Source organism: Paenibacillus sp. J2TS4 (assembly GCF_018403245.1).
In the GTDB taxonomy this organism is placed as follows: domain Bacteria; phylum Bacillota; class Bacilli; order Paenibacillales; family NBRC-103111; genus Paenibacillus_L.
Genome location: NZ_BOSH01000010.1, coordinates 57,672 through 219,392, shown reverse-complemented (window position 1 = coordinate 219,392; position 161,721 = coordinate 57,672). Strand labels below are relative to the sequence as shown.

Sequence of the window (161,721 nt, the reverse complement as noted above, 5' to 3'; positions counted from 1 at the left end):
CGGGATGGACGTACCGCTGGTGTACCAGTTGTCTCGCCAGAGGCATCGCTGGGTAGCCAAGTACGGCAGGGATAAGCGCTGAAAGCATCTAAGCGTGAAGCCCCCCTCAAGATGAGATTTCCCAATTTAGTAAGACCCCTTGTAGACGACGAGGTAGATAGGTTCGGGGTGGAAGTGCAGCAATGCATGGAGCTGACGAATACTAATCGGTCGAGGGCTTAACCAAAGTAAAGTTACAACCATCTAATGGATGATGCAGCAGCATTCGCTTCTAGTTTTCAGGGAATAACCCTGAATAGACGTTCGAGAGGATCGAACGGAGTTTGGTGACGATGGCGGAGGGGCACCACGCGTACCCATCCCGAACACGACCGTTAAGCCCTCCAGCGCCGATGGTACTTGGACCGCAGGGTCCTGGGAGAGTAGGACGTTGCCAAGCGGATATATCAAAGAAGACGTCATCTCTCCGATCGGAGAGTATGCGGAATCTTTGATCGATGAAATGTCAAGAAGCTAGCTCGACCCAAGCAGTGGTTTCCGATGCCGACCTCGAAGTGATTCGAGAAGTGGCTCAACCGGTGCGGAAGGACGTGGCCAAGCGAATATTCCCTGATAGCTCAGTCGGTAGAGCACTCGGCTGTTAACCGAGTTGTCACAGGTTCGAGTCCTGTTCGGGGAGCCATGCTTCCATAGCTCAGTAGGTAGAGTGCATCCATGGTAAGGATGAGGTCACCGGTTCGAGCCCGGTTGGAAGCTCCAGTCCGGCCCGTTGGTCAAGCGGTTAAGACACCGCCCTTTCACGGCGGTAACACGGGTTCGAATCCCGTACGGGTCATATTGAGGACGCTTAGCTCAGCTGGGAGAGCATCTGCCTTACAAGCAGAGGGTCGGCGGTTCGATCCCGTCAGCGTCCACCATCGTATAATATTGCAGTAAATGGACATACTATATGCCGTTGTAGCTCAATTGGTAGAGCAACTGACTTGTAATCAGTAGGTTGGGGGTTCAAGTCCTCTCGACGGCACCATGCTCATACTGTTGGGGATTAGCCAAGCGGTAAGGCAACGGACTTTGACTCCGTCATGCCCAGGTTCGAATCCTGGATCCCCAGCCACTTCATTCTTTAAAGTGAAGTTAAGCTTAATGGTCATTTGATTATTTTATCGAAGGCCATGTATGAGCCATTAGCTCAGTCGGTAGAGCACCTGACTTTTAATCAGGGTGTCGGAGGTTCGAGTCCTCCATGGCTCACCATTTTTATGCGCGTGTGGCGGAATTGGCAGACGCACTAGACTTAGGATCTAGCGGGAAACCGTGGGGGTTCAAGTCCCTCCACGCGCATACAAAAAACACTTGCTTTTAAAGAAAGAATTTGTTATACTATAAGTCGTGCTGTTGAAAGATTGACAGGCGGACGTGGCTCAGTGGTAGAGCATCGCCTTGCCAAGGCGAGGGTCGCGGGTTCGAATCCCGTCGTCCGCTCCATATATGTGCCCTTAGCTCAGCTGGATAGAGCGTTTGACTACGAATCAAAAGGTCGGGAGTTCGAATCTCTCAGGGCACGCCATTTTCTTAACAGCTTAGAACATTATTATCGGGACGTAGCTCAGCTTGGTAGAGCACCTGGTTTGGGACCAGGGGGTCGCATGTTCAAATCGTGTCGTCCCGACCATTTAAAATTCTTGAGAGAGTAGAGCAAAAAGCTTATTGTATATGCGGGTGTAGTTCAATGGTAGAACTCCAGCCTTCCAAGCTGGTAGCGTGGGTTCGATTCCCATCACCCGCTCCATAATGAATGTAGAGAAGCCTTGATACATGAGGCTTTTTTTGTTTTTGTAGAAAGTGCTGAGAAATGAATACGAAATAATCCAAGGCTTACGGCATTATGATCTGCCAGCACATGGATGCCTGGTACGTAAGCCAAAAAGATGAGTGGGACAAGCTGAAACCGGACCCCTTCCTTTTCAATCGTCTCGATTCGGTTGTTTGGGCGGAACCGGATCATAGCCGGTCCGCCGTCCCGTCCATTATTATCCTTTTCTTCCTGATTTTAATGATGGATTTGCAAAAAGTTACCCGAACGGAAGCTTGATCCTCGCCCCGGTTGCAAGCGATTCGTCGATGGCAAAACAAACCTCCATCGACTTGAAAGCGTCGAAAAAGTCGCAGCGCGTCCGCTTATTGTGCCCAACGGACTCCACAAATTCCTGGATTTCGAGGGCGAACGGGTGATGCGACACGTCTCCGCTGTCCGGCATAATGGTCGGTATAGTGGCATATTCCGTCTGGCCGGGAAGCTTGTGGGTGAACAATTGGTTGTTCATGATCGAGCCCTTCTCCCCAAGCAAATGAATGTTGAATTTATATGTCGTTTTGCATTCCAGCGCTGAAGATACTTTGCCGATGCCGCCGTTTTTCAGCTTGAATACGGCGATGACGTTCGGGTCAAATTCGTAGCCGGAATCCGCCAATGCTTTACAGCCGTAAGCGGAAACCTCTTCTATATCGCCGGCGAAATATCGGATGGCGTCCACCGCGTGACAGCCGGCCGATAGCATGCTGCTGCCGCCCAACGCTTTTTTGCTGCTCCACCTGTATTGCGCATAGTGCGGGCCGATATTGTGCCAATAATCGATTTGGGCCATGAACACTCTGCCCAGCGCATCGTCATCGATTAGCGATTTGGCATTATCGAACATCGGATTCCAGCGCAGGACGAAGCTTACGACCGTTCGCACCGGATGCTTGGCGATTTCTTCGGCCATTCGCCATAAGCTTTCCTTGTCCATCGCCATCGGCTTCTCGATGACGAGATGCTTGCCGTGCCGCGCCGCCAAAATCGTTTGCTGCTCCCTTACGTCCGGCGTGGAGCATAGCACGACCGCATCAACATGCGGGTCGGCGATCATATCCTCGTAGCGCTCGAATACACGCGCCTCCAAGCCCAACTCGGCCAATCGCAAACGGGCATGCTCGGGCTGCCTGGATACGACGCCATACAGCCGCGCGTCCGGTTGAGCCGCGATGGCCTTCATATATTCCCCTGCAACCCAGCCGCTTCCCGCTACAGCAAATGAAATAGTCATCGTTGTCTCTCCCCTTTACACCGTTTTTGCAATTTCATAGGCATGTTTTTGAATACGGAGTACCGTCTCGACAAGCATTTCCAAATTTTCCTTCGTTCCGAGCAGCACGTTTTGGGCGAAGCCCATCGTGACAGGGCAAAGCTGCTCCACAACGGGACAATGCGTCGACCGGTAATCGATCGTTTTTCCTTCTATAAAGCCGTTTACCCCGAAGTTTTTCTCTTGAAATAACGGGTTTTTATACAACGGGATCGGATATCCGCCGAAATAGGGCACCCCTTCCGCAGCGAGCGCTTTAACCAAAGTATCGCGGTCCAAACCGAATTGTTCCCGATCCACCCGGAACATGTACAAATGATAGCCGTGGTTCGTTACGCGCGGGTCATCGGGAAGCATTTCAAGGCCCTTGATCGAGGCCATTAATTGCTTGAGATATTTGGCATTTTCCTGCCTTTTCCTGTTTTGTTCTTCCGCTCTGTCCATTTGACCGATCAAGATCGCCGCCTGAATCTCGGTTAGCCTGTAGTTCCAACAGGCATAATGGTGCTCGTAAAAGGGACGCCCTTTCTTTCTGCCGATATGCTGCAAGGAGTAACTCATTTCGGCAATATCCGGATTGTCGGTGATGATGATCCCGCCTTCGCCGGAAGTCATGTTTTTGGAATTTTGAAAGCTGAACGTGCCTACATCGCCGATCGCTCCGACACGTCTCCGTTGCCATTCCGCCATGTGAGCCTGCGCGCTGTCCTCGACAATCACGAGATTATATTTTTTCGCCAGCTCCCCGATAGCGTCCATATTCGCCGGCCGACCCGCCATGTGCACCACAACGATCGCGCGCGTATTCGCGGTAATGTACCGTTCGGCGCTTGCCGGATCGAGGCAATAAGTGTCGCGTTCGATATCGGCGAATACCGGCAGCCCGCCGATTTGAAGGACTGCGGTTGCGGAGGCGACGAAGGAATAGGCGGGGACGATCACTTCATCCCCCGGTTGCACACCAGCCGCACGAAGGGCAATTTCTATGGCAGCGGTTCCGTTGGCGCAAGCTACCGCGTATTTGGCTTGATGCATACGGGCAAACCCTTGCTCGAAGCGCACCGTCATCGATTCTTCGGAATCCGGCGCAAACAAAGCGCGGCACCAATTGCCCGATTTTAGAACGTCGGTCACTCTCCGGATATCTTCCTCGCTGACAAAAGGCCAACGGGGCCAAGTATTTGATGGAAAAGGATTCCCGCCCAAAATGGCCGGTTTGGATTTTTTGAACGCATTCATGCTCGGTTCCCTCCAAGTAGTCATATTTTTATTTATATCACCGTTAATTTCGGTTACTCTTTAACCGCTCCTAATGTGATCCCTTTGGCAAAATATTTTTGAAACATAAAAAATATGAGAATGACGGGAATCGCCGCTATAGCCGCTCCTGCCATCATGATCCCGTAATTGGTTACAAATTGCACCTGCAATGATGCAATGCCGACCGGCAACGTGCGCATGTCCGTGGAGCTTGTAAGGATCAGCGGCCACAAGAAACCGTTCCAGTTGCCGACAAAGGAAGTGATGGCAACCACGGCGATGACGGGTTTGGAAAGGGGGAGCACGATTCTCGTAAAGATCTTGAATTCATTACAGCCCTCGACTTTGGCCGCCTCCATCAATTCAATCGGCAAAGTGCTCATATATTGACGCATCAGGAACATACCGATGGCCGACCCCATGAACGGAACGATCAATCCTGCATACGTGTTGTACCAATTCAGGTCCTTCAGCATAATAAATAGCGGAACAATGCGAATTTGGTCAGGGATCATCATGCATCCCAGAATCATAAAAAAGAATATGCGATATCCTGTCGGTTTTATGAGTGAATAAGTATAGCCCGCCATCGAATCGCTGATCAGGGCACCGGAAGTAACGGCAACGGTGACGATAACGCTATTCAAAAACCACCGTGCAACAGGCGCGGTATCGAAAATTTCCTTGAAATTCTGTAAGGTAACCTTCAAGGGAATCAATTGCGGAGGCACATCCAGCACCATGGAACCGGGTTTCAAAGAAGTAAGGAACATCCAATAAATAGGGAACAATATAGCAAGCGCCCATGCCGTAAGAAGTGCATAAACCGCAATTTTCGCCATTGCCGCCAGCGCTATGCCAGGGCTCCGCTGCAATCGATTAGAGGTATTCATCATTTTTTATCCTCCCGGAATACGTAAAATTGGATGAGCGAAAGAATAAAAATCGTGACGAAAAGCACGGTTGCAGCAGCCGATGCCTTGCCGAATTCAAAGAAATCAAATGCGCTTGAATAAATCAAATAGGCAATGGTTGTTGTCGAATAATAGGGACCGCCGCCCGTCAAGACATATACGCTTTCGAAAACCTGGTAAGAGCCGATCATCCCGACAACGAACAAATACAGCAGGGTAGGTCTCAAAAGAGGGAGGGTAATGTGCCGGAACTGATGCCACGCGCTGCTTCCGTCGATGCGCGCCGCTTCGTACAAGCTTGCCGGTATGGCTCCCATATTGGCAGTAATAATGATAACGGCCGCCCCTTGTCCCCCCATAATTGCTATAAGCACCAAGGAATAAAGAGCCGTATCCGGATGAGACAGCCATGGATAAGGGCCCAATCCGATAAAAGACAGGGCGTAATTGAGCAATCCCGTCTCAGGGTCCATGATCCACTTCCACACAAGAGCGACCACTACGCCGGAAATGACGCCAGGCAAATAATAGGCCGCTTTGAAGAAGGCCTGCAGTTTGGGGGATAACGGAAATATGAGCCATGATAACATCAGGGCAACACCAACGCCTCCGGGAACGACCAGCACGGTGTAGATGGACGTATTCTTTAAAGCGATCCAGAATATATCGTCCTTGAACACATCGGCAAAATTTTGCAATCCCACCCACGTGGAACCGGATACGTTATAGTTGAGAAAACTGAAGGAAAGTCCTCTTAATATCGGGATGATCACAAAAATAAGGAATATGACCATCTCCGGCAATACAAAGAAGTATCCCCATAAGTTCTTTTTTAACTTTCGATCTATACCGTTTTTCTTGTTCGTTATATTCAAATTGTTTGTCCGACTCATCTCGATTCCCCTCTTGTTCTTGGGATGTGAAAGGGCATACGGTTTCCTGCAAACTCTCTCACAAAAATATACGAACTACTTGCCGCCGTCCAAGACTTCATTCGCTTTCGTCGCTAAGTCGTCCAGCGCCTGCTTCGACGTTTTCTTACCGGCGAATGCCGCATCAAGCTCCGGATTGATCAGACTGATCAAAATTTTGCTAGTGGATTCGCCGCGCCCCAGATCTTTGCCGTCTTGCATCATATAACGAGCCACTTTCGCGTTTTCGTCCCCGCCGAATACATCCCCGGAAGAAATTCTTGTCGGGAACGAGCCGATCTTCTCGGCCGCTTTCACATTTTCTGTATTGGTCAAATATTTGGCAAATTCCATCGCCATTTTCGTATGATTCTCATTCTTACCTTTTTGTTTAAATACAGGAATGCCTCCGATGCCCGAATACGTTTTCGCCTTGGCAACGTCCGGCCCCGTCGGAAATTGCAAAGCTACCACTTCAGGTATCTTTTTATCCGCAGGTATGGATTTTTCCAACAACTCTTCCACTTTTTCCTCCGTATATGCCACATCCGGGAAAAATGCCATATCGCCGGCCCAGAAATTCAAAGGCTTGGCACCACCGGCAATAAATTTAAACGCCCCCGATTTCTTCATATCGAGCAAGAAATCCAAAGATTGTACGCCTTGAGGTGAATTCAACGTAAATTTGCTCTCATCGCTATTGTACAAATCGGCGCCAAAATTCCAGAACCACAGCAGGTGTTGCCAATCCGCCTGGTTTGTGCTGATTTGAGTCGCGTAATACGTCTTGCTGTCTTTTTTGTACGGGAAGTTGGCCGCAATCTCTTTAAACTGGTCGACTGTCCATGCACGGTCCCCTTGAAGTGGCAGCTTGTCGGCAAGCCCCATCTCCTCCAACATGGTCTTGTTTGCATAAAATACACGCGGAGCGATCAGGATGGGAAAAGCGTACAATTTTCCGTTATAGGTTGCATAATCGGTCGTACTCTTATAGAAATCCGCTGCGTCTGTTTTATCAATATAGGAATCGATCGGTACGAGCATATCCTGCTTTAAATATTTAGGCAGCCAGGCCAAATCAATGTAGCTCAAATCCGGCGCGCTTCCTGCGGCTATGGCCGCATCCAGCTTTTGAATCCCGTTATTCCAATCCAGCATCTCAATATCGATTTTGGTAACATTCGGATGCATGTTCATAAATTCTTTGGCTTTTTCCTTTACCCATCCGTCCTGTTTCTCGTCGCTTCCTTTCCATAACGGAAACCACCAAACGCTTAAAGTCGTCTGTTCGTCCGCGGATGGGGCATCCGAAGTATTCCCTTCTTTTCCGCCGTTCGCACCTTGCGCATCTTCGGGTGTTTTGCCGCTATTATTGCCGCCGCAAGCCGATGCTGCCAAGAAGACAAATGCCAGCAAGATAACGTGCCAAACTTTGTAATTCCTTCTTTTTCCCATCTCGTAACCCCTTTCATTTTTCCATTTTTGTAACCCCTTTCATTTCGCTTACTTGCAATACAACCGCATCTTTAATATAGCGATTAATTTGCCTCCCAGCATTGTTCCGCCTTACTTTCTTTTTTGTCAAAAACAACTTTTCATGTCCGTCTAATTTTGTTATCTTTATAGTAAAATAAACCAATCAGGGTGGTTGTCGTGAGCAATTTGTCCGAACTGCTTGATGCATCGCCAGTTGTCCCGTTTATCCGCGAAAGTGATTATGCGATCCGCAAACCCTGGTGCGCGCCGATTCGCCGCCTTCTCGATTATTTGCTCATTTATGTTCAAGAGGGAGAAATGCTGGTAGAGGCTGACGGGGTACAATATCAGTTTGTCAGCGGGGAATTTTGCCTGCTGCAGCCGAACACCGTCCAGTCCTTGATCGGGACTTCCAATACGATTACGCCGTTTGCACATTTTGACATTTTCTACAATCCCGAACGGCATGACAGCTTTCCGACGCTCGCCGGACAAATCGACCTGACCGCTTACGCCCACCTGATGCAGCCCAGGCTAGACGACGTGCTCGGCATTGGGGTGCCCGTCAAGTTGGAGCCGAAACGGCCGTTGCAGTTCCGCGATACGATGCTGGACATGGTCGAATGCTGGGGGCACAAAGACCCGATCCGGCAGTTGAAGGCGCAGCATCTCGCCACCGCGCTCGTGCTGTCGATTCTCGAAGATTTTGCCCCCTCTTCGGCGAAAACGGGGCCTTCGACCCCTTCGTTTAACTGGATCACCTCGTTTTTCCATTTCAATCTTTCCGAACCTTTGAGTATAGCCGATATGGCGCTACGGGCAAACTTGTCCCCTTCCCGTTTCTGTACCTTGTTCAAGCTGCAATTCGGTACGACTCCGCATCGTTACCTGATGGAGCTGCGCGTGAACCACGCCTGCGCCTTGCTTCAGAACTCCACCCTCTCGCTTGAGGAAATTGCCTCGTACTGCGGGTTTGCCGACATTCATCATTTTTCCAAAACGTTCAAAAAAAAGACCGGGCTGCCGCCCGGCGCTTATCGTAAAACAAAACAGACATAACCTACTTGTCGCGAGCTTGTTCCCTGTACTGCGAAGGCGATGTTCCGGTCATGTTCCGAAACGCCAGCGAAAAATGCTGGACGTTGTTGAAGCCGCAATACTCGGCGATTTGCGCGATCCCCAGCCCGGGCTCCGTTTTTATCATCTGGATCGCTCTCTCTATACGGAGCTGCAATAAATAGCGGTAAGGCGCGATGCCGTACTTCTCTTTGAAAACGGCGGTAAAGCGCGAAGGAGACAAGGGGATGAGATCGGCCATCTGCTTCACCGTAATCGATTCGTTCAAGTGCAGCGATAAAAAGGACAATACTCTTTCCAGCATCACAGAGGGCGTTTCATTATTATCAATGGACTCGCCGAACATCTGGACAAGATCGAGAAACAGCCCGATTCCGAGCTGCTGTACCTCGATGTTGCCGAGCGCGGTACCTTCTTTCCATTTGCCGATCAGACGCATCAGTTTGTTTTGGAACAGCGAGGGCTGTGCCGGGCGAAAAACAGTAGGCACAGCGATACCGGGAAAATCGTTCAATCGTGGCTGTAGCAGGTGGGCATAGCTTTCCAGGTTGATCATGCCCGCGCTTGTCGGAAACGACTGCTCGCGCATCGGGTTGTAGAAAAAATCGAGATGGGCAAAAGGTGTCCGGGTTGCCGTCAATCCTTCCAGCAGCAGCAAATCGCCCGGCTGGACGAGACAGAAGTCGCCCGGACGAAGATCGTAAATATGGTGATTGACGGTAAACCGACAATGTCCATGCTCGATATAGACGATCAGGTAATCCAGCAATTTTCGTTCCCCGTACGACCACGGCAGCCGGGATGCGTAATCGGCCTGACGAACGAACGGCGTTACGACCGTTTCGGCGAGAGAGACGGGTTTTTTCATGCTGGTCACACTCCTTCGTACAGTCGGATTATATATATTTTTAAATGATACTATACAGCTTTTGCTTGGTACAGTCCAATTGAACACATAAAAACAACAGTCGAAATTTATAAGTAAATAGTCGGATTTTACGATGCAATCGCTCCCGGCCGGGATTAAGATAAGGGTACAAACCATTACCGGGAGGGTTTGCTTATGAATTTGAGAGATCAGGTTTGCGTTGTCACCGGGGCCGCGCGGGGGATTGGCCTGTCCATCGCCCGGCATCTCATCGACACGGGGGCAAAGGTTGCGCTGTGCGATGTCGATGAAGCGCCGCTGAAAGAGGCTTGCGCGGCTTTGCCGGCAGGACGGCACCTCGCGATTACCCTCGACGTGGTCAGCGAATCGGCTATCGCGGGCGCGGTTGATACGGTCGCGGCGTTATGGGGCGGCATATCGGTCTGGATCAATAACGCCGGCGTCGCCAGGCATCAATCTGTGCTCGACATCAGCGAGCGGGAAATCGATTTGATGCTGAGCGTCAATGCGAAAGGAACGATTCTCGGCAGCAAGCAAGCGCTGCTGCATATGAAAAACGGCCGCCGCGGCCATATCGTCAATATTATTTCAACCGCCGGGATGAACGGCGTGCCGGGGCAGTCGGTGTACTGCGCCAGCAAGTTCGCGGTCCGCGGCTTTACCGCCGCTCTTCAGGAAGAGGCCGCCGCTTGCGGCGTACGCGTCAGCGCGGTATATCCCGGAGGCGTCGATACGGCGTTTTGGGACAAAGCGCGCGACAGCAAGCCGCCGGTAGAGCTGTTTTTGACGGCGGATCACATCGCCAGAGCGGTCATCTCCGTGCTGCAAACGGATGATTTCTGCGTCGTCAGGGAAATCGTGCTTCGCTCCATCCGCGATGTGGATACGATCGTGCCGGAGCCCGAGGATGGGCGTTGAGATGGCCGGGTTCGTTTGGTCGTCGCATCTGCTGGAGTCATCGTCTTTAAATTCTCGCAGAGTGTACCGGCTCATCGTGCCGGAGCGCTTCGCCCCGGTTTGATTGCGGTATATCAGACCCGTATATCGAGCAAAACCGTCTGTTGCATCGGCGGTTTGAAGCGCAAGGCATTCTCCATCACTATGCGGAAAAGCAAGGAAAACACGACTGGGCTTACTGGATCGCCAACATCGCCGAGCATTTGCGCTTTCACTATTCACTATGACAATGCAGCGGGAAGTTCATTAAGAGGAGGATACGATCATGCAAGAAAATAAACGCATTCCGAACTTGGCCGGTCTTTGTTCAGTGGACGAGGCTGCCGTACAAGGCCTTTCGGTCGACGAAAACGTCACGATGCTGAAACGCATCCATTATGTCAAAAAAAGATTGTACCATACGATGATCTGGCACATGAACCGCACCCCGGAATGGGAAGTCAAAGGGGCGATGAGCCTGCATATTTGGCTGGACGCTGAACACATCGCCGCTTTGCGCAAGAGGGTGTCGGAAATGCGCAAGCCTCCGCTGCATCTGGATCAAGCTCCCGATGACAAGCTGGAGCGGCTCATGGACGAAGCGCTGAATGCGGACACTACCGTAGAACTGTTGACGGGATTGGCGCTCATTCGCGCCGCGTTGTCCGAAGCGTACGCCGCGCATAAACGGTTGACTAACCCGCTGGTCGACCAGCCGACCTGCCGGACGCTCAAATTGATGGCAATCGAAGAGGCGGAAATGGCACAATGGTTGCAAGAGGCTCTTGCAACGCACGTTCAGACGAAGGAGCGGCAGGAAGAGCAAAAGGCGTGGACGGAACATATATCGGCCTATTTGTGTCATGCCTGCGGCATTCTGGGCAACGAGTCCGCCGCTTCGAAGAATGCCGAGCTTCCCCCACCTCGGGCGGCTGCACCGCTCAAACTCGAATTGACGCCCAGACGGGACGAACGCTTCACCGATCTGTACAATAGCGTGCTGACCGCGGATGAGCTTTATCTCGATCGCGAGCGCGACCCTAAGGAAAGGGTATGGGCGCTGTTCTACAAACGGCTGCGCGAGATCGACGTACCGGAAATGCAGTGCTCGATCGTGGCGCAGACGCAAGATAAGCCGTGGGAGTACTACAAGGATATGGGCAGGCAAATTTGGGACGAAGCGCGCCATTCGATGATGGGCGAAGTGGCCTTCATGAAGAACGGGGTCGACTGGACCGAACTGCCGATCCGCGTCAACTTCTCGCTGGAGTTGAATACGCTGCTTACGCCGGAAGAACGACACGCCATCCTGTACGACATCGAATTCGGCTTGATGCCCGGAGACAAAGGGAAGAAGTACGAATGGGAAATCGCGAAGCAGAGCGGCTACGGTCTGGCGGCAACGTTCCACGATTATGACTGGGCGGATGAAGTGCTGCATGCGCATATTGGGAAAAAGTGGATCGTCTCCCAGCTCGGCGGCGTGCAGGAAACGCTTGAACTGGCCAAACAGGCTTATCGGAAATTGGCCGACAACCGGCCGGCTTACGTAAGCGAAGACCCGGATTGGTGGCGGCATTTTTACGATCAGGTCAAAGACAAGGAGTTTATACAATGAACACGACGTTGCTTCTCGGCACGGCCAAAATGGACATCACGCCGGCAAGTCCGATTCCCCTGGCGGGATTCGCCAGCCGAAAAAACAAAGGCGCCTTCCAGGGTATCTCCCATCCGCTATATGCCAAAGTGTTACTTTTTCAATCCCGCGATGACGACGGCCGAGCTTTCTCGGCCTTGCTCGTGTCCGCCGACTTGCTGTGGTGGGGCTCGGATGTGACGGCTGCGCTGAAGCTTAAGCTAAGCGAGCGCTTCGGTTTGCCCGGCGACGCCATTATTTTGCACGGCACCCATACCCATTCCGGACCACAAACAAGCGAACGCTTCGCACCCTTGCTCGGCGTCATGGATAAAGGCTATATCGAGTTTCTTGAACAGAAGCTGATGGACGGAGTCAGTCAGGCGCTGACCCGGCTGGAGCCGGTCGTCATCGAACGCGGTCAGGCGGAGCACCGCCTGAATATAAACCGCCGAAAACGGAAGGGCGACAAAATCGTCATCGCTCCGAACGAATCGGGGCCGAACGACCCAGAGCTGACCGTCATCCGTTTCTGCAATGCGGATGATGAAGTAAAGGCGCTGTGGGTGCATTATGCCTGCCATCCGACCATTACGTCCGACAACCTCATCTCCCCGGAATTTCCCGGCGTGGCGATGGAGCAGTTGGAGCAGGCGTCTGGCGGACAAACCGTTGCCGTCTACTTGCAAGGGTGCTGCGGGGACGTGGGACCGAACTTGATCAGGGACGGAAATTTTTATTTCGGGTCGGATCGGGACGTGTGCTCGTTTGCCGCCAAATTGGCCGAAGCGGTACTGTCTGTCACGGAGCAGCCGATGAAGCCGCTCAGCCCGCTCCCCTTGCAGGTACGCAGCGAGACGCTGCCGCTTCCGCTCAGCAAACTGCCGAGCCGCTCCGAGCTAAACAAGCTGAAAAGCAGAGAAGAAATAATCGGCCAATGGAGCCGGATGCTGCTCGACAATCCCGAACGGCTCGCCCCCGAGTTGCCGCTTGAGCTAACGTACGTCCAACTGGCCAAAGGGCTATCTCTGCTGGCGATGAACGCGGAAATCGTGGTGGAGTACGGATTGTTCGTCAAGAAGACGTCCTCTTCCGGCACGCTCCCGATCGCTTACAGTAACGGCATGATCGGCTACGTTCCGACCGCGCAGCAAATCGACGAAGGAGGCTACGAAGCGGACGAATCGACGAAGTATTTCGGCATGGCCGCTCCGTTCGACCCTTCCGTGGAACCATGCATGCTTGACGGGATCGTCCGCTTCATGAACGGCAGCGAAGCTGCGAACGTCAACCGCACAGCCCCTTGAACACCAGCTCCTCGAATTTGTTCAGCCCCTGCGCGCTGTTGATCGACCAGAGGCAGTCGCCCAGCTCACACTTGATGGAAAGAGAAGACAATTCTACTTGAAAGGGCAGCCTGATTTGCATACGAAGGTAAGTTGTGCAAAAAAGCCGGTACAAGATGTTACTCTTGACCGGCTTTCATTCTTTTGTGGTTGTTTGTCGCTTTTGAGCAAACCGTGTTTACCAATGCCTCGATTTGCTCCCCTCTAGATAGGCGTAATTTTCTTCCCCACGTTAACGCCCAGGCGCTGTTTATCCATGTCCTGAATTCGCGGCGGGAGTTGACTGCTGCTTCCGGGTCACCTCATATGCAGGCTGATTCATATGAATCATAAGTCTCTACACTTGTTCACAAAAATGTCACAATTTAACTTCACTTTTTTTAAGCGAAAAAAAGTTATACATAGTAGAGAGGAGGGGAACAGGTTGGAAGAGGCCACATGGATCAGGCGAATCCAGCAAGGGGAAACGCACTACCTGACGTTGCTGATTGAGCGGCATTACGCCAGTATCCAGAAATATTGCTACTGGAGGGTTCGGGATCAGGAGGAGGCAAAGGATCTGACCCAAGAAACCTTCTATCGCTTTTGCCGTCATATCGAGCGCTATACCGATGCCGGGAAATGCCGCGCTTACTTATATACCATTGCCCGTCATTTGTGCAGCGACCATATGGGGAAATGGCGGGCCTTGCCCTGGGAGGAGGCGGGAGGAGCGGCCGAGCAGAGGCCATCCATGGAGGAGCGGGTGGATAACGAGCACCTGGTGCATCAGTTGCTCCAGACCTTGCCAGAAGAGCAGCGGGAACTGATATTCATGCGATTTTGTCTGGATCTGACCTTCCGGGACATTGCCCGAATTACGGGAGTGAATATTTGCATGGTGCAATACCGGGTGAAACGTGGTTTAAACGCATTAAAGCAGCACTGGGAAAGGAGGGAAGCCCATGAACAAGCCACCGAAAGCCCCTGTCCCCGATATTCTGAGGGAATACCTTTCACCCCCCATTGACCGGCAGCGGATGAAGGAAACTATCGAAGGGGCGGCGTATATTTTGCGTCAGACCCAAGGGAGCCGAAGGATGTCTTTCCGCCAGTTTTATTTTGTACAGCTTCGTTTCATCAGCAAGAAGGTGTGGGGCTTGCAATTATTGATTGTTCTGGGAATAGGGATGCTCGTGCACAACGCTCTGCAGGCGGGGAGGTGGTCGGGGGACGTGCAGCTTCTCATGCTGGCTTCCATCGCCACGCCGCTGTTGGCTCTGGCGGGGGTTCAGACGCTGACTCGCTCTTTAAGCTTTAATATGCTAGAGATTGAGTTGAGTACTAAATATTCATTGGAAAAGCTAACAATGGTTCGTATGAGCCTCTTAGGGATGGCGGATATTGTATGCCTAGTACTGCTGGCTGCTTTTTTTAGCGTAGAGCTTCAGCAGGAGATCTCCTTCATGCTGCTTTACCTGCTTGTGCCGTTCAATCTGACTTGCCTCGGATGCCTGGTGCTGCTGAATCGTGTGCGAACGATGAACTGCGGGTATTACTGCATGATCTATGGGGGTTTTCTTGTGCTGGTGCAAGTGATTCTGGCATTTACCCCTTCTTTGCAGCTTTACAAAAACTCCACTGTGGGAGGTTGGCTGATACTTTTGCTCCTTACGACAGCAGGGATTGCCGTCGAGATACGCAAGCTGCGGGCGACTTGCAAAAGTATAGAGGTGGTATCTCGACCGGTTTTCTGAAGTTCTGATTAGGAAGGGAAATATGAGGAGGAAATGCTTATGCTGGAATTGAGCTTAAACCAGGTAAGTAAGCAGTTTTCCGCAAAAAAAGCGGTGGAGAACATTTCGGCTCGCTTGACCAGCGGTGTATATGGCCTTCTGGGGGCCAATGGAGCGGGGAAAACTACCCTGATGCGGATGGTTTGCGGCATTCTCAACCCCACATCGGGGACGATTGAAATGAATGGCCAGGAAATAGGTCGGATGGGAGAACGCTATCGCGATCTGTTGGGTTATTTGCCTCAGGACTTCGGCTACTACCCGGATTTCACCGCTGAAGAGTTTCTCTGGTATGTGGCAACTCTGAAGGGGCTGACCCTGTCAGCGGCGAAGGTCAAGGCTAGGGAAGTGCTGCGGACGGTGGCCTTGTCCGAGGTGGCCCGCAAGAAAATCCGCACCTTCTCCGGGGGGATGAGGCAGCGGCTAGGCATCGCCCAGGCCATTCTGAACGATCCCCGGGTGCTAGTGTTGGACGAGCCGACGGCGGGGCTGGATCCCAAGGAGCGGGTGCGCTTCCGCAATCTCATCGCCGATCTGGCCCGGGACAAGATCGTTATCCTCTCGACGCACATCGTTTCGGATGTGGAGTACATCGCTGACCAGATTTTGGTGATGAAGCAGGGAGGATTGTTGATGACCGGGACGGTGGAGCAGTTGACAGCTGCAATGGAAGGTTATGTATGGGCGTGTCATGTACCGTCCAGAGAGGCGGAGGAGTGGAGAGCCCGCTACTGTGTGAGCAATTTGCGGCACGAAGGGGATCAGGTGGAATTACGCCTCGTATCGGCGGTAAAGCCTGTGAATAACGCAGTATCGGTTACACCGACGCTGGAGGACTTGTATCTGTACCATTTTCAAGATGACAGGCTGTAGTGGCTGGTGAAGAAAAATAGGGGGCACGACTCATGGATATTCTGACTCGGTTTGAGTTGAGAAAAATAATGAGAAGGAAATCGTTTTATGCAGGGATTGCGATTTTGGTATTAGCGGCCATATTCTTGACAAGTGTGATGGTTACGGATGCGTCAATAACAGGTGGGGACGGCAAGGATTTATCTGGAATAGCAGCTATCCAATTGCGAAAGGAGTACAACCGTCAACTTGCCGGCCCTTTAACTGTGGAAAAAGTAGCAGATGCGGTTGAAAGGTATAATAAAACATGGCATGATCCGAAAAATCTTAATAAAAAAGGAGAGATTACCAATGAGGCCTATGCAAAATATGCAGTAAAGGATGAACAGATTGATACTTTGATTCGTTTTGCTTTTTCTCCTGTGAGGGAGTACGATCATTATATTATCGACAAATTGAGCCCAAATGACGCAAAAGATTTTTACCGGAAGCGGATGGAGAAGGTTAACGGATATTTGAATTTCGATTATTCCTATGGAAACTATTCGATGGAAGATAAATCCTTCTTTATAAAGATGAATGAGAGCATTCCTGTTCCTTTCCAAATGGACTATGTTACCGGTTGGGAAAAGGTGTTTCAGAATCTACGGAGTATCTTTTTAATCAGCGCTTTCGTCATCGCGATCTGTCTCGCTCCCGTGTTCGCTGGTGAATACCAGAGTGGGGCTGATTCCATCATTCTATCCTCTCGCTATGGTCGCAACAAGGTTATTGCCGCCAAATTGAAAGCCAGTTTCATAGTGTCCTTGGGACTACTTGTTTTAGCGTTGACGACCTATACACTCCTGCTACTGGGAATCTATGGATTCGACGGCGGGAGTGCCAGTGTGCAGATGATCGATCTTTTGGCTCCTGTTCCATACACTGTTTTTCAAACGTATTTATGGGTGGTCTTAATTGGCAGTCTGGCCTGTCTGCTTGTGGGAGCGGTTACGCTATGGCTGTCCAGCCGGATGAGTAGTTCCTTTCCAGTTATTGTTACAATCGGAATTTTCCTTATCGGTCCGATGTTTATCCCGGCTAGCAAAAGCAGCCGCTTGTTTAATCATATGATGCATCTGCTGCCGAGTAATATGATTGATAGTTTTAAAAGAGTAACCGGATACGAAGTGTTCCATATTTTGGGGCAGCTGATTCCGGAGTACAAGGTTATGGTTGGTGTGGCGGTAATCGTTATTGTTATGCTGCTGCCTTTCGCTTACCAAGGATTCAAGAAACGTCAGGTTGCCTAGCTGAATGAAAGTCGTAACGTTTTTTCATCGGTTTCAGCAGCACTTTTTTTGACTTCGTTTCCACATGTATTATAATGACACACATGATTCGAGTTGTAGTGGGTACAGTAGGTGCATGAATCTTGTCGGTTTCCAAAGAAATCTTATATCCAAATAATTCCGACCGAACATTTTTTCAGGCCTGATTTGTAACGAAAGTAAAATAAGCAGCCTTGCGGGTGTAGTTCAATGATAGAACTCCAACCTTCCAAGCTGGTAGCGTGGTTCGATTCCCATCACCCGCTTTCATAATTAATAGCTAAACCGCCATTTGGCGGTTTTTTTGTGCGCGTGGGCCCGGTAAAGCGCGTAAAGCATAATAGAGCAACGATTTACAATTATTCGCTTTATTTAGCATTTTTAGAATACCGGCGGTAACGGGCATTGTTGAAGCGCAGGATGGTGCTGCAAATGATGGGATTAAGCATACTGATGTAAAATTTATATAATAGTTCGCGGATGGCAAACCGATAAAAAAAGAGGGGGAATAGCCTCGATTTTAAATAGATAGAGAAGGAGAGGTAACAACATGGGAAGTTATCATAGTTTGGCGAAAAAATTGGTTCTCTTTATGATCACCCTCCTGGTAATCATGCCTTTCGGGAACGCTTTTGCCAGCCAATTTTCCGATGTGGAGGGACATTGGGCCGGCAAACAAATTACGGAATGGATGAACCAAGGCTACATAGACGGCTATGCGGACGGTTCATTTAAACCGGAGCAGGAAATAACGAGAGGCGAATTTATGGCGCTCGTAAACCGTTCATTCCATTTTCGCGATAAGGCATCTATATCTTTCAGCGATATCAGCCCGCTGGATTGGGTTCATGGCGAGGTAAGCAAGGCAGTATACGCCGGATATGCTACGGGTTATGATGATAATACCATTCGTCCGGATACGCCGATAAGCCGTCAGGAAGCCGCAGTCATAATCGAACGTATTTTGCCGGTGCAGGCATCACAAGCTTCGCCAAACGGATTAAGCCAATTTAAAGACGAGGAATCAATCGCAAATTGGGGTCGCGAGGCTGTAGTATCTGTTGTTTCCAGCGGAATTATGAACGGCTACGAAGATGGGACATTTCGTCCGGAACAGAGGATAACACGTGCCGAAACCGTCGTAGTTCTTCAACGAACCCTCGAAATAAAAGCGGCGAAAGCCGATCGTGTATACGATCGTGAAGGTTCTTACGGTCCTGCGGAAGGCATCGAGGTCATAACGGGAAATGTGACGATTGCCGCTCCCGGAGCAACCTTGCAGAATGTAACGATAGAAGGCGATCTGCTGCTCGATGCGAAAATCGGGGAAGGGGACGTTTTTGCTCATAACGTAACGGTAAAAGGGCAAACGATCGTTAACGGCGGCGGGGAGAACTCCGTTCATTTGGAAAACAGTACGTTTACGACAATAATTGTGGATAAAAAAGAAGGAATCGTTCGTTTGGTGGCCAAAGGCAGCACGACAGCGGAAGAAGTTATCCTTATGTCCGAGGCCAAAATCGAGCAGGCCGAAACCGGATTGCGCCGCTTAGTCATCTCCTCTGAGCTTCCGGAGGAAAGCAGAATTGTGCTTGCCGGCATGTTCGACGAGGTTGTGGTGCAGGCAGATCGGGTTCATATCGAACTGTCCGGAAACGAAACCAAAATCGCAAGTTTAATACTGGAAACCATCGCTTACATTTCTGGCGAAGGCAGTGTAGAAAAAGCGGTCATCGGGGAAGGGGCCAGAGGGTCTTCCTTTAACAAACGGCCTGCCGTAGTTGAAGGCGCCGGGAAAGACTCCATCTATCAAATTACTGTATCCCCCGGCGGTTTTGTGAATAAACCGAAGCCGATAGAGAAGCAATCTGTATACGGCAGCGTGTATGATGTGTCGAAAGCTCCGATCGTCAATGCCGTTGTAACGGTAACCGATACGGTTTACTCGACCAAGACCGACCAGTACGGAAAGTACGTTTTTAACCAGTTACCGGAAGGGACTTATACGCTGACGGTTACAAAGGACGGATATTTGCCAGCGTTATCGGATACGGTGACCGTAGTCAAGGATAAGCCTGTTCAACTGAATTTCGAACTTCAGCAGGCGTCGATTGACCGAATGGTCGACCATATTGTTATCTCTGCGCCGGACGTTATTAAATATAACGATTTCGAGCCCCAGTATACGCAAGATGGAGTAATTGAACCGGAGCCGATCATATTGAAGGCGGCTGTATACGATGAGGACAACAATCTATTGGACGGGGAACAAGTCGTCTGGAGCCTGGAATTTCAAGGAGAACGGGATTCCTGGGATTATGACGGCAATCCCAGACCTTATCCGCTGACGATCGATGCGGAAACCGGCGAGCTTCATTCGGGTTGGTATACATGGATTGAAGAAGTGGACGTAGTGGCCCGGTCGGTCTCCGATTCAAAAGTGAGTGTTCGGAAAACAATTCAGTTCGGACGCGACAATATTAAAAGTGTAACGAGCACGAACGGCAAAATGGTGTTTCAGTTGTTCGGAGAGCCTGATTGGATTGTTTATGGCAATGAGAAATATGCCCCCGAAATCCACAGCGTCGTTATAGACAAATTCCGTGCGGATGAAAACGGGTGGAATTACGAGGAAGTAGAGATTAATACCTTTATTTATGACCCGCTACTCCATACCGTACAGTTCAACTTTACTCCTTTCGAGCAAACGGGGGAACGACAGGTCATTGTTCTTACGGTAGGATATGAAGAAAGCACTCATATTACGTATTCCGAATTTATCGTGGAACCGAAGTAATAATATAGAGAGAAGAATCGGCGCTGCCTGGACGTTCGAGTCGAACCCAGGATGAACGCCGGTTCTTTTTTTAATGATAAAGCATTCATTTTGCTAAATCCTGCAAAGATGTACCTGCATTGATGTTTTTTATGATAAAATAAAGAAATGTAGAGAAATTGTTCGATCGTAAACTTCTGGGTTATGACGAAAAACGAGGTGAAGGAAATGTCGGAAAAGTCGCAAGTGCAAGCGGCAGGAAAAAACCAGCCAAGCAGCTTGTTGCGCAGAGATGTTCGTTTTTTGGGGAACATTCTGGGTGATGTTTTAGTGCATCAAGGCGGTAATCAGCTGCTGGACATTGTTGAGAAGATTAGAGAAATGAGCAAAACACTGCGTACGCAGTTTGATCCGGATGTATATAGTGAAATTAAAGAAACGATCCGATCATTTGATCCCGATATCCGCCATCAAGTGATTCGTGCTTTTGCCATTTACTTCCAGTTGGTAAACATTGCGGAGCAGAATCATCGGATTCGCCGTAAGAAAGATTATGAACGCTCAGCAGGGGAAGCCATTCAGCCAGGATCGATCGAGAGTGCAGTTAAGACCCTTAAGGAAAGGAATCTGTCTGTAGAAGAAGTTGTAGAAATTATGGGACGGATTTCTTTGGAGCTGGTTATTACCGCACATCCGACTGAAGCGACGAGGAGAGCTGTATTGGATATTCATCGTCGGATTTCGGACGATGTTATGGAACTGGACAACCCTATGCTCACTATCCGGGAGAGAGATCAGCTGCGGGAAAGATTACTGGCTGAAGTGCTTACGTTATGGCAAACGGATGAGCTGCGGGATAGAAAGCCTACCGTTCTGGACGAAGTCAGGAATGGTTTGTATTACTTTGACGAAACCTTATTTGATGTTCTGCCTGATGTTTATGCGGAAGTGGAACGCTGCCTGGAGAAATATTATCCGGGGGAGAATTGGCATGTTCCGAACTTCCTGCGCTTTGGCTCGTGGATTGGCGGGGACCGGGACGGCAACCCTTCCGTAAGAGCGAACGTTACTTGGGAAACGCTGCTTATGCACCGGGAAGTGGCCGTATACAAGTATGAGGCGGCTCTGAGGGAAATGGGCAGCCATATGAGCTTTAGTAAAAATATTGTCAATGTGACAGAGGAACTGCTCCTGTCGATCGAGAAAGATCGCTCCTTGATCGAATTAAAGAAGGAGGATCCTTGGCGTAACGAGAAGGAGCCTTACCGGATCAAGTTGACTTATATGCTTGAGAAGATTCAAAATACGGCTCATAGCCATGCTAACGAGCATGCTAAATATAAGTCAGCACAAGAATTTATTGATGATTTAGAAGTGATTGAACGAAGCTTGAGAAACCATTATGCGGATTTTGTGGCCGATCATTATTTGCTCAAGCTGATTAGACAAGTAGAGCTATTCGGCTTCCATATGGCCAAGCTGGATGTGCGTCAGCACAGTAAAGAGCATGAATCGGCGATGACTGAAGTTTTGGCGCGAATGGGGATTGTTCCTAACTACTCCGGGCTGAGCGAAGAGGACAAGATCCGTCTGTTGACAGGAGTTCTGAACGATCCGCGCCTGATTACCTCTCCGTATATCGACTATTCGGAATCTACCCAGGAATGTCTGGATGTATATAGAACCATCAAGGAAGCACAGCAGGAATTTGGACAGGAATGTATCTCCAGCTATTTGATCAGCATGACGGAAGCGGCCAGTGACTTGCTTGAAGTGATGGTGTTCAGCAAAGAGGTTGGCTTATACCGCCGTGAAGAAGATGGACAGACTCACTGTACTCTGCAGCCGGTCCCCTTATTCGAGACGGTGGATGACCTTCATGCGGCTCCGGAGATCATGCGTACTTTGTTTGAAATCCCGGCCTACCGGGACAGCCTGAACAGCCTAGGTCAGCTTCAAGAAATTATGCTCGGTTATTCCGACAGTAATAAAGACGGCGGGGTTCTGACCGCTAATTGGGAACTCCGTTCGGCACTGAATAATATTACGGAAATGGCTAATCAATATGAGGTGAAGCTGAAGTTCTTCCATGGTCGGGGAGGAGCGCTGGGAAGAGGGGGAATGCCTCTGTACCGGAGCGTCATGGCTCAGCCTCCACAAACATTGGGAGGCGGCGTCAAAATAACGGAGCAGGGAGAAGTGCTTTCCCAGAGATACTCCGTCAAGGGGATCGCTTACCGCAGTCTGGAGCAGGCCACCTCTGCCTTGATTAAGGTAGGGATGTACGCCAAGCTGGATCATAACGAAGAACTGGTTTCGGATTGGGAAGATATCATGGAGGACATCTCTCAGACCTCTCAGACGAAGTATCAGGATCTGATCTTCAAAGATGAAGATTTCATGGCGTTCTTCAGAGAAGCGACACCGCTCTCTGAAATAGGGGAGCTTAATATTGGTTCGCGTCCTTCCAAGCGGAATAACAGCAACCGATTCGAAGATCTGAGGGCGATTCCTTGGGTCTTTGCATGGACCCAGTGCCGTTATCTGCTTCCGGCCTGGTACGCTGCGGGAACGGGCTTACAGAGCTTCTACGAAGGCAAAGCCGAGAAATTGGAAGTTCTGAAAGAGATGTATCAGAAATGGTCGTTCTTCCGTACGACTATCGATAATCTGCAGATGGCTCTGGCCAAGGCCGATTTGAACATTGCTAAAGAATATGGAAGAATGGTCAAGGATCAGTCGATAGCGGAGCGAATCCATGAACTGATTCATAATGAATACAAGCTGACTTCGGACATTATATTAGCTATTACCGGTCAGCAGGATATTATGGACAATGATCCGAATCTGCAGGAGTCCATACGTCTAAGGAATCCTTATGTAGATCCGCTCAGCCTCATGCAGGTAGAGCTGTTAACGGAAATAAGAACGATTCGCGATAATCAGGAGGACGATCCGACGTTGCTTCGTGAAGTGCTTCTCACTATTAACGGAATTGCGGCGGGGATGCGCAATACGGGCTGATCGAAGAGCGTAAAGAGCCAAGCTGGGAAGCTTATCTCTGATGTGTCGGGTTCCTTGATGGGACCCGACTTTTTCTTTTGCTTTTTGCGATCGGTTCGATTACGATACTAAAGGGAACTTTTTACGGTTCGATGTTTTAGAGTATGGTGATTACCAGTTTGGGGACTATGATTATTAATCGTTAAGCAATTAATCTGCAGGGGCGAAATATGTGCTGGGGGAATGGCAGTGAATTATCTGGAAACGCGATTGGCCAAGCTGTCGCGTAATGGAGACCGCAGAGCTTTTGCGGAGTTAGTAGATCTATATAAAGATAAAATATATCACCTGGCCTATCGCATGCTTAGCCAAGCCCATGCTGCTGAGGATATTGTGCAGGAAACTTTTTTGCGTGTATATAGAAATTTGCACCGGTATGATGAGAATCAGAAATTCTCTACGTGGATATACCGGATTGCGACCAACTTATGTATCGATCAATTACGCAAACGCAAAGCAAATTATTCGTTAGACGCGGAAATGCCAGAAGGCGAAGGCGCCGATTGGTATTCTTTGCTGCCTAGTGAAGAGGAAACGCCGGAAGGCCAAGTCCTTCTGTCGGAAACTCAGCAGCAAATACGCTCGGCTATTGATGCGTTACCTGAGAAATATAAATCTGTAGTTATCCTTCGATATTTACATGATTTATCGTTGCAGGAAATCGGAGATATATTGGGAATGCCGGTGACTACCGTCAAAACGAGGGTTCACCGGGGACGAGAATATTTGCGGAAAAAATTAGCTTCGGAATTCGGCGGTTAAAAAAGTGAAACATTTTGACGTTTGCTTCGTATGGTATTAAACATTGGAGGAAAGGAGCGGCACATTATGGATTGCAAGAAAGCCTCTGGATGGATTCACGAATATTTGGACGGGAATCTAGATGGGGCCGATTCGCTGAAGTTAAAAGAGCATCTGATTGCATGTCCGGACTGTAAGCAATGGTTTAATCAGATGGAACGTACTGAAGCGATGGTCAGATCGTTACCGCGCCAGTCAACTCCTGATGGCTTGACCAGCCGCATTATGGCCAGCCTCCCGGAACCAAGCAAAACAAGCCGGTGGATCGAATGGATTAAACGCCATCCCGCCATATCCGTAGCTTCTGTTTTTTTGCTTGTCATGTTAAGCAGCTTTTTAACACTTTGGAATCAGGATACGGATTTGGTCGTTAAAGGAAAAGATCTGGATCAAGTGATTATCCAGGGAAATACGGTCTATGTGCCCAGCGGGCATACGGTCGTAGGAGACCTGATGATCAAGAACGGCAATATACAAATTGACGGGGATATACAAGGAAGTGTCTTTGTCATTGACGGTAATTACCAACTGGCTTCTACAGCAAGCATATCCGGTCAAATTAAGGAAATTGATCAGGCTCTGGGCTGGTTATGGTTCAAATTAAACGAAGCCCTCTCTTTAATTTCCAAATAATGACTAAACGTTCTCAAACCTCCCACTTATTTTCATAAAGGGGAGGTTTTTTGTTGAAAATATGATATGATTTAATATAAAGAGACAAAGGAATCCGCTGTATTTACTCGGTTCCAATGGGGGAACGCTAATGGATTACTTTACTGACCTGACGCTCAAAGATTCCATTAAAGAAATTATCGATATTACGATTGTAAGCTACGTTATTTATAAATTGATCCTCCTCCTTCGGGGCACTCGTGCGATTCAGCTCTTGAAAGGAATTATCGTTGTAGTCATCACCTGGGCGATCAGCCTATGGTTTCAATTAAACACGCTTCAATGGATGATGAACCAGATGTTTACGTTCGGGGTGGTTGGTGTTCTGATCATTTTCCAGCCCGAGCTTCGGCGTGCCCTGGAACAATTGGGACGGGGCAAATTGTTCAGCCGTTCTTCTTCGGAAGAGAATCAGGAAATCAACCGCATTATAAGCGAAATTATGAAGACGATAATGAATTTATCCCGCAGGCGGATTGGCGCCCTGATCGTTTTTGAACGACAAACGGGATTGAATGAATATATAGAATCAGGAACGCGGATCGAATCGGAGATCAGTGCGGAGCTGCTGATTAACATCTTTATCCCGAACACCCCCCTGCATGACGGGGCGGTCATTATTCGTAACAGCCGTCTCATGGCCGCAGGTTGTTATTTGCCTCTCTCCGAGAATCCCTTTATCAGTAAGGAATTAGGAACCCGTCACCGGGCAGCCATAGGAATGAGTGAAGTTTCAGATGCGATCAGTATCGTCGTTTCGGAAGAGACGGGGCAGATTTCACTTGCCCTCAACGGCCTGGTCGTTAGAGACATCAAGGAGGAGTCGCTCATTTCCAAGCTGTATGAGGAGTTAAAGGCTCCGGCGAAGACCAAGAAGACCTCCTTCTGGAAATGGGGGCGAAAAAAGAATGGATAAATGGCTGCGGAACAACAACGTCGTTAAAGTCGTTGCTCTCCTCGTGGGAGTGCTGCTGTGGCTTGTCGTGCGTACCAGTGATGTTCAGAATCCGGGCGGTTCAGTAAGCAATCTAACCGGTGATTTAAGATATAACAATGTTAAGATAGAAGCGGAATATGACGAGAATCAGTATAAAGTATCGCTTATTGATCCTTCAGAAGTGGCGGTCATCTTAAGAGGAAAGCCTTCGGACTTGAAGAAGGCTTCGATTAAATCATTCAAGGTCAAGGCTGATTTGTCCAAATATGTGTCTGGAACGTATACCGTGTTCCTGCATTCCTCCGGACTGCCGGATAATGTAACCGCGGAGATTATTCCGCAGGCGGTCAAGGTGGTCATTGAAGAGAAGCAAATGAAAGAAGTCGATGTTATAATAAATCCTGTGGGAACTCCCGCAGAAGGTTATAAAGTAGGCAACCCGGTAGTCACTCCCAGCCGAGTTCATGTCACCGTACCGGAAAGCCGTCTGGATGATGTAGGTTCCGCAAGGGCGGAGGTTAATGTGGACAACGCCAAGTCTACGGTTGCCAAACAGGTCACTTTGACGGTATACGACAAGCAAGGTAAGCCTATGGACGATTTGGAAGTCAGTCCGCGGGTGGTCGATGTGGAAGTTCCCGTCACCAGTCCATTCAAGTTAATGCCATTACAGATTAAGCTGACCGGCCAACCGGATCTGGGCTACAGCGTCGTCTCGGTTAAGCAAAATCCGGAGCAGATTACCGTATTCGCACAGCAGGAAGTTCTCGATCTAATGGAATTTTACGAAGGGCCGCAGATAGATTTGACCGGATTGCAGGAATCCCAGACCTTCACAATTGATCTCGAGCCGAACAATCAGATTATCGATCTTAATCCGACTAAGGTAGAGGTGACCGTTGAAATTTCCCCTTCTGCAACACGGGCCTTTAATGATCACAAGGTAGATATTATCGGGGTAGGGGATAATATGACGGCTAAATTGGTTACTCCGGAGGACGGACGGCTGGATGTCGTTCTTGAAGGGGCTCCCGCTTTGCTCAACCAGATGAAGGCGAGTGATTTGCAGGCCGTTGTCGACGTAAGCAACCTTCCGCCGGGCTTATATGAATTGCCGATCAACTTGAATTTGCCGCTGTTTATTAAGAAAGCATCAGAGCAACAGGAAATCAAAGCAACCGTTGAAATTGCCGAAAAGTAACTTCCACAAGGACTTTCCGTTAGAAGTGGAAGAACCAAACCAGGTTAAAAAGAGGAGAAATCATCTATGGGGAAATATTTCGGAACGGATGGCGTAAGGGGAATTGCCAATCAAGAGCTAACCCCTGAATTAGCCTATAAAATCGGCCGCTGTGGAGGCTTTGTACTCGCGGGTCAGGCCGACCGGCCGAGAGTCATCATCGGCCGGGACACGCGTATTTCCGGCCCTCTGCTGGAGGCTGCTTTAGTAGCAGGCCTGTTATCTATTGGAGCGGATGTTATCCGGCTGGGAGTCCTTTCTACTCCCGGAGTAGCTTATTTAACCCGAAAGCTGCAGGCGGATGCGGGAGTTATGATATCCGCCTCGCACAATCCTGTCGAGGATAATGGAATCAAGTTTTTTGGGGCGGATGGCTTCAAGCTGTCCGATGAGACCGAGCTCGAAATTGAGAAGCTGCTCGAAGCCGAAGAAGACCTGTTGCCTCGGCCGATAGCGGGCGGAGTCGGCACGGTTGCAGATAACTATGAAGCTAAGTATGAATATTCCAATTATATTAAATCGACGGTGAAATCTTCCTTCTCCAGTCTGAAAATTGTACTGGATTGTGCCCATGGCGCCGCTTATGAGCTGGCTCCCAAAATTTTTCGAGAGCTGGGCGCAGAAGTGATCAGTACCGGAGATGCGCCAAACGGCGTCAATATTAACGATCGTTGCGGGTCCACCCATCCCGAAACATTGGCCGCGGAAGTACTCCGACATCAAGCCGATCTGGGCCTTTCCTTTGACGGAGATGCCGACCGCCTCATAGCGATTGATGATAAAGGCGAAGAGGTCGATGGAGACTATATTCTAACGATCGTCGGCGAAGCGATGAAGCTCCAAGGGCGGTTAAGCCAGGATACCGTAGTAACCACGGTGATGAGCAATCTTGGATTTTTCAAAGCGGCGCAGGAGCTTGGTTTCCGCACGGCCCGGACCGCGGTGGGGGATCGCTATGTGATGGAAGAGATGCGCAAGGGCGGATATAACCTTGGCGGCGAGCAATCCGGCCATTTGATTCTGTTGGACTACAATACGACGGGCGATGGGATTTTGTCCGCTCTCCATCTGGTCGATACCATTATTCAATCTGGTAAAAAGTTAAGTGAGTTAAAGCTTAAGATGCAAAAATTCCCGCAAGTGCTCGTTAATGTCAAAGGGGTAGATAAAAGCAAGCTGAAAGGGAATGCAGCGATCGAACAAGCCATTCAAGAGGTGGAGGCCAAGCTTGGCGAAGACGGACGCGTTCTTGTTCGGCCATCGGGTACCGAGGCTTTGGTCAGAGTCATGGTGGAAGGACCGGACAAAGCTTTGATCGAGGACTATGCAGGTCAAATAGCGGAAGTGATTCGTCAGGAGTTAGCTTAATTTCCATTCCAATTATGCATTGCATTAGGCCTAATATTAAGTTATGGATAATGAGAGTAAAGCCTTGTTGCGAGCCAGAGGGACCATTCCCGAAGGTGACGGCACAAGGCTTTTTTTAAATGCTCCCCCTCATCCCTTATGCCATTAGGAGCCTTAAGTGAGGTCGAGATAGAGGAAAATTGAAGGGGTCCGCGAAAATTTTGCTGACCTTACTTAGGGGGTCATTAGTACCGTTTTTCAATAATTTTGCATATTGTGTTGCTTTGAGACGAAAAAATCAATATTATGTATATAGATTTTTACTATTATGTAGAAAGGTGGGTAGAAGTTAGAAATCCAATAGCGCCAGAACTTGCGCAGGCTGCGGAGATTCCTTCGAATCCTCCAGGGTTCAGGGAATAAAGCCGGCAAGTTGACGAGGTGAAGGTGTTCGAAGTTTTCGGCGGGGACCTTCCGGCAGCCATCAACTGCCGTAAGTTGGACAGCAAACCATCCGGGTGACCGGGTGAACAAGAGTCCATCTTGATTCTATAGCGAAGGCGGATCGAGGATGCGAAAAATCGCACCCTCTAGCTTAAGCTATGCATTTTTTGACAATCGTCAGAAGACGAACATATCGAGAGGGGATCTTATTCATGTGCGGAATTGTAGGATACATTGGAGATCGGAATTCGCAAACGATTTTGCTGGATGGCCTTAAAAAGCTGGAGTATCGAGGATACGATTCGGCGGGCGTAGCTGTATTTACCTCTAATGGTCTGGAGGTGAAGAAGGCGAAGGGGCGTCTGGCCGTATTGGAATCTCAACTGCAGGAAGATCCTCTGAACGGGAGTGTAGGAATCGGGCATACCCGGTGGGCTACTCATGGAAAGCCATCGGATATTAATTCTCATCCTCATACCGACAATGCGATGAAATTTTCCGTTGTTCATAACGGCATTATTGAAAATTATCTTTCCTTGAAAGAAGAGTTGACTGCTAAAGGACATCGTTTTGTCTCCGAGACGGATACGGAAGTTATTTCCCATCTTATTGCGGAGTTGTATGACGGAGATATTGTTCGGACGGTGCAGAAGGCGGTCCAACGTCTTCGTGGAGCGTATGCTCTAGGAGTCATCACGGAGTTAGAGCCGGATAAGCTGGTGGCGGTTCGGCAGGCCAGTCCGTTAATTATTGGCGTGGGCCAAGGTGAGAATTTCATCGGTTCCGATATTCCCGCTGTCTTGGCATACACCCGCGATATTTTAATTTTGAACGACGGGGAAATGGCTGTTTTGACGAGAGATGGTGTCGAATTGATGACTTTGGAGGGAAATATTATTTCCCGGGAATTATTTTATGTCGATTGGGACATCGCCACTGCGGAAAAAGGCGGATACGATCACTTCATGCTGAAGGAAATCCATGAGCAGCCTAATGCTTATCGGGATACGATGGGAAGCCGGATAAACGCGGGGGGAAGCGGCATTGTACTTCCTGAAATTCGGATGACCCAGGATGAAATCCGCGGCATTCGTAATATCCATATAGTCGCCTGCGGTACCGCCTATCATGCCGGCTTGATTGGAAAGCATGTGATCGAGCGGCTGACTCGCGTCCCGGTAGAGACGGATGTGGCGTCCGAATACCGTTATCGCTCTCCCATTATTACGAAAGATACGTTAGTCATAGTCGTAAGCCAGTCGGGGGAAACGGCGGATACGCTTGCTGCATTGCGGGAAGCCAAACGATGCGGGGCTCGGGTTGTGGCGATTACCAATGTGGTTGGAAGCTCTGTCGCCAGGGAAGCCGACAACGTGATCATCACTTGGGCGGGACCCGAGATTGCCGTTGCTTCGACGAAGGCTTATACTTCCCAATTAATCGCTTTCTACCTGTTTGGATTATACCTAGCCGAGGTGCTGGGTACTATAGAGTCAACAGATCTTCGAGAGACGATAGCGGCATTACAAGAGCTGCCTGCGCAGGTCGAGAATATTCTCCGGCAAGCGGACGCGATGGAGTCCTTCTCGAAGCAAATTGCTTCTAATAACAGCTTATTCTTTATCGGGCGCGGGCTTGATTATGCTGTAGCGCAGGAGGGCTCACTGAAGTTGAAGGAAATATCTTACATTCATTCTGAAGCTTACGCTGCGGGTGAACTTAAGCACGGAACGCTGGCCTTGATCGAGGAAGGCGTTCCGGTGATCGCTCTGGCTACACAGGAGGATCTGCTGGAGAAGACGCTCAGCAATATCAAAGAGGTCAAAGCAAGAGGGGCCTATGTCATCGGAATTGGACTGAAGGGCAATGAAGAGCTGCTCGAATCCGTGGATGCCGCCCTCTTCCTGCCAAGAACGCTGTCCCTATTGACGCCCGCCCTCTCGGTGGTTCCCCTTCAACTGCTGGCCTATTGCACCTCCTTGGCCAAGGGTAACGATGTAGATAAGCCCCGCAATCTGGCCAAAAGTGTGACGGTGGAGTGAGGAATGAGTGAGAGGGAAATAATGCTGTAGGTTTAAAATAAAGTCGTACCGTTTATAAAAAAGATGTACCGTTTTGCCCCTTTGGATATGATTGTCTAAAGGGGTGTTTTTGTGGTGAAAAAAAGCCTCATTAGCATACTTCGAAGCCCAAGGCAATTAACATAGCCAAAGCAAAACATAGTAGTAAGGGCATCAGACATAGGGCAAAAGCTTTATTAGGCAAATTTGTCTAATGTCTGATGCCCTTTATTTCAGAGAATATTTTATTATGGAAGGTCAATACTGGTATTCGTGATCTTCATGAACTATTGAGGTGCAATATATATTGAGTAAAATCTTTCGAAATTACCATCATTCAGTTTTCTTACATCAGTTGTAAGTGTTTTTAGATTTCTATACTTGTTACTATTTAAATAACCCAATTATCATTTCGAGTATTGTTTAATACTTCGATGCAAAAGGAGTGTTATGCAGTGATCAAGCATGGAAAATTACTGGAAGTTCAAGACTTACAAAAAAACTACGGAAAGAAAAGCAATATAACAAAAGCTTTAAACGGTATTAGTTTTGACATTCTCCCAGGAGAATTTTTAGGAATAATGGGACCAAGCGGATCTGGTAAAACTACATTATTGAACTGTATTGCAACCATTATAAAACCAACTTCTGGGCGTGTACTTTTAAATGGGAAAAACATCAGTGCTTTTGACAGTAAGGATTTAGCCGAGTATCGCGGCAGTCGAATTGGCTATTTGTTTCAAGACTTTGCACTGCTGGATAATCTAACCGGACAAGAAAATATACTATTACCATTATCAATTCATGGAATGGATTTTGCAAGAGCGCGGGCTAAATTAGATGAGCTGGCAGGTTTTTTAGAAATTACAGATATCCTTAATAAATTCCCTTCTCAGATGTCTGGGGGACAAAAGCAAAGGGTGGCTGCAGCACGCAGTTTAATTTCTGATCCAGACATCGTTCTTGCAGATGAACCGACAGGAGCATTGGACACACGTTCTGCAAAAACATTAATGAATAAGTTGGAAGGGATTAATAAAAGCAGCGGAAGAACGATTTTAATGGTCAGCCACGATCCGAATGCAGCGAGCTTTTGCTCAAGAATCCTTTTTATTCAAGATGGTGTCATCTTTCATGAACTGCGTCGCAAACAAGAAGAGTGTCGCGAGGAGTTTTATGACAGAATTTTAAAAGTATTAGCTCAGCTTGGGGGAGGAAGCGCAAATGTTCTCTAGGCTCATTTATCGTAATGCGAAACGAAGTCGTAAGGAAAATTTAATCTACTTTGCAACACTTGTCACAGCAGTAGCCTCGTTTTATATTATTCTTTCTCTTGGGAGACAAGATGTTATTTTATTTTTAAAGGAATTTGAAAGTGATGCGATCGATAAACTTTTAGCCCTTATGCCAATTGTGTATCTATTTGCCTTATTTTTATTGTTTTTCTTGATTTTATTTGCTAATCAGTACCAATTAAATCGAAGGAGCAAAGAGTTTGGGCTCTATCTCATGTTAGGAATGCGAAAGGAACGCCTTATTCTTCAACTGTTAGCTGAGGGGTTCATGACTTCTATTCTGGCACTCATTGGAGGCATTTTAATCGGCGGTTTTTTAGCCGAAATCATTAGCTTGACGGTTTCCAAATTAGTTGGACAGGGCATTATCGGTCATCAAATAAGCTTGTCGGTAAACGCGATTGTCTTTACAATTATCGGTTTTTTATTCATCCAGTTGATCGCATTAGTCATTCTTGGCGGAAGATTATTTAATCAAGAGGTCCATCAATTACTTTATGAGCAAACGGATAAGAAACAAGATATGGGGCATTTTAAAGGCAATGTGTTCCATATTTTAGCAGGTGCTGTCTTGCTAGGTGTTGCCTATTGGATTGTTTTATTTTATTTTGAGCATTTTGCAGGACTGCTTCTGTTTGTCGCATTGGCTCTCGGAAGTGTAGGAACGATCCTCTTTATGAGGGGATTTGGAAAATTGCTCGGTTTATTGGCCGGCTTGTCCAAGCGAAGATCTACTCAAGGTCTGCACACTTTTATATTAAGGCAGTTTCAAGAGAACATAGCGAATCGATCTGTTTCTGTTGCCGTCACATCGATTTTACTCACGTTGTCCATTATTTTGATAGCTGATGGCGCTTCAACGATGATGAGCTTCGAAAGTGTTAATACCAGGGCTTCCTCGGTATATGATTTTACGGTTAATGGGGATCATCAAAAGGTTGAACAATTTCTGACTTCAGAAAAAATGGTGCCCTATGTAGAAGACTTAAATCTATTAGAAATTGGGAAAATGAAATTTCAGGATGAACGTGAGGAAGATGACTGGCCTGTATCGTTGGTAGACTGGTCTGAATTAAGAGAGCAACTCATTATGGCTCTGCCAAGCAACTATAAAGAGCAGCTTTTATCCGGAGAAATGCAAGGTTACACTATCAGTTCGGAAAACCCTGAAGCACTTAACTTGCTTGGGGTCCTAGAGATTGATGCAAAAGCACCTTACCTCATTCCTGAATCATCTTATAATGGGCTTTTAGAAGCGATAGGAGAAAAACCACTGAACCTGCATTCAGATGAAATTGCTTTATACTTTAATCCAGACCTTTTGCATATGGATAATCTAGAAAGCATGCCTGTACTAGATCGTATTCTTGAAAAGGCTGAAAAAGAAAGGCAAAGATTGATGAGCATTAATGATCAGGAAATATCTATACGCCCCTCAACTCCAATGAGGGGATTAGTCGCAGACCGTTCGGTAGAAATTCATTCAGCATTTATCGTTCCTGATCATCGGTTTGAACCCTTATTAAATACGGAATCCTATAAATCATATTGGAATTTTCGCATCCCACAAAAGCTGCAGGAACAGCAAGGTTTAATGAAACCGATGATGGAGGCTAGAGACTTATTAAAATCTTCTGGCTTCGGGTTTGAAAGTTATTTACAAAACTTTGGACGTAAACTCTTTTATGTTGTTGCTGGAAGTTATACGATACTATATATGGGATTCCTATTCTTGATTATTGCTTGTACGGTATTAGCTCTACAATTTTTGACACAAATGAAGCAGACAGGACAACGCTATGTAACGCTTTCCATGTTGGGGGCTAAACGTCATCAAATGAAAAAATCTATGCATAGACAGGTGTTGTTGATCTTTCTTCTCCCTATATCTCTTGCATGCGTGAGTGGAGCTGTTGGGATAAAGGCAATGATCTCATTTCTTGTTATTTACATCGAAAACCAAGCGCTGCCTGTTGCCTTTACCTTTGCAGGCATTGTGGTCGTAATTGTGGCAATTTACGGAATAGCCGTTGCCCGTTCAGCAGATCATGAGATTGATAAATTGCGTTGGAAGCCGAATATAGATTAAAGAACTGTTACATTTCATATAGAAGGAGGTGCTGAAGTGGCGAGGATTGCTGTTGTTGAAGATGATTCATGGATGAGAGAAGAGTTAATGGATATATTGCAAAAAGAAGGGTTTGAAGTAGTAGCAATTACGAACTTTCATGATGTAGTCACTCAAATTGCCACTTTGGCACCAAACTTAGTCTTATTGGACATCAACTTACCGGAACAATCAGGCTTTGAAATATGCAAAAGTCTAAAATCCAAAGGGATTGGTCCCATATTAATGCTTACTTCTAGAGATAAGTTACAAGATGAACTGCATGGTCTTCATTTAGGTGCAGATGATTATCTCACAAAACCATGCAATCGAGACCGATTATTGGCGCGCATTCAGAACTTGCTAAGAAGGTTTGAAGGACAACCAGACTTGATAGATGGTGGCAGTTTTTCACTAGACCCCAATACCTTTACTTTGTACAAGGGATCTCAATCGTTAGTATTGTCAGCTAATGAAGGAAGAATTTTATTGGCCTTAGTACAGAATAGACCTGAAATTGTATCCAAGGCAACACTGAGTGAACTTTTATGGGGAACAGATCAATATATAGACGAAAATGCCCTTCAGGTAAATCTCACTCGCTTGCGAAAAACACTGCGACAATTAAACTTAGACGATCAAATTGAAACCATAAGGGGTAAAGGGTATCGACTGAGGGGGCAAGGGAAGCCATGAAATGGACAAAGCAAATCTATGATTGTTTTCATGCTTACAAGCATTGGTTTCTTATGTTGATGGCTACAAGCCTCCTTTTTAGTTATTTAGCTTGGTTGGCTTATCCTGAAACGTTTCATGTTTTAGTAGGGCTTATGATTGTTTTTACGCTAGCCATGATATCGTTGTCTATATTCATGATCATTAGAAAGCAAAAAATAATCGAAGCTGCCTTTCAAGATTTTTTGTTAGAACCGAATGAGGCGAACGAAGAAAGATTATGCCGGGTATCTCCTAAGACATATTGGTCATTTATCCGTAGAATGGGAAGTGTCATAAGATCATATCAGTCGGAACTTAATGAGCAAGTTACCCAGTTGACCGATTATGAAAACTATATAGAAGGATGGGTTCACGAAATTAAAAAGCCTCTGTCATTGATGACATTGGTATTAGATAACCGCAGTGACGAAATGTCTCCGCTTGTTAGACAACGTATGCTTCATGCCAGAGATCAAATGCTTGGAGACGTAGAGCGAATTTTGTATTTTGCAAGACTTGGAGCTGCTCATAAAGATTATATTTTTGAGCCTCTGCGCATACTAGCCTTTTGTAAGGAAACAATTGAGAACCATCGCACGCTATTAGATGAATCTGCTTTTCAAATACAGTTCATCGGTGAAGAAATGGAGATTTTATCTGACCGCAAGGGATTAGCTTTTATATTAGCACAAATAATCTTTAATAGTACGAAATACGTTGCACAGAATCAGAATAATCCAATGCTGAAGTTTGAAACGGTTTATGATGAAGCGAGTGATCAAACCAGTTTACATATTAGTGATAATGGACCTGGTGTATCTGAAGAGGATTTGCCCTTTATTTTTGACAAAGGTTTTACTGGAGGGCGAGGTACTTATACAAGACAAGCAACAGGTATGGGACTCTTCTTAGTGAGCAAGATGGCTTATGATTTAGCCATTCAGTTGGATGCAAAATCAGAGCTTGGTTCGGGGTTGGTCATATCGCTAATATTTCCAAATGTGAAACAATAAGCTGTCAACCACACATTAATGAGTTAATGATTAAATAATGAGACGGTAGAAAAGCACCACCAATACAAAAAATGGGAGGTGTAAAAGTTGGAAAAAAGATATATAGTTTTTCTCAAATTGGGTTTAGGTTAGCCAACTCCATTTTGATGAATCTTTATTCAAAATGGAGTTTGTGGTTGCTGAGAGGAATTGACTCGAACAAGTTATACCAAAGCCGGGATAATCCATTCCTTAATCAGCGTCCACCTGTCACGAGGATTCATGATGAATGCTGATGCAATGGCTACGACCAGGTCTTGTTCTGGAATACAGCAAATAACATTACCGCCATCTCCCATAGCCAAATAGGCAAAAACTCCGTCCTCTTCGCGTAACCACCACAGATAACCGTAATTATTGGGATTGATTGACGTTGATTCGGCTATCCATGTCCCCGAAATAATCTGCTTATTGTCCCAAAGGCCATTGTTCAAATAGAGTAAACCAAAACGTGCCATATCCCGGGGAATTAGCGTAAGTCCCCATCCTCCAGTGGAATGGCCCTGTGGGTCTTTAACCCATCCTTTCACATTTGTTCCGAACAAATCGTCAAACCCGAATGATTTCATTTCATGATCCGGAATATCTTTCATGCCGATGGGTTTAAATAAATGTTCATTGGCAAACTCACGGGCGCTTTGGCCTGTGATGCGAGTGATGATGGCTGAAAGCAGATGTGCCCCTGCAGTAGAATACTTAAAAACGCCAAGTTTTCCTTTTTGGCCAAGTATATCAAGGGTATACTCTACCCAGTCCGGTTGTACGCATAACTTGTCTAATGGCTCGTGCCAGTCCTCAAACGGATAGGGAGCCGTCATCGTGAGAAGATGGCGTATGGTGATTTCTCGTTTAAGTCTATCGGAAGCATCGGGAACATATTCGGGGAAAAAATCCAGTACCTTCTGGTCTACACTTTTAATATAGCCATTATCTATAGCAATACCAAATAGAGCAGATAATATACTTTTCGTTACAGATGTTACATGATGCGCATCATCCGGGCCATATCCGTTATAATATCTTTCATAAGCAATAGATCCGTTTCTCACAACAACCATACCGTTTATATTGCTGTACTCGGATTTGATTACAGGTTCAAGCTCTGAAAGCTTTTCGGGGTCCATTCCCAAGACGGTCGGGTCTGCGGCTTGCCGCTGCGTAGTTGGCCAATAGTTTCTTTGCATTATAGATACCTCTCCAATAGGCGTAATTTTTTCTTTGCCACATATAGATTTTTCTGCTTCCTGCACCTCATCAAATTCTATATTGGCGATAAAAACAACCCTTAAACGCGGTCGCTCATTCTCGAGTAACTCCGATAGAAGTTTTTCTCATAGGAAAATACACCTCGGTAACCATATTCTCAGCAACAGTGGCTTGATTAGGGTCGGTTACATATACTTCATAGGGTGAATTCACCAATTCATATCCTTCATTTTCTACCCATTCCGTCAGCTTGGCATATACGGATGTCAATTCTGAATAGGAACCCTTTAGAACAGACTTCGCACAAAGACCTCCGGGCAAATCTCTTGTTCCCTTTACAGTCTCCTCTATAGGAATGGCAAACTCCGTATCATTGCGGGCAGGATTGTAATCAGGGCTGTGATAAATCGTCATTGGGGTACCAAGCAAAGTGAGTTTTTCAGCAGTAATCTTTTCATAGAGACGGCTAAAAAACTTTCCATATCCTGCAGCATAGTCATCACTACTCATCATCTGACGTATATAAAGAATATTCATTGGCTCGGTTTCAACGAGCTGTACTTCTATATTGTCAAGGTGTGACATCATGGGTATGCCCTGCTCTAAATTTAAAAGATCATTGCTCATTTGTTTCAGGGTATATTCCAAAGTATTTAGCTTTTCCTGTATTTCCCTTCTCTTGCGGTTAAGGGCAGAGCAAAGCTTCTCTTCGGACTGATCCTCTTCCCATTCCAGAACGGCTTTGATTTCTTCCAGAGAAAAATGATAAGATTTCAAACGGTTGATAAAGAGCATCTTTTTGAGCTGCCTCATGGAATAATACCTATAACCGTTATCTGGGTTAATCTCATCAGGATTAATTAATCCAATTTCATCATAATATCGGAGCGTTTTTGTAGATACTCTGCATATCTTTGAGAATTCTCCAATCGATAGCAAGAGGTCGCCTCCATTCTTCATTTTTTTATACGGACTACATGCTTTGAGTATCGATACTTTATTCAATTCCACTATGCACCTTACCCTAAGGGCAAAGTCAACGGCAAAATAAAAACATAACTTCAACACCGCGGCCCGGCTGCAACCCAGCCCGGTACAGGGTAACAACAAAAACCTCCAATATTAGTGTGCTTATGTTATAGTATTGTGTACAGAGGTCAATCAGGATATAAACGATTGTTAATTACCACCAGTCCGGTTATTCCTAAGGCCATATTGTGGTGAAATATATGGTGAAAAAATAAATCTTATATTAAAGGCAAGTTAATGAAAGAAGGAATCATTCCAAACGGAGGAATGCCCAATATGCTTTTAAAAGAAGAGGTTTACAAAATGTTGAATTGGGGATTCGGAAGTGTAATGGCAACGCAGTTTATTTTTGTGATTGGTCTTTGGTTAAACCATAAATTTGATGCACGTTCATTTGTTTACATCATCATTTATCTGGCTTTATTCACCTTTGCGGGATATAGCCTGCTCATGGCGATAAATACTACGGGGTCGGAGGAAGCGTCGTTTAATCTGACAATCGCAGGGATCTTGTGGGTTCTAAGCGTGTTATTCTTATTACTAAGCATATTTCGCCTTGTAAGAATTAGAAAGTAGAATCTTATTCAAGCAAAGGTATGCTGGGCTACAATTTGGTAAACCTGCAGATTTAATACTTCCTTTAAAAACTTAACTCCATTTTGATGAATTCTTTATTCAAAATGGGGTTTTGTGATTGCCGGCAAATACGGTTTTTCAGCTATCCCATGCTACGACCAGGACTCGTTCCGTACAGCAAATAACATTGCCGCCATCTTAGTGCCATGCATGCAAAAAAACTCCGTCCTTCGCGTAACCATTATAGATAACGGTATTGATAGGACTGAATAAAGGAGGAATTTCAATTGGACTATAATAAAAAGATCAAGGAATATATGCATAAAAATAATATAAATGCAGAACATCTTGAATTGAATGAATCTTGCCACACTGTGGAGGAAGCTGCGAAGGCTGTTAACGGCGCAGTAGACGAGTTTGTTAAAAATATTTGTATGATGGATGACGACGGCCGTTTAATTGTATCGATTGTCAAAGGTGAGGATAGGGCAAGTACGTCAAGGGTAGGCAAAGCATTAAACATAGGCCGGCCTCGATTGGCCGAAGAAGACGAAGTTCTCAAAGGTACGGGTTATCCAGCCGGAGGGGTTCCGTCTTTTGGCTATGACGCGATCTTCTTGATTGACCCGAAAGTAACCGAGTTAGAGTATGTATACACAGGCGGAGGTTCTATCCTTTCATTGGTAAAAATAAGTGTGAGCGAGTTGATGCAAGCCAACCAGGGGACTGTAGTTAGAATAAGAAAATGATAGGGGAGGAAAACTTTGAGAGACGATCTATATAATTGGATGCCTTTATCCGTATAGGAAACCCACTCTCTCTTTTCTAAAATGCGGGGGCATGGCTGAAATCGTCCCTAAACCTTCAATTTCCGGAAGGACATGACTGGATTGAATGTTTATAAGTCTGCAGAGATTCCCATCATAAGGGGACCTTCCTGCCTAAAGTTGGTGGTTGGTCCCCTTGCACTCTATTATGGTGACTATCTCAAAAATTCCTTTTTTACAAATTCAAGTGATGCTTTAATATCGGCATCTAATTTCGCTTCGTCCGCATGATCCGAGAGGTCTCTCCAAACTTTAATATCAGCCCCTACAATTCCCCCCGGTCGAACAAAAGGCTCCATCACTACGTATCCATCATAATTGATGTCACGAAGGGCCTGCCCCATTTCTGCCCAAGGCATATGGCCCTTGCCAGGAACTTTACGATTACATTCGCCAATGTGGAAATGCCCTAAATAGTCACCCGTATATCTAATGGCATCGCCCATATAATCTTCTTCAATGTTCATGTGGAAACTGTCCAGCATTACTTTAACATTATCTTTATTAACATCTTTAACATATTCAACCGCTTCTTTCGCATCATTAACTAGAAATTGCTCAAAACGGTTAAGAGTTTCCACTAACAAGGTGATGTCATATTGGGCCGCATAGTCTGCTAATTCCTGCATACTCTTGATACTTTGTTCCCGAGCGGCCGGTTTATTAATAGGTGCAGAATAATCAGCAGGCCAATAGGAATAGATGGTGCCGCCGATGGCCTTTATTCCAGTTTTATGCAGGGCATCCAAAATCTTTTTCATAAAGGCAATGCCGTTTAGGCGAACGTTCTCATCCTGTGAAGAAACATCGTATTCTTTGGGAAGTCCAATACCGGCAGTTAGAGTGATATTGTATTTCTCGGCTTCAGACTTTAAAGCGTATAGATCTTCGTCAGACATATGGACGATCCCTGCAGCTCCTACTTCTAAAACGTCAAAGCCGAGGTCCGCCACTTTTTTAACATATTGAATATAATCTGTATCCCAGCTTTGCTCCCAATAAGCAAAATATGTTCCAAATTTCATTATTAATGCCTCCAATATAGTGGAATTGAGTGTATATTAAATGTAACTTACAAATCTTAACATACCATCATGAAACGGTTTTCAAATTCAATGACTCGCAATTGAATTCATTATTTATCTATGTTACTATATAGTGACAATGTAATATTAATATGATGATTAAATAATAAGAAGTTTTAAAGTGATCTGTCAAGGGAAGAGCTAATTATTTTACAAAGTAATAGTATACAATTAGAGGTAGCAAGGACCGCTATAAGGATAACTTAATTATGCTTGGGCTTTTAAGAAAGGGCTTTAATATTATGGGAAAACGAGGGAATGATGATATTGAGAAATTTGCAATTGGATAAGTCTGTGCCTATACCATTATATTTTCAGCTAAAGGAGCTTATATTATCAGAGATTAAAGAGGGCCGCTACAAGATTGGAAGCATGATTCCAACGGAAAATGACCTGAGCCATATGTTTCAAATTAGCCGTACCACAGTAAGACAAGCGATAACCGAGCTGGTTCAAGAGGGCTGGTTATATCGTGTGAAAAGCAAAGGCACATTTGTAGCCAAGCCCAAAATTGAGCAAAGCTTCATTCAAGCTTTAGGTTCTTTTAATGATCAAATTGCTCAGTTAGGCAGAACTCCTCACACAGAATTGCTTGACTTTGAAGTGGTCGAACCTACCGAATATGTGGCGAATCAACTCAAACTGCAGCCGAAGGACAAGGTCATCTATATTCACCGTCAACGGTTTGCGGATGATGAGCCTATTGTGATGGTGAAGACTTATCTTCCATATGAAAAATGCAGTTTTGTTTTGGATCATGATTTATCGAAGGAGTCATTGTATCCTGTTCTAGCATCACATGATGATACTCAAATCTATAAAATTCGCCGTTTAATAGAAGCCGTTGATGCGGAAGATTATGATATAAAACATCTGAATCTTAGCAGAGGCCAGGCGATCCAGCAATTTATTTCGGTTGGTTACAATATGTATGACGTGCCGATAGAGTATTCTCTAGCCAGATATCGCGGGGACAGAAACCGGTTCGAGGTGACTATATCCGCAAATCAGAATAATCAATCCAAATAATCCGTATCATCGGATGGTTACAGACTTAGACTTATGAATTGGATCCGGGGTGTGAATGGATGACAAAATATATTTTAGCCCATGATTTAGGCACGTCGGGGAATAAGGCAACTTTGTTTGCTCAAGACGGCAAAATGATTGGAAGTCATGTCGCTTCCTATAATACAGACTATTTCAACGGCACTTGGGCTGAGCAGGATGCAGAGGATTGGTGGAATGCCGTCTGTGTTACAAGCAAGAAGTTAATTGGATCATTAGGTATCCCTCCTTCGGATATTGCCGTTGTCAGTTTCAGCGGGCAAATGATGGGCTGTCTTTGTGTAGATAGAAATGGGGACCCTTTAAGGAAGGCTATTATTTGGGCGGACCAACGTGCTCAGAAACAGGTCGCACAAATTGAAAATCACATTACTCAAAATGATTTTTACCATATCGTAGGGCATCGTAATACGGCATCCTACGGGATTCAGAAACTGATGTGGATCCGGGATAATCAACCGGAAATATACGAGCAAACCTATAAAACATTAAATGCCAAGGATTTCATTGTAGCTCGCCTGACAGGGAATTTCTATACAGATTATTCAGATGGCAACAGTAATGGGTGCTTTGATTTGGTGAATTTGAAATGGTCGGACGAGATTATCGAATATGCCGGAATAGACCCGGATAAGCTGCCTGAATTAAAGCCTTCAACCTTTGTAGCCGGAGGAGTAACCAAGAAAGCGGCGGAAGCTACCGGGTTAGCCGAAGGAACACCAGTCGTTCTCGGCGGCGGTGACGGCGTAACGGCAAGTGTTGGTGCGGGATCAATAAGTCCGGGCAAAACCTATTGCTCCTTAGGAACATCGGCTTGGATTACGACCGCTTCGGAAAAACCGATTTTCGATGATGAAATGCGTACAGTTACATGGGCACATATCGTTCCCGGATTATATGCCCCGAACGGAACCATGCAAACGGCCGGCGGGGCATACCATTGGTTGAAAAATACAATCGGCCGATTTGAAATGCATGAAGCCGAAGTGAATGGCCAATCCGCTTATGATTATATGAATGCACAAATTGAAAAATCTCCTGTCGGCTCGAATGGGGTCATTTTCCTCCCGTATCTTCTCGGGGAAAGAGCTCCGAGATGGGATGCAGAAGCGAAAGGTGCTTTTATAGGCCTAAAATCGGAAAATGAACGGGGAGATCTGATGAGGAGCGTTCTCGAGGGCGTAACCATGAATCTCTCCATTATTTTGGAAATTCTCCGTAAGCAGGTGGATATAGAAGAGATGATTGTCATTGGCGGCGGAGCCAAAGGTGCGGTTTGGCGTCAAATGATGGCCGATATCTATAACGCCAAGGTGATGGTTCCGAATGTGCTGGAAGAAGCAGGCTCCATGGGGGCAGCCGTAACAGGCGGCGTCGGTGTAGGCTTGTATAAGGATTTCAATGTCATTCATAATTTCCTGGAAATTAATCATGTGCATACGCCCGACCCGGAGGCAGTTACAGCCTATCATCCGGTCAAGGAGCTTTTTGACGACTGCTACTTTGCACTGAGAGATGTCTTCGCCAAAATGTCGAAGTAAAGATAGATATATATTGAACTAAAGAATTCATAGATCATGGAGAGGAGAAGGAAAGATGCTTCCAGGGCGAGTTTTGGCTTTGTATTCCTACCATCCGTAGGCCCAATTAATAAATAAGGAATCTGTTGGTTTCGGGGTCCCCGAAAAGTACCTGGAATCGCTTCGAAGCTCATCTTCACTTTTTGGGGAGAGAGTATGATGTTTGAAGCTTCGGAGGCACTTTCCTTTGGAACGGAATGATCCCTTTCTTTAGTGCCACATATTTAGATAGAACAATATATTCAATCAGGTTGGTAACAGCTGACAGAGAGGAAGATAAACATTATGCCCTTAGTTACCACAGAACAAATGTTTAAGGATGCAGAGAAGAGAGGATATGCCATAGCTGCCTTTAACGTAGAAAATTTGGAGATGGTCCAGGCGGTAGTAGAAGCGGCGGAGGAATTAAAATCCCCTGTTATCCTGCAGACATCTGCTAAAACGGTTCAATATGCGAATTTTGCTTACTTTCACGCTCTGGCTAAGGCGGGTGCAGATGGCGCGACCGTTCCGATTGCCCTTCATTTAGATCATGGGAATAGTTATGAACTAGCGATGCAAGCCTTGAGAGCAGGGTATACATCGATTATGATCGATGGCTCTCATGAAGCGTTTGAGGATAACATTAGCCTGTCGCAAAGGGTCGTAGACGCCTGTGCTCCTTCCGGAATCTCTGTGGAAGCCGAACTTGGCAAAGTAGGCGGCAAAGAAGATGATATCGATGGCGGGGATGGCGGGTTAACAGAATCATTAGAAGCCAAAGAATTTGTGGAAAGAACCAAGGTAACTTCTTTAGCTGTAGCCATTGGGACGTCCCATGGCGTATATAAAGGAGTCCCCAAGTTGGATCTGGAGCGTTTAAGCGAAATAAGCGAAGCAGTAAATATACCTTTAGTGTTGCATGGAGGCTCCGGTTTATCCGAAGAATCGATCCAGGCATGTATTAAAAGAGGGATTCGTAAGGTGAATTATGCTACAGAGCTTCGGATCGCATTTACGGAAGGAGTCAAACAGGCCTTATCCGAAACACCGGATATTATAGACCCGAAAAAATTTACTTCAGTGGGACGAGAAAAAGTTAAGCAAATGGCAATGGATAAGCTGAAAATATGCGGAAGTGTCGGAAAAGCTAATTAGTGAAGGATGAAAGAGGCCGTCGAGATGGAAAACCTACTACTGGGAATTGATATTGGAACCTCTGCATGTAAAATTGCTGTTTTTAGCAAAAAAGGAGAGGTGTTAGCTCAATCCAGTCAAGAATACAACATCTACTATCCAAAAGCAGGCTGGGTTGAACAGAATCCGGAGGAATGGTGGAACAGCGTTTGCCTGGGAATTAAAGATTGCCTGGCTAAAGGTAATATAGAATCCTCGGAAATCATTGGAATAGGAATTGCCGGTCAAGGCTGGTCGGCCATACCTGTAGATAAGGATGGAAATTGTTTATCTAACACACCGATTTGGATGGATACACGTTCAAAGGACATTGCCGCCCGTATCGTAAATGAAATAGGCGCCGACAAGATTTTTGATGTGGCCGGCAACGCATTTCTACCTGCATATACTACGTCTAAATTGATATGGTTTAAGGAAACCATGCCTGAAATTTATAATAACACCTATAAATTTTTGCAAAGCAATAGTTATATAGGGATGAAACTCACCGGTGTCATGACATCGGATAAATGTCAAAACTATGGATTGCATTTTTATAACACCAAGACTTGTACCTATGATGAAGAGTTGGCCAACGCAATGGGATTATCCCTTGATAAGGTTCCGGATATTTATCAATGCCATGACATTATAGGAAGAGTGACTAAAGAGGCGGCTGAGCTGACCTCCCTGGCAGAGGGTACCCCGGTTATCGCCGGCGGACTGGATGCAGCCTGCGGAACATTGGGGGCAGGTGTCTATCTTCCCAAACAGACCCAGATCCAAGGGGGACAGGCAGGGGGGATCAGTATTTGTGAGGATCAGCCGATGGCACATCCTCAATTAATCTTTGGCCCTCATGTCGTTCCGGATTTGTGGTTGCTGCAAGCAGGGACCGTTGGCGGCGGAGGAGTATTACGGTGGTTTAAACAACAGTTCGGAGATGAAAAGTCCTTTGATGAATTAACCGCTCTGGCAGAAGAAGTTCCGCCAGGGTCAGATGGGGTTACTTTTCTGCCTTATATGGCTGGTGAACGTTGTCCGATTTGGAACCCTGATGCCAAGGCTGTGTATTATGGGCTCGGTTTCGATAAAACGAAAGGACATATGGTTCGGGCCGCTTTGGAAGGTGTAGTTTTCTCCGTTCAACATAATTTAAAAGTAGCAGAAGAAGCTGGAGTTAATCTCCGTGAGTTAGATTTTAGAGCAATGGGCGGAGTTGCAAATAGCGAATTATGGGTACAGATTTATGCAGACGTTACCGGATGCAGAATCAGTGTACCTGCTTCAGATACGGCCACTACGCTTGGGGCTGCACTTTTGGCAGGAGTAGGCGTTGGCTTATATGAACATTTTGAAGAAGCAGTTGGGGAAACGGTCAAAATAACGAGAGTTCAAGAACCTGACATGGAGAACCATAAAATTTATCAAAAATCAATGGAACTTTACTTAGAGCTCTATGAAAATTTAAAACACACTTTCAGCAAAGATTTTTCGCAGATGTAAGGGAGTGAATTCACCATGAAAGCAGGAGTACTGTACGCTAGAGAGGATTTGAGATATGAAGATATTCCAACGCCCTCTCCCAAAGCAGGAGAAGTATTGATTAAAGTGAAATATACCGGAATATGCGGTTCTGACCTCCCAAGGGTAAATGGAGATGCATCTCATTACTATCCGAATGTTTTGGGGCATGAATTTTCCGGTGTCGTTACTGAAATCGGAGAAGGTGTAGAAAGCTTAAAAGTGGGAGATAAAGTAGCGGGTGTTCCTCTCGTTCCATGTTTCAAATGTGAAGATTGCCAGAAAGGGGATTATGCTCTTTGCAAGCATTATAGTTTTATTGGTTCAAGACAATTTGGCAGCTTTGCCGAATATGTCGTTGTGCCGGCAAAAAATGCTGTGAAGTTTGACGATTCCATCAGCTTTGAGCATGGGGCCTTCTTCGAACCGATTACTGTCGCCTTACATGGACTGAATCGATTAGACTATAAGGCCGGGGGAACAGTGGCCATTCTAGGCGGGGGAACGATCGGTTTATTCACCATGCAATGGGCGAAGATCTTTGGAGCAAGCAAAGTAGTTGTATTTGATATTAGTGATGAACGATTGGGGCTTGCCAAAAAGTTCGGAGCGGATGAGTGCGTTAATACCTTGGAAGAGGGTTTTATTGAACACGCCAAATCATTCACCGATGGCAGAGGGTTTGATTATGTTTACGAAACAGCAGGAAATACAGCTACTATGAAAATGTCCTTTGAATTGGTGGCTAATAAAGGGGGAGTCTGTTTAATTGGGACCCCTACTAAGGAAATCTCCTTTACCGTAGAGGAATGGGAAAATCTCAATCGTAAGGAATTCAACTTGACGGGCTCATGGATGTCCTATAGTTCGGAATTCCCCGGTAAAGAGTGGGAGCTGACAGCTCATTATATTAATACTGGCGAGTTTAAGCTGGATGATTCCTTTATTTTCCAGAAAGTTCCTTTAAGTGAAATAGCAGATGCATTCAAAATGTTCAAAACACCTGGCCTTGTAAAAGCCAAGATCTTAATCGATAGTGAAAAGTAAATCCGATTTTTATAAGGCGGACTGGATAAAAGATACGAAGGTCGTGCCGAAGAAATCATTTATGGGTAATTATGTCATTACAATACAATATTATGATTAAGGAGATTGGGTTGTATGGATACTCTAAAAAAATTATTTTCACTGGAAGGCAAGGTAGTTCTTATTACCGGAGGAGCGCAGGGAATTGGAAAAGCCGTTGCCGAGCATATTGCGGCGGTAGGTGCAGATATTGTTATTTTTGACCAACAGGCGGAAAAAGCGCAGGCTACAGCGGATGCTATAGCAAAGGACCATCATTGTAAAGCCATCGCAATCGGAGTGGACGTTACAAAACCGGATGAGGTTGCCGCAGCCATTGAACAAGCGGATGCAGAGATGGGTAAACTCGATTGTTTATTCAATAATGCAGGAATTGTGATTCAAAAGCCGGTCGTTGATTTGACTCCGGATGAATGGCTGAAAGTTATTAATGTAAATCTAAACGGTGTTTTCTTTGTGGCCCAAGCATTCGGAAGATATTTGATGGCTCGCAATAAGGAAGGGGCTATCGTTAATACTGCTTCTATGTCCGGTACTATCGTTAATTACCCGCAGCTGCAGGCATCTTACAACACATCCAAGGCAGGTGTTGTTCAATTGACAAAATCCCTTGCCGTAGAATGGGCGGATAAGGGAATAAGAGTGAACTGTATAAGTCCGGGCTATATCTTTACTGAGTTGACCTCCTTTGTCAGACAAGATTGGCAAGATTTATGGAAAGAGTTAACTCCTGTTAAACGGATGGGCAAACCGGAAGAATTGGCGGGTGCGGTCATTTATCTTCTTTCCGATTCAGCATCCTTTGCAACCGGAACCGATTTGATTATAGACGGCGGCTTTACCATTGTTTAATACGGATGAATAACACCTACAGAACAATCAGAAAGGAGTCTTTAAATGGTTGATAGTATTATATTTGACTTGGATGGGACTCTTTGGGACACCACACATATTGGGGCAAAAATCTGGTCAGAAACGGCATCTAAATATAAGGTAAGTGATCAAGTAACCGCTGAAAAGTTAAAAAGCTTGTATGGATTACCGACTGAAGTGATTACAAAAAAATTATTTCCATCTGCCCCGGAGGAAGTAGCTCTGGCCATTATGAAGGAAAGCTGCGAAAGACAATGTCCCTATCTTGAAGAAGATGGCGGAATTCTTTTTCCAAAGCTGATTGAAACGCTGGATGAGTTAAAGAACAGCTATCGGCTTTTCATTGTGAGCAATTGCCAGGAGGGATATATACAAAGTTTCATAAAAGGAAACCAATTGGAAGGCTACTTTGAAGATTTTGAATATCCAGGGCGAACAGGTCTATCCAAGGCAGAGAACATACGCCTGATCATGGATCGTAATTCTTTAAAGAATTCCATCTATGTAGGCGATACATCAGGAGATGCTTCAGCTTCCAAGGAAGCAGGGATTCCCTTTGTCTATGCAAGATATGGCTTTGGAAATGCTGAACATTTCGAAGGGGCAATCGATTCTTTGGACGAATTGCTGCAATTACCGCTCCTAAAGTGATAACTATATTAAGATTTAACAAAATTTTTAGGTTGAAACCGCTAACAGCTTATTGTATACTAACTATGTAATATTGTAATGTCATGACAATACTTTGTATGGAAAAAACATCAAAAGATTTTTAGGGGGATTTGTGCATGAAGAAGAAAGGTTTACTTACATTAATACTAGGGTTAGTAATGGCCATGCTTGTAGTTGGATGCGGTTCTTCCAAGGACTCGGCCGGAAACGATTCATCCGGAGGAAAGAAAATCAAGGTTGGCTTTGCTATCAAGACTCAGGATTCTCCTTACTTTGTGTCGCTGGTTAAAGCAGTTCAAGAGAATGCTAAAAAAGAAGGTTGGGATGTTACCGTATTGGATGCCAACGGCAGCACTTCCAAAGAAGCTGAGAATATGGAAACCTTCATTGCTAGAGGAATGGATTTAATATTCCTGGACAGCGTTGAACCGGATGCGGCCGTACCAAGCATTAATAAAGCTGCAGAGGCCGGAATCGGTGTCATTAACCTGGACAGCGGAGTTGGCGAAGGAGCTAAAGATATCACGACGGTTTATTCCGATAACAAACAAAATGGTAGATTAGTAGGATTGACTTATGCCGAGAAAATGGGCGATCAGGATATTAAAGCGATCATCCTGAGCGGAGCGAAGGGGAACGTAGCCGGTGCAGAAAGAAGAACAGGTCTTTTTGCGGGCATTATTGAAGGAAGAACCGGTGTTTCGGAAGAAAAAGCTTGGGAACTGGCACTGGCCTTTGATAGTGAACTGCTTTCCAAAGGTAAAGCAACGAATGCAGAAGCCAAGTTTACCGTTGCCGGACAAGGCTGGGGTGCTTGGACAGAAGAACAAGGTCTTACTGCCGCAGAGGATTTGATTACTGCTAACCGGGATCTGACCACGGTATTGGGTGAGAACGATCAAATGCTGTTCGGTGCGATGACAGCTCTTGGGAATGCTGGTATCGAAGGTGTTGATATTGTAGCAGCAGCTGATGGAGCTAAAGCAGCGTATGATTTAATTAAAGAAGGGACATACTTTGCTACAGGTGAAAACAGCCCGTATAAAGTAGCACAATTGGGTGTGAAAATTGCCAAAGAAATTCTGGTGGATGGCAAAGATATGTGGAGCTACGATGACATTACATTAACGGAGCCGGCAGCTGTAACGAAGGAAAATGTTGAAGAATACTACGAATTTGGTTTCTAATAACAAACCTGTTCTATCAAGAATCCTCCTTTTGACGAAAGAGGAGGATTTTTTTCTTACCACAACAGATTATACAACAGATTTTCTATGTTTCGCGTCCAGAACAGCTTCAAATTTCTATTTGGCGAAAAGCTGCTGATAGAAAGGGGAGACCAGAATATGCAGGATGAATATATCATCCAAATGAATAATATATCTAAACATTTTGGCGGCGTTAAAGCATTAACGGATGTTTCCCTTAAAGTGAAGAAGGGAGAAATCCATGCACTCATAGGTGAAAACGGCGCCGGAAAATCCACCTTGATGAAAATCCTGGCCGGGGCTTATCAGAAGGATGAAGGTCAGATTTTGATTGATGGGGAAGAAGCCAAAATTGCATCGCCCAAGAGTATGATTAATCTTGGAGTCTCGGTTATTTATCAGGAATTCATGCTGGCACCTGATCTAACCGTGGCGGAAAATATTTTTATTGATAGACTGGCTGAGTTCGGAATGTTTATTCATTGGAAAGACCTGAAAAAGAGGGCCAAGGAGCAATTAGTGAAGTTGGGCTTCGAAGATATCGACCCGGACGCCAAGGTAGGAAGCTTGAGTGTCGCTTATCAACAAATTGTTGAGATTGCCAAATGTTTGGCGAGGAATTCCAAGGTATTGGTTTTTGATGAGCCGACGGCTGTTTTAACCTTCTCCGAGACCCGGAAATTACTTTCGATTATTCGTAATTTGAAAGAAAACGGTGTCAGTATTATTTATATTTCCCATCGTCTGGAAGAATTGTTGGAAATCAGCGATCACATAACTGTATTGAAGGATGGAGGATATGTAGGGACTGTACCTACATCATCTATCAACAAAGAAGAATTGGTGGAAATGATGGTAGGCCGGGAGATCACTCAATTGTTCCCGGAACGGAATGCGGAAATCGGCGAAGAAATACTAAAGGTTGAAAACTTAAGCGCGGGCGACATGGTGAAAGATGTAAATTTTACGGTTAGAAGCGGTGAAGTTGTTGGATTTAGCGGGCTGGTAGGATCCGGCAGAACCGAAGCGATGCGCGCTATTTTTGGTGCGGATAAAAAGAATTCAGGCAAAGTCGTTTTTTATGGAAAAGAAGTAAACTTCAAAGATCCAAAAGAAGCCATTAATAATGGTTTTGGGCTTCTCCCCGAAGATAGAAAAAAACAGGGCTTGTTGTTGGAACAATCCATCCGGATGAACACAACACTAGCGTCCATGTTCAAAATAAAAAAAGCCGGTATTATCAACCATCAAAAAGAGAAAGCATATGTGAAAGACTTATTGGCGAGCATTGCCACCAAGTATGGGTCCATGGAGGATAATGCCAACAGCCTTAGCGGGGGGAATCAGCAAAAAATTGCCCTGGCCAAATGGCTGTCCGCGGACTGTAAATGTGTTGTTTTTGATGAGCCTACACGAGGTGTAGACGTTGGTGCGAAAACAGAAATCTATAAGATCATAAACAAGCTCGCGGAAGAAGGGGTCGGCGTTATCGTCATTTCTTCGGAAATGGCAGAAATCATCGGTTTGTGCGACCGTGCCCTTGTAATGCGTCAAGGTTCTGTCGTTGGAGAAGTCGGCAAATCGGAGCTGACGGAAAACAATCTTATCAAACTGGCAATGGGGGTATGAGACATCATGACTAGTGCTGCAAAAAGATTTAATTTCAAGCAATTCATCATAGATAACAACACTTATATTATATTGGCCATATTAATTATTATCAGTGCTTTGCTTTCGGACACCTTCTTTACATCCATGAACATACGCAACATTCTTCTTCAGCAAGCAGGGCCGATTCTAGTTGCGATCGGGATGTTATTCGTCATCCTGACGGGCGGAATTGACTTGTCCGTCGGTTCGGTCATGGCCGTCGGAGCAACCGTATCCGCTATATTGATCAGTGATTTTGGAATGAACTATGCTCCTGCCATGGTCCTTGCTGTACTTATCGGAATGCTTTTCGGAATTTTCACGGGCGCATTAGTGGCCTATGCCGGTATACAAGGTTTTGTCGCCTCATTGGCCACGATGACCATAGCAAGAGGGGTTTCCTTTGTCATAACCGAGGGCAAACCGGTTAAATTGGCGCCGGGAACGTTGGATACGATTGTTAGCAAAACTTACATGTTTCCAATAATTATCATTGCAATTGTATTGATCATTGTTTGCGCTTTAGTCCAAAAATATACGGCCTGGGGCCGGATTGTTATAGCTATCGGAAGTAACCAAACGGCTGTGCAGCTTGCCGGTATCCGTACCAAAAGGTATGTCATGTCCACTTATGCCGTATCGGCGGCTTTGGCAGCATTAGCAGGTGTATTTATCGCTGCGAGATCATCAACCGGAAGTGCTACGGTTGGAATGGGACAAGAACTGGATGCCATTGCAGCCTGTGTTATTGGAGGTGCAAGTCTTGCAGGAGGGAAGGGCTTTGTCGTTAAAGCCGTTGCAGGCGGACTGATCTTGGGAATCATCGGAAATATTATGAACCTGATGGCCGTTCCGTCTTATCCGCAGGATATTATTAAAGGATTCATTATTATAGCTGCAGTCTTCCTGCAAATTCTCACCAATAAATCGGAAAGAACCGTTTAATAGTTAAATGATTATGAGTAAGTAAGGTGGGATTATATGAAGACCTTAGTGGTAGATTCTAATGGTCAATTACAAGTTAAAGAAATACCGATTCCGAAATATAACTCCAAACAAGCTCTTGTTAAAACGATCAGCTGTGGAATTTGCGGTACGGATTCTACCCTTATTCAATTCGGCTTTAAAGGATTTCCAAAGGAAAAATACCCTCTTATGCTTGGGCACGAGGGGGTAGGTCGAGTTGTTGAGATAGGTTCTGAAGTAACAAGCTTCAAAGTTGGAGATATTGTCTTGCTCCCATTTAACGATGCAGATGAAGAGCTTTACGGCTCATTAGGCTCGGCTTGGGGTGCTTTTAGCGAATATGGTGTAGTTAACGATAAGGCGGCATATAAAGAGGGAGAAGTTCCCGAAGTTGCCTATGCACAGCAGATTGTCCCCGAGGATATTGATCCGGTAGATGCGGCCATGCTTGTCACCTTACGGGAAGTATTCAGCAACATTAAATATTTTGGTGTTGGGGATAACGATAGTATCGTAGTTTTTGGCAGCGGACCTGTGGCGGTCACTTTCATCAAACTGATGAGTTTGATGGGAATCAAGTCCATTATCGGGATTGCCAGAAGCGAAGCCAAGAAAAATCTTCTTTTGGAAAATGGGGCAACGACGGCCTTTAACAGCAAGGAATGTGACGTTGCTAAAGAGATCCGAGCACTATACCCCGATGGCGTTAAATATGTTTTGGATGCAGTCGGGTCTACGGATATTATGAATCAGGCGATGGAATTGATTGCGGATCGGGGAGAAATTCTTTGTTATGGCGTCCCAAGAGACAATCAAATGCAGTTGGATTGGAGTAAGGCTCCATATAACTGGAAAATTAACTTTCAGCAAATGCCGTCTAAGCTTGAGGAAGCTGAAGCCTATGATCAGATTTTAGAATGGATAAGAGCAGGCGAGCTTAACTTGAAAGACTTTATTTCAGATTACTTCAAGTTTGAAAATATATTGGAGGCATTTGAAAAGTATAACAACCATCAGATTCCTAAGAAAGCCATTATTACTTATTAATATTTGAAGATCATAAGACCTAGAATGAGAGAGGAGATCTGACCATGATCCAAGCCATTATGACCGAACCTGGCAAAATTGAATTTAACGATGTGCCCGTTCCAGAGGTGAAATCGAACCAAATCAAAATTAAAATGAAAAGCATCGGAGTTTGCGGTTCGGATATTCATGTAAATCATGGGAAACATCCCTATACGAGTTACCCTGTCGTTCAAGGACACGAGGTATCGGCAGAGGTTGTTGAAGTGGGCTCTGAAGTGACGAATGTTAAAGTTGGGGATAAGGTTACGATTCAGCCTCAGGTCGTATGCGGTGAATGTTATCCTTGCACCCATGGAATGTATAATGACTGCGAAGAACTTAAAGTGATGGGTTTTCAGACGACGGGGATGGCCAGTGAATATTTTGTAGTGGATGCTGACAAAGCATTGGCACTGCCTGCCGATATGAGCTGGGAGCATGGAGCATTGATCGAACCGCTTGCGGTCGCTGTGCATGCTGTAAGACGCGCTGGTGACATAAGGGGGAAAAAGATTGTAGTGCTGGGCGGAGGCCCGATCGGCAATCTGGTGGCCCAGACAGCCAAAGCAATGGGAGCGGCAGAAGTTCTTATCTCGGAACTAAGTCCGTATCGTTTGGAAGTTGCGCAGAAATGCGGTATTAAAACCGTCGATGCCAAGAACGAGAACTTGTTGGACTCGATCATCGCGAATTTCGGCAAGGATCGGGCCGATTATATCTTTGAGTGCATCGGCATTAATGCTACGATCAATCAAGCGATCGAATATGCGCGCAAAGGCAGCACGATTGTCGTTGTCGGTGTATTTGGCGATTTGGCAACGGTCAATATGGGATATGTACAGGACCATGAATTATCGTTGCTCGGCAGTGCCATGTATAGAGAAGAAGATTATATCAAAGCCATTGAGCTTGTCAAAGAAGGTTTGATTGAATTCGATACTCTGATTACACATCGAGTGAAATTCAGAGACTATGCCGAAGCTTACGAAATTATTGACCAGCAGAAAGACAAGGCCATGAAAGTCATGATTGAAATGGAATAAGCTGTCTCAAAAGTAGTGGAATCGCTCCACCTTACGAAACACAGAAACGTTATTCGGCCAAAAGAAGCTCCCTGCATTTTTTAACGAAACTAGAAATTCGTTAGCGAGACTGAATCCGGGCAGAGAAAGAGCGAGGCTAGTGGGGCAAAATCCCACTAGCCTCGCTCTTAATTGTTGTGACAGTCTATGTCAGAGCAGAAGGTGCCCGATCGTTCACAAACTGCGAACGATCGGGCACAATAGAAAGTTAGCTGCAAAGCTTAGGATGATCTGGCCTCTTTGATTTTTTGCACAAACTGCTGGGCTAAACTTGTGATCGTTTTATAATCGCCTGTCTTGGAGCTGGCCGTAAGGCTGCCTCCCGAACCGACAGCAACGGCGCCCGCTTTGATCCAGTCACTGACATTATCCAGACTTACGCCGCCTGTTGGCATGAGGTTAGCTTGCGGCAGCGGCCCTTTGATCGCTTTGATGATTTTGGGCCCGAAGGCTTCCCCCGGGAACATTTTGATAATATCCGCACCCAACTCCATGGCTCGTACCACACCCTCAACGGTCATAGCGCCAGGCATACAGGGCACCTGATAACGATTGCACAATCTAAGGACATCTTCGCTGAGATAAGGGCTTACCACATATTCCGCCCCTGAAAGCAGCGCAATCCGTGCCGTTTCGGAATCTAATACGGTTCCCGCGCCAATAATGATTTCGTTCTGAAATTCTTTAGCCAATTCTTCGATGACTTGGGTAGCGCCCGGGATCGTATAGGTAATTTCAATAGCCGCGGCGCCGCCCTTTAAACAAGCCTCGGTGATTTTTTTCGCTTCTTCCGCATTTTCCGCCCGGACAACGACCACTAATCCGGAGTCCGTAATTTTTTTAACGACTTCCCATTTTTTGCTCATCGTATATTCTCCTATTCTTTCCATTTCGGATTATCGATGATTTCAGGCTTTCCGTCCTTTTCAACAACAAGCTTTCTGTATCCTTTAGTTTCAATCGTTCCATAGTCATGCCCGGCATCAGCCCGGTAGGCATAGAAAGTCACCAGCGGTTCATTGCCCAGATTGATGCTTCGATGGGCATAGCGCGGCGGCACATAGACGGCCTGTCCCGGAGTAAAATATTGGATATCCCAATCTCCTTCCGGATTTTCCATCAGCATCGCGCCATTACCGCTTAAGCAGTAGTAAACTTCCCCGGTTTCCAGAATGGTGTGGAAGTGGCCTTTGGTCATGTAATATTCATTCCCTACTTTGCCCGGGTAGACGATGCTAGTTCCGAATAACAGGTTGCCTGGTGTTTCCGGCACATCCAACTCGTAAAATTCATAAACGAGCGGATCGTTATTTTGTACGGCTGCCTCAAAAGCAGCGTCATCCGCGTACATTCCCTTCATTTTTGAAAGCGGGCGCTTGGTCGATTCCTTCGTTTTGGACAAACCTGTCATCAGGTCAAAATCAAGTACAAATGGTTTTACTGTGTTTTCACTCATGTTGTATTCTCTCCTTATTATCTCATTTCATTGGAAATCTGTTCGATTCGGTCAAATACGGCTCCGGTAATATCGATATGGAAAACTTCGGAAACGACCTGTGTCCACCCGTGGATGAAGTAAATCCAGCCGTCTTCCACATGAAGGTTTTTTGATTCCTTCTGACGAAGGGCCTGGTGCATGAAATCGAGCTCTCCGCGGTAATTCAATTCCCATACAAGGCTTTTCTCCGGGAAGATGCCATTGTCCGTTAACGGTGACCCTGGACGATCTTTTCCTAACCCGGTCGCATTAATGATCAGGGAATGCGGTTTGATTCGGGCAAGCAGGGCATCGTTCTGGGTCGGTTCTGGTGTTAAATGGTATTCGGCTTTAACATCGGGATTAATTTCTTTAACAATCCGCTCGATCTCATCCAGACGCGGTTGGCTGCGGTTGGCGATCACCACTTTAGAAGGGATGTTCTCACCGTTTTTAGGATCCAACAGGTAGGAGCAAATCGCGATCGCACTGCCGCCAGCTCCGATGACGAATAGTTCTCCGCCGTTATCCTTCCAATAGTTTTCCGGAATGAAAGCTTCCATGGCCAGACCGCTGGAAATAGGGTCTTTGGCGTACCCTTCCAACTTGCCATCCTTTTTGGAAATAGAAGAAAGTTCACCAAACATGGTGGCATAAGGATCAAGGTAATCAAAGAGATCCTTGGCTGCATGATAAAGGTCGATCTTGTGGGTGGTAACAAGAGCCCCTAACGATAATTCATCATTTTTAATAAATTCCACGACATCCCGATAAACCTGGGGTTCCGCATGGATGTCGATATCAATCCCTTTCAGAACCGCATTTTCCAGTCCCAATGCTTCTGCCCACAGAGGGAACAGCTTCATGATCGAGGATTTCGTGGTAGTGACGCCAATGAAATACATGGTCGGTTGGGTTGCTTTTTCAGGTAATTTCATTTGGAATGGCTCCTCTCCATTTCTCATTTTTTCAGCGATTGAAAAATAGTTCTAAACGCTTTTGCTGAATGCTTTGGCCGGATTGTCATACATTATTTTGTGAATCAAGGCTTTGGGCACGCCGCCTTTCTCAAGCTTGGGCAAAAACGTTCTGGCCAAATAGTCCAACCCGAGTTCGCCGCCATAGCTTTTTAAACGTTTGCGGGTCGTATCCAGCGAAAGTAAAATTTGATTTTCATACCCTGCCTCAATCAGCCTGGTGATGAGCTCGACCTCTTCTTCATCTGAATGATATTTAAACCGGCCAATGGTATCGAGCTCTAAATAGACTCCCGTGCTCGCCACATGGAGCATATACTCGGCATTTTCCATTTCCCGATCCAGATGGCAGATGATCAGCCGGTCAGGCTCCAGGCCGAAATCGGTATAGAGCTTGATCTGGTCAAGAGCTGCACGCCCCATTTCCGTGTGACTCATGATCGGTGCTTTGGCAGCGATGGCCGCCTGGGCTGCCGCTTTGAAAAGCCTGTAATATCGTCCGCCCACCCCTTGAAAATCGGAGGCGGTTTTGATGATGCCGGCTTTGGCAGTGATTTGTTCTTGAGGCCAGGCTTCTTCACCATCGGCATACATCCCGTTCTGCAGCTCATCGATAAATAATTCCGTCAGTTTGTCGGCATCGGTCGTATGAATCCAATGGTCATCAGGATAAAAAACAAGCTTGTGGAAGCCGGTGGAGGCGACGATTTGAACCCCGGTCTGCTGTGAAGCAGCTGCCAGCCACCGGCTATGACGTCCGCTTCCTACCGGCTGTGCTTCGACAATCGTGGCTCCGCCAATCTCTTTGAACAAATTCAGCTCCTGAATCGTTTTGTCATAATCATCGATTTGCAAGGCCGGATCCATTTTAGCGGATTGCCCCTTTTTCAAGAAAAGATGCTCGTGGCTATGACAGAAGCCCATTTGTTCCGGCGAAATGGGTCCGGTTACGGTAGTGATGACTTGGTTTGAGCGTAAATTTCGGTCAGCCCTGCTCATTTGGCATCATCCTTCTGAGCGAGCATCTCGATGAGATTTTCGGTGGACACCATCGCCATTCGCTCCACGGCTTCATGGGTGAAAGCACCAATATGCGGAGTCAAGATGAAATTCGGCAGTGCCACCAACGGATCTCCTTGCTGGGGAGGCTCGGACGAATAGACATCCTGTGCGGCCGCCGCTATTTTGTTATGGCTAAGGGCATCATACAGGGCTGCTTCATCCACAAGCTCTCCGCGTGACGTGTTAATCAGTACGGCCGTCGGTTTCATCAGTTTTAGAGTTTCAGCATTGATCAGCCCTTTGGTATCCTCGGTGGCCGGCAGGTGAAGAGAGATAACATCCGATTCTTTCAATATTTCGTCGAGCTGTTCTTGTCTTTGGACATTATATTTTTCAAGGAATTCCTGATCCTTGAAATAAGGATCATAGATGGCGGCCTTCATCCCAAGCCCAACCGCACGTTTGGCTACCTCTTTTCCAATTTGTCCGCCGCCAACGACGCCAAGTTTCTTATTCGTTAATTCGAAGCCGATGCTGCGGTCCCAACCATAGGATTTGACGCCGGCTGCAATGGCCGGGAGATTCCTGGCGCTTGCGAACATGAGGGCGATCGCATGCTCGGCAACCGAAATGGAGTTGGTTCCGACAGCATTTTTGACGAGAATTCCCAATTCTTCCGCTCTCTTGAGGTCGATATTATCCATGCCGACCCCATATTTGGAGATAGCCCGCACACTTTTACATTGCTCAAGAACGTTAGCCGGAAGCGGGTCGATCCCGATGATAATGCCGACCACATTGTCTTGAGCGGCATCGATGATTTCTTCCTCAGTCATTGTTCGGCCCAAGTTGTTTTCGATGATTTCGTAGCCGCGCTCTTGCAGCAGCCGATGTGCTTTCTCCTTGTAGTTTTTGAATGATTTAGGCGTGATTAAGATTTTTTCTGCCATTGCATCCTCATCCCCATTTTTAAGTTTTGTATATGAGATAATTTGTGGAAAGGCGCTGTATTGCAGCATGATCTTTTACTTGATCAAAATAGGCCTCGTCCTCAAATGTCCAAGGGCAACTTGTATTATCCAGTGTCTACATACTAATGTTATTATGTCTTTACATTTGAAAGTAAAAAAATTTATCGATTCATTTCAAAAGTAAAAGTGTTGCGGTCCCCTCTATATTTGGCTAAAGAATATTCAATGGGCGTTCCGTTGGATAAGAAGGTTGTGCTTTTGATGAATTGAATGGGCGCCCCTTGTTTGACATTGAGCAATTGAGATTCATAATCTCCCGCTAAAACGGATTCCAATTTTCGGACAGCCTTTGTAATTTTTAATGATAATTCAGCTTCAATTAATTCGTACAAAGACTCTTGCTCTAAATTTTTTTCTAATAGGAAGTGGCAAATGTTATAGGGTAAAAAGGTATCCACAATTACAATGGGATCCTCATTGGCAAAACGCAATCTTTGCAGCTTGATTACTTTGGACCCTTCCATTATACGCAAAACGTCACTGATGGATTTATCGCTTTTTACCGTCTCTATGCTCAAAACCTTTGTCGATGGAGTTAGACCCTTCTTTTTAATTTCATTATTAAAACTGTCTAAGACTTGAAGAAATTCTTGCTGGATTTTCGGGCGGGATACAAATGTTCCTTTGGCTTTAATCCGATACAGAAAGCCTTCAAAAACCAACTCATTAATGGCCTGCCTGACTGTTGGCCGGCTGATCTTAAAATGAGCGCTAAGCTCCTGCTCAGTTGGAATCGGTACGTCAAAGTTGTCATGACTGTTGATAATATATTCCAGTAAAATTTCCTTTAACTGATAATAAAGGGGAGTTGGAATCTCTTTATTCAATGTTTTTTCAAATAAAGTGGACATGACTCGGTTCCTCATTCCTGTTATTCCAAATGTAATGACATAAGAACATTTAAGACAACTCCATCATAAGTCTTACCCCTGTACTTGTCAATCCCTCGGGTTAAAAATATCATTTACTTGACGCTGTAGGAGATGAAGAAAATAGGGTGCTAATAAAAAAGGGCCGATAGGCCCCTTGAGCTAATTGAATCTGATACGATTTCTCCTCTAAATATCGTAGCTGCGCGTCTCGATCTTCGTGCGATAGCTTCGGCGGAACAGGAGGCAGATTATTCTCCAATTATGCCCCCGCTTTAATCAATATATTTGCGATTTCCTCGAATCCGCGTTTCTGCGCATGCTCCAAAGGAGTGATGCCTTCCCCATCGCTAATGTGGACATCAGCCCCATGATCCACTAACAGTTGTACGATGGTTTGATGCTTCTCTCCGCCGTTACCCAGAATGACCGCTTCCATTAATGCCGTCCATTGCAGACGATTGATATGATTGACATCCACATCGGAATGAGTGAGAAGTTCTTTAACTACTTCCACATGCCCCCGCTCGGAAGCAGGGATAAGAGCCGTGCCCCCGAATCGATTAGTAAGCTTGGTATCCGCACCGGCATCAATCGCGAGCTTTACGATGTCAAGCAAGCCTTCCGCTCCGGCATGCAGGAGCACATTATCCAAGTTGTTATCGCGGATGTTAATGTCTGCCCCCTTCTGGATAAGCGCCTTTACCGTATCTACCTTATTGTTGTAAGTGGCTGCCAGGACGGCTGTTCTTCCGTGTTTATCCATGGCATTGATGTCTGCCCCGTCTTCAAGCAGCTTCAGAACGTTCTCGGTGTCTCCTTTTTCCGCAGATAGAATTAATTGTTCGTTCATCTCATCCACCTTCTTTTCTGTTGATTGAGTTTCTTTCGGTAAGCTTTGCGAGGATTTGGGGATTGCATGGCATGCGGTAAGCAAAACAACAAATAAAATCATAAAGAGACGATACATCATCACCGCTCCTTTTCCTTCTATACAAATATGCTAACATGGGAATCATTATATGAAAAATATAAAAATAATAAGTTTTACTAAAGCTTTTGATATACAAAGAAGGAGAGTCGCACCCCTCTTTCTCCCGTCCTTTTGACCGTTATCCCTTAAGCTCAGTACTATTCCTGCAGGACTCACATCTCTTTTTCTGCCCTTTGGGCTATTATCCCTATTGCTCAGTATCTTTGGGAATTAGGATGGGTTAATATAGATTTGAAAGTTATAAATATGAAAGAAGTCAGGCCTATGAACCGATTCTGAGCCAAGGGGATAGTAGTCCAAAGCCACGGCAAAGGGACAAGGCGCTGATAGCGGCAGTACTTCGAAGACAAGGAAAACATGATTTAGGGCATGGAATGCCAACGGCCTGTCTTATCAATAAGTTTTAGCTATTCAGACTCAATGGACAAATCCGTTGGGCCTTTTTTGTATCCAGTGAGAAGCAAAGGGGCTATCTCGTAGTCATCAAAAGTGACCGAGGGACCCCCTTTTTTTTGTTTCGAAAAAATTAGACAGTATATTGACGAATTAAAAAGTACTCTGCTATAATGAATTTAGTCATTATATTGTCTAAATCAAAGAGGGGATTAATAAATGGACTTCTACAAAGATCTATTTTTAATGCAGCAAACTTACGCAACCCTGTTTTCGGTTACCAACAAGCTTCAGGTACAAGGGGATCAATACTTAAAGAGCTTGACGTCAAGACAATGTATGGCGATGGTGGCCATTATCCATTTGCCGGAAGGAGGAGCGACGCTCAATAATATTGCGAGAAAGTTGGGCACCACCAAACAGAGTGTGAAACAACTGATAAACATCATGGAGAAAAAAGGCTACGTCAACGTTGTACCCAGCAAGCAGGATAAGCGCGCTGTCAATGTTGAAATTACGGAATCCGGCAAGCAAGTCCTGATGGAGTGCGGTGAAAAATCGATATACTTTTTCGCAGATGCCTTTAAACATTTCACTACGGAAGAGATGGAAATTTTATGGAGTTTATTGAAGAAGCTGTATCGTTTTGACGGAGAAGAGCAAAGTGGTTTTGAAGAGAATATCGATTTTGAAGGGGAAGAAAACTTGACTGAAGCTCAAGAGAGAGTCATGAAAGAATTTGCAAGACTGAGAACGGAATCTGAAATGAAGAGGAGATCCAATGAATAACATTGTGACCGTTAGAAACTTAAAGAAAAGTTATGCTGCCAAAAAAGCCGTGGACGGTATTAGTTTCGTAGTCCGACAAGGGGAAATTGTTGGTTTGTTAGGTCCTAACGGGGCGGGGAAGAGTACGACGATCCATATATTGGCCACTATATTAACGGCTGATCAAGGGGAAGTGACGATTCTGGGCCATTCTCTACCCCGGGACGTCAAGCAGGTCAAACAGGGGATTGGAATCGTCCCTCAGGATTTGGCTATCTATGAAGAAATGACCGCCTGGCAAAACGTGCGTTTCTTTGCGGGCCTGTACCATCTTAAAGGAAAGCAGCTGGAAAACCAGGTGAAGGAAGCTTTGGAGCTGGTGGGACTTTATGACAGAAGAGACGATAAGCCCAAAACCTTCTCGGGCGGTATGAAGAGAAGGCTGAATATTGCCTGCGCCATTGCCCACCAGCCCCAGCTAATCATTATGGACGAACCGACGGTCGGTATCGACCCCCAATCCAGAAATCATATTCTGGAATCCATACGAACGCTGCAAAAAAGAGGGGCATCTGTCATTTACTCCACCCACTATATGGAGGAAGTAGAGGCCATTTCGGACCGAATCATAATTATGAACGAAGGGAAAATCATTGCCGAAGGGACCAAAGAGGAGCTCAATCAGATGGTGAATGATGAAATCACCTATTCTTTCAGCGTGAGAAATGGAAATGAGTTAAACGGTAAGCAGCTAAATGAAATAGAAGGTGTAGCCAAAGTCAAACTGGGCGAAAGCCATGTTGAGGTCACTTGCGAAAGGGCGAAGGATAATCTTAATGAAATCATATTTTCCATAATAGCCAATGGCTGCAAGATTGAAAGCATGAGCAGTCGGGAAGCGTCTTTGGAAACGACGTTTTTGGAGTTGACGGGAAGAAATTTAAGGGATTAGGAGAATGAAATGAACTTTATAAAAATAGTTAAGCTGGATTTGATCAATATCCTGAAGAATCCGACGCTGTTAATATCGAATACCGTACTGCCGTTGATCCTTATTGGGGTATTGGGGTTTGCCACAAGCGGACTTTTTGGCGCGGGGGACGTGAGCTCTTACGATTATTATGGCGTCACGATGATGATTTTTACGGCGTTAATGATTGCCATGACCGTTTCCAATACGTTCATGGAGGACAAAGTAAAGCGCGGCAACGCCCGTATTGTATTTGCTCCGGTTTCCAAAATGGAAATCTATTTATCCAAGGTGGCCGCTACTTTTATTATGGGTACCCTTTCATACAGTGCTTTATTGCTGATAGGCCAATATCTGTTTCACATGAACTTCGGGGGACAGAATATCGGGTACATTATGCTGTTAATCAGTGCTTTTTCGTTATTCGGCTGCTGTCTAGGCACGATGTTCTGCTGTATTTTCAAGAGTGAAGAAGGGGCAAATGCGGTATTGCAGGTTGTAGTGATGTTGCTTGTCTTCTTCGGCGGTATCTTTTTTCCTGTAGCCAATCTTGGAAAATTCGTGGAAACCGTCTCTTATCTATCTCCGGTTAAGTGGATGACGGAAAGTGCTTTTCGGATCATTTATGATCATGACTTCAGCCTATTCCTTCCGGTTCTTGCCCTCGTTCTGTCCGGCTCGTTCGTTTGTCTGCTGATCTGTCAAATCCTTTATAAACCGGAGGAATATGCATGAGCATTGTCCTGCATCTGTTCAGAAACCATTTAAACCGGATTCTATCCAAAAAAGAGATCATTATCATAGCGGTCGTCGTTATACCGGTGATGATCGGGGTTGCCGTATTCTTCTCCGGAAGAATGGAGACGAAGGAAACCGTTGCGCTAGTTTCGGAACATGTTCAGAGCATTCCCGAGGATGACAGGCTTCATATCGAAGTGATGAGTGAGAAGCCGGCGATTTCCAATCTCCTGTTGGGTAAATACGCGGCCATCGTGGAAGAAAAGAAAGACGGATTTTATGAGATAGCGACAATAAAAAGCGAAACGGTAAAAAATAAATTGGAGGCCTTTTTTAACGATAATCCCATGGCGGCAAACCATCCGGCGGAAGAGGCGAAAAGAGGCTTCGGAACGAATATTCTGGGATTTATTCTGATGATTGTTTTAATGCAGGGAGTTGCCCTGACGATCCTCTATCCGGAGGATAGGGCTCTAAAGACGTTCAGACGGGTGTTGACGGCACCGGTTAGCGAAAAGCAATATCTGCTGGCGCAGGGGATTTTTACTTTTGTCTGTCTCTACATCCCGACCTATCTGGCCGTTGTAATTACGAAGGCAGCCTTTGGGGTGGAGATCGGTTATAGTCCGGGAATGCTGGCCATGCTGATTGGAATTCTTGCCGCTCTCTCAACGGCACTGGCCCTGTTTATGTCATCCGTGCTGGAACGGAATGTCTCTATGGTGGCGAGCGCCATTTATGTCATCACTTCCGTCTTGGCTGGTTGCTTCTATTCCTTCACTGGGAACAGCCAGGTTCTGGACACCCTTTGCCGGATTTTCCCGCAGAAGGCCTATATGACACTGATTCAGGGAATAGAAAACGGGAGCGCCATGCTGGAGTACAAGGGACAGCTTATCTATTTGCTGGCTTGGATTATTGGACTGTGGCTCCTGGGAAGCATGATTACGCGAAGGAAAATGAAGAAAGAAATATATTAGCCATAAAATTACCTGAAACTCATTTGGACCCCATTTCCAAAGGGGTTCTTTTTTTACCTATTGACTTCCAAGCTGGAATAATGTTACAGTTGTTGTAGACCGACGGTCGGTCGATAATGGTGGAGGAGTGAACAATGAGAATTTCCAAAAAACCTGAAGAACGAAGAAACGAAATATTGGACGCTGCGGAGATGCTATTTACGACCCAAGGATACTCCAACACGACCGTTAATGACATTCTGAATAAGGTCGGAATCGCGAAGGGGACGTTCTATTACTATTTTCAATCCAAGGAAGAAGTGATGGACGCCATTGTTATGCGATTCATAGGCATGGGGGTACAGGCGGCCAAGCAGATTGCCGCAGATCCAAATCTGCAAGCTCATGAGAAAATATTTCAAATCCTGATGGCCCAGAAGCCTGACACCGGCCGCAAGGAACAAATGATCGAGCAGCTGCACGAAGTGAACAATGCGGAAATGCATCAGAAAAGCTTGGTGGAGACGATCCTCCAGCTAACTCCTGTGTTGACGGAGGTCATTGAACAAGGAATAGCGGAAGGCACCTTCCGGACCCCTTATCCCAAGGAAACGATAGAATTTCTGCTTGTTTCTTCCCAATTTTTATTTGACGAAGGAATTTTCGAGTGGCCGCCCGATGAATGGATGCAGAAAGCGTTAGCCTTTACCTATGTTATGGAAACGACGCTGGGGGCAGACCAAGGCAGCTTTAGCTATGTTCTTGAAATGATTGGGCAAGGTTCGAAAAATATCCACGATAAAGGAGCGGATTCCCATGAATAAAACCGAAGTGGTTGCCAAAGTATCGGAGAAATCAGGCGTAGGCCTCACGGAGTGCCACAAGGTGCTGGAGGCTTTGGAAGAAGTGCTGAGCGATGAACTATCTCATTCCCAAGGTGTAAGCAATGCCTTGGATAAGGTGTACAGTGTGCTGCAATTTTTTAAAAACAAAAACAGGTGATGGCCGTGGACCCTATGATCGTAGTCAAAGATTTTGTGAAGAAATATGGGGATTTTACAGCGGTGGACCGGGTTTCCTTCGAGGTGGAAAGCGGGAGCATCTTTGCTTTCCTCGGGCCTAACGGAGCGGGCAAAAGCACCACCATCAATACCTTATGCACGATTATTGAGAAAACTTCAGGAACTATGCTAATCGACGGCAAAGATGTCAGCCGGGACAAAGATGGGGTGCGAAGTGTCATCGGCGTGGTGTTTCAAGACTCTACCCTCGACAGCAAAATGACGGTGGAAGAAAATTTGAAGATGCATTGTTATTTCTACGGGTTGCCCAAATCGGTCATGAATGAGCGGATTGAGTTTGTGCTTGAGATCGTGGATCTCGGTGAATGGAAGAAAGCGATGGTCAGCAGCCTGTCCGGAGGCATGAAGAGACGGGTGGAAATAGCCCGCAGCCTTTTGCACCTGCCTAAAGTTCTGTTCCTGGATGAACCTACGACCGGTCTGGACCCTCAGACGAGAACGAATATTTGGGAGTATATCATCAAGCTGCAGAAGGAAAGAAGCCTGACCATCTTCTTAACGACTCATTATATGGATGAGGCTGAAATCAGTCATAAAGTAGCGGTCATGAATCATGGCAAAATTATTGCATTCGATACACCGAGCGCGTTAAAGCAGCGCTATACCAAGAACAAAGCGGACATAACCAGCATGGATGAGCCGGGCTTAGAGGCTTTATTGACCAAATTTAATATGAATTTCACAAGAAATCGCGGTTGCTATTCCGTAGAGTGGAGCGATCTGCCCCAATTGATGGAAATCATCAGCGAGCACAGGTCTGCCATTCAAGAGCTGGAAATTAAAAAGGGAACCTTGAACGATGTGTTTCTCGAGATTACAGGAAAGGACATAAGGGGGTAGGCGGGATGCGCATTATCGGGGCCTTATGGTTAAGAAATGTAAAGCTGTTTGCCAGAAATCGGGTGCAGTTGATTTTAATTTTGATTATGCCGTTTTTCTATCTGTATTTGTTAAGCACCATTTTTCAAAGCACCGATGTCAGCAATCCGGTCCATTATGTGTTAGCCGGTATCGTGATTATCGTCGTTTTTCAGACGTCGCTGAATATAGCCACATCCACGATCGAAGATATCGTCTCCGGGTATATGAAAGAAGTGCTGGTCAGCCCGGTCAAGAGAATACAGATTGCTCTGGGCCAAATCTTGTCCTCCACAACGATCGCCACGTTGCAAGGAATTCTTATTCTGGTGGTAGGTTATTTTATAGGAATGAAATATTCCTCCGCCGCCACCCCGCTGGCTGTCATCGGTTTTATGATTTTTGTAGGACTTGTATTCTCGGCCTTCGGATTATTTATCGCCACATCGGTTAAAAATTCCCAGACCTTTCAGATTGTTTCGGTCGCCATAACTACGCCGATTACTTTTTTATGCGGCGTTTATGTCCCGCTCAGCCTGCTTCCGGATGGCTTGCAGTTCATCGCTTTATTGAATCCGATGACCTACGCTGCGGCTTTTTTCAGAGCATTGAGTTTGGAGAAAATGTCCTTATCCGCGGATGAGCTAATCGCAGAACAGCTTGCTTTTAAAATAAACCACTTTATCATTACGCCTCAAGTCAGTATCCTCTTGGTTCTATCCTTCGGGCTGTTATTTTTATTGCTGTCTACCGTCGCCTTTTCCAAAGTCGATTTTTCGAGAATGAACCGTTCCAAAGGGAATAAAGATATTTTTCAGCAGTAGAGACTATTAGAAGAAGGATTCAAGAAAATCCGATGCTGACCGAATCCTGGGGAAGGATTTCCTCAGCAACAGAGGCATAACGCTGGTCCTGCTGATTTTTATTATGGCTATCCTCTATGCTCGCGGCCAGCGGATCTAAGGGGGGCAGCCTCTTCTGCTTTTTATGTCGAATATGTCAGTAGATGTCATATATCCATAATATAATGAAGCAAAGAGCAGGGGAGGTTGCTTTCAATGAAATCACTAAACGGAAAAGTTGCGTTGGTTGCAGGGGCCACCCGCGGCGCTGGGAGAGGGATTGCCATTGAATTGGGGGCCGCAGGATATAAGGTTTATGTTACTGGCCGAACGACACGCAGCGAACGGTCCGAGTATAACCGGCCGGAGACGATTGAAGAGACAGCGGAGCTGGTTAATCAAGCCGGGGGACAGGGAATAGCTGTTCAAGTGGATCATTTGGTTCCGGACCAGGTTCAGGGGCTGATCAGCCGTATCGAGCGCGAGCAAGGAAGGCTGGATGTTCTTGTCAATGACATATGGGGAGGAGAGCTTCTGACGGAGTGGAATGTGCCGATATGGGAACATTCCCTGGAAGGAGGCCTGCGTCTGTTAAGGCTGGCTGTAGAGACGCATCTCATTACAAGTCACTTTGCCCTGCCATTACTAATCAAGCATCCAGGGGGGGTGCTGGTCGAGATGACCGACGGTACGGCTGAGTATAACCAAAATCATTACCGATTATCGGTGTTCTACGATTTGGCCAAAACAGCCATTCAGCGATTGGCCTGGTCTCAGTCACAGGAGCTGGAGCCTTACGGGTGTTCTGCGGTTTCGTTGACTCCGGGCTGGATGCGTTCGGAAATCATGCTGGAGCATTATGGGGTCAGTGAAGCGAACTGGTCCGATGCCGCTGCCAAGGAACCGCACTTTATTATTTCGGAAACGCCGAGATATGTGGGTCGGGCGGTCGCCGCTCTAGCCTCGGATCCTCAAGTGTCGAAATGGAAGGGACAATCTCTTTCCAGCGGACAGCTTGCCAAGTTTTACGGGTTCCGTGATCTCGATGGCTCACAGCCGGATTGCTGGAGGTATATTAAGGAAGTGCAGGAAGCGGGAAAGCCGGCAGATGCGAAGGGGTATAGGTAGGCAGATTTTCTAGAATTATGATAGGAGCTATTCATGCGCATATTTTCCGGGCTCACCAGCCGGTTACAATGATTATCCCTGCATCTATTTGTTTGATTGTTGCTGCCGTCATCATCGTTTGGGAGCTTAAAGTTCGCTTCTAATATGAAGGACTTCCAACGGATTTGATTCCGGATGGTTGACAAGAAAGTCTCCAAAGATTATTATAATACCTATAGGGGTATATGTATAACCCCGATCATAAGAAATGGAGGCTATAGATATGAAGACTGTTCAAGTTACCGATTCTACTTTGGAATCTGTTATTCGCGATAATAAGGTGGTGCTGGTCGATTTTTGGGCTCCTTGGTGCGGACCCTGCCGTATGATAGCCCCTGTTCTGGATCAATTGGCGGATGAATTGGGAAACCAAGCGGTCATAGCCAAGCTGAATGTGGATGAGAATCCGCAACAGGCTGGCGAGCATCAGATTCAAAGCATTCCTACACTGAAGTTATTTTACCATGGCAAAGAAGTACAGACGTTTGTAGGTGTTCAGTCACTGAGCAAGCTTAAATCGGCTATTCTGTCCTATACCGGTTAATGTCCTGAAGATCATCCTCAATTGTAAGTGAATAGCATGAGTTTATTAACTGCACAATAATAGGGAGAGGGTGACCTATGGAACTGGATATAGGGTGGATCCTCGTTTTGTTCACTATTGGATTCCTGGGTTCCTTTATCTCCGGCATGGTTGGAATTGGCGGGTCGATCATTAAATACCCGCTTTTGCTCTATATTCCGCCTGCTCTGGGCTTTGCCGCTTTTACAGCACAGGAAGTATCCGCCATAAGCGCGGTGCAGGTATTTTTTGCTTCCTTGGCTGGAATATTTGCTTATCGCAAAGGCGGTCTGATCAATACCAAGCTTATTCTCTACATGGGAGTTCCAATTGTGTTGGGCAGCTTTCTCGGTGGCTACGGATCGAGATTTTTGCCGGATTCCGCTATTAATTTGACTTATGCCTTCATGGCGTTGACCGCGGCAGTCATGATGTTTTTACCGAAGAAAGAATCGGAACGCATGGACTATGCTAACATTCGCTTTAATGCCGCTGCAGCGGCCGTTTCAGCAGGGCTTGTCGGGATTTTATCCGGAATTGTTGGAGCGGCGGGTGCTTTTATTATCGTTCCCATTATGTTAGTTATACTAAAGATCCCGACGAGAGTAGCCATAGCTTCCTCTCTGGCCATTACCTTTATATCTTCGATTGGTTCTGCAGCAGGAAAGCTTATGGGCGGTCATATGCTGCTGATTCCGTCTATTATCATGGTCATTGCCAGCATTATGGGTTCACCTATCGGCGCCAAGACCGGACAGAAGATGAACGTCAAGCTGCTGCAATGGCTGCTTGCCGGATTGATTACCGCAACCGTGATTAAGATTTGGCTGGATATTCTGATTTAGCTTTGGTGCACAGAAAGGCCCGTTTAACAAACGAATACTTGACAGTAAAAAAATTTTTAGTCAATATAATACCTATAGGTGTATAAGTATAAACAGGGTGAAAGACATAAAATCGGAGGTTATGGAAAATGTCCGCACATGCTATTCGCGCAGATCTGGCGCTGGATTGTAAAGGGCTCTCCTGCCCGATGCCCATCGTCAGAACTAAGAAAGCAATGGATCAAATAAGTTCCGGGCAAGTGATTGAGGTTCAAGCGACAGATAGAGGCTCGCTCGCGGATATTCAAGGGTGGGCCCAAACTACAGGTCATCAATACTTGGGAACGGTTAATGAGGGGGAAGTCCTGAAACATTATCTTCGTAAAGCAAGCCCCGATGAATTGAAAGAAGAAGTGAGGTTCCCTAACAAGATGACTAACGAGGAGCTTCTGAAGAAGCTTGAGGCGCAAGAGCCGCTAACGGTGCTCGATGTGCGTGAACCGGCGGAGTATGCTTTCAGCCATATACCCGGGGCGATTTCGATTCCTCTTGGCGAGCTGGAGAACCGGATTCAGGAGTTGAATCCTGATCAACCCATTCATGTGGTTTGCCGCACAGGTGCCCGCAGCGATATGGCCTGCCAATTACTCGCGGGTCAAGGCTTCGAGGAAGTGTTCAACATTGTTCCTGGAATGTCCGGCTGGACAGGATCAACGGACAAGCTTTCCTAAAAGGAGCGGCGTCAGAAGAGACCAGAGCAAGCAAATAATTCGGAACAAGAAGTAATCATATCAAAAAGGCATGGATGTCGCGGGGCGGCGCCTTCCTGAATTACGCCAAGGATGCCAATATCACGCTATCGTTTCTAACCCATAAAGGAGAGATGACCCATGACGAGTGCAACCGAGATTCAGCCAATGACCGCACAGGAATTAACTCGTATCGTTTTGAATCATGAAGAGCTATTAATTCTCGATGTCCGCAACGAAACGGATTTCAATGATTGGAAAATTGAGGGCGGGCGTACCGAAATCTTTAATACTCCCTATTTTGAATTGCTCGATGGTGTGGATTCGGTGCTGGAACGCATTCCCGACGGTCCTAAGGTGCTGGTTGTCTGCGCCAAGGAGGGCTCATCCAAATTCATCGCTGAGCAAATTGCGGAGGCCGGACGCAGGGAAGTCTACTATCTGAAGGGCGGCATGAAGTCGTGGAGTGAGCATCTGGAGCCTGTCCATATAGGAGAGCTTAAGGACGGCGGCTCAATTTATCAGTTCGTGCGGATCGGCAAGGGCTGTCTTTCTTATATGATTGTGTCGAACGGCGAGGCTGCGCTGGTGGATACGCTCCGAATGACCGAAGTATATGAAAGCTTTGCCAAAGAGCATGGGCTGCAGATTAAGCATACGATAGATACCCATCTTCACGCTGACCATATATCGGGTGGAAGAGCGCTCGCCGAGAAGGGGGGAGCAACTTATTGGCTGCCGCCAAAAGACGCGGAAGAAGTGGTGTTCCCTTACTCCCGACTGGAGGAAGGTCAGACGATCCGGGTCGGAAGCACTGAAATCAAGATCCAGCCCTTGTATTCGCCAGGCCATACAATTGGGAGCACGTCGCTTATTGTAGACGATCGCTACCTGCTGACAGGCGATATTTTATTCATCGAGTCGATTGGCCGTCCCGACTTGGCAGGCAAAGCAGGGGACTGGGTTAGAGATCTGCGCAATACATTGTATAACCGGTATAAAGAGCTGTCAGACGATTTGATCGTGCTGCCTGCCCATTTTGGCAAAGTATCGGAGCTGGGAGAAGGCGGACGAGTATCCGCCCGATTAGGGGATTTAAACCAAACCAATCCGGGGTTGCAGATCCCCGATGAAGAGGAATTTCGCCGCACGGTGACAGAGAACTTGCCGCAGCATCCCAATGCCTACCAAGAAATCAGGCAAACCAATATGGGGAGAATCGAGCCGTCCCCCGACGAACAGCAAGAAATGGAAATCGGCCCGAACCGATGCGCGGTTCATGATAAATAAACAGCAAAAAAACGGAAAATTGAACCGATAAACACGAAAATACTAGATTAATGATAAATCGATTCTAACAACGGGAGGGTATTACTAATGGAAGCAAATGTTGTGGTGGATACTAAAGGGATGGCTTGTCCGATGCCGATCGTTAAGGCGAAGAAGGCTTTGGACAGCTTGGAGCCGGGACAGATTATGGAAGTCCTGTCTACGGATAAAGGCTCTCTTAATGACTTTCAAGCCTGGGTCAAGCAAACGAATCACGAACTGATCAAGCATGAGGAAGAGAACGGCGTGTACAAATTTTATGTCAAAAAGGTTTAGCGTGGTTAAACTTTTAGATGGCAAGAAGCGATCACACAAGGTGGTCGCTTCTTACTTGAATAGAAAAGAAGGAGACCTTTATGGTGAGGGAGGAAGACTTTTCTAAAACTCGGTTGACCATCAGCTTTTCCAGCACATCCAGTATCTCCAGATTTTATGTGGATTGCAAAAGTACAGTCATTTGGTGATATAGGACCTATTTCGATGAAAGTAATGCAAAAATACAGTAGATTCGGACGTATTTTCCTAATAATGGATGAATCGAAATATTTTACTGTATTTTTACAGGCGATGATTAAAAACGAGCGGATTCGGGTCAAAACGGATGTACTTTTGCAGCAAGACTCTATGATTTTTCACGCTTGGCCTCTATTGTCATGTTCTTGAAGGACTATGACAGGAATTTCAATTGCTTTAGATGGTGTTAGGACGTATAATACATATAGGGGTATATGTATTATACAGACTTAAGGAGTGATTCCATGGACAACTCTAGCAAGGAAAAAACGACGATTGTTCTATTCAGTGGTGATTTGGACAAAGCTATTGCCGCTTTTATAATTGCTAACGGGGCAGCAGCTTATGATCATGACGTAACGATTTTTTTCACCTTTTGGGGGTTGAATACTCTTCGCAAGGACGAGGTTGTCAAAACGAAGAAAGGCCTGCTTGAAAAAGCATTTGGCTGGATGATGCCGCGGGGAGCCAATAAATTAGGCCTATCGAAGATGAATTTTGCCGGTGTCGGTCCTCAAATGATCAAGCACGTTATGAAAAAACATAACGCGCTCTCTCTTCCACAGCTGATTGAGCTGGCTCAAGAGCAGGGGGTGAAACTGGTGGCTTGTACTATGACGATGGATCTGCTTGGATTACAGCAAGAGGAGCTGATCGACGGATTGGAGTACGCAGGAGTAGCCGCTTATTTGGGGGATGCTACCCATGCAAAGGTGAACTTGTTTATTTAACCACATAGGAATCTTTAAATTCTTTACAGCGTTAATACGATGTAAGGAAGATTCCTATTGGCATAAAAAGCAACCTCTAATACCGGGTTATTCGTCTTCGAGCAGGCTCCGTTAGGAGTTTTTTTACCGGAAATCGAATGGAGGAATAGTCATGACGGAGTATGATGATAGCGTGATGCGGCGGCTTAAGCGAATGGAAGGACAGATTCGCGGCATTGCAAAAATGATGGAGGAGGGCAAAGACTGCAAGGAGGTTGTCGCCCAATTGTCCGCCGTACGCAGTGCAGCCGACAAGGCGATGGCCTACATTGTAGCCGTTAACTTGGAGCAATGCATTGTAGAGGAAAAGGCACAAGGACAGGACACCGGCAGGCTTGTGAAGGAAGCGGTCGAGCTTCTAGTCAAGAGCCGCTAATCAATATGACCGTCACCATAGGTTCATTAATGATAATTTTATCAATCAAAAGATCAACGCTCAAAAGTTTCTAATCAAAGAGGGCTCGGGCCTGAACGTGGACAAATAGAAGGTTTGGGGGGGAGCCAATCGTGGATATGTCATTTATTATTACCGGTATCGGCTTCGATGGATCAGAAATTGCTATGGTGTGTTGCTGCTGAAGCGTCTCCTTATGCCGGGTATCCAGTAATTCTAATATACCCTCTTAAAATTGCATTTAAAGTTCGCATCCAGCCTGTTATACATGGTTGGCATAAGTTATAATTAGGTTTGGCTTGTAAATTAGCTTGTATATTTATTTACGGTGGGAGGAGAATGTTAGAGCATGAAACGAAGTTTATGGGGAAAACTGGGTCGTGTTTTAACCAGCAGTTTGCTGGGCTCCACAATTATACTTGGAAGTGCATTAACCGCGCAGGCTGACGAAGCGCAGATGCCCGTTCCGGATATCAGTCCGTGGTCCATAGGCACCCTTCACGAAGGGGAGAAATACGGGATCTTTCCGTTAGATTGGTATTACGATGGAACATTCCAACAAGCGATTACCGCAGACAAATTCCAGTCCTTGCTCGAGGATACAGCGGCAAAGCTGGATAAGCTGGGCCTAAGCAAGCAAGGGGAGCTGGAGCTGCCATCATTAGCCGAAGCGGCGATGACTAGGGAAACCGTCGTTCTTTCCTTGCACGCTTTATTGGCGCAATATGAGCTGCCGGAGGCTTTTGAGTTCGATAAATCTACTCCGGTTGAATACCTGCAGCACAAGGGCATTATCGAAGGAACGGGCCGCGGCCTGGAACTGGAGCAGCCCTGCACGGTTGAACAAGCTGCCGTATTGGCCAGCCGGCTGGTTGAGTATACATATGATACCGTACAAGGAGGAGCTCAAGGACTCTTCTGGAAAGCGACCCATGGAGACAATACCCTTTATTTGTTGGGTTCGATTCATCTGGGATCCCCGGAAATGTACCCGGTAGATAAAGAAGTCAGAGACGCCTTCGCAGCCTCCGACGACCTTTGGGTGGAAGTGAATATGGTGACCGAGGACCCGGAACCGCTGAACTATTTTACCCAGTTAACGGTGTATAACGATGGGACGACCTTGAAGAATCATGTCTCCCAAGAAACGTATGAGAAGCTGCAAGAGGTTAACGAACTGCTGGGACTTCACGCAAATGCATTCGATACCTTCAAGCCATGGGTAGTGACGAACAATTTATCGCTGTTCTCCCTTTCGAATACTACTGAAAATCTTGCATTGGCCCAGGCTCTGGGAGTAGATCTATACTTCTTGCAGAGTGCGCTTCTGACCGGGAAGCCGATTCATGAGCTGGAGGGCTTTAAGCTGCAAGGAGATCTGTTCAATAATATAGCCCCGGAAGTCCAGGAGGAAGAATTGAACCAGGCGTTGGATGCCATCCTGAACCCATCCGAAGACGACGATACTGCCGAACAATTCCGCCTGTGGCAGCAATACTGGGCCCAGGGAGATTTGGACAGCTTTGCTGAATCCTTCCTTAATTCCGCGGATGTTAAAAGCGAATCGGCTCAGCGGCTGTTCGGGGAACGGGATACGAACATGGCTAAGAAGCTGGCTGAATTGCTTGAACAAGAGGGAGAGAATACCTCCTTTGTTGTAGTGGGCGCAGGCCATTTCGTCATTGAGGGCCTGATCATCGACCAATTGAAGGATAAAGGCTACACTGTCGAATTTATTCAATAGCATGACTAAAGACGGCCTGTAATGTGAACAAAGGACATCTTCGTTCTCACGAAGATGTCCTTTGTTATGCGCCCAGCATGTGAGCTATTTGAAAGGCATGAAAATGGGTAATGCAATGCCAGTGCTTATTGAGGAATTTTGGAACAGCCTGCAGGTTAAGAAACCAGGTTAAGAACTCTGTTGACAAATAAAACGAACAGGAATATACTGAAACAACACATTAGTTGTGTTATATGATCTAAACATAATACCGCTATAAACTTGACTAAATGGATGCATAACACATTAGTTAAGTTATGAAATTTTCATTTCAATAACACAGCTATTATTTTTCTACAAGGAGGAATAATCAATGGACACGACTTTCGTCGCGGATCCAACCAGACTGGTGATCGTTGCATTACTCGGGCTTGCATTGCTTTTATTTTTGATTATCAAGCTCAAACTTCACTCCTTAATTTCTATCCTGATTGCCGCGGCATTTATCGGATTCGGGTCCGGTATGCCTCTCGACATGATTTTGAAAGCGTACTCGACAGGGATCAGCAACACGCTCGGATCCATCGCGCTGATTGTCGGGCTCGGTTCCATGTTTGGCGGATTGCTTGCGGCAACGGGGGCCGCCGAGGTACTGGCCAACACTTTAATTGGCAAATTCGGCGAGAAGAGAGCGGTATTCGCAATTGGCATTACTTCGCTGCTTGTCGGCATTCCGGTCTTTTATGATGCCGCTTTCATTATCCTGCTGCCTCTTGTTTTTCAAGTCGCCAAGCAAACGGGTAAGTCGGTCCTCGCATTTACGATACCGATGATTGCCGGTATCGGCCTGTCCCAAATGATCGCCCCGACTCCCGGCCCCATCCTGATATCCGGGCAACTCGGCGCAAACCTTGGCATTATGACGCTTATCGCCATTATCGTCGTTATCCCTTCTTGGATTGTGTCGGGTTATTTCTTGGGGAAAGTCGTCGGCAATAAAATATTCGTTCCGGTACCGGAGACGTTTCTGTCCAGCGAGAAGGACAGCAACATTAAATCGGTTTCCTTCAGCACCGTGCTCCTTATTATAATGTCTCCGATTTTGCTTATTTTGCTTAATACAGGTTCGGCGATGATTCAATCCGATTCGGACGGCATTGCGGCTATCAAAGAGATTTGCAAATTTATCGGGCAGCCATTCGTAGCGCTAACCATCGCTAACATTCTAGCCATTTACTTTTTGGGGATCCGGCGCGGTTTCAAAGCCGAACAGATCGAGAAAATGATGACAAAAGCTCTTAACCCCGTTGCGGTCATTATTCTTGTTACGGCTGGCGGCGGCGTCCTAAGATATATGCTCGAATACTCCGGAACGGGAACGTTGATCGGCGACTTCGTATCGGGCCTGAATATGCCGATGATCGTCGTTGCCTTTGTCATCGCGGTGGCCCTGCGCATTTCCGTCGGTTCCGCCATTGTTTCCATGACGATGACTGCGGGCATTTTGGCGGCGATGCCGCAAACGGCAACGCTGTCGCCGACCTATCTTGCGCTTGTAGGTCTGGTTATCGCCAACGGCGCCTCGTCGTTCTCGATCGTCAACGATTCCGGCTTCTGGATGTTCAAGGAATATTTGAATCTTGACATTAAATCTACATTTAAATCTTGGACCGTATTTACCGGAGTTTCGGCACTTGTAACTTTTTTTATTCTGCTTTTTATTAGCTTCTTCGTTTCATAATTACATTTTCATAAATTAAAGGATGTGTTTGGTATGGCACTTATCAATTGCAATTTTTTTTCGTACACATTGGGAATGGACAGTTCAATGACGGTGCTTCTTCCAGAGAAGCGACAGCAGCCGCACATCCCTAACCCGGACAAAAAGTATCCCGTTCTATATCTTCTACACGGCCATTCCGACGACAATACTTCATGGCTCCGCAAAAGCCTTATTGAACTGTTGGTGAGGGATTATGATATTATCGTAGTGATGCCGAATGCTCATAGAAGTTTTTATACGGACAGCAAACACGGCCACCGTTATTTCAAGTTTTTCTCGCAGGAGCTGCCGGTCGTTGTAGGCAATTTCTTTCCAGCTTCCAATAAGCGGGAAGACAATTATGTAGCCGGTCTTTCCATGGGCGGTTACGGAGCTTTGAAACTAGCGCTGAATTGTCCCGATCGCTTTGCCGCAGCCGGCTGCCTTTCCGGCGCAATCTCTCCTTCGGAAGCTTTGGAGGCGGCAAATCGGAGTTCAATGTTCACCGTTTCGGATTTTGAGGAAAATTTCTATAACGTTTTCGGCGGAAAAGAGGAAATGGAAAATACCGCAAATGATCTGTTCCATGTCGCCGACGAATTGGATAAAAAAGACGTTCCCAAGCCTAGGATTTATCATAGCTGCGGGAAAGGCGACCCGTTATATAACACGAATATCGCTTTCCGTGATTACATGATGAAACGGACTTCTTTCGATTATACTTTCGAGGAAAGCGGCGGAGGGCATAACTGGGACTTTTGGAATCGCGAGCTCCCGGCGATGCTTCGCAAATTCGGCATCATTAACGATCCTAACGGGTTGGAATATCCTTCTTTCTTATAAACCTCTGCGTTCATTGACTAGCGCTGGCTTTAATAGTATACTTCGAGTAAAGTTTTGGGGCGAATCAGGTGAATGCAAGTTGGAAAATAAGCGTCAAAGTATCGTTGAAAAAGTTTATAATTATTGTTTGAATAAAATCAATTCAGGCGAATGGAAAGCCGGAGCCAAAATTCCGTCCGAAAGCGAACTGCATGCCGAACTTGGAATCAGTAAAGTCAGCATTCGCGCCGCTTTGCAAATGCTCCGCACCATGGGACTGATTACAACGCATCAAGGAAAAGGCTCTTTTGTATCCAATTATATCAATCAAACCGATTCAACGCCCAATCGGATTATTGTTAATTTTACCGACAAGGAACTTCTCGACATGACCGAGTTTCGGGAAGCGATTGAAGTAAAGGCTGTGGAACTTTGCATTCGGAACGCGTCACGCGAGGATCTGGAAGAAATTGAATCGGCGCTTGCCGAAATGGAGAAAAACACTCACGATTATATAAAGTATTCCAAAGCCGATGCGAAATTCCACCTGGCCATTTTAAAGGGAGCCCACAATAAGGTCCTGTATCATTCCGTCATGTCTATACAAAGCGATTATGTGCATTGCCTCGATGAGTTGAACAGAGTGTTCGTCTCGCATAATTTGAAAGACAGCTTTAAACTGCATAAACAAATTTACGAGTCGATCCGGATGAAGGATGAAAAACTCGCGGTAAGTCTGGTCATGTTAAACCTGAGACGGAACGTGCAGCGAATCAAAAGGAAATTATCCGGAGAAGATTTGAACGATTATCTCCACCTATAAAAACAAGAGGAAGATGGTTGCACACCGCAATATCTTCCTCTTTTGTCGTTATAGGCAGTGGCTTGGGCCGTGCCGCCGACTACACCGATTTCACGGCTCCGCCGTCGATCAATAGCGCTTGCCCGGTCATATAACTGTTGGCCGGGGAACTATACTGTAGAATTAATTCAATAATTACGGGCCGGACGGCCGAATATAAAAGGCAAAGAACATCTTCGATCGCCGGAGATGTTCTTTGTAATTCATGCTTCTCTTTAGTGGAATTAAAGATTTTTTTGCGAATAGATGTTTATCGAAGAGATCATCGAGATCAAGCCCAGTACGACTGCGATGAGGGCAGGAAGCACATTTTGGGCTGACTGCGGCAAAGACAGCAAACCATCAAGGTTCAACGGGTTAGCCTGAAACCACTTAATCAGGAAAGGGCCGACAAAAGGCGTTAAAAAAACCAGAAAAAAAGAAATATATCTCGTCTTTTCATATCCGTATTTGTATTGAATCGGAAGCAGTATGCCAAAATAAGCCGTGATGAACAACAGGCACAGCCCGGCCGTAAACAGATTCAGCATCTCCAGAGGGACCGGGGAGACTAGAGAGGTGATCGTGTAAATAACACAGACACAGCCGAAAATAATCAGAAAAAATAAATACCTTGCTTTGACTAATGTTTTTCGTGTATAGGGGGTTGCGCTAAGAAACGCTGCACCTTTATATTTGTCCTCCAGACTCGAAAGGGTATTGAGTAAAATAAATTCTATAAAAAGAGCGGTGACGAAAAAGCCCAGAAGGCCGCCGCCGGATGAACCTATCTTGACCATAATGAACATGGGCGCTATGACAGAGAACACGAGCATGAACAACAGATACTTTTTGACAAGCAGCAGATCTTTTTTCACAAGATTAAATATCATAATGATTACCTCCGATATACGCCAACATTATCTGCTCGATACTTGGTCTTTCCACAAGCACGTTTTTCATTTGTTCACGTATGGCCGGTTTTTGCTTAGTAATCCCTGTAAACCCGTAATTCGTCTCCCGCAGAGATACAAACAACGGTCTCGTATGCTCATTAAGCAGGCTCCGGTCCCCTTTAACCAAACCGTGCGTGTCCAACAAAACGTCTTTATCTTCATGAAAAACGATATTTCCTTTGTCAATCAGAATGAGGACGTCCGCCACCTTTTCCAGATCGGAGGTGATATGTGTGGAGAAAAATACGCTTTTACCTTTCTTGCCCATAAAGTCCAGCAGGATATCCATCAGCTCGCTTCGTACCAAGGGATCCAGACCGCTTGTGGGCTCATCCATAATTAACAAATCGGGATGATGCGAAAGAGCCAGGGCGATGGCATATTTCATTCGCATTCCTTTGGACAATGTGGAAATTTTCTGATTCCGCTTCAGGTTGAAATGATTAAGATAGTTTATAAAGGCGGATTCGTCCCAATTGGAGTATGCTGGGGCAATTACGCTCTTCATTTCCCTTATCGTCATCTCTTCATAAAAGTAGCCTTCGTCCAATACGATTCCAATCCGGTTCTTCAGCTCCCTTTCCTTCTCCGTCAACTCTTTGCCCATAAATTTAATGCTTCCGGCATCTTTTAGGATGAGTCCCAGAATGGATTTGATCGTCGTCGTTTTGCCGGAGCCATTGACACCGATAAAACCGGTAATACAACCTTCCTGCAACGAAAAATCGATATGGTTCAAGCAGAAGGAAGGATATTCCTTGGTTAGCCCCTTTACCTCTAGGATCGGATTCATTGGCCATTCTCCTCCTCAAATATTAAATCCATCATAGAAAACAGCTCATCCCTGGAGATCCCCAGATTCTGCGCGATCTCCCATGCCTCTATCAGCTTGGCCTCTACCATTAAACGCTTGGATTCCAGCAAGAGCTCCAGGTTGTCCGGGGCTACGAACGATCCCTTCCCCGCCTTGGTGATGATAAAGCCTTCCGCTTCCAGCTCTTCAAAGACTCTTCTGGTCGTCAGAACACTGACATTCAGGTCCGTGGCTAATGCCCGGATAGAGGGAAGAAGCTCTCCCGCTTGTAATTCCCCGCGTAATATAGCCGCCTTGATTTGTTCCTTGATCTGTTGATATAAAGGTTGATCGGATACATTGCTAATTATTATTTTCATTGAACAGTCCTTTCTGGTTAACTGTTAATGTCGTTAATACACACTATATACACAATATACAGTATAGCTATATTCAGTGCAAGTATTTCTTTGTACTTTCTCTTTCGCAACGCGCGCCTTTCCTGGCCCGTGTTGCGACGCTTACGGTGGGAGGTCAGGCCCCGTGCTACCGCGCACAGCTCCCAGCACGCAAGGTAGCGCTGCATGACGGCAGACGACCACTTAAGGGCAACAGCGGCAAAAGGAGCCAATACATTTGTTGGCTTTGCGACAAGTCTTAAACTTGTGAACATGATTCAGCGATGGAGGCGGATTAACGGAAGGGAGAGGAACATCTGAAATAATAAGAAAGGGGCTGTCTCAAAAGAGAGGGTTTGCGAATTTTCAGCCCTGCTCAGTATCGACTTTTTGCGAGAAAAAGGACCTCACCATCCTCCTTTACAGTGGAGTGCGAGGTCCATCTTTCGTATATATACTGGAGGGTCCGGTTTTATGCGAAATCCTTCGGGACAGCCCCACTCCCCGCCGGATAGTGCAAAAGACGGACGATAGTCCGGATCTTTTCTGGAAAAAAGCTGCACCGCACCTGATTCTAGAGCGAAACTGCAGGTCTTTTTTGGAAAAAGGCGCGACATGCTTGATTCTAATGCGATAATGCAGGTCTTTGGAGTGATTTTTGCGAAATCGCCCCATCTTGCCAAAAAGACCTGCAGATCTGAGCGTCTTTCGCTCTCTTTGTTGAAAACGGCCGGATTTCAATGTACTTTTGCTCGTCTTTGCGACGTCCTTACGGATCCGGATGCGACCTTTATACGTAAGAAAGACGAGCGGCACAATGAAAGAGTAAGAGCGAGTGTTAGTGGAAAATTGACCACCAGCCTCGCTCTTTTTTCCGAAAGCTTATCACTTTGTCGGTTCAGGCCGTTTCTCGGTAGTTTGGAAAACTACTTTTGAGACAGCCTCTAATTTTCATCTATGCAGTGCCATGTGTTACGCCGAGTGCGGTCAAGTACTGTCGATAGGCGATGCTCATCCGGTCGGACTTGAGCGAGAGCTCGACTTGCAGATCGAGCGGAAGATCTTCCGGCTTCTGATTTTCCACCACAGGCTTGTCCTGGGCAAAAATCATATCCTGGAACTTCACCATGTCCTCGTCTGTTAAATCGGTGTCATAGTTGAAGGACATGACTCCGTATGCAATAGACTTTGTTTCGGTTACGGGCAGTACCGTCAGCAGAATAGACATCAGGTTGTTGTTCTCGTTGTCCCGTTTGGTGAATTTGACGGACAACGGCCGCAGTACTTCGTACGTATAATACACATGCTTGGCTTGGCCCGTTCCGTCAGGGTCGGGCTGATAGATCGCAATTTCATCTGAACGAAGGCAGCCCTCCGGGGTCTTATGAACGTGATAATCGCCGATTTCCATATGCGTCTCCACACCCAGGTAGCCCTCATGCACAACAGCCAAATGACCGACGTCGAGGAAGTTTTCGACGACTCGCGGTGGTTTGGCGTTCACTTCCTGGGGCCCCCACAGGACGTTCCGGAAGGACGGATCGTCGAATTCCGGAAGGGCAAACATCTCCGGTTCCTTCCCGCTCAGATTGACCCACACGAAGCCGTAACGCTCCTGACAGCCGTAAGTGATCGCTTTCGCCTTGGTCGGAATCGCCTGATTTGCCGGCAATTGCGGAATTCGCACGCATGTGCCCGAAGCGTCGTACTCCCAGGCGTGATAAGGGCACACCAGCTTGCCATCGCGCACACATCCGAGAGATAGCGCTGCCCCACGGTGAATGCACAGATCCTTGAAGGCATGAACACCGGATTCCGTGCGGAAGATGACGATTCGCTCACCCATCAAGGTAATTTGCACAGGCTTGTCCTGGATATCGGATGAGAGGCAGGCGGCAAGCCACTCTTGGTGCAGAACGGGATCTTGAACCAACATGCGAAAATGACATCCTTTCCTAAGTAAAGTGTTAAAAAGTCGATGGAATTCTATGCGTTTAATTATATTCGTGCAAATAGTTAAAGTCAACGAAAGGCGAATATTATAAATATTGTATTGTTAAATTGTATGTTTTTTATTTGCAATTCGACAGAATTCAACTATAATATGAACATAATCATTCGGGAATAATAAATGGGGGACTAAAGGGTGGAACACGGGAAGCAAGACGAAGGCGTCAAACTGATCGTCGGTGTCGACGACAAAATCGGTTACGGCAAGGCTTTATTGCTCGGTTTGCAGCACGTGCTGGCTATGGATTTGTATATTGCTCCGATTATTATTGCAGGATTGCTGTCCTTCGACTCGGTGAGTACATCGTTTTTTATTCAGATGTGCTTTTTTGCTACGGGGGTAGCCACTCTCATTCAAGTGGGCTTCGGCATGAAGCTGCCGGTGGTACAGGGCCCGTCTTACGTTCCCATCGGCGCGATTGCGGCAATTGGGGGCAAGCTGGGACTCGGGGCGGTGACGGGAAGCTTGATACCGGGTGCACTGCTCATTGCTGCGCTCGGTTACCCGCTCAAATTATTTGCCAAGGCCGTGCGTAAAATCATTCCGGCGATCGTCGGCGGCACCGTAATCGTCGTCGTTGGTATTTCACTCATGCCGATTGCGATGAACAATATTTATGGCGCGGAAGGCCATATTGGTGAGAATGTTCTGATTGCAGCCGTCTCCGCTGCGGCACTCGGTGTCTGTATTCTGCTCGGACGCAAGATGAGAGGAACCGGGACGTTCTTCCGTCTCGTCTCTGTTATCGTCGCTATTATTGTTGGCACGATCACGGCATCCTTCTTTGGCAAGGTCGATTTTTCACCGGTTATGGAGGCGAATTGGTTCTCCCTGCCGAAGCTGTTCCCGTTCGGGGCGCCGGTTTTCGACTGGAGCGCTGTGCTGACCATGGTGTTCGTGTATCTCATCATTCTGATCGAAACGACCGGTACCTGGTTCGTGGTCTCATCGGTTACCGGTAAAGAATTGACGGAGGAACGGTTGAACCGCGCGGCGGGCGGGGAAGGGCTGGGCTGCTTCGTTGGCGCCTTGGTGGGCAGCACGCCCATGACCGGCTATTCCTCGAATGCCGGTCTGATCTCGCTCACGGGTGTCGCCAGCCGGATGGCCATTATGGCGAGCGGGATTCTGCTCGTGTGTTTGGGGCTATTGCCGAAGCTGTCCGCGCTGATTACGTGCGTGCCGGAGCCCGTCATTAACGGCATCTTCGGGATCGTCGCCGTTGCGGTAATGACCAATGGCTTGAAAGTGATCCAGCACGCCCCGATCAATGAGCGGAACATGCTGATTATCGGCGTTCCTATCCTGCTTACGATCGCGGTCACCGTCCTGCCTAAAGATGTGCTGTATGGATTGCCGGATTTTGCAAACTATGTCCTGTCCTCCGGCATCGCTGTCGGCGCGCTGGCCACCGTCGTGCTGAATCTTATTATTCCGGAAGGGAAGAAGAAGCAGGCCTGATCAGTCAGGAGGCCCTTAGTCAGAAGATTGAATGAAGGTAAAAAGCTCCTGGTCCTAGGATCAGGAGCTTTATTGCTTTTGCTTTACTCAACTACTACTACTACTACTAAATGGGTCAGTCCCTGGACTCCAGGTCGGTGACGGCTCCTTGGGAAGCGGAGGATACCAATCTGGCATACTTGGCCAGCACGCCGGACGTAAATTTGAGCGGCGGCTTAACCCAGTTCTTCGCTCTTTGCTCCAATTGCTCAGCCGGGACATCGACTGTAATCTCCTGAGTCTCGCTGTCGATCGTAATCCGATCCCCTTCCTCCAGCAAAGCAATAGGCCCGCCCACCTGGGCTTCCGGAGAAACATGACCGACGACGAATCCATGCGATCCTCCGGAGAATCGTCCGTCGGTCATCAGGGCCACCTCGCCGCCCAGCCCTTTGCCGACTATCATGGCAGTGACCGACAGCATCTCGGGCATTCCCGGTCCCCCCTTAGGTCCGGCATATCGGATCACCACGACATCTCCTTGACGGATGTCGTCCTTCATAATGGCTTGGGCTGCTTCCTCTTCACTGTTAAAGACCCGAGCGGGGCCGGTAAAGCGTTGCTTCTTGAGTCCGGACATTTTGGCAACTGCGCCTTCGGGGGCTAGATTCCCTTTAAGAACGACCAAGGGTCCGTTTGGCTTCAACGGGTTGTCAAACGGCCGAATGACAGCCTGGTTATCCTTCAACGGCGGAGCGGAAGCCAGGTTCTCGGCTAATGTTGTTCCAGTAACCGTCAGGCAGTCTTCGCGAAGCAGTCCATTCTCCAACAGCAGCTTCATGACCCCTGGCACGCCGCCCACATCACTGAGATCCTGCATGACATATTTTCCGCTTGGCTTGAGATCAGCCAGGTGAGGGACTTGGCGGCGAATCCGCTCGAAATCGTCCAACGTTAAATCGACTTGAACCGAATGGGCTATAGCCATCAGGTGGAGAAAGGCATTGGTGGAGCCCCCCAGAGCCATCACAACCGTAATGGCGTTCTCGAAGGCCTCTTTGGTCATGATGTCTCGTGGCCGTATATTCCGCTCCAGCAGCTTGATCACCTGTTGACCCGCCTCTGCGCATTCTACCGCTTTATGCGAGGAAATTGCGGCAGTGGAAGATGACCCCGGCAAACTCATTCCCATCGCTTCAGCGGCGGCGGCCATTGTATTGGCCGTGTACATCCCGCCGCAAGCCCCCGCTCCCGGACAAGCGTGGCATTCAATCTGATGCAGCTTCTCCTCATCCATTTTACCCGCCTGGTATTGGCCTACGGCTTCGAAAGCCGAGACGATGTCAATCTCGCGGCCATCCAGCCGGCCCGGTTGAATCGTGCCGCCATATACATAAACAGCGGGCAGATTCAAACGGCCTAGCGCCATTAGACAGGCGGGAGTATTCTTGTCGCAGCCCCCGATGGCTACCAGCCCGTCGAAGCGTTCAGCCCCCGCTACAATTTCGATAGAGTCGGCAATCGCTTCCCGGCTGGGTAAGGAGAATAACATGCCTCCATGCCCCATGGAAATACCGTCCGATACCGTAATCGTGTTAAAAATTAAGGGAGCTCCTCCGTCTTGCTTGACTCCACGTTTGGCCTCCCGGGCCAAACCATCGATGTGCATGTTGCAAGGGGTGACTTCACTCCAACAGCTGGCAACGCCGATCATCGGTTTTTGAAAATCTTCATCCTGAAAGCCGACGGCTCGAAGCATCGCCCGGTTAGGGACCCGATTAACCCCTTCGCTGATTACCTTGCTGCGGATTCGCAAATCTTGTTTATCCGGCATCATTCATCGCTCCTTTTGTTATGAATTTAAGCTTGAGATCCGATCCATTCGTATAGCTCTCTCATAGGTCTTAGCAGGTTTTGCTTCATCATGGCCGCGGCCTCTTCCGGATCCTTTCTCTCCAGCGCATCAATAATCGCGGCATGCTCTTGCACAGAGGCGAGGGTGGAGAGGTCGGGCTGCTTTAAAAACACATATTTAAAGCGGCGGATATGAATTTGAAGATGGGAACTAAAGGAAGAAATATAGGGATTGTCCGATAATTCAACCAGGAAGTTATGGAACTGCTCATCCTCCTCCATAGCTTGATAAGGCTGTCCGTTTTCTATCGCTTTGGCAAATTGTTGATTGAATGCTTTCAACTGTTCAAGATGCTCCGGCAATATATGACGGGAAGCCTGCTCGGTGGCCAAAGAATGCAGAGAAGCGAGTGTCGGATACATCTTCAGAAGATCATCCTGCCGGACGGTCGTTATTCTTGTATCTTTCCCAGGATGCATCTCTACGAGTCCTTGAACCTCGAGCAGCTGCAGAGCTTCTCTTATCGGGGTTCGGCTTACCCCGAGCGCTTCGGCCAATTCTGAATCGATCAATTTCTCCCCGGGCAGCAGAGTCCCGTCAATAATCCATCTTTGGATTTGAGCCAGCGCCCGTTCTTTGGCAGACATCCGGGTCGGAGTTGAAAAATTGCTTGGAATGGGCATAAATGATCTCTCCTTCAATATTTAATATGCAATATATCGCATATTTGTGTTGTAATCAAGCTTTTTACCAAAAAAAGTGAACGGATCAGAATGGAAATGGGGAAAGAAACGGAAGCGAACGGAGCCCATTGTTTAGTTGCAACTGCTTTAATCATCAGACTTCAGAGAAAGGAGAAGGTTGTTTTGCGAAAATACGTTCGGTAAAATGGGGGTAAAGAAGTCCAATGGAATGGAAGGAGTTGAACTCAATTGTATTTGCGAAGTTTGGAAATTGTGAGAAGAGAGGACATGGACCTGAATCAATATCCTTTTTCCATCCCGGCTGTGAAGGAAATGACGACCCTTACGTTTCAAAATCGGGTTACTTTTTTTGTTGGAGAAAACGGGTCGGGGAAATCAACCATTCTGGAGGCCATCGCCTATCAATGCGGTTTTCATACCGCTGGAGGGGGTAAAAATAACTTCTACGATGTGGATGCCTCCCACTCCGCTTTAGGGGAGCATATGCGGCTTTCCTGGCTGCCCAAAATAACGAACGGTTTTTTTCTGAGGGCGGAGACGTTCTATCATTTTGCCTCCCATCTGGACACCATGCCGGAGAGTCTGCGATATTACGGAGGAAAATCACTGCATGAACAATCGCATGGAGAATCGTTTCTTTCGCTTTTTAATCATCGTTTTGGGAAAAAGGCGATTTATTTATTGGATGAGCCGGAGGCAGCCCTTTCGCCTACACGGCAGTTAGCTTTACTGAGGATTATTAAAGATCTGGAAAAAGAAGCCCAATTCATCATAGCGACCCATTCTCCCATTCTGCTTGGTTATCCGGACGCGCAAATTCTGAACTTTGATGCCCGGCCGGTAGGAGAAATCCGTTATGAGGATACGCTGCATTATATTGTCACCAGACGTTTTTTGGAGAACAAGGATGCGGTATTGAAAGAGTTATTCATCGATTAAAATTTTTATGAGTGGAGCTTATAACCCAACTTTTCGCAGAGCGAAAATCAGCTTGAAACCTTGCTGTGATTTTCGCCTGGGAGAAGGGTAGCGTCTAACTGTATTTTATGTAGGTAAATTGAAGCGAATGAGTCAAATGGTCTAGACTAGATGGAAAAACTGCATTTAAAATGGAGGTTTTTTCCCGTTATCCCTTTTTTGGCCCAAAACAGATGGAGGTTTTCCATTTAGTTTTCGTTTTTGACCTCAAACGAAGCAAACTAGCTGCATGAAATCCATTTATATTAACGAACAGCCGCAAGTCATTATGCACCTGCGGTTCAACTATCGTCAACAGACGTTGGAAAAAGAAATGAAGGCCATCGTCCGTCTGATTTCGCCGCCTCAAGCCGGCGGGGCAAATTAATGTTTTGTATGACTCCAAATTAGATAAGGTATACTCAACCGAATAAGCCGCTTCGACTTTAAGCGCCAGAACCTGCTTCCGGCGCTTTGTTGTTGGGGGGACCAGTACAAATTACTGCAGGCTTTCGGTGAAAATTTGGAAGGTAACGCCGTATTTGTCCGTTACACTCCCGTAAGCAGGGCTGAAAAAGGTTTGCTGCAATGGCACGTTCACTTGGCCGCCTTGCTGCAGGGCTTCGAATATTTTCTCCGCTTTCTCCTTATCGTTAGTGGAGATACAGATGGTCACTTGCTTCCCGCTTGGAACAGGCTGCCCCGGGAAAGTATCCGATAACATAAGATCGGTCTCGCCGACTTTTAACAGGGCGTAGCCTATACGATCTCTGGCTTCGGCCGGCAGTGGGAATTCCGGATTTTCCGGCATCTCTCCGAAAGAATTGCTCATGACGAGTTGGGCATCCAAGGCTTGTTGGTAGAATTGGATAGCTTCTCTTGCATTTCCGTCCATCACCAGATAAGGGGACAATCTTAAAGACATTACTGATCAGCTCCTTGGCTATAATGAATTTCTTTCCTGCTATGTTTCCCGCTGTACAAAATGGTTTTGGGTCCAGCCTCCGGTTGTGAAACTATCAAATTAAGGATCCCACCTCCCATTATTGCCGATAATTCGATTATAAAACAGGAACATATGTTTTGTAAATGCTAGAAATTTCCGTTTATTTTTTCGGAAATGAACGGGCATCCGTTTTCCCGGACGTTCGAAGATAGCCCTAATGCTCCCTATAATTTCATATCTTTTTCGCATGATGCTATAATGAAGAAATACATTTTGGATCGGTGGAATGGATGGTTATGGACATGAACGGACGAGAAAATTTATGGGTTCGCGAGAAACGGGAACTGGGAATTTCCCTGAATGAAGTGCAAGAGAAGGTGGTATTTCAGACAGAAGGACCTCTGCTTCTGTTAGCCTCGCCCGGATCGGGGAAGACGACCACTATTGTTATGCGAATCGGCCATTTGGTGGAGCAGAAGGGAGTGAATCCTTCACGGATCAAGGCGGTCACGTTCAGCCGGGCGGCAGCGAACGACATGAAGGAGCGGTACAAGAGCTTCTTCCCTGAGCATCCTCCTGTCGATTTCTCGACGATTCACAGCTTCGCCTTTGAGGTGGTGCGGGATTATTTTCGCCGAGCGGGAACTCCCTATCTCATTATAGAGGGCGGTCTCGATTCAGAGGAGGGAGCCCTCGGGCCTGATCAGCTTCCGCTGCACAAGAAGGTGATCCTGCGAAAGCTGTTCCATTCGATGACGAACGAACCTATCACCGATGATCAAATGGACGAGTTGACTACCTATATCAGCTTCGTTAAAAACAAGATGATCCCTTCAGACAAGTGGTCACAGGTTAAGACGGAGGTTCCGAAAGCCGAGCAGATCCTGCGCGAATATGAGCAGTTTAAGAAATCGGGGCATAGGAAACGGCTGATCGATTATGACGATATGCTGACGATAGCGAATGAGGTTTTGGAAGGGGACAAGAAACTCCTTTGCACCTACCAGCAGAGATATGATTACGTCATTACGGACGAGAGCCAGGATACTTCCAGAGTCCAGCATGCCATTATCGAGAAGCTGGTTCGGGAGCATGCCAATTTATGTGTCGTTGCTGACGATGACCAGTCTATTTATAGCTGGAGGGGGGCGGAGCCGTCCTATTTGCTCGACTTCAAGCAGGTTTACCCGCAGGCCGTCACTTTGTTTATGGAGCAGAACTATCGTTCCACCCCGGAGATTGTCCAGGTGGCCAATCAATTTATTAAGCGAAATCGCCAGCGATACGATAAAAATATGTTTACCGTCAATCCCCCGCATGAGCCTATCCGGATCAGGAATTTTGCCAAGTACACTCATCAAACGAAATATTTGGTGAAAGAAATCCAGCAGCTCGAAAACCTTGCGGAAGTGGCGATTTTGTATCGCAATCATTCCTCTTCGGTATCTTTAATGAATGAGTTTGACCGAGCGGGTGTCCCCTTTTATATGAAGGATGCGGATAATCGCTTTTTCTCGCATTGGGTGGTCGAAGATATTTTGAACTTCATGAGGATGACCTTTACCGATAAGCGTCCCGATATTTTGGAGAAAATCCATCTGAAATTTAACGGTTACATTAGCAAGCAGCAGATGGCGGCCGTTAAAGCCATCCATAATAACGAATCGGTCTTCGATAATTTGCTGAATCACGTCCCCTTGCAGGAATATCAGATCCAGCCGTTGACGGCCAGCAAAGAAACCTTCATGCAGATGAGGGGGATGCCGCCGCTTCACGCCATCCGTGTTATTCGGGACCGACTGGGGTACGAGAAGGCTATCGAAAAAATGTGCGAGCGATTGGGCTTTCGCAAGGAATATTTGATCGGTATTCTGAACACTCTCGAGGAAATTGCGGATACATTGGAGACGATGGAGGAATTTGCAAATCGGCTCAAGCATCTGGAAGCGGTTCTCAAGACGGCCAAATCGAGAAAGAATCACAACGCAGTGACATTCTCGACTCTACATAGTGCCAAAGGTTTGGAATTTGAGAAGGTCTACATGATAGACCTGATTGACGGCATTATTCCGTCCGCGGATGATGTGAAGGGCAGTTCGAAGGACGGTTCCAGGAGGACCCCCTTAATGGAGGAGGCGGCTCGCCTGTTCTATGTCGGGATGACCCGGGCGAAGCGGCATTTGGAGCTGCTTCTGTATCGGGAAAGGGACGGGGAACAGACGGCAGAATCCGAATTCGTTACCGAAATTCGGAACATCATGAATCCGCCCAAGCCAATTTCGCAGGTGGAGAACGAAAGGCGCGGGAGTGAAGGGCAAAAGGGGAAGAGGGGAAGCCAGGTCAAATCGTTCCATCCTATCGATCCCCATGCAATTAGGATTAAAAGTGAACTGAAGGTAGGCCAAATCGTTAAGCACCGGGTCTTCGGGCGTGCCGAGGTCGTTCAGCTCCATGAAGACAGCCTGGCCATCCGTGTCGGGGAAGAGATCAAGAAGCTTTCCTTGCAAATTTGTTTGGACAAAGGGCTTCTGTCGAGGAAGGAGCAGGACGAAGAGTGAAAGATAAAGCATCTTCATCGAATTAAGGAAGCAAGCAGTTCGCCGCTTGGAACCACAGAGGAGACAATTTTGATCCAGCCGTTCGTGTTCGTGACTTTCATTTATCGTCGCCCCCGATAGCGTAAAAACTCCGGGGGATCGACGACAAATTGATTTTTAGAGAAAACGGAGGAAGTTGGTGGAAATTCAGGGAAATCTGAAAATATAACTCTTTCATTATAAGAGTAAGAGACCGGCAGGAGAATTGAAGCTCGATGTAGAAAAACAAGGTATCTACAACAATAATGAAATTCTCTGAAAATGGAAAGGAATCTATCCAATGTGGGAACAAATCGATGATTTAAAGCGTCAGATTGATGCGAAGCGACCGCTGCATCCTGAGCTAATGAAAACAATCGCTCAAAAATTTCGTGAAGAGTGGACGTATCATTCTAATGCTATTGAGGGCAATACGTTTTCGTATCAGGAAACCGCTTTTTTTCTCCGAGAGGGACTTACCGTTAAGGGGAAAACGTTGCGTGAACATCTTGAAATTGTAAACCACGCCGAAGCAATCGATTACCTGCAGGAAGCTATCCACGGCAGACAGCTCACCGAAAGATTAATAAAGGATTTTCATGCCATTCTTTTTCAGGGCGTACGAAACCTTGATTTTCATCCTGGCGAGTACAAAAAGAAGGACAACCATGTCCTAACCATTTCGGGGAAAATCCATCATTACACACCATATCTTCAGGTTCAGCAGGAAATCGAGAGTTTGATACGCTGGTATCGAGAAGAGGAGTCCAAGAAACATCCGGTAGAACTTGCAGCCTTGTTTCACCATAGATTCGTTGCTATTCATCCCTTTTCGGATGGCAATGGGCGGGTTGGGCGATTAGTCATGAACTTCATCTTGATGCAAAATGGTTTTCCTCCGGCGATCATTCGAAATGAGAACCGGCAAGAATATTATACTGCGCTGGAGCAGGCTGACCAAGGCAACCCCAGGCCTTTTATCCAAATCATCGCAAACGAAGTCTTTCGTGCGTTACAATTGATGGCATCGGCCTAGCGTTTTCGGGGCTAACGGAATTAAAAAACCGATAGCCCCGCTCCTTTTTATGACTGTCCTTTTTTCGGCAACCTAATATCGAACGTTGTTCCTTGCGAAGGCCCGCTCTCGACCGTAATGGTGCCATCATGGGCTTGAATCAGCTTGTAGACAATGGCCATTCCGAGTCCGGTGCCCTCCGAAGAGGAATCCGTGGTGGTGCCTCGGTAATATTGTTGAAACAGATGTTCCACCATATGAGCCGGCATGCCTACTCCATTGTCCATGAGGCGGATAGCTGCAAATTCCCCTTTGTCCACAAGCTCTACGTAGATATCCGTATGTTCAGGATTGTGGATTATGGAGTTCATTAAAATATTTTGCAGGATGCGCTGCATGTATTTCGAATCAAAATCAACGTGAATGGCAGGCGTATCCGTTTGAAAATGCAGAGGATAATTGCTTGCTTGCGGATTATTGCCGATATCGGCAACCACCCTCTTGGTAAATTCGACTATATCCTGATTCGTCTTCTGTAATGGCAACGCGCCGTCAGCCCGATTAAGCTGTATGACGAGGCTTAAATCCTGGATCAATTCTTCCATATGTTTTCCTTTGTCATCAATTTCCTGGACGAAAGAAATCGCCTCTTCCTTCGACCACTCATATTGACCATTCAATAAAAGGGTGGAATAGCCTTTGATATAGGTCAAAGGTGTTTTCAAATCATGGGAGATCCCCGCAATCCAATCCTGTTTGGCTTGTTCAATTTTGTTTCTCTCCACTTCGTTCGCTTGCAGCGTGACACCCAAGGATTGAAGATGCTGGAGCACTTCCTGATACAGGCGGTACCGCATGCGAAGCTTCCCTTGGCGGGTATATATTTTGGACAAATCGGGAGGCTGCTTGTAGTTGTCCTGCGAGAGCTGACGAATCCAGGCCATGATAAATCCGATCGGGCCGCCAAAATACCATCCAAACAGGCCGATGCAAAGCAGCGAGCTGACCCCGAAGATCCATCCTACGAGTAAAGCTTCATTATCAGGAGCGACATGAATATCGAGCATGGGAAGAAGGCCTTCCAACAACATGATAAGGATGGCACCCGTCCCAAGCATCCAAAGAATAAGTCCTAATGCCAAATGAAGAGTGAATCGAGTTTTTATTCGCATTGTAACGCCTCGTTCGGGGGGATGAATTTATAGCCGATTCCCCGCAAATTCAAGATGATTTTTGGCTTGCGGGTATCATCGCCGAGTTTTTTGCGCAGCTTGGAGATATGGATCGTGACCGTTTTCTCTTCCCCGAACACCTCATTTCCCCATACCAATTCATAAAGCTGGGCTGTCGTGAAAATATGATTGGGGTGCTTGCAAAAGAAATGCAGCAGCTCCAACTCCTTAGCTGTGCATTCTACAGGTTGATTCTTCACGGTTAACGTTGCGGATTCGGGATGGAAAGTAAAGTATCCATAATCGTACACCGTGTTTTGTTGATGTGTGTTTTCCATCATCCTTTGCCGGCGAAGAATCGCTTTGATTCGGGCAATGACCTCCAATGGATTAAAAGGCTTCGTTATATAATCATCTCCGCCGATTCCTAACCCCGTTAATTTGTCGAAGTCAGTGGAGCGCGCGCTAATAAAAATAATGGGCGCATTCGTATTTTTCCTCATCTCCGTACATAATTCAAAACCGCTTATATCCGGCAGCATGATATCGAGCAAAATAATATCATAAGCTTTTTCTTTGATGTGTTGCAGCGCACTTTTGCCCGTCGATGCGGTGTCTATGTCGGTGAAATTTTCTTTCTTTAATGTAATTTCCAATAATTTTGATATTCCGACTTCATCGTCTACGACTAATATTTTTGCCGATTCCATTCGAATCTTCCCTCATTTCAAATCTAACCTATCTATATATGTGGCACTAAAGAAAGCTCTCATTCCGTTCCGAAGGAAAGTGCCTCCGAAGCTTCAAACATCTTGTTTTGTATTCCTTCTATTTGGATGGGCCTTCGGATGGTAGGAATACAAAGCCAAAACTCGCCCTGGAAGCATCTTTCTTTCTCCACTTCATGAGCTTTGAATTCTTTATTGCCGAGTATATATTTTTCCAATTAAAAATATTACGAGTATTTTCCGCAGCGTTTACTTTGATTTTACTTTCATTCCTTAAGCTTAGTGTAGCACATCAATATGAATTCGGGAGGAAATCAGAGTGGAAGCTGTCATTGAAATCAATCAAGTAAGCAAGACCTTCAAAGGCACGGAAACGATATCGAATGTCAATATGAGCATCAGCAGGGGGGAGATCTATGGATTTTTAGGCCCGAATGGGGCTGGTAAAACAACCATCATGAAAATGATTTTAAATCTGGTCAAACCATCTTCCGGTGTAATTAAAGTTTTTAATCAGCCGATTCTGCCAACATCTTATCAATACTTAAAAAAGATAGGCAGCATCATTGAATATCCTGTGTTTTATGACCGGCTAACGGCGGAGCAAAATTTGGAGTTTCATTGTAAATACGTTGGCTATGGCGATAAGACAGCGATCAGGGAAACGCTTGGAATCGTAGGTCTTCACGGAGTAGGGAACAAGAAAATCAATGAATTTTCATTAGGAATGAAGCAGCGGTTAGGGATTGCGCGGGCGATTGTTACGAAACCGGAAATCCTCATTCTGGATGAACCTATCAATGGATTGGATCCTATCGGGATTAAGGACATCCGCGATCTTCTTTTGCTTTTGAAAGAGAAATACGGGACTACTATATTAATTTCGAGCCATATCGTGTCGGAAATCGAATCTGTCGCCGATACCATTGGCATTATTCATCATGGGAAATTATTAAAGGAAGTAAAGATGGAGGCCATCCGAAAGCAAAATACCGGTTCGTTAGAAGAGTACTTCATCAATCTAATTCATGGAGGCAATCTATATGCTTAAACTTATTCAACTTGAGTGGGAAAAAAGTAACGTATCCAGTTATTTTAAAGGATTAGCCCTTTGCATTGCCGCGATTTTCGCTGCCGTCGCTTTAATGGCGTGGGGCTCTCACGGTGAAAGCAGCCACATGTTTCTGGATTATGCCGCATTCATGTCTTTAACAAATATTTTGATTCGCATCGTGTATATCATTTTCTCAAGCGTTATCTTATCGCGTTTAGTTATTGAGGAATACAAGAACAACATGATTCAAGTGCTGTTTACTTACCCGCTGCAGCGGAAAAAAATTATTCAAGCCAAACTATCCATTGTCTTTGGATTCTGTTTCTTCAGCATCCTCTTAACGACGTTGATCATTAATCTGTTATCCTACTTCTTGAATCCGATAATAGGTTTATTTGAAGCACCGGTTCGTATAGATGAAATGGCGGCCGCCATTCCAGCAACGTTGATAAACGCAGTGATGGTAGCTGGAATCAGCTTGATTCCTTTATCCTTTGGCATGAGAAAAAAATCCACGGCTTCCACCATTACTTCGGCTGTCATCATTGGATTTGTCATTAATGCAACGGTTTCGGATGGGGGAAGCTCGACCAGCTTGTTCCAATTCATAGCCATCCCGATTGTACTCTGTCTGTTGGGCCTAATCATCGGGTATCTTTCTTTTTACAAAGTGCACAAAGTCGATGTGCGTTAATATTTTCACCAGAAAATGAAGGGAGGATAAACGTTTTGCAAAAAATCATATTCGTTACGATGGTCCTGACTATGGTTGGCGGGCTAGCTGTTGGCTGCCAAGGACCGGGGAAGCAGAACTTTGAAAGTAAAGCTTCCTATGAGGCAAACCTCATTGAAGAAATAGAAATTAACAATGATTCCTGGGATATGGAGTTCAAAAATTCGGAATCCCGGCAAATAACTATCGTTTGTAAAGGGAAACAGCAAGACAAGAAGAGCGACCCCGTAACCATTACTCATGACGGGAATAAAATTGTCGTTACCCAGCAAGACGAGGGCGGCATGGATGGGTTCAGTTTTGGCAAGAAAGGTACGATCTATATATCCATTCCCGACAATGAAGTCGATATGATTAAGCTGAACAACGGGGCGGGTGACATTAAGATGAAGGATGTAGCGGCCCATCACATTGTCATTTCCAACGATTCAGGTACTGAAATCCTGGAAGGACTGTCGGCAGACAAGGGTGAATTTACATCCAACGACGGAGAACTCACCTTGAAGAACAGTTCGCTTAACGAGTTAAAAGTAACCTCCATTAGCGGTGGCAGCTATATAAGCGGTGTGACTAGTCCGGAGATCGAAATCACTTCGATAAATGGTGAAGTATCCATTAAAGAGATACAAGAAGGAAAGTCATTACGCGTTGAAACAAAATCAGGGGATATCTCAGTGTCTTATAAAGCAGCTCCCGGTTCTTTATCGGTTAGAGCTAATAGTGATTCATCCGATATAAGCATAGATTTAGACGGGTTTAGGGAACATCAGAGTACGGAAAAATCTGTTGAAGGCGCAATTGGGGGTGCAGCAAATCAATTGGAGCTCCTCAGCCAAAATGGAACAATATCGGTAAAATAATCATGACAACCCCAAGACGTTTATCCAAATCATCGCAAATGAAGTCTTTCGTGCGTTACAATTGATGGCATCGGTCTAGCGTTTCGCGACTCGAGTTCTATTTTTGGTTCCGACTATATGAGGGTTTAAAAAACGAATAAGAATACATTTGCAACATTCCTATAAGGATTTGAAACATACAAGGCTGCAAATAAAAATTCGCTCTAGAGAGTCGAAAAGCAGTTCGGCACTCTTTTCATTTCGAGGAAGAAATAGAGGGAACGTTCCCGTCTAGCACCGGAAACGTCCCCTGCCGCTTCATTATTAGAAAAAAAGAGCCCTAGTCATTCATGATTTTTGACACTCATTCTTTTTATAATGTAAAAGATCGCTATTAAGTCGAATAACAAGCTAAAGTAATTCCCGGTTATCAATCGTTGGAAAAAGTCATATCTAACTTGATTTTCAACAATATCAAACATTAAAAAGCCAATACTGAAACTGGATGTAGCTAGAGAAATAATAAAGTACCATAAATAGTTCATATAGGTTACGCGACGGTTAACAAAATGTACAATGAGTAAATACGCAGCGAAAATAACAGGGATCAATCGGATTGACTTTATTATCCATGAAAGAGAGGGTTCTGGTTGTATCAGATAAAACAGCAAATTTGAGAACAAGATGGCTATGCATTCCAACGAGATAACAATTGGAATTATTCTTTTTATCACAGGTCCGAACAAGTCCTCCTTATACGCTTGGTACCTCCAATATTATCCTTAATTACATGGAAATGTCTAACATCCACTATGGAGTGATCACTTAGTATCCTATTATTTAAGAGGAAGAACCGAAATATGGAAGGGCGATAAATGGTTTTGGTCGTATATTTGGGAGGGGCCGAGCTGCTTGTCCAAATTTTTATCCAGCCATAGGTTGACATTTACAACCATATAAATTATGGTCTTATCAAATTTAGATTATGGCTTCATCGGCCTATGAATCTCTTCTATCGCCTAGCTAGCCATAAATATCACTAGCTATACATAATTGTGTCCACGAAAGGATGGGTAATGTGAATTCGCTAGAAAAATATGATGTCCAAATGCGCCCGAATGAACAGTTCGATGGCGCGATACGCTGGTATTCGCCTTTAGAGCGGCCTTTTCAAGTTTCAGGCTTGGCCTGGTTTGCGCAGGAAAGAAAATATCGCCGCTTGCCGACTTCGCCGACCAAAGCTATTCCTAAAGCGGTCGATCACATGGCCAATCACCCTGCAGGAGGGCAGATCCGCTTCCAATCCAACTCCTCCTCCTTGTCGGTCAGGGTGAAGCTGAGAGACAAAGCCAACATGACCCATATGCCGGCAACCGGGCAATGCGGTATCGATTGTTATGTGAGCGCTCCCGACACTTTCGCTCCCTTGAAATATGTCAATACCACCAAGTATGATGCCACTCTCACGGAGTATGAGAGCGCCTTGTATACCGATTGGGAACCGGCGATGCGTAATCTCGTCCTTAACCTGCCCCTGTATCAAGGGGTGGAAGAGGTATGGATCGGTTTGGATGAGAACTCGACGGTCATTGCTCCTCCTGGCTACGCTTCCGGGAAAAAAGTGATTATCTACGGAACCTCGGTCACTCAAGGAGGGTGCGCCTCTCGTCCTGGCATGGCCTATCCCAACATCCTGAGCCGCAGGATTCCATTGGAATTTATTAACCTTGGTTTCTCGGGTAACGGCAAGGGGGAACCGGAGGTGGCCGAGGTCATATCGCAGATTGACGAACCGGCATGTCTTGTCGTTGATTATGAAGGCAATTGCGTAAGCACCGAGCTTTTTCGCGAAACCCTGCCGGAATTTATTCGAATCTATAGAGAAGCTCATCCGCTCACTCCAATTCTGGTTGTGTCGCGAATCCGTTACGCTCGTGAAGAGCTGACCCCCCATTTATATCAAATGAGGACAGAACGCAAACAATTCGAGCAGGCCCTTGTTAACGAGCTGCGGGAGCAAGGCGACTTGAATATTTATTTCTTCGACGGTTCCAAGTCACTGGGGGGCGAAGATTTCTTCGAATGTACGGTAGACGGTTCGCACCCAACGGATCTTGGTTTTCTGCGGATGGCAGACGCATTTGAACCGGTATTGAAAACACTGCTCTTATAATATTTTTAATGTCACAATCAAGCCGCGATATTTTGTATCCGGCTTGTTTTTGTTTGGGCTTATTGAGATATCTGTCTTTTTGCAGGTTCTGACTTTATATCACTTCTCCCCGGTTGCGAAAATCTCCGGGCGTTATCCCCGTCCATTGTTTGAAACGGCGGATGAAACTGGATACGTTATCGAAGCCGGTTTGTTCGGCAATCGATTTAACGGGAAGCGTACTTGATAGGAGCAGCTGTTTTGCTTTATCGATCCGGAGCTGCGTCGCAAAGTCAAGAACAGTCTGTCCGGTTCGGTCCTTAAAAAAATGGCTGAGATTCGGAGGCGCCATCTTGAAATAGTCCGCCATCTCCTGAACCGAGAAATTCCGATTCGCATAGTTCTGCTTGACATACAGCATCATTCGCATGTCCAAATCCAGGTTATCCTCTCCCGCCAGACGGTCAAGATGAACTGAGATATCTCGGCAAATCTGCTTCACGAGGGAAGTGAATTCCTCTACGGTCTCGTATTTTTCCAACAGAAAGACATCCGGATATTCATGAATGCCCGACGGCAGTCCTTGGGAAGAAATCTCACCCATAGTCTGAATCACCACATTGATTAGATCGAAGCACAAACCGCGGGCAATGAAGAGCGGCATGTTGTTCTCCTTCAAATATTGCTGCAGCTGCTGAAGCAGCTTCTCGATTTTGTTCAAATTGCCCTGCTTGATCGCGCTCCTTAATTCCGCAATTTCTTGGTGGGGATAAGCTTCCAGGGTTTGCTGATCGATGATTATGTCTTTGGAGAAAATGACCTGTTCCTTCCCTTTGATAAACCGGTAATCGATCGCCGTGGCCGCTTCGAAGTAGGATTTGGGCACTTCGCGCCAATCCGCGACGGCACTGCCCACCCCAATGGTAATGCCTTGTTGCAGCAGATTCCGGACATATTGATGAAAGACTGACAGCTCATCGGATGGATCGGCTCCCTCATCCGCATCGCAGGCCAGCACCATCACCCATTTGTTCTCATCAAGATGATCCCGTCCATACCCTTCATAGCTTTTGGGCAGCCCTTGACCCAGCGATTTCAGCAAAAGCCGCCTTTCTTCGGAAGGAACGGAAGCTGATTCTCCGTGAAAGTGTAAAATGGCCACCCGGATTTTTGGTTTCGTAAAGACAATCCCCCATTCCCTTCCGGCTTCGTTGAAAGCCTCCGCATCCGGATTCCGCCCTTTAAGCAGCTGATCCAGCAAATAATCTTCAGCTGCTTCACGGCTGCTTTCCACCTTGACGTTGAGCGCGCGGTTCTGAGTAAATAGCGAATCGATGGTCAGGCGGACCGTATCCAGCTCATTCATCGGTTCCGCATGCTTCCAAATACTCTCGGTATACCGTTTTAATTGGCTGAGAGGCTTGTAATTCATATTCATGCTTCCGTAAATCACCATTGCGCCCAGCGTTAGAATGGCGATGATCCCGAGCACAAACCAGGTTTGCACTGTCGTAACCTTGGCCAACACCTGGCTGACCGGCAAAGTGGATACGTAGGTCCAGCCGCTTTCCTTCGATTTCACGGAGAGAGAATAATAAGTTTCGCCGTTCCATTTTATAGTCTGTGTAAACGGTTCGAAGTCGTTCGGCAGCCCCGCCGCAACCTGTTCCGGCAGACCGGATCCGCTAGAATCCAAACTGGTAATCACTTCGTTGTTTTGATTGAGGATGAAGGTGTTTCCGTCATAGCTCTTGAACTCATCCTCCAGAATTCGATGAACCGCCTCTTCTTTCACGATAAAAATGACTGCAGCGTATGGGGTTGAGGAACTCGGCAATATCGGATAAAGGAACGTAATGAATTTTCCTTCGTCCTGAAGCATTTCGGCCGGCCGAATCAGCGGTTCCGTCAACCGGTTCAAATCGTGATAAATCTCTTCCTTGCTCCAATTGGGATAAGGATAAATATGATCGGACAGCATGGACAGAGTGTACACACTGCGATTGGAATACAGCCGGTCTTCCCCGCGGAAATAAACCATCATTTCATGAATAAAGTGGTTCGTCGTCGTATATTTTTGCAGCTCGTTCATGATTTTCCAGGCTTTCAGCGGATCCTGGTTCAATTGGTAAAACGGTTTCAAATTGCTGTTGACATACATTAACTGCGTACTTGTATTCTGAAGCTGCAGCACCTGCTGATCCAGAACATATTTCACCCGGTTAAGATTGTTCAGATTATTGATGACTACGATCTCATGCTTCAAAGTATCGATCAAAAAATTCTGTACAAATACTCCCATCGTTACCAATGGGAGCAGCAGAACAATTACATAAGAAAACAAATATTTGAGAAAGAATTGGAACTTCTTCCCAAGAAACAACAGCGACCACCCTTTCTCCATATCCAATTCCGGTGTGAACGGAGGGGTTATAAGCAGATAGCGATTTTATTGGAGAAAGAAGAAAGCCCGACCGCAGCAAAAGGGAGTCCTCCGGCCTCCCTTAAGCGCTAAACTCATTTTCTTGCTTGGAAGCGATCGTAAGCAGCCTGTTGGATTTGAACCGCTTCTTCAATCCCCATCTTCTTCAGCGTTGAGATAAAACCGTCGAATTTCTCAAGCGGCTCGACTCCCATGATGAACTTTATGAACATTTCATCGAAGTAGGTATTGACTTCACTCATAATTTGAGAGTATTGCTGACTTTCCTCGGCTGTCAAGGTCAAATTCGGCAGCAGCAGCGATTTGTCCGATTGATACCAGATCTCATTCGCCTCTTTAGCTTCATCCGCCGTCAAACTGAGCTGAGCCCACGCTTCACGATCCATTATTTTGGTGAAACCGTATATGGGAATCGCATACCGGAGCATGTAATCGACAGAAGTTAATCCTTCGCTATTATTCAGCACTTGATCCGTATACTTTTTGTTGCCGTTGTCCACCTGGTACGACTCGCCTTCGACGCCCCAGTTCAACAGATCGGAGCCTTCCTGCCCGTACATAAAGTCAAGGAACTTCACCGAATGCTCCGGGTTCTTGTTCTGTGAAGTGATGAAAGCGCCTTCCCCGCTAACGTAACGAATCAACCCGTCATTGTTGCTGTACGGCTTCCCGCCGGGACCGATCGGATCCGGAGCGGCGACGAGTTTGAAATCCGGATTTTCACCTTTCATCAGGTTGTTGAACTTGTCAAACCAGGACATATATCCGGTCATGGCGCCGTATTGGTTGTTCGTAAACTTGGCATCGAATGCCTTGCCGTCCAGTGAGGCGAATTCCGGCTCAATCAACCCTTCTTCGAACCATTGGTGCATCGTTTCCATATAGGCTTTGAAAGCCGGTTGTAGTGGACCATATTCTATTTTTTGGGAATTCGGGTCGAGATATAAGCCTGTTCGTACCCCCCAAGCCGCGGCGAAGTTTCGGATGGACTCCATTCCTTTTTGTTCGCCGAGCGGGATTTCATCCGCTTCGCCATTGCCGTTAAGGTCCTTCTCCTTAAACGCTTTCAGAACCGCATACCACTCGTCGATGGTAGTCGGGACCCCCATACCGACCTGATCAAGCCAGTCCTTCCGAATCTGGAAACCGGTATAAGCGTTACGCTGCAAATCGAGCTCTATTTTTGGAAGTAGGGCGATCGTTCCGTCATCCAGCATAATCTGCTTTTTCAATTCCGGATTACTGTCAAGCAGTGCTTTGAAATTCGGAGCATGGCTGTCGATCAAATCATTCAATTTGACGGCCACTTCATCCTGAAGCAGCTTGCTTAAGCCGCCCGGATAGCCGTCGGTACCCCAGTAGATCATGTCCGGATAGCTGCCGGATGCGAGCATGATGTTGAATTGCTGCGACGTATCGCCGGCCGATGGCTCTTGCCAGCTCACATTCGTATTGGTTTTCTTTTCAATTTCCTGGAAGGCGGCAATGTCCTTGTAGCTCTTCAGGTACTTGTTGTTGATCGGCCGCACGTAAAAGGTGAGCGACACCGGTTTGTCATCTGCTGCACCGTTACCTTCCACCCCTTGACCGCTTCCTGCCGGTTCGTCTGCTTTGCCCCCGCAGCCTGCCAGAACAGTGAAACTCAATGCGACGGCTAACAAACTTGTCGTCGGCTTCTTCCATTTTCTCATGTTTGAACCCCTCTCTGTCCTAATTTTAAAAATATATTTTGAAAGCCGTCCTTAGTTGGTATACGGCTCCAAAACCACGCCCGGGTCATCCCTTCAATGCCCCAATCATTACACCTTTCGTAAAATGCCGCTGAATTAGCGGATACAACAGGAGAATCGGGACGGTCGCCACCAGAATCGTCGCATACTTGATAATGAGCGAGAGCGCGAAATCGTCGCCGGCTCCGGCATCTTCCGTCATCTCAGTCGTACTGTTGACGATCAGAATCTCGCGAAGGACGAGCTGCAGCGGGAACAGCTCTCGATCCTTGAGGAAAATCAGGGCGTTGGCCCAAGCGTTCCAGTGTCCGACTCCGTAAAACAGGACCATGACCGACAGCAGCGGAATGGATAGCGGAAGGATGATCCGGAATAAAACGGTCCAATCGCCGGCTCCGTCTATCCGCGCGGATTCTTCAAGCTCATAAGGGATGGACATAAAGGATGTCCGCATAATGATCAAATTCCAGGTGGAAATAAGCCCGGGGATAATCAATGCCCAGCGTGTGTCCAGCATCCCCAAATTTTTGACCAGTATGTACTCCGGGATCAGGCCGCCTCCGAAGAACATCGTAAACACTACGAGCATCATCATCAAGTTCTTTAAATGAACACCTCGGCGAGACAATACATAGGCGAACATCGCCGTCATCAACACGTTGAACACCGTTCCGACGGCCACATAGAACAACGTGTTCCGATATCCGATCCCAATCATCGGATTTTTCAGGACCATCTCATAAGCTTTAAGCGTAAAACCGTAGGGCTTCCACAGAATGCCGGTGTGCTTCACAAGCTGCTGCGGCTCGCTGACGGAAGCGAAGATGACGTAAACAAAAGGGTACAGCGTGGCCAGCATCAATGCGAATAAAAGGATGAAGTTGCACGTATCGAAAATAAGATCCCCTAAACTTTTCTTACTCGTCATAGAAGTACCCCTCTTCTTTACCATAAACTCGTCTCGTTGAATTTGCGGCTGATTCGGTTGGCCAGAACAAGCATCATGAAATTGATCACGGAGTTGAACATGCCGACGGCAGTGCTGTAGCTGTAATTCGCTTCGAGAATTCCTTTTCGGTACACAAAGCTGGAGATGACATCTGCCGTTTCGTAGGTCATCGGGTTATACAGCAGAATAATCTTCTCGAATCCGACGTTCATAATTCCGCCAATATTCAGAATGAGCATAATGACGATGGTCGGTTTGATGCCGGGCAGCGTGACATGAAGCACCTGCTTCCAGCGATTGGCTCCATCGATCGTCGCGGCATCGTACAGCTGCGGGTCAATGGCAGACAGGGCAGCAAGATAAATAATCGATCCCCAGCCAATTCCCTGCCAGATGCCCGAACCGACGAAGATCGTTCGGAAATAATCCGGATTGAGCAGTAGATTGGACCGCTCTCCTCCGAACGCTTCGACAATCGAGCTGATCAGCCCGCTTTTACTGGTAAAATCAACGATCATCCCGCAAATCACCACCGTTGAGATGAAATGCGGAAGATATGTAACCGTTTGCACGGAACGTTTGAAAAAGGTGCTCTTCACCTCATTTAACAGCAAAGCCAGAATGATCGGCGCGGGAAAGGCGAATATAAGTTCGTATGCATTGATGAGCAGCGTATTCTTCAGGATGCGCCAAAAGTAATGGCTGTTGAAGAACAGTTCGAAATGAGTGAATCCCACCCACGGACTGCCTATAATGCCTTTGGCCGGCGTGAAGTTTTTGAAGGCGATGGTCAATCCGTACATAGGAACATATTTAAACAGAATGTAGTACGCAAGACCAGCCAGCGACATTAAATAGATCGTTTTATTGCGGACCAAATCTTTCTTGAGGAATCGGGCGTATTTCATCATGCGCAGCGGCAGGCCCGGTTTGAAATCGGTTGCAGCTTCAGTGTGGGGCGGCATGCAGGGCTCCCTCCTTTCGTTGTCGTATTAGCACAATAACAGGTTTTCAAGCGATTATTCAATGTTCAATTTTTATATGCAATTTTTATGAAGCCAGAACCAGTCAGGGCCAGGTACGCGCCACTTCTGTTTTTGCCTGATCTCATAACGAAAGAGCAATCGTTGTCCGCCGGGACACGTCCAAGCACCCGTTTTCAATCGTATAGGAAAATTTTCCAAAAACTATTGACAAATATAACTACATGCTGTAGGTTTTAATTGACCTACAATACGTAGATCAAATAAAGGAGGGTGGTCATGACCAAGTGGCAGAGAATATCGGAAGCCGAGAAGCAGATCATGGAGATTGTATGGTCCCATGAAGGCCCGATAACGACGGCAGAAATTATTGAAGAACTTCCCGAAGGCAAAGCATGGAAGCAAAATACGGTCATTACTTTTTTGGCTCGTTTGATGGAAAAAGGAATTATTACTGCAAAACGGATAGGAAAGGCCAATCATTATGAGGCTTGCTTGACAGAGCAGGAATACCGGAATTTTGAAACGAGACAATTTATCAACGATGTTCATCATGGATCGGTATCTGGTCTGATCAGTGCGTTATGTGAAAATGGAGATTTGAAAAAGGAAGATATAGAGGAATTAATGAAACGATTGAAAGAGTAGGTGTGGGTGATGAAGGACTTTTATTATACCTTGCTTTTGATGTCTGTCGTAGCGGCGGCATTATATCTGATTCTAAGGCTGCTGAGCAGGTTTACGCAAAGCTATTTTTCGGCGACATGGCACTATTACTCTCATGTATTTCTGTACACTTTATTCTTCATCCCTTATTTTAAGCTGGTTTCTTTTTTTTACTTGAATATTCCGGAGAGCGTTCAGAACAAGCTTCGTTCTTTTACTGCTTCCATTCAAAATGGATTTGGAGAACCGTCACAACTAATAATCATTTCAGATGGAAATCGTTTGATAACGACGGATCAACTAAGTCGTGAGTCAAGCGACGCTGTTTTAAGCTTATTGAATGTCATCCCTTATTTTTTAGCGGCAGGGACCCTTATTTTTTTGGCTGTTACCCTAATCCAGAATATGAAAATCGATAGCCGGATATTTTCGTTATGCGAGCAAACGGACGATCCCGATCTTCTGAGGGAACTTTCCGCCAGCAAGCAAAAGCTGGGCATGACGAAAGAAATTCCGGTGTACTTATCCCCCTACGCCAGCTCACCGTTTCTGTACGGGATGTTTAAGCCGCGAATTGTATTGCCAGCGGTCATCGATTTTACGGCAGAGGAGTACCGCCAAGTGTTCCTCCATGAGCTCACCCACTATAAACGGCGTGATGTCTGGGTAAAATGCCTCTTTATAGCAATTAATGCGCTCCATTGGTTCAATCCCTTGGCGTATATGGCAAGGCGGGACGCCGATCGATACTGTGAACTGTCCTGCGACGAACGGATTGTTCAATCGATGAATTCTGCAGAAAGGAGGCGATATTGTGAGTTACTATTGAATGTCCTATGGAATGTTGCGGATCAAAAGGCCAAATTATATTCCGCTTTTAGCGATAAACGGAGCTATCTTGAAAGGAGAATAAGTATGATATTGAAAAACGAGGGTGCAAAAAGAAAAAAACCGGTTCGTATGCTCGCTGTAACCATGACTTTGACTTTGGCATTGGTTGGAACCGGGGCTGTCTACGCGGGAAGTGAGGGCCGTATTGATTCCCTCACTGGGTTTAACCTGAATAATTCTTCAGGTGATGGGGCTATTACCAGCAAGGATCAAGCAGATGTTTCTTTTGGTGCAGAACTGAATGAACTTAACAGAGTGAATGTTCAGAATGAAAAAGGGGATGGGGCTGTAACCGCAAGTGAGAATGGATCGGCTAACATTGGCTTTTCTTCTTCCAGCGAGATAAAGATGGTGAATATAGCGGAAAGCAGTGGAGACGGGGCAGTTACGCTTTCCAAAGGTTCTTCCGAAGCTCGGTTTATTAAAAACCTTCCGGAAAATGCTTTAAACAACTCGACGAATCCCGAAGTTTCCAAGTCGAGCGTAACAAAAGCACTAAGTAATTCTGCACAACAATTCAGAGGGAATTTAAACCAAGATAGTGGATACACAAATAAGAAGCAGACGATTCACGAAGGAGCAAGTGTAACCATTACGGCCACTTTGGATCGCCCCCAAGATTTTCATGCAGGAGTTTATTCTCATACTACTGGTAAAGCGTACTACGAAACTCTTTCCAATGATTCCGAGACCGTCACCTTCGATATTCTGGCAACGGGTGAATATTCGATCTATGTAGGTAATCCGTCTGTTGGAGATGTTAATTGGAGTGTAAGCTACGAAGTCAATTAAATCCTTCCCTTCCTTAAGCGGTTCTTTATGAGTCAGGAAGCAGATTCGCTAAAGAATCCATAGTTTCTGAATTATTAAGCCTATGATAGAATAAAAGCACTTACATTTCTATGACAGCAATAGATAATAGGGTGCAGCGATGCTAAAAAAGATTTCGCTTGAAATGGTTTGCAAATTGCTGTTTACCTAGAATTTCTTATTCCGAGAAGCTTGACAACAAGATACGAGGTGATGAATTTGAGCAAACCGAATGTGCTGTTTATTATGACTGATCAACAGCGGTGGGATACTTTGGGCTGTTACGGCAACAGGGCCATAGAAACGCCGAACTTGGATTGGCTGGCTTCTATGGGAACCGTTTTCACCTCCGCCTATACGCCATCCCCCTCCTGTATTCCGGCAAGGGCATCGCTGTTGACCGGAATGGATCCGTGGAACACGGGCATTCTTGGAATGGGAAGAGGACAGGGGCATATGGGAGTAGGATTCAAGCATACTTTGCCAGGTGAGCTTGCGCAAGCGGGCTACCATACGCAAGGGGTAGGGAAGATGCATTTTTACCCGCAAAGGGCGTTGAACGGGTTTCATCGCACGGTATTGGACGAATCGGGCAGAGCCTACGACCCGGGATTTATATCGGATTATAAGCAATGGTTCGACCGGAACAAGACAGGGGAATTCGGGATTACAGATCACGGCATCGACTGGAATTCATGGATGGCGAGACCCTATCATGCGCCGGAATACTTGCATCCAACGGTCTGGACCGTTAACGAGTCTATCCGATTTTTGCAGGAGAGGGACCCGAGTAAACCGTTCTTCCTGAAAACTTCGTTCGCCCGTCCGCATTCTCCGTACGATCCGCCGGCTTACTATTTCGATCTATATATGGATAAAGAATTGCCCGAACCTGCTGTTGGAGATTGGGCCCACGTGCATGACGTTCCGAAAGACGGAGCCTCGCCTACCGCATGGAGAGGCGTTCGCAGCAGGGAAGAAATCATGCGGGCGCGTGCAGCGTATTACGGCTCCATCCATTTTATCGATCATCAAATTGGCAGACTGCTCATTTATATGCAAAATAACGGGTTGCTAAATAATACGGTCATTATCTTTACCTCCGACCACGGCGATATGCTGGGAGACCACCATTTATGGCGCAAAACTTACGCTTATGAAGGATCGGCGCATATTCCGCTGATTGTACGCTTGCCGAAATCGTTTGGCAATCCATTGCCCTATGTGGATCATCCCGTCACCCTGCAGGATATTATGCCGACAATTCTGGAAGCGGCAGAGGTACCGGTTCCAAATACGGTAGACGGGCGAAGCCTGCTTCCTTTGATACGCGGAGATGCAGGGCCGTGGCGCGAATATGTGCACGGGGAACATTCCACCTGTTACTCGGAAGAGCAGGAAATGCAATATGTAACGGACGGGAAGATGAAATATGTGTGGCTGCCGCGGATTGGACAAGAGCAGATGTTTGATTTGGAAAGCGACCCTTATGAGCGTGTAAACCTGGCCGGCGAGCCGGAACATCAGGAGGCGCTCCTTCTGTGGAGAGCCCGCATGGTTGCTGTTCTTGAAGTCCGGAACGCGGGATTGACCGAAGGGGACCAGTTGGTATGCCAAGCGGACAAGCCATTTCTAGTGTCACCCAACTATCGGGAAAGAATGGACGGGGTAGAGTGCTTCCTAAAGTAGTGGACTTTTTTCCGGGTGGAGTTGGCCTAAAAATAAACCTGAATTTCGAAAGTAGCTTACCTTGAAAATAGGAAAAGATTGCATTTGTGGCCCGCAGCAAGGATTGCTTCACGTAATGATGCTGCGGGCTTAAATCTGACTTGAAAAACGACGTGAATGTCGGTTATAATAAACCTGTCTCTAAAACGACATCTATGTCTATTTTGTCGAGGGAGGTGAGAAGCATGGCTCCGAAAGTCAGCGACGAGTATAAAGCGCAGAAAAAGAAAGAGCTGCTGCAAGCGGCGGAAAGGGTATTCGTTCATAAAGGATATACTCAAGCAACGATGCAGGACGTTATGGAGGCGGCGGGGGTCTCCAGAGGAGCATTATATTCTTATTTTGACAATATCGAGCATGTGTTTATTGAGGTTCTTCAGCGGGAAGACCAGCAAGTGCTTCTTTTCTTCGCCCCGGAGGAAGAAGCTCCGTTATGGGGGCAATTAACCGGCTGGGTGTATCGGCAGCGAGAGAGCATTGAGAACATTCGCCGCTCTCTTGTGCGAGCTAAGTCGGAGTTCTTTCTAACGACTGGCGATATGCAAAATTCACCAAGCCATTCCTATATCACTGAGCGTTATCAAAGCCTGGTGGACGCGATAAAAAGGTTCATTGAGAAAGGGATAGAGCAAGGAGAATTCCGACCCCGCGCAGCTTCGGAAGCTATTGCCCTGTACCTGATCTCATTCCTGGACGGATTGATGCTGGATACCTTCCAGTTAGGTGCGGAGAGAACTAAAGTAAATGAGCAGCTTGAGGTGCTGCTGCTCTCGCTGCAAGGAATGCTGGACCCGGTCAATCATTAGCCTAACGGCAGGAAAGGAGCAGTTGGATGTTATTCGAATCTTCGAGAGTTGCTTTTAGAAAAATGACGGAGGAAGATGTTGAGCTATATAATGGGTGGCGCAATGATTTGGAAGTGATGCATTCGACTAGCCCCCATTTGGATATATATCCACTGGAAGAGACGAGAAGCTTCGTTCAGCAGGTGATCTTGGGTTCTCCCTCCTCGAAGAGCTACATCGTTATGGATAAAGAGACCGAAACGCCGATCGGAATCACTTCGTTGATTAATATCGACTTGAAAAACCGCAATGCCGAATGCATTATCGATATTGGAAATAAGGCGTACTGGGGACAAGGATACGGGAAGGAGACGCTGCGGCTGCTGCTTGATTATGCGTTCCTCGAAATGAACCTGCACCGAGTTTCCTTAAGGGTCTTTTCCTTCAATGAAAAAGCGATCAAGCTGTATGAAAAGCTGGGCTTTCGGCGAGAAGGAGTTTCCAGGCAGTGCCTGTTCCGGGGAGGCGCCTGGCATGATATCATTCATATGGGACTTCTTCAGGAAGAGTATTTGGCAGAATCCAGAAAGCAATAATTTTAAAAGATAACCATCGCTTAAGGTCAGGTGATGGTTTTTTGCTGTCTACTTAGTTTCTGCAGTGAACATTCACACCCAATAGAGCCAGAGGAATCGTCTGCCGGGATTGAGCTTGATTCAGCGAGAAGCGGTCTGTATAATTCAAGGGTAATCTGAGCTTATATTGTACTAATCTGTTAGAACAGGTGGTTCTTAACCATGTTATCGTACTTATTTCCGATCAAGCAGGCGATTATTACATTCCCGATTGCGGCTTTCGTCATCCTGCTTCCGTTTCTTCTATATCATTATCGCAAATATGGCTATGTTAACTGGTTCCGCTCTATCATGCTTTATTCGCTGCTATTATACGCGATGGCAGCCTATTATCTGGTCATTCTGCCGCTTCCAGAGACAACGGACACATGCAGCCTGCAGCCTCCGGGAACCAAGCACATGCAGTTAATGCCGTTTAATTTTGTTAAAGACTTCATGCGGGAGACTGGACTCCAGTGGAGCCTTCCGATGACCTACATCGGAGTGTGGAAAGAGAGGGCTTTTTTACAGGCGGCCTTCAATTTCTTATTGTTGTTTCCGTTAGGGATTTATTTGAGATATTACTTTAATCGGTCTTGGCTCCAAACGCTGTCGTTATCGTTTCTGGTCTCGGCGTTCTTTGAGCTGACCCAGCTTTCAGGGCTCTACGGCATCTATAATTGTCCATATCGGCTATTTGATGTGGATGATTTGCTGCTTAACACATCAGGGGCTATGGCAGGCTATGTCATTGCTCCGTTAATGACCGGATTTTTACCGAATACGAAACGGCTGGATGAAGGAATCGATTTGGCGGCCAAACCTGTAGCGATGATCCGCCGGGTCCTAGCCTTAATGATTGACTGGATAGTCATAGGGTTTATTAACGGACTGTTAGCGATATTCGGATGGACGGATTCCTGGTGGGAGATTGGCATTGTCATCTTCGTTTATTTCATTCTCTTTCCTTCCAGAACCAATGGGGTCACGATCGGCAAATGGGTCGTTCGCATTCGGGTGAAAGGGGCCGGGGAGCGGGTGACGCTGAAGGAGTTATGGATCCGATACGGTATTCTGTACTTTGGGATTGTCGGTGCGAATGTGTTTCTTCTTCAGATGGCCACGGGAATGAGCTTTGCCTGGATGATCTCGGTGTTGATTCTTCTCTTCCTTGGTTTGGCTAATTTGGTATTAGCTGTTCATGTTATACTCTGTTTGTTCAGCAAGGATAAGACACTCTTTTACGAGAAGCTCAGCGGCACCCGAAACCAAATCATACCGCCTGCGAGCCAATTAAAAAAGCCAGACCCTTCCTGAGGGCTCTGGCTTAAATTCTCATTATAATTGACAATGAGAATCTTTATCAACTAGAATGAATACAAATACGACCCTGACACAAGGGTAGAGGAGTGCAATGCTATGTTTATCCAGAACAAGACCATTATCGTTAAGGAAGGGACTTCCGATAAGGTTGTAGAGCGATTCAACAAGGAAGGGGTGATTGAGAAGTCCCCGGGCTTTATTGACTTGAGTGTTCTGGTCAAGAAGACCGTACGCGGGGATGAGGAAGTCATCGTCATGACTCGTTGGGAGTCCGAGGAGGCGTGGAAAGGCTGGGAGAAGAGCGAGGCCCATCTGGAAGGGCACAGGCAGTCGAGAGGCAAACCTAAGCCGGAGCACATCGTCAGTTCAAGTCACGGCGTCTATTATGTTAAAGCCTTTAAAGGTCCTCATAACGACAGAACTTCCTGATGAGATGCAAACCGGTCTCATCCTCCGGCACGCGCTGCTGTGCAACAGGATGGCTCTAGGCGCCACCTGCTGCTATTATGCTGGAACAGAGACTGGTTTTCTCACGGAATATAATATTATTGCATGAAACAGGAGGGTCAGCCGGGCAGGGAAGCTCATCTGCTCCTTGGTCGTATGCCCTCCCGCTTCTTTTCCTCCTCGCCCAGCTTCTACGCTTTACTACTGCGCTTTTCCCTTTCAAACGACAGACAGAACGGTTCCTTTGGTCATTTGCACAAGCTCGTCCGGCGTTAACTGGAAGACCGCTTTCGGGTGTCCGGCCGCCGCCCAGATCGTCTCGAAGCTCGACAGATCTTCGTCAATGACCGTCAGGACGGGTTCCGAGTGTTCTGCTATGGCCCCATGCTGTCAATCTGGCTTAGTCGACCGTGTAAAATTAACGATTAGTGTGATAAGTCGGATGTAAAGAGCAGGGTGAAATTATAATTAAGAGTCGATTAGGAGACTTTAAGGAGGTCACCGTATTCATAATAAAGGAAGGAGAATGGACCTATGCAATTAAAGGACGAGGTATGGTCCGTATTGGAGGAAGTAATGGATCCTGAGCTTCATATCAATATTGTCGACTTGGGACTCGTGTACGATCTGGAGATCGATTCCAACGGCAAGGTGGAGATTACGATGACGCTGACCATTTCGGAATGTCCGCTTAAAGACGTGCTGCTGAATGATATTCAGGATAAGGTAGGGGCTGTATCCGGCGTTAAGGAGGTCAAGGTAAACCTCGTCTGGGAGCCGGCCTGGACACCGGCGCGAATGAGCGATGAAGCGATCCAGGAATTTAAGCGTCGACAATCGATCTCTTAATACCCTGCATAATGCAGCCCGTCTCTGATCGGAGATGGGCTGCAAGCTTTTTTCATAAAAAAAGTGACAAAATTAAGGAAGAGGTTGACAGCTGGAACCGACATGTTATAATAGGATTCGCAATCTAATTGAGAATGAATATCATTATTGGTATGGTTCATAGAAATTATATTGAACATTCCTATTTGTAAGCAAAGGAAAAGTCATGAAAAAAAGATACCTGTGGTTAGCTCTAATTGTTTTATCCATCCTATCTATCTTTATCGGAGTCAAGGACATTTCACCGTTCGACTTGCTGAAGCTTTCTGATGACAAAACTCAGATCTTGCTAGCGAGCCGGGTTCCCCGCCTGGTCAGTATTATTATGGCGGGAATCAGTATGAGCATCTGTGGTTTGATCATGCAGCAGCTAAGCCGGAATAAGTTCGTATCTCCCACTACGGCCGGTACATTGGACTCCGCCCGCTTGGGGATTCTTGTTTCCTTAATGATCTTTACCACCTCGAGCCCGCTGCTCAAGATGATTGTCGCATTTATCTTTTCCTTGCTTGGAACATTTTTGTTCATGAAGATTCTGGACAGAATCAAATTCAAGGATACGATTTTCATCCCGCTGGTAGGATTGATGTTTGGTAACATTATTAGCTCGATCTCTACTTTTTTTGCTTACAAGTATGATCTTATTCAGAATATGTCTGCATGGCTGCAGGGCGATTTCTCAATGATCATCAGAGGCCGCTACGAGCTTTTGTATATTAGTATTCCTTTGCTGGTCGTCGCTTACCTGTACGCCAATAAATTTACCGTCGCCGGGATGGGAGAGGATTTCTCGAAAAATTTAGGAATGAACTACAAGCGAATAGTTAACATCGGGTTGATTATTGTAGCGTTAGTGACTTCCTCGGTAGTTCTTACCGTGGGAACCATTCCTTTTCTGGGCTTGATCATTCCGAATATCGTCAGCATATACCAAGGGGATCATCTCAAAAAAAGCCTTTCTCACACCGCGCTGCTGGGAGCCGTATTCGTGTTATTCTGCGACATCCTCGGCCGGATCATCATCTACCCCTATGAAATTCCGATCAGCCTTACCGTCGGAGTCATAGGAAGCGGTATTTTTGTCTACTTACTGATGAGGAGAAGGGCCCATGAATAATAAAGTTAGAATGGCCATCTTGGCAGTTATTGCAGTAGTCTTGGTAGGTATCTTCTTATTCATCAATATCGGCGGAAACTGGGAATACATTCTTCAGCGAAGAGGCATGAAGGTGCTGGCCATTATATTGACCGGAGGGACGATCGCCTTTTCGACCCTGGTGTTTCAGACCATTACGAACAACCGCATTTTGACACCAAGCATTATTGGATTAGATTCGCTTTATATGTTAATCCAGACCTTTGTCATTTTCGTCTTTGGCTCTAATCACCGCAGTGTAATGAGCAGCAATATCAACTTCGTAATATGCGTAGCTCTGATGGTTGTATTCTCGGGAGTGCTGTACAAAATCCTGTTTAAAAGAGAAGGTCAAAATATATATTTCCTGCTGCTGATCGGGATCATCTTCGGCACTTTGTTTCAAAGCATGTCTTCCTTCATGCAGGTGCTGATCGATCCCAACGAGTTCCAGATCGTACAGGATAAGATGTTCGCCAGCTTTAATAACATCAAGACGGAGCTTCTTCTGATAGCCGGCCTATCGGTGCTGCTCGTCGGTATATATTTTGCCCGCTTCACTAAATATTTGGATGTGATGTCGCTCGGGCGCGACCAAGCGGTCAATCTGGGAGTCAATTACGATTACGTAGTCAAACGGCTGTTGATCGTAGTGGCCGTGCTCATTTCGATATCGACGGCTCTTGTCGGGCCTATTACCTTCCTGGGCTTGCTTGTAGTAAATGTCGCTTATGAGTTTTTCAAAACGTATCAGCACAAATATTTAATTATAGGCTCCATCCTGATCAGCATCATTGCCTTGGTCGGAGGACAGTTGATTGTCGAAAGAGTCTTCACCTTCTCTACAACGTTAAGCGTCATTATCAATTTTATCGGTGGAGTTTACTTTATTTATCTACTGCTAAGGGAGAATAAATCATGGTAGATGTGAGGAACCTGTTCAAAAAATACGGGACTAAAAATGTAGTGGAAGACGTATCGGTGACGATCGCCAAGGGGAAGATTACTTCATTTATCGGCCCTAACGGCGCCGGCAAAAGTACATTAATTTCTATGATCAGTCGGCTGATTACGAAGGATCAGGGGGAAGTTTACATAGACGATCAGGAAATTGGTCAGTGCAAAAGCAATGATTTAGCTAAAAAAATCTCGATTTTGAAGCAGGCCAACCACATCAACCTCCGTTTGACGATCAGAGAATTAGTGTCCTTCGGACGCTTTCCTTACTCGCAAGGAAGACTTACAGAAGAAGACTGGAAGTATGTCGATGAAGCGATTCAGTATATGGACCTTACGGAGATGCAGAACAAATATCTGGATCAATTGAGCGGAGGACAGAGACAGCGGGCCTATATAGCGATGGTTATTGCCCAGAACACAGAGTATATTCTGCTGGATGAGCCACTCAACAATCTGGATATGAAGCATTCCGTGCAAATTATGAAGATCCTTCGCAGACTGGTGGATGAGCTGGGCAAGACGATCGTGATCGTTATTCACGATATTAACTTTGCTTCCTGTTATTCCGACCATATCGTCGCATTGAAGGATGGAAAGGTGGTGAGGGTAGGGACGACGGACGAAATCATCCACCCTTCGGTCCTTAAAGAAATCTACGATATGGATATCCAAATAGAACATATTAACGATAACAAAATATGCGTCTATTTTTCATGAGGCATGGCAGAACCTTTATTACATCGCCGTACAGGGCGGGGTCTAATCGTTTATTAACTAAATAAATATTTAGGAGTGGGAAGAATGAAGAAGGCATTATTAGTTGTATTTATCGCAATGTTTGCTGCCATTATGGCCGCATGCGGAAGCTCTAACAGTCCCAAGGAAGAAGGAACCGGTTCGGGATCGGGATCAGAGACGAAACAGGAAGCGGAAGTGTTAACGGTCAAACATGAGCTTGGAGAAACCGAAGTCAAGAAGAATCCTGAGAAAGTCGTTGTTTTCGACTTTGGCGCACTGGATACTCTCGATAAATTAGGCGTTGAAGTAACGGCTCTGCCGAAAAGCAATGTTCCTCCTTATCTTTCTAAATATGAAGACGATAAATACATCAACGTAGGAAGCTTGAAGGAGCCCGACTTTGAGAAAATCAGTGAGATCAATCCCGATCTGATTATCATTTCCGGAAGACAAAGCCCCATGTACGATGAACTGAGCAAGCTGGGGAAAACCATTTATGTGGGAGTCGATACCTCCCGTTATATGGAATCCTATGAGGAAAATTCGAGGTTGTTGGGAGAGATTTTCGGCAAGGAAGCGATCGTTGAAGAAGAACTGGCCAAAGTAAAAGATTCGATCCAGAAGCTTAACGAGAAAGTAACGTCCAGCAACAAAAATGCTTTAATTATTCTGGCTAATGACGGCAAGGTCAGCGCCTATGGAGCCGGGTCCAGATTCGGTATTATTCACGACGTGTTCGGTTTCATTCCGGTGGATGAAGATATTAAAGTGGAGACTCACGGCAACAGCATTTCCTTTGAATACATTGTAGATAAAGATCCGGATTACTTATTTGTTGTCGATAGAGGCGCAGCAGTGGGCGGCGAATCGTCCGCCAAGCAAATGGTGGAGAACGAGCTGGTGAAAAATACGAAGGCTTATAAAGACGGAAATGTCGTCTATCTCGATCCTAACTACTGGTATCTGTCCGGTGGAGGACTTATCTCCGTCGCCGAGATGGTCAAAGAGGTCGAAGCTAGCGTGAAGTAATATAGCTGACGCTAAAATTAACAGGGGCTGTCCCAAAGCCATCAGGCTTAGGGACAGCCCCTGTTACAGATTCAAGATCCAAATATGGACCTTATTATAGCTCGCTCCAAGTAACGGTTAACTCAATCACTCCGTCAGAGTTGGTCAGCAAACCACCGATGACAGACCAGCTATCCTTGTTCATTTTACGGTCGCCCTGGATAATGATGTTTTTATTATCGATGGTTTGCGCAGCGTCATTCCGCTCGTCAAAAGGGAAGGATTGGGCAATCGCTGCTGGCAATGGGCTATCTTTCCTCTTCGCGGCAGGCTCGTTTGTATTATAATGTAAGGGCATACATAAAAGGGGGAGTGCTGTTGAAAACGGTTTTTATCCGGCTGTTAATGCACCTCACGATTGCGGTTGTTCTCATCACGCTGCTGGTTGGGGCTCTGGTTTATCGGAATACGGACGTTATGCTGAAGGAAGAGGTGCTGGGAGCCAATGCCGAGCTGCTGGCGCAAACCCAGAAAATTGTAGAGCAGGCGTTGGGGGAAGTGCAGCAGATGGCCTCGTCCTTGGCCATTAACACGGATGTCCAGAAATCGGTGTGGCTTCCCTGGAATTTGGAAGAGGAATACCGTTTTCTCCAAAACACCAGCAATTTGTTCTCCGAACGCATTCATTCCTCCAATTATCTTCATTCTATATATTTATACAGCTCGGTCAATAATAAGCTGATTTCCCCTTCGGGGATTGCGGGCATGGACGACTTTCCTAACTATGAGCATTTGCGGGAGTTTATCGAAGGCCGGGAGACCATGAGCTGGGGCGCAGGCTATTGGTCCGATGAGCACAAAAATCCCGAGAGCGTTCTCCAGTTTTACTTCAGCGTCCCGCTCCATAATGTGGAGAAGAAGGGTGCGCTCCTCATCCATTTAAAGGAGGATGTGCTGTACAATGCGGTGGTCAACACGAACAATCGCAAGTTGGGCAATGTCGCTATCTTGAACGAAGAGGGCGCGGTGCTGTCCTATAAAGATAAAAGCATGCTGCTGCATCCGTTCGCCGACACTGATATAGAGCAGATACGCCAAGAAAATAATGGCTCGTTCGTGGAATCGATTGGCGGGAAGAAGATGCTTGTCTCGTACCTGACCTCCACTTTTAACGGCTGGATCTACGTTACCCTGAACCCTTGCAACGAAGTGTTCAAAAGATCGAATGACATCATTCGGATCACCCTCCTTATTTCACTGCTTGGGCTTGGCCTGGGCATTGCCTTGATGGTGCTCGTTTCGAGAAATTATTACAAGCCGGTGCAAAAGATGGTTCAGGCATTGTCCAGTAATCTGGAACAGCCGTTCACCAAAGCTCTTCATCGTGATGAATTCAGCTACATTAGCGAATCGATAGACCATCTGTTTAACGAAAATGAAGAATTTAAAACGAAATTTTATAACAGTGAGCTGGTTTTACGGGAGCATGCTCTCATCCACCTATTGTCGGGAAGCACAGCTAGTCTCAGAGAATTGGAGCGCCAGTTGGACTATTACGGGATTCCTCTTCAGCCGGAGCATTTTATCGTCATCGTTCTTCGTCTTTATCTAAATAAGGGGGCGGAGCTCGCCGAGCCGGAAGAAAAGCTGCGTAATCTGATTTATTTTCAGATCAGGATGTTATGTGAGGAGACTATGGCTGATCACGGGCCCGGAGTCTATATTCCCCAATTCCACAAACAGGATGTAATGATTGTGAATACCGGAACTTGGGGGGATCGGGAGCAGACGATTAATAAGGCGAAAGAGCTGGCTTTTCAAGTGAAACGGAAAGTGAGCGCCGAACTGCCGGGAGTGAGCCTGACGATAGGAATCGGCGGGAGCTATACGAGTCTTTCCGAAATATATCTGTCCTATAACGAAGCGGTAGAGGTGCTGCAGTATGAACGTCTTACCGGGTCGGCCAGCATTCTGTCCATTCATGATCTGCAAATTAATCATATGAACCGAAACCGGATTATGAATTTCCGGCATTTGGTAGAAAAGGCAGCCAACGAATTGAAAACAGGCCGCCTGGAAGCTTCCTTGGCGGCTAAAGACGAATTGATCCAACAGTTATCCGGTGATTCGAGCCTTGGCTTGCATCATAAAAACTTAATTGTGACCGACTTGCTCCATGCTCTGATGACTCTGCGGGCTGAGCTCCTGGCAGGGCGGGAGGGAGCAGAGGAAGATGACGGCCTAGTCTACGAATTTTCCAAGCTGCAAAATCTGGAGGACATCCGCTTGTGGTTTGACAAGGCTTTTATCCAAACCTCGGAAGCGCTGCAGGACAAGCGCGAGAATAAAAACGTTGAAATGATCGGCAAGCTGGCTGCCTATGTCCGGGAAAACTACAGGGAACCCCTCAGCCTGCAAATGCTGGCGGATTTGGCCTTTATGAACAGTCAATATTTATCCAAATTATTCAAGGAAGTGACGGGACAAACTTTTATCGATTATTTAACGGATATTCGTGTGCGGGAGGCCTGCCACTTGCTTAGAGAAACTCAATCCGGCATTAACGAGATCGCCGCTGCCTCGGGCTTCGGGCAAAAGCAGAACTTAATCCGAACCATCAAGAAGCAGACCGGATTAACCCCTACAGAGTACCGGAAACGGAATGCTATAGAGCGTTTGAACAGCGAAAAACCAAGAATCGATACCGATCCGATCCATTGAACCTTGCCAAATGACAAATCATGATACCGTTTACAACGATTGAATCTTGTCGCGTTAACCTCCTCCTTTTATTCTGAAAGTGCTTACAAAAATACGACGGGAGGAGGTTTTCTCATGCCGATGCCGGCTGCAAAAACGAACGGACAAAGAGAAATGTCCAAAAGGTTAGAAACCTGGAAACGGATTTACAGTTATCGTTCCATTTATTTAATGCTTCTGCCGGCTGTCCTTTATTATGCTGTATTTCATTATTATCCAATGTATGGAGCGATGATTGCCTTCAAGCAATTCAGCATCACCAAAGGAATCACGGGGAGTTCCTGGGCCGGGCTTCAGCACTTCGAATATTTATTCGGCCTGGATAAGTTCTGGCAGATCTTCTGGAATACGATAGTGATCAGCTTATATCGGCTGGTCTTCGGGTTTCCTCTGCCGCTCATTGTCGCGCTTCTGCTTAATGAGGTCCGCAGATTGGTATTTAAGCGTACGGTGCAGACGGTTATTTATTTGCCCCACTTCATATCGTGGGTCATTATGGGGGGCTTGTTAATTAATCTGTTGTCGGTGGACGGAGGAGTGGTTAACAATCTGATCCGTTCGTTGGGAGGACAGCCTGTAGGCTTCCTTATTGACGAGAACTATTTTCGCAGCACGCTGGTCTGGTCCATGATCTGGAAGGAGTTCGGCTGGAACACCATTATTTATATGGCGGCTCTGGCCGGAGTCAATCCGCAGCTTTACGAGGCGGCGGTAATGGATGGGGCCAATCGTTGGAGAAGAATCTGGCACATCACCTTGCCCTGTATTCGCAGCACCATCATTATTTTGCTGATCCTGCGGATCGGGGGACTGATGGAAGCCGGGTTCGAGCAAATCTTCGTCCTGTATCATCCCGGCGTCTACAACGTGGCGGATATTATCGATACGTACGTCTACCGGGTCGGTCTTACGGAGGGCAAATTCAGTCTCGCCGCCGCTGTCGGATTGTTCAAGTCGGTCATTAATTTCACTCTCTTGGTCATGGCCAACAGTCTGGCCAGAAAAATGGGCGAGCAAGGGATCTATTAAGGAGGGAAGGACATGACTCGTAACAGTACCGGCAGCAAACTATTCGATGCCGCTAATTACTTGATATTAACGCTGCTCGCATTCCTCACACTATATCCGTTCTGGGATTCGCTGATCGTCTCCATCACGCCTTTGCAGGAAAGTTTGTCTTCCAATCTTCATTTGATTCCGAAATCGATCACCTTCGAGGCTTATCAGTATCTTCTGCAATTGAAGCAGCTGTGGGTTTCATATGGAATCAGCATTTTTATAACCGTCTTCGGTACTGCTATCAGTATGCTTGCTACGACGCTGGCGGCCTATGCCTTGTCGAAACGGCAGCTTCCGGGTGTGCGGCCGATCATGTTCGCCATCGTCTTTACGATGATGTTCAGCGGAGGCATCATTCCGACTTATCTGGTTGTCAAGCAGCTTGGCATGATGAACACGGTATGGTCTCTCATGATCCCGACAGCAATCCAAACCTACAACCTGATCATTATGCGAAATTTTTTCACGTCCATTCCGGAAAGTCTCGAAGAGTCGGCGCGAATGGATGGCTGCAGCGATCTTGGAATTTTGCTCAGAATCGTAGTCCCGCTTTCCATGCCGGCTATCGCTACGATCTCATTGTTCTATGCAGTGGCCAGATGGAATGAATTTTTTACGGCGGTCATGTATGTAACGGACAAAGGAATTTGGCCGCTGCAGCTGTTCCTGCGATCTATGCTGATTGATAATGAAGCGTCTTTCCAGTCGGGGGGAGACAGTCCTTTTCTGCTGGGACAGTCGATTAAGATGGCGACCATTATGATTTCAACCATACCGGTGATGATTATTTATCCTTTTTTTCAAAAGTATTTTGTGCAGGGGGTCACTTTGGGAGCGGTCAAGGAATAGCTCCGGCTCATTAACTTTATATGCCGATAAGGGGGAAGCAGGACATGATGAGAGTGCAGAAGAAATGGCTCATTGGCACTTGCGCGTTGATCGTGCTGACGGCAGCGGGTTGCGGAAATAAAGAGGGGGGATTGTCAGCCACAGACGACATGCCAATGAAGCTGGTGTTTCTGACACCAGGTGACACCGCGGCGAATCCGATCGGGCCCGATGACCGGATTATTGCCGAAATTAACCAAAGGCTGGGAATTGATCTTCAGGTTCAAGTCGTCCCCGAGGGCGGCTATGAAAAAATTAACGTAGCCATGGCGACGGGCGATCTTCCGGATGTGGTCACGATTAATTATCCTTCGCCCTCCCTCAGCCAGTGGATCGAGGAAGGAATTGTTGTCCCGCTGAACGACTATTTCGACGTGATGCCGACAGTCCGAAATAAAATTGAACAGAGGCTGACCTGGACGGCGGTAGACGGCAAGTATTACGGTTATCCGTTCATTGAGGAACGGTCCAATACGACGATGGCCTATCGGGCGGATTGGTTGGAGAAGCTCGGCCTGAGGCCCCCGGAAACGCTGGACGAATTCTATCATGCGATGCAGGAGATTGCTAGGAAAGATCCCGATGGCAACGGGAAACATGATACGTACGGATTGACGGCTACGAAGAGCACCGGCTTTAACGGCTCCTTTAACTTCATCTTCTACGCTTATGGGCTGCCGCATGGGGATTGGGTTCTGAATGAACAAGGGGAAGTCGTGCCTATCTTCGAGCATCCCGCCTTCCGGCAAGGAGTGGAATTCATTCGTAAGCTGTGGGATGAGAAGCTGCTGGACCCGGAATTTCTGCTTAACGATACTCAGCAGCGGGAACAGAAGTTTTATCAGGGCAAGGTTGGTTTCATGGGAGCCCCGCTATTTCGTCACGTAGGACGGCTGGAGGCAAGCCTTCAGAAGGTGAATCCCGAGGGCAAGCTTGGATTCATGGCCCCGCCGGCTGGCCCGGACGGCAAGAGGGGGATGGCCAGCTCGCCCAAGTCCGGTCTGTTCACGGCTGTTACGAGCCATGCCAAGGATCCGGAAAAAGCGGCGAAATTCATTGAATTCATGCTTTCCCCGGAAGGCCGTGATTTGTTGAAGCTCGGGATCGAAGGCATTCATTATACAAAAGACGGCGATAAAATTATATATAATGAGGAGGAACGCGCCAAAGACGGCTTTGCCTCCAACGGATGGTCGCACCCGCTGGCCTGGGGCAGCGTAATCTGGCCGCTTGGGGAAAATTATTTGCCCGAAACCGAACCGCAGGCGGACCGGGCGAGGCAGTCGGTAGAGATTGCAACGGCCAATATCGTCCCCAATCTGCTGAATGTGACCACTCAAGAAGAAGTCGAGTACGCGGGAATTCTCGGTGAGCTGTTCAATCAGTACTATACGGAGATGATAACCGGGAAGAGGGATATGGATTCAGGGATTGCAGAATTATCCCGCAAGTGGCGGGAGCAAGGCGGTGAGAAGGTTCTCGAGGCGGTTAATCGAGCCTACCAGGAGCAAAAGTAGGCGGATCGGACGGCTGACACAAGCTCTTATGTGCAGGCAGAAGAGCTTGCAGGCACGGGGTAGGAGGCGATCATAGGCAGCAGCGGGCTGGCGGCGAGCGAAAGTATCAGGCTGATAAGGCCAGCAGGTGGGGGGGGTGGCAGACATTAGGCAAGCAGGGCACGTAGCAGCGGCCGTTCGAATGATCAGCGGGTTCAGCCCGAAAGGGTTCCATCCTAAGTCATTCGAGGATAACAGTGATCGAAACAGGCCTTGGCTCGTTACCTTAGCCCCTCGTTTTCGAGGATTGCCTGCTATAGTACAGCAAGAACAATAAGAATTAACTCATTTTCCGGGATCGACTGCAAAAATGCAGTGAACAACTAATTAATTCGGAATACAGCCACAAATGGTCGATTTCTAATGCACTTTTGCAGTAGATTGACCAGATATGAGGAAAAAGTTTGCAAACGCCTGCACTTTTGCAGTAGAAGGTCGATCTGACACGGGGGGAATCTCCAAAAGTCATGAGGATGATTGTAATCTTCTCACTTTAATAGTAAATGAGTAGATAAGAAGCGGTCTCTCAGCGATAATTGCACATCTGGCTCATAAACAATGTTGACAAAAAGGAGGAAGTGAAGTGGCAGCTTCTGCATCGGATTATCCTAACATTGTATTTATATTAAGCGACGATCAGGGGGCATGGGCTATGGGATGTGCCGGAAATGACGAGATTCGCACCCCTAACCTGGATCGGTTGGCAGCGGAAGGAATGCGGTTCACCAGCTTCTTCTGTACGTCTCCCGTCTGTTCGCCGGCGCGGGCTTCTCTGTTAACCGGAAGAATTCCATCCCAGCACGGCGTTCACGACTGGATTCGTGAAGGAAATGTAGGGGAGCGGCCCATAGAATATTTGAAGGGACAGAGGGCCTATACCGAGATTTTGGCCGAGCAGGGCTACATTTGCGCACTTAGCGGCAAATGGCACCTGGGCGACAGCGTAAGACCGCAAAAAGGCTTTACCCACTGGTATGTTCACCAGACCGGCGGAAGCGACTATTATAACGCGCCTATGATTCGCGACGGTCAATTCATTCATGAGCCCGAATATTTGACCGATGTCATTACGGATGACGCGCTGCAATTTCTGGACGATCAGCAAGGGGAGCAGCCGTTCTATTTAAGCGTGCATTATACGGCTCCGCACAGCCCTTGGATCGACAGCCATCCGCAGGAAGTCGTCGACTCCTATGATGACTGCGAATTTAAGACTTGTCCGCAGGAGCCCAAGCATCCGTGGGCAATCAAGACGGCTCCTTGGGCGGAGGATCCGAAGGAGAATCTGAAGGGATATTTTGCCGCTGTAACGGAAATGGACCGCAATATCGGACGGATACTTGATAAACTGGAGGACAAAGGGCTTCGTGAAACGACGCTGATTTGTTTCCTCAGCGATAATGGATTCAACTGCGGGCATCACGGGATTTGGGGCAAAGGGAACGGAACCTTCCCGCAAAATATGTACGACACGTCTGTCAAGGTTCCGGCTATTTTCAGCCACCCCGGCCGCATCCCGCAAGGGCAGATTAGCGATGCGCTCGTGAGCGGCTACGATTTCATGCCGACTCTGCTGGAGTATGCCGGCATGACAAACTCCGAAGCCGATCGGCTTCCGGGGACGAGCTTTTTGCCACACCTGCTCGGTGCAAAGGATGGCGCAAGAGAGCCGGTAGTTGTCTTCGACGAGTACGGTCCGGTCCGAATGATTCGTACCCGGGAATGGAAGTACATTCATCGCTACCCGTACGGGCCGCATGAACTGTACAATTTGGTGAAGGACCCGGAGGAACGCCATAATCGGATCGACAGCGAAGAAGCGGAGGAGCAGCGGATCGCATTGAAGGGGCAGCTGGAGCAATGGTTTGTGCGATATGCCGATCCGTCCCTGGATGGTACGCGAGAGCCAGTCAGCGGTCTGGGACAGCTGGATCTCGCCGGCCCGGCGGGGGGCGGCCGAAAGGCGTACTTCGATTCGGGCAAAGCATAGTCCCAAGCATAGTACAACAACTTTAAAGCCGAGATAAATAGCTTGGCTTGAGCTCATCATTCTTAGCGGTAAATTATGGCTGTCAAAGCTATATTTACCGCTATTCTGATTCGATTTTATCAGAGGTAATTTAATCCAACCGGGATGATTTTTGTTCACAACTTAATGAAAAAGCACCAAAAGGCATGAAATAAGACAATCGGTAATGAAAGCCTGGGAAAGCTCTCCATTATAGGCCGATTGCCGTCATATTCTGAACTATTCGTTCAAATTGGACACTTTAGTTTCGGCCGCTTATTTTATATGATGGAACTAGTGTCACATAGATTATAAAGACTGGGATCACCCTCTCCGTATAGAACGGCATGACGTTATTTCCCTCAAATTCGCTCATGTCCAAGATAGTAGTACATGGCTTAATTCACTTCGGCATTCCATGCCAATTTAACCCATGGTTGCAACCTGAAGAACACCTCATTGCAGCCATTCCTTAACTTAGTAGAGTAACAATGAAATGAACGGTAACCAAACCCGCTAGCGCTAACGGGTGTATTACACTGTGGGACCTTGTGAAAAATAATACAAAATTATGAAAAGACGACTCCAACTCACCCCGCATCGGCTGATAGCTTGGGGTAAGAGCAGGGCTTAGAGTGCGCTCTTATATAACGCACGGGTACGAACAGATTTGAAGAGTCCTTTTTACCCCATAACAATCTTCAAGTTTACAGCATTAACACGGTGTAAATAAAGATACTTATTGACATGGAAAGCTACCTCAAATACCGGGTTATTCATCATCGAAATGACTCCGTAAGGAGCTATTTCTTACAACTAAATATGATTGGGAAAAAATGTAATCATGTTTTACTCTTGTATATCCAACAGAGAGAATGATAGAGCTTGAGACGGGAGGAACAAGGATGAGACTGACACCTCGAGAGCAAGAGAAGCTGATGATTGTTGTCGCGGCGGATCTCGCGCGCAGACGAAGAGAACGGGGGTTGAAGCTGAATTATCCGGAAGCGGTGGCATTGATAACTTATGAAATTATGGAGGGAGCGCGCGACGGCAAAACGGTGGCCCAGTTAATGAGCGAGGGGGCGGCTATTCTCGGGCGGGAAGATGTCATGGAGGGTGTGCCTGAGATGATTCCGGATATTCAAGTCGAGGTGACGTTCCCTGATGGAACCAAGCTGGTCACGGTTCACGATCCGATTCGTTAATTAAAGGAGGATATGACATTGATTCCAGGTGAATATAGATTGCGGAGCGATGAAGTAATCTGTAATGAAGGTCGGACAGCCGTGTCGATCGAAGTGTTGAACACCGGAGATCGTCCGATTCAGGTCGGTTCGCACTTCCACTTTTACGAAACGAATTCCGCCTTGCAGTTTGACCGAGAGCTGGCGTTCGGGATGCACTTGAACATTCCTTCCGGTGCGGCTGTCCGTTTTGAGCCGGGAGACCGCAAGGAAATCGAATTAGTGCCGTTTGCTGGCGAACGTAAAGTATACGGATTCAATAACATGACGGACGGATTACTGGATAACCGGGAGCGAGAGCAGGAGCAAGGCCTTCTTGTGCCGCAACGCAAATCGCCAGCGCTCTTGTCCCATAAGAATGGAATGGAGGCAGCCCGATGAGCTTCAAGATGTCCAGGAGGCAATACGCCGATATGTTCGGACCGACTACGGGCGATGCGGTTCGTCTGGCGGATACCGACTTATTCATAGAAATTGAAGAAGACTATATCCGATATGGAGACGAGGCCAAATTCGGCGGAGGCAAATCGATTCGCGACGGCATGGGGCTGCATCCCCTGATTACACGCGAAGCCGGGGCGCTTGATTTGGTGATTACTAACGCTATTATTGTCGATTATACAGGAATTTATAAAGCGGACATCGGCATTCGCGACGGCGTTATTGCCGGTATCGGCAAGAGCGGCAATCCGCTTGTGATGGATGGCGTAGATTTGATTATTGGTGCCTGCACCGAAATCATTTCGGCTGAAGGCTTGATCGTAACGGCCGGCGGCATCGATACGCATGTTCACTTTATTAACCCGCATCAGGTGGAGCACGCGCTCGCTTCCGGATTGACCACCCTGATCGGGGGAGGCAGCGGGCCGGGCGAAGGCTCCAAGGCAACAACCTGCACTTCGGGAGAATGGAATATGTTCCGCATGCTGGAGGCGTCGGAAGGCTTGCCGATTAATGTCGGATTTCTCGGCAAAGGCTCCGGAGCCCATGAAGCTCCGATGGTCGAGCAGATCCGGGCTGGCGCGATCGGCTTGAAGGTGCACGAGGACTGGGGAGCTACCGCTTCCGCCATCGATTACTCCTTGCGGGTGGCGGATCAATATGATGTACAGGTAGCGTTGCACTCGGATACTTTGAACGAGGGCGGGTTCGTTGAAGATACGATTGCGGCCATTAAGGGCCGAGTGATTCATACGTACCATACGGAAGGCGCCGGCGGGGGACATGCTCCCGATATGATCAAAATGGCGGGCCTCGGCAACGTACTGCCCTCATCTACCAACCCTACCCGTCCTTTTACGATCAACACGGTGGAGGAGCACCTGGATATGCTGATGGTTTGCCATCATCTGGATCCCAGCGTGCCAGAGGATGTCGCTTTTGCAGATTCCCGTATCCGCAGTGAGACGATAGCGGCGGAGGATATTTTGCACGACTTGGGTGTGTTCAGCATGGTTAGCTCAGACTCCCAGGCCATGGGCCGGGTAGGCGAAGTGGTAACAAGAACTTGGCAGACTGCGGATAAAATGAAAAAGCAGCGCGGCAAGCTGCCCGAGGATGCCGGCTCGACCGGCGACAATTTCCGGATCAGACGCTATATTGCGAAATATACGATCAATCCGGCACTTACACACGGCATTGCCGAATATGTCGGCTCGATCGAGGTCGGCAAAATCGCCGATTTGGTTCTGTGGCATCCCGCATTTTTTGGCGTGAAGCCGGAGATGGTGCTTAAGAACGGCTTTGTCGTACAGAGCTTGATGGGCGATCCGAACGCTTCGATCCCAACTCCGCAGCCGTATATTTATCGTCCGATGTATGCCGCTGTTGGCAAAGCTTTGGCGCGCTGCTCCATCACTTTCGTCTCCCAAGCGGCGTTGGATGCAGATGTTCCCGCTAAGCTAGGCTTGAACAAAATCGTGCTGCCCGTACGCGGAATCCGTACTCTAACGAAGAAGGATATGGCCCTTAACGGCGGGACCCCGGAGCTATTCGTCGATCCCCAGACTTATGAAGTGAGGGCGAACGGGGAACTGCTGACATGCGAGCCTGCTCATGTTCTGCCCATGGCCCAGCGGTATTTCTTGTTCTGAGGCGGCAGAAAGAGATAGGCGCGAAATTTAGAAGGATAGGGAGGGCTAAGAATGATCATTGAACAAATAGTGGGAAGGCTCGATCAACTGAGTCCCGAGGACAGAGAGGGCCGTCATATAGAGAAGGTGTATCTGCCCAGTGAGGATTTGCTCAAAAGAATCCAAAGAGTGACGACGGATCACGGCAAGGAAATCGGAATTCGTCTCACCCAGAAGGAGGAGCTGGCGGACGGCGATATTTTATATATGGATGAGAAGAATATGATTGTGATTGAAGTGGAGCCTGATGATCTGCTCGTCATCCGCCCGCGCTCGATGCAGGAAATGGGCGAGATTGCACACAAGCTGGGCAACCGTCATCTGCCGGCCCAATTTGAGGGGGAGCGGATGATCGTCCAGTATGACTATTTGGTGGAAGAGCAATTAACAAGCGATGGGATTCCTTTCGCGAGAGAGAAGAAGAAAGTAAAGAAGGCGTTTCGCCATGTGGGACATAAACACTAGCTCGCTGCTATCTCTGCTGCAGTGGTGCGATTCCAATTTCCCGACAGGGGCTTTCAATCATTCCTTTGGATTGGAGACCTATTTGCAAGAGGGGAAGGTAACGGATGCGGCCTCCTTTATGGAATGGCTGACGGTCTATGTGAAGGAGCAATTTGTTTATTCTGATGGTCTGGCTTGCCGTTTAACCCACGAAGCCTTGGACCAAGGCCAATGGGAGGAAATATGGAAGCTGGATCGGCTGCTGACCGTTCAGAATCTCGCCCGCGAAACGAGGGAAGGCGCACGCAGAATCGGGGAACGGATGATCAAGCTGGGGGCCGAGCTGTACGAGGAGCCACTCCTGCGGCAGTACCGCGAAAGAGTACAAGCCAAGTCCGCTTACGGTCATCCGGCTATCGCCTTTGCGATGATCTCCCGTCATCTTCAGGTGGATCGGCGGACAGCGTTGTTGACCTATACGTATTCCTCCATCAGCAGTATGGTGCAGAATGGGGTGAGGGCCATCCCGCTCGGCCAGACGAACGGGCAGAAGCTGCTGATGGACTTGCAGCCGTTGCTGCTCCAGGCCGTAGATATCGTGGAGGAGCTGACTGCCGACGATATCGGGATCGTTTCTCCCGGGCTGGAATGGTCGCAAATGAAGCATGAAAGACTGCATATTCGATTATTCATGTCATGACAGATTGTCGGCGTTAACTTTTACGTCGCAAGTGAAAAAGGATGGGTATGAAAATAACGCGATTGTCCTTTCAATCTATGGGTAGCGGTTTTTGGACGTCATGAGATTTGGCGTGGAATTCAAGATAGAAAGAAGGAGAGAATATGAAACCGGTCAAAATCGGAGTAGGCGGCCCCGTCGGAGCCGGGAAAACGATGCTCGTTGAAAAGATAACCCGGCGGCTGCACGGCAAGTACAGCATGGCGGTCGTAACTAACGATATTTACACGAAGGAAGATGCCAAAATTTTGATCCAAACCGGGATTCTTCCGGAAGATCGGATCATCGGAGTCGAGACGGGAGGCTGTCCTCACACCGCCATCCGGGAAGATGCATCGATGAATTTTGCGGCTATTGATGAATTGGTCACGCGTCATCCCGATGTCGAGCTTCTGTTTGTGGAAAGCGGCGGTGACAACCTCGCGGCGACCTTCAGTCCGGAACTGGTCGATTTCTCCATCTACATTATCGATGTCGCCCAAGGGGAGAAAATCCCGCGCAAGGGCGGACAAGGCATGATTAAATCCGACTTGTTTATTATTAACAAGACCGATTTGGCCCCGTATGTCGGTGCTAATCTGCAAGTGATGGAGTCGGATACGTTAGCTTTTCGCGGCAACAAGCCGTACTTCTTTACCAATCTTAAAGACGAGACCGGACTGGATGAGGTCGTCGAGTGGATAGAGAACAATGCGATGCTGAAGGGTCTGGGATAAGATGGATCAGTGGACGGGAACCTTGAGGCTGACAGCGGAAAACAACGGAAGCAGAACGGCGGCCTCCCATGTGTATCATCAAGGAGCGTACAAAATCGCCCGTCCGATTTATTCCGATGACTCCGGACAGGCTTACTATTATGTGATGAACCCCGGCGGCGGATATGTGGATGGAGACCGGTACCGGATGAGTCTGGAGCTGGGTGAACGGGCGCAGGTGCTGATGACTACCCAATCGTCGACAAAAATCTATCGTACGCCCCGTCAACCGGTGCTGCAGATGACGGACATCGATATGAAGTCGGGCAGCTATTTGGAATGGCTGCCCGACCCGATCATCGGCTACCGGGACGCTCGCTATCGGCAGCAAACCGTCATCCATATGGAGAAAGGAGCCACGCTCATCTCCGCGGAAATTATTACGCCCGGATGGTCTCCGGACGGATCGTTGTTTGCCTATGAGGAGCTGTCGCTCAAGACGGAGATCTACTTGGATCGGGAGCTCGTTCTGTATGACCGCCTGAAGCTTCGCCCGGGACGGCAGCCTATGTCAGGACTCGGGGTCATGGAAGGCCATACGCATTATGGCTCCCTGTTCATTATTGGCGAGCAGGCTAAGACTGAATTTGTCAGCGCGATGATGGAGGTGCTGGATGTGGATCGGTCCTCGGGGAAAATTGGCGTGTCTGAGCTCGTTGTGCCCGGCTTTGCCGTTCGCCTGCTGGCCGATTCTACACAGACGGTGGAGCGGTCCTTCGGCCGGATCATCAATTATGTGCGGCAGCAATGGTTTGGGAAGTCGCCCGTGTCGTTGCGCAAGTATTAGCTCCTTTCGGGCAGAGGATTATAGAAGAAGGCTGTCAGATCCGGCAGGGTCCTGGCAGCCTTCTTTGTCTTCGTTCTTGATTACATTTCGTTCCCGGTCCTTCCCGCATATTCGTGGACATGCGGAGTGGCTCCGCTTACGGAAGTGACGCCTTCGAAGTAGTGGTAATGTCCTCCTTCGGGAAGGGGGATGGCCGGTCCGGTTGTTCCTCGGATCAGGTGGGTATGACCATCGTCAAGCGAGGTTACGGCCTGATATTGATGGATATGCTGTACTCCGCTTGGAGCGGGGGCGGTCGTGCCCGCATATTGATGTCTATGCCCAACGTCGAAAGTGGTCACACCGGAGAAAGGATGGACATGAACAGGTTTTCCATTCCAATTTGTAATATATAGTTTATGGGAATGGTGCCCGTCTGAATCATCCGAATGAACGACAAAGCCGGAGACGGGGATATCCATAGAGATCACATCCTGTTATATAATCATTCCCGGGCTTTCTGCTATTGCCAGACAAGCGGATTGATGCGGCAGCAGATTAGCCTATATATGTCTATGTTCGGGGCAAAAGATTCGTTTGTGTAAATGCCTATTTATCGGAATAGTTTATTCAAATAGCCCCATATAACCTGCATATTTTCCGGGTTTCTTCTATGACCTCTTATTTTCAATATAGGAGTGAAAGAAGGAACGCGAACAGAAAAAAACGTGCCGGGAACTAACGATAACCCGACAGGTTTTTAATAAAGGAAAAAAGATTGGGCAGAAGCGATGTGCTCAACCCAATCTTTTTATCTATAGTTGTTCATTTTATTAGGACCTTATTCTACGAATCTGCGTCTGGACATAACAGAACAAAACAGAAATAAACCGATTGATTTCCAGATCGGTCCTATGCTACAATAATTATTGGATTTTATTAAAACTAAGTCGAGTAATATATTATTATCCAATAATATATTACCACACAAACAGTTCGATTGTCAACTTTCATTTTCTAAGATGGATATCTTGGATGAATGTTAAGAAAAAGGAGTGGTTTCCATGAGTTTGACTGAACAGGATTGGCAGGAAGAAAAGCAGCGGGTGGAGCATGTGGAGGAAGAAATCGACAGTCAGATTGCGGTTCTTCAGGAGCATGTCAGCGACAAGAGGGCAGAAACGGTGGACGTACGGAAAAACTTCTGGGACGATGTCACCGTCAACCTGGAAGATCCTAGCGAACTCGTCGAAACCTATGCCAGCATTAAGCAGCAGGCGGAAGTCCTGTCAGAGAAGGAACGCAGCTACGAGCATGCTTATAACCAATTGAAGATTCTGACCAAGCTCAAGCAATCTCCATATTTTGGCCGGGTGGACTTTCTGGAAGAAGGACAGAACAAGGCCGAGCCTATCTATCTTGGAATAAGCTCCTTGTATGATGAAGACAAGATGGAGTTTCTCATTTACGATTGGCGGGCGCCGTTATCCAGCTTGTACTATGATTACGCCCTCGGTCCGGCTCATTACGAGACCCCCGGAGGCACAGTCTCCGGAAAGATAGAGCTGAAGCGTCAGTATACGATTCGTGACGGACAGTTTATCAGTATGTTCGATACAGGAGTCACTATTGGGGATGAACTGCTTCAGGAGGTGCTGGGCAAGCAAGCGGATTCCCAGATGAGAAGCATTGTGGCCACCATACAGAAAGAGCAGAATCAAATTATTCGCAATGAAAGAAGTCGTCTGCTTATTGTCCAAGGGGCCGCAGGGAGCGGCAAAACCTCGGCCGCTTTGCAAAGAGTAGCTTATTTGCTGTACCGGTACCGGGAAACGCTGAAGGCCGAGCATATCGTTCTCTTTTCGCCTAATATGATGTTTAACAGCTATGTGTCTACCGTGCTTCCGGAGCTTGGGGAAGAAAACATGCAGCAGACGACGTTTCAACAATTTCTGGATCATCGGCTTGGCCGTCATTTCCAGCTTGGCGATCCGTTCGCTCAGTTAGAGTATGAGTATATTGCTATGAACGAGCCGGGATATGAGGCGCGCATGGAGGGAATCCGTTATAAGGCTTCGGCCCGGTTTATGGAACTGGTCGAGAAGTATTTATCTTTTCTCGGGCGGGAGGGGATCCTTTTTAAAAGCCTGAAATTTAGGGGGAAAACGCTCGTATCAGCCGCCAAGATCCGGGAACGGTTTTATGCTTTAGACTCGGCCATATCGATACCGAACCGGATGCAGCTGTTGTCTGAATGGCTGCTGGGGGAATTGAGGGAAAGGGAGAAGGCCGAACGGAATGAGCCGTGGGTGGAGGATGAAATCGAGCTGCTTGACAATGACGCCTACCAGAGAGCTTACCAGAAGCTGAGGAAGCAAAACCGCTTCTCGGGGGAGTCGTTCGACGACTATGAGCGGGAACGGGAGCTGCTCGCCATCATGATTGTCCGGGAGCAATTCAAGGGGCTTCGCCAACGGGTGAAGAAATTGCGTTTTGTCAATATCCCGGGCGTCTACAGGCAATTATTTGCCGAACCGCAATACGCACATCGTTTCAGCCATGAGGCTGAGCTGCCCGAGCATTGGAAGGAAATCTGTGCACAAACGGTGGAAAGGCTGGATCGTTCCGAATTAGCCTATGAGGATGCGACTCCTTACTTGTTTTTGCAGGAAAAAATCGAAGGCTTCCAAACTAATAACCTGATCCGCCATGTCTTTATGGACGAAGCCCAGGATTATTCTCCATTTCAGTTTGCTTTCATCCAAAGATTGTTCCCGCGCAGCAAAATGACGGTGCTGGGAGATTTGAACCAGGCGATTTTCACTCATACGGAGACGGGGGGGCATTGGCAGACGCTGGAGGCTCTGTACGGGGAAGAGCAAACCGAGAGATTCATATTGACGCGAAGCTACCGTTCCACCCGGCAAATCATTGATTTCACCCGCGATTTGATTCCGGAAGGTCATGTGATAGAGCCTTTTAACCGTGAAGGAAGCAAGCCGACCTTAACGCAAGCGGCTGACGAGGAGGATCTTAATGCCAGAGTGGCTGAACGAATTCAGGCTTTGCAGAAGGCCGGACTTCGAACCATTGCCGTGATTTGCAAATCGGCTAAGGAAAGCCGGGAAGCATTCCAGGAGCTGACAAGCGAGCTGGGAGCGAGGCTGATCGAGAAGGATGCGGCTTCTTTCGAGCCCGGAGTGCTGGTCATTCCCGCCTACCTGGCCAAAGGGGTGGAATTCGATGCCGTCATCCTCTACAATGCCTCTCAGGAGCAGTACGGCAGAGAAGGCGAGCGCAGGCTGTTCTACACGGCATGTACCCGGGCAATGCATGAGCTGCATCTTTATTATATCGGCACACGCAGCCGGTTTCTGGACGACGTCTCCCCAGACACTTATCTTGCGGGGAATTTGACGGAACAGGCCTGATGACCCATCGATTTTGCCGGGGTGGGGTTCTGTTTTGCAAGTTCATCAGATTTAGAATAAACGGTGCAGTTCAGGGAGGGGATAGCCCCTCTCTTTATTTTTTTGTCATGTAAAAACGTATGTAAAATTGCATAAGGATGGTAATGCCGCAATGAAAATGCATTGGAAAAGTATACTGGCCGCCTTGAGAACTTGTGCCCTCCTATGATCTCTATAATTTCTTCATAAGACATTCCGTTTTTTATTTGATTGTACTCGCCTTTGGAAATTGTAGCAGCGGCATCACTGTTTGCAGGGGTATTAGCCTGAGCTTCACCTGGTCCATTTTCCTCACCCTTCGATTGGCCGCAAGCAGCCAGTAAAGCCACAAGAGACAAAATGATTACAATACGAATTCCTTTAAAGAGACCAACTCCATAGAATGATTTGACATAGAAAAAATGCCGGCATAGTCTTACCACAAGTGGATAGAGCTGTTAACTCCCCTTCTTTGTTTTGCATCAAATCCATGCGGTTCTCCAACCTACATTCTTATATATAATACTGTTCCTCATCTTTTTCCATATGTTGAATGTCCCAAATCATAATTGAAATTTACACAATGGACCTGACGAAAATCTCAGTAATAATCACTTGCAAGGCTATAAACTAGCTCGTAAAGCCATTTTCATTTATTTTTGTGAAAGTTTGAACAATTATTTCTGTACAGGCAAAATCTTCGTTGTAAATTGTGGTCAATCTTTTGGTTGGTTATTTTGTTTTGGGAATCTTTTTTCGATATAGAGCCGTTCGCCTTAGCTTTCTGATAAAATATGGAAAAGGAGTAATTGTGAAAAGGGAGAGTGGAAAAGCTATGGGGAGCAAACGAACGGTTACTGCGGAAGATCTCTACAGCCTCCGATGGATTAGCGATCCGGCCGTATGCCCGGTGAGCCATTCCATCGCTTATGTGTGTCAGTCGGTGGGTGAAGACAAGGAAGACTATCAGTCTCATATTCGACTTCTTTCTATCGATGGAGAGGAGGACCGCCCTTTTACCAACGGGGGGCCGATGGCCCCTGAAGGGCAGGATACGGCTCCGGCCTGGTCTCCGGACGGGACCCGGCTCGCCTTCCTGCGCAAATCGGATCAAGGGAAGCAGATATGGATCATTCCCCGCGCAGGAGGGGAGGCGAGACAGGTGACTCGATTGCCGCGCGGTGTCGCTGCATTCTCCTGGTCTCCCGACGGCACGCATTTGCTGTTTACGGCGAAGGTAGCCGCGGATCAAGAGCTGGATGAGCTTACGCCGGAGGAAGAGAAGAAGCGTTGGGCAAGCCGGGTCCGGGTAGTCACACGGTCGAAGCCGAAAGCTGACGGCGCCGGGCTATGGGATCATCGGAGAAGCCATCTGTTCGTGATCGACCTGGAGACGGAGCAGGCTCGTCAAATTACCGATGGGGATTATGATGTACATGAGCCCGTATGGTCGCCGGACAACCGGCAGATAGCGTTCATCGCCAAAATAGCGAAGGAACCGTCGGCAGACGTCGACCTGCAGCTTATGAACGACCTGTTCCTCATCGACCGTGACGGAGGCGAACCTCGCCGGTTGACGGATATGGCCTGGTCCATCAGTCAGGCAAGCTTCTCTCCCGATGGGAAGCTCATCGCCTTCTTCGGCCATGACCGGGCTTATGAAGGGGCGACACAGACCGCGCTGTATACCATTTCCGCAGAAGGCGGGGCCGCAGTCTGCGTAACGGAAGGCTTCGATGCGTTGTTAAGCAACGCTGCAATTAGCGATATGAGGTCGCATCTGCGAACCCCTCCTCCGCTGTTCAGCACGGATGGCCGATCCATCTACTCGCTTGTCTCTATGGCCGGCAGTGTGCAGGTCTACCGGTTCCCTCTGAATGGCGGTGGCGAGCCTCAGGCTCTGACAGAGGGAGCCAGGGAAATCTATCAGTTCGCGGTAACGAAGGACGAACGATATTTGCTGCTTGCATCGACTGATCCCGTACTGCCGGGAGATTTATACCGGGTGGATCTGCATACCGGGGAGGAGGTCCGGCTAACCGCCATCAACGATGCTTTCCTGGAGCATATTGAGTGGAGTTCGCCCGAAGTCTTCGAATTCACGGCTTCGGATGGCGTCACGGTCCATAGCTGGATGATGCGTCCCGCCGGTTTCGAGGCTGGGAAACGGTATCCCGCTATTCTGGAAATTCACGGCGGCCCGCATGCCATGTACTCTCATTCTTTCTTCCATGAATTCCAGCTGCTTGCCGCACAGGGGTATGCCGTCCTGTATACCAACCCGCGGGGCAGCTTCGGGTACGGCCAGACGTTCGTGAACGGCTGCCGGGGAGATTATGGGGGGCGGGACTACCAGGATTTAATGGAAGCAGTCGATTATGCTGCCGACAATTTCGATTTCATCGACAAGGAGAGGCTCGGCATCACCGGAGGAAGCTACGGAGGATTTATGACGAATTGGGCGGTAGGCCACACCGACCGCTTCCAGGCTGCCGTGACTCAACGGTCGATCTCCAATTGGCTTTCCTTCTATGGAGTAAGCGATATCGGTTATTCCTTTACCGAAGGGGAAATCATGGGGAATCCGTGGGAAGACACGGAGAAGCTGTGGAGGCATTCTCCGCTCGCGTATGTAACCCAAATCCGGACACCGCTCTTGATTCTTCATGGAGAACAGGATTTGCGCTGTCCGATCGAGCAGGCGGAGCAGCTCTATGTGGCGTTAAAGCGTTCCGGCCATGAGACCGAGTTGGTGCGCTTTACGGGCGCGAGCCACGATTTGTCGCGAAGCGGGAACCCCGGGTTGCGCGTCGAACGGCTGAACCGGATCGTGCAATGGTTTGAACGGCATATTAGTCAAGAATAATGCAGCACCTGCTTTACAAAGGGCGATTCCACCGCGGACGATTTGGTCTGAACGCCGCCTTGCAGTGCCCCGACGTGCGCCGGTAGAGGCGTGCGCTGGGGCTGTTCGTCTTTAGTCGGTTGAGGCGGTGTCAGCCTATCATCAGAATTTCCCGGATGTCCTCTTCCGTCAAGGCAGACAGGGCTTCCTGACCGGGCTGGATGACTTCATCGATCAGATGCTTCTTCTTCTGCTGAAGCTCGTACATCTTGTCCTCTACCGTACCTTGAGCGACAAGGCGTATAACCTGCACCACCTTTTTCTGTCCGATGCGGTGCGCACGGTCGGCGGCCTGCTCCTCCACGGCGGGGTTCCACCACAAGTCATAGAGGATGACGGTGTCCGCTCCCGTCAGGTTCAGCCCGGTGCCGCCTGCTTTTAAGGAGATGAGGAACAGGTCCTTCTCTCCCTCGTTAAACCGGCTGCACAGCTCTACGCGCTCCGAAGCGGGAGTGCGGCCGTCCAGGTAGAAGAAGGGCACCCCCCGGCTCCCCAACTCCCGCCCGATCAGAGCGAGCATTTCGGTGAATTGGGAGAAGACCAGCATCCGTTTCCCTGCGCTCCGGCAGTCCTCCACAATGTCCATCAGCTGCTCGAATTTGGCTGAACCTCCGCGGTAGCCTTCGACAAACAAAGCGGGGTGGCAGCATAGCTGGCGAAGCCGGGTCAAGCCGGCCAAAATTTTAAGCCGGTTTTTCCGAAGGTCGTCCTCGTTCAGATGCTTCAACGTTTCCTGCTGCAGTTTGGCCAAATAGGCCAAATACAGCTTCTTCTGTTCCGGCAGCAGCTCGGAGGCTTGCAGCGACTCGATCTTCTCCGGCAGCTCCTTGAGGACATCGGCCTTCAAGCGGCGCAGCAGGAACGGGCGCGCCCGTTTGGATACGGCTTCCCTGGATAACTCGTTGAAGGCCTTTCGGCCTGGGAACAACCCGGGAAAGACCGCATCGAAGATGGACCACAGCTCCTCCAGCCTGTTCTCCACAGGGGTTCCGGTAAGGGCAAAACGATACCGGGCCTGAAGCTGCTTCACCGCCTGTGCCGTCTGAGTGGCATGGTTCTTAAAGGCTTGGGCCTCGTCCAGGATGAGGGTGTGGAACGATTGACCGGCATACTCCCCGATATCCCGGCGCAGCAGAGGGTAGGAGGTGATAATGACGTCCCATTGAGCCGCCTTCATCACAATATCGCTGCGCTCCGCCTGGCTCCCGTCAGCAATGGCGGCTCGTATATCCGGGGCGAATTTCGTCAGCTCATTCCGCCAGTTATAGACGAGAGAAGCTGGGGAGACGATGATCGCCGGCTGCATCCTGTCCCTGATCTCGGGCAGCATGGAGACAATGAAGGCGATGCTTTGCAGCGTTTTGCCGAGTCCCATATCATCCGCCAGAATGCCGCCGAACCGGTAATGGGCCAGCGTCCGCATCCATTGGAATCCGTACTTCTGGTAATCCCTGAGGATGGGAGCAAGACTGACGGGAACCGGGAATTCCAGCTGGTCCGGATGGCGCATATTTTCCAGGAGCTGGCGGAAGGCTTTGCCCAGCTTGACGGCATTCCCTGATCGTTCGGAGCCGATCAGGGAGAGACCGCGAACGATCGGGAGGCGGACCGTTGCTCCCTTCCGCTCTCCCTTGCGGAGGCCTATTTCGCTCATGAAGCGGCTGATTTCCTGGAATTCTGCGGTTTCCAACGGCATTAGCGCTCCGTTCGGAAGCCGGTAGTATTTGCGCTTCTCCTCAAGGGACTTCAGCAGCTTGCGGATATCCGATTCCGGAATTCCTCCCATATCGAAGCGGAATTCCAGCCAATCCGTCCGCTCATCCACTTCCACCGTCACTTTAGGGGAGGCATGTCCGGTGAACAGCCTTACCTTCACGGCTGTGGTGGCATACACCTCAGCCAATTCTTCCAGCTGCGGAACGATGTGGTACAGAAATTCATATTCTGCATCTTCATCATTCAGGAAATATCCTCCTTCTGTCCTGGCAAAGGAGCTCTGCTCCATCAGCTCCAGAATGCGCCGCTCCCGATCTCCGTCCCGCACCAGAATCCGGTCGGTGCTGCGTTTCTGTTCATCTCCTTCCAACGGATGGATGACTATATTTCCATAGTGAAACTCCAACCCGGCGAGCAGCCGGTCCTTCACCCGGTCCAGATACAGCCGGGCCTTGAGCGGAGCTTGGACAATGCGATCGGAGATGGCTTGTGCGATGCGGACACTGCCGAGCTTCATCAAGCCTGGGATGACCTTCTCCATCAAAGGCTCCATTTGCTCGGGCGCAATCCGAATTTCCGGCCTGCGGTAAGTTCCGAGCATTTTTTTAAGCTCCTTGAGCCGCTTGTACGACTTGTCCGGCAGTTTCCTCAGCTTTCCTTCGGTAAGGATCATCCGGTATGGTTCCAGAAATGTGATTTGATCCAGGCCCCGAACCTCCAGATGATAACCTTCCGCCTGCGCCTGATCGAACTCAAAGTGAAGAGGGGGCAGCTCATCGGATAAGTGGATTCCTTCGTAGGTGTCCAACCCTTGCTGGAGCTGCACCGCCGGAGCCTTGGCCAGCAGAGGCAGAAGAGTTTCCCACGAAATGGGAGGGATCATGAGCAGCCGATCGCTGTCCATACCCCCATGACGGATCGGGTATACATGCGAAGAGTCCAGATAGATATTTTCGTTGTGGCAGATTTGGATTAACTGTTGAATGACTGCGTCATCTTCCGGGCGAAAGAAGTGGACCTCGGGGTCGTATGAGAACAGCTTGGAAAATTCATGAGCTTCCCCCTGATCGATTTGCCCGAGAAATTCCTTGATTTTCTGCACGATATATAGGCGCTTAGTACCTATCTTCATTTCCAGGCCAAATAGATTATTCCGATATCCGTAAGATACCGGCTTGCAAATAAATTGGACATTCAGCGGCTCCCTGATGTCAAAGAGGGTTCTAGTCCTGCTGGGACGGGAGGGAGGATCGCCAAACAGATTCAACAAGCCGCGGGTCAATTGAAGATCCCCCGCCGGAATTCCCGAAGACTTGCCGGCAGCCGCGGAAAGTCTGGGGCTTGGCGCCCCGCCTTCCTCTGATGAAGGATCCGCCAGGTGAAGCAGGGAAGGGAAAGTGCGAGCCGGTGTTTGTCCGGAATACTCCTTCTCCTGGATGTAAAGCAGAACGGCGGCAATATGCTTGCAGTAGTTGTCATAGGAATAAAATGCGGGACAGGTGCATTCCGCATCCACATCCCCGTTCTGATCCACTTCAACGGAAACCTCGTAACGTCTGCTTCCTTTGACTGTAGCCTCGTATAGGGAAGCTTCGGAATCGTAACGGGTGAATGTCACTCTATCATCACTATAGTAAGCTTCCCCTCTCTTATAAGCGAGTTGGCCGCATAGAAGCTTGATAATCCGATCCGTCAATTTAAAGCTCATCGCCTTAATCCATCCTTTATGTTCTGAAAATGAAAGATCCGTTAATGGTTTATCTCTTAATAATAACAGAGTTGGCCCATGCTGTCTGAACACGAGCCATACGGGAAGCGGCCAGGCTGATTCCGAACATGGCGGCGCCTGCCAGCGACAGCAGCCATGGAGTGGTGCCCGCTCCCCACATATCCATACTCCAGCCGGAGATCAGCGGAATCACGGCGCCTCCGATTCCGCTCGGCGCGATCAGCAATAATTTCTTCATTGAATACCGGCCTCCCTTTTGTAGCTCCAACATTTTATCATAATGAAGCATCGGCTGGAAGGAGCCCCGAGAAAACGGCAGGCCGGTAAAGGAAAACATAAAGCCTCCTCATTCCCGCGATGGGGTTGAAGAGGCTTTATATGAAAGTTCAGTAACGCCCGGGTCCTTAAATCGGAGGCAGTTCGCTCCACTTATTCACTCCCTTGGGCGGCTCATAGGAGGCCAAACGGTCCAGAAGAATATCCGGATCATCCTCCACGATAAGAAGTTTAGATTGGGGTGCGGGAATAAATCCGGCTTCGACGCCATTGTTGACCATATCTACGAGTGGCTGATAATACCCGTTAATATTCAACAGGCCCACCGGTTTGCTATGAATGCCGAGCTGCCCCCAACTGACGATCTCGAATACTTCCTCCAAGGTACCGTAGCCTCCCGGCAGGGCAATGAAGGCGTCGGACAATTCCCCCATCTTAGCTTTGCGCTCATGCATTCCGTTCACTTCGTATAGCTGGGTTAGGCCTGTGTGGACTACTTCGCCGCGAAACAATCCCGTCGGCATGACACCGATGACCCCTCCCTCTTGATTCAGCACCGAATTGGCGATTCGCCCCATCAATCCGACCGAGGAGCCGCCATAGACGAGTTCCAAGCCTCTCTCAGCCAGCTTAATGCCTAACTGGATTGCGGCTTTCTCGTAGGCGGGATCATTCCCCGGGTTGGAACCGGCGTAGACGCATACTCTTTTCATAAGTTTCCCTCCGATTATACTATATCTTGTATCTTGAACGTCGGTGACATACAATATGTTAGTATAATCGAAATAAAATGACAAGGAGCGGAAGTATGGAACTGGAGGAATTTCAGAAATGGGTGCAGCGATTTTACAAGCAGAGAGGCTGGACGGATTACGGCCCCTTTATTAGAGTTGGATTTCTGATGGAGGAGACGGGGGAAGTCGCGAGAGCGGTTCGAGCATTGGAAATAGGGAGAGATCGTCCTGACGAAGCGGGGCTGCCGCTGCCAAAGCTGGAGCAGGAGCTTGTGGAAGAACTGGGAGATGTGCTAGGTAATGTTATTTTGCTGGCTAATCTTTATGGCGTCTCTCTGGAGAAGATAGCTACAGCCCACAAAGCCAAGCTGATGAAGCGTTATGCTGTGAATGGCGAGGCATGACGCGACGGAATTTGCTTATCTCACCTTTTTCAAGCATAGTTTAAATTTTCTTGCCCCTCATAAATAAAAAGAGGGGAATTCTCATTCTTCGATGAAAGGTTTCTTCCTTAAGGAAATTCTGTTTATCCGGTCTGGATTCTCTAATTTGTTCTACAGTAAATCCGGCTTTTTGCAGAGCGGCAAAATAATCCTCCAAGGTCCGATGATATTTGGTGACCTTGCTGCCAAGCCACTCTTGTTCTCTCTCTCCGGTAACAAAGTAATTGTCCACGATCCAATCCTGCTTGATTCCTTCGGCTCTCGAGAGCCCGTAAGAAGAAGTCATAACCGGATGTTCGACGGAAAATACGAATGTCCCGTCTTTTTTTAAGGTTCTGTAGATAGAGCTAAAGAGCGAGAGGATGTCTTCAATGTAGTGGATGACCAGTCTGGACACGGCCAGATCATACCGGTCAGCCGGATAATTCCATGTTTCCAGAGGGGTATGGACGATCTCCATCTTAGGCGAGCAGAGGTTTCGTCTGGCCAACTCCACCATCCGACGGGAGCCTTCCAGGCCGGTATAAGAATGAGCCCCTGACGCAATAAGCTCATGACCCCATGCCGCATTTCCGCAGCCCAAATCTAATATACAGCGGGCCTCCTTGCTTATCATTTCACAGATGATTGGTTTTTCTAGCGTATCGTTTGCATTCTCAATTCCGTTTCTTCGTTCCATATACTTGTTAAAAAATGAAGCTTGATCGTAAAGATCGAATCCTCTATAGGCCATCGTATCCCCCCCATAGGCGACAATGGTGGCTGTCACCTTAAATATAGATAGTCTATCTTGAAAATAGATGGTTACCCTTTCCTTTCCAATATTTTACTATAGGGTGGAAGACTTAGTAAAGGAGATGGTAGGTTTGATTTCTAGGAAGTGGTTTTCCGGGACAGCAAGTTTGCTAGCGCTTACATTGCTGATGGGAACCCTGTTTTCCGGATGGGGTCCGGTGGTTGATGCTGCTGTTCCCGAACCGGCCAACTTGGTGAGGAACGGCGGATTTGAAGAGTATGACGATAATGGCAGTCTCTCTTATTGGTGGAATTGGATCGCAAGCGGAGCCCCTGTTATCAGCGCAGATACGGAGGTGTTTCATTCCGGACAAGCTTCGCTTCGAATCGCCACAGCCCAGCCAGGAAGGGCCGCGGTCGTTCAAGAGGTTGCGCTGGAGCCGGAGCATCGGGGACAAACCCTCCAAATCAGGCTGTGGATGAGAACAGAGGAAGTGTCGGGTGGGGCCGTTACTCGGCTTCAATTCACGGATTCCCGCGGCACCAGAGTAGGGGATCTCGTCTATCTGGATATGCTTAGGGGAACTAACGAGTGGACCTTGGTGGAACGAATCGTTCGTGTCCCTGATAATCCGGCCATTACAGCTGTCAAAATCGAAAATTTTATGGAGATGGGAACCGGAATCGTCTGGTTTGACGATATTAGCTTGGTGTCTTGGCATGCGGTGGAGGGGATTCGCTTGAATTACGAACAATATTCGCTTCAGGCGGGGCAATCGGTAACGCTTAACGTTTACTTTGAGCCGGATCAAGTATCCGAGCCGGCCGTAGAGTGGAGCAGCTCCAATCCAGATGTGGCTTCGGTTGCGGAAGGTACAGTGACTGCGCATTCGGAAGGAATTGCCGTCATTAAGGCTGTGGCTGCCGATGGGGGGCATTCTGCTTCCTGTGTAATTCTTGTTGGAGAGCAGCACGGAATTGCGGTTACCGATTATACGGTGGATATGAATGAGAATGAGTATGCCAGGGGCCGGATTGAGGCCGTCTCGGAGCAGGGCTTGCCGCTTGTCTATTGGAAAGCCGTTGAAGCTGTGCATCGTGTAGTTTATGTTCAAGCGGACGGCGTCTGGTCTTATTATCCGAAGGATACCTTCACGGGTACGGACAGATTTAAAGTGGCCATAGAGGATGGGGCAGGATCTTTTGCTGTTTCCATGGTGACGGTCCATGTCCATCCGGTTAATCATGCTCCGGTTGCGGAGGAGGGCATCCAGCCGACGGATAAAAATACGCCGGTGTCCGGGAAAGTGAGCGCGACGGACCCGGATGGAGATCCGCTGACGTTCGCTGTGGAGCAGTCGCCACAGCATGGTCAGCTAGTGATGGAGGAGAACGGGAATTGGACGTATACGCCTCACCAGGATTACGTCGGCGCCGATTTCTTCACGGTAGCAGCATCCGATCCGCATGGCGGAAGCGATTCGACGAAGGTGCGCTTATACACCGCCCCGACGGCTGAGGAGATCCTTGCGGAAATTAATGAAAAAAATGCGGACCATCCGCATCCAAGATTACTGGCTAAGGAAAGTGATTTTGAACGGATTCGCCAGCTGCTGTCTTCGGATGAGAAGGTTGCCGCCTGGTTTGAAGGGGTTCAGAAGGAAGCCGACAGCATCATTCCCCAGCCCCCTGCAGAATATCGCAAGCCGGATGGATTAAGGCTGGATTCCACAGCCGCGAGGCGGATCGCCACCCTGGCCTTTGTATATCAGATTACTCAGGATTCCCAATATGCCGACAGGGCTTGGACGGAATTGGAATATATTTCCTCCGGCGCTTATCCCGATTGGAGTCCGCAGCATTTTCTCGATACGGCGACGATGACTCACGGCATTTCTCTTGGCTATGATTGGCTATATCATTATTTGAACGCGGAGCAGCGAGCGACTATCCGCCGGGCTATTGTGGATAAAGGGTTGAAGCCGGCTGTCCCGATGTATATAGACAAAACTTACTGGTGGGTATACAACCGCGACAACTGGAATTTTGTCTCCAATGCCGGCATGACTCTTGGAGCATTGGCTATTGCGGATGAAGAAGAGGAGATTGCCGGACTTATTCTCCGCGAAGCGTTCAAGTCCATTCAATACGGGCTCACTCAGTATGCCCCGGATGGCTCGGCGATCGAAGGTCCGGCTTATTGGGAGTACGGCACGATCTCCCTGGTCTACTTCCTGTCCGCGTTGGAGACATCAGTCGGGCACGATTACGGGTTCTCTGAACGGGACGGCCTGTTCGAGACACCACAGTTCCCGATCCATATCGCCGGGCATCAGGGGACGTTTAATTATTCGGATAACAACTCCGGATTAGTGCCCGGACGTCTGCTGCTCTGGTTTGCCAGCCATGATGACAAGCCGGAATATACGTGGTACCACCAGTTTACGATGGGCAACAATGGAACAGCAGGAATGTATGATCTATTGTGGTACCGTCCGGACCAGTACGGCGCGGCTGAGCCTGCTGAGCGGGATCGCTACTTCGAGCGTCCTAAAGCGGTCACCATGCGCAGCTCCTGGAGCGATAGCTATGGCCTGTTTGCCGGGTTTAAGGGAGGAGTGAACGGGGCGCCGCACGGCGATCTGGATACGGGCTCCTTCGTCTTAGACGCGTTCGGTGTCCGCTGGGCGGAAGATTTCGGCAGTGAAGATTATAACGTGCCGGGCTACTGGGATGGCGGGATCAATGGAGAACGGTGGAACTATTACCGCAAACGCGCGGAAGGGCATAACACCTTGGTGATTCAGCCTTCTTCCCGAGCGGACCAGAAGGAGACAGCCGTCTCTGACATCGTTCGCAGCGGCTTCAATCGCCCGCAAGGAGCGTTTGCGGTAACGGATATGACTCCGGCCTACAAGGAGCAGGCGGTATCGGTCCGCAGAGGCTCGGCGCTCATAGACCATCGGAGGCAGTTCCTTCTTCAGGATGAAGTGGAGAATAAGGTGCCCTCCGAACTGTATTGGTTCATGCATACACGGGCTAACATCGACATAGACGATGAAGGAACCTCCGCTATACTCAGCCAGGGTGACAAGCGGTTGCTGGTGCGCATTCTCTCCCCGGGTGAGGCACAATTCAGCGTAATGCCCGCCGGGCCTCTGGCCACTTCGCCGAATCCGTCCGGACAGAATCCCAACATTGGAGTCAGGAAGCTGGCTATCCATATGGAGGACGTGTTGAACACGACCCTCAGCGTCTGGATGGTTCCCCTGATGCCGGGAGAACCTCTGCCGCAGAGAGCACCAGCTGTCATCCCCCTCAGTCAATGGGAGGTGGATAATAAAGAATTGGCTGTTTTGAGCGGTATCACGGTGGATGGACAAGCCCTTTCCAAATTTGACCCTGAACGATTTGTATATGAGGTGGAGCTGCCGTCCGACCAAAATATTCCTTCTGTGAGCGGCGTATCATCTGGAGGGAATGAGGTAACGGTCCACCAAGCGGAGCAGATCCCGGGGGCTGCAAGGATCACCGTGACGGATCCGTCCGGAGCCAGACAGCAAGGCGTTTACTACGTCGTCTTCACGAGTAAAGCTCAGTACGGCATTCCAACGGACCGCCCTTCCTGGCCCGTAGCTTCGGTAAGGGCTAGTGAAGACGATGGCAACATTCCGGAGAATACGATAGATGGCAATCTGGAAACGCGCTGGTCGGCCTCCGGCCAACAGTGGATAAGCTACGATTTAGGGAAGGTTAGGGAGGTTTCGGCTGTCAGCCTTGCCTGGTACAACGGAGATACGAGAATAAGCTATTTCAATATAGAAGCTTCTACGGATGGTGAACAATGGACTAAAGTGCATAATGGCTCCAGCTCGGGAAATACCAAGGATCACGAAGTTTATCCGATTAATCCGGTAGAAGCCCGCTATGTCCGGATTAATGGCTTCGGCAACAATCAGAACATGTGGAATAGCATTACGGAGACAGGGATTTATGGACCTGTTTACGAATTGGAACGGGTTGTTCTATCTGTAGACCAGGAGGAGGTTAAGCGTAAAGACCGCGTTCCGCTGGAGATCCAGGGTTATCTCAATTCATCCGAGCCCGCTGATCTGTCTGGAGCGGAAATCCAATATTTCACGACAGACTATAAAGTAGCGGTGGTAGAAGATGGAAGAGTCGTTACGCAGAAGACGGGAACAGCGGAGATTTGGGCCGAGGTCATTCATAACGGTAAAAAGGTCACTTCCAATCGGCTGAAAATTCAAGTCGTCAAGAAAAATGGAAACGGACCGAAGAGCGGCAGCTAGTTAAATTAAGCTTCTAAGCAAGAACGACCCGGGTTCGGTATGGGCCCGCGGGTCGTTCTCTTTTTGCATGAAGCCATAATTCCAGAGTCTAACCTTATGAATGTCATGCTGTTTCTAGTATAATATATGGAATTACGGGCTCATATTGAAGGGCACGGCCTTGACTATATCCATCATCCTAAACCGTTGGTGTACAAAGCGGCTAAAGCCTAAATCGCGGCCGACTCCAAATGTGTCAAGGAAAGCCTGCAGAATAATACGAAACAGGGACCGGAGAGAGCGAGGAAGATAACATGTCCACTAAGAAAAATAAACTAGTTCCTTGGTTGGCTGCTTTATTGCTGTTAAGTGTTGGGTTTAATATATATTTTATAAGCCATACGGTGAAACAACGGCAGCAAGCTGAGCTGGATTGGGGCAAGAAGCTGATCCTCGGATATTATGATGCATCTGTATTTGCCGGAATTATGCGAGATGCCACCGGCAGTTTACTGGATAATCCCGGCGTGGAGCAGAGATTGAGCTACAAATACCAGATAGGCCTGGCCTATCGGTTCAATCAGGCGATTCCTTTACTAATCGCAGGAGCGGAGAAAATTAATGGGAAACCGTTTAAGCCGATGAAATATATTCCAGCGCATTGGTTCACAGAGATCAATAATGCTCTGGGAACGATAGGAAGCGATGGCGCTTCGTTGACAGAGGAGGAGCTGAGTTACGTTAAGACCGCTCATGAATTGTTCTCGCAAACGGCGCAGCTGCTGGAAGGCTTCGAGGTCGAGAGTACGGCGGATGATTTGGCGCTAGCGATGGCCCAAGGCGGGGCATGGGTCAGTATCGTTGAACAAATTAATGATTTGTTTGCCGAAGCACCGGAGTTCTTATTCACTTATCGCTCTACATTGGGGTCGAAGTAGTCCGGTGCAGTTGGGGTGAAGTTTCGCGCCTCGAAAGAATAGCTGCGATTTACCTCTAATCGTCGCAGTTGAAGCTTTCGGTGCAAATTAGTTGCATTTCTCAGACTGTTGAAAAATTATCTACGTGGCTTGTATCCGCCCCTTGCAAAGTCAAATAGAGGTACAAATGCGCATAGATGGATGCGAAAGAGTCCGTTTTGTACGAAATATGATACAGTCAGGCATGCGTATGCCGCGAAGGTTTCGCTTTTGTATGAATAATCATACAAATGGGCACACAAGTTCCACGAAGGGGTCGTATTTGTACGAAATATGGTACAAACAGCTGTATATATATCGCGAAGATCCGCTTTTGTATGAATAATCGTACAAATGAATAACAAGTTCCGTGAACCGATTTATTGCATCTATTTTATCGTGAATGCCCTAGGTGTCCGAGTAAAGGAGACAAACGACTTTTTCAACAATCTGATTTCTACACTTATTGCATCGCGGTTGATTTCTATCCCTGGCTTAAATTGACCCCAGCTTGGCTTCCAGCGTATCTCATTGAGCGGCGGTCCAGAGCATTTCTCTGACAAAACGTTCCGGAGCCTGAGAGAAAGTATCGAGGGACGGCTTGATCCACCAGAAGGATTCGATCGCCCAGGTATAACGAACAGCTCTCAGCAATTCTCCTCTGGGACAAGGTTGCCTGCACCGATATCCTTCCGCCAAAGCGGCAGCCGCTTCGACGTGGAAGATATTCAGATGTCCTCTATAGATGGGTTCCACGGCGGTCACGTGGATTCCCATTTTACCCAATTCCAACTTAATTGACCGATAATAGATTTCTCACTCATTAGGCAGCACCGTCCTCTATTGAAAATGATACGCCGAGACTACACTCATGGCCCAAGTCCAGAGTTATCCTTTACGCAGATTATGATTATCCTTTCGCAATCGGGTAATCTATCTCCTGCTTTTCTATTCCTTTCTTTCGTTTTTCTGTCATACCTTCCGCGGATGTTTCGTAGACTGTATAGACAAGTTATAGGGAGGGAAGGAGCGATGTCCGTCGATCCGAAGGAGCTGCCTCTTGGTTCATTGATCAAGGCATTGTTGCGGGAGCGTTCCCTGTCGATGCGCAAATTAAGTGCGCAGACGGGAATTCATACGGCGACCATCTCGAGAATTGTCAACGGCAAACAGCAGCCCAAGCCGGATCATCTGCACAGGCTGTCTCAGCATCTGCAGGTTCCTGCGGAGCAATTGTTCCGGGCAGCCGGCTATCCTACAGGAGAGCGGGAGGAGGAGTCTTCTTCCGATATGGACGAAATTGTCGCTATCATTTACGAGGTGCTCGCTTCTTCCCAATGGTTTGACGAGCAATTTACAGTCGGACGGATTGAGCAAGAATTGAGTAAGTATGAGCAATATGCCTGGACGAAAGAAGGCCAGCAGATCATTCATAACGATTTTCGCACCAAGATGGAGCAGGTCGGCGGGGCCGGACCTTTTATTAATGAATTAAGCGAAATGTATCGGCTGTACTGTGAAGGGGAGGTCTCTGCCGAGGAGCGGGCCGTTCTGGGCAGCGGGTTGCTTTACTTTATTTTGTCCACGGACATCATTCCGGATTATGTATTTCCGTTCGGGTATTTGGACGATGCTATTGCGGTCCATCTGGTGCTGAGAAGGCTGTCGGAGATTAAGGGGGCGCCAAGCGAAGCAGAGGATTGATCCTCTGAAAGCTTCTTGGGTGCATAATTTAAACTGAGGCTGTCAATAAACCAGCCGAGGCTCCTGCTGCAGGAATGCCTCGGCTGTTGCAGTTATATGGGACGGATACGCGGCGCCAGCGTGTAACGCAATGGACCTAAGGCATAGACGTATTGAGCTAGAAAGCTCCTGCGCCTCCACCGCCTCCGGAACCGCCACCTCCGCCAGAATCGCCTCCCCCTCCTCCTCCGGAACTGTCCGAACTCCCCCAAGTACTCCAGGAATCATATGTATAATTGAAGGAGCTGGTCGTAGAATTAGGGATGGCGATCAGAGGAAACGCCCTTTCTAATTCCTTATAGTTTTCGGGGTGGGTATGATGTCGGGCAAATGGCTTGGATATATTAAGAATTAGGGCATATTGCATTAGTCTTTCCAGGCGGGAAGGCTCCGTGCCTGCCGGGTACCGTTTCCTTTTCAGCGATTTTCTCCATCTGGCGATAGCTGCTTTATACGGAGCACCTTCCGCAGTAGGCACTCTCCGTGGCAGCAGCAGTCTGACGATCATGGACAGAACGATCGCTCCTGTGAAGAGAAATACAGCATCGGTGAAGGTGATCTGGGCGACGGTAATGAAGCAGACGATACAGAAGATCATAAATGGCCCTTTGGATTGCCATAGTGCAGCAGCCAGAATGGCAAATATTCCAAGGAAAACTGCCGCCCAACCGAAATGGGTCCACGAGCTTACGTCCGCATAATACAGATATAGAGCCATAGCAGTGAGGAAGGCGGTTAGAGCCAGAACAACCCAGGCAACCGCTTTGTTATCCTTATAAAATGGAGAGAACCGCTCATTATTCATCACCCTCTGCTTCCATGCCTCGAATCTCGCTTCAAACCGCTTCTTTCTTTTGCGGTAGTCTTCAACGATCTTGGAATTGCTGCGCTCTTCCTTGGTCGGCCCGGAGATAGATTCCAGAGTGAAGGAACGGTTTCTGCCCGGAATATTTTTACACAGCCATCCGATGAAATCACGCTCATAATCATTAAGCAGGCGCTGGTCCCCGGTAAAGGTGAATTTGACGCTTTCGGATCTTGCTGATAGTGGATGGCGGCCGGTATTTTGCTGATTTCCAGCCAGCCCTTCTGGTATAAGGAAAACAGGCCAGCGGTAATATCCTTCTGCTTAAGCTTGCCTTTGCGGTGCATATAAGCGACGAACAAAGGATCGAGACCCTCCAATTCATCCCGTGTTATATGTCCTCTGTGTAAGCCCGCCAGCTTGTAGGGGGCCAGGAAGGCAAAGTAAAGAATGGCCAGCAGAATAAGGCCGGAGGCTATGCTGGAGAGCTTCTCGGCTTGAGCCAGGTTTTCCTCTCGGAGGGCGTATCTCGCCTGCAGCTTCTCTTCCTGGGCAATAACGGATACCTTACGGTTCTCGTCCGCCGTTAAAGGGGAATCCGGCAGCCATTCGGCAGGAAATAACAAGTGAATCTCCGATTTTTGTCCGGCTGGCAGCTGTTCTGTCTCGTAATGGATGGAACGGTCGGAAACCTTGGCAATAAGCCCTCCGCTTCTATCATGCAGATAATAATTTACTCCCCCGGAATCGATCGTTTGGGGCAGTACGATCTCAATAGACAGGTTATTTAAATCAGTCTCGTTATCTGAATCAAAGAACGCCCAATAAAATTCGCCTGTATCGCGATATTTCGATACGGCATGATCCAGGCGATATCGGTAGTAAACCTGCTTGACTTCATCCTTGGACCTGGTATGAATCCGGTAAGTATTGTCGCTCGGCTCCACTTTCAATCGCTCGGCATCATGGTAAGTAAAATCCCCCAGCTTAGTATGGGGAGGAGGCAAGTACGCTTCGAAAAACTCCACGCCGTCATGTCCTTTGGTCCTGATCGCCCGGGTCGTCCCGTTATATTCCCCTGTAAAATGGTACGAATACAGCTCTTCGACATAAAGATCGCCGTCTTCCATAAGCTGCGCCCGAATATTGACCTGCTCGATTGTAAAGGATCGGTCTTCTTCACATCCGGCCAATAGAGTAATGAGAAATAGAAAGCATAGAATGTATAATTTTTTGACCATTGTATCACTTCCTAATCCGATTTCAGCCTTTGAGCTCTAGAACTCCCGCAGCCAGGATCACGGAATCCAGGCCAATTTATCTTAGCTAGGACGAGAAGACTCGGTGAGTAGTTCACAACCAGTAAGGAATGACCGATGAAGAGAAAAATGCTGAGACCGGTCCTGAGCTGGCCAAACTGCAAACAGCAGCAGCAGCATTCACGGTGGTCGGATTGGTTCTTATTGTAACGGCGCTGCCCCCACTGATCGCGTTGCCAGCTCAGTTGCTTGCCTTTAGCGATGTTATGACAGAGGGAATGGTAAGAAGCTGGTTAGAGACCGGGGTGGAAGGTACGGCCCAATTGCCGCTCGGGATCTTTTTGCTGCTCGGGCCGCGCGGACGGTCGGCCGGGTTGAATCAAATTAGAGGACTTGGCCTGAAGCCTCCTGAACAGTGAATAATATGTCCATCATGGACCATACCGTGTGCACGTTGTACTCCAAGGCCGATTCTTATCCCCCGGCTTTGGCAGGAGCGTTCCGCAAGATTATCTCCGCAGCGCGAAGCCGGGTATCCGGATTATCATTATTCAGCATGTCTTCCAGCACCTCCACCGCTTTTTGTTGAAGAGCTTGGTAGCGCGGCCCGAGAAGGAAGGAGGGAGTGGAAACGGGTTCCGTTATTTCCTTCCAAAGGTAGCGAGCCCCTCTCTCGGTTTCGCGTTGTCTTTCCTCCGCCAACTTTTCTTTCGCCCAATAATCGATAAACATCATTCCAACCTCCTTTGTTATCCGGGAATTATAGCCCCGGTTCATTCTCCGAATGCTTGCCCTCTCCACTATTTTCTGCAGCTTTGTTGTCCCCGCTTTTCCCTTCGGAGGGGGGATGGATTTCTTCTTCGTCAACCGAATCAAACCAAGGCTCTTCAACTTCAAAAGCGGCGGTGGTCACGTAGTACCAATTGCCCTGATCGGAATCGTCCATCTCTGCCAGTTCGGCCACTAACTTCTTGAATTTACGGAGCCATTCTACGAACTTCTCTTCAGTTACTCTGACCTCGGCCTGGAGTGTCGTTCGAGGCCAGGAGTCCCTGTCTGGAGAAGTGAATTGAAAAGCGCGCTGTGGAGCGGAAAGGGCCCGTAATTTGGCGCGATTCAATGTAGAGATTAAATGCTCCCTGTAGTAATCACTCACTTCTACCGTATGGGGAAGAAGGTCGGGGGAGGGGATAAAGCCTCTAGCCACGGAACGGTAAAACTTTTGAATAATTCCGTTTTTCACCTCGGTACGACTGACCCGAATTAATTCGTTTTTTTCCAATTCGTTGAGATGATAGTGAATTTTGGAACGGGGAATTTCCAGATGCTGAGCCAGCTGTTGTCCGGTATAGGATTTTTCTATCAAGAGCATGACAATTTGGGTACGGAACGGATCGCTTAAAGCTTTGAGCTGATCGAATTGATTAATAACTAAGTACGGAAGCATCTTCAAATTCATCAAATTACATCACACATCCTTATATAATCACTCGGTCAAATTTATTTACTCGTATTATAAAACATGACGGTATTTTTTGTAAATAGGTCATTTGGAAATATAAGGGGTTTAATGAGAAACGGAAAGGGATCAAACTGAAATTTTCCTGGAAAAAGGAGATGGGAAAGATTATTTATATTACTAATCCGTGGTAAAATTACAAAAAGTGGAGGAAGTAATGGGGTGACAATATAGATTGCTGAACAGCTCACAAGTGAAGGTTGTGAAGATTGGAAGCAAATGTATCAGAGCAATCCGGAAGCCGGAAATGAAATAACTACTGGAGGGTGCTTAGCTTATGGACCGGATGACATTATTTAAGAGGGGATCAGAGTCTAGCCGCGATTATGCCTATCACATTATTAAGCACAATATTTTGAATTTATCTCTGGAACCGGGAATGTCCATATCCGAGACCGATATGTCAGATAAACTAGAGCTGAGCCGGACTCCCGTCCGCGAAGCATTCATCCAATTATCGGAGGAAGGCTTGATTGATATTTATCCGCAAAAAGGTTCTTTTGTTTCGCTAATCGATTTGGAGCAGGTGAAGGAGGCGCGATTTTTAAGGGAAGTACTGGAGGTGGCTGTGGTCGAAGCCGCTTGCGGATCCTTTACGGAAGAGGATCTCTTCGAGATGGAGGCTCTGATTGAACATCAGAAACAGTATAACGATAAGAAGGAATACGCCAAGCTTCATGAGCTGGATGAGCAATTCCATCATCTTCTGTTCAGCAAATGCGGCAAACAGCGGACCTGGGCCTTTATCCAACAAAATCACGCTCATTACAAAAGAATCCGATTACTGCTGCTGACGGTTTACTTTGATTGGGAGGCTATTATTCGTCAGCATACCCGTATAATGGGGTTCATCCGTGAAGCCGATCATCAGAGCGCAAAAGAAGAAATGAAGGAACACCTTCGATACCTTATCATTGAGAACGACGAGCTCATTCAACAGCACTCCGACTTTTTCAGATATCCCAAGAGTACCGGAGAAATTTGGTTTTAGAAGAACTGTTACAGCTCCGCGTCACCCCATTTGACTATCGTCCTCCCATAAATAAGGGCACCTTGCAATAAGGTGCCTCTTTTGTTTATACAAATTTATAGCTTCTGCTTCCTAAATACTAATATTGACGACAAGAAAAGACGGACGATAAGAAAAGCTTCTAAAACGGCCTGCTCATCTCGAAATACTCTTCTTCAATAGGAGTTTTACACTTATTTTCGATTAGCGGTTTCAATTAGCTGTCTCCACCCGCAGGGGGTTCTTCCTTCAATCCGCCGTCAGAGCCTCCGCTGTCAAGCCCTCCTGTGCCGGAACCTGTAGTTCCATTTTCGGGAGCCATTCCGGGAGAATCCCCGCCTCCGTCCCCGCATGCGGTTAATACCAACATTACGGACATCACTACCGACAACAAGAATATTCCGGTTCTCTTCACTTGCTTTCTCCTCCTTATCCTGTTAGGCCTTATGATGTGCCTTGAAATATATAACCCGTGATTAGAGCATTGAAACAACTTTTTTGTTGAGAAATTTATGGGAAGTTATTCCTGTGGAAAGCAACATTGTCTGACAATAGGCTTCATACACCGGATAACTAATGGTGAACAATGGTAGGGGGTATGGTAAACTTCAAGTAGAATAACCATTATTCCTTGCAGGGAGGAATCGTCGATGGCTTATACCTTTTCGATCATTGGTTGTCAGCATCCGCACATGAATATTTTTATTAACGAAATGCTGGATCTCGGTCATACCTGTGCTGGAATTTACGATTCAGAGCCGCAATACTTGGCTAATTCAGTAGCTAGACAATTTAATGTCCCTATGTTTGAGGACAAGGAACAGATGCTGTCTCCCGGGGTGGATATAGTTGGATGCGGAGGAGTGTACAGTGAGAAAATCGACGTGATTGAGCTTTGCGAGCAGCATGGCAAGCATGTGATGGTGGATAAACCCGCAGTGACTAATAAAGCCGATTTGGTTCGCTTGGAGAACGTTATTGCAAGGGGCAAAATTCAGGTGGGCATGCTGCTGACGGAACGGTTTCGTCCGGCCATCGCTACTCTTAAAGAGCAAATTCGCAAGGGAAGGTTGGGGGAACTGGTAAGTCTGTCGTTCCGCAAGCCCCATCGATTAAAGCCGGCCACCCGGCCGGATTGGTTCTTTACCTATCATCACAGCGGAGGGATTGCCGTCGATCTGCTGGTCCACGACTTTGATTTGCTTCGTTGGCTCGCGGATGCGGAAGTTAAGGACGTTCATGGCTATATGACCAAGAGCATGCTGCCGCAGTACCCGGAATTTTATGATGCGATCAGCGTGCAGGTAGGAATGGACAATTATGTAACCGCTTCTTTATATGCAGATTGGCACTATCCTGAATCCAGCTGGACTTGGGGAGATTGTCGGATCTATGCCACGGGGACGAAAGGAACGGCGGAACTCCGGCTGGAGGGAGACCCGCTAATAGATTCCGCATCGGAATTGTTCTTGTCGGTTGGGAATGGGAAGCCGTATACCCGGGAGGAGCCGCTTCTTCCGACGCTTCCGATTTCCGAGGATTTTATTAATCGGATCGAAGGGCATTCATCTGTCTTAACCCATGATGATATTTTGGCAGCCACCCGTGCTTCACTTGTAACCGATGCGAATGTTGCAAAAATAGACCGGACCCCGAATTTGCCTTTGGAAAGATAGGATAGCTTTAGTGACAACCAATACAGGTTAATTGAAACGAGGATTATACCCCTCGGGGGTCCCGGTTAACTTTGCCAAATTTTCAATATTTCATTACACTATAAAATATGAATTCATTAAAGTTCGGGAAGAGGGGCTGAAGAACAGGATGCAGAAAAAAGATGGAATGAATTATGCGCCAACAGGAAAGGCGAACGCGGTAGTTGGAAAAGGAGAGTTTCCGATTGCTGCCATCGGACTCGATCACGGACACATCTTTGGGATGTGCAACGGTCTGTTAGAGGCGGGGGCCGAGCTGAAATGGGTGTACGACCCTGATCCGGCGAAATGCGCCAATTTTCAAAAACGTTATCCGCAAGTGCAGATTGCCGATAGTGAGGAGCAGATTTTGAATGATCCGGCTATCCGGCTGGTGGCCGGAGCCAAAATCCCGTCGGAGCGATGCGCTCTCGGGCTGCGGGTAATGGACCATGGCAAAGATTACTTTACGGATAAAGCGCCATTTACGACACTGGATCAACTGGAGCTGGCCAAAGCGAAGGTTCAGGAGACGGGTCGGAAATATGCGGTTTACTACAGTGAAAGGCTGCATGTAGAAAGCTCTGTGTACGCCGAGCAACTTATCCGGGAAGGAAGAATAGGCCGCGTTCTGCAGGTGATCGGCCTCGGACCTCATCGATTGAACGCGCCGTCCCGTCCGGACTGGTTCTTCAAGAAAGAGCAGTATGGAGGCATCCTGTGCGATATCGGCAGCCACCAGATTGAGCAATTTTTGACCTTTGCGGGAGTGAAGGACGCCGAGGTGGTTAGCAGCAAGGTGGCTAATTATAATAATAAGGAATACCCCGAGCTGGAAGACTTTGGGGATGCCACTCTGATTGGCGATAACGGGGCGACCAACTACTTCAGGGTAGACTGGTTTACCCCGGACGGGCTCGGAGTGTGGGGGGACGGGAGAACGATCATCCTCGGTACCGACGGGACGATTGAGCTGCGGAAATATATCGATGTAGCCAGAGATCCTCAGGGAGATCATGTTTATTTGTTCAACCAGGAAGGGGAGCAGCGTTTTTCGGTGCGCGGACAAATCGGATTCCCTTATTTTGGGAAGCTTATTCTCGATTGCTTGAACGGCACGGAGGAGGCGATGACTCAGAAACATGCCTTCAAGGCCGCCGAGCTTTGTCTAATTGCCCAGAATAAAGCCGTTAAGGTAGAATAGGCACATAATTCACTTTTATGGTTATCCTGCTTCATTATGCGTTACAATATAAATAGTGGAATGTACGAAATAGTTTAAGTCCGCGAGGGAGTGCTGGGGGTTCTTGGTTCCCAAGACCATCCTGGCACCCCTCGCTATCAATAGAGAGGCTGAGGCTGAACCAGTCTCTGCTAAGGAGATGTCTCATGCGTCCGGAACCCAGTCATAGAATTGACGACCGCGCTCTAACCGTTTGGCGTTGGGAAGGCGCGATTATTTCCATCCTGATGGCCGCGGCTGGTGGAGTTCTGTTGTTTTTAACCTTGAAATTCGATTGGCCTTATTGGATTTCCGCTCTGGTGTGGGGGCTGATCTTGCTGGGCATCGTATGGTTTGTACTCATTGTTCCCAAATGGAGCTGGCACCGCTGGCGCTATGAAATCCGGGATGAGGAGATCGATCTGCAAAGAGGAATTGTATTCCGTACCCGGACGATCATCCCGATGGTCAGGGTGCAGCACGTAGATACGAGTCAGGGCCCCATCATGCGCAAATTCGGGCTTTCTACGGTTACCTTCTCCACCGCTGCAGGCAGCCACGAAATTCCTGCGTTGGCGGGTGAAATAGCCGATCAGGTTAGAGACCGGATTGCCGAACTAGCGAGGGTTTCTCATGAAGATGTATGAGGCCAAGCGTCTTCATCCGGTGGCTGCGGTACTGTTGGCTCTGCGTACGGTTAAAGATTTTCTGCTGCCTATTCTGATCATTTTCGTGACCCAGATTTTTAGGGGGCAGGGCACCTCCGGGGAGTATTATTACAGGATTCTGTTCGGAGCGGTCTTCCTTGTTCTGGCTGTTGTTTCGGGGGTATGGTCGTGGGCTGTTTTTCGTTATGGAACGGAAGACGGCAAATTGTTCGTTTATCAAGGTGTCTTCTTTAAGAAGAGGCAGTATATCCCGTTCGAGCGGATTCAAAGCATCGACTTGACGGAAGGTGTGCTTCACAGACTGTTCGGATTAGTCCGTGTACAGGTTCAAACTGCCGGAGGCAGCAAGCCCGAAGCGGTTCTTGCCGCAGTCACGAAAGAAGCGGCGGCCCGGCTCCAGGAAGAGCTGCGGGGGGCACCGACCGCTAAGGCGCAAGCTGTCCCGGAAGACGGGAAGGTTGATTCACTCAACTTCCGGCGAACGGATGAGCCGGGAGTAGGGCATCCAGAGGCGATGGAGGGTCAGAAGCCGGCTTATCCGGATAATATAGCGGCAAGCAGAAGCGGGCAGCCTTCTTCCATCTTATCCGCTGACCATCCGCTAAAGCCTGAATCCATGCCTAAACCTTATCCGACGCGCAAGCTTCCCTTTGGCCAATTGTTTATTGCCGGATTAACCTCAGGAAGCCTGGGGGTGGCGTTTTCTCTTATTTTTGCAGGAGCTACACAGATTACGGAGTTCTTTCCGAATTGGATTCCAACAAACAATATTGTTCAATTGGGTTGGAAACTTATAGTCGTACTTCTGCTTGGGATTATATTGGCAGCGGCCTTGGTCGCCATTCTGTCTGCCATGCTCCGGTTTGCGAATTTTACCATTACAAGAAAAGGCGAGGAGCTGCTTATCGAGCGGGGGCTTCTGGAAATCAAGAGAGTGACCCTTCCGCTGAGACGGATTCAGGCCATCCTCATTGTGGAAGAGCCGATTTGGCAGCCGTTTGGCTTGGCAGCCGTGCATGTGGAGAGTGTTGGATACGGCAACGAAAAGGGAGAATCCACCTTATTGTTTCCTTTGCTGCGGCGGAGTGAAATCCAGCCTTTTCTAGAGCAATTCACGCCCGCATTCGTACGGGATGAAACCCGCTCCTACACCCCCGTACCCGTTAAAGCTATGCCGGGGTACTTGCTGCCGGCACCTGTATTCCTGGCGATCGTTACTTTGCTCGTTAGTTATTTTACTCCTTGGGGGGCGGTTGGCTGGCTGCTCGTTGCCGTATTTTTGCTGCTGGGCTGGTGGAAGCACAGGTCGGCCGGCTGGCTTGTGGAACGGGACCAGCTTATCTTCCGCTTTCGGAGAATTAGCCGGGTAACGGCTATAATTCCGAGAAGACGGATTCAGTCGTACAGCATCAGCCGTCACCCTCTGCAATTGAGAAAAGGGCTCTGCACGGCTAAGGCGACAGTCGCCTCTGGCGGAGGGGGAAGCGAGCTTGCCATTAAAGGAATGCCGGCGGAGGATGGACTGTCTATTCTTGCCTGGTATCGCAGGTGGAATGACGGGCCCGGCCATCCGCCATTAGAGAAGGAGGAGGAGCAATGAAGGCTTTAATTGTGATCGATTATACTTTTGATTTTGTCGAAGGGAAGCTGCCCTGCGGAGAACCCGCCATTGCTATAGAAGAGAGAATGGCCGGCCTGACGAGGGAGTTCGCAGAACGGGGCGATTTTGTAGTCATGGCGGTCGATTTGCATGAGGAGAATGATCCGGATCATCCGGAGACTCTTCTATTTCCTCCTCATAACATAAGGGGAACCAGCGGGCGAGAGCTGTACGGGCAACTGAAGGAAGTGTATGAGAAATACCAAGATCGTATTTACTGGATGGATAAAACAAGATATAGTTCTTTTCACGGAACCGATCTGGAGGAAAAGCTGCGCGAACGCGGGATTAAGGAAGTTCATCTCGTTGGAGTATGTACGGATATTTGCGTGCTGCATACTGCGGTGGAAGCTTATAATAAAGGGTTTCAAATCGTCATCCATCAGGATGCGGTAGCCAGTTTCAATCCGGCGGGGCATGCTTGGGCGCTCTCCCATTTTAAAGCTACCTTGGGAGCCAAAATTGTAAATGACGGATCGGTAATCAATGAATAGGGGGATTTAGGACGCTTTGGATTCTGCAAATATGTCTCTGCATACGGACAAATATCAAATCAACATGATGTATGCCCACTGGTATAATGGAAGCCATAATAACAAAACGGTGTTTGACGCTTATTTTCGCAAGCTGCCTTTCGGCAATGGATTCGCCGTGTTTGCCGGATTGGAGAGAATCGTTAATTATTTGAATGAACTGAAGTTCGACGAAGCTTCGATCCAATATTTGGCCGAGCAGGAGGAGAGCTATGATCCGCGTTTTCTGGACGAGCTGAGAGCCTTCCGCTTCACCGGCAATTTATATTCTATGGAAGAGGGATCCTTGGTCTTCCCGAACGAGCCTCTCATGAGAGTCGAGGCCAGAATATTCGAAGCCCAGCTTATTGAGACGGCGCTGCTTAACTTCATGAATTATCAGACGCTGTTGGCGACGAAAGCGGCAAGAATCAAGCAGGTGGCGGGAGCGGATCAATTGCTGGAGTTCGGGACCCGGAGAGCCCAGGAGGCCGATGCCGCCGTTTGGGGAGCGCGGGCAGCCTATGT

142 protein-coding genes, 13 tRNA genes, 2 rRNA genes and 2 pseudogenes (1 of these 159 cut by a window edge) are annotated in these 161,721 nt (G+C 47.5%); 117 read left to right on the top strand and 42 right to left on the bottom strand.

The features are described 5' to 3' along the window. The 14 genes from KJS69_RS20630 to KJS69_RS20565 form a co-directional block, all read left to right on the top strand. Positions 1-226: ribosomal RNA gene (locus KJS69_RS20630) — 23S ribosomal RNA — on the top strand; the annotation flags it as partial. Positions 227-322: 96 nt separating this feature from the next. Further along, positions 323-439: ribosomal RNA gene (gene rrf / locus KJS69_RS20625) — 5S ribosomal RNA — on the top strand. Positions 440-606: 167 nt separating this feature from the next. Beyond that, positions 607-682: transfer RNA gene (locus tag KJS69_RS20620), tRNA-Asn, on the top strand. A gap of 1 nt (position 683) precedes the next feature. After that, positions 684-759, top strand: a tRNA-Thr gene (locus KJS69_RS20615). A gap of 4 nt (positions 760-763) precedes the next feature. Continuing rightward, positions 764-835: transfer RNA gene (locus KJS69_RS20610), tRNA-Glu, on the top strand. Positions 836-841: 6 nt separating this feature from the next. Next, positions 842-917: transfer RNA gene (locus KJS69_RS20605), tRNA-Val, on the top strand. Positions 918-951: 34 nt separating this feature from the next. Further along, positions 952-1,027, top strand: a tRNA-Thr gene (locus KJS69_RS20600). 12 nt (positions 1,028-1,039) lie between these two features. Further along, positions 1,040-1,114: transfer RNA gene (locus KJS69_RS20595), tRNA-Gln, on the top strand. A 64-nt stretch (positions 1,115-1,178) separates the two neighbouring features. Beyond that, positions 1,179-1,254, top strand: a tRNA-Lys gene (locus tag KJS69_RS20590). A 7-nt stretch (positions 1,255-1,261) separates the two neighbouring features. Next, a tRNA-Leu gene (locus KJS69_RS20585) sits at positions 1,262-1,341 on the top strand. Positions 1,342-1,410: 69 nt separating this feature from the next. Next, positions 1,411-1,485: transfer RNA gene (locus tag KJS69_RS20580), tRNA-Gly, on the top strand. A gap of 5 nt (positions 1,486-1,490) precedes the next feature. Continuing rightward, positions 1,491-1,567: transfer RNA gene (locus KJS69_RS20575), tRNA-Arg, on the top strand. Positions 1,568-1,595: 28 nt separating this feature from the next. Beyond that, positions 1,596-1,672: transfer RNA gene (locus tag KJS69_RS20570), tRNA-Pro, on the top strand. A 43-nt stretch (positions 1,673-1,715) separates the two neighbouring features. Then, a tRNA-Gly gene (locus KJS69_RS20565) sits at positions 1,716-1,789 on the top strand. A gap of 283 nt (positions 1,790-2,072) precedes the next feature. Here the strand turns inward: KJS69_RS20565 and KJS69_RS20560 are convergent. From KJS69_RS20560 to KJS69_RS20540, 5 genes are all read right to left on the bottom strand, one after another. Beyond that, positions 2,073-3,086: a Gfo/Idh/MocA family protein gene (locus KJS69_RS20560; RefSeq protein WP_213585672.1), complete on the bottom strand. Its 1,014-nt coding sequence runs from the start codon at positions 3,084-3,086 to the stop codon at positions 2,073-2,075. A 15-nt stretch (positions 3,087-3,101) separates the two neighbouring features. After that, positions 3,102-4,364 (bottom strand): DegT/DnrJ/EryC1/StrS family aminotransferase, encoded by a 1,263-nt coding sequence (locus KJS69_RS20555; RefSeq protein ID WP_213585671.1) that lies wholly within the window; start codon positions 4,362-4,364, stop codon positions 3,102-3,104. Positions 4,365-4,417: 53 nt separating this feature from the next. Further along, entirely contained in the window at positions 4,418-5,281 is an 864-nt protein-coding gene (locus KJS69_RS20550) for a carbohydrate ABC transporter permease (RefSeq protein ID WP_213585670.1), read from the bottom strand. Next, positions 5,278-6,192, bottom strand: a complete 915-nt coding sequence (locus KJS69_RS20545; RefSeq protein ID WP_213585669.1) for a carbohydrate ABC transporter permease — start codon at positions 6,190-6,192, stop codon at positions 5,278-5,280. Before KJS69_RS20545 ends, KJS69_RS20550 begins: the two co-directional genes overlap by 4 nt. A 75-nt stretch (positions 6,193-6,267) precedes the next feature. Further along, positions 6,268-7,665, bottom strand: a complete 1,398-nt coding sequence (locus tag KJS69_RS20540) for an extracellular solute-binding protein (RefSeq protein ID WP_213585668.1) — start codon at positions 7,663-7,665, stop codon at positions 6,268-6,270. 198 nt (positions 7,666-7,863) lie between these two features. Here KJS69_RS20540 and KJS69_RS20535 point away from each other — a divergent pair, with 198 nt between their 5' ends. Continuing rightward, complete coding sequence (locus tag KJS69_RS20535) at positions 7,864-8,745, top strand: helix-turn-helix domain-containing protein (RefSeq protein WP_249730632.1); 882 nt, start codon at positions 7,864-7,866, stop codon at positions 8,743-8,745. Between the two features lies 1 nt (position 8,746). On the opposite strand, the gene KJS69_RS20530 is transcribed toward KJS69_RS20535, so the two are convergent. Then, positions 8,747-9,631: an AraC family transcriptional regulator gene (locus KJS69_RS20530; RefSeq protein WP_213585667.1), complete on the bottom strand. Its 885-nt coding sequence runs from the start codon at positions 9,629-9,631 to the stop codon at positions 8,747-8,749. 195 nt (positions 9,632-9,826) lie between these two features. Between KJS69_RS20530 and KJS69_RS20525 the strand changes: the two genes are divergently transcribed. From KJS69_RS20525 to KJS69_RS20430, 21 genes are all read left to right on the top strand, one after another. After that, a complete protein-coding gene (locus KJS69_RS20525) occupies positions 9,827-10,570 on the top strand; it encodes an SDR family oxidoreductase (protein WP_213585666.1) in 744 nt (247 codons plus the stop codon). 50 nt (positions 10,571-10,620) lie between these two features. After that, positions 10,621-10,836: an alpha/beta hydrolase-fold protein gene (locus KJS69_RS30300; RefSeq protein ID WP_374706687.1), complete on the top strand. Its 216-nt coding sequence runs from the start codon at positions 10,621-10,623 to the stop codon at positions 10,834-10,836. A 131-nt stretch (positions 10,837-10,967) separates the two neighbouring features. Further along, positions 10,968-12,206, top strand: a complete 1,239-nt coding sequence (locus KJS69_RS20520) for a hypothetical protein (RefSeq protein ID WP_213585665.1) — start codon at positions 10,968-10,970, stop codon at positions 12,204-12,206. After that, complete coding sequence (locus tag KJS69_RS20515; RefSeq protein ID WP_213585664.1) at positions 12,203-13,531, top strand: neutral/alkaline non-lysosomal ceramidase N-terminal domain-containing protein; 1,329 nt, start codon at positions 12,203-12,205, stop codon at positions 13,529-13,531. The genes KJS69_RS20520 and KJS69_RS20515 overlap by 4 nt, the downstream gene beginning before the upstream one ends. Before the next feature lie 463 nt (positions 13,532-13,994). Next, positions 13,995-14,579, top strand: a complete 585-nt coding sequence (locus KJS69_RS20510) for an RNA polymerase sigma factor (RefSeq protein WP_213585663.1) — start codon at positions 13,995-13,997, stop codon at positions 14,577-14,579. Continuing rightward, positions 14,515-15,306 (top strand): hypothetical protein, encoded by a 792-nt coding sequence (locus KJS69_RS20505; RefSeq protein ID WP_213585662.1) that lies wholly within the window; start codon positions 14,515-14,517, stop codon positions 15,304-15,306. Before KJS69_RS20510 ends, KJS69_RS20505 begins: the two co-directional genes overlap by 65 nt. Positions 15,307-15,345: 39 nt before the next feature. Next, entirely contained in the window at positions 15,346-16,218 is an 873-nt protein-coding gene (locus KJS69_RS20500) for an ABC transporter ATP-binding protein (protein WP_306434422.1), read from the top strand. A 32-nt stretch (positions 16,219-16,250) separates the two neighbouring features. Further along, entirely contained in the window at positions 16,251-17,489 is a 1,239-nt protein-coding gene (locus tag KJS69_RS20495; RefSeq protein WP_213585661.1) for an ABC-2 family transporter permease, read from the top strand. A 214-nt stretch (positions 17,490-17,703) separates the two neighbouring features. Next, a tRNA-Gly gene (locus KJS69_RS20490) sits at positions 17,704-17,773 on the top strand. A 284-nt stretch (positions 17,774-18,057) separates the two neighbouring features. Next, positions 18,058-20,304 carry an S-layer homology domain-containing protein gene (locus KJS69_RS20485; RefSeq protein WP_213585660.1) on the top strand — a complete coding sequence of 749 codons (2,247 nt, stop codon included), beginning with the start codon at positions 18,058-18,060 and terminating at the stop codon, positions 20,302-20,304. 207 nt (positions 20,305-20,511) lie between these two features. Next, entirely contained in the window at positions 20,512-23,307 is a 2,796-nt protein-coding gene (gene ppc / locus KJS69_RS20480) for a phosphoenolpyruvate carboxylase (RefSeq protein WP_213585659.1), read from the top strand. 228 nt (positions 23,308-23,535) lie between these two features. Then, entirely contained in the window at positions 23,536-24,108 is a 573-nt protein-coding gene (gene sigW, locus KJS69_RS20475; protein ID WP_213585658.1) for an RNA polymerase sigma factor SigW, read from the top strand. Between the two features lie 66 nt (positions 24,109-24,174). Next, positions 24,175-24,780, top strand: a complete 606-nt coding sequence (locus tag KJS69_RS20470) for a zf-HC2 domain-containing protein (protein ID WP_213585657.1) — start codon at positions 24,175-24,177, stop codon at positions 24,778-24,780. 130 nt (positions 24,781-24,910) lie between these two features. Further along, a complete protein-coding gene (gene cdaA / locus KJS69_RS20465; RefSeq protein ID WP_213585656.1) occupies positions 24,911-25,735 on the top strand; it encodes a diadenylate cyclase CdaA in 825 nt (274 codons plus the stop codon). Then, positions 25,728-26,957: a CdaR family protein gene (locus KJS69_RS20460; protein ID WP_213585655.1), complete on the top strand. Its 1,230-nt coding sequence runs from the start codon at positions 25,728-25,730 to the stop codon at positions 26,955-26,957. The genes cdaA and KJS69_RS20460 overlap by 8 nt, the downstream gene beginning before the upstream one ends. A 66-nt stretch (positions 26,958-27,023) precedes the next feature. After that, positions 27,024-28,364, top strand: a complete 1,341-nt coding sequence (glmM, locus tag KJS69_RS20455) for a phosphoglucosamine mutase (RefSeq protein ID WP_213585654.1) — start codon at positions 27,024-27,026, stop codon at positions 28,362-28,364. Positions 28,365-28,999: 635 nt separating this feature from the next. Further along, on the top strand, positions 29,000-30,829 hold the full coding sequence (glmS, locus tag KJS69_RS20450; RefSeq protein WP_213585653.1) for a glutamine--fructose-6-phosphate transaminase (isomerizing): 1,830 nt from the start codon (positions 29,000-29,002) through the stop codon (positions 30,827-30,829). 473 nt (positions 30,830-31,302) lie between these two features. After that, positions 31,303-32,082: an ABC transporter ATP-binding protein gene (locus KJS69_RS20445; protein ID WP_213585652.1), complete on the top strand. Its 780-nt coding sequence runs from the start codon at positions 31,303-31,305 to the stop codon at positions 32,080-32,082. After that, on the top strand, positions 32,072-34,231 hold the full coding sequence (locus tag KJS69_RS20440; RefSeq protein WP_213585651.1) for an ABC transporter permease: 2,160 nt from the start codon (positions 32,072-32,074) through the stop codon (positions 34,229-34,231). The genes KJS69_RS20445 and KJS69_RS20440 overlap by 11 nt, the downstream gene beginning before the upstream one ends. Before the next feature lie 36 nt (positions 34,232-34,267). Then, positions 34,268-34,945, top strand: coding sequence for a response regulator transcription factor (locus tag KJS69_RS20435; protein ID WP_213585650.1), 678 nt, complete (start codon positions 34,268-34,270; stop codon positions 34,943-34,945). Then, positions 34,942-35,979 (top strand): sensor histidine kinase, encoded by a 1,038-nt coding sequence (locus KJS69_RS20430; protein WP_213585649.1) that lies wholly within the window; start codon positions 34,942-34,944, stop codon positions 35,977-35,979. The genes KJS69_RS20435 and KJS69_RS20430 overlap by 4 nt, the downstream gene beginning before the upstream one ends. 203 nt (positions 35,980-36,182) lie before the next feature. Here KJS69_RS20430 and KJS69_RS20425 read toward each other — a convergent pair whose 3' ends face one another. Both KJS69_RS20425 and KJS69_RS20420 read right to left on the bottom strand, forming a co-directional pair. Then, positions 36,183-37,202: a serine hydrolase domain-containing protein gene (locus KJS69_RS20425; RefSeq protein WP_213585648.1), complete on the bottom strand. Its 1,020-nt coding sequence runs from the start codon at positions 37,200-37,202 to the stop codon at positions 36,183-36,185. 115 nt (positions 37,203-37,317) lie between these two features. After that, a complete protein-coding gene (locus KJS69_RS20420) occupies positions 37,318-38,163 on the bottom strand; it encodes a MerR family transcriptional regulator (RefSeq protein WP_213585683.1) in 846 nt (281 codons plus the stop codon). 327 nt (positions 38,164-38,490) lie between these two features. Between KJS69_RS20420 and KJS69_RS20415 the strand changes: the two genes are divergently transcribed. Then, a complete protein-coding gene (locus KJS69_RS20415; protein ID WP_213585647.1) occupies positions 38,491-38,829 on the top strand; it encodes a hypothetical protein in 339 nt (112 codons plus the stop codon). A gap of 287 nt (positions 38,830-39,116) precedes the next feature. Then, complete coding sequence (locus tag KJS69_RS20410; RefSeq protein WP_249730631.1) at positions 39,117-39,578, top strand: aminoacyl-tRNA deacylase; 462 nt, start codon at positions 39,117-39,119, stop codon at positions 39,576-39,578. A gap of 233 nt (positions 39,579-39,811) precedes the next feature. On the opposite strand, the gene KJS69_RS20405 is transcribed toward KJS69_RS20410, so the two are convergent. After that, positions 39,812-40,681 (bottom strand): D-psicose 3-epimerase, encoded by an 870-nt coding sequence (locus KJS69_RS20405; protein ID WP_213585646.1) that lies wholly within the window; start codon positions 40,679-40,681, stop codon positions 39,812-39,814. Between the two features lie 318 nt (positions 40,682-40,999). Between KJS69_RS20405 and KJS69_RS20400 the strand changes: the two genes are divergently transcribed. The 12 genes from KJS69_RS20400 (at position 41,000) to KJS69_RS20345 (ending at position 54,634) form a co-directional block, all read left to right on the top strand. Then, positions 41,000-41,770, top strand: coding sequence for a GntR family transcriptional regulator (locus KJS69_RS20400; RefSeq protein ID WP_213585645.1), 771 nt, complete (start codon positions 41,000-41,002; stop codon positions 41,768-41,770). Positions 41,771-41,829: 59 nt separating this feature from the next. Then, positions 41,830-43,350, top strand: coding sequence for a xylulokinase (gene xylB / locus KJS69_RS20395; RefSeq protein WP_213585644.1), 1,521 nt, complete (start codon positions 41,830-41,832; stop codon positions 43,348-43,350). 324 nt (positions 43,351-43,674) lie between these two features. Then, positions 43,675-44,526, top strand: coding sequence for a class II fructose-bisphosphate aldolase (locus tag KJS69_RS20390; protein WP_213585643.1), 852 nt, complete (start codon positions 43,675-43,677; stop codon positions 44,524-44,526). A gap of 24 nt (positions 44,527-44,550) precedes the next feature. Then, positions 44,551-46,050: a xylulokinase gene (locus tag KJS69_RS20385; protein ID WP_213585642.1), complete on the top strand. Its 1,500-nt coding sequence runs from the start codon at positions 44,551-44,553 to the stop codon at positions 46,048-46,050. A gap of 15 nt (positions 46,051-46,065) precedes the next feature. Next, positions 46,066-47,115, top strand: a complete 1,050-nt coding sequence (locus KJS69_RS20380) for a galactitol-1-phosphate 5-dehydrogenase (RefSeq protein ID WP_213585641.1) — start codon at positions 46,066-46,068, stop codon at positions 47,113-47,115. Positions 47,116-47,229: 114 nt separating this feature from the next. Next, on the top strand, positions 47,230-48,006 hold the full coding sequence (locus tag KJS69_RS20375; RefSeq protein WP_213585640.1) for an SDR family oxidoreductase: 777 nt from the start codon (positions 47,230-47,232) through the stop codon (positions 48,004-48,006). A gap of 45 nt (positions 48,007-48,051) precedes the next feature. Then, the gene (locus KJS69_RS20370) at positions 48,052-48,678 is read left to right on the top strand and encodes an HAD family hydrolase (protein ID WP_213585639.1); all 627 of its coding nucleotides are present in this window, start codon (positions 48,052-48,054) and stop codon (positions 48,676-48,678) included. 137 nt (positions 48,679-48,815) lie between these two features. Continuing rightward, positions 48,816-49,886 carry a substrate-binding domain-containing protein gene (locus tag KJS69_RS20365; RefSeq protein ID WP_213585638.1) on the top strand — a complete coding sequence of 357 codons (1,071 nt, stop codon included), beginning with the start codon at positions 48,816-48,818 and terminating at the stop codon, positions 49,884-49,886. A 159-nt stretch (positions 49,887-50,045) separates the two neighbouring features. After that, complete coding sequence (locus KJS69_RS20360; RefSeq protein ID WP_213585637.1) at positions 50,046-51,536, top strand: sugar ABC transporter ATP-binding protein; 1,491 nt, start codon at positions 50,046-50,048, stop codon at positions 51,534-51,536. Between the two features lie 6 nt (positions 51,537-51,542). After that, positions 51,543-52,502, top strand: coding sequence for an ABC transporter permease (locus KJS69_RS20355; protein WP_213585636.1), 960 nt, complete (start codon positions 51,543-51,545; stop codon positions 52,500-52,502). 36 nt (positions 52,503-52,538) lie between these two features. Beyond that, entirely contained in the window at positions 52,539-53,570 is a 1,032-nt protein-coding gene (locus KJS69_RS20350; RefSeq protein ID WP_213585635.1) for a zinc-dependent alcohol dehydrogenase, read from the top strand. Between the two features lie 44 nt (positions 53,571-53,614). Continuing rightward, a complete protein-coding gene (locus tag KJS69_RS20345) occupies positions 53,615-54,634 on the top strand; it encodes a zinc-dependent alcohol dehydrogenase (RefSeq protein WP_213585634.1) in 1,020 nt (339 codons plus the stop codon). 260 nt (positions 54,635-54,894) lie between these two features. Here the strand turns inward: KJS69_RS20345 and KJS69_RS20340 are convergent, their stop codons facing one another. The 7 genes from KJS69_RS20340 to KJS69_RS20310 form a co-directional block, all read right to left on the bottom strand. Continuing rightward, positions 54,895-55,539: a bifunctional 2-keto-4-hydroxyglutarate aldolase/2-keto-3-deoxy-6-phosphogluconate aldolase gene (locus KJS69_RS20340; RefSeq protein ID WP_213585633.1), complete on the bottom strand. Its 645-nt coding sequence runs from the start codon at positions 55,537-55,539 to the stop codon at positions 54,895-54,897. An 11-nt stretch (positions 55,540-55,550) separates the two neighbouring features. Then, positions 55,551-56,129 carry a glucose-6-phosphate isomerase gene (locus KJS69_RS20335; protein ID WP_213585632.1) on the bottom strand — a complete coding sequence of 193 codons (579 nt, stop codon included), beginning with the start codon at positions 56,127-56,129 and terminating at the stop codon, positions 55,551-55,553. A 17-nt stretch (positions 56,130-56,146) separates the two neighbouring features. Beyond that, complete coding sequence (locus KJS69_RS20330) at positions 56,147-57,088, bottom strand: shikimate dehydrogenase family protein (RefSeq protein WP_213585631.1); 942 nt, start codon at positions 57,086-57,088, stop codon at positions 56,147-56,149. Positions 57,089-57,139: 51 nt separating this feature from the next. Further along, positions 57,140-58,126, bottom strand: a complete 987-nt coding sequence (locus KJS69_RS20325; RefSeq protein ID WP_213585630.1) for a phosphotriesterase family protein — start codon at positions 58,124-58,126, stop codon at positions 57,140-57,142. Further along, positions 58,123-59,079 (bottom strand): phosphoglycerate dehydrogenase, encoded by a 957-nt coding sequence (locus KJS69_RS20320; protein ID WP_213585629.1) that lies wholly within the window; start codon positions 59,077-59,079, stop codon positions 58,123-58,125. Before KJS69_RS20320 ends, KJS69_RS20325 begins: the two co-directional genes overlap by 4 nt. Before the next feature lie 182 nt (positions 59,080-59,261). Beyond that, entirely contained in the window at positions 59,262-60,011 is a 750-nt protein-coding gene (locus tag KJS69_RS20315; protein ID WP_213585628.1) for a GntR family transcriptional regulator, read from the bottom strand. A 280-nt stretch (positions 60,012-60,291) separates the two neighbouring features. Beyond that, entirely contained in the window at positions 60,292-60,882 is a 591-nt protein-coding gene (locus KJS69_RS20310) for an ankyrin repeat domain-containing protein (protein WP_213585627.1), read from the bottom strand. Positions 60,883-61,635: 753 nt separating this feature from the next. Here KJS69_RS20310 and KJS69_RS20305 point away from each other — a divergent pair. The 20 genes from KJS69_RS20305 (at position 61,636) to KJS69_RS20210 (ending at position 79,071) form a co-directional block, all read left to right on the top strand. Beyond that, positions 61,636-62,205 (top strand): MarR family winged helix-turn-helix transcriptional regulator, encoded by a 570-nt coding sequence (locus tag KJS69_RS20305; protein ID WP_213585626.1) that lies wholly within the window; start codon positions 61,636-61,638, stop codon positions 62,203-62,205. Then, positions 62,198-63,136 (top strand): ABC transporter ATP-binding protein, encoded by a 939-nt coding sequence (locus tag KJS69_RS20300; RefSeq protein ID WP_213585625.1) that lies wholly within the window; start codon positions 62,198-62,200, stop codon positions 63,134-63,136. Before KJS69_RS20305 ends, KJS69_RS20300 begins: the two co-directional genes overlap by 8 nt. A gap of 9 nt (positions 63,137-63,145) precedes the next feature. Continuing rightward, positions 63,146-63,889 carry an ABC transporter permease gene (locus KJS69_RS20295; protein ID WP_213585624.1) on the top strand — a complete coding sequence of 248 codons (744 nt, stop codon included), beginning with the start codon at positions 63,146-63,148 and terminating at the stop codon, positions 63,887-63,889. Further along, positions 63,886-64,872 (top strand): ABC transporter permease, encoded by a 987-nt coding sequence (locus KJS69_RS20290; RefSeq protein ID WP_213585623.1) that lies wholly within the window; start codon positions 63,886-63,888, stop codon positions 64,870-64,872. The genes KJS69_RS20295 and KJS69_RS20290 overlap by 4 nt, the downstream gene beginning before the upstream one ends. A gap of 134 nt (positions 64,873-65,006) precedes the next feature. Next, on the top strand, positions 65,007-65,675 hold the full coding sequence (locus KJS69_RS20285) for a TetR/AcrR family transcriptional regulator (RefSeq protein WP_213585622.1): 669 nt from the start codon (positions 65,007-65,009) through the stop codon (positions 65,673-65,675). Then, a complete protein-coding gene (locus tag KJS69_RS20280) occupies positions 65,668-65,853 on the top strand; it encodes an HU family DNA-binding protein (RefSeq protein ID WP_213585621.1) in 186 nt (61 codons plus the stop codon). The genes KJS69_RS20285 and KJS69_RS20280 overlap by 8 nt, the downstream gene beginning before the upstream one ends. A 5-nt stretch (positions 65,854-65,858) precedes the next feature. Then, positions 65,859-66,773: an ABC transporter ATP-binding protein gene (locus KJS69_RS20275; RefSeq protein WP_213585620.1), complete on the top strand. Its 915-nt coding sequence runs from the start codon at positions 65,859-65,861 to the stop codon at positions 66,771-66,773. A 5-nt stretch (positions 66,774-66,778) separates the two neighbouring features. Further along, on the top strand, positions 66,779-67,615 hold the full coding sequence (locus tag KJS69_RS20270; RefSeq protein ID WP_213585619.1) for an ABC transporter permease: 837 nt from the start codon (positions 66,779-66,781) through the stop codon (positions 67,613-67,615). Positions 67,616-67,849: 234 nt separating this feature from the next. Then, the gene (locus KJS69_RS20265) at positions 67,850-68,761 is read left to right on the top strand and encodes an SDR family oxidoreductase (protein WP_213585618.1); all 912 of its coding nucleotides are present in this window, start codon (positions 67,850-67,852) and stop codon (positions 68,759-68,761) included. Between the two features lie 262 nt (positions 68,762-69,023). Continuing rightward, on the top strand, positions 69,024-69,344 hold the full coding sequence (gene trxA, locus KJS69_RS20260; RefSeq protein ID WP_213585617.1) for a thioredoxin: 321 nt from the start codon (positions 69,024-69,026) through the stop codon (positions 69,342-69,344). 77 nt (positions 69,345-69,421) lie between these two features. Further along, on the top strand, positions 69,422-70,207 hold the full coding sequence (locus KJS69_RS20255) for a sulfite exporter TauE/SafE family protein (RefSeq protein ID WP_213585616.1): 786 nt from the start codon (positions 69,422-69,424) through the stop codon (positions 70,205-70,207). Positions 70,208-70,335: 128 nt separating this feature from the next. Continuing rightward, the gene (locus KJS69_RS20250) at positions 70,336-70,917 is read left to right on the top strand and encodes a sulfurtransferase TusA family protein (protein ID WP_213585615.1); all 582 of its coding nucleotides are present in this window, start codon (positions 70,336-70,338) and stop codon (positions 70,915-70,917) included. 186 nt (positions 70,918-71,103) lie between these two features. Then, positions 71,104-72,225, top strand: coding sequence for an MBL fold metallo-hydrolase (locus KJS69_RS20245; RefSeq protein WP_374706685.1), 1,122 nt, complete (start codon positions 71,104-71,106; stop codon positions 72,223-72,225). Between the two features lie 87 nt (positions 72,226-72,312). Beyond that, positions 72,313-72,540, top strand: coding sequence for a sulfurtransferase TusA family protein (locus tag KJS69_RS20240; protein WP_213585613.1), 228 nt, complete (start codon positions 72,313-72,315; stop codon positions 72,538-72,540). A 482-nt stretch (positions 72,541-73,022) separates the two neighbouring features. Further along, the gene (locus KJS69_RS20235) at positions 73,023-73,508 is read left to right on the top strand and encodes a DsrE/DsrF/DrsH-like family protein (protein ID WP_213585612.1); all 486 of its coding nucleotides are present in this window, start codon (positions 73,023-73,025) and stop codon (positions 73,506-73,508) included. A gap of 151 nt (positions 73,509-73,659) precedes the next feature. Further along, a complete protein-coding gene (locus tag KJS69_RS20230; RefSeq protein ID WP_213585611.1) occupies positions 73,660-73,923 on the top strand; it encodes a metal-sensitive transcriptional regulator in 264 nt (87 codons plus the stop codon). Between the two features lie 367 nt (positions 73,924-74,290). Continuing rightward, positions 74,291-75,685: a TraB/GumN family protein gene (locus KJS69_RS20225; RefSeq protein WP_213585610.1), complete on the top strand. Its 1,395-nt coding sequence runs from the start codon at positions 74,291-74,293 to the stop codon at positions 75,683-75,685. Positions 75,686-76,037: 352 nt separating this feature from the next. Then, on the top strand, positions 76,038-77,405 hold the full coding sequence (locus KJS69_RS20220) for a GntP family permease (protein WP_213585609.1): 1,368 nt from the start codon (positions 76,038-76,040) through the stop codon (positions 77,403-77,405). Positions 77,406-77,438: 33 nt separating this feature from the next. Beyond that, entirely contained in the window at positions 77,439-78,269 is an 831-nt protein-coding gene (locus KJS69_RS20215; RefSeq protein ID WP_213585608.1) for an alpha/beta hydrolase, read from the top strand. Between the two features lie 79 nt (positions 78,270-78,348). Then, the gene (locus KJS69_RS20210) at positions 78,349-79,071 is read left to right on the top strand and encodes a FadR/GntR family transcriptional regulator (protein ID WP_213585607.1); all 723 of its coding nucleotides are present in this window, start codon (positions 78,349-78,351) and stop codon (positions 79,069-79,071) included. Between the two features lie 263 nt (positions 79,072-79,334). Here KJS69_RS20210 and KJS69_RS20205 read toward each other — a convergent pair whose 3' ends face one another. The 4 genes from KJS69_RS20205 to KJS69_RS20190 all read right to left on the bottom strand — a co-directional run bounded on the left by KJS69_RS20205 (position 79,335) and on the right by KJS69_RS20190 (position 83,172). After that, positions 79,335-79,982 (bottom strand): ABC-2 transporter permease, encoded by a 648-nt coding sequence (locus KJS69_RS20205; RefSeq protein ID WP_213585606.1) that lies wholly within the window; start codon positions 79,980-79,982, stop codon positions 79,335-79,337. Next, positions 79,972-80,838, bottom strand: a complete 867-nt coding sequence (locus tag KJS69_RS20200; RefSeq protein ID WP_213585605.1) for an ABC transporter ATP-binding protein — start codon at positions 80,836-80,838, stop codon at positions 79,972-79,974. The genes KJS69_RS20205 and KJS69_RS20200 overlap by 11 nt, the downstream gene beginning before the upstream one ends. After that, positions 80,835-81,218: a GntR family transcriptional regulator gene (locus KJS69_RS20195; protein WP_213585604.1), complete on the bottom strand. Its 384-nt coding sequence runs from the start codon at positions 81,216-81,218 to the stop codon at positions 80,835-80,837. Before KJS69_RS20195 ends, KJS69_RS20200 begins: the two co-directional genes overlap by 4 nt. Before the next feature lie 973 nt (positions 81,219-82,191). Next, positions 82,192-83,172 carry an aromatic ring-hydroxylating dioxygenase subunit alpha gene (locus KJS69_RS20190; protein ID WP_213585603.1) on the bottom strand — a complete coding sequence of 327 codons (981 nt, stop codon included), beginning with the start codon at positions 83,170-83,172 and terminating at the stop codon, positions 82,192-82,194. 210 nt (positions 83,173-83,382) lie between these two features. On the opposite strand from KJS69_RS20190, the gene KJS69_RS20185 reads away from it, so the two are divergent. Then, positions 83,383-84,708: a uracil-xanthine permease family protein gene (locus tag KJS69_RS20185; protein ID WP_213585602.1), complete on the top strand. Its 1,326-nt coding sequence runs from the start codon at positions 83,383-83,385 to the stop codon at positions 84,706-84,708. A 115-nt stretch (positions 84,709-84,823) separates the two neighbouring features. Here the strand turns inward: KJS69_RS20185 and ilvD are convergent, their stop codons facing one another. Both ilvD and KJS69_RS20175 read right to left on the bottom strand, forming a co-directional pair. Further along, positions 84,824-86,521: a dihydroxy-acid dehydratase gene (ilvD, locus tag KJS69_RS20180; RefSeq protein ID WP_213585681.1), complete on the bottom strand. Its 1,698-nt coding sequence runs from the start codon at positions 86,519-86,521 to the stop codon at positions 84,824-84,826. Between the two features lie 26 nt (positions 86,522-86,547). Continuing rightward, positions 86,548-87,225, bottom strand: coding sequence for a GntR family transcriptional regulator (locus KJS69_RS20175; protein ID WP_213585601.1), 678 nt, complete (start codon positions 87,223-87,225; stop codon positions 86,548-86,550). 249 nt (positions 87,226-87,474) lie between these two features. Here KJS69_RS20175 and KJS69_RS20170 point away from each other — a divergent pair, with 249 nt between their 5' ends. Both KJS69_RS20170 and KJS69_RS20165 read left to right on the top strand, forming a co-directional pair. Then, positions 87,475-88,185, top strand: a complete 711-nt coding sequence (locus KJS69_RS20170) for an AAA family ATPase (RefSeq protein ID WP_213585600.1) — start codon at positions 87,475-87,477, stop codon at positions 88,183-88,185. A 268-nt stretch (positions 88,186-88,453) separates the two neighbouring features. After that, positions 88,454-88,591, top strand: a complete 138-nt coding sequence (locus KJS69_RS20165) for a hypothetical protein (RefSeq protein WP_213585599.1) — start codon at positions 88,454-88,456, stop codon at positions 88,589-88,591. Positions 88,592-88,702: 111 nt separating this feature from the next. Here the strand turns inward: KJS69_RS20165 and KJS69_RS20160 are convergent, their stop codons facing one another. Next, positions 88,703-89,128: a VOC family protein gene (locus tag KJS69_RS20160; protein ID WP_213585598.1), complete on the bottom strand. Its 426-nt coding sequence runs from the start codon at positions 89,126-89,128 to the stop codon at positions 88,703-88,705. Between the two features lie 323 nt (positions 89,129-89,451). On the opposite strand from KJS69_RS20160, the gene KJS69_RS20155 reads away from it, so the two are divergent. Both KJS69_RS20155 and KJS69_RS20150 read left to right on the top strand, forming a co-directional pair. Further along, on the top strand, positions 89,452-91,707 hold the full coding sequence (locus tag KJS69_RS20155; protein WP_213585597.1) for an ATP-dependent helicase: 2,256 nt from the start codon (positions 89,452-89,454) through the stop codon (positions 91,705-91,707). Positions 91,708-92,026: 319 nt separating this feature from the next. Then, positions 92,027-92,761 (top strand): Fic family protein, encoded by a 735-nt coding sequence (locus KJS69_RS20150; protein ID WP_213585596.1) that lies wholly within the window; start codon positions 92,027-92,029, stop codon positions 92,759-92,761. Positions 92,762-92,808: 47 nt separating this feature from the next. Here the strand turns inward: KJS69_RS20150 and KJS69_RS20145 are convergent, their stop codons facing one another. Both KJS69_RS20145 and KJS69_RS20140 read right to left on the bottom strand, forming a co-directional pair. Next, positions 92,809-93,912 (bottom strand): sensor histidine kinase, encoded by a 1,104-nt coding sequence (locus KJS69_RS20145; RefSeq protein WP_213585595.1) that lies wholly within the window; start codon positions 93,910-93,912, stop codon positions 92,809-92,811. Next, positions 93,903-94,622 (bottom strand): response regulator transcription factor, encoded by a 720-nt coding sequence (locus tag KJS69_RS20140; protein ID WP_213585594.1) that lies wholly within the window; start codon positions 94,620-94,622, stop codon positions 93,903-93,905. The genes KJS69_RS20145 and KJS69_RS20140 overlap by 10 nt, the downstream gene beginning before the upstream one ends. 337 nt (positions 94,623-94,959) lie before the next feature. Here KJS69_RS20140 and KJS69_RS20135 point away from each other — a divergent pair. The 4 genes and pseudogenes from KJS69_RS20135 to KJS69_RS20120 all read left to right on the top strand — a co-directional run. Beyond that, positions 94,960-95,646, top strand: a pseudogene (locus KJS69_RS20135) (ABC transporter ATP-binding protein); the annotation flags it as partial. A gap of 37 nt (positions 95,647-95,683) precedes the next feature. Continuing rightward, entirely contained in the window at positions 95,684-96,388 is a 705-nt protein-coding gene (locus KJS69_RS20130) for an ABC transporter permease (protein ID WP_213585592.1), read from the top strand. Between the two features lie 35 nt (positions 96,389-96,423). Further along, a complete protein-coding gene (locus KJS69_RS20125; RefSeq protein ID WP_213585591.1) occupies positions 96,424-97,287 on the top strand; it encodes a DUF4097 family beta strand repeat-containing protein in 864 nt (287 codons plus the stop codon). A gap of 1,048 nt (positions 97,288-98,335) precedes the next feature. Continuing rightward, on the top strand, positions 98,336-99,439 hold the full coding sequence (locus KJS69_RS20120; protein WP_374706682.1) for an SGNH/GDSL hydrolase family protein: 1,104 nt from the start codon (positions 98,336-98,338) through the stop codon (positions 99,437-99,439). Between the two features lie 94 nt (positions 99,440-99,533). Here KJS69_RS20120 and KJS69_RS20115 read toward each other — a convergent pair whose 3' ends face one another. The 4 genes from KJS69_RS20115 to KJS69_RS20100 all read right to left on the bottom strand — a co-directional run bounded on the left by KJS69_RS20115 (position 99,534) and on the right by KJS69_RS20100 (position 105,451). After that, on the bottom strand, positions 99,534-101,801 hold the full coding sequence (locus tag KJS69_RS20115) for a helix-turn-helix domain-containing protein (RefSeq protein WP_213585590.1): 2,268 nt from the start codon (positions 101,799-101,801) through the stop codon (positions 99,534-99,536). A gap of 134 nt (positions 101,802-101,935) precedes the next feature. Next, entirely contained in the window at positions 101,936-103,552 is a 1,617-nt protein-coding gene (locus KJS69_RS20110) for an extracellular solute-binding protein (protein ID WP_213585589.1), read from the bottom strand. Positions 103,553-103,637: 85 nt separating this feature from the next. Beyond that, the gene (locus KJS69_RS20105) at positions 103,638-104,519 is read right to left on the bottom strand and encodes a carbohydrate ABC transporter permease (protein ID WP_213585588.1); all 882 of its coding nucleotides are present in this window, start codon (positions 104,517-104,519) and stop codon (positions 103,638-103,640) included. Between the two features lie 17 nt (positions 104,520-104,536). Continuing rightward, positions 104,537-105,451 carry an ABC transporter permease gene (locus tag KJS69_RS20100; protein WP_249730636.1) on the bottom strand — a complete coding sequence of 305 codons (915 nt, stop codon included), beginning with the start codon at positions 105,449-105,451 and terminating at the stop codon, positions 104,537-104,539. A 351-nt stretch (positions 105,452-105,802) separates the two neighbouring features. Between KJS69_RS20100 and KJS69_RS20095 the strand changes: the two genes are divergently transcribed. From KJS69_RS20095 to KJS69_RS20040, 12 genes are all read left to right on the top strand, one after another. Beyond that, positions 105,803-106,171 carry a BlaI/MecI/CopY family transcriptional regulator gene (locus KJS69_RS20095; protein WP_213585586.1) on the top strand — a complete coding sequence of 123 codons (369 nt, stop codon included), beginning with the start codon at positions 105,803-105,805 and terminating at the stop codon, positions 106,169-106,171. A 9-nt stretch (positions 106,172-106,180) separates the two neighbouring features. Then, positions 106,181-107,872: a M56 family metallopeptidase gene (locus KJS69_RS20090; RefSeq protein ID WP_249730635.1), complete on the top strand. Its 1,692-nt coding sequence runs from the start codon at positions 106,181-106,183 to the stop codon at positions 107,870-107,872. A 231-nt stretch (positions 107,873-108,103) separates the two neighbouring features. After that, complete coding sequence (locus KJS69_RS20085; protein WP_213585584.1) at positions 108,104-109,579, top strand: arylsulfatase; 1,476 nt, start codon at positions 108,104-108,106, stop codon at positions 109,577-109,579. 224 nt (positions 109,580-109,803) lie between these two features. After that, complete coding sequence (locus tag KJS69_RS20080; protein WP_213585583.1) at positions 109,804-110,424, top strand: TetR/AcrR family transcriptional regulator; 621 nt, start codon at positions 109,804-109,806, stop codon at positions 110,422-110,424. A gap of 26 nt (positions 110,425-110,450) precedes the next feature. Then, a complete protein-coding gene (locus KJS69_RS20075) occupies positions 110,451-110,999 on the top strand; it encodes a GNAT family N-acetyltransferase (protein WP_213585582.1) in 549 nt (182 codons plus the stop codon). Between the two features lie 201 nt (positions 111,000-111,200). Then, positions 111,201-112,334 carry a VanZ family protein gene (locus tag KJS69_RS20070; protein ID WP_213585581.1) on the top strand — a complete coding sequence of 378 codons (1,134 nt, stop codon included), beginning with the start codon at positions 111,201-111,203 and terminating at the stop codon, positions 112,332-112,334. 102 nt (positions 112,335-112,436) lie between these two features. Beyond that, positions 112,437-112,769 (top strand): antibiotic biosynthesis monooxygenase, encoded by a 333-nt coding sequence (locus KJS69_RS20065; RefSeq protein WP_213585580.1) that lies wholly within the window; start codon positions 112,437-112,439, stop codon positions 112,767-112,769. Between the two features lie 552 nt (positions 112,770-113,321). Beyond that, on the top strand, positions 113,322-113,636 hold the full coding sequence (locus KJS69_RS20060; RefSeq protein ID WP_213585579.1) for a metal-sulfur cluster assembly factor: 315 nt from the start codon (positions 113,322-113,324) through the stop codon (positions 113,634-113,636). A 205-nt stretch (positions 113,637-113,841) separates the two neighbouring features. Continuing rightward, positions 113,842-114,792, top strand: a complete 951-nt coding sequence (locus tag KJS69_RS20055) for an ABC transporter permease (RefSeq protein ID WP_213585578.1) — start codon at positions 113,842-113,844, stop codon at positions 114,790-114,792. Beyond that, positions 114,785-115,735, top strand: a complete 951-nt coding sequence (locus KJS69_RS20050) for an iron chelate uptake ABC transporter family permease subunit (protein WP_213585577.1) — start codon at positions 114,785-114,787, stop codon at positions 115,733-115,735. The genes KJS69_RS20055 and KJS69_RS20050 overlap by 8 nt, the downstream gene beginning before the upstream one ends. Then, the gene (locus KJS69_RS20045) at positions 115,729-116,487 is read left to right on the top strand and encodes an iron ABC transporter ATP-binding protein (RefSeq protein WP_213585576.1); all 759 of its coding nucleotides are present in this window, start codon (positions 115,729-115,731) and stop codon (positions 116,485-116,487) included. Before KJS69_RS20050 ends, KJS69_RS20045 begins: the two co-directional genes overlap by 7 nt. 84 nt (positions 116,488-116,571) lie before the next feature. After that, positions 116,572-117,537 (top strand): siderophore ABC transporter substrate-binding protein, encoded by a 966-nt coding sequence (locus KJS69_RS20040; RefSeq protein ID WP_213585575.1) that lies wholly within the window; start codon positions 116,572-116,574, stop codon positions 117,535-117,537. Between the two features lie 94 nt (positions 117,538-117,631). Here the strand turns inward: KJS69_RS20040 and KJS69_RS20035 are convergent, their stop codons facing one another. Next, positions 117,632-117,820 carry a hypothetical protein gene (locus tag KJS69_RS20035; protein WP_213585574.1) on the bottom strand — a complete coding sequence of 63 codons (189 nt, stop codon included), beginning with the start codon at positions 117,818-117,820 and terminating at the stop codon, positions 117,632-117,634. Between the two features lie 74 nt (positions 117,821-117,894). Between KJS69_RS20035 and KJS69_RS20030 the strand changes: the two genes are divergently transcribed. The 12 genes from KJS69_RS20030 (at position 117,895) to KJS69_RS19975 (ending at position 131,891) form a co-directional block, all read left to right on the top strand. Beyond that, on the top strand, positions 117,895-120,237 hold the full coding sequence (locus KJS69_RS20030; protein ID WP_213585573.1) for a helix-turn-helix domain-containing protein: 2,343 nt from the start codon (positions 117,895-117,897) through the stop codon (positions 120,235-120,237). A 114-nt stretch (positions 120,238-120,351) separates the two neighbouring features. Continuing rightward, positions 120,352-121,305 carry an ABC transporter permease gene (locus KJS69_RS20025; RefSeq protein ID WP_213585572.1) on the top strand — a complete coding sequence of 318 codons (954 nt, stop codon included), beginning with the start codon at positions 120,352-120,354 and terminating at the stop codon, positions 121,303-121,305. A gap of 12 nt (positions 121,306-121,317) precedes the next feature. After that, positions 121,318-122,184, top strand: a complete 867-nt coding sequence (locus KJS69_RS20020) for a carbohydrate ABC transporter permease (protein ID WP_213585571.1) — start codon at positions 121,318-121,320, stop codon at positions 122,182-122,184. Positions 122,185-122,228: 44 nt separating this feature from the next. After that, positions 122,229-123,740 carry an extracellular solute-binding protein gene (locus tag KJS69_RS20015; RefSeq protein ID WP_249730629.1) on the top strand — a complete coding sequence of 504 codons (1,512 nt, stop codon included), beginning with the start codon at positions 122,229-122,231 and terminating at the stop codon, positions 123,738-123,740. A 622-nt stretch (positions 123,741-124,362) separates the two neighbouring features. Next, the gene (locus KJS69_RS20010) at positions 124,363-125,769 is read left to right on the top strand and encodes a sulfatase family protein (protein WP_249730628.1); all 1,407 of its coding nucleotides are present in this window, start codon (positions 124,363-124,365) and stop codon (positions 125,767-125,769) included. Between the two features lie 923 nt (positions 125,770-126,692). Beyond that, a complete protein-coding gene (locus KJS69_RS20005; RefSeq protein ID WP_213585569.1) occupies positions 126,693-126,995 on the top strand; it encodes an urease subunit gamma in 303 nt (100 codons plus the stop codon). Between the two features lie 18 nt (positions 126,996-127,013). Further along, entirely contained in the window at positions 127,014-127,415 is a 402-nt protein-coding gene (ureB, locus tag KJS69_RS20000; RefSeq protein WP_213585568.1) for an urease subunit beta, read from the top strand. Continuing rightward, positions 127,412-129,127, top strand: coding sequence for an urease subunit alpha (gene ureC / locus KJS69_RS19995; RefSeq protein WP_213585567.1), 1,716 nt, complete (start codon positions 127,412-127,414; stop codon positions 129,125-129,127). Before ureB ends, ureC begins: the two co-directional genes overlap by 4 nt. A 51-nt stretch (positions 129,128-129,178) precedes the next feature. Continuing rightward, positions 129,179-129,631 (top strand): urease accessory protein UreE, encoded by a 453-nt coding sequence (gene ureE / locus KJS69_RS19990; RefSeq protein WP_213585566.1) that lies wholly within the window; start codon positions 129,179-129,181, stop codon positions 129,629-129,631. Then, positions 129,612-130,310, top strand: coding sequence for an urease accessory protein UreF (locus tag KJS69_RS19985; protein WP_213585565.1), 699 nt, complete (start codon positions 129,612-129,614; stop codon positions 130,308-130,310). Before ureE ends, KJS69_RS19985 begins: the two co-directional genes overlap by 20 nt. A gap of 143 nt (positions 130,311-130,453) precedes the next feature. Beyond that, complete coding sequence (gene ureG / locus KJS69_RS19980) at positions 130,454-131,065, top strand: urease accessory protein UreG (protein WP_213585564.1); 612 nt, start codon at positions 130,454-130,456, stop codon at positions 131,063-131,065. Between the two features lies 1 nt (position 131,066). Continuing rightward, a complete protein-coding gene (locus tag KJS69_RS19975; protein WP_213585563.1) occupies positions 131,067-131,891 on the top strand; it encodes an urease accessory protein UreD in 825 nt (274 codons plus the stop codon). A gap of 80 nt (positions 131,892-131,971) precedes the next feature. Here KJS69_RS19975 and KJS69_RS19970 read toward each other — a convergent pair whose 3' ends face one another. After that, complete coding sequence (locus KJS69_RS19970; RefSeq protein ID WP_213585562.1) at positions 131,972-132,352, bottom strand: YmaF family protein; 381 nt, start codon at positions 132,350-132,352, stop codon at positions 131,972-131,974. A 582-nt stretch (positions 132,353-132,934) separates the two neighbouring features. On the opposite strand from KJS69_RS19970, the gene helD reads away from it, so the two are divergent. After that, positions 132,935-135,301: an RNA polymerase recycling motor HelD gene (gene helD, locus KJS69_RS19965; RefSeq protein ID WP_213585561.1), complete on the top strand. Its 2,367-nt coding sequence runs from the start codon at positions 132,935-132,937 to the stop codon at positions 135,299-135,301. Here helD and KJS69_RS19960 read toward each other — a convergent pair. Next, complete coding sequence (locus tag KJS69_RS19960; RefSeq protein WP_213585560.1) at positions 135,268-135,762, bottom strand: LptM family lipoprotein; 495 nt, start codon at positions 135,760-135,762, stop codon at positions 135,268-135,270. The genes helD and KJS69_RS19960 overlap by 34 nt on opposite strands. A 392-nt stretch (positions 135,763-136,154) precedes the next feature. Here KJS69_RS19960 and KJS69_RS19955 point away from each other — a divergent pair, with 392 nt between their 5' ends. Beyond that, positions 136,155-138,185, top strand: coding sequence for a S9 family peptidase (locus tag KJS69_RS19955; RefSeq protein ID WP_213585559.1), 2,031 nt, complete (start codon positions 136,155-136,157; stop codon positions 138,183-138,185). Between the two features lie 130 nt (positions 138,186-138,315). Here the strand turns inward: KJS69_RS19955 and KJS69_RS19950 are convergent, their stop codons facing one another. The 3 genes from KJS69_RS19950 to KJS69_RS19940 all read right to left on the bottom strand — a co-directional run bounded on the left by KJS69_RS19950 (position 138,316) and on the right by KJS69_RS19940 (position 142,658). Beyond that, a complete protein-coding gene (locus KJS69_RS19950) occupies positions 138,316-141,648 on the bottom strand; it encodes a DEAD/DEAH box helicase (protein ID WP_213585558.1) in 3,333 nt (1,110 codons plus the stop codon). 49 nt (positions 141,649-141,697) lie between these two features. After that, a complete protein-coding gene (locus KJS69_RS19945; protein WP_213585557.1) occupies positions 141,698-141,907 on the bottom strand; it encodes a hypothetical protein in 210 nt (69 codons plus the stop codon). Between the two features lie 166 nt (positions 141,908-142,073). Further along, the gene (locus KJS69_RS19940; protein ID WP_213585556.1) at positions 142,074-142,658 is read right to left on the bottom strand and encodes an LOG family protein; all 585 of its coding nucleotides are present in this window, start codon (positions 142,656-142,658) and stop codon (positions 142,074-142,076) included. A 95-nt stretch (positions 142,659-142,753) separates the two neighbouring features. On the opposite strand from KJS69_RS19940, the gene KJS69_RS19935 reads away from it, so the two are divergent. Beyond that, positions 142,754-143,083 carry a MazG nucleotide pyrophosphohydrolase domain-containing protein gene (locus KJS69_RS19935; RefSeq protein ID WP_213585555.1) on the top strand — a complete coding sequence of 110 codons (330 nt, stop codon included), beginning with the start codon at positions 142,754-142,756 and terminating at the stop codon, positions 143,081-143,083. Between the two features lie 40 nt (positions 143,084-143,123). On the opposite strand, the gene KJS69_RS19930 is transcribed toward KJS69_RS19935, so the two are convergent. After that, positions 143,124-143,855 (bottom strand): class I SAM-dependent DNA methyltransferase, encoded by a 732-nt coding sequence (locus KJS69_RS19930; RefSeq protein WP_213585554.1) that lies wholly within the window; start codon positions 143,853-143,855, stop codon positions 143,124-143,126. A 133-nt stretch (positions 143,856-143,988) separates the two neighbouring features. Here KJS69_RS19930 and KJS69_RS19925 point away from each other — a divergent pair, with 133 nt between their 5' ends. Together KJS69_RS19925 and KJS69_RS19920 are read left to right on the top strand one after the other, a co-directional pair. Then, the gene (locus tag KJS69_RS19925; RefSeq protein ID WP_213585553.1) at positions 143,989-148,167 is read left to right on the top strand and encodes an Ig-like domain-containing protein; all 4,179 of its coding nucleotides are present in this window, start codon (positions 143,989-143,991) and stop codon (positions 148,165-148,167) included. 293 nt (positions 148,168-148,460) lie between these two features. After that, positions 148,461-149,084, top strand: coding sequence for a hypothetical protein (locus tag KJS69_RS19920; protein WP_213585552.1), 624 nt, complete (start codon positions 148,461-148,463; stop codon positions 149,082-149,084). A gap of 546 nt (positions 149,085-149,630) precedes the next feature. Here the strand turns inward: KJS69_RS19920 and KJS69_RS19915 are convergent. Continuing rightward, a complete protein-coding gene (locus KJS69_RS19915) occupies positions 149,631-149,879 on the bottom strand; it encodes a hypothetical protein (RefSeq protein WP_213585551.1) in 249 nt (82 codons plus the stop codon). A 255-nt stretch (positions 149,880-150,134) separates the two neighbouring features. Here KJS69_RS19915 and KJS69_RS19910 point away from each other — a divergent pair, with 255 nt between their 5' ends. Further along, complete coding sequence (locus KJS69_RS19910; RefSeq protein WP_213585550.1) at positions 150,135-150,806, top strand: helix-turn-helix domain-containing protein; 672 nt, start codon at positions 150,135-150,137, stop codon at positions 150,804-150,806. Positions 150,807-150,963: 157 nt separating this feature from the next. Here KJS69_RS19910 and KJS69_RS30035 read toward each other — a convergent pair whose 3' ends face one another. Continuing rightward, entirely contained in the window at positions 150,964-151,794 is an 831-nt protein-coding gene (locus KJS69_RS30035) for a DUF2207 domain-containing protein (protein WP_283777478.1), read from the bottom strand. Between the two features lie 485 nt (positions 151,795-152,279). After that, positions 152,280-152,891: pseudogene (locus tag KJS69_RS30295) on the bottom strand (DUF2207 domain-containing protein); the annotation flags it as partial. A gap of 128 nt (positions 152,892-153,019) precedes the next feature. Between KJS69_RS30295 and KJS69_RS19895 the strand changes: the two are divergent. Continuing rightward, positions 153,020-153,328 carry a hypothetical protein gene (locus tag KJS69_RS19895; protein WP_213585547.1) on the top strand — a complete coding sequence of 103 codons (309 nt, stop codon included), beginning with the start codon at positions 153,020-153,022 and terminating at the stop codon, positions 153,326-153,328. Between the two features lie 55 nt (positions 153,329-153,383). On the opposite strand, the gene KJS69_RS19890 is transcribed toward KJS69_RS19895, so the two are convergent. Then, positions 153,384-153,644 carry a hypothetical protein gene (locus KJS69_RS19890; RefSeq protein WP_213585546.1) on the bottom strand — a complete coding sequence of 87 codons (261 nt, stop codon included), beginning with the start codon at positions 153,642-153,644 and terminating at the stop codon, positions 153,384-153,386. 25 nt (positions 153,645-153,669) lie between these two features. Continuing rightward, positions 153,670-154,368 (bottom strand): ArsR/SmtB family transcription factor, encoded by a 699-nt coding sequence (locus tag KJS69_RS19885; RefSeq protein ID WP_249730634.1) that lies wholly within the window; start codon positions 154,366-154,368, stop codon positions 153,670-153,672. Positions 154,369-154,705: 337 nt separating this feature from the next. Here KJS69_RS19885 and KJS69_RS19880 point away from each other — a divergent pair, with 337 nt between their 5' ends. Then, positions 154,706-155,419: a GntR family transcriptional regulator gene (locus tag KJS69_RS19880; protein ID WP_213585544.1), complete on the top strand. Its 714-nt coding sequence runs from the start codon at positions 154,706-154,708 to the stop codon at positions 155,417-155,419. A 235-nt stretch (positions 155,420-155,654) separates the two neighbouring features. Here KJS69_RS19880 and KJS69_RS19875 read toward each other — a convergent pair whose 3' ends face one another. Next, a complete protein-coding gene (locus KJS69_RS19875) occupies positions 155,655-155,852 on the bottom strand; it encodes a hypothetical protein (protein ID WP_213585543.1) in 198 nt (65 codons plus the stop codon). Between the two features lie 235 nt (positions 155,853-156,087). Here KJS69_RS19875 and KJS69_RS19870 point away from each other — a divergent pair, with 235 nt between their 5' ends. The 6 genes from KJS69_RS19870 to KJS69_RS19845 all read left to right on the top strand — a co-directional run. Further along, positions 156,088-157,113 (top strand): Gfo/Idh/MocA family protein, encoded by a 1,026-nt coding sequence (locus KJS69_RS19870; protein WP_213585542.1) that lies wholly within the window; start codon positions 156,088-156,090, stop codon positions 157,111-157,113. A 148-nt stretch (positions 157,114-157,261) separates the two neighbouring features. After that, entirely contained in the window at positions 157,262-158,335 is a 1,074-nt protein-coding gene (locus KJS69_RS19865; protein WP_213585541.1) for a Gfo/Idh/MocA family protein, read from the top strand. A gap of 185 nt (positions 158,336-158,520) precedes the next feature. Beyond that, positions 158,521-159,000 carry a PH domain-containing protein gene (locus KJS69_RS19860; RefSeq protein WP_213585540.1) on the top strand — a complete coding sequence of 160 codons (480 nt, stop codon included), beginning with the start codon at positions 158,521-158,523 and terminating at the stop codon, positions 158,998-159,000. Continuing rightward, positions 158,987-160,621: a PH domain-containing protein gene (locus KJS69_RS19855; RefSeq protein WP_213585539.1), complete on the top strand. Its 1,635-nt coding sequence runs from the start codon at positions 158,987-158,989 to the stop codon at positions 160,619-160,621. The genes KJS69_RS19860 and KJS69_RS19855 overlap by 14 nt, the downstream gene beginning before the upstream one ends. Beyond that, positions 160,618-161,175, top strand: coding sequence for a cysteine hydrolase family protein (locus tag KJS69_RS19850; RefSeq protein WP_213585538.1), 558 nt, complete (start codon positions 160,618-160,620; stop codon positions 161,173-161,175). Before KJS69_RS19855 ends, KJS69_RS19850 begins: the two co-directional genes overlap by 4 nt. A gap of 16 nt (positions 161,176-161,191) precedes the next feature. After that, positions 161,192-161,721 carry the 5' end (the start) of a nicotinate phosphoribosyltransferase gene (locus KJS69_RS19845; RefSeq protein ID WP_213585537.1) on the top strand. Its footprint extends 931 nt past the window's final position, so 530 of the gene's 1,461 nt are visible here — the first part of the coding sequence; the start codon lies at positions 161,192-161,194; the stop codon falls past the right edge of the window.

Bases quoted from the DNA above. Each gene is read 5' to 3' on its own strand.
- KJS69_RS20560 (WP_213585672.1), bottom strand. From the start codon at position 3,086: ATGACTATTTCATTTGCTGTAGCGGGAAGCGGCTGGGTTGCAGGGGAA.
- KJS69_RS20555 (WP_213585671.1), bottom strand. From the start codon at position 4,364: ATGAATGCGTTCAAAAAATCCAAACCGGCCATTTTGGGCGGGAATCCT.
- KJS69_RS20550 (WP_213585670.1), bottom strand. From the start codon at position 5,281: ATGATGAATACCTCTAATCGATTGCAGCGGAGCCCTGGCATAGCGCTG.
- KJS69_RS20545 (WP_213585669.1), bottom strand. From the start codon at position 6,192: ATGAGTCGGACAAACAATTTGAATATAACGAACAAGAAAAACGGTATA.
- KJS69_RS20540 (WP_213585668.1), bottom strand. From the start codon at position 7,665: ATGGGAAAAAGAAGGAATTACAAAGTTTGGCACGTTATCTTGCTGGCA.
- KJS69_RS20530 (WP_213585667.1), bottom strand. From the start codon at position 9,631: ATGAAAAAACCCGTCTCTCTCGCCGAAACGGTCGTAACGCCGTTCGTT.
- KJS69_RS20525 (WP_213585666.1), top strand. From the start codon at position 9,827: ATGAATTTGAGAGATCAGGTTTGCGTTGTCACCGGGGCCGCGCGGGGG.
- KJS69_RS20520 (WP_213585665.1), top strand. From the start codon at position 10,968: ATGCTGAAACGCATCCATTATGTCAAAAAAAGATTGTACCATACGATG.
- KJS69_RS20515 (WP_213585664.1), top strand. From the start codon at position 12,203: ATGAACACGACGTTGCTTCTCGGCACGGCCAAAATGGACATCACGCCG.
- KJS69_RS20505 (WP_213585662.1), top strand. From the start codon at position 14,515: ATGAACAAGCCACCGAAAGCCCCTGTCCCCGATATTCTGAGGGAATAC.
- KJS69_RS20500 (WP_306434422.1), top strand. From the start codon at position 15,346: ATGCTGGAATTGAGCTTAAACCAGGTAAGTAAGCAGTTTTCCGCAAAA.
- KJS69_RS20495 (WP_213585661.1), top strand. From the start codon at position 16,251: ATGGATATTCTGACTCGGTTTGAGTTGAGAAAAATAATGAGAAGGAAA.
- KJS69_RS20485 (WP_213585660.1), top strand. From the start codon at position 18,058: ATGGGAAGTTATCATAGTTTGGCGAAAAAATTGGTTCTCTTTATGATC.
- ppc (WP_213585659.1), top strand. From the start codon at position 20,512: ATGTCGGAAAAGTCGCAAGTGCAAGCGGCAGGAAAAAACCAGCCAAGC.
- KJS69_RS20470 (WP_213585657.1), top strand. From the start codon at position 24,175: ATGGATTGCAAGAAAGCCTCTGGATGGATTCACGAATATTTGGACGGG.
- cdaA (WP_213585656.1), top strand. From the start codon at position 24,911: ATGGATTACTTTACTGACCTGACGCTCAAAGATTCCATTAAAGAAATT.
- KJS69_RS20460 (WP_213585655.1), top strand. From the start codon at position 25,728: ATGGATAAATGGCTGCGGAACAACAACGTCGTTAAAGTCGTTGCTCTC.
- glmM (WP_213585654.1), top strand. From the start codon at position 27,024: ATGGGGAAATATTTCGGAACGGATGGCGTAAGGGGAATTGCCAATCAA.
- glmS (WP_213585653.1), top strand. From the start codon at position 29,000: ATGTGCGGAATTGTAGGATACATTGGAGATCGGAATTCGCAAACGATT.
- KJS69_RS20440 (WP_213585651.1), top strand. From the start codon at position 32,072: ATGTTCTCTAGGCTCATTTATCGTAATGCGAAACGAAGTCGTAAGGAA.
- KJS69_RS20430 (WP_213585649.1), top strand. From the start codon at position 34,942: ATGAAATGGACAAAGCAAATCTATGATTGTTTTCATGCTTACAAGCAT.
- KJS69_RS20425 (WP_213585648.1), bottom strand. From the start codon at position 37,202: ATGCAAAGAAACTATTGGCCAACTACGCAGCGGCAAGCCGCAGACCCG.
- KJS69_RS20415 (WP_213585647.1), top strand. From the start codon at position 38,491: ATGAAAGAAGGAATCATTCCAAACGGAGGAATGCCCAATATGCTTTTA.
- KJS69_RS20405 (WP_213585646.1), bottom strand. From the start codon at position 40,681: ATGAAATTTGGAACATATTTTGCTTATTGGGAGCAAAGCTGGGATACA.
- KJS69_RS20400 (WP_213585645.1), top strand. From the start codon at position 41,000: ATGATGATATTGAGAAATTTGCAATTGGATAAGTCTGTGCCTATACCA.
- xylB (WP_213585644.1), top strand. From the start codon at position 41,830: ATGACAAAATATATTTTAGCCCATGATTTAGGCACGTCGGGGAATAAG.
- KJS69_RS20390 (WP_213585643.1), top strand. From the start codon at position 43,675: ATGCCCTTAGTTACCACAGAACAAATGTTTAAGGATGCAGAGAAGAGA.
- KJS69_RS20385 (WP_213585642.1), top strand. From the start codon at position 44,551: ATGGAAAACCTACTACTGGGAATTGATATTGGAACCTCTGCATGTAAA.
- KJS69_RS20380 (WP_213585641.1), top strand. From the start codon at position 46,066: ATGAAAGCAGGAGTACTGTACGCTAGAGAGGATTTGAGATATGAAGAT.
- KJS69_RS20375 (WP_213585640.1), top strand. From the start codon at position 47,230: ATGGATACTCTAAAAAAATTATTTTCACTGGAAGGCAAGGTAGTTCTT.
- KJS69_RS20370 (WP_213585639.1), top strand. From the start codon at position 48,052: ATGGTTGATAGTATTATATTTGACTTGGATGGGACTCTTTGGGACACC.
- KJS69_RS20365 (WP_213585638.1), top strand. From the start codon at position 48,816: ATGAAGAAGAAAGGTTTACTTACATTAATACTAGGGTTAGTAATGGCC.
- KJS69_RS20360 (WP_213585637.1), top strand. From the start codon at position 50,046: ATGCAGGATGAATATATCATCCAAATGAATAATATATCTAAACATTTT.
- KJS69_RS20355 (WP_213585636.1), top strand. From the start codon at position 51,543: ATGACTAGTGCTGCAAAAAGATTTAATTTCAAGCAATTCATCATAGAT.
- KJS69_RS20350 (WP_213585635.1), top strand. From the start codon at position 52,539: ATGAAGACCTTAGTGGTAGATTCTAATGGTCAATTACAAGTTAAAGAA.
- KJS69_RS20345 (WP_213585634.1), top strand. From the start codon at position 53,615: ATGATCCAAGCCATTATGACCGAACCTGGCAAAATTGAATTTAACGAT.
- KJS69_RS20340 (WP_213585633.1), bottom strand. From the start codon at position 55,539: ATGAGCAAAAAATGGGAAGTCGTTAAAAAAATTACGGACTCCGGATTA.
- KJS69_RS20335 (WP_213585632.1), bottom strand. From the start codon at position 56,129: ATGAGTGAAAACACAGTAAAACCATTTGTACTTGATTTTGACCTGATG.
- KJS69_RS20330 (WP_213585631.1), bottom strand. From the start codon at position 57,088: ATGAAATTACCTGAAAAAGCAACCCAACCGACCATGTATTTCATTGGC.
- KJS69_RS20325 (WP_213585630.1), bottom strand. From the start codon at position 58,126: ATGAGCAGGGCTGACCGAAATTTACGCTCAAACCAAGTCATCACTACC.
- KJS69_RS20320 (WP_213585629.1), bottom strand. From the start codon at position 59,079: ATGGCAGAAAAAATCTTAATCACGCCTAAATCATTCAAAAACTACAAG.
- KJS69_RS20315 (WP_213585628.1), bottom strand. From the start codon at position 60,011: ATGTCCACTTTATTTGAAAAAACATTGAATAAAGAGATTCCAACTCCC.
- KJS69_RS20310 (WP_213585627.1), bottom strand. From the start codon at position 60,882: ATGAACGAACAATTAATTCTATCTGCGGAAAAAGGAGACACCGAGAAC.
- KJS69_RS20305 (WP_213585626.1), top strand. From the start codon at position 61,636: ATGGACTTCTACAAAGATCTATTTTTAATGCAGCAAACTTACGCAACC.
- KJS69_RS20300 (WP_213585625.1), top strand. From the start codon at position 62,198: ATGAATAACATTGTGACCGTTAGAAACTTAAAGAAAAGTTATGCTGCC.
- KJS69_RS20295 (WP_213585624.1), top strand. From the start codon at position 63,146: ATGAACTTTATAAAAATAGTTAAGCTGGATTTGATCAATATCCTGAAG.
- KJS69_RS20290 (WP_213585623.1), top strand. From the start codon at position 63,886: ATGAGCATTGTCCTGCATCTGTTCAGAAACCATTTAAACCGGATTCTA.
- KJS69_RS20285 (WP_213585622.1), top strand. From the start codon at position 65,007: ATGAGAATTTCCAAAAAACCTGAAGAACGAAGAAACGAAATATTGGAC.
- KJS69_RS20280 (WP_213585621.1), top strand. From the start codon at position 65,668: ATGAATAAAACCGAAGTGGTTGCCAAAGTATCGGAGAAATCAGGCGTA.
- KJS69_RS20270 (WP_213585619.1), top strand. From the start codon at position 66,779: ATGCGCATTATCGGGGCCTTATGGTTAAGAAATGTAAAGCTGTTTGCC.
- KJS69_RS20265 (WP_213585618.1), top strand. From the start codon at position 67,850: ATGAAATCACTAAACGGAAAAGTTGCGTTGGTTGCAGGGGCCACCCGC.
- trxA (WP_213585617.1), top strand. From the start codon at position 69,024: ATGAAGACTGTTCAAGTTACCGATTCTACTTTGGAATCTGTTATTCGC.
- KJS69_RS20255 (WP_213585616.1), top strand. From the start codon at position 69,422: ATGGAACTGGATATAGGGTGGATCCTCGTTTTGTTCACTATTGGATTC.
- KJS69_RS20250 (WP_213585615.1), top strand. From the start codon at position 70,336: ATGTCCGCACATGCTATTCGCGCAGATCTGGCGCTGGATTGTAAAGGG.
- KJS69_RS20245 (WP_374706685.1), top strand. From the start codon at position 71,104: ATGACCGCACAGGAATTAACTCGTATCGTTTTGAATCATGAAGAGCTA.
- KJS69_RS20240 (WP_213585613.1), top strand. From the start codon at position 72,313: ATGGAAGCAAATGTTGTGGTGGATACTAAAGGGATGGCTTGTCCGATG.
- KJS69_RS20235 (WP_213585612.1), top strand. From the start codon at position 73,023: ATGGACAACTCTAGCAAGGAAAAAACGACGATTGTTCTATTCAGTGGT.
- KJS69_RS20230 (WP_213585611.1), top strand. From the start codon at position 73,660: ATGACGGAGTATGATGATAGCGTGATGCGGCGGCTTAAGCGAATGGAA.
- KJS69_RS20225 (WP_213585610.1), top strand. From the start codon at position 74,291: ATGAAACGAAGTTTATGGGGAAAACTGGGTCGTGTTTTAACCAGCAGT.
- KJS69_RS20220 (WP_213585609.1), top strand. From the start codon at position 76,038: ATGGACACGACTTTCGTCGCGGATCCAACCAGACTGGTGATCGTTGCA.
- KJS69_RS20215 (WP_213585608.1), top strand. From the start codon at position 77,439: ATGGCACTTATCAATTGCAATTTTTTTTCGTACACATTGGGAATGGAC.
- KJS69_RS20205 (WP_213585606.1), bottom strand. From the start codon at position 79,982: ATGATATTTAATCTTGTGAAAAAAGATCTGCTGCTTGTCAAAAAGTAT.
- KJS69_RS20200 (WP_213585605.1), bottom strand. From the start codon at position 80,838: ATGAATCCGATCCTAGAGGTAAAGGGGCTAACCAAGGAATATCCTTCC.
- KJS69_RS20195 (WP_213585604.1), bottom strand. From the start codon at position 81,218: ATGAAAATAATAATTAGCAATGTATCCGATCAACCTTTATATCAACAG.
- KJS69_RS20190 (WP_213585603.1), bottom strand. From the start codon at position 83,172: ATGTTGGTTCAAGATCCCGTTCTGCACCAAGAGTGGCTTGCCGCCTGC.
- ilvD (WP_213585681.1), bottom strand. From the start codon at position 86,521: ATGCCGGATAAACAAGATTTGCGAATCCGCAGCAAGGTAATCAGCGAA.
- KJS69_RS20175 (WP_213585601.1), bottom strand. From the start codon at position 87,225: ATGCCCATTCCAAGCAATTTTTCAACTCCGACCCGGATGTCTGCCAAA.
- KJS69_RS20165 (WP_213585599.1), top strand. From the start codon at position 88,454: ATGAAATCCATTTATATTAACGAACAGCCGCAAGTCATTATGCACCTG.
- KJS69_RS20160 (WP_213585598.1), bottom strand. From the start codon at position 89,128: ATGTCTTTAAGATTGTCCCCTTATCTGGTGATGGACGGAAATGCAAGA.
- KJS69_RS20155 (WP_213585597.1), top strand. From the start codon at position 89,452: ATGAACGGACGAGAAAATTTATGGGTTCGCGAGAAACGGGAACTGGGA.
- KJS69_RS20150 (WP_213585596.1), top strand. From the start codon at position 92,027: ATGTGGGAACAAATCGATGATTTAAAGCGTCAGATTGATGCGAAGCGA.
- KJS69_RS20145 (WP_213585595.1), bottom strand. From the start codon at position 93,912: ATGCGAATAAAAACTCGATTCACTCTTCATTTGGCATTAGGACTTATT.
- KJS69_RS20140 (WP_213585594.1), bottom strand. From the start codon at position 94,622: ATGGAATCGGCAAAAATATTAGTCGTAGACGATGAAGTCGGAATATCA.
- KJS69_RS20130 (WP_213585592.1), top strand. From the start codon at position 95,684: ATGCTTAAACTTATTCAACTTGAGTGGGAAAAAAGTAACGTATCCAGT.
- KJS69_RS20120 (WP_374706682.1), top strand. From the start codon at position 98,336: ATGGGTAATGTGAATTCGCTAGAAAAATATGATGTCCAAATGCGCCCG.
- KJS69_RS20110 (WP_213585589.1), bottom strand. From the start codon at position 103,552: ATGAGAAAATGGAAGAAGCCGACGACAAGTTTGTTAGCCGTCGCATTG.
- KJS69_RS20105 (WP_213585588.1), bottom strand. From the start codon at position 104,519: ATGACGAGTAAGAAAAGTTTAGGGGATCTTATTTTCGATACGTGCAAC.
- KJS69_RS20100 (WP_249730636.1), bottom strand. From the start codon at position 105,451: ATGATGAAATACGCCCGATTCCTCAAGAAAGATTTGGTCCGCAATAAA.
- KJS69_RS20095 (WP_213585586.1), top strand. From the start codon at position 105,803: ATGACCAAGTGGCAGAGAATATCGGAAGCCGAGAAGCAGATCATGGAG.
- KJS69_RS20090 (WP_249730635.1), top strand. From the start codon at position 106,181: ATGAAGGACTTTTATTATACCTTGCTTTTGATGTCTGTCGTAGCGGCG.
- KJS69_RS20085 (WP_213585584.1), top strand. From the start codon at position 108,104: ATGAATTTGAGCAAACCGAATGTGCTGTTTATTATGACTGATCAACAG.
- KJS69_RS20080 (WP_213585583.1), top strand. From the start codon at position 109,804: ATGGCTCCGAAAGTCAGCGACGAGTATAAAGCGCAGAAAAAGAAAGAG.
- KJS69_RS20075 (WP_213585582.1), top strand. From the start codon at position 110,451: ATGTTATTCGAATCTTCGAGAGTTGCTTTTAGAAAAATGACGGAGGAA.
- KJS69_RS20070 (WP_213585581.1), top strand. From the start codon at position 111,201: ATGTTATCGTACTTATTTCCGATCAAGCAGGCGATTATTACATTCCCG.
- KJS69_RS20065 (WP_213585580.1), top strand. From the start codon at position 112,437: ATGTTTATCCAGAACAAGACCATTATCGTTAAGGAAGGGACTTCCGAT.
- KJS69_RS20060 (WP_213585579.1), top strand. From the start codon at position 113,322: ATGCAATTAAAGGACGAGGTATGGTCCGTATTGGAGGAAGTAATGGAT.
- KJS69_RS20055 (WP_213585578.1), top strand. From the start codon at position 113,842: ATGAAAAAAAGATACCTGTGGTTAGCTCTAATTGTTTTATCCATCCTA.
- KJS69_RS20050 (WP_213585577.1), top strand. From the start codon at position 114,785: ATGAATAATAAAGTTAGAATGGCCATCTTGGCAGTTATTGCAGTAGTC.
- KJS69_RS20045 (WP_213585576.1), top strand. From the start codon at position 115,729: ATGGTAGATGTGAGGAACCTGTTCAAAAAATACGGGACTAAAAATGTA.
- KJS69_RS20040 (WP_213585575.1), top strand. From the start codon at position 116,572: ATGAAGAAGGCATTATTAGTTGTATTTATCGCAATGTTTGCTGCCATT.
- KJS69_RS20025 (WP_213585572.1), top strand. From the start codon at position 120,352: ATGCCGATGCCGGCTGCAAAAACGAACGGACAAAGAGAAATGTCCAAA.
- KJS69_RS20020 (WP_213585571.1), top strand. From the start codon at position 121,318: ATGACTCGTAACAGTACCGGCAGCAAACTATTCGATGCCGCTAATTAC.
- KJS69_RS20015 (WP_249730629.1), top strand. From the start codon at position 122,229: ATGATGAGAGTGCAGAAGAAATGGCTCATTGGCACTTGCGCGTTGATC.
- KJS69_RS20005 (WP_213585569.1), top strand. From the start codon at position 126,693: ATGAGACTGACACCTCGAGAGCAAGAGAAGCTGATGATTGTTGTCGCG.
- ureC (WP_213585567.1), top strand. From the start codon at position 127,412: ATGAGCTTCAAGATGTCCAGGAGGCAATACGCCGATATGTTCGGACCG.
- ureE (WP_213585566.1), top strand. From the start codon at position 129,179: ATGATCATTGAACAAATAGTGGGAAGGCTCGATCAACTGAGTCCCGAG.
- KJS69_RS19985 (WP_213585565.1), top strand. From the start codon at position 129,612: ATGTGGGACATAAACACTAGCTCGCTGCTATCTCTGCTGCAGTGGTGC.
- ureG (WP_213585564.1), top strand. From the start codon at position 130,454: ATGAAACCGGTCAAAATCGGAGTAGGCGGCCCCGTCGGAGCCGGGAAA.
- KJS69_RS19975 (WP_213585563.1), top strand. From the start codon at position 131,067: ATGGATCAGTGGACGGGAACCTTGAGGCTGACAGCGGAAAACAACGGA.
- KJS69_RS19970 (WP_213585562.1), bottom strand. From the start codon at position 132,352: ATGGATATCCCCGTCTCCGGCTTTGTCGTTCATTCGGATGATTCAGAC.
- helD (WP_213585561.1), top strand. From the start codon at position 132,935: ATGAGTTTGACTGAACAGGATTGGCAGGAAGAAAAGCAGCGGGTGGAG.
- KJS69_RS19955 (WP_213585559.1), top strand. From the start codon at position 136,155: ATGGGGAGCAAACGAACGGTTACTGCGGAAGATCTCTACAGCCTCCGA.
- KJS69_RS19950 (WP_213585558.1), bottom strand. From the start codon at position 141,648: ATGAGCTTTAAATTGACGGATCGGATTATCAAGCTTCTATGCGGCCAA.
- KJS69_RS19945 (WP_213585557.1), bottom strand. From the start codon at position 141,907: ATGAAGAAATTATTGCTGATCGCGCCGAGCGGAATCGGAGGCGCCGTG.
- KJS69_RS19940 (WP_213585556.1), bottom strand. From the start codon at position 142,658: ATGAAAAGAGTATGCGTCTACGCCGGTTCCAACCCGGGGAATGATCCC.
- KJS69_RS19935 (WP_213585555.1), top strand. From the start codon at position 142,754: ATGGAACTGGAGGAATTTCAGAAATGGGTGCAGCGATTTTACAAGCAG.
- KJS69_RS19930 (WP_213585554.1), bottom strand. From the start codon at position 143,855: ATGGCCTATAGAGGATTCGATCTTTACGATCAAGCTTCATTTTTTAAC.
- KJS69_RS19920 (WP_213585552.1), top strand. From the start codon at position 148,461: ATGTCCACTAAGAAAAATAAACTAGTTCCTTGGTTGGCTGCTTTATTG.
- KJS69_RS19915 (WP_213585551.1), bottom strand. From the start codon at position 149,879: ATGGGAATCCACGTGACCGCCGTGGAACCCATCTATAGAGGACATCTG.
- KJS69_RS19910 (WP_213585550.1), top strand. From the start codon at position 150,135: ATGTCCGTCGATCCGAAGGAGCTGCCTCTTGGTTCATTGATCAAGGCA.
- KJS69_RS19895 (WP_213585547.1), top strand. From the start codon at position 153,020: ATGACCGATGAAGAGAAAAATGCTGAGACCGGTCCTGAGCTGGCCAAA.
- KJS69_RS19890 (WP_213585546.1), bottom strand. From the start codon at position 153,644: ATGATGTTTATCGATTATTGGGCGAAAGAAAAGTTGGCGGAGGAAAGA.
- KJS69_RS19885 (WP_249730634.1), bottom strand. From the start codon at position 154,368: ATGAATTTGAAGATGCTTCCGTACTTAGTTATTAATCAATTCGATCAG.
- KJS69_RS19880 (WP_213585544.1), top strand. From the start codon at position 154,706: ATGGACCGGATGACATTATTTAAGAGGGGATCAGAGTCTAGCCGCGAT.
- KJS69_RS19870 (WP_213585542.1), top strand. From the start codon at position 156,088: ATGGCTTATACCTTTTCGATCATTGGTTGTCAGCATCCGCACATGAAT.
- KJS69_RS19865 (WP_213585541.1), top strand. From the start codon at position 157,262: ATGCAGAAAAAAGATGGAATGAATTATGCGCCAACAGGAAAGGCGAAC.
- KJS69_RS19860 (WP_213585540.1), top strand. From the start codon at position 158,521: ATGCGTCCGGAACCCAGTCATAGAATTGACGACCGCGCTCTAACCGTT.
- KJS69_RS19855 (WP_213585539.1), top strand. From the start codon at position 158,987: ATGAAGATGTATGAGGCCAAGCGTCTTCATCCGGTGGCTGCGGTACTG.
- KJS69_RS19850 (WP_213585538.1), top strand. From the start codon at position 160,618: ATGAAGGCTTTAATTGTGATCGATTATACTTTTGATTTTGTCGAAGGG.